At 68.1% G+C, this 195,782-nt stretch carries 175 protein-coding genes and 1 tRNA gene; 86 read left to right on the forward strand and 90 right to left on the reverse strand.

Going from position 1 to position 195,782, the window contains the following annotated elements:
* The coding region (locus AC57B8_RS00565) for an ESPR-type extended signal peptide-containing protein (protein WP_496478404.1) at positions 1-8,378 on the reverse strand (8,378 nt) is incomplete at its 3' end.
* A gap of 317 nt (positions 8,379-8,695) precedes the next feature.
* Here AC57B8_RS00565 and AC57B8_RS00570 point away from each other — a divergent pair.
* Genes AC57B8_RS00570 through AC57B8_RS00580 form a run of 3 tightly spaced genes read left to right on the forward strand, consistent with a single transcriptional unit; the run spans position 8,696 to position 11,155 of the window.
* Positions 8,696-9,136, forward strand: coding sequence for a DUF4019 domain-containing protein (locus AC57B8_RS00570; protein WP_307694789.1), 441 nt, complete (start codon positions 8,696-8,698; stop codon positions 9,134-9,136).
* Positions 9,133-10,275: a DUF2827 domain-containing protein gene (locus AC57B8_RS00575; protein ID WP_496478329.1), complete on the forward strand. Its 1,143-nt coding sequence runs from the start codon at positions 9,133-9,135 to the stop codon at positions 10,273-10,275. The genes AC57B8_RS00570 and AC57B8_RS00575 overlap by 4 nt, the downstream gene beginning before the upstream one ends.
* Positions 10,276-10,294: 19 nt before the next feature.
* On the forward strand, positions 10,295-11,155 hold the full coding sequence (locus AC57B8_RS00580) for a hypothetical protein (RefSeq protein WP_496478330.1): 861 nt from the start codon (positions 10,295-10,297) through the stop codon (positions 11,153-11,155).
* 91 nt (positions 11,156-11,246) lie between these two features.
* Here the strand turns inward: AC57B8_RS00580 and AC57B8_RS00585 are convergent, their stop codons facing one another.
* From AC57B8_RS00585 to AC57B8_RS00605, 5 genes are all read right to left on the reverse strand, one after another.
* Positions 11,247-13,832 carry a bifunctional aconitate hydratase 2/2-methylisocitrate dehydratase gene (locus AC57B8_RS00585; RefSeq protein WP_496478331.1) on the reverse strand — a complete coding sequence of 862 codons (2,586 nt, stop codon included), beginning with the start codon at positions 13,830-13,832 and terminating at the stop codon, positions 11,247-11,249.
* Between the two features lie 94 nt (positions 13,833-13,926).
* Positions 13,927-14,484: a lysozyme inhibitor gene (locus tag AC57B8_RS00590; RefSeq protein WP_139702449.1), complete on the reverse strand. Its 558-nt coding sequence runs from the start codon at positions 14,482-14,484 to the stop codon at positions 13,927-13,929.
* 23 nt (positions 14,485-14,507) lie between these two features.
* Positions 14,508-15,524: an HpcH/HpaI aldolase/citrate lyase family protein gene (locus AC57B8_RS00595; protein WP_496478332.1), complete on the reverse strand. Its 1,017-nt coding sequence runs from the start codon at positions 15,522-15,524 to the stop codon at positions 14,508-14,510.
* A complete protein-coding gene (tam, locus tag AC57B8_RS00600; RefSeq protein ID WP_159273218.1) occupies positions 15,521-16,309 on the reverse strand; it encodes a trans-aconitate 2-methyltransferase in 789 nt (262 codons plus the stop codon). Before tam ends, AC57B8_RS00595 begins: the two co-directional genes overlap by 4 nt.
* 18 nt (positions 16,310-16,327) lie before the next feature.
* Complete coding sequence (locus tag AC57B8_RS00605; protein WP_496478333.1) at positions 16,328-17,314, reverse strand: malate dehydrogenase; 987 nt, start codon at positions 17,312-17,314, stop codon at positions 16,328-16,330.
* 181 nt (positions 17,315-17,495) lie between these two features.
* Between AC57B8_RS00605 and AC57B8_RS00610 the strand changes: the two genes are divergently transcribed.
* The 18 genes from AC57B8_RS00610 (at position 17,496) to accD (ending at position 36,807) form a co-directional block, all read left to right on the forward strand.
* Entirely contained in the window at positions 17,496-18,254 is a 759-nt protein-coding gene (locus AC57B8_RS00610; RefSeq protein WP_307637446.1) for a GntR family transcriptional regulator, read from the forward strand.
* A 234-nt stretch (positions 18,255-18,488) separates the two neighbouring features.
* On the forward strand, positions 18,489-18,935 hold the full coding sequence (gene sdhC / locus AC57B8_RS00615; RefSeq protein ID WP_095949550.1) for a succinate dehydrogenase, cytochrome b556 subunit: 447 nt from the start codon (positions 18,489-18,491) through the stop codon (positions 18,933-18,935).
* Positions 18,936-18,948: 13 nt separating this feature from the next.
* Positions 18,949-19,314 (forward strand): succinate dehydrogenase, hydrophobic membrane anchor protein, encoded by a 366-nt coding sequence (sdhD, locus tag AC57B8_RS00620; RefSeq protein WP_062479708.1) that lies wholly within the window; start codon positions 18,949-18,951, stop codon positions 19,312-19,314.
* 6 nt (positions 19,315-19,320) lie between these two features.
* Positions 19,321-21,129: a succinate dehydrogenase flavoprotein subunit gene (gene sdhA, locus AC57B8_RS00625; protein ID WP_056572028.1), complete on the forward strand. Its 1,809-nt coding sequence runs from the start codon at positions 19,321-19,323 to the stop codon at positions 21,127-21,129.
* Positions 21,130-21,151: 22 nt separating this feature from the next.
* Positions 21,152-21,853 carry a succinate dehydrogenase iron-sulfur subunit gene (locus tag AC57B8_RS00630; RefSeq protein ID WP_062479706.1) on the forward strand — a complete coding sequence of 234 codons (702 nt, stop codon included), beginning with the start codon at positions 21,152-21,154 and terminating at the stop codon, positions 21,851-21,853.
* Positions 21,854-21,877: 24 nt separating this feature from the next.
* A complete protein-coding gene (locus tag AC57B8_RS00635; RefSeq protein ID WP_062479704.1) occupies positions 21,878-22,198 on the forward strand; it encodes an FAD assembly factor SdhE in 321 nt (106 codons plus the stop codon).
* A gap of 24 nt (positions 22,199-22,222) precedes the next feature.
* Positions 22,223-23,533, forward strand: a complete 1,311-nt coding sequence (gene gltA / locus AC57B8_RS00640) for a citrate synthase (RefSeq protein WP_062479703.1) — start codon at positions 22,223-22,225, stop codon at positions 23,531-23,533.
* Between the two features lie 179 nt (positions 23,534-23,712).
* Positions 23,713-24,666: a LysR substrate-binding domain-containing protein gene (locus AC57B8_RS00645; protein WP_496478334.1), complete on the forward strand. Its 954-nt coding sequence runs from the start codon at positions 23,713-23,715 to the stop codon at positions 24,664-24,666.
* Positions 24,667-24,714: 48 nt separating this feature from the next.
* Positions 24,715-26,136, forward strand: coding sequence for a 3-isopropylmalate dehydratase large subunit (gene leuC / locus AC57B8_RS00650; protein WP_496478335.1), 1,422 nt, complete (start codon positions 24,715-24,717; stop codon positions 26,134-26,136).
* A 14-nt stretch (positions 26,137-26,150) separates the two neighbouring features.
* Entirely contained in the window at positions 26,151-26,801 is a 651-nt protein-coding gene (gene leuD / locus AC57B8_RS00655) for a 3-isopropylmalate dehydratase small subunit (RefSeq protein WP_062479700.1), read from the forward strand.
* 43 nt (positions 26,802-26,844) lie between these two features.
* Positions 26,845-27,933 (forward strand): 3-isopropylmalate dehydrogenase, encoded by a 1,089-nt coding sequence (gene leuB, locus AC57B8_RS00660; RefSeq protein WP_159275653.1) that lies wholly within the window; start codon positions 26,845-26,847, stop codon positions 27,931-27,933.
* Positions 27,934-28,023: 90 nt separating this feature from the next.
* Positions 28,024-29,169 carry an aspartate-semialdehyde dehydrogenase gene (gene asd / locus AC57B8_RS00665; protein WP_062479697.1) on the forward strand — a complete coding sequence of 382 codons (1,146 nt, stop codon included), beginning with the start codon at positions 28,024-28,026 and terminating at the stop codon, positions 29,167-29,169.
* A 167-nt stretch (positions 29,170-29,336) separates the two neighbouring features.
* Positions 29,337-32,135, forward strand: coding sequence for a FimV/HubP family polar landmark protein (locus AC57B8_RS00670; protein WP_496478336.1), 2,799 nt, complete (start codon positions 29,337-29,339; stop codon positions 32,133-32,135).
* A gap of 31 nt (positions 32,136-32,166) precedes the next feature.
* Positions 32,167-32,991, forward strand: a complete 825-nt coding sequence (gene truA, locus AC57B8_RS00675; RefSeq protein ID WP_070062263.1) for a tRNA pseudouridine(38-40) synthase TruA — start codon at positions 32,167-32,169, stop codon at positions 32,989-32,991.
* The gene (locus tag AC57B8_RS00680) at positions 32,988-33,731 is read left to right on the forward strand and encodes a phosphoribosylanthranilate isomerase (RefSeq protein WP_496478337.1); all 744 of its coding nucleotides are present in this window, start codon (positions 32,988-32,990) and stop codon (positions 33,729-33,731) included. The genes truA and AC57B8_RS00680 overlap by 4 nt, the downstream gene beginning before the upstream one ends.
* A gap of 47 nt (positions 33,732-33,778) precedes the next feature.
* A complete protein-coding gene (trpB, locus tag AC57B8_RS00685; RefSeq protein WP_496478338.1) occupies positions 33,779-35,065 on the forward strand; it encodes a tryptophan synthase subunit beta in 1,287 nt (428 codons plus the stop codon).
* Entirely contained in the window at positions 35,065-35,910 is an 846-nt protein-coding gene (gene trpA, locus AC57B8_RS00690; protein WP_159273208.1) for a tryptophan synthase subunit alpha, read from the forward strand. The genes trpB and trpA overlap by 1 nt, the downstream gene beginning before the upstream one ends.
* 24 nt (positions 35,911-35,934) lie before the next feature.
* A complete protein-coding gene (gene accD / locus AC57B8_RS00695) occupies positions 35,935-36,807 on the forward strand; it encodes an acetyl-CoA carboxylase, carboxyltransferase subunit beta (RefSeq protein WP_101493314.1) in 873 nt (290 codons plus the stop codon).
* 86 nt (positions 36,808-36,893) lie between these two features.
* On the opposite strand, the gene AC57B8_RS00700 is transcribed toward accD, so the two are convergent.
* Positions 36,894-37,454, reverse strand: a complete 561-nt coding sequence (locus tag AC57B8_RS00700) for a YggT family protein (RefSeq protein WP_056572059.1) — start codon at positions 37,452-37,454, stop codon at positions 36,894-36,896.
* A 49-nt stretch (positions 37,455-37,503) separates the two neighbouring features.
* Between AC57B8_RS00700 and AC57B8_RS00705 the strand changes: the two genes are divergently transcribed.
* From AC57B8_RS00705 to AC57B8_RS00725, 5 genes are all read left to right on the forward strand, one after another.
* Positions 37,504-38,148, forward strand: coding sequence for an LON peptidase substrate-binding domain-containing protein (locus AC57B8_RS00705; protein WP_496478339.1), 645 nt, complete (start codon positions 37,504-37,506; stop codon positions 38,146-38,148).
* A 123-nt stretch (positions 38,149-38,271) separates the two neighbouring features.
* Positions 38,272-39,834, forward strand: a complete 1,563-nt coding sequence (lysS, locus tag AC57B8_RS00710; protein WP_496478340.1) for a lysine--tRNA ligase — start codon at positions 38,272-38,274, stop codon at positions 39,832-39,834.
* Between the two features lie 2 nt (positions 39,835-39,836).
* Positions 39,837-41,111 carry an Hsp70 family protein gene (locus AC57B8_RS00715; RefSeq protein ID WP_496478405.1) on the forward strand — a complete coding sequence of 425 codons (1,275 nt, stop codon included), beginning with the start codon at positions 39,837-39,839 and terminating at the stop codon, positions 41,109-41,111.
* Entirely contained in the window at positions 41,108-41,656 is a 549-nt protein-coding gene (locus AC57B8_RS00720) for a M48 metallopeptidase family protein (protein WP_496478341.1), read from the forward strand. Before AC57B8_RS00715 ends, AC57B8_RS00720 begins: the two co-directional genes overlap by 4 nt.
* Before the next feature lie 182 nt (positions 41,657-41,838).
* Complete coding sequence (locus AC57B8_RS00725; RefSeq protein WP_496478342.1) at positions 41,839-42,717, forward strand: hypothetical protein; 879 nt, start codon at positions 41,839-41,841, stop codon at positions 42,715-42,717.
* A gap of 36 nt (positions 42,718-42,753) precedes the next feature.
* Here the strand turns inward: AC57B8_RS00725 and AC57B8_RS00730 are convergent, their stop codons facing one another.
* From AC57B8_RS00730 to AC57B8_RS00850, 25 genes are all read right to left on the reverse strand, one after another.
* On the reverse strand, positions 42,754-43,563 hold the full coding sequence (locus AC57B8_RS00730; protein WP_369629808.1) for a galactosyltransferase-related protein: 810 nt from the start codon (positions 43,561-43,563) through the stop codon (positions 42,754-42,756).
* Positions 43,564-43,710: 147 nt separating this feature from the next.
* Positions 43,711-43,956 carry a hypothetical protein gene (locus tag AC57B8_RS00735; RefSeq protein WP_493193360.1) on the reverse strand — a complete coding sequence of 82 codons (246 nt, stop codon included), beginning with the start codon at positions 43,954-43,956 and terminating at the stop codon, positions 43,711-43,713.
* A 15-nt stretch (positions 43,957-43,971) separates the two neighbouring features.
* Positions 43,972-45,321, reverse strand: coding sequence for a glycosyltransferase family protein (locus AC57B8_RS00740; RefSeq protein ID WP_493193358.1), 1,350 nt, complete (start codon positions 45,319-45,321; stop codon positions 43,972-43,974).
* Between the two features lie 31 nt (positions 45,322-45,352).
* Positions 45,353-46,420 carry a beta-N-acetylhexosaminidase gene (gene nagZ, locus AC57B8_RS00745; RefSeq protein ID WP_493193356.1) on the reverse strand — a complete coding sequence of 356 codons (1,068 nt, stop codon included), beginning with the start codon at positions 46,418-46,420 and terminating at the stop codon, positions 45,353-45,355.
* A gap of 44 nt (positions 46,421-46,464) precedes the next feature.
* Entirely contained in the window at positions 46,465-46,857 is a 393-nt protein-coding gene (acpS, locus tag AC57B8_RS00750; protein WP_056572075.1) for a holo-ACP synthase, read from the reverse strand.
* The gene (locus AC57B8_RS00755) at positions 46,854-47,621 is read right to left on the reverse strand and encodes a pyridoxine 5'-phosphate synthase (RefSeq protein WP_496478343.1); all 768 of its coding nucleotides are present in this window, start codon (positions 47,619-47,621) and stop codon (positions 46,854-46,856) included. The genes acpS and AC57B8_RS00755 overlap by 4 nt, the downstream gene beginning before the upstream one ends.
* Positions 47,618-48,391 carry a DNA repair protein RecO gene (gene recO / locus AC57B8_RS00760; RefSeq protein WP_062475523.1) on the reverse strand — a complete coding sequence of 258 codons (774 nt, stop codon included), beginning with the start codon at positions 48,389-48,391 and terminating at the stop codon, positions 47,618-47,620. Before recO ends, AC57B8_RS00755 begins: the two co-directional genes overlap by 4 nt.
* Before the next feature lies 1 nt (position 48,392).
* Positions 48,393-49,358, reverse strand: a complete 966-nt coding sequence (gene era / locus AC57B8_RS00765; RefSeq protein ID WP_056572080.1) for a GTPase Era — start codon at positions 49,356-49,358, stop codon at positions 48,393-48,395.
* Positions 49,359-49,365: 7 nt separating this feature from the next.
* Positions 49,366-50,052, reverse strand: coding sequence for a ribonuclease III (gene rnc, locus AC57B8_RS00770; RefSeq protein ID WP_056572447.1), 687 nt, complete (start codon positions 50,050-50,052; stop codon positions 49,366-49,368).
* A gap of 20 nt (positions 50,053-50,072) precedes the next feature.
* Entirely contained in the window at positions 50,073-50,444 is a 372-nt protein-coding gene (locus AC57B8_RS00775) for a DUF4845 domain-containing protein (RefSeq protein WP_062475531.1), read from the reverse strand.
* Positions 50,445-50,485: 41 nt separating this feature from the next.
* Entirely contained in the window at positions 50,486-51,451 is a 966-nt protein-coding gene (gene lepB, locus AC57B8_RS00780) for a signal peptidase I (protein ID WP_062475534.1), read from the reverse strand.
* An 11-nt stretch (positions 51,452-51,462) separates the two neighbouring features.
* The gene (gene lepA / locus AC57B8_RS00785; RefSeq protein WP_070062248.1) at positions 51,463-53,274 is read right to left on the reverse strand and encodes a translation elongation factor 4; all 1,812 of its coding nucleotides are present in this window, start codon (positions 53,272-53,274) and stop codon (positions 51,463-51,465) included.
* Positions 53,275-53,796: 522 nt separating this feature from the next.
* Entirely contained in the window at positions 53,797-55,275 is a 1,479-nt protein-coding gene (locus AC57B8_RS00790; RefSeq protein WP_062475536.1) for a DegQ family serine endoprotease, read from the reverse strand.
* 108 nt (positions 55,276-55,383) lie between these two features.
* Positions 55,384-56,451: a MucB/RseB C-terminal domain-containing protein gene (locus AC57B8_RS00795; protein ID WP_495271889.1), complete on the reverse strand. Its 1,068-nt coding sequence runs from the start codon at positions 56,449-56,451 to the stop codon at positions 55,384-55,386.
* 38 nt (positions 56,452-56,489) lie between these two features.
* A complete protein-coding gene (locus AC57B8_RS00800) occupies positions 56,490-57,164 on the reverse strand; it encodes an RseA family anti-sigma factor (RefSeq protein ID WP_495271890.1) in 675 nt (224 codons plus the stop codon).
* A gap of 17 nt (positions 57,165-57,181) precedes the next feature.
* Entirely contained in the window at positions 57,182-57,856 is a 675-nt protein-coding gene (gene rpoE / locus AC57B8_RS00805; RefSeq protein WP_235926394.1) for an RNA polymerase sigma factor RpoE, read from the reverse strand.
* A gap of 9 nt (positions 57,857-57,865) precedes the next feature.
* Entirely contained in the window at positions 57,866-58,348 is a 483-nt protein-coding gene (locus tag AC57B8_RS00810; protein ID WP_495268099.1) for a hypothetical protein, read from the reverse strand.
* Positions 58,349-58,361: 13 nt separating this feature from the next.
* Complete coding sequence (gene fabF / locus AC57B8_RS00815; protein WP_495261026.1) at positions 58,362-59,606, reverse strand: beta-ketoacyl-ACP synthase II; 1,245 nt, start codon at positions 59,604-59,606, stop codon at positions 58,362-58,364.
* 96 nt (positions 59,607-59,702) lie between these two features.
* Positions 59,703-59,942 carry an acyl carrier protein gene (gene acpP / locus AC57B8_RS00820; protein WP_007830471.1) on the reverse strand — a complete coding sequence of 80 codons (240 nt, stop codon included), beginning with the start codon at positions 59,940-59,942 and terminating at the stop codon, positions 59,703-59,705.
* A 100-nt stretch (positions 59,943-60,042) separates the two neighbouring features.
* A complete protein-coding gene (fabG, locus tag AC57B8_RS00825) occupies positions 60,043-60,786 on the reverse strand; it encodes a 3-oxoacyl-ACP reductase FabG (protein WP_062475549.1) in 744 nt (247 codons plus the stop codon).
* A gap of 32 nt (positions 60,787-60,818) precedes the next feature.
* A complete protein-coding gene (fabD, locus tag AC57B8_RS00830) occupies positions 60,819-61,772 on the reverse strand; it encodes an ACP S-malonyltransferase (protein WP_495271891.1) in 954 nt (317 codons plus the stop codon).
* A gap of 51 nt (positions 61,773-61,823) precedes the next feature.
* Positions 61,824-62,801: a beta-ketoacyl-ACP synthase 3 gene (locus AC57B8_RS00835; protein WP_495271892.1), complete on the reverse strand. Its 978-nt coding sequence runs from the start codon at positions 62,799-62,801 to the stop codon at positions 61,824-61,826.
* Positions 62,801-63,898, reverse strand: a complete 1,098-nt coding sequence (gene plsX, locus AC57B8_RS00840) for a phosphate acyltransferase PlsX (RefSeq protein WP_496478344.1) — start codon at positions 63,896-63,898, stop codon at positions 62,801-62,803. The genes AC57B8_RS00835 and plsX overlap by 1 nt, the downstream gene beginning before the upstream one ends.
* A 61-nt stretch (positions 63,899-63,959) precedes the next feature.
* The gene (gene rpmF, locus AC57B8_RS00845; protein ID WP_057592299.1) at positions 63,960-64,142 is read right to left on the reverse strand and encodes a 50S ribosomal protein L32; all 183 of its coding nucleotides are present in this window, start codon (positions 64,140-64,142) and stop codon (positions 63,960-63,962) included.
* Between the two features lie 173 nt (positions 64,143-64,315).
* The gene (locus tag AC57B8_RS00850; protein ID WP_496478345.1) at positions 64,316-64,873 is read right to left on the reverse strand and encodes a YceD family protein; all 558 of its coding nucleotides are present in this window, start codon (positions 64,871-64,873) and stop codon (positions 64,316-64,318) included.
* 86 nt (positions 64,874-64,959) lie between these two features.
* Between AC57B8_RS00850 and AC57B8_RS00855 the strand changes: the two genes are divergently transcribed.
* Genes AC57B8_RS00855 through AC57B8_RS00865 form a run of 3 tightly spaced genes read left to right on the forward strand, consistent with a single transcriptional unit; the run spans position 64,960 to position 67,474 of the window.
* On the forward strand, positions 64,960-65,541 hold the full coding sequence (locus tag AC57B8_RS00855; RefSeq protein ID WP_496478346.1) for a Maf family protein: 582 nt from the start codon (positions 64,960-64,962) through the stop codon (positions 65,539-65,541).
* Positions 65,538-66,305 (forward strand): SAM-dependent methyltransferase, encoded by a 768-nt coding sequence (locus AC57B8_RS00860; protein WP_496478347.1) that lies wholly within the window; start codon positions 65,538-65,540, stop codon positions 66,303-66,305. The genes AC57B8_RS00855 and AC57B8_RS00860 overlap by 4 nt, the downstream gene beginning before the upstream one ends.
* 2 nt (positions 66,306-66,307) lie before the next feature.
* Positions 66,308-67,474, forward strand: a complete 1,167-nt coding sequence (locus AC57B8_RS00865) for an MFS transporter (RefSeq protein WP_496478348.1) — start codon at positions 66,308-66,310, stop codon at positions 67,472-67,474.
* Positions 67,475-67,487: 13 nt separating this feature from the next.
* Here the strand turns inward: AC57B8_RS00865 and AC57B8_RS00870 are convergent, their stop codons facing one another.
* From AC57B8_RS00870 to AC57B8_RS00885, 4 genes are read right to left on the reverse strand one after another with little or no spacing between them, the layout of a single operon-like run.
* A complete protein-coding gene (locus tag AC57B8_RS00870) occupies positions 67,488-68,528 on the reverse strand; it encodes a S49 family peptidase (RefSeq protein WP_159273190.1) in 1,041 nt (346 codons plus the stop codon).
* Position 68,529: 1 nt separating this feature from the next.
* A complete protein-coding gene (locus AC57B8_RS00875; RefSeq protein WP_070062237.1) occupies positions 68,530-68,898 on the reverse strand; it encodes a Rieske (2Fe-2S) protein in 369 nt (122 codons plus the stop codon).
* A 10-nt stretch (positions 68,899-68,908) separates the two neighbouring features.
* On the reverse strand, positions 68,909-69,592 hold the full coding sequence (locus tag AC57B8_RS00880; protein WP_495261033.1) for an HAD-IA family hydrolase: 684 nt from the start codon (positions 69,590-69,592) through the stop codon (positions 68,909-68,911).
* Entirely contained in the window at positions 69,585-70,685 is a 1,101-nt protein-coding gene (locus AC57B8_RS00885; protein ID WP_062475576.1) for an RluA family pseudouridine synthase, read from the reverse strand. The genes AC57B8_RS00880 and AC57B8_RS00885 overlap by 8 nt, the downstream gene beginning before the upstream one ends.
* 548 nt (positions 70,686-71,233) lie before the next feature.
* On the opposite strand from AC57B8_RS00885, the gene AC57B8_RS00890 reads away from it, so the two are divergent.
* On the forward strand, positions 71,234-74,461 hold the full coding sequence (locus AC57B8_RS00890) for an Rne/Rng family ribonuclease (RefSeq protein WP_496478349.1): 3,228 nt from the start codon (positions 71,234-71,236) through the stop codon (positions 74,459-74,461).
* A 62-nt stretch (positions 74,462-74,523) separates the two neighbouring features.
* On the opposite strand, the gene AC57B8_RS00895 is transcribed toward AC57B8_RS00890, so the two are convergent.
* A complete protein-coding gene (locus AC57B8_RS00895; protein ID WP_307694829.1) occupies positions 74,524-75,405 on the reverse strand; it encodes a LysR family transcriptional regulator in 882 nt (293 codons plus the stop codon).
* Positions 75,406-75,516: 111 nt separating this feature from the next.
* Here AC57B8_RS00895 and AC57B8_RS00900 point away from each other — a divergent pair, with 111 nt between their 5' ends.
* Positions 75,517-77,085 carry an MFS transporter gene (locus AC57B8_RS00900; protein WP_496478350.1) on the forward strand — a complete coding sequence of 523 codons (1,569 nt, stop codon included), beginning with the start codon at positions 75,517-75,519 and terminating at the stop codon, positions 77,083-77,085.
* Positions 77,086-77,116: 31 nt separating this feature from the next.
* On the opposite strand, the gene AC57B8_RS00905 is transcribed toward AC57B8_RS00900, so the two are convergent.
* From AC57B8_RS00905 to hemC, 4 genes are read right to left on the reverse strand one after another with little or no spacing between them, the layout of a single operon-like run.
* Complete coding sequence (locus tag AC57B8_RS00905) at positions 77,117-78,403, reverse strand: heme biosynthesis protein HemY (RefSeq protein WP_062482750.1); 1,287 nt, start codon at positions 78,401-78,403, stop codon at positions 77,117-77,119.
* Positions 78,404-78,410: 7 nt separating this feature from the next.
* The gene (locus AC57B8_RS00910; RefSeq protein ID WP_095949583.1) at positions 78,411-79,505 is read right to left on the reverse strand and encodes a uroporphyrinogen-III C-methyltransferase; all 1,095 of its coding nucleotides are present in this window, start codon (positions 79,503-79,505) and stop codon (positions 78,411-78,413) included.
* The gene (locus AC57B8_RS00915; RefSeq protein ID WP_496478351.1) at positions 79,502-80,272 is read right to left on the reverse strand and encodes a uroporphyrinogen-III synthase; all 771 of its coding nucleotides are present in this window, start codon (positions 80,270-80,272) and stop codon (positions 79,502-79,504) included. Before AC57B8_RS00915 ends, AC57B8_RS00910 begins: the two co-directional genes overlap by 4 nt.
* A gap of 19 nt (positions 80,273-80,291) precedes the next feature.
* Complete coding sequence (gene hemC / locus AC57B8_RS00920) at positions 80,292-81,197, reverse strand: hydroxymethylbilane synthase (protein ID WP_492738919.1); 906 nt, start codon at positions 81,195-81,197, stop codon at positions 80,292-80,294.
* Positions 81,198-81,303: 106 nt separating this feature from the next.
* Here hemC and ppc point away from each other — a divergent pair, with 106 nt between their 5' ends.
* The 5 genes from ppc (at position 81,304) to AC57B8_RS00945 (ending at position 94,794) form a co-directional block, all read left to right on the forward strand.
* Positions 81,304-84,150 carry a phosphoenolpyruvate carboxylase gene (ppc, locus tag AC57B8_RS00925; protein ID WP_307586635.1) on the forward strand — a complete coding sequence of 949 codons (2,847 nt, stop codon included), beginning with the start codon at positions 81,304-81,306 and terminating at the stop codon, positions 84,148-84,150.
* A gap of 166 nt (positions 84,151-84,316) precedes the next feature.
* Complete coding sequence (locus AC57B8_RS00930) at positions 84,317-84,535, forward strand: hypothetical protein (RefSeq protein ID WP_062474298.1); 219 nt, start codon at positions 84,317-84,319, stop codon at positions 84,533-84,535.
* A complete protein-coding gene (locus AC57B8_RS00935; RefSeq protein ID WP_496478352.1) occupies positions 84,532-92,754 on the forward strand; it encodes a glycoside hydrolase family 94 protein in 8,223 nt (2,740 codons plus the stop codon). The genes AC57B8_RS00930 and AC57B8_RS00935 overlap by 4 nt, the downstream gene beginning before the upstream one ends.
* A gap of 35 nt (positions 92,755-92,789) precedes the next feature.
* Positions 92,790-93,332: a hypothetical protein gene (locus AC57B8_RS00940; protein ID WP_159273181.1), complete on the forward strand. Its 543-nt coding sequence runs from the start codon at positions 92,790-92,792 to the stop codon at positions 93,330-93,332.
* A gap of 211 nt (positions 93,333-93,543) precedes the next feature.
* Complete coding sequence (locus tag AC57B8_RS00945; RefSeq protein WP_095949588.1) at positions 93,544-94,794, forward strand: MFS transporter; 1,251 nt, start codon at positions 93,544-93,546, stop codon at positions 94,792-94,794.
* Between the two features lie 6 nt (positions 94,795-94,800).
* On the opposite strand, the gene AC57B8_RS00950 is transcribed toward AC57B8_RS00945, so the two are convergent.
* Positions 94,801-95,727 carry a LysR family transcriptional regulator gene (locus tag AC57B8_RS00950; protein ID WP_496478353.1) on the reverse strand — a complete coding sequence of 309 codons (927 nt, stop codon included), beginning with the start codon at positions 95,725-95,727 and terminating at the stop codon, positions 94,801-94,803.
* A 48-nt stretch (positions 95,728-95,775) separates the two neighbouring features.
* Between AC57B8_RS00950 and AC57B8_RS00955 the strand changes: the two genes are divergently transcribed.
* Both AC57B8_RS00955 and AC57B8_RS00960 read left to right on the forward strand, forming a co-directional pair.
* A complete protein-coding gene (locus AC57B8_RS00955; protein ID WP_496478354.1) occupies positions 95,776-96,300 on the forward strand; it encodes a GNAT family N-acetyltransferase in 525 nt (174 codons plus the stop codon).
* Positions 96,287-97,606 carry an MFS transporter gene (locus AC57B8_RS00960; protein WP_496478355.1) on the forward strand — a complete coding sequence of 440 codons (1,320 nt, stop codon included), beginning with the start codon at positions 96,287-96,289 and terminating at the stop codon, positions 97,604-97,606. The genes AC57B8_RS00955 and AC57B8_RS00960 overlap by 14 nt, the downstream gene beginning before the upstream one ends.
* On the opposite strand, the gene AC57B8_RS00965 is transcribed toward AC57B8_RS00960, so the two are convergent.
* Entirely contained in the window at positions 97,524-98,465 is a 942-nt protein-coding gene (locus AC57B8_RS00965; protein WP_496478356.1) for a nitrilase family protein, read from the reverse strand. The genes AC57B8_RS00960 and AC57B8_RS00965 overlap by 83 nt on opposite strands.
* Before the next feature lie 118 nt (positions 98,466-98,583).
* Between AC57B8_RS00965 and AC57B8_RS00970 the strand changes: the two genes are divergently transcribed.
* Positions 98,584-99,042 carry a winged helix-turn-helix transcriptional regulator gene (locus AC57B8_RS00970; RefSeq protein WP_062474310.1) on the forward strand — a complete coding sequence of 153 codons (459 nt, stop codon included), beginning with the start codon at positions 98,584-98,586 and terminating at the stop codon, positions 99,040-99,042.
* Between the two features lie 13 nt (positions 99,043-99,055).
* Here AC57B8_RS00970 and AC57B8_RS00975 read toward each other — a convergent pair whose 3' ends face one another.
* The 5 genes from AC57B8_RS00975 to AC57B8_RS00995 all read right to left on the reverse strand — a co-directional run bounded on the left by AC57B8_RS00975 (position 99,056) and on the right by AC57B8_RS00995 (position 104,746).
* Positions 99,056-100,351, reverse strand: coding sequence for an OprD family outer membrane porin (locus AC57B8_RS00975; protein WP_496478357.1), 1,296 nt, complete (start codon positions 100,349-100,351; stop codon positions 99,056-99,058).
* Between the two features lie 40 nt (positions 100,352-100,391).
* Complete coding sequence (locus AC57B8_RS00980; protein ID WP_496478358.1) at positions 100,392-101,573, reverse strand: acetyltransferase domain-containing protein; 1,182 nt, start codon at positions 101,571-101,573, stop codon at positions 100,392-100,394.
* 76 nt (positions 101,574-101,649) lie between these two features.
* Positions 101,650-102,927: an AI-2E family transporter gene (locus AC57B8_RS00985; RefSeq protein ID WP_062474318.1), complete on the reverse strand. Its 1,278-nt coding sequence runs from the start codon at positions 102,925-102,927 to the stop codon at positions 101,650-101,652.
* Positions 102,924-103,676 (reverse strand): LytR/AlgR family response regulator transcription factor, encoded by a 753-nt coding sequence (locus AC57B8_RS00990; RefSeq protein ID WP_496478359.1) that lies wholly within the window; start codon positions 103,674-103,676, stop codon positions 102,924-102,926. Before AC57B8_RS00990 ends, AC57B8_RS00985 begins: the two co-directional genes overlap by 4 nt.
* Positions 103,673-104,746, reverse strand: coding sequence for a sensor histidine kinase (locus tag AC57B8_RS00995; protein ID WP_370869614.1), 1,074 nt, complete (start codon positions 104,744-104,746; stop codon positions 103,673-103,675). Before AC57B8_RS00995 ends, AC57B8_RS00990 begins: the two co-directional genes overlap by 4 nt.
* 57 nt (positions 104,747-104,803) lie before the next feature.
* On the opposite strand from AC57B8_RS00995, the gene argH reads away from it, so the two are divergent.
* Positions 104,804-106,201: an argininosuccinate lyase gene (gene argH, locus AC57B8_RS01000; RefSeq protein WP_095746486.1), complete on the forward strand. Its 1,398-nt coding sequence runs from the start codon at positions 104,804-104,806 to the stop codon at positions 106,199-106,201.
* A 33-nt stretch (positions 106,202-106,234) separates the two neighbouring features.
* Positions 106,235-107,713, forward strand: coding sequence for a rhomboid family intramembrane serine protease (locus AC57B8_RS01005; RefSeq protein WP_496478360.1), 1,479 nt, complete (start codon positions 106,235-106,237; stop codon positions 107,711-107,713).
* A 49-nt stretch (positions 107,714-107,762) separates the two neighbouring features.
* Here the strand turns inward: AC57B8_RS01005 and AC57B8_RS01010 are convergent, their stop codons facing one another.
* The 6 genes from AC57B8_RS01010 to AC57B8_RS01035 form a co-directional block, all read right to left on the reverse strand.
* Complete coding sequence (locus AC57B8_RS01010; protein WP_070062216.1) at positions 107,763-109,109, reverse strand: MFS family transporter; 1,347 nt, start codon at positions 109,107-109,109, stop codon at positions 107,763-107,765.
* A 345-nt stretch (positions 109,110-109,454) separates the two neighbouring features.
* Positions 109,455-110,075 (reverse strand): response regulator transcription factor, encoded by a 621-nt coding sequence (locus AC57B8_RS01015; RefSeq protein ID WP_056572153.1) that lies wholly within the window; start codon positions 110,073-110,075, stop codon positions 109,455-109,457.
* Positions 110,072-112,264 (reverse strand): ATP-binding protein, encoded by a 2,193-nt coding sequence (locus AC57B8_RS01020; RefSeq protein WP_139702401.1) that lies wholly within the window; start codon positions 112,262-112,264, stop codon positions 110,072-110,074. The genes AC57B8_RS01015 and AC57B8_RS01020 overlap by 4 nt, the downstream gene beginning before the upstream one ends.
* Before the next feature lie 71 nt (positions 112,265-112,335).
* On the reverse strand, positions 112,336-113,637 hold the full coding sequence (locus AC57B8_RS01025; protein WP_495304947.1) for a hypothetical protein: 1,302 nt from the start codon (positions 113,635-113,637) through the stop codon (positions 112,336-112,338).
* Between the two features lie 25 nt (positions 113,638-113,662).
* On the reverse strand, positions 113,663-114,202 hold the full coding sequence (locus AC57B8_RS01030) for a hypothetical protein (protein ID WP_070062213.1): 540 nt from the start codon (positions 114,200-114,202) through the stop codon (positions 113,663-113,665).
* 97 nt (positions 114,203-114,299) lie between these two features.
* Positions 114,300-114,860 (reverse strand): DUF3455 domain-containing protein, encoded by a 561-nt coding sequence (locus tag AC57B8_RS01035; RefSeq protein ID WP_496478361.1) that lies wholly within the window; start codon positions 114,858-114,860, stop codon positions 114,300-114,302.
* Between the two features lie 190 nt (positions 114,861-115,050).
* Here AC57B8_RS01035 and AC57B8_RS01040 point away from each other — a divergent pair, with 190 nt between their 5' ends.
* Genes AC57B8_RS01040 through AC57B8_RS01050 form a run of 3 tightly spaced genes read left to right on the forward strand, consistent with a single transcriptional unit; the run spans position 115,051 to position 117,218 of the window.
* Complete coding sequence (locus AC57B8_RS01040; protein WP_235944176.1) at positions 115,051-115,626, forward strand: RNA polymerase sigma factor; 576 nt, start codon at positions 115,051-115,053, stop codon at positions 115,624-115,626.
* A gap of 16 nt (positions 115,627-115,642) precedes the next feature.
* Positions 115,643-116,395, forward strand: coding sequence for an anti-sigma factor (locus AC57B8_RS01045; RefSeq protein ID WP_496478362.1), 753 nt, complete (start codon positions 115,643-115,645; stop codon positions 116,393-116,395).
* A 46-nt stretch (positions 116,396-116,441) separates the two neighbouring features.
* Positions 116,442-117,218, forward strand: a complete 777-nt coding sequence (locus AC57B8_RS01050; RefSeq protein ID WP_496478363.1) for an SGNH/GDSL hydrolase family protein — start codon at positions 116,442-116,444, stop codon at positions 117,216-117,218.
* Here the strand turns inward: AC57B8_RS01050 and AC57B8_RS01055 are convergent, their stop codons facing one another.
* Both AC57B8_RS01055 and opgC read right to left on the reverse strand, forming a co-directional pair.
* Positions 117,219-118,031 (reverse strand): hypothetical protein, encoded by an 813-nt coding sequence (locus AC57B8_RS01055; RefSeq protein WP_496478364.1) that lies wholly within the window; start codon positions 118,029-118,031, stop codon positions 117,219-117,221.
* 48 nt (positions 118,032-118,079) lie between these two features.
* Positions 118,080-119,222 (reverse strand): OpgC domain-containing protein, encoded by a 1,143-nt coding sequence (gene opgC, locus AC57B8_RS01060; protein WP_062474337.1) that lies wholly within the window; start codon positions 119,220-119,222, stop codon positions 118,080-118,082.
* 183 nt (positions 119,223-119,405) lie between these two features.
* Here opgC and AC57B8_RS01065 point away from each other — a divergent pair, with 183 nt between their 5' ends.
* From AC57B8_RS01065 to AC57B8_RS01085, 5 genes are all read left to right on the forward strand, one after another.
* On the forward strand, positions 119,406-125,396 hold the full coding sequence (locus tag AC57B8_RS01065; RefSeq protein WP_496478406.1) for an alpha-2-macroglobulin family protein: 5,991 nt from the start codon (positions 119,406-119,408) through the stop codon (positions 125,394-125,396).
* Positions 125,397-125,487: 91 nt separating this feature from the next.
* Complete coding sequence (locus tag AC57B8_RS01070; RefSeq protein ID WP_495273498.1) at positions 125,488-126,327, forward strand: polysaccharide deacetylase family protein; 840 nt, start codon at positions 125,488-125,490, stop codon at positions 126,325-126,327.
* Between the two features lie 128 nt (positions 126,328-126,455).
* Positions 126,456-127,100 (forward strand): putative DNA-mimic protein, encoded by a 645-nt coding sequence (locus AC57B8_RS01075; protein WP_496478365.1) that lies wholly within the window; start codon positions 126,456-126,458, stop codon positions 127,098-127,100.
* A gap of 41 nt (positions 127,101-127,141) precedes the next feature.
* The gene (locus AC57B8_RS01080) at positions 127,142-127,654 is read left to right on the forward strand and encodes a phosphatase domain-containing putative toxin (protein WP_496478366.1); all 513 of its coding nucleotides are present in this window, start codon (positions 127,142-127,144) and stop codon (positions 127,652-127,654) included.
* Positions 127,651-128,352 carry a VOC family protein gene (locus tag AC57B8_RS01085; RefSeq protein WP_496478367.1) on the forward strand — a complete coding sequence of 234 codons (702 nt, stop codon included), beginning with the start codon at positions 127,651-127,653 and terminating at the stop codon, positions 128,350-128,352. Before AC57B8_RS01080 ends, AC57B8_RS01085 begins: the two co-directional genes overlap by 4 nt.
* Here the strand turns inward: AC57B8_RS01085 and AC57B8_RS01090 are convergent.
* Positions 128,332-128,712 carry a TetR-like C-terminal domain-containing protein gene (locus tag AC57B8_RS01090; protein WP_496478368.1) on the reverse strand — a complete coding sequence of 127 codons (381 nt, stop codon included), beginning with the start codon at positions 128,710-128,712 and terminating at the stop codon, positions 128,332-128,334. The two genes, AC57B8_RS01085 and AC57B8_RS01090, sit on opposite strands and share 21 nt — an antisense overlap.
* 373 nt (positions 128,713-129,085) lie before the next feature.
* Between AC57B8_RS01090 and AC57B8_RS01095 the strand changes: the two genes are divergently transcribed.
* From AC57B8_RS01095 to AC57B8_RS01130, 8 genes are all read left to right on the forward strand, one after another.
* Positions 129,086-129,490 carry a hypothetical protein gene (locus AC57B8_RS01095; protein WP_390341839.1) on the forward strand — a complete coding sequence of 135 codons (405 nt, stop codon included), beginning with the start codon at positions 129,086-129,088 and terminating at the stop codon, positions 129,488-129,490.
* 25 nt (positions 129,491-129,515) lie between these two features.
* Entirely contained in the window at positions 129,516-129,776 is a 261-nt protein-coding gene (locus tag AC57B8_RS01100) for a scabin-related ADP-ribosyltransferase (protein ID WP_496478369.1), read from the forward strand.
* Positions 129,777-129,816: 40 nt separating this feature from the next.
* Positions 129,817-130,041, forward strand: a complete 225-nt coding sequence (locus tag AC57B8_RS01105) for a hypothetical protein (protein ID WP_492740603.1) — start codon at positions 129,817-129,819, stop codon at positions 130,039-130,041.
* 25 nt (positions 130,042-130,066) lie between these two features.
* Entirely contained in the window at positions 130,067-130,414 is a 348-nt protein-coding gene (locus tag AC57B8_RS01110) for an NIPSNAP family protein (RefSeq protein WP_496478370.1), read from the forward strand.
* A 75-nt stretch (positions 130,415-130,489) separates the two neighbouring features.
* The gene (locus tag AC57B8_RS01115) at positions 130,490-130,855 is read left to right on the forward strand and encodes a nuclear transport factor 2 family protein (protein WP_062474347.1); all 366 of its coding nucleotides are present in this window, start codon (positions 130,490-130,492) and stop codon (positions 130,853-130,855) included.
* Positions 130,856-131,031: 176 nt separating this feature from the next.
* Complete coding sequence (locus AC57B8_RS01120; RefSeq protein ID WP_062474348.1) at positions 131,032-131,469, forward strand: hypothetical protein; 438 nt, start codon at positions 131,032-131,034, stop codon at positions 131,467-131,469.
* 89 nt (positions 131,470-131,558) lie between these two features.
* Complete coding sequence (locus AC57B8_RS01125) at positions 131,559-131,849, forward strand: DUF2277 domain-containing protein (RefSeq protein WP_307637471.1); 291 nt, start codon at positions 131,559-131,561, stop codon at positions 131,847-131,849.
* A 66-nt stretch (positions 131,850-131,915) separates the two neighbouring features.
* Positions 131,916-132,542 (forward strand): LysE family translocator, encoded by a 627-nt coding sequence (locus AC57B8_RS01130; RefSeq protein ID WP_496478371.1) that lies wholly within the window; start codon positions 131,916-131,918, stop codon positions 132,540-132,542.
* Positions 132,543-132,625: 83 nt separating this feature from the next.
* Here AC57B8_RS01130 and AC57B8_RS01135 read toward each other — a convergent pair whose 3' ends face one another.
* Entirely contained in the window at positions 132,626-132,832 is a 207-nt protein-coding gene (locus AC57B8_RS01135; RefSeq protein WP_062474353.1) for a hypothetical protein, read from the reverse strand.
* Positions 132,833-133,015: 183 nt separating this feature from the next.
* On the opposite strand from AC57B8_RS01135, the gene AC57B8_RS01140 reads away from it, so the two are divergent.
* The 7 genes from AC57B8_RS01140 to AC57B8_RS01170 all read left to right on the forward strand — a co-directional run bounded on the left by AC57B8_RS01140 (position 133,016) and on the right by AC57B8_RS01170 (position 142,276).
* Positions 133,016-133,462 (forward strand): helix-turn-helix transcriptional regulator, encoded by a 447-nt coding sequence (locus tag AC57B8_RS01140; RefSeq protein WP_070062200.1) that lies wholly within the window; start codon positions 133,016-133,018, stop codon positions 133,460-133,462.
* Between the two features lie 31 nt (positions 133,463-133,493).
* Positions 133,494-133,904, forward strand: a complete 411-nt coding sequence (locus tag AC57B8_RS01145) for a VOC family protein (protein WP_062474355.1) — start codon at positions 133,494-133,496, stop codon at positions 133,902-133,904.
* Positions 133,905-133,990: 86 nt separating this feature from the next.
* Positions 133,991-136,384 carry an ATP-binding cassette domain-containing protein gene (locus tag AC57B8_RS01150; RefSeq protein WP_496478372.1) on the forward strand — a complete coding sequence of 798 codons (2,394 nt, stop codon included), beginning with the start codon at positions 133,991-133,993 and terminating at the stop codon, positions 136,382-136,384.
* A gap of 73 nt (positions 136,385-136,457) precedes the next feature.
* On the forward strand, positions 136,458-138,689 hold the full coding sequence (pbpC, locus tag AC57B8_RS01155) for a penicillin-binding protein 1C (protein ID WP_496478373.1): 2,232 nt from the start codon (positions 136,458-136,460) through the stop codon (positions 138,687-138,689).
* Positions 138,686-140,164, forward strand: coding sequence for a TPM domain-containing protein (locus AC57B8_RS01160; RefSeq protein WP_496478374.1), 1,479 nt, complete (start codon positions 138,686-138,688; stop codon positions 140,162-140,164). The genes pbpC and AC57B8_RS01160 overlap by 4 nt, the downstream gene beginning before the upstream one ends.
* 112 nt (positions 140,165-140,276) lie before the next feature.
* A complete protein-coding gene (locus AC57B8_RS01165; RefSeq protein WP_095949614.1) occupies positions 140,277-140,957 on the forward strand; it encodes a FadR/GntR family transcriptional regulator in 681 nt (226 codons plus the stop codon).
* Between the two features lie 5 nt (positions 140,958-140,962).
* The gene (locus AC57B8_RS01170) at positions 140,963-142,276 is read left to right on the forward strand and encodes a CynX/NimT family MFS transporter (protein WP_487849144.1); all 1,314 of its coding nucleotides are present in this window, start codon (positions 140,963-140,965) and stop codon (positions 142,274-142,276) included.
* A gap of 18 nt (positions 142,277-142,294) precedes the next feature.
* Here the strand turns inward: AC57B8_RS01170 and AC57B8_RS01175 are convergent, their stop codons facing one another.
* Positions 142,295-143,101 (reverse strand): hypothetical protein, encoded by an 807-nt coding sequence (locus AC57B8_RS01175; RefSeq protein WP_496478375.1) that lies wholly within the window; start codon positions 143,099-143,101, stop codon positions 142,295-142,297.
* 167 nt (positions 143,102-143,268) lie between these two features.
* On the opposite strand from AC57B8_RS01175, the gene AC57B8_RS01180 reads away from it, so the two are divergent.
* The 4 genes from AC57B8_RS01180 (at position 143,269) to AC57B8_RS01195 (ending at position 147,558) form a co-directional block, all read left to right on the forward strand.
* Positions 143,269-145,503 carry an NADP-dependent isocitrate dehydrogenase gene (locus AC57B8_RS01180; RefSeq protein WP_095949616.1) on the forward strand — a complete coding sequence of 745 codons (2,235 nt, stop codon included), beginning with the start codon at positions 143,269-143,271 and terminating at the stop codon, positions 145,501-145,503.
* Between the two features lie 153 nt (positions 145,504-145,656).
* Complete coding sequence (locus tag AC57B8_RS01185) at positions 145,657-146,016, forward strand: DUF1161 domain-containing protein (protein ID WP_496478376.1); 360 nt, start codon at positions 145,657-145,659, stop codon at positions 146,014-146,016.
* A gap of 13 nt (positions 146,017-146,029) precedes the next feature.
* Entirely contained in the window at positions 146,030-146,632 is a 603-nt protein-coding gene (locus tag AC57B8_RS01190; RefSeq protein WP_496478377.1) for a Pr6Pr family membrane protein, read from the forward strand.
* Positions 146,633-146,793: 161 nt separating this feature from the next.
* On the forward strand, positions 146,794-147,558 hold the full coding sequence (locus AC57B8_RS01195; protein ID WP_495268202.1) for an SDR family NAD(P)-dependent oxidoreductase: 765 nt from the start codon (positions 146,794-146,796) through the stop codon (positions 147,556-147,558).
* 14 nt (positions 147,559-147,572) lie between these two features.
* Here the strand turns inward: AC57B8_RS01195 and cynS are convergent, their stop codons facing one another.
* Both cynS and AC57B8_RS01205 read right to left on the reverse strand, forming a co-directional pair.
* Entirely contained in the window at positions 147,573-148,016 is a 444-nt protein-coding gene (gene cynS / locus AC57B8_RS01200; RefSeq protein ID WP_095746510.1) for a cyanase, read from the reverse strand.
* Between the two features lie 73 nt (positions 148,017-148,089).
* Positions 148,090-148,512: a nuclear transport factor 2 family protein gene (locus AC57B8_RS01205; RefSeq protein ID WP_496478378.1), complete on the reverse strand. Its 423-nt coding sequence runs from the start codon at positions 148,510-148,512 to the stop codon at positions 148,090-148,092.
* A gap of 87 nt (positions 148,513-148,599) precedes the next feature.
* On the opposite strand from AC57B8_RS01205, the gene AC57B8_RS01210 reads away from it, so the two are divergent.
* From AC57B8_RS01210 to AC57B8_RS01220, 3 genes are all read left to right on the forward strand, one after another.
* Positions 148,600-149,181: a TetR/AcrR family transcriptional regulator gene (locus AC57B8_RS01210; protein WP_390341813.1), complete on the forward strand. Its 582-nt coding sequence runs from the start codon at positions 148,600-148,602 to the stop codon at positions 149,179-149,181.
* Between the two features lie 30 nt (positions 149,182-149,211).
* Positions 149,212-150,105 carry a LysR substrate-binding domain-containing protein gene (locus tag AC57B8_RS01215; RefSeq protein WP_070062186.1) on the forward strand — a complete coding sequence of 298 codons (894 nt, stop codon included), beginning with the start codon at positions 149,212-149,214 and terminating at the stop codon, positions 150,103-150,105.
* Between the two features lie 135 nt (positions 150,106-150,240).
* A complete protein-coding gene (locus AC57B8_RS01220) occupies positions 150,241-151,398 on the forward strand; it encodes an alpha-hydroxy acid oxidase (RefSeq protein WP_062478017.1) in 1,158 nt (385 codons plus the stop codon).
* Positions 151,399-151,434: 36 nt separating this feature from the next.
* Here AC57B8_RS01220 and AC57B8_RS01225 read toward each other — a convergent pair whose 3' ends face one another.
* Positions 151,435-151,875 (reverse strand): hypothetical protein, encoded by a 441-nt coding sequence (locus AC57B8_RS01225; RefSeq protein ID WP_496478379.1) that lies wholly within the window; start codon positions 151,873-151,875, stop codon positions 151,435-151,437.
* A 229-nt stretch (positions 151,876-152,104) separates the two neighbouring features.
* Between AC57B8_RS01225 and AC57B8_RS01230 the strand changes: the two genes are divergently transcribed.
* Positions 152,105-152,452, forward strand: a complete 348-nt coding sequence (locus AC57B8_RS01230) for a hypothetical protein (RefSeq protein ID WP_496478380.1) — start codon at positions 152,105-152,107, stop codon at positions 152,450-152,452.
* A 24-nt stretch (positions 152,453-152,476) separates the two neighbouring features.
* Here the strand turns inward: AC57B8_RS01230 and AC57B8_RS01235 are convergent, their stop codons facing one another.
* Genes AC57B8_RS01235 through AC57B8_RS01245 form a run of 3 tightly spaced genes read right to left on the reverse strand, consistent with a single transcriptional unit; the run spans position 152,477 to position 157,607 of the window.
* A complete protein-coding gene (locus AC57B8_RS01235; RefSeq protein WP_159275579.1) occupies positions 152,477-153,451 on the reverse strand; it encodes a tripartite tricarboxylate transporter substrate-binding protein in 975 nt (324 codons plus the stop codon).
* 29 nt (positions 153,452-153,480) lie between these two features.
* Positions 153,481-154,833, reverse strand: coding sequence for an alpha/beta hydrolase family protein (locus tag AC57B8_RS01240; RefSeq protein WP_496478381.1), 1,353 nt, complete (start codon positions 154,831-154,833; stop codon positions 153,481-153,483).
* A complete protein-coding gene (locus tag AC57B8_RS01245) occupies positions 154,830-157,607 on the reverse strand; it encodes a tannase/feruloyl esterase family alpha/beta hydrolase (protein ID WP_496478382.1) in 2,778 nt (925 codons plus the stop codon). The genes AC57B8_RS01240 and AC57B8_RS01245 overlap by 4 nt, the downstream gene beginning before the upstream one ends.
* 118 nt (positions 157,608-157,725) lie before the next feature.
* On the opposite strand from AC57B8_RS01245, the gene AC57B8_RS01250 reads away from it, so the two are divergent.
* Both AC57B8_RS01250 and AC57B8_RS01255 read left to right on the forward strand, forming a co-directional pair.
* Positions 157,726-158,652: a LysR substrate-binding domain-containing protein gene (locus tag AC57B8_RS01250; RefSeq protein WP_495273517.1), complete on the forward strand. Its 927-nt coding sequence runs from the start codon at positions 157,726-157,728 to the stop codon at positions 158,650-158,652.
* Entirely contained in the window at positions 158,649-159,641 is a 993-nt protein-coding gene (locus tag AC57B8_RS01255) for a Bug family tripartite tricarboxylate transporter substrate binding protein (RefSeq protein ID WP_496478383.1), read from the forward strand. The genes AC57B8_RS01250 and AC57B8_RS01255 overlap by 4 nt, the downstream gene beginning before the upstream one ends.
* Here AC57B8_RS01255 and AC57B8_RS01260 read toward each other — a convergent pair.
* Together AC57B8_RS01260 and AC57B8_RS01265 are read right to left on the reverse strand one after the other, a co-directional pair.
* Positions 159,638-160,756: a hypothetical protein gene (locus AC57B8_RS01260; RefSeq protein WP_496478384.1), complete on the reverse strand. Its 1,119-nt coding sequence runs from the start codon at positions 160,754-160,756 to the stop codon at positions 159,638-159,640. The genes AC57B8_RS01255 and AC57B8_RS01260 overlap by 4 nt on opposite strands.
* A 44-nt stretch (positions 160,757-160,800) precedes the next feature.
* Entirely contained in the window at positions 160,801-161,361 is a 561-nt protein-coding gene (locus AC57B8_RS01265; protein WP_495304967.1) for a putative glycolipid-binding domain-containing protein, read from the reverse strand.
* Between the two features lie 63 nt (positions 161,362-161,424).
* Between AC57B8_RS01265 and AC57B8_RS01270 the strand changes: the two genes are divergently transcribed.
* A complete protein-coding gene (locus AC57B8_RS01270; RefSeq protein WP_496478385.1) occupies positions 161,425-162,042 on the forward strand; it encodes a YiiX family permuted papain-like enzyme in 618 nt (205 codons plus the stop codon).
* Between the two features lie 7 nt (positions 162,043-162,049).
* On the opposite strand, the gene AC57B8_RS01275 is transcribed toward AC57B8_RS01270, so the two are convergent.
* Positions 162,050-162,328, reverse strand: coding sequence for a contact-dependent growth inhibition system immunity protein (locus AC57B8_RS01275; protein WP_496478386.1), 279 nt, complete (start codon positions 162,326-162,328; stop codon positions 162,050-162,052).
* A gap of 20 nt (positions 162,329-162,348) precedes the next feature.
* Entirely contained in the window at positions 162,349-163,200 is an 852-nt protein-coding gene (locus AC57B8_RS01280) for an RNase A-like domain-containing protein (RefSeq protein WP_390341795.1), read from the reverse strand.
* 169 nt (positions 163,201-163,369) lie between these two features.
* On the opposite strand from AC57B8_RS01280, the gene dinB reads away from it, so the two are divergent.
* Entirely contained in the window at positions 163,370-164,554 is a 1,185-nt protein-coding gene (dinB, locus tag AC57B8_RS01285; protein ID WP_159273409.1) for a DNA polymerase IV, read from the forward strand.
* Between the two features lie 7 nt (positions 164,555-164,561).
* Positions 164,562-165,245 (forward strand): TIGR02117 family protein, encoded by a 684-nt coding sequence (locus AC57B8_RS01290; RefSeq protein ID WP_496478387.1) that lies wholly within the window; start codon positions 164,562-164,564, stop codon positions 165,243-165,245.
* Between the two features lie 6 nt (positions 165,246-165,251).
* Here the strand turns inward: AC57B8_RS01290 and AC57B8_RS01295 are convergent, their stop codons facing one another.
* Positions 165,252-166,316 carry a purine-nucleoside phosphorylase gene (locus tag AC57B8_RS01295; RefSeq protein WP_496478388.1) on the reverse strand — a complete coding sequence of 355 codons (1,065 nt, stop codon included), beginning with the start codon at positions 166,314-166,316 and terminating at the stop codon, positions 165,252-165,254.
* A 102-nt stretch (positions 166,317-166,418) separates the two neighbouring features.
* On the opposite strand from AC57B8_RS01295, the gene AC57B8_RS01300 reads away from it, so the two are divergent.
* Entirely contained in the window at positions 166,419-167,570 is a 1,152-nt protein-coding gene (locus AC57B8_RS01300; protein ID WP_496478389.1) for a DNA topoisomerase IB, read from the forward strand.
* On the opposite strand, the gene AC57B8_RS01305 is transcribed toward AC57B8_RS01300, so the two are convergent.
* Positions 167,516-168,196, reverse strand: coding sequence for a hypothetical protein (locus AC57B8_RS01305; RefSeq protein ID WP_496478390.1), 681 nt, complete (start codon positions 168,194-168,196; stop codon positions 167,516-167,518). The two genes, AC57B8_RS01300 and AC57B8_RS01305, sit on opposite strands and share 55 nt — an antisense overlap.
* Positions 168,197-168,376: 180 nt before the next feature.
* The gene (locus AC57B8_RS01310; protein ID WP_062477985.1) at positions 168,377-168,556 is read right to left on the reverse strand and encodes a DUF3606 domain-containing protein; all 180 of its coding nucleotides are present in this window, start codon (positions 168,554-168,556) and stop codon (positions 168,377-168,379) included.
* Between the two features lie 182 nt (positions 168,557-168,738).
* Between AC57B8_RS01310 and AC57B8_RS01315 the strand changes: the two genes are divergently transcribed.
* Positions 168,739-169,206, forward strand: a complete 468-nt coding sequence (locus tag AC57B8_RS01315; RefSeq protein ID WP_496478391.1) for a nuclear transport factor 2 family protein — start codon at positions 168,739-168,741, stop codon at positions 169,204-169,206.
* Here the strand turns inward: AC57B8_RS01315 and AC57B8_RS01320 are convergent.
* From AC57B8_RS01320 to AC57B8_RS01330, 3 genes are read right to left on the reverse strand one after another with little or no spacing between them, the layout of a single operon-like run.
* Positions 169,169-170,668 (reverse strand): class I adenylate-forming enzyme family protein, encoded by a 1,500-nt coding sequence (locus AC57B8_RS01320; protein WP_496478392.1) that lies wholly within the window; start codon positions 170,666-170,668, stop codon positions 169,169-169,171. The two genes, AC57B8_RS01315 and AC57B8_RS01320, sit on opposite strands and share 38 nt — an antisense overlap.
* A gap of 3 nt (positions 170,669-170,671) precedes the next feature.
* Positions 170,672-171,661 (reverse strand): Bug family tripartite tricarboxylate transporter substrate binding protein, encoded by a 990-nt coding sequence (locus AC57B8_RS01325; protein ID WP_496478393.1) that lies wholly within the window; start codon positions 171,659-171,661, stop codon positions 170,672-170,674.
* 44 nt (positions 171,662-171,705) lie between these two features.
* A complete protein-coding gene (locus AC57B8_RS01330; protein WP_496478394.1) occupies positions 171,706-174,042 on the reverse strand; it encodes an acyl-CoA dehydrogenase family protein in 2,337 nt (778 codons plus the stop codon).
* A 144-nt stretch (positions 174,043-174,186) separates the two neighbouring features.
* On the opposite strand from AC57B8_RS01330, the gene AC57B8_RS01335 reads away from it, so the two are divergent.
* The 3 genes from AC57B8_RS01335 to AC57B8_RS01345 are packed head-to-tail and all read left to right on the forward strand — an operon-like array spanning position 174,187 to position 177,507.
* Positions 174,187-174,969, forward strand: a complete 783-nt coding sequence (locus tag AC57B8_RS01335) for a citryl-CoA lyase (RefSeq protein WP_496478395.1) — start codon at positions 174,187-174,189, stop codon at positions 174,967-174,969.
* A gap of 5 nt (positions 174,970-174,974) precedes the next feature.
* Positions 174,975-176,135 carry an acyl-CoA dehydrogenase family protein gene (locus AC57B8_RS01340; protein ID WP_390341775.1) on the forward strand — a complete coding sequence of 387 codons (1,161 nt, stop codon included), beginning with the start codon at positions 174,975-174,977 and terminating at the stop codon, positions 176,133-176,135.
* Between the two features lie 10 nt (positions 176,136-176,145).
* Positions 176,146-177,507 carry an MmgE/PrpD family protein gene (locus AC57B8_RS01345; protein WP_496478396.1) on the forward strand — a complete coding sequence of 454 codons (1,362 nt, stop codon included), beginning with the start codon at positions 176,146-176,148 and terminating at the stop codon, positions 177,505-177,507.
* A gap of 6 nt (positions 177,508-177,513) precedes the next feature.
* Here the strand turns inward: AC57B8_RS01345 and AC57B8_RS01350 are convergent, their stop codons facing one another.
* The 10 genes from AC57B8_RS01350 to yaaA form a co-directional block, all read right to left on the reverse strand.
* Positions 177,514-178,221 (reverse strand): arylmalonate decarboxylase, encoded by a 708-nt coding sequence (locus AC57B8_RS01350; RefSeq protein ID WP_159273127.1) that lies wholly within the window; start codon positions 178,219-178,221, stop codon positions 177,514-177,516.
* Between the two features lies 1 nt (position 178,222).
* Complete coding sequence (locus AC57B8_RS01355) at positions 178,223-179,230, reverse strand: Bug family tripartite tricarboxylate transporter substrate binding protein (RefSeq protein WP_159273126.1); 1,008 nt, start codon at positions 179,228-179,230, stop codon at positions 178,223-178,225.
* A 76-nt stretch (positions 179,231-179,306) separates the two neighbouring features.
* Positions 179,307-180,461 (reverse strand): mandelate racemase/muconate lactonizing enzyme family protein, encoded by a 1,155-nt coding sequence (locus AC57B8_RS01360; RefSeq protein ID WP_070062161.1) that lies wholly within the window; start codon positions 180,459-180,461, stop codon positions 179,307-179,309.
* 115 nt (positions 180,462-180,576) lie between these two features.
* Positions 180,577-181,464: a LysR family transcriptional regulator gene (locus tag AC57B8_RS01365; protein WP_056572254.1), complete on the reverse strand. Its 888-nt coding sequence runs from the start codon at positions 181,462-181,464 to the stop codon at positions 180,577-180,579.
* Positions 181,465-181,477: 13 nt separating this feature from the next.
* Positions 181,478-182,368, reverse strand: coding sequence for a LysR family transcriptional regulator (locus AC57B8_RS01370; protein ID WP_095746534.1), 891 nt, complete (start codon positions 182,366-182,368; stop codon positions 181,478-181,480).
* A gap of 127 nt (positions 182,369-182,495) precedes the next feature.
* Entirely contained in the window at positions 182,496-183,401 is a 906-nt protein-coding gene (locus tag AC57B8_RS01375) for an SDR family NAD(P)-dependent oxidoreductase (protein WP_496478397.1), read from the reverse strand.
* Positions 183,402-183,543: 142 nt separating this feature from the next.
* Positions 183,544-184,425 (reverse strand): NADPH-dependent 7-cyano-7-deazaguanine reductase QueF, encoded by an 882-nt coding sequence (queF, locus tag AC57B8_RS01380; protein ID WP_496478398.1) that lies wholly within the window; start codon positions 184,423-184,425, stop codon positions 183,544-183,546.
* Positions 184,422-185,321, reverse strand: coding sequence for an alpha/beta fold hydrolase (locus AC57B8_RS01385; RefSeq protein ID WP_496478399.1), 900 nt, complete (start codon positions 185,319-185,321; stop codon positions 184,422-184,424). Before AC57B8_RS01385 ends, queF begins: the two co-directional genes overlap by 4 nt.
* A 19-nt stretch (positions 185,322-185,340) precedes the next feature.
* A complete protein-coding gene (locus AC57B8_RS01390; protein WP_496478400.1) occupies positions 185,341-186,183 on the reverse strand; it encodes a 2OG-Fe(II) oxygenase in 843 nt (280 codons plus the stop codon).
* Entirely contained in the window at positions 186,183-186,965 is a 783-nt protein-coding gene (yaaA, locus tag AC57B8_RS01395) for a peroxide stress protein YaaA (protein WP_354342620.1), read from the reverse strand. Before yaaA ends, AC57B8_RS01390 begins: the two co-directional genes overlap by 1 nt.
* Positions 186,966-187,070: 105 nt before the next feature.
* Here yaaA and AC57B8_RS01400 point away from each other — a divergent pair, with 105 nt between their 5' ends.
* Positions 187,071-189,941, forward strand: a complete 2,871-nt coding sequence (locus AC57B8_RS01400) for a valine--tRNA ligase (protein ID WP_496478401.1) — start codon at positions 187,071-187,073, stop codon at positions 189,939-189,941.
* Positions 189,942-190,043: 102 nt separating this feature from the next.
* On the forward strand, positions 190,044-190,937 hold the full coding sequence (galU, locus tag AC57B8_RS01405) for a UTP--glucose-1-phosphate uridylyltransferase GalU (RefSeq protein ID WP_070062154.1): 894 nt from the start codon (positions 190,044-190,046) through the stop codon (positions 190,935-190,937).
* Positions 190,938-191,017: 80 nt separating this feature from the next.
* On the opposite strand, the gene AC57B8_RS01410 is transcribed toward galU, so the two are convergent.
* From AC57B8_RS01410 to cysM, 3 genes are all read right to left on the reverse strand, one after another.
* A complete protein-coding gene (locus AC57B8_RS01410; RefSeq protein ID WP_056572272.1) occupies positions 191,018-191,245 on the reverse strand; it encodes a sulfurtransferase TusA family protein in 228 nt (75 codons plus the stop codon).
* Positions 191,235-191,810, reverse strand: a complete 576-nt coding sequence (locus AC57B8_RS01415) for an NUDIX domain-containing protein (RefSeq protein WP_056572274.1) — start codon at positions 191,808-191,810, stop codon at positions 191,235-191,237. The genes AC57B8_RS01410 and AC57B8_RS01415 overlap by 11 nt, the downstream gene beginning before the upstream one ends.
* A gap of 64 nt (positions 191,811-191,874) precedes the next feature.
* Positions 191,875-192,777 carry a cysteine synthase CysM gene (cysM, locus tag AC57B8_RS01420; protein WP_062479803.1) on the reverse strand — a complete coding sequence of 301 codons (903 nt, stop codon included), beginning with the start codon at positions 192,775-192,777 and terminating at the stop codon, positions 191,875-191,877.
* A 41-nt stretch (positions 192,778-192,818) separates the two neighbouring features.
* Between cysM and AC57B8_RS01425 the strand changes: the two genes are divergently transcribed.
* Both AC57B8_RS01425 and AC57B8_RS01430 read left to right on the forward strand, forming a co-directional pair.
* Positions 192,819-192,903: transfer RNA gene (locus AC57B8_RS01425), tRNA-Leu, on the forward strand.
* A gap of 181 nt (positions 192,904-193,084) precedes the next feature.
* Positions 193,085-194,308, forward strand: a complete 1,224-nt coding sequence (locus tag AC57B8_RS01430; protein WP_496478407.1) for a tyrosine-type recombinase/integrase — start codon at positions 193,085-193,087, stop codon at positions 194,306-194,308.
* Here the strand turns inward: AC57B8_RS01430 and AC57B8_RS01435 are convergent.
* A complete protein-coding gene (locus tag AC57B8_RS01435) occupies positions 194,292-194,645 on the reverse strand; it encodes a hypothetical protein (RefSeq protein WP_496478402.1) in 354 nt (117 codons plus the stop codon). The two genes, AC57B8_RS01430 and AC57B8_RS01435, sit on opposite strands and share 17 nt — an antisense overlap.
* Positions 194,646-195,155: 510 nt before the next feature.
* Entirely contained in the window at positions 195,156-195,479 is a 324-nt protein-coding gene (locus AC57B8_RS01440) for a hypothetical protein (RefSeq protein ID WP_496478403.1), read from the reverse strand.
* Positions 195,480-195,782 lie beyond the last annotated feature (303 nt).

The raw sequence follows: 195,782 nt of genomic DNA on the forward strand, positions 1-195,782 counted from the left end.
CTCACGTTGCTGTTCGTGGTACTCAGCCCGGTCGACAGGCTGTCGATGCTGCTCGTGGCAGTGCTCAACCCCGACGACGTTGAAGTCGACAAGCTGCTCACGTTGCTGTTCGTCGTGCTCAGGCCCGTCGACAGGCTCGAGATACCGCTGGTGGCAGTGCTCAAACCCGACGACGTCGAGGTCGACAAGCTGCTGACGTTGCTGTTGGTCGTGCTCAGCCCAGTCGACAGGCTGTCAATACTGCTTGTCGCAGTGCTCAAGCCAGACGACGTGGAGGTCGACAAGCTGCTCACGTTGCTGTTCGTCGTGCTCAAGCCCGTGGACAGGCTGGAGATGCCGCTGGTGGCGGTGCTCAGGCCAGACGACGTGGACGTCGACAGGCTGCTGACGTTGCTGTTGGTCGTGCTCAGGCCGGTCGACAGACTGTCGATGCTGCTCGTCGCAGTGCTCAAGCCGGACGACGTGGAGGTCGAAAGACTGCTGACATTGCTGTTCGTCGAGCTCAGGCCCGTGGACAGGCTGGAGATGCCGCTCGTGGCGGTACTGAGGCCGGACGAAGTGGACGTCGACAGGCTGCTCACATTGCTGTTCGTCGTGCTCAGACCCGTCGACAGGCTCGAGATGCCGCTGGTCGCCGTGCTCAAGCCACTCGACGTCGAGGTCGAAAGGCTGTCCAGGTTGCTGTTCGTGGTGCTCAGGCCGCTCGACGTGGACGTCGACAGGCTGTCGATGCGGCTGTTGGCCGTGCTCAGACCCGACGATGTCGAAGTCGACAGGCTGCCCACGTTGCTGTTCGTCGTGCTCAGGCCCGTGGACAGGCTGGAGATGCCGCTCGTGGCGGTGCTGAGGCCGGACGACGTGGACGTCGAGAGGCTGCTGACGTTGCTGTTCGTCGTGCTCAGACCAGTGGACAGGCTGGAAATGCCACTGGTCGCCGTGCTGAGCCCCGTCGACAGGCTATCGATGCCACTCGCGGCCGTGCTCAGCCCGGTCGACGTGGATGTCGACAGGCTGCTCACGTTGCTGTTCGTGGTGCTCAGGCCAGTCGACAGACTGGAGATACCGTTGGTCGCCGTGCTCAAGCCGGACGACATGGAGGTCGACAAGCTGCTCACGTTGCTGTTCGTGGTGCTCAAGCCGGTCGACAGGCTCGAGATACCACTGGTCGCCGTGCTCAGGCCAGACGACGTGGACGTCGACAGGCTGCTCACATTGCTGTTGGTCGTGCTCAGGCCGGTCGACAGGCTGTTGATGCCACTGGTGGCAGTGCTCAAACCAGACGACGTCGAAGTCGAAAGACTGTCGATGCTGCTCGTGGCCGTGCTCAGACCGGACGAGGTCGAGGTCGACAAGCTGCTGACGTTGCTGTTCGTCGTGCTCAGCCCCGTGGACAGGCTCGAGATACCGCTGGTGGCCGTGCTCAAACCCGACGACGTGGACGTCGACAGGCTGTCGATACGGCTGTTCGTCGTGCTCAAGCCGGACGAAGTCGAGGTCGACAAGCTGCCGACGTTGCTGTTCGTGGTGCTCAGACCCGTGGACAGGCTGGAGATACCGCTGGTGGCCGTGCTCAAGCCGCTCGACGTGGACGTCGACAAGCTGTCCAGGTTGCTGTTGGTGGTGCTCAGGCCGGTGGACAGGCTCGAGAAGCCACTGGTCGCCGTGCTCAAGCCCGTCGACAGGCTGTCGATGCTGCTCGTGGCCGTGCTCAGGCCCGACGATGTAGACGTCGACAAGCTGCTAATGCTGCTGTTCGCCGTGCTCAAACCCGACGACGTGGAGGTCGAGAGGCTGCCGACGTTGCTGTTCGTCGTGCTCAGGCCGGTCGACAGGCTGGAGATACCACTGGTCGCGGTGCTCAAACCAGAGGACGTAGACGTCGAAAGGCTGTCGATGTTGCTCGTCGCCGTGCTCAGGCCGGACGACGTCGAGGTCGACAGGCTGCTCACATTGCTGTTTGTCGTGCTCAAGCCAGTCGACAGGCTGGAGATACCGCTGGTGGCAGTGCTCAAACCAGACGACGTGGACGTCGAAAGGCTGTCGATGTTGCTCGTCGCCGTGCTCAGGCCGCTCGACGTGGAGGTCGACAGGCTGCTGACGTTGCTGTTGGTCGTGCTCAAGCCAGTGGACAGGCTAGAGATGCCGCTGGTCGCAGTGCTCAGACCCGAGGACGTAGACGTCGAGAGGCTGTCGATGCTGCTCGTCGCCGTGCTCAGACCGCTCGACGTGGATGTCGAAAGGCTATCGATACGGCTGTTGGTCGTGCTCAGGCCCGACGACGTCGAAGTCGACAGGCTCGAAATTCCACTGGTTGCAGTGCTCAGACCGCTCGACGTGGAGGTCGAAAGGCTGTCCAGGTTGCTGTTCGTGGAGCTGAGGCCGGTAGACAGGCTGGAGATGCCACTGGTCGCGGTGCTCAAACCAGAGGACGTCGAGGTCGACAGGCTGCTCACGTTGCTGTTCGTGGTGCTCAGACCCGTGGACAGGCTGGAGATACCGCTGGTGGCAGTGCTCAAACCAGACGACGTCGAAGTCGAAAGGCTGTCGATGCTGCTCGTGGCCGTGCTCAGACCGGACGAGGTCGAGGTCGACAAGCTGCTGACGTTGCTGTTCGTAGTGCTCAGGCCAGTGGACAGGCTGGAGATGCCACTGGTCGCCGTGCTGAGCCCCGACGACGTCGAGGTCGACAAGCTGCTGACATTGCTGTTCGTGGTACTCAGGCCGGTAGACAGGCTGGAGATCCCGCTGGTGGCGGTGCTCAGACCCGACGACGTCGAAGTCGAAAGGCTCTCAATGCTGCTCGTGGCCGTGCTCAAGCCCGACGACGTGGACGTCGACAGGCTGCTGACGTTGCTGTTCGTGGTGCTCAGACCGGTCGACAGGCTGGAGATCCCACTGGTCGCCGTGCTCAAACCCGACGACGTCGAAGTCGAAAGGCTATCGATGCTGCTCGTAGCCGTGCTCAAACCAGACGACGTCGAGGTCGACAGGCTGCTCACGGTGCTGTTCGTCGTGCTCAGGCCCGTGGACAGGCTGGAGATACCGCTGGTTGCGGTGCTCAGCCCCGACGACGTCGAAGTCGAAAGGCTGCTCACATTGCTGTTGGTCGTGCTCAGACCGGTCGACAGGCTGGAGATCCCACTGGTCGCCGTGCTCAAACCCGACGACGTAGACGTCGACAAGCTGCTCACATTGCTGTTCGTCGTGCTCAGGCCCGTCGACAAGCTGGAGATGCCGCTGGTCGCCGTGCTCAAGCCGCTCGACATCGAGGTCGAAAGGCTGTCCAGGTTGCTGTTCGTGGTGCTCAGGCCGCTCGACGTGGACGTCGACAGGCTGTCGATACGGCTGTTGGCTGTGCTCAGACCCGACGATGTCGAAGTCGACAGGCTACCCACGTTGCTGTTCGTGGTGCTCAGGCCCGTAGACAGGCTGGAGATGCCGCTCGTGGCGGTGCTGAGGCCAGACGACGTGGAAGTCGACAGGCTGCTCACGTTGCTGTTGGTTGTGCTCAGGCCAGTGGACAGGCTCGAGATGCCGCTGGTTGCAGTGCTCAGACCAGACGACGTCGAGGTCGACAGGCTGCTCACATTGCTGTTGGTCGTGCTCAGGCTCGTGGACAAGCTGGCGATGCCGCTGGTCGCTGTGCTCAGACCGCTCGAAGTCGACGTCGACAAGCTATCGATGCTGCTCGTGGCGGTGCTCAGACCCGACGACGTCGAAGTCGAGAGGCTGTTCAGGTTGCTGTTGGTGCTGCTCAGAGCCGTGGACAGGCTGGAGATACCGCTGGTCGCCGTGCTCAGGCCGGACGACGTCGAGGTCGAGAGGCTGCTGACGTTGCTGTTGGTCGTGCTCAAACCAGTCGACAGGCTGTCGATGCCACTCGTGGCTGTGCTCAAGCCGCTCGACGTGGAGGTCGAAAGGCTACTGACATTGCTGTTCGTCGTGCTCAGACCCGTGGACAGGCTGGAGATGCCGCTGGTCGCGGTGCTCAGACCAGACGACGTCGAGGTCGACAGACTGCTGACGTTGCTGTTGGTCGTGCTCAAGCCAGTGGACAAGCTGGAGATACCACTGGTCGCAGTGCTCAGACCGCTCGAGGTAGACGTCGACAAGCTATCGATGCTGCTCGTGGCCGTGCTCAGGCCCGACGACGTAGACGTCGAGAGGCTGTCGATACGACTATTGGTGGTGCTCAGACCCGAGGACGTCGAGGTCGACAGGCTGCTCACGTTGCTGTTCGTCGTGCTCAGGCCCGTCGACAAGCTCGAGATGCCGCTGGTCGCGGTGCTCAGACCGCTCGACGTAGACGTCGAGAGGCTGTCGATGCTGCTCGTCGCCGTGCTCAGACCGCTCGACGTGGATGTCGAAAGGCTATCGATTCGACTGTTGGTCGTGCTCAAACCGCTGGACGTCGAGGTCGACAAGCTGCCCACGTTGCTGTTCGTGGTGCTCAAGCCCGTCGACAGGCTGGCGATGCCACTGGTCGCGGTGCTCAGGCCCGACGACGTAGACGTCGAAAGGCTGTCCAGGTTGCTGTTGGTGCTGCTCAGAGCAGTGGACAGGCTCGAGATACCGCTGATTGCCGTACTCAAGCCCGACGACGTCGAGGTCGACAGACTGCTGACGTTGCTGTTCGTGGTGCTGAGACCGGTCGAAAGGCTGGAGATGCCGCTGGTCGCGGTGCTCAGGCCGGACGACGTCGAAGTCGACAGGCTGCTCACGTTGCTGTTGGTTGTGCTCAGGCCCGTAGACAGACTAGAGATGCCGCTGGTTGCCGTGCTCAAGCCGCTCGACGTCGAGGTCGACAAGCTGCTGACATTGCTGTTCGTGGTGCTCAGACCTGTGGACAGGCTGGAGATACCACTGGTCGCCGTGCTCAGGCCCGACGACGTAGATGTCGAGAGGCTGTCGATGCGGCTATTGGCCGTGCTCAGACCCGACGACGTCGAGGTCGACAAGCTGCCCACGTTGCTGTTCGTGGTGCTCAAGCCCGTGGACAGGCTCGAGATACCGCTGGTTGCAGTGCTCAGACCGCTCGAAGTAGACGTCGACAGGCTGTCGATGCTGCTCGTGGCAGTGCTCAGGCCGGACGTCGTGGACGTCGACAGGCTGCCCACGTTGCTGTTCGTCGTGCTCAGACCTGTGGACAGGCTCGAAATGCCGCTGGCTGCAGTGCTTAGGCCCGACGACGTCGACGTCGACAGGCTGCTCACGTTGCTGTTGGTCGTGCTCAGGCCCGTCGACAGACTGTTGATGCCGCTCGTAGCGGTACTCAAACCGGACGACGTGGACGTCGACAAGCTGCTGACGTTGCTGTTCGTGGTGCTCAGGCCCGTGGACAAGCTGGAGATGCCGCTGGTGGCAGTGCTCAGGCCCGACGACGTCGATGTCGACAGGCTGCTCACGTTGCTGTTCGTGGTGCTCAGGCCCGTAGACAGGCTGGAGATGCCGCTCGTGGCGGTGCTGAGGCCAGACGACGTGGAAGTCGACAGGCTGCTCACGTTGCTGTTGGTCGTGCTCAGGCCCGTCGACAAGCTCGAGATGCCGCTGGTCGCGGTGCTCAGACCGCTCGAAGTCGACGTCGACAAGCTGCTCACGTTGCTGTTCGTGGTGCTCAGACCGGTCGACAGGCTCTCGATGCCACTCGTCGCCGTGCTCAGCCCCGAGGACGTGGAGGTCGAAAGGCTATCGATTCGACTGTTGGTCGTACTCAAACCACTGGACGTCGAGGTCGACAAGCTGCCCACGTTGCTGTTCGTGGTGCTCAAGCCCGTCGACAGGCTGGCGATGCCACTGGTCGCGGTGCTCAGGCCCGACGATGTCGAAGTCGACAGGCTGCTCACGTTGCTGTTCGTGGTGCTCAAGCCCGTGGACAGGCTGGAGATGCTGCTCGTGGCCGTGCTCAGGCCGGACGAGGTCGAAGTCGACAGGCTGCTGACGCTGCTGTTGGTCGTGCTCAGGCCCGTCGACAAGCTGGAGATTCCGCTGGTCGCGGTGCTCAGACCCGACGACGTGGAGGTCGACAAACTGCTGACGTTGCTGTTCGTCGTGCACATACCTGTCGACAGGCTCGAGATGCCGCTCGTGGCGGTGCTCAGACCGCTTGTAGTCGACGTCGACAGGCTGTCGATGCGGCTGTTGGTCGTGCTCAGGCCAGTCGACGTGGACGTTGACAGGCTGCCCACGTTGCTGTTCGTCGTGCTCAAGCCCGTGGACCGGCTCGAGATTCCGCTGGTCGCCGTGCTCAGACCCGACGACGTCGACGTCGAAAGGCTGCTCACGTTGCTATTCGTAGTGCTCAGGCCTGTGGACAGGCTGGAGATGCCGCTCGTGGCGGTGCTCAGGCCGCTCGAGGTGGAGGTCGAGAGACTGCTGACGTTGCTGTTGGTCGAACTCAGGCCCGTGGACAAGCTCGAGATGCCGCTAGTTGCTGTACTCAGCCCGGACGAGTTCGAGGTCGACAGGCTGCCGACGTTGCTGTTGGTCGTGCTCAAGCCGGTGGACAGGCTGGATATAACGCTCGTGTCCGTGCTCAAGCGGGACGTCGTCGATGTCGAAAGGCTGTCGATGCGGCTGCTGCTGGTGCTCAGGCCCGACGACGTGGAGGTCGACAAGCTGCTGACGTTGCTGTTCGTCGTGCTCAGACCTGTGGACAGGCTCGAGATGCCGCTCGTGGCCGTGCTCAAGCCAGACGACGTCGTTGTCGACAGGCTACTGACGTTGCTGTTCGTGGTACTCTGGCCAGTCGACAGGCTGGAGATGCCGCTGGTCGCGGTGCTCAGCCCGCTCGACGTCGAGGTCGACAGGCTGCTGACGTTGCTGTTCGTCGTGCTCAGTCCTGTGGACAGGCTCGAGATTCCGCTGGTCGCCGTGCTCAGACCACTCGACGTCGATGTCGAAAGGCTGTCGATGCGGCTGCTGCTGGTGCTCAGGCCCGACGATGTGGACGTCGACAAGCTGCCGACGTTGCTGTTCGTGGTACTCAGACCTGTGGACAGGCTGGAGATCCCGCTCGTCGCTGTGCTGAGGCCCGACGACGTCGACGTCGACAGGCTGTCGATGCGGCTGTTGGTCGTGCTGAGGCCGGTCGACGTGGAGGTCGAAAGACTGCCGACGTTGCTGTTCGTGGTGCTCAGGCCGGTCGACAGGCTCGAGATGCTGCTCGTGGCCGTGCTCAGTCCCGACGACGTCGAAGTCGACAGGCTGTTGATGCGACTGCTCGCCGTGCTCAGGCCCGACGATGTGGATGTCGACAGGCTGGCGACGTTGCTGTTCGTGGTGCTCAGGCCCGTGGACAAGCTGGAAATGCCGCTGGTCGCCGTACTCAAACCGCTCGACGTGGAAGTCGACAGGCTGTCCAGTTCGCTGTTCACCGTACTCAAGCCCGTGGACAGGCTGGAGATGCCGCTGGTCGCCGTGCTCAAACCGGTCGATGTGGACGTCGAGAGGCTGTTGAGGCGGCTGTTGGTCGTGCTCAGGCCGGACGACGTGGACGTCGACAGGCTGGAAATCCCGCTGGTCGCTGTGCTCAACCCCGTGGAAGTCGAGGTCGACAGCGACCCCACCGCGCTGGCAACGGAAAACAATTGGCTGCCGTTGATCGCATCGGTTGAGGTGGAGGTCACGCGACCTGCCGCCACGTTGGTGATTTGGCGCTCGCCCCCCACCGACCCAACGCTCACCACGCTGCTCGGCGTAGCGCCGGCAAACCCGCCCAGCACAACCCCATTGACCGTCGCACTGGCAGTCGGGACCGCTGCGGCAGTCACGCTGTTGCTGCCAAGTGCGACGCTGTTGTCGGTGCCAGCGCTGGCTCCCGTGCCGATCGCCACGGCGTTAGTGCCGGTGCTCTTCGCGCCGCCATCCACCGCCACACTGCCGCCGATAGCCACGCTGTTCGTGCCGCTGGCGGTTGTCGCGCGACCGATGGCCACGGCCTGCTCGCCCGACGCGGCAGAGCCACCGTTGCCCGTGCCGTCCCCGCCCCCTATCGCAACCGACGAGGTCCCGGTGGCCTTGGCATCGTTGCCCAAGGCGTAGGCGCCCTTGGCAAAAGCTTTGGCGCCAGAGCCGATTGCCGTCGCGCTGTGAAAGGTCGCCTGCGCGTTATTGCCAACCGCCAAGGCGTACGACCCTGAGGCGATGGCTGAGCCCGACGAACCATTGCCAATCGCGATGGCGTCGGTGCCGCCAGCGGAACCTCCCCCCGCAGAATAGGCGGCCTGCGCCCCCAACGAAACAGCCATCAGCGACGCCGCAGCAACTGCCACCCTCACCAGCTTCGAACCGCTCTTCTTCCCCCGCGCCGAAGTGATTTCAGACGCCGCAACCCAGGCCCCCAGGGCTTCATTCCAGATACTTCGGTAAGACTTGTTCATATTCTTCGAGCTCGGTTCACAGAGGGCGGGCGCGGTATCAACGGCGGAGGAAGGCAACGACCGCCCGCGGTTCGTCGCCCCAGCCAGGGTCGTAGTTACCCTGACGTTCACAATGGACGCGGTAATGTACGCAGCCGTTTACATTTGCAGCCATTTCGGTCTACCGGAAACCGTGAAATGATGATTTAGTTCACAAACTTTCACGATTGGCGACAAATCCGGGCGCGGTGATGTCGCTGTGGAACGTCGATCCGAACGCCCCGCCTAGAATCGCCGCCGCTGTCTGTCACAGCGGTTTTCCTCACAAAAGGTGCCCAATGAAGCCGTTTCTCCCCCGTTTCCTGGCCGCATGCACGCTGGCCCTGGCCGGTTCCTGCGCCCTGGCACAGGACGGCAATTCCGCCGACGAACTCATCCAGGCGGGCCTCAGCAGCCTCAAGCAGATCGACGAAAACCGGGCAGGAGAGATCTGGGATACCGCGTCTGCGTTTGTGAAGACTCGCTTTCCCAAGGCCGAATTCGTTGCCAACACGCAACGCTCGCGCCAGACCGTGGGCGTCGTGGCCCGCCGTGACTGGGCCAGCGTGACCCGCATCCGCTACTTGGACGACAGCACCGGCATCCCTGCAGGCCTGTACGCCAACGTCGACTTCGCCACCCGCCTGACCAACGACAAGACGGTCTTCGAAAAAGTCAGCTTCCGCCTCGAACCCCAAGGCTGGCGCCTGACCGGCTACGTCCCCCGCGAAAACCAATGACCACCGCCTCGGGTGCCGGCCTGCGCATCGGCATCACGATCGGCCTCCACCACGAGGCCGAGACCCTCTGGAACAACGGCATCAAGCAGAACGCCGTGTTCCTGGCGGAGGCGCTGAAGCACTGCCCCAGCGTTGCCTCGGTGGTGCTGGTCAACACCACCGCCACCCCCATCACCCCCGCCCTGCCCTGGGACCAGGCCCGCTGGCCGACCGTGACTTTCGAGGCGGCCAAGGACAGCGTGGACGTGCTGATCGAGCTCGGTGGCCAGATCGACGCCGATCAGACCGAGCACCTGAAGCGCCGCGGCGCGCGGCTGGTGTCGTACTGCTGCGGCTTCGAGTACGTGCACGCGATGGAGTCGATGCTGTTCGGCAAGCCGCTGTGGGGCCGCAACCTGTTCGTCAACCAGCGTTACGACGACATCTGGATGGTTCCGCAGGTGGCCCACATCAGCCAGCCGTACTTCGAGGTGCTGCGCCGCGCCGAAGCGCGCGCCGTGCCTTTCGTCTGGAGTCCGGTGTTCCTGGAAGAGCGCGCCCGCGCCCTGCCCGAGGGCGGCGCGTACCAGCCGCGCAGCGGCCCGCGGCGGCTCAGCGTGATGGAGCCGAACATCAACGTGGTGAAGTTCTGCGTCTACCCGATCCTGATTGCCGAGCTGGCGTACCGCGCCCGACCCGACGCGGTCGCACTGCTGCAGGTGACGAACGCCGAGCGCATGGCCAAGGACAGCATGGAGTTCATCACGCTGATGAACCAGCTCGACCTGGTGCGGCAGCACAAGGCGGTCTTCCTGGGCCGGCACGAAACCCCGGTGTTCCTGGCGCAGAACACCGACATCGTGGTCTCCCACCAGTGGGAGAACCCGCTCAACTATTTCTACCTCGAGACCTGCTGGCAGGGCTATCCGCTGGTGCACAACGCGCACCTGTGTGCGGACCTGGGCTACTACTACGCCGAGAACGACGTGGCAGCGGGCAGTGCCCGCGTGCTCGAGGCGATCGACGGGCATGACGCCCAGGCAGACGCTTATCGCGAACGGCAGCGCGCACTCATCGCGCGCTACCTGCCCGGCGATGCGGCGGCCACGCAGACTTACGACACCCTGCTGCAGGGCCTGATGCAGCGCCCTCCTCGCTAGACCCACGGAGCCCTCTCGCATGCTCGACCCATCCGAACTCCGGCACTTCTATCCCGTGATCGTGACGCCGAGCCACGACGGCAAGTTCTTCCAGAACTACGTGGCGTCGCTGCTGAACTTCACCATCCGCGCCGAACGTGCCGGCATGAAGATGCAGGTGCTGATGCATCAGGGCGAAAGCCTGGTCACACGCGCGCGCAACAACTGCGTGGCCCAGTTCCTGGCCAACACCGAGTGGACTCACCTGTTCTGGATCGACGCGGACATCGGCTTCTCGGCCGAAGCGGCCTTTCGCCTGCTGCTGTCGGGCTACGACATCGCCGCGGGCGTCTACCCGCTGAAGCGCGAGAACTGGCCAGAGGACGGTGTAGCCGCAGGCACCACGCAGCAGCAGTTCGAGGCCGGCTTCACGCGTTACACGGTCAATGCCAAGGCCGAAGAAGGCGCGACGCAGATCGAGCTCGAGGTGCAGCCCGACGGCTTCATGAAGATGACCGAGGCGCCCACGGGCTTCATGGTGATCCGGCGCCAGGTGTTCGAACGGCTCATGGCCGCCTACCCCGACCTGCAGTACGTGCCCGACAGCATCGGCGAAGCCGACCGCGGGCTGCACTACCGCTTCTTCGATGTGATGGTCGACCCGGTGACGCGGCGCTACCTGTCGGAAGACTACGGCTTCTGCCGGCTGTGGTCGGGGCTGGGCGAATCGATCTACATCGACGCCAATTCGAACCTGACCCACCAGGGCGCCAAGCTGTACCGGGGGGATTTCGCGCACTCGCTGCAGGCGTCGCTGCCCTACGCGGTCGGCGCTCCAGCTGGAATGACGATGGTGCTGGAAGGCCAGGAGCACCTCAAGTCCAACCCGCCGCACGGCTGACATCACCGAACGAACGCCCATGAAAAAGCCCCGCCGAAGCGGGGCTTTTTCATGGGGCCGGCGAATCAACCGATCGCCGGCAGTCGCGCCCTCAGGCCGCGACCGTGTCCGCCACGCCCTTGTAGTCTTCGATCTTGTCGAAGTTCAGGTACTGGTAGATCTGGCTGCTCGATGCATCGAGCACGCCCGTCGCAGCCATGTACTCCTCGCGCGTCGGGATGCGACCCAGGCGCGAGCAGATGGCGGCCAGTTCGGCCGAGCCCAGGTACACGTTCGTGTTCTTGCCCAGGCGGTTCGGGAAGTTGCGGGTGCTGGTCGACATCACCGTCGCGCCTTCGCGCACCTGTGCCTGGTTGCCCATGCACAGCGAGCAGCCCGGCATTTCGGTGCGGGCGCCGGCGTTGCCGAACACGCCGTAGTGGCCTTCCTCGGTGAGTTGCTGCGCGTCCATCTTGGTCGGCGGTGCGATCCACAGCTTGACCGGGATGTCGCGCTTGCCTTCGAGCAGCTTCGACGCGGCGCGGAAGTGACCGATGTTGGTCATGCACGAGCCGATGAACACTTCATCGATCTGCGCGCCGGCCACGTCGCTCAGCGTCTTCACGTCGTCGGGGTCGTTCGGGCAGGCCACGATGGGTTCGTGGATCTCGGCCAGGTCGATCTCGATCACAGCGGCGTATTCGGCGTCGGCATCCCCCTTGAGCAGCTGCGGGTCCTTGAGCCAGGCTTCCTGCGCGGCGATGCGGCGTGCCAGCGTGCGGGCGTCGGCGTAGCCTTCGGCGATCATCCACTTCATCAGCGTGATGTTGCTGTTGATGTACTCCTGGATCGGTTCCTTGTTCAGGTGCACCGTGCAGCCGGCGGCCGAACGTTCGGCCGAGGCGTCGCTCAGCTCGAAGGCTTGTTCGACCTTCAGGTCGGGCAGGCCTTCGATTTCGAGGATGCGGCCCGAGAAGATGTTCTTCTTGCCTTGCTTGGCCACGGTCAGCAGGCCCGACTTGATGGCGTACAACGGGATGGCGTTGACCAGGTCACGCAGCGTGACGCCCGGCTGCATCTTGCCCTTGAAGCGCACGAGCACCGATTCGGGCATGTCCAGCGGCATCACGCCGGTGGCGGCCGCGAAGGCCACGAGGCCCGAACCCGCGGGGAAGCTGATGCCGATGGGGAAGCGGGTGTGGCTGTCGCCGCCCGTGCCCACGGTGTCGGGCGTCAGCAGGCGGTTGAGCCAGCTGTGGATCACGCCGTCGCCCGGACGCAGCGACACGCCGCCGCGGTTGGCCATGAACTCGGGCAGTTCGTGGTGCATCTTGACGTCGACCTTCTTGGGGTACGCCGCCGTGTGGCAGAACGACTGCATGACGAGGTCGGCCGAGAAGCCCAGGCAGGCCAGGTCCTTCAGCTCGTCGCGGGTCATCGGGCCGGTGGTGTCCTGCGAGCCGACCGAGGTCATCTTGGGTTCGCAGTACGTGCCCGGGCGAACGCCCGTGCCTTCGGGCAGGCCGCAGGCGCGGCCGACCATCTTCTGTGCGAGCGAATAGCCCTTCTTGGTGTCGACCGGGCTGGTCGGCAGGCGGAACAGCGTGGACACGGGCAGGCCCAGTGCTTCGCGCGCCTTGGCCGTCAGGCCGCGGCCGATGATCAACGGAATGCGGCCGCCGGCGCGCACTTCGTCGAACAGCACGTCGCTCTTGACCTGGAATTCGGCGATGACCTGGCCGTCCTTCAGGGCCTTGCCTTCATAGGGACGCAGCTCGACCACGTCGCCCATGTTCATCTGCGTCACGTCGAGCTCGATGGGCAGTGCGCCCGAGTCTTCCATCGTGTTGTAGAAGATGGGAGCGATCTTGCCGCCGAGGCAGACGCCGCCGAAACGCTTGTTCGGCACGAAGGGAATGTCTTCGCCGGTGAACCACAGCACCGAGTTGGTGGCGCTCTTGCGCGACGAACCCGTGCCGACCACGTCGCCAGCGTAGGCCACGAGGTGGCCGCGCGCGCGCAGGTCTTCGATGAACTTCACCGGGCCGCGCTTGCCGTCTTCTTCAGGGACGATGCCGGGGCGGGCGTTCTTGTGCATCGCCAGGGCGTGCATCGGAATGTCGGGACGCGTGGTGGCGTCGGGTGCGGGCGACAGGTCGTCGGTGTTGATTTCGCCGGCCACCTTGAAGATGCTGACGGTGATGCTTTGCGGCACTTCGGGGCGGCTGGTGAACCACTCGGCATCGGCCCAGCTTTGCAGCACGCCCTTGGCGTGGGCGTTGCCCTTGTCGGCCTTTTCCTTGACGTCGTGGAACTGGTCGAACATCAGCAGGGTCTTCTTCAGGCCTTCGGCTGCCACGGCGCCGACTTCGGCGTCGTCCAACAGGTCGATCATGGGGCTGATGTTGTAGCCGCCGAGCATGGTGCCGAGCAGTTCAGTGGCGCGGGCGCGCGAGATGAACGCGTTCTTCTCGGTGCCGTGGGCCACGGCCGCGAGGTAGCTCGCCTTGACCTTGGCGGCGTCGTCGACGCCGGCGGGCACACGGTAGGTGAGCAGGTCCAGCAGGAAGGCGCCGTCCTTGGCATTCGCGCTCTTCAGGAGCTCGATCGCTTCGGCGGTCTGCTTCGCGCTCAGGGGCAGCGGCGGGATACCGAGCGCGGCGCGTTCGGCAACATGATCAACGTAGGCTTGCAACATCTTCTTTTCTCCGGAAACTAGGCTATCGGGCGTGCGCAGCGGTCTCTAGCGGCCAAGCAAGAGCCGCGCCGCACCCCGGGGTTCGGTGCTCTTCTTACTTCTTGGCTGCGTCGGCACCTTCGAAAAGGGCCTTCGGCGGGTTCTTCTTCATCTCGTCGGCGAAGGCGACCTGAGCGGCGGTCTGGCATTCGTCGGCGATGCGCAGGCCGGCCTTCTGGTTCATCAGCATCGACTTGTTGCCCAGCTGGAGCCACATGGCGCCGGCACGCGGGTCTTCGAGGCGGATGGCGCCGGTGCGGCTTTCGACCGGGTGCATGCGGTACTTCAGGCCCTTGGTGGTCACGGTGAAGAAGCCGGGCTTCTTCTCGTCGGGCGTGACGGTCACGTCGGCGCCGAGTTCGCACTGGGCCTTGCCGGTGGACACGCGCTGTGCCACGGCCAGGTCGGACTCGGACAGCACGATGTTGGTGTCGTCGGCGATCGGCGTGACCTCTTCGACGGCCTTGGCCGCCTTGCGGGTCACCTGGCGCTTCGGCGGGGTCTTCTTGGCTTCGGCCTTGGCCGCGGCCGGCTTGGTGGCGGTGGCGTTCTGAGCCACGGCGGCGAAAGGCAGGGCCAGCGCAACGGCGGCGATCAGTGCAATTTTCTTCATGAGCGGGGTTCCTTCAGGCTGATTCAGTGGGTTTCAGGAGACCGCGATGCAAACCAGGCTTTCGCCTCGGAGGGCAACGCGCGCCCTGTTGCGTGGGCGCGCGTCAGGACCTGCCAGAAGTGGCGGTAGCTCGCGCGGTCGTGCAATGTGCCATCAATTTGTGTCGGTGCCCAATCCGCGTCTGCGGCTTTTGTAATGATTTTTGTGGCAATTTGAATCTGCGCCTCGTCGGGCGCGAAGGCCTCGAGGATCGGCCGGATCTGGTTCGGGTGGATGCTCCACATGCGCGTGTAGCCGAATTCGGTGGCCGCCTTGCGGGCCGCGGTGCGCATCGCATCCATGTCGTTGAACTCGGTGACCACGCAATGCGAAGGCACCTTGCCGTAGGCATGCGCGGCCGAGGCCAGTGCCAGCTTGGCACGCACGACCAGCGGGTGGCTGAACTGCCCCGCCGCGCCCATGCCGTCGGCGGGAATGGCGCCGGCATGCGCCGACACGAAATCCATCAGGCCGAAGCTCAGCGACTGCACGCGCGGATGCGCGGCAATTTCGAAGGCGTTGTGCACCGCCAGGGGCGATTCGATGAGCACGTGCAGCGGCAACGCGGCGGCATCGGCCGCGTCGAGCGCGGCAACAGCCTGACACACATCGGCCACGGATTCGACCTTGGGCACCATGAGGTGGCTCAGCCGATGGCCGGCGCGTCCGGTGATGGTGACCACGTCGCCGGCAAAGGCCGGGTGGTCGACCGGGTGCACGCGCACGCCGACGCGCATGCCGGGCTGGGCGGCCAGCGCAAGCTCGGTGACGAGCGCGGCATGCTCGGCCTCGCCGCCGACCGGGGCGCCGTCTTCGCAGTCGAGGGTGACGTCGAACACGCAGGCGCCGAACTCCTGCGCCATCTCGGCCTGCAGCGCGAGGCTCTTCTTCATGCGGGCTTCGACGCCGCTGTAGTGGTCGCACACCGGCAAGGTCACGGCGCCGGCCTGTGCGCCGAGCAGCACGTCCGCGGGATGGGCAGCGGCGGTCTTCGTCGTCATGCGTCTTTTTTCTTGTGCGCCACGATGAACATGCGCGGGAAGGCGAGCAGGCGCTTGCCGTCGGTGCGCACCGGGTAGGCCTCGCCCACCCGGCGTTCGTATTCGGCGAGGTAGCTCGCCTGCAGGTCGGGCGGCAGGCGGTCGACAAAGGGCTTCAGGCCCGTGCCGCGCACCCATTCGACGATGGCCGCAGCGTTGGCCATCGGGTGCTGGTAGATGGTGTGCCAGACATCGACATGGGCCGCACGCGCGGCCAAGAGGTCGTAGTAGCCGCCGAGCGGCAGCAGCAAGGTGCGCAGCTTGTCGGCGTCGCCGATGGGCTCGGCCCAGGGCGCTTCGGCCGCCACCGCGCGCATCAGGCGGTGCGTGGGCTCCTGGCGGTTGTCGGGCATCTGGACGGCGAGCACGCCGCCCGGGGCCAGCGCGTCGAACAGGCGGGGGATCAGCGTCTCGTGATCCGGCACCCATTGCAGGGACGCGTTGGCATAAATGAGATCGGGCGCTTCTGTTTCACGCGGCGCCCAGGTCGCGATGTCGCTCAACTCGAAGCGCGCCGCCGGCAGGCGCTCGCGCGCGCTGACCAGCATGGCTTCGGAGTTGTCGGTGCCCGTGACCTGCGCCGTCGGGAACCGATGTGCCAGCAGTTCGGTGGAATTGCCCGGTCCGCATCCGAGGTCGACCACGCGGGCGGCCTCGGCAAGCGGGACCCGCGCCAGGAGTTCCTGTGCGGGCCGGGTGCGCTCGTCCTCGTAGCGACGGTAGAGCGCGGGGTTCCAGTCGAGCATGCGGGCGGCTTGCTTGACTTACAGCAGGTGGGCGACGCCGGCGCGTTCGCCTTCGAGCTCTTCGAGCGTCTTGTTGATGCGTTCCTGGCTGAATGCGTCGATCTCGAGGCCTTCGACCAGCTTGTACTCACCGTTTTCGCAGGTGACCGGGAAGCCGAACATCACGTCCTTCGGAATGCCGTACTGGCCGTCCGACGGGATGCCCATCGTGACCCACTTGCCGTTGGTGCCCAGGGCCCAGTCGCGCATGTGGTCGATGGCGGCGTTGGCAGCCGAAGCCGCCGACGACAGGCCGCGTGCTTCGATGATGGCCGCACCGCGCTTGCCGACGGTCGGCAGGAAGGTGTTGGCGTTCCATTCCTGGTCGTTGATCATCTTGGCGACGCTTTCGCCGTTGATGGTCGCAAAGCGGTAGTCGGCGTACATCGTGGGCGAGTGGTTGCCCCAGACGGTGAGCTTCTCGATGTCGGCCACGGCCTTGCCGGTCTTGGCGGCGATCTGGCTGGCAGCGCGGTTGTGGTCCAGGCGCAGCATGGCGGTGAAGTTCTTGCGCGGCAGGTCGGGTGCCGACTTCATGGCGATGTAGGCGTTGGTGTTGGCGGGGTTGCCGACGACCAGCACCTTCACGTTGCGCGAAGCGACAGCGTTCAGTGCCTTGCCCTGTGCCGTGAAGATGGCGCCGTTGACGGCCAGCAGCTCGGCACGTTCCATGCCGGGGCCGCGGGGGCGCGAACCGACCAGCAGGGCGTAGTCGACGTCCTTGAAGGCGGTCATCGGGTCGCCGTGGGCTTCCATGCCGGCCAGCAGCGGGAAGGCGCAGTCGTCGAGCTCCATCATCACGCCCTTGAGCGCCTTCTGGGCCTTCTCGTCGGGGATTTCGAGCAGTTGCAGGATGACCGGCTGGTCTTTGCCGAGCATTTCGCCGGAAGCGATACGGAACAACAGGGCGTAACCGATTTGACCGGCGGCACCGGTAACGGCAACGCGGACAGGCTTTTTGCTCATGGGAAGACTCCAGAAGGTGGTGAAACGGGTTAGCGCTCTCGTGGGGCGCCGCGGTCCAGCGGGGGGAAGCTTTCCCGCGGCGCGGGACCGGGCCGCATTTTAAGCCGATTCGACAAAGGCCGTCTTATGTCTTATATAAGATATCCTCTGGGGGTCCGCCACGGCGCACCCCACCGCTGCCATGAACACGCCCTCCACCCTCGACGAGCCCACGACGCCGTCCTTCAGTCCGCTCTACCAGCAGATCAAGACCCTGATCCTGCAGAGCCTGCAGGCCGGCGAGTGGAAGCCGGGCGAACCCATCCCCAGTGAGATGGATCTGGCCGTGCGCTACCGCGTGAGCCAGGGCACGGTGCGCAAGGCGATCGACGAGCTGGCGGCCGAAAACCTGGTGGTGCGCCGCCAGGGCAAGGGCACCTTCGTGGCCACGCATGCCGAGCAGCATGTGCAGTACCGTTTTCTCAAGCTGGTGCCCGACGCCGGCAGCCCGAGCGCCGAAGGTCCAGCCGAGCGCACCATCGTCGACTGCAAGCGCCTGCGCGCCTCGGCCGACGTGGCGCGCGCGCTGAGCCTGCGCACCGGCGACGCCGTGCTGCAGGTGCGCCGCGTGCTCGCCTATGGCGGCGTGCCGACCATCCTCGAAGATCTCTGGCTGCCCGGCACGCCCTTCAAGGGACTCACGGCCGACCGGCTGCGCGCCTGGCCCGGCCCGATGTACGCGATGTTCGAGACCGAGTTCGGCGTACGCATGGTGCGCGCCGAAGAAAAGATCCGCGCCGTGCTGCCCGATGCCGAACAGGCGCAGCTGCTCGACGTGCCGCTGCAGATGCCGCTGTTGAGCGTGGAGCGCGTGGCGCACACGTACCACGACATGCCGATGGAACTGCGCCGCGGCCTGTACCGCACCGACACCCACCACTACCGCAACCAGCTGGGCTGATCCGATGGCGCCGAAGAACCTCGCCCGCGCGGGCACAAACGCGCACACTCAGCCCGCGCAACGCAGCCTCGAGCCCCGAGCATCCGACTGCCGCAGTGCGTTGACTCCTGCGCGTCCGATGCGCGATGGTGCATTGCAATAGAATTTTGCGTTGTTTGCATTCCGCAGAAGAAACAAAAGCGTTCGCTCTCAGAACAAGCCAACAAGTCACAAAGCCACGAAAGCCATCTCCCTATGACAGAGCTTGCAACTCCCCCCCGGCCGCCGCGTCGCGAATTCCGGAACATCAACGCCTTCACCGATCTCACGACCTACCGGCTGCCGCCGGCCGGCATCGTGTCGATCCTGCACCGCGTGAGCGGCGTGATCATGTTCCTGCTGATGCCCTTCATCATCTGGATGTTCGACACCTCGCTGTCATCTGACTATTCGTTCGCGAAATTCAAGGCCGCGTTCAACACCGGCATCGGCTTTGCCCCGGGGTGGTTCTTCAAGCTCGTCGCTCTGGCGCTCATCTGGGCCTACCTGCACCACTTCATCGCCGGCCTGCGCCATCTCTGGATGGACGTGAGCCACTCCGCCGTGACCAAGGAGTTCGGTCACAGCTCGGCCATGTTCACGCTGGGCGCAAGCATCATCCTCACGCTGGCGCTCGGCGCCAAGCTGTTCGGCCTGTACTGAGAAGGAGCCAACCATGTCTGTGAATTACGGCTCCAAGCGCATCGTCGTCGGCGCGCACTACGGTCTGCGCGACTGGCTCAGCCAGCGCATCACCGGCGCCCTGATGGCGCTGTTCACGATCATCCTGCTCGCACAGCTGATCTTCTCGCGCGGCCCCATCGGTTACGACCTGTGGGCCGGCATCTTCGCCGCACAGTGGATGAAGGTCCTGACCTTCTCCGTGATCGTTGCCCTGCTCTATCACGTGTGGGTCGGCATGCGCGACGTGTGGATGGACTACGTCCAGCCTGTCGCCATCCGTCTCGTGCTGCAAGTTTTCACCATCGTCTGGCTTGTCGGTTGTGCGGGTTGGGCCATTCAAGTGCTTTGGAAGATCTGACCCACCATGACCTACACAAAAGAAAACATCACCAAGCGCAAGTTCGACGTCGTGATCGTCGGTGCCGGCGGCTCCGGCATGCGCGCCTCGCTGCAACTCGCCCGTGCCGGCCTCAACGTGGCCGTGCTCTCCAAGGTGTTTCCGACCCGTTCGCACACCGTCGCTGCCCAGGGCGGCGTGGGCGCCTCGCTCGGCAACATGAGCGAAGACAACTGGCACTACCACTTCTACGACACGATCAAGGGTTCCGACTGGCTCGGCGACCAGGACGCGATCGAGTTCATGTGCCGTGAAGCACCGAAGGTCGTGTACGAGCTCGAGCACTTCGGCATGCCCTTCGACCGCAACCCCGACGGCACGATCTACCAGCGTCCGTTCGGCGGCCACACCGCCAACTACGGCGAAAAGGCCGTGCAACGCGCCTGCGCCGCGGCCGACCGCACCGGCCACGCGATGCTGCACACGCTCTACCAGAAGAACGTGGAAGCCCGCACCCAGTTCTTCGTCGAATGGATGGCGCTCGACCTCATCCGTGACGACGAAGGCGACGTGGTCGGCGTCACGGCCCTCGAAATGGAAACCGGCGACCTGCACATCCTGCAGGCCAAGACCGTGCTGCTGGCCACCGGCGGCGCAGGCCGAATCTTCGGTGCGTCCACCAACGCGTTCATCAACACCGGCGACGGCCTGGGCATGGCCGCACGTTCGGGCATCCCGCTGCAGGACATGGAGTTCTGGCAGTTCCACCCCACCGGCGTGGCCGGCGCGGGCGTGCTGCTGACCGAAGGCTGCCGCGGCGAAGGCGCCATCCTGCTGAACAGCAACGGCGAACGCTTCATGGAGCGCTATGCGCCCACCCTGAAGGACCTGGCCCCGCGCGACTTCGTCTCGCGCTCGATGGACCAGGAAATCAAGGAAGGCCGTGGCTGTGGTCCCAACAAGGACTACATCCACATGAAGCTGGATCACCTGGGCGCCGACACCATCCACAAGCGGTTGCCGTCGGTCTACGAGATCGGCATCAACTTCGCCAACGTCGACGTCACCAAGGAACCGATTCCCGTGGTGCCCACCATCCACTACCAGATGGGCGGCATCCCGACGAACATCAACGGCCAGGTCGTCATCCAGAAGGGTGAAGACAACAGCGCCGTGGTGAACGGCCTGTACGCGGTGGGCGAATGCTCCTGCGTGAGCGTGCACGGCGCCAACCGCCTGGGCACCAACTCGCTGCTCGACCTGCTGGTGTTCGGCCGCGCGGCCGGCAACCACATCGTCGAGTTCAACGACAAGCTCAAGGAACACAAGGAACTGCCCAAGGATGCGGCCGACCGCACCCTGCAGCGCCTGAACGAGCTCGAAGCCTCCACCGGCGGCGAGTACGCCCAGGACGTGGCCGGCGAGATCCGCGCCGTCATGCAGCAGCATGCCGCCGTGTTCCGCAAGCAGGCCTCGATGGACGAAGGCGTGGTCAAGATCGCCGCCGTGCGCGAGCGCGTCAAGTCGATCGGCCTGAAGGACAAGTCCAAGGTGTTCAACACCGCCCGCATCGAAGCGCTGGAAGTCGACAACCTGATCGAAGTGGCGCAGGCCACCATGGTCTCGGCCGCCGCCCGCAAGGAATGCCGCGGCGCCCACACGGTGGAAGACTACGAGCGTCCCGCGGACGACCCGGTCGCACCGCTGGGCCGCGACGACGCCAACTGGATGAAGCACACGCTCTGGTACAGCGCGGACAACCGCCTCTCGTACAAGCCCGTCAAGCTGCAGCCGCTGACGGTGGCATCCGTGCCGCCCAAGGTCCGCACGTTCTAAGAATATTTACAAGGTCCATACGATGAAGCGCACATTCCAGATCTACCGCTACGACCCGGACAAGGACGCCAAGCCCTACATGCAGACGGTCGAGGTCGAACTCGACGGCCATGAACGCATGCTGCTGGACGCCCTGATGAAGCTCAAGGCGCAGGATCCCACGCTGTCGTTCCGCCGCTCGTGCCGCGAAGGCGTCTGCGGCTCCGACGCGATGAACATCAACGGCAAGAACGGTCTGGCCTGCCTGACCAACATGAACACGCTCAAGGGCACCGTCGTGCTCAAGCCGCTGCCGGGCCTGCCCGTCATCCGCGACCTGATCGTCGACATGACCCAGTTCTTCAAGCAGTACAACTCGATCAAGCCGTACCTGCAGAACGACACCGTGCCGCCCGAGAAGGAGCGCCTGCAGTCGCCCGAAGAGCGTGAAGAGCTCGACGGCCTGTACGAGTGCATCCTGTGCGCGAGCTGCTCCACGAGCTGCCCGAGCTTCTGGTGGAACCCCGACAAGTTCGTCGGCCCGGCCGGCCTGCTGCAGGCCTACCGCTTCATCGCCGACAGCCGCGACGAAGCCACCGCCGAGCGCCTGGACAACCTGGAAGACCCGTACCGCCTGTTCCGCTGCCACACGATCATGAACTGCGTCGACGTGTGCCCGAAGAGCCTGAACCCGACCAAGGCGATCGGCAAGATCAAGGAACTGATGGTGCGTCGCGCCATCTGACGGTTTTTCCGAGAAACCTTACTTATGTCGACCCCCGCCAACGCCCCCGATACGCTGCTCGGCGAACGCGCGCTGAGCAAGCTCAAGTGGCGTTGCCGGCGCGGCCTGCTGGAGAACGACCTGTTCATCGCCCGCTTCTTCGAGCGGCACGAATCCCACATGACCGTCGGTCAAGCGGGAGCGATGGAGACATTGATGGACCTGTCGGACAACGACCTCCTCGACCTGCTGCTGTGCAGAAAGGAGCCCGAGCCCGCATGGGCCGGGGCCGAGGTGGTCGCATTGCTGCAGCTGATGCGTACCGACGGCGCTCAGCGTCCTGCCATTTTTTCTCCTTCGTCCTGAATCCACCTCTGAAAGTAAACCGAAATGAAAGCATCCGATACCAAGGCCACGCTGTCGTTCAGCAATGGCGGCGACAACGTCGAACTGCCGATCTACAAGGGCACCATCGGGCCCGACGTGATCGACATCCGCAAGCTGTATGCACAGACCGGCATGTTCACGTACGACCCGGGCTTCATGTCGACCGCCGCCTGCCAGTCGGCCATCACCTACATCGACGGTGACAAGGGCGAGCTGCTGTACCGCGGCTACCCCATCGAGCAGCTCGCGACCAACTGCGACTTCATGGAAACCTGCCACCTGCTGCTGTACGGCGAGCTGCCGGACGCAGGCAAGAAGGCCAGCTTCACCAAGCTCGTGACGAACCACACGATGGTCAACGAGCAGATGCAGTTCTTCCTGCGCGGCTTCCGCCGTGATGCCCACCCGATGGCCATCATGACCGGCCTCGTGGGCGCCCTGTCGGCCTTCTATCACGACAGCACGGACATCAACAATCCCGAGCACCGCGAGATCGCCGCGATCCGCCTGATCGCGAAGATGCCCACGCTCGTGGCCATGGCCTACAAGTACACCGTCGGCCAGCCGTACATGTACCCGAAGAACGAACTCAGCTATGCAGGCAACTTCCTGCACATGATGTTCGCCACGCCGTGCGAAGAGTACAAGGTGAACCCAGTGCTCGAGCGCGCGCTCGACCGCATCTTCATCCTGCACGCCGACCACGAGCAGAACGCCTCGACCTCGACCGTGCGCCTGTGCGGCTCGTCGGGCACGAACCCCTTCGCAGCCATCGCGGCCGGCGTGGCCTGCCTGTGGGGCCCGGCCCACGGCGGCGCCAACGAAGCGGCGCTGAACATGCTGTACGACATCCAGCGCGAAGGCGGCGTGGAAAAGATCGGCGAGTTCATCAAGAAGGTCAAGGACAAGAACTCGAACGTCAAGCTGATGGGCTTCGGCCATCGCGTGTACAAGAACTACGACCCGCGCGCCAAGCTGATGCAGGAAACCTGCAACGAAGTGCTGACCGAGCTGGGCCTGGAAAACGACCCGCTGTTCAAGCTCGCCAAGGAACTCGAGAAGATCGCCCTGGAAGACGAGTACTTCGTGTCGCGCAAGCTCTACCCGAACGTCGACTTCTACTCGGGCATCGTGCAGCGCGCCATCGGCATCCCCGTGCCGCTGTTCACCGCGATCTTCGCGCTGGCCCGCACCGTCGGCTGGATCGCCCAGCTGAACGAAATGATCGGCGACCCCGAGTACAAGATCGGCCGCCCGCGCCAGCTGTTCGAAGGCTCGCCCAAGCGTGACGTGAAGCCGATCTCGGCCCGCTGATCGACCGGCTGCGGAACCTCCGCCCCCTGAAAAAGCTGCCTCCGGGCAGCTTTTTTATTGCCCGTTCGGCATGCCCCTCCTCGCCAGCCGGCAGCGAGGTCATCGCGCATCGCGATGGCAAGGGCTTCAAAACAGGAAGAAAATAGCCAACTCATCGCCAAACGCGATGCCCAAGCCCCATGAGCACGTCCGAACGCAACTTTGCCCGCCGCATCGACCTCACGTCGCTGCAGCTGTTCGTGGCCGTGTGCGAGCTGGGCAGCATCGGGCGCGCCGCGGAGCGCGAGTTCATTGCGGCCTCGGCCGTGAGCAAGCGGCTGTCCGACCTGGAGGCCACGCTCGGCACCGCCCTGCTCTACCGCCATGCGCGCGGCGTCGACCTCACGCCGGCCGGCGAAAGCCTGCTGCACCACGCCCGCTCGGTGCTCTACAGCCTCGAGAAGATGCAGGGCGAGCTCAGCGAATACGCCGACGGCGTGCGCGGGCACGTGCGGGTGCACGCCAACATCTCGGCCATCGTGCAGTTCCTGCCGGAAGACCTGGGCGTGTTCTCGCGTGCGCACGAAGCCATCAAGATCGACCTCGAGGAGCACCTGAGCAGCGAAGTGATCCGCGCGGTGCAGGAAGGCGCGGCCGACCTGGGCGTGTGCCACGTGGCCGGCGGCGCGGGCGAGCTGCAGAGCCTTTCCTACCGGCACGACCGCCTCGCGCTGATCGTTCCCGAGGGGCACGCACTGGCCGCGCACGAAGCGATCGATTTCGTCGACTCGCTGGCCTTCGACCACGTGGGCCTGCACACCAACAGCTCGATCTACGTGGCGATGCACGAAGCGGCGCTGAGCGCCGGCCGCAGCGTGAAGCTGCGCATCCACGTCACGGGCCTGGACGCCATGTGCCGGATGATCGACAACGGCCTGGGCATCGGCGTGATGCCGCAGCGCGCCTTCGAACTCATGCACAACGGCATCGGCCGCGGCCTCGTGAGCGTGACGCTCAACGACGCCTGGGCGGCGCGCGAGATCCGCCTGGTCGCGCGCGACTTCTCCACCCTGCCGGTGGCGGCGCGCACGCTGGTGAACCACCTGCACGCGGCGGCCGATTCGGCCGACGCCACCGAACGACTCGCGGCCTAGACCGCGTCGACAGACAATCCATTTCCCCACGAAAGACAAGAGACCGACATGGCACGCACGCTCTACGACAAGATCTGGGACGAACACGTCGTCCACACCGAGGAAGACGGCACCGCGATCCTCTACATCGACCGCCACCTGGTGCACGAAGTGACCAGCCCGCAGGCCTTCGAAGGCCTGCGCGAAGCCGGCCGCAAGCTGTGGCGCATCAGCTCGGTGGTGGCCACCGCCGACCACAACACGCCGACCACCGGCTGGGAGCGCGGCTACGAAGGCATTGCCGACCCGACCAGCAAGGAACAGGTCACCACGCTGGACCACAACATCGCCGAGTTCGGCGCCGCCGCGTTCTTCCCGTTCCTGAGCAAGCGCCAGGGCATCGTGCACGTGATCGGCCCGGAAAGCGGCGCGACGCTGCCGGGCATGACGGTGGTCTGCGGCGACTCGCACACCTCCACGCACGGCGCGTTCGGCGCGCTGGCGCACGGCATCGGCACCAGCGAGGTCGAGCACGTGATGGCCACGCAGACGCTGCTGGGCAAGAAGGCCAAGAACATGCTCGTGAAGGTCGAAGGCAAGCTGCCGCTGGGCTGCACCGCCAAGGACATCGTGCTGGCCATCATCGGCAAGATCGGCACCGCCGGCGGCACGGGCTACACGATCGAATTTGCCGGCTCGGCGATTCGCGACCTGAGCATGGAAGGCCGCATGACGGTCTGCAACATGGCCATCGAGGCCGGCGCGCGTGCCGGGCTGGTGGCGGTCGACGAGAAGACCATCAGCTATGTGAAGGGCCGCCCGCTCGCGCCCACCGGCGTCGAATGGGACCAGGCCGTGAGCTACTGGCGCACGCTGCAGTCCGACTCCGGCGCGACCTTCGACGCCGTGGTCGAGCTCGACGCCGCGCAGATCCCGCCGCAGGTCACCTGGGGCACCTCGCCCGAGATGGTGGTCGACATCAACGGCCGCGTGCCCGATCCCGATAAGGAAAAGGACGCCAGCAAGCGCAGCGCCATCGAGCGCGCGCTGGTCTACATGGGCCTGGAGCCCAACAAGGCCATGAACGACATCTTCATCGACAAGGTGTTCATCGGCTCGTGCACCAACAGCCGCATCGAGGACATGCGCGAAGCCGCGGCCGTGGTGAAGAAGCTCGGCCAGAAGGTCGCGAAGAACGTGAAGCTCGCGATGGTCGTGCCCGGCTCGGGCGTGGTGAAGGAACAGGCCGAGCGCGAAGGCCTGGACGTGATCTTCAAGGCCGCGGGCTTCGAATGGCGTGAGCCCGGCTGCTCGATGTGCCTGGCGATGAACGCCGACCGGCTCGAGCCCGGCGAGCGCTGCGCATCGACCAGCAACCGCAACTTCGAAGGCCGCCAAGGCGCCGGTGGCCGCACCCACCTCGTGAGCCCGGCGATGGCCGCCGCTGCCGCGGTGCACGGCCACTTCGTCGACGTGCGCACCTTCGCCTGATCTGGAGACATCACATGCAGAAATTCACCGTGCACAAGGGCCTCGTGGCCCCCATGGACCGCGAGAACGTCGACACCGACGCGATCATTCCCAAGCAGTTCCTCAAGTCGATCAAGAAGACCGGCTTCGGCGTGAACCTGTTCGACGAGTGGCGCTACCTGGACGCCGGCTTTCCGGGCCAGGACCCGGCCAGCCGCAAGCCGAACCCCGACTTCGTGCTGAACCAGCCGCGCTACGCGGGCGCTTCGGTGCTGCTGGCGCGCAAGAACTTCGGCTGCGGCTCGTCGCGCGAGCACGCGCCGTGGGCGCTCGACCAGTACGGCTTTCGCGCCATCATTGCGCCGAGCTACGCCGACATCTTCTTCAACAACAGCTTCAAGAACGGCCTGCTGCCGATCGTGCTGCCCGAGTCGCAGGTCTCGCAGCTGTTCGACGAGGCCTTTGCCTTCCCGGGCTACACGCTGACCATCGACCTGGAACGCCAGGTGGTGGTGAAGCCCGACGGCCAGGAGTTCGCGTTCGACGTGCAAGCCTTCCGCAAGTACTGCCTGATCAACGGGCTCGACGACATCGGCCTGACGCTGCGCCACAAGGACAAGATCAAGGCCTTCGAGACCGAGCGCCTGGCGCAGAAACCCTGGCTCGCGCACACGATGATCTCGTGATCGGCGGCCTTTCCGTTTTCAAGAAAAAACCTCAGACCAACTTATGAAAATCGCAGTTCTCCCGGGTGACGGCATCGGCACCGAAATCGTGGCGGAAGCCGTCAGGGTGCTCGAAGTCCTCGACCTGAAGTTCGAGATGGAATCGGCACTGGTCGGCGGTGCGGCCTACGAGGCGCACGGCCATCCGCTGCCCGAAGCGACGCTCAAGCTCGCCAAGGACGCCGATGCGGTGCTGTTCGGCGCCGTCGGCGACTGGAAGTACGACAAACTCGACCGCCCGCTGCGGCCCGAGCAGGCCATCCTGGGGCTGCGCAAGAACCTGGGCCTGTTCGCCAACTTCCGCCCGGCCATCTGCTACGAGCAGCTGGTGGGCGCCTCGAGCCTGAAGCCCGAACTGATCGCGGGCCTGGACATCCTCATCATCCGCGAGCTGACCGGCGACATCTACTTCGGCCAGCCGCGCGGACGCCGCATTGCCACCGACGGCCACTTCCCGGGCGCTGAAGAAGCCTTCGACACGATGCGCTACTCGCGCCCCGAGGTCGAACGCATCGCCCGCGTCGCCTTCGAGGCGGCCCGCAAGCGCAGCAAGCGCGTGACCAGCGTGGACAAGGCCAACGTGCTGGAGACCTTCCAATTCTGGAAGGACATCGTGACCGAGGTCGGCAAGGAGTACCCGGACGTCGAACTCGACCACATGTACGTCGACAACGCGGCCATGCAGCTCGTGAAGGCGCCCAAGAAGTTCGACGTGGTGGTCACCGGCAACATGTTCGGCGACATCCTCTCGGACGAGGCCGCGATGCTCACCGGCTCCATCGGCATGCTGCCCTCGGCCTCGCTCAATGCGAGCAACCAGGGCCTGTACGAGCCCAGCCACGGCAGCGCGCCCGACATTGCTGGCAAAGGGGTTGCCAATCCTTTGGCTACAATCCTGTCCGCTGCCATGATGCTCCGCTTCTCCCTCAACCAGCCCGAAGCTGCCGACCGTATCGAGTCGGCGGTCAAGCACGTGCTCGCCTCCGGGCTGCGCACGGGCGACATCTGGTCCGAAGGCACGAAGCGCGTCGGCACCCGCGAAATGGGCGACGCGGTCGTAGCAGCCATCACCAAAAAGACGATTACCGGCTAACCGCAGCCCGCTTCGTCACGCCCTCCCCCGGCCGACGAGTCGGGGGCAAAAAAGACTGATTTTTTCTTTCTTCACTAAGGGCAAACTGAAATGGCGAACGCATCCAAGCAACCTCTGGTCGGCCTCGTGGGCTGGCGCGGCATGGTCGGCTCGGTCCTCATGGACCGCATGCAGGCCGAAGGCGACTTCGGCCTCATCGAGCCGGTCTTCTTCTCGACCTCGAACGCGGGCGGCAAGGCCCCGGCGATGGCCAAGAACGAAACCACGCTCAAGGATGCGAACGACATCGAGGCACTGAAGAAGTGCGACATCGTCATCACCTGCCAGGGCGGCGACTACACCAGCGAGGTCTTCCCCAAGCTGCGCGCCGCCGGCTGGAACGGCCACTGGATCGACGCGGCCTCCACGCTGCGCATGAACGATGACGCGATCATCGTGCTCGACCCCGTCAACCTGCCCGTGATCCAGAACGCGCTCGCCAAGGGCGGCAAGAACTGGGTCGGCGGCAACTGCACCGTCAGCTGCATGCTCATGGGCGTGGGCGCCCTCTACAAGGCCGGCCTGGTCGAGTGGATGACCAGCATGACCTACCAGGCGGCCTCGGGCGGCGGCGCGCAGCACATGCGCGAGCTGCTGACCCAGTTCGGCACCCTGAACGCCGAAGTGCGCGCCCTGCTCGACGACCCGAAGTCGGCCATCCTCGAGATCGACCGCAAGGTACTGCACAAGCAGCAGAACCTGAGCGCCTCCGAAATCGCCAACTTCGGCGCCCCGCTGGGCGGCTCGCTGATCCCCTGGATCGACAAGGACCTGGGCGACGGCATGTCCAAGGAAGAGTGGAAGGGCGGCGCCGAGACCAACAAGATCCTCGGCCAGGGCGCGGGCTTCGGCACCGCCGCCACGCCGGTGGACGGCTTCTGCGTGCGCATCGGCGCGATGCGCTGCCACAGCCAGGCCCTGACCTTCAAGCTCAAGAAGGACGTGCCGGTGGCCGACATCGAAGCGATGATCGCCGCCGACAACCCCTGGGCCAAGGTCGTGCCGAACACGCGCGAAGCCACCGTGAAGGACCTGACGCCGGTGGCCGTGACCGGCACCATGGACATCCCGGTCGGCCGCATCCGCAAGCTGGCGATGGGCCCCGAGTACGTCGGCGCCTTCACCATCGGCGACCAGCTGCTGTGGGGCGCGGCCGAACCGCTGCGCCGCATGCTGCGCATCCTGCTCGAAGCCTGATGCGGGCAGCTCAGGGCCTTGAAATACAAAAATGTTGCCAAAAGGCAACACAGGATGTCATCGGAAGTATGCGCGCACTGGGTAGATCAGGCGCATTGCCTTGTCAGTGCATGTTGATGATGCTAACGTCCTCTTACAAATTCAGGGCCTGAGCCGCCCCTATCAGCATGACAAGACATCTGTTGCCCGCGGCCCGCCCTTCGGCCGCCCGCCCCGCCCTGCCGTCGAATGGCTGGCGCCTTTCCATCCTGGGTGCCGCTGCGGCCCTGACGCTGGGACTGGCCAGCGCCGACGCCAGCGCCTTCGCGCTGGGACCGCTGCGGGTGCAGTCGGCACTGGGCGAACCGCTGCGCGCCGAGATCGATGTCACTGAAATGGCCGCCAACGAGGCGGAAGGCCTGAAGATCAACATCGCCACGGCCGAAGCCTTCAAGAACGCAGGCATCCCGTACAACGCGGCCCTGGGCGATGTGAAAGCCACGCTGCAACGCCGCGCCGGCGGCCAGTACGTGGTGCGCCTGGCCGGCAACCGCCCGCTCAACGACCCCTTCATCGACCTGCTGCTCGAAGCCAACGGCGCCTCGGGCCGCATCGTGCGCGACTACACCGTGCTGCTCGATCCGCCGGCCACGCGCCAGGCGGCAGCCGCGCCGGTCGCGCCCATCGCACCGCAGATCGCCACGCCGGTCGAGCGCCCCGCGCCCGCCCCGCGCGTGCGCCGCGAACCCGCGCCTGCAGTCGCTGCAACGCCCGCACCCGCTGCGGCTGCGCCGGCCCCTGCGGCCGCACCGGCTCCTGCGCCAGCACGTGCCGCCGTCGCCGCGCCCAGTGGCGGCAGTGGCGAGCAAGTCACAACGCGCCGTGGCGACACCGCCGGCAAGATCGCCTCCGCTCACAAGCCCGCCGACGTCTCGCTCGACCAGATGCTGGTCGCGCTGCTGAACGCCAACCCCGACGCCTTCGTCGGCGGCAACGTCAACCGGATGAAGGCCGGTGCCGTGCTCGACCTGCCGAACGCTGCCGCAGCGAGCGCCGTTCCGGCCGCCGACGCACGCCGCACGATCACCGCGCAAAGCCGCGACTTCGGCAGCTACCGCCAGCGCCTCGCCGAAAACGCCCCGACCACCAACGTGGCCGCCGCGAGCCGCCAGGCCTCGGGCAAGCTGCAGGCCAGCGTGGAAGACCGCAATGCCGCCGCCAGCGCCCCCGACAAGCTCACGGTGTCGCAAGGCAACGCCGCCGCGCGCGCCGCCGACGAAAAGGTCGCCCAAGCCCGCCAGGCGCAGGACAGCAGCAACCGCGTCGCGGAGCTCACGAAGAACATCAACGAGTTGAACAAGCTCAAGGCCGGTACCGGCACGGGCACCGGCTCGTCCGCTGCGGCCGCCGCGCCTGCAGCGCCGGCCACCACGCCCGGCATCGCCGTTCCCGCACCGCTGACCGGTGCCACGACGCCGACGCCAGCGGTCGCGGCCGCTCCTGCGCCCGCCGCGGCCCCTGCCGCCGCAGCCCCCGCACCGGCAACGCCGGCGCCTGCAGCCGCGCCAGTGGCTGCTGCAACGCCTCCCGTTGCTGCAGCCTCCGCTGCAGCTACTGCAGCCGCACCGTCCACCACCGACGCAGCCGCACTTCCCGTGGCAGCCGCAGCCAGCGCTGCAGCCGCCGCCGCGCCTGTCGTCGCGCCCAAGCCCGTGGTCAAGGCGGCACCGCCGCCGCCCCCGCCGGAGCGCAGCTTCCTCGACGAGTTGCTCGACAACCCGCTGATGCTTGCCGGCGCAGCGCTGATCGCGCTGCTGGTCGGCTTCCTGCTGTACCGCGTGCTGGGCCGCCGCCGCGAGGAAATGAGCGAAAGCGTGTTCCTCGAGAGCCGCATTCCCAAGGACTCGTTCTTCGGCGCCAGCGGTGGCGAATCGGTCGACACCAAGAACCGCGGCGATTCCACCGTGTCGTCGCTGTCGTACTCGCCGAGCCAGCTCGACGCGGGCGATGTCGACCCGGTCGCCGAAGCCGACGTCTACCTCGCCTACGGCCGCGACCTGCAGGCCGAGGAAATCCTGCGTGAAGCGCTGCGCCTGAACCCGGACCGCACCGCCATCCATCTGAAGCTGCTCGAAATCCACGCCAAGCGCCGCGACGTGCGCGCCTTCGACGGCCTGGCCACCGAAGTGCACAAGCTGACCAACGGCGCGGGCTCCGAATGGAACCGCGTGGTCGACATGGGCAAGGACCTCGATCCGGGCAACCCGCTGTACGAATCGGGCACGGGCACCGCGCGAGGCGCCAGCCAGGCCGAAACCGCCGCATTCGCCGGCGCGCTGGCCGCCGCCGCCAAGCCGGCTGCCGCAGTCGCACCCGCCGTCGTGGCACCGCCGCCCCCGGCCGCACCGCCCGTGGCGTCGGCCCCGCCGGCCTTCATGCCCTCGGTCGCGCCGCTGGACTTCGACCTCGACCTGACCCAGCCACCCGCACCGGCGCCCGCCCCCGTGGGTGCCAGCCTGCCGAAGTCGGTCTACGCGCCGACGGCCGCACCGGCCCCGCTGAGCAACGGCCACGCCGCGGCACCGGTCGACCTTGAAAACGATTTCGACACGGCCCCCGGCGCGCTGACGGCCCACACCCGCCCCTCGTCGCTGAACGACGCGGAGCACAACACCCGCCCGGCCATGCTGCGCGACACGCTGCCCGCCGATTCGGGCTTCATCGAGTTCGACATGAGCGCCCTCGCCGGCCTGCCGGCCCGCTCTGCCGCCGCCGAAGCACCGCGCTCCGCGGCCGTGGCCACCTCGCCGTCCGCCCTGGACGACGACGGCGACGACAACCCGCACGCCGTGAAGCTCTCGCTGGCCCGCGAACTGCAGGCCATCGGCGACGTCGAAGGCGCGCGCTCGCTGGTCGAGGAAGTCGAAGCCGAAAGCGCCGGCGACCTCAAGTCGCAAGCCAAGCAGCTGCTCGCCGAACTGCGCTGAGCCGGTTGCCGACTGCCCTTCTGATCGCTTCGTGAGGCTGGCACTCGGCATCCGCTACAACGGCCAGGCATACGAGGGCTGGCAGAGCCAGCGCTCGGGCCGCACGGTGCAGGACAAGCTCGAAGCCGCCCTCGCGAAGTTCGCCGGCCTGCCCGCCGGCAGCCGGGTCAGCACGCTGTGCGCCGGCCGCACCGACGCCGGTGTGCACGGGCTGATGCAGGTGGTGCACTTCGACACCGACATCGAACGCGATCCGTTCTCCTGGATGCGCGGCACCAACCGCTACCTGCCCGACGACATCGCGGTGCAGTGGGCGCACCCGGTGCCCGACGAATTCCATTGCCGCGCCAGTGCCCTGGCGCGTCGCTACGTCTACGTGCTCTCGCAGTCGCCCGTGCGGCCCAGCCTCGATGCGGGCCGGGTCGGCTGGTCGATGTACCCGCTCGACGGCGATGCGATGCGCGCCGCGGCGGCCCTGCTGGTCGGCCGGCACGATTTCAGCTCGTTCCGCGCTTCGGCCTGCCAGGCCCTCTCGCCGGTCAAGGACCTGCGGCGCCTCGAGATCACCCGCGTGGGCGATGGCGAACGCTGCCGCTGGCACTTCGAGTTCGAGGCCGACGCCTTCCTGCACCACATGATCCGCAACCTGATGGGCAGCCTCGTGCGCATCGGCCGCGGCGACGAGCGGCCCGAATGGATCACCGAGGTGCTCGAGGCGCGCAGCCGCAAGGTGGCCGCGCCCACCTTCTCCGCCGACGGCCTGTACTTCCTCGGCCCGTTGTACGACGCCAAGTGGGGTCTGCCGGCCGAGGCCACGTTCCAGGGCGAGCGGGCTTCGTATGATGGCCCGCCATGACATCCCCTGCTCCTCTCGCCCCACGCACGCGCATCAAGATCTGTGGCCTCACGCGTGAGGCCGACGTGGACGCGGCGGTCGAGGCTGGCGCCGACGCGATCGGTTTCGTGCTCTACCCGAAGAGCCCGCGCGCCGTGACCGCCGAGCGCGCCGCCGAACTGGCCTCGCGCCTGCCGCCCTTCATCACGCCGGTGCTGCTGTTCGTGAACGCGGACGCTCCCGAGGTCCTGGCCTCCCTGGCCCGCGTGAAAGGCGCCATCGCGCAGTTCCACGGGGAAGAAACGCCCGAACAGTGCGAGGAAGCCACCGGTCCGGGGCGCTTTCGTTACATGCGTGCCGCCCGGATTCCGCTGGGGGCTGCCGGGGCCGGCTTCGACCTCGTAAAATACGCGTCCGATTACTCCCGCGCCCAGGCCATCCTGCTCGACGCCCATGTCGAAGGTTATGGCGGAGGCGGCAAGGCTTTCGATTGGTCACTTCTTCCACCCGCCGTCGACGCTCACCTCGTCTTGAGTGGTGGGCTCACACCTGCAAACGTGAGCGATGGCATTCACAGCCTGCGGACGCGCTGCAAGACGCTGTCCGTTGATGTGAGCTCGGGCGTCGAAATCGACGGTCCCGGGCACAAGGGCCTCAAGGACGCCGGAAAGATCCGGGCATTCGTCGCCGCCGTGAGAGCCGCAGATGCGGCGCACACTGTCAAAGCCTCGGCTGCCGACGCTTCGTCCTTCTCCAGTTAGCCGCCGCACCCGATCGCATTCGGGCTGCGGCCCATCGATCGAGAACCATGCAAAGCCAATTCCAGGACTACCAGCAACCCGACGCCAGCGGCCACTTCGGCCCCTACGGCGGCACCTTCGCGAGCGAGACGCTCACTCACGCGATCAACGAGCTGCGCGACGCGTATGCGAAGTTCAAGGACGACCCGGCCTTCCTGGCCGAGTTCCACTACGAGCTGAAGCACTTCGTCGGCCGCCCCTCGCCGATCTACCACGCCGCGCGCACCAGCCGCGAAATGGGCGGCGCGCAGATCTACCTGAAGCGCGAAGACCTGAACCACACCGGCGCCCACAAGATCAACAACGTGATCGGCCAGGCGATGCTCGCGCGCCGCATGGGCAAGCCCCGCGTGATCGCCGAGACCGGCGCCGGCCAGCACGGCGTGGCCACGGCCACCATCTGCGCGCGCTACGGCCTTGAGTGCGTGGTCTACATGGGCAGCCAGGACGTGAAGCGCCAGAGCCCCAACGTCTACCGCATGAACCTGCTGGGCGCGACCGTCGTGCCCGTCGAGTCGGGCAGCAAGACGCTGAAGGACGCGCTCAACGAGGCCATGCGCGACTGGGTCACCAACGTCGAAAACACCTTCTACATCATCGGCACGGTGGCGGGCCCGCACCCCTACCCGACCATGGTGCGCGACTTCCAGAGCGTGATCGGCACCGAGTGCATCGACCAGATGCCCGCCATGCTGGCGGCCGACGGCATCACCGGTGAAGCCGAGGGCAAGCAGCCCGACGTGGTGGTCGCCTGCGTGGGCGGAGGCAGCAACGCGATCGGCATCTTCCATCCCTACATTCCGTTCGCGGGCACGCGCCTCATCGGCGTGGAAGCGGCCGGCGAAGGCCTGGACAGCGGCAAGCACGCCGCCTCGATCCTGCGCGGCAGCCCCGGCGTGCTGCACGGCAACCGCACCTACCTGCTGCAGAACGACGACGGCCAGATCACCGAGACGCACAGCATCAGCGCCGGCCTCGACTACCCGGGCGTGGGCCCCGAGCACGCCTACCTGGCCGACATCGGCCGCGCCGAGTACGTCGGCATCACTGACGTCGAGGCGCTCGAAGCCTTCCACTACCTGTGCCGCACGGAGGGCATCATTCCCGCGCTCGAATCCAGCCACGCCCTGGCCTACGCCCTGAAGCTCGCCAAGACCATGCGCCCCGACCAGTCGATCCTCGTGAACCTCTCGGGCCGCGGCGACAAGGACATCGGCACCGTCGCCGACCTGTCGGGTGTCGACTTCTACGACCGCCCCTCGATGCGCGGTCTGAGCGTGAAGGGAGGCAAGTGATGAGCCGCATTGCCGCCAAGTTCCAGGCCCTGCAAACGCAAGGCCGTCGCGCGCTGATTCCTTACGTCACCGCCGGTTTCCCCTTCGCCGACATCACGCCCGAGCTCATGCACGGCATGGTCGAGGCGGGTGCCGACGTGATCGAGCTGGGCGTGCCCTTCTCCGACCCGATGGCCGACGGCCCCGTGATCCAGAAGGCCGGCGAGGCCGCGCTGGCGCTGGGCGTCGGCATGAAGCAGGTGCTCGCCATGGTGGCCGCCTTCCGCACGAAGGACACGACCACGCCGGTCGTGCTCATGGGCTACGCCAACCCGGTCGAGCGCTACGACCTCGTGCACGGCAAGAAGACCTTCATCCGCGACGCGGCCGCGGCCGGCGTCGATGGCCTGCTGGTCGTCGACTACCCGCCCGAGGAGTGCGAGGACTTCGCCGCCGACCTGAAAGCCGCCGGCATCGACCTGATCTTCCTGCTGGCCCCCACCAGCACCGCCGAGCGCATGGCGCAGGTGGCGCGCATCGCGAGCGGCTACGTGTACTACGTGTCGCTCAAGGGTGTGACCGGCGCTGGCCACCTCGACACCGAGGCGGTCGGGCGCATGATCCCGCGCATCCGCGAGCACGTGAGCATCCCCGTCGGCGTGGGCTTCGGCATCCGCGACGCGCGCACGGCGCAGGCCATCGGCTCGGCGGCGGACGCCGTGGTCATCGGCACCAAGATCATTCAACTCATCGAAGACCAGCCCCGCGAAAACGTGGTGCCCACGGTGCGCGAATTCCTGGCCGGCATCCGCGAGGCGCTCGACGCCCTGCCGGCCGCCACGGCCAAGAACGCGGCTGGTCGATAATCACTGCCCTCACAAGGAGCCCCCATGAGCTGGCTTGAAAAACTGCTACCCGCCAAGATCGCACAAACCGACCCGTCCGAGCGCCGCCAGGTGCCCGAGGGCCTGTGGATCAAATGCCCGGCCTGCGAGACCGTTCTGTACAAGACCGACCTCGAGCACAACCAGAACGTCTGCCCGAGTTGCAGCCACCACCACCGCATCGGCGCCCGCGCACGCCTGGATGCCTTCCTGGACGCCGAAGGCCGCTACGAAGTCGGCCAGGAAGTGCTGCCGGTCGATGCCCTGAAGTTCAAGGACAGCCGCAAGTACCCCGAGCGCCTGAAGGAAGCCCTTGAAAACACCGGCGAGACCGACGCACTGGTCGTGCTGGGCGGCTCCGTCCACAGCATCAGCGTGGTCGTGGCCTGCTTCGAGTTCGAGTTCATGGGCGGCTCCATGGGCAGCGTGGTCGGCGAGCGCTTCGTGCGCGGCGTCGAGACCGCCATCGAGCAGAAGGTGCCCTTCATCTGCTTCACCGCCACCGGTGGCGCGCGCATGCAGGAAGGCCTGCTCTCGCTCATGCAGATGGCCAAGACCAACGCCGCGCTCACGCGCCTGGCGAAGAAGGGCCTGCCCTACATCAGCGTGCTGACCGACCCGACCATGGGCGGCGTGAGCGCCGGCTTCGCCTTCGTGGGCGACGTGGTGATCGCCGAGCCCAAGGCGCTGATCGGCTTTGCCGGCCCGCGCGTGATCGAATCGACCGTGCGCGTGACCCTGCCCGAAGGCTTCCAGCGCGCCGAGTTCCTGCAGACCAAGGGCGCGATCGACTTCATCAGCGACCGCCGCGAACTGCGCAAGACCATCGCCAGCACGCTGGCCATGCTGCTGCGCCAGCCGGCCGACGCGGTGCTCTGACCTTCACCGTAGCTCAGGCTTCGGCCTGAACGCCCGCACGCCGAAAGGCGGTGCGGGCGTTTTGCTGTCTGGGGTACCCCGACGCGTCAGGCGCCGAGCCGGAACGCGAAGACCAGCAGGTTGCCCAGCACGATCGCCACCACCTGCAGCACCACGATGGCGGCCAGTGGTGACAGGTCGACGCCGCCGATCAGCGGAATGAAGCGGCGAAACGGCCGCACCAGCGGCTCGGCCAGTCGCGAGATCAGGTCGAGCAGCATAGGCGAAGCGCCGGGAATCCACGACAGCACCGCATACACCACCAGCAGCGCCGTCAGGCCCGACACCGCGAGCTGCAGCAGGCCGACCAGCGACACCAGCGGCAGCGCCGTGATCCGCGCCAGGCTGCCGGCCAGCAGCCACAGCACCAGGAACTTGAGCATCACCAGCAGCCAGGCCGCGATCAGGCTCGCGAGGTCCCAGCGCTTCACCGCGGGCACGATGCGCCGCAGCGGCAGCACGATCCAGTCGGTGATGGCGAACACGAAGCGCCCCAGCGGATTGCCGAAGGGCACGCGGTGGTATTGCATGTACAGGCGCAGCAGGCAGGCGCCGCCGAGCAGGCCGACGATCACGTCGAGAAGAAACGAAGGAATCTGATAGAGCATGGGGCGCAGCCGTGAGCGGAATGCGATGATAGCCACGCAAGGTTCTTCGATGACGACACAACCCCTTTTGCATTCACTGCCATTGTTCCCGCTCGGCACGGTTCTCTTCCCCGGCGGCCTGCTGCCCTTGCGCATCTTCGAGGTCCGCTACCTCGACATGATCGGCAAGTGCCGCAAGGCCGGTGCCCCCTTCGGCGTGGTCAGCCTGACGAGCGGCGCCGAGGTGCGCAAGGCCGGTGCCGAAGCCGAGAGCTTTGCCGCCGTCGGCACGCTCGCCGACATCCGCACGTTCGACGCGCCGCAAAGCGGCCTGCTGCAGATCGAATGCGTCGGCACGCAGCGCTTTCGCGTGCGCAGCAGCGAGCTGCAGAAACACGGCCTGTGGGTCGCGGAGGTCGAGGCCATTGCCGACGACGTCGCGCTCGACATCCCCGACGACCTGCGCCACACCGCCACCGCGCTGCGCCGCCTGATCGACACCCTCGAAGAGCGCCGCCACGCGCAGGGCGACACCGTGCGCCTGCCGATCGGCGCGCCCTATCGCCTCGACGACTGCGGGTGGGTGGCCAACCGCTGGTGCGAGCTGGTGCCGATGCAGGTCGAGCTGAAGCAGCGGCTGATGGAACTCGACAGCCCGCTGATGCGGCTGGAGCTGGTGAGCGACCTGCTGGCACGCACCGGCATCACTGAATAGTTTGCTTCTTTTTTTATAGCGTCTTGTGCAGGATTGACGGGCGCTCAGGGGCGGTTTGATTCGAAAGCGATCGGCTAAAATGCCGGGCTCGCGCACGCTCCGGTTGCGCCTCATCCGCTCCTCATGTCCGATCACCTCACCCCTCCCATTCCCGCGCCCGCTGCAGCCTCCTCCTCTGCACCCGCCGTCGACGACAACCAGCTCATCGTCGAACGCCGCGAAAAGCTCAAGCTGCTGCGCACGGCGCAGACCGAAGGCAAGGGGGTCGCGTTCCCGAACGACTTCAAGCCCGGCCACCGCGCCGCGGCGCTGGTCGAGCAGCATGGCGGCACCGAGCCGGAAGCCCTGGAAGCGCAGGCCGTCGCCGTCAGCGTGGCCGGCCGCATGATGCTCAAGCGCGTGATGGGCAAGGCCAGCTTCGCGACCGTGCAGGACGCCACCGGCCGCATCCAGCTGTACGTGACGCGCGACGCCATCGGCGAAGAAGCGTACGCCGACTTCAAGCGCTGGGACCTCGGCGACATCCTCGGCGCCGAAGGCACGCTCATGAAGACCAAGACCGGCGAACTGTCGATCAAGGTCAGCCGCCTGCGCCTGCTCACCAAGAGCCTGCGTCCGCTGCCCGACAAGTTCCACGGCATGGCCGACCAGGAGCAGAAGTACCGCCAGCGCTATGTCGACCTGATCACCGACGAGTCGGCCCGCGTGCGCTTCACCGCGCGCAGCAAGGCCGTGAGCGCGCTGCGCGAGTTCATGGTGGCCAACGACTTCCTCGAAGTCGAGACGCCCATGCTGCACCCCATTCCGGGCGGCGCGAACGCCAAGCCGTTCAAGACGCACCACAACGCGCTCGACCAGGAAATGTTCCTGCGCATCGCGCCCGAGCTGTACTTGAAGCGCCTGATCGTCGGCGGCTTCGAGCGCGTGTTCGAGATCAACCGGAGCTACCGCAACGAGGGCATCTCGGTGCGGCACAACCCCGAGTTCACGATGATGGAGTTCTACGCGGCCTACTGGAACTACCGCGACCTGATGGACTTCACCGAGACGCTGATCCGCACCATCGCCGACAAGGCCGTGGGCACGCAGCAGCTCACCTACGGCGGCAAGGCCGTCGACCTGACGCAGCCCTTCGAGCGCCTGACGATCCGCGAAGCGATCCTCAAGCACACCGATGCCGGTGATGGCGTGGACGACACCGCCTGGCTCATCAACGCCCTGCGCAAGCTCGGCCTGAGCGAAGAAAAGGACAAGCTCTCGCAGCGCAGCCTCGCCAGCCTGCAGGTCATGTACTTCGAGGAGACCGTGGAAGAGAAGCTCTGGCAGCCGACCTTCATCATGGAGCACCCGACCGAGATCTCGCCGCTGGCACGCGCCAACGACGAGCGCCCCGAGGTCACCGAGCGCTTCGAGCTGTACATCACGGGCCGCGAATTCGGCAACGGCTTCAGCGAGCTGAACGACGCCGAAGACCAGGCCGCGCGCTTCAACGCACAGGTGGCCGCCAAGGACAGCGGCGACGACGAAGCCATGTTCTACGACCACGACTTCGTGCGCGCCCTCGAATACGGCATGCCGCCCACCGGCGGCTGCGGCATCGGCATCGACCGCCTGATGATGCTGCTGACCGATTCGCCGAGCATCCGCGACGTGATCCTGTTCCCGGCGCTGCGCAGGGAATCTTGAGCGTGTTGTCACCGTCGTCGCTGCCGACGATCGGCATCGACTTCGGCACCTCCAACTCCGCCGTGGCCTGCCGGGTCGACGGCGTGGCTCGCCTGCTGCCCATCGAAGGCGCGGCCACCACCCTGCCCACCGCGATCTTCTTCAACGCCGAAGACCGCACGACCCACTTCGGTCGCGACGCCATCGGCCAGTACCTCTCGGGCACCGAAGGCCGCCTGATGCGCTCGCTGAAGAGCCTGCTCGGCAGCGCGCTGATGCAGGAAAAGACGGCGATCTACGACGGCCTTGTGAGCTTCGAGGACATCATCGCGCGCTTCCTGCGCGAACTGGCCGTGCGCACCAGCCGCGAGCTCGGCCAGACGCCCGAGCGCGTGGTGATCGGGCGACCCGTGCATTTCGTGGATGACGATCCGAAACGCGATGAACGCGCCGAGGAAAGCCTGCGTCACGCGGCGCGCGCTGCGGGCTTTCGCGAGATCAGCTTCCAGCTCGAACCGATCGCAGCCGCCTTCGACTACGAGCAGCGCATCACGAAAGAGTCGATCGTGCTCATCGTCGACATCGGCGGCGGCACCTCCGACTTCACCGTCGTGCGCGTCGGACCCGAGCGAGCTGCACGCGAGGACCGCACCGACGACGTGCTGGCCACCAGCGGCGTGCACATCGGCGGCACCGATTTCGACCAGCGCCTGAACCTCGAACGCGTGATGCCGCAGTTCGGCTTTCGTCACACCGGGCCGCAAGGGCGCGAGGTGCCGAGCAAGGTGTTCTTCGAACTCTCGTCCTGGCACCTGATCAACTGGCTCTACGCCGCCAAGGCGGTGCGCCAGGCGAAAGACCTGCGCACGAGCTACAGCGACACGCGGTTGCACGACCGGCTGATGACCGTGCTCGAAGAACGGCACGGCCACCGCATCGCGAGCGCGGTGGAAGCGGCCAAGATCGATGCGTCAGTGACCGACGCGGCGACAGCCATCGACCTCTCCTGCGCCGAGCGCGGACTGGTGGCCTCGCTCACACCGGACGATATGGCGCAGCAGCTGGCCGGCCCGCTCGAGAACGTGATCGCCTGCGCACATGCGTGCGTCAAGCGCGCCAGCTTGCGCAGCAGCGACCTCGATGCGATCTACCTCACCGGCGGCTCCTCGGCGCTGCGGCCATTCCAGCACGCCCTGCGAAAGAGCTTTGCGGGCGTGAACCTGGTCGAAGGCGACCTGTTCGGTGGCGTGGCCACAGGGCTGGCCTGCGCGGCGCACACGGCGCGCCGTCTCGCATGAAATACCTGGCGGGCTATCCGGCGCCCCTGCTGGACCAGGTCCGCCAGTTGGTCGCCGAAGACAAGCTGGGGATGCTGCTCGGCAAGCGCTATCCCGACGGCGTGCACGGCATCCAGACCGATCGCGCACTCTATGACTACGTGACCGAACTCAAGAACGAGTTCATGCGCAAGGCTGCCCCGCTGTCGAAGGTGATGTTCGACAACAAGCTGCACGTGATCCGCAATGCGCTGGGCACGCACACCACGGTGTCGCGCGTGCAGGGCGGGAAGCTCAAGGCCAAGCGCGAGATTCGGGTGGCGAGCCTGTTCAAGGACGTGCCGTTGGCGTTGTTGCGGATGATCGTCGTGCACGAGCTCGCGCACATGAAGGAACGCGACCACGACAAGGCTTTTTACGCACTGTGCATGCACATGGAGCCGGACTATCGGCAGCTTGAATTCGACTTGCGGCTGTATCTGACGCACCTGGATTCAGACGGAACGCCGCTCTGGGCATCGAACGGCCGCGCTCATCGTCTGGCCGCCGAGTCAAACGGGGCGTAAACTTTTTCAGCTCGCAGGCATTGGGCAAGATCCCGAGTGACTGCGAGGAGTGAAAAAATGAAACTCCTGATCACAGGCATCAACGGGTTTTGCAGGAAAAATGCTGTGACCAACGAAAATCTTGATCGAGCCCGCCCCGACACCTTTGCTCGCAGGCAGCGCCCCTAGCGCGTGATCATTCAATGAATCCAAAACTGCATCTCACTTCTGTCGGCGACCCGCAAATGGTCGGGGAGATCGTCGAAGGCTTCCGGCTGGGATTGTGCGAGCTCGGGTACGACGTCACGTGGAACTACGCCCAGATCGATGCGGCTCGGGTCAACATCATCATGTTCGGGGCCGCATCGCTGAAGTGGAAGGATCTCGCTCATCTGGCGCCGAACTGCATCGTCGTGAACATCGAGCAACTCGTGGAGGGTGGAAACGCCTTCCATCCGATCTATCTGGAAGTTCTGCGTAACAGCTACGTGTGGGAGTACAGCGAGCTGAACTTTAGAAGGTACGCGGAACTCGGCATACCGCACGCCAGCCTGGTTCCACTCGGCTACCAGGCCGGGGCGATCCTGGCACCGCCGGAAGCTCAGGCCCCTCCCGTGCAAGACATCGATGTGCTTTTCTTCGGCAGCCTGAATGCGCGGCGACATCGCCTCCTCAATGAAATGCGCGAGCGAGGGTTGCGTGTCGAAGCACATCACTCGATTCCTGCCGAAGAGAGGTCTGCGCTCCTGATGCGAAGCAAGTTGATGCTCAATGTGAGCTATCTTGACACCACGCGAACCGTGGAGCTTCCGCGGCTGGCCGTAGGATTTGTCGCAAGGAAAGCCATCCTCACGGAGATCTACGATGACAGCGAATTGCGCACCGAGTTGCGCCAGGGCCTTTTCGGCGTCCCCTACGAGCAGCTGGTCGACACAGCAGAGCGACTGATTTCCACGCCCGAGCAGTTGCGCGAACGCGCCGACCTGGGGCATCGGCTATTTACCGCGAGGTCCCAGGCTTCGTTCATTCAGCCAGCGCTGAAACAATTCTTCGCTTGGCGCGAGAACCAGGCTGCGCGCTGATTCAGTCGACGGTTGAGGCGGGTTCGCCGCTCGGTTTCAGCGAAAAAAATCGGCCAACTCGCGCGCGAGTGTTTCCAACTCTTCCTGCGACATGCTCTCGATGGCGTTCGACGCGCGCAAGTTGTCGGAGTCGCGGATGCTCTCGATCAATGCATTGCGCGAACCCGAGTCGTGGTGCAAGTGGAACAAGGGCACGGGTATCGAGTGCCAGCGCAACCCCAGCCGCCCTGCCCTGCGCAGCAGTTCATCGTCCTCGCCGCCCCACCCCTCCAGGCGTGCGTTGTATCCACCGACGCGGATGTACTCGCTGCGTTTGAACAGCACGATGCCTCCGTTGGCATTCGAGTACAGCACGCTGGTGTCCGCAGGCAACTGCTCCGCGTTGATCGATGCGAACCATGCGTAGTCGGGCGACTGCATGAAATTGCGCTTGAGCTCGCCGGCAATGTTGATGACGTTCCAGTAAGGGCACAGCACGTCGCTGTCGCCTCGGTCCAGCAGCGCATCGACGCAGCCGCGCAGCGTTGACGGTTGGGCAATGGAGTCGGCGTCATGGAAGCAGATGACAGGGCTGCGAGCCAGCCGAACGCCCGTGTTGTAGAGCATCGATTTGGGAAACGGCCCGTCGTGGTGGATGAAGACATGCCGGATCTTCGGATCGTTCAACCTCTGCCACTCGAAGCGCGGAGTCGGCGCAGCCTCCATCAACCACAACCGGTAGTCGGTATAGGTGCGGCCCAGATGCGCCAGCACGGCGTAGAGGTTCTCTCGCCGCTCTTCATTTGCCTCCCTGTAGGAGACGATGATGTCGATATCACGAAGGGAAATCTTGTCGGCTTCGGCCATGGGACAACGCTTGTCAGAGGGGGCGATACAGCACCACATTGTGCCCGTCGGTCTGTTCCTTGTAGCGCGTGTCGCGAATCGTCAGGTTGACCGGCAGCTTCTGGCCGCTGGAATGTCCGTTGAAAAGTCAGGCCCCATTGACCGCACTCACCACCTCGGCCAGACCGGGCCCGGCCCAGTTGTCATGTCCCATTCCGGTGCGGAAACGATGAGATAGCGCGACCGGTAGTTGAGAAATTCCAGCAAGTCGCGGCCTTGCGCGTGGAGCATGTCCTCGATGACATCGCCCAGGATCACCACGTCGTAGAGATCGTTGCTACGCTCATAGAGCTTATCGGCCGTGATCGGAAGAATCTGGTGGTAGCGTGTGCTTCCCAGCTTGTGGCAATGCACCGGCGTCGTGCCTGCCTACCGGACCTGCTGCGACGCGGCGTCCATCGCAGCCATGTACACGGACCGATAAGGCTCGGCGAGGCTCACGAAATGCACGAGCAACGTGTCTTCGCTTGCAAGCAAGGGTGGCGTGTTGATGGTCAGGTTGTCGAGCACGCTGCGCTCGTCCAGGAGCGACGCCTGGCTCAACACCTCGTTGGTGTAGTACTGGTCGCCCATACTGCTGTAGACGCCCGACTTGTCAGCCACCTCGCCGATCCGCGACCAGATCTGCGCCAGCAATTCGAGGTTGCGCGGCGTACTGCGGAACCCCATCACGCCGGAATTGAAGAGCCACGCGCCCACATCCTTGGCCAGCAGCAGGTCGCGCCCCTGCAGCAGGGGCTCGATCGGACGAGACTGGTTGAAGAAGAGCACATCGGCATCGACCCAGATCACCCAGTCGTGATCTGGCAGGTGCTGTTGCAGCAGCCAGCTCCTGACCCAGGAGCCGTTGATGCCCGGTCCGATTTCGCTGGGGACCTCGCGATACACGTGGTACGCGTAGCCGTGCCTCTCGCAGTAGCTGCGCACGTTGTGCTCCGAGACCCGGGCGTAGGTCTGCACGTGGTGGGTATAGAGCGTCACAAACGCGATGCGTGCGCCGGGGTCGAGGCTGCTGAGAGGTTCGTCGCCAAGCGAGGGGTATTGGGGTGGCTGCAGTACGGGCCGACCGTGCATCAGCGCGCCGTTGACTTCGCGCACCAGCAAGGCCTGCAGGTTCACGTCGTGCAGGACCTCGTCGCGCCATCCACCGCCTGGCAACGGAACAGGCAATGGCGCCAGATTGACCACGAAGACCCGCGCGTTGTGCCACTGCGCAATGCGCCAGGACACGTTGAAGTAGACATCGGCCACGATGCCATTGCACGCCAGCAGTCCTGCTGGACGCAGCCGTGCCGTCTCGTCGAGCCGATCAGACTCCAGTGCAACGACATGGCCCGAGTCCACGATCAGCTGGTGCAGCAACGCCCGATTGGCCGCCGTGTTGCGCACGACCAGCGTGTTGGTCATGGCCGGACCCGGTCGACCGTCGGTTGGCGGCCCTTCCGCCGCGAGCAGGTCGAAGCCTTGCACCAGGGTGTCGATGGCCACGGGGTGAAAGATCACCGAATCGCCATCGAGAAAAAACAGCCAGTCACCCTCGTCCAGCGTCCGCAAATGGCGAAGGATCTGGCTGTACTTGGCGCTGGCACGCAGCGCCGGATGGATCAGCTTGTCGCTCTCCAGCCATTGGTGAGGGTAGCCAAACAGGCGACAGTAGTGCGCATGGTTGCGCAGCACAGCCTCATCCATGCGCTGAAAAAGACTGAGGCACAGGGGCATGGCGGGCTCCGGATTGGCGGGACAGCAGCGCTCAGATGTCCACGATCCGCCTTGCGTCGCGGTATCCGCGCGAGGCGACCAGCGTCTGCCAGTCGGGTGCGGCGCCCGTCGGCAGCAGCGCCTGCCGGCGCGCTTCGCTGTTCGTGTCCGGCTGCCATCGGCCCGCGCGCACGGCAGCCTCGAATCCGTCGAGGAAGTCGTCCAGCAAACGCCCGTCTCCCACACTCTGGTTGCACAACAGCGCCAGATCGCATCCGGCTTCGAGCGCAGCCAACGCCGCATCTGTATAGCTCAGCAGCTCGCCATCGATGTAGCGCCCTGCCTCCATGCTCAGGTCATCGCTGAACACGGCGCCGTCGAACGCGAAGCGCTGGCGCAGGATTGCCTTGAGCCATTTCGACGAGAAACCCGCCGGCCGCTTGTCGACCTTCGGGTAGATCACATGCGCGGGCATCACGGCCGCGAGCGTGCCGCCCAGCCAGTCGTAGGGCCGCGCGTCGTCGGCCAGAATGGCCTTGAGGCTGCGCCGGTCGACCGGAATCTCGACGTGCGAATCGGCCTGCACGAAGCCGTGCCCCGGAAAATGCTTGCCGCAGTTGCGCATGCCCATCTGAAGCATGCCGTGCATCACGCTCTTGGCGAGCAGCGCGACCACGCGCGGGTCGCGGTGGAAGCTGCGGTCGCCGATCACGCTGCTGCCGCCGTAGTCCAGGTCGAGCACCGGCGCGAAGCTGAAGTCGACACCGCAGGCGCGCAGCTCGCCGGCCAGCACCTGACCGGCGGCGGTGGCGACCTGCGTGGCGCGCAGGGCATCGTGCATCCACAGCTCGCCCAGGCTGCGCATCGAGGGCAGCCGTGTGAAGCCGTCGGTGCGAAAGCGCTGCACGCGCCCGCCTTCGTGGTCGACGCAGATCAGCAGGTCGGGCCGGATCGCCTTGATCTCGGCGTTCAGCGCGGTCATCTGCCCGCGATCCTGCCAGTTGCGGGTGAAGTGGATCACGCCGCCCACATGCGGGTTGGCGAGGCGCCGGCGGTCGGCGGCGGTGAGTTCGGTGCCGGCCACATCGATGAGGAGCGGCGCGTGGTTCAGTTCGGTCATGTCGGTCGATCGGTCGGCAAGGCGCAGCGGCGCCGGAGATTCGTTCAGGCCTTTTCCACCACCACGAAGCTGGCGGCGTACTCGGTTTCGTCGGTGACGGTTACGTGCGCCGTCAGGCCCTGCGCCTCGAACCAGTCTTTCAGCTCGCCGTGCAGCACGATCACCGGCTTGCCGCTGCGCAGGTTGGCGATCTCGCACAGGCGCCAGCTCATCGGCATGCGCATGCCCAGGCCGATGGCCTTGCTGAAGGCTTCCTTGGCGGAAAAACGCGTGGCGAGGTAGCTCAGGCCGCGCTTGGGCCAGCGTGCGGCACGGGCCTGCCAGATGGCGAACTCGGCATCGCTCAGCACCCGGCGGGCGAAGCGCTCGCCCTGGCGCTCGAAGGTGGCCGCGATGCGGCGCACGTCGCAGATGTCGGTCCCGATGCCGTAGATCATGCGGCGTCGGCGATGCAGCGCAGGTAGTCGCTCGTGGTCGCGGCGTACCCGAGTTCGAGCGCATCGGCGACGAAGGCATGGCCGATCGACACCTCGTGCACGCCGCGCACGGCACGCAGGAACGGCGTGAGGTTGTCGCGGCTCAGGTCGTGGCCGGCATTGACGCCCAGGCCCGCCGCATGGGCGGCCTGCGCCGCGGCCACGTAGCGCGCGAGCACGGCGGCTTCCTGCGGCGTGCCGCGCGAGGCGGCGTAGCCTTCGGTGTAGAGCTCGACGCGGTCGGCGCCCACGGCCTTGACCGCGGCCATCATCTCGGGGATCGGGTCCATGAACAGGCTCACGCGCACGCCCAGCGCCTTGGCTTCGGCGATCAGCGGGCGCAGGCGCTCGGCGTCTTCCGGGAAGCTCCAGCCGTGGTCGCTGGTCGACTGGGTTTCGCTGTCGGGCACGAAGGTGGCCTGGTGCGGCTTGAGCTCGCGCACGAAGTCCATCAGGTTGTGGAAGGGGTTGCCTTCGATGTTGAACTCGATGCCCGGCCAGTCCTTGGCGAGCAGTTCCGACAGGTCGCTCACGTCGTGCGCGCGGATGTGGCGCGCGTCGGGGCGCGGGTGCACGGTGATGCCCTGCGCGCCCGCCGCCAGGCAGGCCTGGGCGGCGCCCACCACGCTCGGGATGCCGAGGTGGCGCGTGTTGCGCACCAAGGCGACCTTGTTGAGATTGACTGACAGGGCCGTGGTACCGGCATCGCCCGAAGAAGTGCTCATAGTGCTTGCAGATCTCTCATCATTTGCCGCGTGCGCAGCGTGGTCACGCCGCAATGGTAGTTGAGCAAGGCCCGCAGCTGGTTGCGCAGGGCACTGTTGCTGCCGGCGTTCATCGTCGCGACCTCGCGCAGGGTGGCGGTGAACGGGGTGCGGTCGTCGAGCACGCTCTGCAGCACCTGCCAGTCGGCGCCGGCCAGCGCGGCCTCGTCCTTGGCGGCCTGGCGCAGGCCGGCTTCGGGCACGAGGGTGTAGCGCGTGCGGGCCGCCAGCGGCTCCAGGGTGAGCGTCTGCACGTCGAGCGAGGGCAGCAGGCCGACCGAGCGCAACAGCAGCAGCTCGAAGGCGCGCAGCGCGGCGGCCTGCGTCGCGGCCTGGGCGCCCGCGTGGTCGCCGGCCAGCACCTGCACCACGCCGGCGTAGGCGTCGAACAGCGCCTCGTGCGCGTCGTCGCGCGCCAGCAGGCGCAGCAGGAGTTCGTTGACGTAGTAGCCCGAGAGCAGCGCCTCGCCGGTCGGCATGACGTGGCCGCCCATCCATTCGGCGCCTTTGAGCGTGCGGATCTCGGCGTCGCCGCCGTAGTTGAGCTGCAGCGGCTGCAGCGGCAGCAGCACGGGACGGAAATTGGAACTCGGCCGCTTCGCCCCCTTGGCCACGAGCGCGATGCGTCCGTGGTGGCGGGTGAAGACCTCGAGGATCAGGCTCGACTCGCTCCAGTCGTAGCGATGGAGCACGTAAGCCGGTTCATGCGAAACGCGATGAGCGGCGGCCACTTCATTCGTAGCCGAAGGAACGCACGCGGGCTTCGTCGTCGGCCCAGCCGGAGCGCACCTTCACCCACAGCTCGAGGAACACCTTGGCGTCGGCCAGCTTCTCGAGCTCGACGCGGGTTTCCATGCCGATGCGCTTGATGCGCTCGCCCTTGTCGCCGATCACCATGGCCTTGTGGCCGTCGCGCTCGACCACGATGGTGGCGGCAATGCGCAGCAGGCGCTTCTGGCCCTTCTTCTGGGGCGGCTCTTCCTCGAACTTGTCGATGATGACGGTCGAGGTGTAGGGCAGCTCGTCGCCCGTGAGGCGGAAGAGCTTTTCGCGCACCAGTTCGCCGGCGAGGAATTTCTCGCTGCGGTCGGTGAGCTCGTCCTCGTCGTAGAACCAGGGCTGCTCGGGCAGGTATTTCTCGCAGATGCCGAACAGGCGCTCGACGTCCTTCGCGTTCTTGGCCGACATCGGCACGAACTCGGCGAAGCTGTGCTTGGCCTGCATGGTCTGCAGCCAGGGCGCGATGTCGCCGCGGCGGTGCACGTTGTCCAGCTTGTTGGCCAGCAGCACCGTGGGGATGCCCTTGCCCAGCAGCTTGAGCACGCGCTCGTCGGCCGGCGTGAAGCTGCCGGCCTCGACCACGAACAGGATCAGGTCGACGTCGCCGACCGCGCCCTGCACGGTCTTGTTGAGCGACTTGTTCAGCGCGTTGGCATGCAGGGTCTGGAAACCCGGCGTGTCGACGAACACGAACTGCGTGGCGCCCAGCGTGCGCATGCCGGTGATGCGGTGGCGCGTGGTCTGCGCCTTGCGCGAGGTGATGCTGATCTTCTGGCCGACCAGCGCATTGAGCAGCGTCGACTTGCCCACATTGGGCTTGCCGACGATGGCGATCAGGCCGCAGTGCTGCGGCCCGGTGGCAGGCGTGTCGCCTGCGGTGTCTTCGGGTCCCGCTGCGGGATTGGTTACATCGTTCATTCTGATTTCACGCGGCGCCGCGTGCCTTGAGCCGGATCAACATGGCGGCCGCGGCAGCTTGCTCGCCGGCGCGGCGCGAGCCGCCGATGCCGCGCTCGCGAAGGCCCAGCTCGGGCACCTCGCACTCGACATCGAAGGTCTGCTTGTGCGCTGCACCCAGCGTCGCTGCCACGCGGTACACCGGCAGCTTCATTTTGTGGCCCTGCAGCCATTCCTGCAATTCGGTCTTCGGGTCTTTCGCGGCGGCTTCCATGCGCGGATTGATCTCGACCGCCTCGTAGAGCCGGTGCACCAGCGCCTGCGCGGCGGCAAAGCCGGCGTCCAGGTAGACCGCGCCGATCAGCGCTTCGAGCGCGTCGGCCAGGATGGAGGGCCGGTTCGGGCCGCCCGAGCGGGCCTCGCCTTCACCCAGGCGCAGCAGCGGCGACAGCGCCAGCCCCAGCGCGAGCCGGTGCAGCGTGTCCTGCTTGACCAGGTTGGCCCGCACGCGCGACAGGTCGCCCTCGGGCAGTTCCGAGAGACGGATGTACAGCAGGTGCGAGACGGCCAGGTTCAGCACCGAGTCGCCGAGAAACTCGAGGCGCTCGTTGTGGTCGGCCGAGAAACTGCGGTGCGTGAGCGCGAGCTGGAGCAGGCGCGGGTCCGAAAACGTGTACTGAAGGCGCGCCTGCAGCGCGACGAGGCTGCCGTCCACCTTCTTGTTCGACACCGCGGTCAGCGGGACGCGCCCTTGTATTTGAGCGTCAGGTAGGCCGGCCCGAACAGGGGGATCTCGCGCTCGTACGCATACGACACGACGACCTTGTCGCCCACCTTCTTGATCTCGAGGTCCCGGCCGCTGACCGACTTGAAGTCGTCGATGGCCTGGGCACGGTCGAAGATCGCGCGGATCTCGGGCACCGTGGCGCCTTCCTTGGCCTTGTTGGCGGCCTTGTCGATGGCCTGCCATTCGATCAGCGTCGGAATGACCTGCGCGACGACAACGCCCACGCAGCCCAGCACCGCCGCGACGAACACCAGGCCGATGAACGAGATGCCGCGCTGGTGCGCGGCACTGCCACGGACGGACCGACTGTTGGTTCTCATGCCCTCTTACCCCTCGAACAGTAACGTTGACTGTTGATTAATTATTGAAACGGACCGATGCGACCGAGATCGCCGAAGTTCATCCAGACGAAGAAGGCCCTGCCCACGATGTTCTTGTCCGGTACGAATCCCCAGAAACGGGAATCGGCCGAATTATCGCGGTTGTCGCCCATCATGAAGTAGTTGCCTTCGGGCACCTTGCACACCACGCCCTCGACCGAGTAGCGGCAGTTCTCGCGGAACGGGAAGTCGCTGGCACCCGGCACGAAGGCGGGGGCGTTCTCGTCGTTGAGGATCTTGTGCTGCTTGCCGCCGAGGTCTTCGTCGAACTGCTTCAGGATGCGCATCGACTCGCCATCGAGGTAGTCGGCGATCGGGGCCTTGCCCACCGGCTGGCCGTTGATCGTGAGCTTCTTGTTCAGGTAGGCCACCTCGTCGCCCGGGATGCCGACCACGCGCTTGATGTAGTCCATGCTGGGCTTGGGCGGGTAGCGGAACACCACCACGTCGCCGCGCGCCAGCGGCGTGCCGTCGGTGAGCTTGGTGTTGACGACCGGCAGGCGCAGGCCGTAGGTGAACTTGTTGACCAGGATCAGGTCACCGGTCAGCAGCGTGGGCATCATCGAGCCCGAGGGAATCTTGAAGGGCTCGTACAGGAACGAGCGCAGCAGGAACACCACCAGGATCACCGGGAACAGGCCCGCGGTCCAGTCGAGCCACCAGGGCTGCATCAGCAGGCGCTCGCTGGCCTTGGCGTCGGTGGTGTCGACCTGGGTGATGCCCTGCCCCGCCAGCCGCGTGTTGCGTTCGGCGATGGAGCTCTCGAGCGTGGCGGCGGCGCGTTCGCGCTGCGGCAGGAAGTAGAAGCGCTCGGCCAGCCAGTAGACCCCGGTGACCACCGTGGCCACGAACAGCAGCAGCGCGAAGTTGCCTTCGAGCGCGCCGAAATACCAGGCGCCGACGTAGCTGGCGAACGCCGCGAGAACCAGGGTGGTGAGGTATGCCATGTTCGTGGTGATCAGTCTTCGACCTGCAGAATCGCGAGGAAGGCCTCTTGCGGGACTTCGACGGAACCGATCTGCTTCATTCTTTTCTTGCCCGCCTTCTGCTTCTCGAGCAGCTTCTTCTTGCGGGAGATGTCGCCGCCGTAGCACTTGGCGAGCACGTTCTTGCGAAGTGCCTTGATTGTCTCACGCGCAATGATGGTGACCCCGATGGCCGCCTGGATCGCCACGTCGTACATCTGGCGCGAAATGATCTCGCGCATCTTCGACACCACCGCCCGGCCGCGGTACTGCGACTGGCTGCGGTGCACGATGATCGACAGCGCATCGACCTTGTCGCCGTTGAGCAGGATGTCGACCTTCACCACGTCGGACGCACGGTACTCCTTGAACTCGTAGTCCATGGAGGCGTAGCCGCGGCTCACCGACTTCAGCTTGTCGAAGAAGTCGAGCACGATTTCGCCCAGCGGCATCTCGTAGGTCAGCATGACCTGGCGGCCGTGGTAGGCCATGTTCAGCTGCACGCCACGCTTCTGGTTGGCCAGCGTCATGACGGAGCCGACGTATTCCTGCGGCATGTACAGGTGCACGGTGACGATGGGCTCGCGGATCTCCGCCATCTTGCCGACGTCGGGCATCTTGGACGGGTTCTCGACCATGATCACTTCGCCGTCGTTGCGCACCACCTGGTAGACCACGCTGGGCGCGGTCGTGATCAGGTCCTGGTCGAACTCGCGCTCCAGACGCTCCTGCACGATCTCCATGTGCAGCAGGCCCAGGAAGCCGCAGCGGAAGCCGAAGCCCAGCGCCTGGCTCACTTCGGGTTCGTAGCGCAGCGACGAATCGTTGAGCTTGAGCTTCTCGAGCGCGTCGCGCAGCGAGTCGTACTCGCTGGCTTCGGTCGGATACAGGCCCGCGAACACCTGCGGCTGGATTTCCTTGAAGCCGGGCAGCGCCTCGGTGGCCGTGGCGGCCGCGCCACCAGTGCCGGGCCGGATCAGCGTGACCGTGTCGCCGACCTTGGCCGCCTGCAGCTCCTTGATGCCCGCGATGATGTAGCCCACCTCGCCGGCTTCGAGCGACGCGCGCGCTTCGTTGGCGGGCGTGAAGACGCCGATGCTGTCGGCGTTGTACATGGCGCCCGAGGCCATCATCTTGATGCGCTCGCCCTTCACGAGGCGGCCGTCGACCACGCGCACCAGCATCACGACGCCGACGTACGGGTCGAACCAGCTGTCGATGATCATCGCGCGCAGCGGGCCGTCGGGATTGCCGCGCGGTGCGGGCATGCGCGCGACGATGGTCTCGAGGATGTCGTCGATGCCGACACCGGTTTTTGCGGAGCACGGAATCGCGTCGGTCGCATCGATGCCGATCACGTCTTCGATCTCAGTGCGCGCGTTGTCGAGGTCTGCATTCGGCAGATCGATCTTGTTGAGCACCGGGATCACTTCGACGCCGAGGTCGAGCGCGGTGTAGCAGTTGGCCACCGTCTGCGCTTCGACGCCTTGCGATGCGTCGACAACGAGCAATGCGCCTTCGCACGCGGACAGCGAGCGGCTCACTTCGTACGAGAAGTCGACGTGGCCCGGCGTGTCGATCAGATTGAGGTTGTAGACCTGTCCATCGCGTGCCTTGTAGTGCAGCGCGGCGGTCTGCGCCTTGATGGTTATCCCACGCTCTTTTTCGATGTCCATCGAGTCGAGCACCTGCGCTTCCATCTCGCGTTCCGCGAGGCCGCCGCAACGTTGGATCAAACGGTCTGCGAGCGTCGACTTGCCATGATCGATGTGCGCAATGATCGAAAAATTTCTGATGTGATTCATCAACGGGAACGCTTAAGTACTTGAATTGGCTCGGGCGCCGAGGGGCGGGGCCAAGAAAAAAGGGCGCGTCTTCTGGAGACGCGCCCTGAACCAACAAGCAATGGCAACTGCAGTAGTTGGAACTTCATTGTAGGCAAAAAGGGAAGCACGTACATCCGGGAACAGGGTCCAAAGGGCTCGTTGCAGGTCCACAACATCAAAGATACTCACAACTTATCAACAGGATCGGTGGAGCAGTAGCTGAACAACTTGTGGGCGATCTGTGGAGCACCGGTGGACGGCTGTGTGACATCTCGCATCGTGAAGGCCATCGCCCTCTTTATGCGCTGACTGGCCGCCAGGAGCTGTCTATTCTACCGAAATTCGTCCTTAGCCCTTTTATAAGTTAGTGAACGCAAACAAATCTTGTCGTTTTCGAGGCCCTGGATTTTTTTAGAGGCTGGTGCCGAAGCGTCGTAAACACCTCGAAAAAATGGCCCCAAACCCGACTGCCGGGTGGGGCCACTTGACGCCGCCGCCGTATCAGCGTGCGGGTCGGATCAGGGCGTACTGCGCCCAGTCGCCCCGGCGGTAGAGCACGCTCAGCGACTTGGCCTTGTCCGCCTTGGCGACCGCTGCCTCGAATTCGCGGGCATTCGCCACCTCGAGATTGCCCACCGCGAGGATGACGTCACCCTCACGCAGGCCGGCCCGTGCCGCGGCGTCGTTGGCGGCATCGACCTTCACGCCGCCCTTCAGCTTGAGCTCTTTCTTCTGCGCATCGCTGAGGTCGCTGACCGCGAGGCCGAGCGACTTGAGGGCCGCGGAAGCAGACGGCTTCGCAGCCGGCTCATCGCGGTCGGTTGCGCGCTTGGCGGGCTTGTCGGGCTCGATCTCGGCGATGGTCACGCTGAGGTCGCGCGAGCTGCCACGGCGGAACACGGTCAACGTGCTCTTGGTACCCGGCTTGGTGTTGCCCACGAGGCGCGGCAGGTCGCTCGGCTTCTCGATCGCCTTGCCGTCGAACTTGGTGATGACGTCGCCCGGCTCCACGCCGGCCTTCTCGCCCGGCGAACCGGCTTCGACGCCGCGCACCAGCGCGCCCTGCGCCTTGCCCAGGCCGATGGCTTCGGCCACGTCCTTGGTGACCTGGTCGATCTGCACGCCGATGCGCCCGCGCGAGACGCGCCCCGAGGTGCGCAACTGCTCGCTGACGCGGATGGCCTCGTCGATCGGGATCGAGAACGAGATGCCCATGAAGCCGCCCGAGCGCGAATAGATCTGGCTGTTGATGCCCACCACTTCGCCGCGCATGTTGATCAGCGGGCCGCCCGAGTTGCCGGGGTTGATGGCCACGTCGGTCTGGATGAACGGCAAGTACTCGCCCGTGTCGCGCTGCTTGGCGCTCACGATGCCGGCCGTGACGGTGTTCTCCAGGCCGAAGGGCGAACCGATCGCCATCACCCACTCGCCCACGCGCAGCTTGGAGATGTCACCCACCTTCACCGCGGGCAGGCCCGTGGCTTCGATCTTCACCACGGCCACGTCGGTGCGCTTGTCGGCGCCGATGATCTTGGCCTTGAACTCGCGCTTGTCGGGCAGCGTGACCAGCACCTCGGAGGCGTCTTCCACCACGTGCGCATTGGTCATGACGTAGCCGTCGCCCGTCAGGATGAAGCCCGAGCCCACGCCGCGCGGGCGCTCTTCTTCCTGCTGCGGACGGTTCGGACGCGGCCCCTGGCGCGGGGTGCCCGGCAGCGGCTGGCCGAAGAAGCGGCGGAAGAACTCCTGCATCTCCTCGTCCATCTCGCCGTTGCCGCCGCCGCGCTGCGCGACCTTCTCGACGGTGCGGATGTTGACCACGGACGGACCGACCTGGTCGACCAGGTCGGTGAAGTCGGGCAGCGTGCGCGTCTGCGCATGCACCGACTCGACCGGCAGGAAAGTGGCGCCGGCCGTCAGCGCCAGCGCAAAGGCCAGCAGACCGGAACGAAGCTTGTGTCCCTCGACTTTGAACATCATCGGTTGTCTTTCAAAAAGAACAGAGCTGCAAATAACGACAGAGGCTATGAGTACCCGGCGCCGGCTTGGTTCAGCCCGAACGCCTGCACAGCGTCAGCGCACCGCCCGTCAGCGCGTGCGCGCGAGGCTCTGGGCAAAGGCATTGAGCGTCTGCTGCGGCACCTCGCCGACCGCGGTCAGCCACCAGTCGCTGGCCGGTGCGGGCAGTCGCCGACGGATCGCGTTGGTGGCACCGATGGTCAGCACGCCATCGCTGGGCGTGCGCGCGGGATCGTAGCGTTCGATGAAGAGCGAGACCGTTGCCAGGCCGTCGGAGAAGGTCCACTGGACGGTGGTCGCCTCGGACTTGGGCGGCTTGCCGTCGCCGGCGGGCAGCGCGGGGCGTCGGAAGAAGCTTCGGGGCTTGAATCCGGCCACGGGTGTGCGCAGCATCCAGCCTTCGTCCTGCGCGGTGCTGCGCTCGAGTTCGAGCTTCTCGATGCGGTAGCCGTTCGTGTTGGCCATCATCTGCGCCAGCGCCTGCGCCTTCACGGGCGCATCGAGCTGCAGCTCGGAGAACGCCGACTGCTCGACGACGCGGGTGTCGCTGTCGACGGTCTGGAGCTTCACCACGAGACCGGAGCGGCGTTCGCTCCAGATGCGGTAGCCGAAGCGCAGGCCGTCGCGCGGCACCAGCTGCACCACGTCGGCATCGAAGCCCGCGACGCGGTCCTTGCCGATGGCGCGCACGTCGTAGTAGTCGCCCACCGACGAATCGGGCTTGTCGGGCAGGTTGGGGAAGAGGTCGAGGTTCTCGCGCTTCTCGACCTTCACGACCTTCGCCTCGGGCAGGAAGGTCATCACGTTGCGGTTGCGCCGGAAGGTCGAGCGCGGCGGGCCCGACAGCGCTTCGATGCGCTCCAGCTGGTGATCGCCGTCGCGCACATGCCAGATGCGCGCGCTCGACAGGTCTCCGCCCGGGGCCGACACCACGAAGGTGCCCACGTAGCTGCGCTGCCGCGCGCCCGCATGCATGCGCTGCAGCCACTCGGTCACGCCCATGGCCGGCGGTTCGTCGGTCTGCGCCGAGGGCACGCTCTTCGTGTTCGCCGCGCCGTAGCGGGTCTGCGCGGTGGCCATCTGCCCCAGGCAAAGAACAGCAAACGCGAGCACCAGGGTGCGTGCGGAAATCGGCATGTGAACAACGGTCATTGCAGGCGGCGACGGTCGCGCAATCAGCGCGTGGGGCCCTCGAAGGTGGCGTTGCGCAGGAAACCGGACGGCATTTGCGATGCACCACCGGCCTGCTGGTGGGCTTCGAGCAGCTGGTCGAGGCGCGGATCGCGCAGCATGACCTGCGGATTGCCGCTGCCGACCAGCACGCGGGTCGGCGTCAGGGCGCCGTTGCCGGGCGCCGCGCTGCCACCGGCAGCGGCCGCCAGGACCGAATTCGCCACGGGCGGCTGCACCGCGGCCAGTTGGGCACCGCCGTTCGGCACCGCAGCGCCGTTGCCGACCAGCGTCCAGCTGATGGCCGCCACGGCCATCAGCGACGCAGCGCCGGCCACCAGCTTCCAGCGGAACACCGGCTCGTTGGCCGCCTCGGCACGCTGCCGCACGGGCATCGCAGCCGGCACGGCGGCCAGGGGGGCCACGGACGCGGGCGGAGCGATCACGACAGGCTCATCGGCGAGCCGCTGCTGGAAACGCGCCAGGAAGGCCGAGGTGTCGCTGCAGCGCGAATGCGCCGACGAACGCAGCACATCGCCCACCACGTGGTAGGCGTGCCAGGCGTCGCGCGAGTCGTCCTCGGCGCAGACGGATTCGATCGCACGCGCGAACGCCTCGCCCTGCAAATGGCCGTCCGCCAGTGCGGACACCTGTTCCCGAACCGTCATCGTCTGATTCATGTCATTCACCTGCTGATCTACCAACGCTTGCCGGACTGGTTGTCCAGCAGCGGCTTGACCCTGGCCGAAATGGCCTCGCGCGCCCGGAAAATACGCGAGCGCACCGTGCCGATCGGGCAATCCATGACCTCGGCAATCTCTTCGTAACTCATCCCCTCGATCTCGCGCAGCGTGACCGCCTGGCGCAGCTCGGTCGGGAGCGCTTCCATGGCAGCCTCGACGGCACTGGCGATTTCGTTCGCCGCCATGACCGATTCGGGGGTTTCATCGCTGGTTGGTTCGTTTCCAGGACGGTAAGTTTCATCTTCGTCGTCCGAGGACGAACGCAGTGCGCTTTCGGAGACGGTCGGATCGCGCTTCATGTCCACCAGCGCCTTCTTGGCGGTGTTCACTGCGATCCGGTACAGCCAGGTGTAGAACTGGGCCTCGCCGCGGAACTGGTGCAGCGCGCGGTAGGCGCGAATGAAGGTTTCCTGGGCAATGTCCTCGATCAGGTCGACATCGCGCACCATGCGCCCGATCAGCCGTTCGATGCGGCGCTGGTACTTGATGACCAGCAGCTCGAACGCCTTCTGGTCGCCCGCGACGGTGCGCTGCACCAGCTGGAAATCGACCTCACCCGGGCGCGGCGCCTGCGCCGCCTCATCGGGCAGCGCGGACTCCGGAGGCACGGGAGGCAAGGACGTGGTCATCGAAACGGGTCAGGGCGCGTCGGCCGGAGCGGTCGCGCGCCAGGGATCGCCGGCCGGCTCGGCCGCCGGGGGCCGCGCATAGACCGCACGGCGCACGTCGCGCCAGCGCTCGGGCATGGCCCGCTGCTCGAGCCAGACCCAGCGCGCCGCGCGGCCGGGTTCGGCCAGGCGCACAAGCAGCAGCGACTGGAAATCGAGCGCCACGACGGCGCGCGCGGCGAGCACGCCACGCGTCGGATCGGCACCGGTCAGCGACCAGTGCGATCCATCGAAATGCAGCGTCGCCGCACCGTCGCGCCGCAGGCCAAAACCTGCCGCGACACCGGAAAAGACGACGCTGAGGAGCAGCAGCAACTGGCGCCAGCCATTGCTATCGAACAGATAGCAGGCCGCGCCGGCGCAGCAGACGCCCAGGGTCCAAAGGGCCAGAAGAATCCGGGTCGCGCCGCGGGTGCGCCCCACCGGATAGGTCACCGACGGTGCGCTGTGCATGGGAGAGCGACGCTCAAGCGCGCTTGAACACCAGCGTACCGTTGGTACCGCCGAAGCCGAAGTTGTTCTTGACCGCGACGTCGATCTTCAGATCGCGCGCCTCGTTGGCGCAGTAGTCGAGATCGCACTCCGGATCCTGGTTGAAGATGTTGATCGTCGGCGGGCTCTTCTGGTGATGCAGCGCAAGCACCGTGAACACCGATTCGATGCCGCCCGCGCCGCCCAGCAGGTGGCCGGTCATGGACTTGGTCGAATTGACGACGAGCTTCTTCGCGTGATCGCCGAACGCCAGCTTGACCGCGTTGGTCTCGTTGAGGTCACCGATCAGCGTCGAGGTGCCGTGCGCGTTCAGGTACTGGACCTCGTCGGCGTTGACACCCGCATTGGCCAGCGCCATCGCCATCGAACGGCGCGGGCCGTCGACGTCGGGCGCGGTCATGTGGTACGCGTCGCCGGTCATGCCGAAGCCTGAAACCTCAGCGTAGATCTTGGCGCCGCGCGCCTTGGCGTGTTCGTACTCCTCGAGCACCAGCACGCCGGAGCCCTCGCCCAGCACGAAGCCGTCGCGGTCCTTGTCCCACGGGCGCGAGGCCGTGGTGGGATCGTCGTTGCGGGTGCTCAATGCGCGAGGCGCGGTGAAGCCGCCGATGCCGAGCGGAGAAATGGTCGATTCGGCGCCGCCCGCGATCATGACGTCGGCATCGCCGTACTCGATCATGCGTGCCGACGTGCCGATGGCATGCAGGCCGGTGGTGCAGGCGGTCACGACGGCGATGTTCGGGCCCTTGAAGCCGTACTTGATCGAGACGTGGCCCGAGATCATGTTGATGATCGACGCCGGCACGAAGAACGGCGAAATGCGGCGCGGGCCGCGGCTCGCGTATTCGCCATGCGTCTGTTCGATCATCGGCAGACCGCCGATGCCCGAGCCGATGTTGCAGCCGATGCGCACGGCCTTTTCATAGGGCAGCGCTTCGCCGGTCGGCAGTCCGCTGTCCTGCACCGCCTGGATGGCGGCGGCGAGTCCCAGATGAATGAAGCGGTCCATGTGACGCGCTTCTTTCTCCGAGATGTATTGGGTGATGTCGAAACCCTTGACCTCACCGGCGAACTTGCAGGCGAAGGCGCTTGCATCGAACGCGGTGATGTTCGCAATGCCCGACTTCCCGGCCAACAGGTTGGCCCAGGATTCGGTTGCGGTGTTTCCGACAGGAGCGATGCAACCGAGTCCGGTCACGACGACGCGGCGTTTGGTCATGCCGGCAAACCTTTCTGGAAGCGCTGAGCAGCTGCCGATCGGCGCGGGCGGTTGAAAAAAGAGCCGCCGGCCGTCGTTGCAGTGTCAGCTGGCCGATCAGGCCTTTTGATTCTTGGTGGCGTAGTCGACGGCGTTCTGCACCGTCGTGATCTTCTCGGCGTCTTCGTCCGGGATCTCGATGCCGAACTCGTCTTCGAGTGCCATCACGAGTTCGACCGTGTCGAGCGAGTCAGCGCCGAGGTCGGCCACGAAAGCCTTTTCGTTCGTCACTTGGGACTCTTCCACGCCGAGTTGCTCGGCGATGATTTTCTTGACACGTGCTTCGATATCGCTCATTTGATTCCCTCTAAGGGTTGTAGGTAACTGGTGGATTTTAGCCGGGCGGCCCGTGGCATTTGCCCCGCGCTCCGGTACGGAAAAAGATTGCGCCTTTCGGCTACATGTGCATGCCGCCGTTGACGTGCAGCTCCTGCCCCGTCACGTACGAGGCCTGCGGCGATGCGAGGTAGGCCACCGCATGCGCGATGTCGGCCGGCTTGCCCAGGTGGCCCAGCGGGATCTGCGAGAGCAGCGCCTGTTGCTGGGCTTCCGGCAGGCTGGCCGTCATGTCGGTTTCGATGAAGCCCGGCGCGACACAGTTGACCGTGATGTTGCGGCTGCCGAGTTCGCGGGCCAGCGCACGGGTCATGCCCGACACGCCGGCCTTGGCGGCCGCGTAGTTGGCCTGGCCGGCATTGCCGGACGCGCCCACCACGCTCGTGATGCTGATGATGCGGCCATAGCGCTGTTTCATCATCGGGCGGATCACCGCGCGCGAGAGACGGAAGACGGCCTTGAGGTTGGTGTCAAGCACCGCGTCCCAGTCGTCGTCCTTCATGCGCATGGCGAGCGTGTCGCGCGTGATGCCGGCGTTGTTGACCAGCACGTGGATCGCGCCGTAAGCCTGCACGATCTCGTCGATCAGGGCTTCGACGGCAGCACCGTCGTTCACGTCGAGCGCACGGCCGCGGCCGTCGAACGCGCTCAGCGCCTGGGTGATCTTGGCGGCGCCATCGTCGGTGGTGCCGGTGCCCACGACCTTGAGGCCGCGCTGCGCGAGTTCGAGTGCAATGGCAGCGCCGATGCCGCGCGTTGCGCCGGTGACCAGGGCGACCTGGCCTTCGAATTTGGGAGTGCTCATAAAAGAGAAAAAGTATCGGGGCCTGGCGGCGTTCAGCCGGCGAGCGACTGTCGGACGTCCGCGAGGGTGGCTGGGTCGTACACCGACGCGGCTTCCAGTTCGGGGGCGATGCGCTTCACCATGCCGGCCAGCACCTTGCCGGGACCGCACTCGATGATGGCGGTTGCACCGCGCAGTTTCAAGGCCTGAACGCTCTCGACCCAGCGCACCGGACCGGCGGCCTGGCGCACCAGGGCGTCGCGGATGCGATCGGCATCGGTCTCGACGGCCACGTCGATGTTGTTGAGCACCGGAATCTGCGGCGCGGCCAGCGCCACGCTCGCGAGCTTCTCGCGCAGGGCTTCGGCCGCAGGCTTCATCAGGCTCGAATGGAACGGCGCCGACACCGGCAGCGGCAATGCGCGCTTGGCGCCGTTGGCCTTCAGCAGCTCGCAGGCCTTGTCGACCGCGGCCTTGCTGCCGGCGATCACGGTCTGCATCGGATCGTTGAAGTTCACGGCCTCGACCACTTCGGCGCTGCCGGGGCCGAACGTGGCGGTGGCTTCGGCGCAGCCGGCGACCACCTTGTCGGACGCCATGCCGAGGATCGCCGCCATCGCGCCGACACCGACCGGCACCGCCTGCTGCATAGCCTGCGCACGAAAACGCACCAGCGGTGCGGCCTGCGAGAGCGTGAGCACGCCCGAGGCCACCAGCGCCGAATACTCGCCCAGCGAATGACCGGCGACCACGGACGGCGTGGCGCCGCCTTCGGCCAGCCAGGCACGCCAGGCGGCCACGCCAGCCACCAGCATCACGGGCTGCGTGTTGGTGGTGAGCGCCAGTTCTTCCTTGGGACCGTTCTTGATCAGTGCACCGATGTCTTCGCCCAACGCTTCGGAGGCTTCACGCAAGGTCTCGACCACGGCCGGGTGATCGCCCCAGGCGTCGAGCATGCCGACCGCCTGCGAGCCCTGACCTGGAAAGACAAAAACAAAGGATTTCATTGTTGTTTCTTCGTCATCGCGCCGACGCCCGCTTCGGGGCGCCGCGACGCACTACAGATTCAATAGCACCGCGCCCCAGGTGAAGCCACCGCCCACGCCTTCCAGCATGAGGGTCTCACCCTTCTTCACCTTGCCCGAGCGCACGGCTTCGTCGAGCGCCAGCGGGATCGAGGCGGCCGAGGTGTTGCCGTGCTCGTGCACCGTGACGACCAGCTTCTCGCGCGGCAGCTTCAGCTTCTTGGCCGTGCCTTCCATGATTCGGATGTTGGCCTGGTGCGGAATCAGCCAGTCGATGTCAGCCTCGGTCTTGTCGGCCTTGGCCAGCGTGGCGCGCGCGGCATCTTCGAGCACGCGGACCGCCAGCTTGAAGACGGCCTGGCCGTCCATGTGCAGCAGCGGCGTGCCGAGCACGTTGCCACCCGACACATGGCCGGGTACGCACAGGATGCCGACGTGCTTGCCGTCCGCATGCAGGTCGCTGGCCAGAATGCCAGGTTCGTCGGAAGCCTCGAGCACCACCGCGCCCGCGCCGTCGCCGAACAGCACGCAGGTGGTGCGGTCGTTGAAGTCGAGGATGCGGGAGAACACTTCGGCGCCGATCACCAGCGCGCAGCGCGCGGTGCCCGTGCGGATCATCGCGTCGGCCACCGTCAGTGCGTAGACGAAACCGCTGCAGACCGCCTGGACGTCGAAGGCCGGGCAGCCGGCAATGCCGAGCTTGTGCTGGAGGATCGCGGCCGACGACGGGAACACCATGTCCGGCGTCGAGGTCGCGACGATGATCAGGTCGACGTCGCTCGCCTTGCGGCCGGCGGCTTCCAGTGCATGCTTCGCGGCTTCGAGGCCGAGATCGCTGCTGCTGACATCGGGCGCCGCGAAGTGGCGCGCGTGAATGCCGGTGCGCTCGACGATCCACTGATCGGAAGTTTCGATGCCGCGTGTCGCCAGATCCTTGGCAAGGTCGTCATTGGTGACGCGGCGGGGGGGCAGGTAGCTGCCGGTGCCGGTAATGCGCGAAAAAGGGGTCATCAAGCGTGAAGGGCTGTCGCGTCGGCCGGCACCGCCGACTCCTGCCGCGCGAGCAAAGGCGCGGCGTGGGCGATGCGGGCCCGCACGCGATCGAGCAGGTTGTTGCGAGCGGCATCATAAGCGCGATCCAACGCATGGCCGAAAGCCACTTCGTCGGCCGAGCCATGGCTCTTGAACACCAGCCCGCGCAGGCCCAGCAAGGCCGCACCGTTGTAGCGACGGTGATCCAGGCGACCTTTGAACGCTTTTAGAACCGGGTAAGCAACAATAGCCGCCAGTTTCGTGAGAATGTTTCGCGAAAACTCGACACGAATGAACTCGCCGATCATCGACGCGACGCCTTCGCTGGCCTTCAGCGCCACGTTGCCGACAAATCCGTCGCACACGACGATGTCGGTCGTGCCCTTGAAAATGTCGTTCCCTTCGACGTTGCCGTAGAAGTTCAGATCCTTGGAGTTGGCAGCTGCACGCAGCAGTTGACTGGCCTTCTTGATGGTTTCGCTGCCCTTGATGGCTTCTTCACCAATATTGAGCAAGCCGACCGAAGGCGATTCGTTGCCGGTCAATGCCGAAACGAGCGCCGAACCCAGCACGGCAAACTGAAGCAGGTCTTCGGCGTCGCAATCGACGTTCGCACCGAGATCGAGCACGGTGGTCGCCCCACCCTTCACATTGGGCAGCTGGGGCGCAATGGCAGGACGATCGATGCCATCGAGCGTCTTGAGGAGATAGCGTGCGATCGCCATCAATGCGCCTGTGTTGCCGGCAGATATCGCCGCTTGCGCCGCGCCATCCTTGACCTGCTGGATCGCGACGCGCATCGAAGAGTCTTTCTTCTTGCGCAGGGCGATTTCGATGGGATCGTCCATGCCGACGACTTCGCTGGCCGGTACGATGCGGGCGCGCGGATGGTCGGCAAACCCCGCCAATGCGGCCGGCACACCGACGAGCAGCAACGAGGCTTCGCTGTGCCGCTCGAGAAACGCGCGGCAGGCCGCGAGCGTGACACGCGGCCCATGGTCACCCCCCATGCAATCCACGGCGAGCGTGATTGCGGCGGGCGCAGCAGTGAGTTCGGGAGAAAAAGGCGCAGCCATCAAAACAAAGGCCCGACGCTACAGCAAAAGTAGCTTCGGGCCTTGGCCTTGGGATTCGAGATCAGGCTTCGGACTTGTTCTTGAGCACCTGACGGCCGCGGTAGAAACCGTTCGGGCTGATGTGGTGGCGCAGGTGCGTTTCGCCGGTGGTGGGCTCGACAGCGATGCCGGGCACGCCCAGGGCGTTGTGGGAACGGTGCATGCCGCGCTTGGAAGGCGACTTCTTGTTTTGCTGGACGGCCATGATGGCTCCTGGACGGTTAGGTGGGTGACTGGATGCGGGCTCAAGCGGTGGCAATGAGGCGAAAGCTCCGGCGGCATGCATGGAATGCCACGTTCTGCCTTTGCCTTGTATGCATTGCTGCTCACGGCGGCGCGCGCGAAGCCCATGATTATAGCCCAGCCGGAGAGAAAGGGCTACTTGCCCTCTTCCGGCTTGCGCGGACGCAACGCGCCGAGCACGGCGAAGGGGTTCGGCTTGGCCTCTTCGGCCGCCTGAAAATCGTCGTCGCTGGACGACAGGCGCACCGGCGTCGGGCACACGTCGTGGACCGGCATGACGGGGATCTCCATCAGCAGTTCGTCCTCGATGAGCCCGCGCAGGTCGAAATCGCGGCTGACGACCAGCAGGTCTTCGTCGGACTCCTCGTCTTCCGCCTCGGCCGCGGCCTCATCGGCCACGAAACGGAACCAGCGGTCCACGAACAATTCGGTATCGACCGGCGACAGGCAGCGCTGGCAGACCAGGGGCACGGTGGCTTCGACATCCAGGTGCAGCCAGGGCGTCGCCTTACCGTCGGCGCCGGGGCGCTCTTCGCCGGTCGCTTCCCAGCGGACCACGGCGTCGGTGGCCGGCGTCGCCAGTTCGGCGACCAGTCGCGCGAAACCCGGAACCGGATCGGCACCATCCAGCGTGGCAGCCGCCGCGGTGAACGCGGGCACATTGAGCCTTTCGGGGGCAAATTCTCTCTTCATCCGTCCCAGTCTAGCGCGCCGGCCAGCCTCCCAGGCGAGCAACCCGTCGAGCCGGTCGGGTCCGGTCGCTCACGCACAATCGCTGCATGCAACGCACCGTGATCCTCGCCTCGACCTCGCGCTACCGGCGCGAACTGCTCACCCGCCTCCATCTGCCCTTCGAGGTGCACGCCCCCGAAGTCGACGAAGCCCCGCTCGACGGCGAAACGCCCCGCGCGCTCGCCGAGCGCCTGGCGCTGGAAAAAGCCAACGCCGTGGCCGCGCGCTTTCCCGAGGCGGTGGTGATCGGCTCCGACCAGGTCGCCGACCTGGCGGGCGAAGCGCTCGGCAAGCCCGGCGACCACGCACGGGCCACCGCCCAATTGCGCCGCATGCGCGGCCAAACGCTGATCTTCCAGACCGCCGTGGCCGTCGTCTGCCATGCCACGGGCTTCGTCCAGCGCGACATCGCCCCCGTGCGCGTGGTGTTCCGCGACCTCTCGGACGCCGCCATCGAGCGCTATCTATTAGCCGAACAGCCCTACGACTGCGCCGGCAGCGCCAAGAGCGAGGGCTTCGGCATCGCGCTGCTCGACGCCATCGACAGCGACGACCCCACCGCGCTGGTCGGCCTGCCCCTGATCCGCACCTGCCGGATGCTGCGCGCCGCGGGGATCGACCTGCTGTGACCACAAAAGGCAAGCTCTACCTTGTCCCCGCGCCGCTCGATTTCGGCTGCGACCTCCAGGCCCCGCTGCAGGACGCCCTGCCGTTGGGCACGCTGCAGGCCGCCGCGGGCATCACGCACTGGATCTGCGAGAACGCCAAGTCGGCCCGCGCCTACCTGAAGCGCATCGATGCCGTCGTGCCGCTGGCCGCGCCGCTGCAGGCCCAGGACATCCAGGAACTGCCGCGCGAGGTGCACAAGAAAGGCGACCACGCTGGCCAGTTCGACGCCCGCCCGCTGCTGGCCGCCGCGCTCGCAGGCCACGACATCGGCCTGCTGAGCGAAGCCGGCATGCCCGCCGTGGCCGACCCGGGCTCCTCGGTGGCGCGCGCCGCGCACGACCTGGGCATCACCGTCGTGCCGCTCACCGGACCGGTGTCTTTGCTGCTGGCCCTCGCAGCAAGCGGCTTGAACGGACAGAACTTCGCCTTCGTCGGCTACCTGCCGCAGGACGGCGGCGAGCGCCAGGCGCGCATCCGCGAGCTCGAGGCGCTCGCACTCAAGACCGGCCAGACGCAGCTCTTCATCGAAACGCCGTACCGCAACGCGGCCCTGCTGCAGGCGCTGGTGCAGACGTTGCAGCACAACACCCGCCTCGCCGTCGCGCGCGGCCTGACGCTCGCCACCGCACAGGTGCGCAGCGAGACGGTGAAAGCCTGGCGCGCCGCCAAGCCGCAGGCCACGACCGACGAGCGCCTGCCCGCCGTGTTCGCGATCGGGCGCTGAGGGTGGGGCCGGGCGTCACGGCCGGTACGCGCTGGGCGTCGCGCGCCCAGTTCTTCGCGTCGGGCTTCATCTTCGCGACCTGGGGCGTGCACGTGCCGACGGTCAAGGCGCACTACGCCATCGACGAGGCGCAGCTCGGGCTCGCCATGCTCGCGGCGGGCGCTGGAGCAATGGTTGGGCTGACGAGCGCAGGTCGCTGGATCGGCCGCCACGGCCCGCGCCGCATGGCCGCGCTGTGCGGCTGCATCTACGCACTGTTGATTGCCGGCCTGATCGCGATGCCCGGCTACGCCGCGCTGCTGGGCCTGCTGGCGGTGTTCGGCCTGGTCACCAGCGTGTTCGACGTGGCGATCAACACCGAAGCCGCGCAGCTCGAATTGCGCGGCAATCAGCCGTTGATGAGCGGCATGCACGGCATGTTCAGCCTCGGCGGCATGGTCGGCGCCGCGAGCGGCAGCGCGGCGCTGGCCGCCGGCATGGCGCCGCAGACCCACTTGTGGACGGTGGCCGTGGTGATGATCGGGCTGGTCGCAATCGCGTCGACGCGCATGCTGCCCACGCCGGCCGCACCCGCCGACGGTGCGGCTGCGGCGGACCACGGCTTTCGTCTGCCACGCGGCGTGCTCGCGGTGCTCGGCGTGCTGGCCGCGCTGGGGCTGATCGCCGAGGGCGCCATCTACGACTGGAGCGTGCTCTACATGCAGCAGGAGCTGGGCAGCCCGCAGCAGCAGGCCGCGCTGGCCTATGCGAGCTTTTCCGCCGCGATGGCGGCTGCGCGTTTCGGTGGCGACGCGATGCGCGCCCGCTTCTCACCCACGGCCTTGCTGCGCGGCAGCGGCCTGCTGGCGGCGGGGGCGATGACGCTGGTATTGCTGACCGACCTGCCCTGGCTCGCCTTGCTGGGCTTCGCTGGCGTCGGCGTCGGTTTTGCGAACGTGGTGCCGATCCTGTTCGGCGCTTCGGCCCGCGTGCCGGGCGTGGCGCCCGCCAACGGCATTGCGGCCGTGTCGGCCATCGCTTACCTGGGGTTCATGGCAGGGCCCGCGGTGATCGGCCTGCTGGCGCGGGTCAGCTCCCTGACCGCCGCGCTCTATGTGGTGGTGGCCTTTGCCGCCGCGCTGGCAGCCTCGGCCCGCTTCACCGGCAGCGACGACAGCAGCGCCGCCTGAAAAAAAGCCGCGCTCAGCGCAGCGCCGGCGAAGTCTTCAGCGCACTCACCGAGGCCGCACCCATGGCGGCGCCGAACTTCTTGGCCAGCTTCTCGGCCACGTTGTCGCGGCGCGTGTAGTCGATGACTTCCTCGGCCTTGATCACCTCGCGTGCCACGAAGTCGACGTTGCCCAGCTGGTCGGCCAGGCCGAACTCGACGGCCTGTTCGCCGCTCCAGAACAGGCCGCTGAACAGGCCCGGGGTGTCGAGCTTGAGGCGATCGCCGCGGCCGGCCTTCACCACGTTGATGAACTGCGTGTGGATCTGGTTGAGCATCGACTGGGCATGCGCGCGCTGCGCGTCGTTCATCGGGCTGAACGGATCGAGGAAGCCCTTGTTTTCACCGGCCGTCAGCAGGCGGCGCTCGACGCCGACCTTTTCCATCACGCCGGTGAAGCCGAAGCCGTCCATCAGCACGCCGATGCTGCCGACGATGCTGGCCTTGTCGACGAAGATCTTGTCGGCGGCGGCGGCGATGTAGTACGCCGCCGAGGCGCAGGTTTCTTCGACCACCGCGTAGACCGGCTTCTTGTGCTTGGCCTTCAGGCGCTTGATCTCGTCGTTGATGATGCCGGCCTGCACCGGGCTGCCGCCGGGCGAGTTGATCAGCAGCACCACGCCCTTGGCGCCCTCGTCCTCGAAAGCCGTCTTCATGGCGGCGATCACGAACTCGGCGCTGGCGTCGCCGCCGTTGGCGATCTCGCCCTTGATCTCGACGACGGCCGTGTGGGCCGTGGTCTTGGCGGTGCTGGGCGTGCTGCGCGAGAACGCAAACCAGGCCAGGAACACGAAGAAGGCCAGCCAGCCCAGGCGCACGAAGGTCTTCCAGCGGCGCGTGGCCTTCTGCTCATTCAGGGAGGCGAACGCGAGTTTCTCGAGCGTCGCGCGCTCCCACCCGGGGCGCTGCGTGGGATCTTGGGCCATGGTGCGGGGGCTGTCTTGGGATGTCGTGAGGGGGACGGCCGGCTCCAGCGGTTCGAAACCCTGGGGTTCCCTGCGATTCGGATCGGTCATGTCAGAAGGAAAGAGGTTGGAGGTTCCAGTCAGTATGCCAGTGCACCACGCCGTCTTCTTCACTCAGCGCGATCTTCACGAGCCCGCCGCGGCAGGGCCCGCCCGCGCATTCGCCGGTGTCGGGCTTGTAGACGGCGCCGTGGGTCGCGCACAGCAGCCACTGGCCGCTGTCGTCGAAGAAGCGGTCGGGCTGGAAGTCCATCTCCATCGCCACATGGCTGCAGCGGTTGAGGTACGCATGCGGCAGGCCCTCGAAGCGCACCGCGAAGGCACGGCAGGTTTCGCCGCCGTGGACCACGTCGAAGGGCACGGCGTTGCCGCCCTCGACCAGGTCCGAGGCATTGCACAGCGGGATGCGCGAGTCGCTCATGCCTTGGCCCTCAGGCGTTCTCGAGCAGCCAGGCCTGCAGCTCGGCGATCGACTGCGCCACGTACAGCGGCTTGAATTCGTCGAAGGTGGACGACGCGTGCGCGCCGAAGCCCACGCCCACGCTGGCGCAGCCGGCGTTCTGCGCCAGCTGCAGGTCGTGCGTGGTGTCGCCGATCATCAGCGTGCGCTCGGCCGGCACGTCGAGCTCTTCCATGAGTTCGAGCAGCATGCGCGGATGCGGCTTGCCGAAGGTTTCGTCGGCGGTGCGCGAGGCGTCGAAGCGGTCGCGCAACGCCACCGTCTTCAGGGCCTCGTTGAGGCCGCGGCGCGACTTGCCCGTGGCCACGGCCAGCTTGTGGCCGCGCGCGCGCAGCGCATCGAGCATGGGCAGCACGCCGTCGAACAGCACGAGGTCGTCCTGGTGCTGCAGGAAGTGATAGCGGTAGCGGGCACCGAGCTCGGGGTACTTTTCCTTCGGCACGTCGGGCGCCGCGCGCGCGAGCGCCTCGGCCAGGCCCAGGCCGATCACCCAGGCGGCATCGTCCTCGCTGGGCTTGGCACCGCCGACATCGACCACGGCCGCCTGGATGCAGCGCACGATCAGGCGGGTGGAGTCGTAGAGCGTGCCGTCCCAGTCGAAGGCGATCAGGTCGAAGCGAGGGGAACGAACAGAGCTGGCGGAAGAATCAGTCATGGGCCGTGGGGGTGGGGTGTTGCGCCATCGCCTCGAGCGCCGCACGCGACATCAGCGCATGCAGCTCGGGCGGCAGTCCGGCCTGCAGCGCGATGCGCTCGCCGCTGGCCGGGTGGTTGAATTGCAGCCGCCACGCATGCAGGAACATGCGCTTGAGGCCGAGTTTGTGCAAGGCACGTTGCCGATCGGACTCGCCATATTTGTCGTCGCCGGCAATCGGATGCCCGGCCGAGGCCAGGTGCACGCGGATCTGGTGGGTGCGCCCGGTCTTGATGGTCACCGCCAGCAATGACAGCGGCGTGGCGTCGCCCGGCAGGCTGAGGCGAGCCAGCACGCGCACCAGCGTGACGGCGCGCATGGCGTCGGGGTGGTCCTTGGCGACCACGCGCACGCGGCGTTCGCCGGCACCGGCGCCCGAACCGTCGGGCAGCAGGTACTTGGCCAGCGGCGCGTCGAGCACCTTCTTGTTGGCGGGCCAGTCGCCTTCGACCAGCGCCAGGTAGGTCTTGCCGGTTTCGCGCTCGCGAAACTGGTCCTGCAATGCCACCAGTGCGCTGCGCTTCTTGGCGACCAGCAGGATGCCGGAGGTTTCGCGGTCGAGCCGGTGCACCAGTTCCAGGAACTTGGCGCCCGGACGCGCCGTGCGCAATTGTTCGATCACGCCGAAGCTCACGCCGCTGCCGCCGTGCACCGCGACACCGGCGGGCTTGTCGATGGCCAGCACGGCCTCGTCTTCGAGCAGCACGGGAAACTCGCGCGCCGGCGCGGGCGGCGTGGCGCCCTCTTCGGCGCGCGGCGATATGCGGACCGGCGGAATCCGGACCAAGTCACCGTCTTCGATGCGGGTCTCAGCCTGGGCCCGGCCCTTGTTGATGCGCACTTCGCCCGACCGGATGATCCGGTAGACGTGCGTCTTCGGCACGCCTTTCAGATGGCGAAACAGGAAGTTGTCGAGCCGCTGCCCAGCAGATTCGGCGTCAACGGTCAGGAAGTGGATGGCGGCGTGCGGCGTGCCGGTGTCGGCGCCCGCGGGTCGATCCGCGGGATTTGGAGCCCCCGCGGGGCTTTTCTTCGCACCTATAATGTTTTTCACCAGCGCGGTCGTGTAAGTGCTTGATTAGACAGAAGTTTAGAGCACTGACGACCATGCTGTGAGGTCGATGCCGCTTTGGCGTCCAGCCCGCAAACCCCGCGCAATCGCGCAAAGTGGCAGGCCAGGCACCCAAGTCAAGCCGACACCCACGAAACACCGATACGGAATACCCAGCCTGCAGCTTCCAAGCTGCAGGCGGATCGAAGCGAGTCCCTTGTTGTGTTGATGCTGCTGATTCAAATATGCCTGCGCTGGTCGACCTGGTTTCGACCAGTCGCCTCAGGCATTGAATCGCCCGCAGTGCGCGCCACCCTTGCGCAACCGGCTGTCAAAAAGGCAGCCACCCAACACCGAATCTGGCTCGCGCCCATCCACGCGCCCCCACCCCGGCTGTCTTCTTGAGCTGACGCTCGAGAGGCCTGTTCGCGCCTGGCGCGGCAGTCACAGCATCCGGGGCCAAGCGGCAATTCCCTGGTTTCGCGGGCGTCGTCCGTGCATCGTTGGCTCGTCATGAGCCGGTAGAACGATACATATAAGGACAACGCATCATGAAGCGGATGCTGATCAATGCCACGCAGGCCGAAGAACGCCGCCTGGCCATCGTCGACGGGCAGAAACTGCTCGACTACGAAATCGAAATCGAAGGGCGCGAACAGCGCAAGGGCAACATCTACAAGGCGGTCGTGACCCGCGTCGAGCCGTCGCTCGAAGCCTGTTTCGTCGACTACGGCGAAGACCGCCACGGCTTCCTGCCGTTCAAGGAAATCTCCAAGCAGTACTTCGCCGAAGGCGTGTCGGCCAGCCAGGCCCGCATCCAGGACGTGATCCGTGAAGGCCAGGAACTCACCGTCCAGGTCGAAAAGGAAGAACGCGGCAACAAGGGCGCGGCCCTCACCACCTTCATCTCGCTGGCCGGCCGCTATGTCGTGCTGATGCCCAACAACCCCCGTGGCGGTGGCGTGTCGCGCCGCATCGAGGGCGACGACCGCGCCGAACTCAAGGAGGCGATGGACCAGCTCGAGTACCCGAAGGGCATGAGCATCATCGCGCGCACCGCCGGCATCGGCCGCTCGGCGCCCGAACTCCAGTGGGACCTGAACTACCTGCTCAAGCTGTGGACCGCCATCGACGGCGCGGCCAAGGGCGGCAAGGGCGCCTTCCTGATCTATCAGGAATCGTCGCTCGTCATCCGCGCCATCCGTGATTACTTCAATCACGACATCGGCGACATCCTGATCGACACCGACGACATCTACGACCAGGCGCAGCAGTTCATGGCGCACGTCATGCCCGAGCATGCCGCCCGCGTGAAGCGCTACCGCGACGACGCGGCGCTGTTCAGCCGCTTCCAGATCGAGCACCAGATCGAGTCGGCCTACGCCCGCACCGTGCAGCTGCCTTCGGGCGGCGCCATCGTGATCGACCACACCGAAGCACTGGTGTCGGTGGACGTGAACTCGGCCCGCGCCATCAAGGGCGGCGACATCGAAGAAACCGCCACCCGCACCAACCTCGAAGCCGCCGACGAAGTGGCCCGCCAGATGCGCCTGCGCGACCTGGGCGGCCTGATCGTCATCGACTTCATCGACATGGACGAGTCGAAGAACCGCCGCGAAGTCGAAAGCCGCCTGCGCGACGCGCTCCGGCAAGACCGCGCCCGCGTGCAGTTCGGTTCGATCAGCAAGTTCGGCCTGATGGAAATGAGCCGCCAGCGCCTGAAGCCGGCGCTGTCCGAAGGTTCGTCGATCCCCTGCCCCCGTTGCGGCGGCTCGGGCCACATCCGCGACACCGAATCGAGCGCGCTGCAGATCCTGCGCATCATTCAGGAAGAGTCCATGAAGGACAACACGGCCGCCGTGCATGTGCAGGTGCCCGTGGAAGTCGCTTCGTTCCTGCTGAACGAAAAGCGCCCCGAAATCGCCAAGATCGAGCTCAAGCAGCGCGTCACCGTGCTGATGGTGCCCAACAAGACGCTCGAAACGCCGAACTACAAGCTCGAGCGCCTGAAGCACGACGATCCGCGCCTCGATCACATCGAAGCCAGCTACAAGATGGCCGACGAGATCGAAGACCCGACCTCGGTCACGCGCCGCTCGCAAGAACCCACCAACAAGCAGACGCCGGTCATCAAGGGCGTGCTGCCCGACGCACCCGCGCCCGTGGTGCCGCCCAAGCCCGAAGCGGTGCGCGCTGCGCCCGCGCCCGCACCGGTGGCCCCGCCCGCGGTGGTCGCTCCGGCCCCGGCACAGACCGGCTTCATGGCCTGGATCAAGAGCTTCTTCGGCGGCGCCTCGCCGGCGCCCGCACCGGCACCGGCCCCCAGCGCCATTCCGGTCGAAGCACCGAAGCCCCGCCGCGAAGGCGGTCGTCCGGGCCGTGACGGCGAAACGCGCGGTGCGCGCGGCGCCGACGGCGAACAGCGCCGCGGCGGACGCGGCGGCGAAGGCCGTGGCGAAGGCGGCGGCCGTTCGGGTGGACGCGACGGCGACCGCCGTGGCGGACGCGGCGGCGAGCGCCGTGAAGGCGGCGGTGGCGAACGCCGCGGCGAGGCTCGCAACACCGAGCAGCGCAACGACAGCACCAACCCGGCACGCGAGCAACGCGAGCCCCGTGAAGCACGCGCACCGCGCGACGGCGAACAACGCCGTGGCGGTCGCGGCGAGCGCCGCGAAGGTGGCGAAGGCCGCAACGCGCCGGCCGAAGCCCTGCTCGACGGCAACCTGAACCTCGACGCGCAGCAACAGCAGCCGGCACCCGGCGGCGACGAGAACGGCAATGCCGCAGCGGAACGCGCACCCCGCGCCCGCGGCGAGCGCCGTGAACGTGGCGAGCGTGGTGAACGTGGCGGCGAACGCAACGAGCGCGGTGAGCGCAACGGCGACGCACAGCAGCAACAGCCGCGCGATGAAGCCACCGCCGGCGACAGCGAGCGCCAGCCCCGCAACGGCCGTGGCGACGAGTCGCGCGGCCCGCGCGGTGAGCGCAACGACGGCCGCCGCGAGCGCCGCAACGACGCGCCTGCCGCCAACGAAGGCGACGCACGCGTAGCCGAATCGGCTGCCGCCGGCGATGCCGAGCAAGGCAACAACGAAGGCAACGAGCAGCAAGCCCCCCGCCGCGAAGGCGAAGAGCGCCGCGGCCGTTCGCGCGACCGTTACGGCCGTGACCGCCGCGAACGCGGTCCGCGTGACGACGCCGGCAACGGTGGCAACGAAGCCAACGGCGCAGACGCCGCACCGGTCGCCGAAGGCGCCGTGGCTGCCGAAGGCCAGGCCGAGCGCCAGCCGCAGCAGCAACTGCCGCTGGTGGCGGAAGCCGCTGCAGTGGCCGTGGTCGCCACCGCGGTCGAAGTGCGCGAACCCGCGCCGCAGGTGCAGGAGCAGCCGCGCTTCGAGCGCCCCGCCGCGCCCGCACCGGCACCCGTCGCAGCGCCCATCGTGGTCGAAGCCGCGGCCAAGCCCGCAGCAGCAGCGCCCGCCGGCAACGGCCGCGCACTGCCCAAGGTGCAGGCCTTCGAACTGCCGCTGAACGAACTCGCGCAGATCGCGGAAAGCTCGGGCCTGCAGTGGGTCAACTCGGATGCCGAACGCATCGCGCAGGCGCGCGCCGCGATCGCCGCCGAGCCGAAGCCGGTGCACGTGCCGCGCGAACGCCCGCCGGTGATCGTGCTCGACGAAGGCCCGCTGGTGCTGGTCGAAACCCGCCGCGACCTCGGTTCGATGTCGCTGCCGTTCGAACAGCAACAGCAGCCGCAGGAACAGCAGCGCTCGCTCTGAGCCCTGCCTCCTCGCAAATGAAAACGGCGCCTTCGTGGCGCCGTTTTTTTTTGCTTCGGAATTCAGGCCTGCGGCGGCAGCGCCTCGACGCCGGGCAGGTCCGGCATCTCCAGGATCAGTTGCCCGAAGCGGCAGGCGCACGGCGTCTTGCCGTTCTCGCTCCAGATCAGCGAGAAGTTCACGCTCGGCAGCGGCGGCAGGCCGTAGCGGCCGTCGACGATCTTCATGCCCGGCTCCACCTCTTCGCGCGTGAGCACCGTCACCGCCAGCCCCGCCAGCACCGCCGCGCGAATGCCCTGTGGGCTGGCCGAGGTGAAGACCACGTGCCAGTCGAGCGACGACGCGAGGTCGAGCGCCGACCCGGCCACTTGCCGGTTGACGCACGGCTTCGGAAAGAAGGCCAGCGGCAGCGATGCGCCCTTCGGCGCCTCGAAGGCCTCGGCCGCGGCCCACACCAGTTGCGTGCGCCGCAGGCAGGTGCCCTCCACCACGTCGGGCGGCGACATCACGACCGCGAGGTCGAGCTCGCCGGCGCGGATGGCCGCGCGCAAGTCGGTGTGCATGCTCACGCAGACCTCCATGCGCACGGCCGGGAACCCGCGCGCGAACTGCGAGAGCAGCGGCGGCAGGCGGTCGCCCATGAAGTTGTCCGGCACGCCGAAGCGCACCACGCCCGAGATCGGCGAGGGCTGGAAGCGCCGCGTCATCGCGTCGAGCGTGTCGAGGATCTGCGTCGCGTAGCGCAGGAAATCTTCACCGTCCTCCGTCACCGTGAGACGGCGCGTCGTGCGGTGCAGCAGCGGCCGGCCCACCTGCTCTTCCAGCTTGCGGATCTGGTGGCTGATGGCCGACTGGGTCAGGTGCAGGCGCTCAGCGGCGCGCGTGAAGCCGCCGGTTTCCTTGACGGCCACGAAGGCGCGCAACAGCGTGGGGTCGAAGTCCATGGCGATCCTGGATAAATGATGTTTCCTAATGAATTCTAGGAAATCAAATCATTTCCATCATGAAGAGGGTTTCACCAGAATCGGCCGCTCTGCCTTTTTGGAAACCGTTCGATGTCCCTCTCCCCTGCCGGCAAGAACCGGATCGCCCTGTCCGCGGTCTGCCTGATTGCCCTGATGTTCGGCCTGGAAATCTCCAGCGTGCCGGTCATTCTTCCCACGCTCGAAAAATCACTGCATGGCGACTTCAGCGACATGCAGTGGATCATGAACGCCTACACCATCGCCTGCACCACGGTGCTGATGGCTGCCGGCACGCTGGCCGACCGCTACGGCCGCAAGCGCGTGCTGATCGTCGGCGTGGTGCTGTTCGGCGCCACCTCGCTGGCCTGCGGCATCGCGGGCAACGCGCCGGTGCTGATCGTCAGCCGCTTCCTGCAGGGCCTGGCCGGTGGCGCGATGCTGATCTGCCAGCTCGCGGTGCTCTCGCACCAGTTCCAGGAAGGCAAGGAACGCAGCAAGGCCTTCGCCATCTGGGGCGTGGTGTTCGGCATGGGGCTGGGCTTCGGGCCGATCGTCGGCGGCGCCATCGTCGCGCTGTCGAGCTGGCACTGGGTGTTCCTGGTCCATGTGCCGCTGGCCGTGGTGGCGCTGGCGCTCGTGTGGGGCAGCGTGGAAGAGTCCAGCGACCCCGACGCGAAACGGCTCGACCTGCCCGGCATCGTCACGCTGTCGCTCGCGGTGTTCGGCCTCACGTACTTCATCACGCAGGGGCCGGGCCTCGGGTTCGCGAGCCCTGTGGCCGTGGGCATCCTCGTGGCGACGCTGGCCTGCTTCGCGGTCTTCGTGTGGGTGGAGAAGATCAACCCGCACCCGATGTTCGACTTCTCGGTGTTCCGCATTCGCAATTTCTCGGGCTCGATCGTCGGCTCCATCGGCATGAACTTCAGCTTCTGGCCGTTCATGATCTACCTGCCGATCTACTTCCAGAGCGGCCTGGGCTACGACGCCGTCACGGCCGGCTCGGCGCTGCTGGCCTACACGTTGCCCACGCTCGTGCTGCCGCCGCTGGCCGAGCGCCTGTCGGTGCGCTACCGGCCCGGTGTGGTCATCCCGGCGGGGCTGTTCGTGATCGGCCTGGGCTTCATCGCGATGCGCTGGGGCAGCGGCGTGGCGCATGCGAGCTGGCTCACGTTGCTGCCCGGCTGCCTGCTGGCCGGCATCGGGCTGGGCCTGACGAACACGCCCGTGACCAACACCACCACCGGCTCGGTGTCGAGCGCCCGCGCGGGCATGGCCTCGGGCATGGACATGAGCGCGCGGCTGATCACGCTGGCCGTGAACATCGCGCTGATGGGCTTCCTGTTGCTCGAAGGGATTCACGCGCACCTGAAGAGCGCCCTGTCGGCATCGCTCGATGCAGAGCAGCTGCGCGCGCTGGCCGAGAAAGTCGCGGCGGGCAGCTTCGCGTCGCTGCCCGAGCAGTTCCCGACGCTGGCGCAGGCCGATCCGTCGGGCGCCGCCGTGCACGCGGCGCTGGTGCACAGCTTCGGCTGGGTGATGCTCTACGGTGGGATCGGGGTGTGGGTGTTGGCCGGCGTCAGCCTGCTGATCTTCGGCAATGGCAAGTCGTCGGTGCGAACGGCAGGCCTGGCGACCGCCAAGGAATCCGCGTGCTCCTGAAGCCAGGCCGCACGGCGGACCGGGACAACGCTCAGGGCGTGTTGTCGACCTGCGCCGCGCGCTTCCACGCGTCGGCGGCCTGCGCGTGGTCTTCGCGCGCCTCGGCCAGCTGGGCCAGCGCGAGCCAGGCGCGCCGGTAGAGGTCGGGGTCCTGCAGGCCCAGCCCGGCCTGCGTGAGCAGCTGCTGGGCCTTGCCCCAGAGCTGGCGCTTCATGCAGGCCATGCCGGCGAGGTACTGCAGGTTGGCGTCGCGCGGGTTGTTGCGCTGCGCGCTCTCGATGCGCGCGAGCCAGTCGGCATCCACCGAGTCGAGCCCTGCTTCGAGCGCGCGCGTGAGCTTCACGCGCAGCCCGTCGCCGAGGCCGCGCGGGTTCGCCACCATGCGCTCCCAGGCCGGCAGCAGCCAGCCGCGCGCCAATGCCAGGTCGCCACGCAGCGCGACCATGCGCTGGGCCGCGTGGATGGCCACTTCGGGCATCTGGCGTTCGGCGGAATCGAGTTCGGACCACGCACGCAGCAGCTGTGCCGGGTCGTGCGCGCCGGTCAGCAGCTCGGTTGCGAGGCCGCGCACGATGCTTTGCGCCGCCGCGTCGGAGAAGGCGCGGTGCTTGGCCAGCAGGCGCGCGGTGTCGAGCGCCTCGACCGTGCGGCGGTCCTGGCGCGCGGCCTTGAGCCGCAGCCGCAGCGCCAGCGTGCGACGTTGCGCGCCTTGCGGCAGTTCTTCGAGCCGTGCGAGCGCGGCCGTGGGGTCGCGGTCGTCGAGCGCCCAGCGTGCGGCGCGCAGCTGCACGCCTTCGCGGGTTTCAGGGCTCGCGAGCACGGTGCGGTCGGCGCTTTCGTTGAGGGCCTGCTGCAGATGGGCGTCGCGCGCGGCCTTGTCCTGCAGGGCCTGCGCGCTTTCGGCGGCCAGCAGGTGCGACAGCACACGCACCTGCTGCGCCTGCGGCAGCTCGGCGCCGAGCGCGGCCAGTGTCTTTTCCTGCGTGAGCGCGGCCTGCGCGGCCTTGCGGGCGCGCGAGAAGCGGCCGGCGATCAGCTGCACCATCGCATCGAGCAAGGCGGAGTGCAGCATGCGTTCCTTCTGCTGCAGCCGCCAGTGGCGCGCCTGCGTGGGCAGCGAGAACAGCGCCGCGAGCGCGCGCAACGCAACGTGCAGCAGCACGAAGGTCAGCAGCAGGATCACGAGCACGAGGTTCAGCGAGAGATCGACCCGCCACGGCGGCCAGAACACGGTGATCGTGCCCTGGTTGTTGCCGGCGAACAGCGCCACCGCCGCGGCGACGGCGAACAGCGCGAGGAGCCAGATTGCAGCGCGCATGAGCGGATCAGCGCCCTGCGGCCGCGGTGGTCAGCGCGGCCAGCGTGTCGTCGATGCGCACCGGCTCCGTGCTGCGCACGAGCTGCTGCAGTTGCTGCAGCTGCGTGGCGGCGGCCTGCGTGCGGCGCGAGGCCGGATCGAAATAGCGGTTGAGCGACGCGGTGACCTGGCCCAGTTCGCCACGCGCGGCGTCCATCTGGCGCGACAACAGCGACAGCCGTGCGTTGAGCAGCTTCAGCTTGAGGTTCTCTCGCAGGAAGTACGACTGCTCGGGCGCCAGCAGCACGGCTTCGGGGCTCTCGATGCGGCCCACGCGCACCAGCGAACGGGCCTCGCCGCGGATGGTCAGCAGCACGCGCTGCCACCAGGGCGCATCGGCGGGAATGGGCTCGGGACGCCAGGCGTTGACGCCGTTGCCGCGAACGGCCACCGCATTGAGCGTGGGCAGGTCGTCCACGCTGCGCACCAGTTCGTCGAGCTTCTGCAGGGCTTCGGCACTGTCGGTGCTGGCACTGCTGCGCAGGCGGTCGGCATCGCGCTGCATGGCGCGCTGCACGGGCGCCAGCCGCGGCTGCGCGGCGCGTGCGATGCGCAGGTCGCCGGCCTTGAGCGCGGCGAGCAGCGGCTCGAGGCTGCCCGTGACCTGCGCCTGCTGCAGCGCGAGGCGCACGGCGGATTCGATGTCGATCACCAGGTTCTCGTCGCGCGAACGCGAGAGGCTTTGAATGAGTTCTTCCAGCTGCGAGCGCTGCAGCGCGACTTCGGCCACGCGGGTCTCGATGAGGGCCACGCGGGCGGCGGCGTCACGCACCGTGTCGCTGGCCTGGCGCGCCAGCGTGCGCGCTTCCATCGACTGGGCGGTGGCCTCGGCGCTCTGGCGCGCGAGCTGTTCCTTCATGCCGCCGACCTTCTGCCACAGCGCGATGGTCGACAGCAGCGCGATCAGCGCCACGAGGGCCACGAGGCCCATGCCGATGCGTGCCAGCAGGGTGGCCGCGGCCGCCTGGGCGGCGGGCGTCTGGTGCGGCGCCACCGTGGCGGGCACCTGCACCGGGGCGGCGGAAGGGGGAGAAAGGTCGTCGGACGGGGACGCGGCGCTCATGCGAAGGATTCTATCGACGCGATCAGCGCTTCCCGCAGGGGTGTGCAGACACGCAACGCCCCGAAACCCGCGGCCTGCGCGGCTTCGCCGATGCGTGCATGGGTGGCGATGGCACGCGCGGCCTGCCACGAGGTGCCCGGCATGGCGCGCTGCAGGTTGCCGATGGCCTCCGAGCTGCTGAAGAGCCAGATGCCATATCCGGCGGCAGCTTCGGTCGCGATGCGGCGCTGCGCCTCGTCGAGCGCGGGCGCCAGGCGCCGGTAGGCCACGACGGTATCGCGCACGCCGCCGGCGGCGTCGATCTCGCGGGCCAGCCATTGGCGCCCGGCAGGCTGGCCGGCCTCGTCGCCGCCGCGCACGATGAGCACGCGCACGCCCGGCGACACCTGCCCGTGGGCCAGCGCCCACAGCGCCTCGGAGTCGAAGCGCGTGGCGCCGGGTGGCGGTGCGTCGATGGCGGCGGGTGGCACGCCGGCGCGCAGCAGTGCGCGCTCGGTGCCGGGGCCGGTGGCCCAGAAGCGGCAACCGACAAGGGTCGAGCTGCCCCGGTGCTGGAAGAAGTTGTCGACGGCGGTGGCGCTCACGAACATGAGCGCCGCGTAGTCCGCGAGCCGCGCCCAGGCGGCGCGCAGCGGTTCGACGTCGAGCGCGGGCGCAATGGCGATCAATGGCAGCGCCACGGCCTCGAGACCGGCCGACTGGAAATCACGAACCCACGCCGCCGCTTCGTGCGCCGGCCGCGTGACGATGACAGGCCCCGCGCGCATCGCTCGGCGCCCACCGTGATCAGTGGGCACCGGCGTCGCGCAGCAGCCCGGCGGCGTGCTGGCCGAGGGCATCGGCCCCCGCGAAGTCGCCGGCCTCGGCCTGCGCATGCACGCGCACCAGCGGCGCATCGCCTTCGGGGTCGCCCCAGGCGGCGTCGATGCGCAGCGTGCCGTCGGGCTGGCGGCGCGCATGGGCCGCGAGCGGCATGGAGCAGCTGCCGCCCATCGCGCGGCTCACGGCGCGCTCGGCGGTGGTCGAGAGCCAGTCGCCCTTGTGGGCGAGCGGCGCCAGCAGGTCGATGAGGTCCTGGCGGTCGGCGCGCACCTCGATGCCGAGGGCGCCCTGCCCTGCGGCGGGCAGCATGGTGTCGGGGTCGAAGGCGACGCGGATGCGGTCTTCGAGGCCCAGCCGCTTGAGCCCGGCCGCCGCGAGCACGATGGCGTCGTAGTGGCCTTCGTCGAGCTTGCGCAGGCGGGTGTCGAGGTTGCCGCGCAGCGGTTCGATGCGCAGGTCGGGCCGCTGCGCGCGCAGCAGCACCACGCGGCGCAGGCTGGAGGTGCCGACCACCGCGCCCTGCGGCAGTGCGTCGAGCGAGGCGTAGCGCGGCGACACCAGCGCGTCGCGCGGGTCCTCGCGCTCCAGCACGCAGGCCAGCGTGAAGCCCTCGGGCAGCTCCATCGGCACATCCTTGAGCGAATGCACGGCGATGTCGGCGCGCCCGTCTTCGAGCGCGGCTTCGAGTTCCTTGACGAAGAGGCCCTTGCCGCCGACCTTGCTCAGCGTGCGGTCCAGGATCTGGTCACCACGGGTGGTCATGCCCAGCAGGCTGACGCTGTGGCCTCGTTCTTGCAAAAGCGTTTGCACGTGTTCGGCCTGCCACAGGGCCAGCCGGCTTTCGCGCGTGGCGATCACGATGTTGCTCAAGATCGCTCCCAAAAAAGTACATGGTTTCTGACCTCTGGAATGCTAGCATGTTGCGCCGCAGCAACGGAGGCGGCGCGTCCATTCAAGTCCCCAGGAACAACATCGAATGAAAGCCAGCAAGACTCCTGCATCTCCCGCCAAGCGCCGCCAGACCGAAGACCAGCCATTGATCGACGACATCCGGCTGTTGGGCCGAATCCTCGGCGACGTGATCCGGGAGCAGGAGGGTGACGAAACCTACGCGCTGGTCGAGAAGATCCGCACCCTATCGGTGTCGTTCCGGCGCGACGCCGACCATGCCGCCGACCGCGCGCTGAAGAACCTGCTCAAGGGCCTGAGCGCCGCCGAAACGGTGCGCGTGATCCGCGCCTTCACCTACTTCAGCCACCTGGCCAACCTGGCCGAAGACCGCCACCAGATCCGCCGCCGCACCGAGGCCGAACGCGAAGGCGTGCAGGCCGACGGCGACCTGCAGACCGCCCTGGCCCGCATCCGCAAGGCCGGCATCAAGCCCGACGAGATCGTCGCCTCGCTGGCCCACAGCTACGTGTCGCCCGTGCTCACGGCGCACCCGACCGAAGTGCAGCGCAAGAGCATCCTCGACGCCGAGCGCGCCATCGCCCTGCTGCTGACCACGCGCGACGAGATCAAGCTGCGCCAGAACGCCTATGCGGGCGGAAAAGACGCGCTCTCGCCCATCGAGCTGGCCGACAACGAAACCCAGGTGCGCATCCGCGTCACGCAGATCTGGCAGACGCGCATCCTGCGTTTCTCCAAGCTCACGGTGGCCGACGAGATCGAGAACGCGCTGAGCTACTACGAAGCCACCTTCCTGCGCGAAATTCCGCGCGTGTACGCCGACCTCGAGAAGGCGCTGGTGCAAGGCGGGCAGACGCCCTCGGTCGCGCCCTTCCTGCGCATGGGCCAGTGGATCGGCGGCGACCGCGACGGCAACCCCAACGTCACGGCCGAAACGCTCGAGTACGCGCTGAGCCGCCAGTCGGAACTCGCGCTGCGCCACTACCTCACCGAGGTGCACTACCTGGGTGGCGAGCTGTCGCTGTCGGCCACGCTGGTCGATGTGTCGGTCGAGATGCAGGCGCTGGCCGAGCGTTCGCCCGACACCAATGAGCACCGCAAGGACGAGCCCTACCGCCGCGCCCTCACCGGCGTGTACGCGCGCCTGGCGGCCACGCTGCGCGAACTCAGCGGCGGCGAGGCCGCGCGCCATGCGGTCGCGCCGCAGAACCCGTATGCGAACGCCGAGGAATTCCTGGCCGAGCTGCGCACCATCGAAGAGTCGCTGGTCGAGAAGCACGGCACCGTGCTCGCGGCGCCGCGCCTGCGCCCGCTGATCCGCGCGGTGGAGGTGTTCGGCTTCCACCTGGCCACGGTCGACCTGCGCCAGAGTTCCGACAAGCACGAGGCCGTGATCGCCGAGCTGCTGGCCACCGCGCGCATCGAGCCCTCGTATGCGTCGCTGGCCGAAGAGGCCAAGCAGACGCTGCTGCTCAAGCTGCTCGACGACGCGCGCCCGCTGCGCGTGCCCGACGCCGACTACTCGCCGCTCGCCCGAAGCGAACTGGCCATCTTCGCGGCCGCGCGCACCGCGCGTGCGCGCTACGGCGCGGCGGCCATCCGCCACTACATCATCAGCCACACCGAAACGGTGAGCGACCTGCTCGAGGCGCTGCTGCTGCAGAAGGAAGTGGGCCTGCTGCGCGGCGCGATGGACAGCAACGCGACCTGCGACCTGATCGTGGTGCCGCTGTTCGAAACCATCGAAGACCTGCGCAACGCCGCGCCCATCGTGCGCGCCTTCTACGCGCTGCCGAACATCCAGGCGCTCATCGAACGCTCGGGCGCCGAGCAGGACGTGATGCTGGGCTACTCCGACAGCAACAAGGACGGCGGCATCTTCACCAGCAACTGGGAGCTGTACCGCGCGGGCATCGCGCTGGTGTCGCTGTTCGACGAGCTGAACAAGAAGAAAAAGAACCCCATCCGCCTGCGCATGTTCCATGGCCGCGGCGGCACGGTGGGACGCGGCGGCGGCCCGAGCTACCAGGCCATCCTGGCGCAGCCGCCGGGCACGGTGCGCGGCCAGATCCGCCTCACCGAGCAGGGCGAAGTCATCGGCTCGAAGTACGCCAACCGCGAGATCGGCCGGCGCAACCTCGAGACGCTGGTGGCCGCCACGCTCGAAGCCACGCTGCTGCCGCAGGGCAAGTCGGCACCGGCGAACTTCCTCTCGGCCGCGGGCGAACTCTCGACCGCCAGCATGGCCGCGTACCGCAAGCTCGTGTACGAGACCCCGGGCTTCGGCGACTACTTCTTCGGCTCCACGCCGATCCGCGAGATCGCCGAACTCAACATCGGCTCGCGCCCCGCTTCGCGCAACCCGAGCCACAAGATCGACGACCTGCGCGCCGTGCCATGGAGCTTCAGCTGGGGCCAGTGCCGCCTCACGCTGCCGGGCTGGTTCGGCTTCGGCTCGGGCGTGGAGCAGTTCCTGGCCGCCGCCGGCACCGCCGCGGGCAAGAAGGAGCGCCAGGCGCTGCTGCAGCGCATGTACGTGCAGTGGCCGTTCTTTCGCACGCTGCTGTCGAACATGGACATGGTGCTGGCCAAGAGCGACCTCGCGCTGGCCTCGCGCTATGCCGAACTGGTCACCGACCGCAAGCTGCGCCAGAAGGTGTTCTCGATGATCGAGGCCGAATGGCAACGCACCTCGGACGCGCTCACGCTCATCACGGGCGCCAAGCAGCGGCTCGAAGGCAATGCAGAAATGCAGCGCTCGGTGCGCCACCGCTTCCCCTACATCGACCCGCTGCACCACCTGCAGGTCGAACTGATGCGGCGTTATCGCGCGGGCGACGGCGGCGAGCGGCTGCAGCGCGGCATCCACATCTCGATCAACGGGGTGGCGGCGGGGCTGCGCAACACGGGCTGACCTGCACACAGCCTCCATGGACAAAGGGCGCCTTGTGCGCCCTTTCCTACGTGCGCTGTCGGCAATGAGGTACCTGTAAGGTCATTTAAAAGGGTACGGTCGGGACACGTTCACAGTTCTCGCAATCGCGCGGCAGCTCGAAGTCGTTTCACAGGAGCCCGTTGCAATGTCCGTCCCGCAGTCCCTTTCCCATTCTCAGATCGATTTCGTCGGCAGCGATTTCGAAGCCCTGGCTTCCCACATGCACCACTGTGCACGTGCCCACGGGCGATGGTTCTCGCTGCGAAGCCACATGCAACGTGTGCGCGCGCTCGCTGCGGGTCGCATTGTCACGATGGCCTGCGTGGCCGTGGTGTTGGGCATCGGCCTGTTCGCGGTCACTTGAGCGCCGCTGCCGTCGTCGACCGCCTCCAAGGGCTCAGTCACTACGCCCGGACCCTTCTGCTCGGTCCGCACGACCCGGTAGCCCTCCCGATTCGCGCCGAACTCTTCGGCGCCCAACGTTTCGAACAGCACGGCCACAGCCTGGCCCGTGCCCAGGTGGTGGAAGACGAACACCACCGCGCGCGCGAAGGCGCGCCCTTCTTTCCGCGGGTCGACGAGAACCTCGAGTCGCTGCGCGCCGCCTTCGACTACATCGCGCTGATCTCGCTGAGCGGGCGCTATGTGTCGCCGGCAGCCGAATGGCTGCTCGACAACTTCCACCTCGTCGAGGCGCAGCTCCAGCAGATCCATGACGGCGTGCCGCGCAGTTACTACGCACGCCTGCCCAAGCTCGTCACGCCGCCGCTGGCGGGGCTGCCGCGCGTGTACGGCATTGCGTGGGCCTATGTGGCGCACACCGACAGCGTGCTCAACAAGACGTTGTTCACCGCCTTCCTCAACGCGTATCAGGACATCGACGAGCTCATGCTCGGCGAGCTGTGGGCGCTGCCCACCACCCTGCGCGTGGTGCTGCTCGAAAACCTGCGCCGCGTGGCCGAGCGCATTGCCGAGAACAAGGTCGCGCGCGAGATCGCGCATGCGGCCTGGGACGCGGCGCCGCATCTCTCGGTGCAAGACCTCGACGTGCTCTACCGCGCACTGCAGAGCCACGGCCTGCAGGACAGCTACCTCACGCAGCTGTGGCAGCGCCTGCCCGTCGAGCACGGCGACGACATGCCCGCGCTGGTGCGCTGGACCGAACAGCGCTGCCCCAACGGCCCGGCGCTGATCGGCGACGCGCAGAACGCGCAGGCCGCGGCCAACCTCACGGTCGGCAACATCATCACGACCTTGCGCATGATCGGCCAGGTCGAATGGAGCGACCTCATCGAACCGGTGAGCCGCTCGCTGCGCGTGCTGCGCGAACTGCCGAGCTTTGCGAACGAGAGCGAACTCACGCGCCAGCAGATCACGCATGCAATGGAGCAGGTGGCGCGCAGCACCGAACGGCCCGAGCGCGAAGTGGCGCAGGCCGTGGTCACGCTGGCATCGGGCGCGCCGGCCGACGAAGCCGGTGCCGAGACCGACCGTGCCGACGGCACTGCGGGCTATTACCTCTTCGGCCAGGGCCGGCCCGCGCTGATCGCATCGCTGCAGGCGAACGCAGCGCCGGGCCAGGCCACACGCACCGCGCACACACGCCCCGCGCGCAGCCATCGCGGCTGGCGCCTGCCTGTCTACGTGGGGTCCGTCGCCCTCGGCACTGCGCTGCTGCTGGCCGCCGTGCTGCACAGCCTGCCGCATCGCGGCGACTGGACCACCGTCGCGGCGTTGCTGCTGCTCGCGTGGCCGCTGTCCGAAGCGCTGATTGCACTGGCGCAACGCATCATGGCGGAGTCGGTGCGCGTGCAGGCCCTGCCACGCCTCGATTTCGCGAACGGCATTCCCGAGCGGCACCGCGCGCTCGTCGTCATGCCCACGATGCTGGGCTCGACCGCGAACAACGCCAGGCTCGCGCACCGGCTCGAACTGCATTGGCTCGCCAACCGCGAGCCCCACGCGCAGTTCGCACTGCTGACCGACTGGGCCGACGCTTCGCAAGCGGCGATGCCCGACGACGCGCCCTTGCTCGATGACGCCCAGCAACGCATCGCCGCGCTCAACGCCAAGTACCCGCCAGCGGATGGCACCGCGCCGCGCTTCCTGCTGCTGCACCGCCCGCGCAGCTGGAGCGAGACCGAGCAGCGCTGGATGGGCTGGGAACGCAAGCGCGGCAAGCTCGAAATGCTGATGCGCCTGCTGGCCAGCGGCGACGCCAGCGGATTTCTTCCGCTCGCACCGGGCCAGCAGCTCGCGCCCGGCCGCACGCCCTATGTGCTGACGCTCGACAGCGACACGGGCCTGCCGCCCGGCGCGCTGCGCGACCTCGTGTCGATTGCCGCGCATCCGCTGAACGCGCCCGAGATCGACATGCCGAGCCGGCGCGTGGTCGCGGGCTTCGGCATCCTGCAGCCGCGCATCGTCACGCCGTTCCCGATGCGCAGCGAGCGCTCCTTCTTCCACTGGGTGTTCGCCGGGCAGTGCGGCCTCGACCCGTACGGCAGCGGCGCCTCCGACATCTACCAGGACGTGTTCGGCAGCGGCTCCTTCACCGGCAAGGGCTTGCTCAACGTGCGCGCGGTGCACGCCACGCTGAACGACCGCCTGCCCGACAGCGCCGTGCTGAGCCACGACCTGCTCGAAGGCAGCGTCGCCCGCTGCGCGATGGTGAGCGACGTGGTGCTGGTCGAAGACCATCCGCACCATGCCGGCGTGGCCGCTTCGCGCGTGCACCGCTGGGTGCGCGGCGACTGGCAGCTGCTGCCGCTGATGTGGCGCGCGCGCCGCTTCGGCATCGACGCGCTGGGCCTGTGGAAGATGAGCGACAACCTGCGCCGGTCGCTGGTGGTGCCGGCGTCTTTCGCGCTGCTGGTGCTGGTGATCTTCACGCAGGCCATGCCGCTGGGCTGGGCGCTGGCTGCCGTCGGCGCGGCGCTCACGCTGGGCCCGCTGCTGGGCGCGCTGGCCGGTCTGGTGCCGACACGCCGCGCCATCGAGCTGCGCCACTTCTTCGACGTGGGCGCGGTCGAGCTGCTGCGCGCCCTGGCCGGCGCGGCCTGGCAGTTCGTGCAGCTGGCGGCGCAGACGCGCCTGCTGCTCGACGCGGCCTTCCTCGCCACCTGGCGGCTGGTCGTGAGCCGCAGGCACCTGCTGCAGTGGACGACGGCCGACCAGGCGCAGGCGCAATCGAGCCAGCGCCTGAAGCCCTTCGTGCGCAGCGCGGCCCTCAGCAGCGCGGTGTGCCTGGTGCTGGCCGTGCTCGCCAACTGGAGCGCCTGGCCGGTGCTCGGCCCCCTGCTCTTCGTGCTGTGGTCACTGGCGCCCATCGCGGCCTGGTGGGGCAGCCGTGTCGACGCACACGCCGAAGACCCGCTCGCGCCCGCGCAGCGCAGCTACCTCGAGACGCTGGCGCACGACACCTGGCGCTTCTTCGAGCACGTGGTCGGCCCGGACGACCACCACCTGCCGCCCGACAACCTGCAACTCGAGCCGCAGCCGACCCTCGCGCACCGCACCTCGCCGACCAACATCGGCATGTACCTGCTGGCCACCTGCTGCGCACGCGAGTTCGGCTGGATCGACACACAAGCCCTGCTGGCGCGCCTCACGGCCACGCTCGACACCGTCGACCGCATGCACAAGCACAACGGCCACCTGTTCAACTGGTACGACACGCAGACGCTCAAGCCGCTGCCGCCGGACTATGTGTCCAGCGTGGACAGCGGCAACTTCGCGGGCCACCTCGTGGCCGTGGCGCAGGCCTGCCGCGCCTTCGCGGCGGACGCAAGCTGCCAGCCCCACGAAGCACCCGCACTGGAAGCACTGGCCCGACGCTGCGACGCGCTGCACGACGGCATGGACTTCAGCGGCCTCTACGACGCCAAGCGCCACCTGTTCCACATCGGCCTGCGCGTCGAAGAGAACGTGCTCGACGCGAGCTACTACGACCTGCTGGCCTCCGAGTCGCGCCTGTTGAGCTTCCTGGCGATTGCGAAGGGCGACGTGCCCCGCCGCCACTGGATGGCGCTGGGCCGGCCGTTCCTGCTGGTGGGCTTCCAGCCCAGCCTGAAGTCGTGGTCGGGCTCGATGTTCGAGTACCTGATGCCGGCGCTCGTGATGACGGAGCCCACCGACGGCCTGCTGCAGGTGGCCAACGCCGCGGCCATCGCCGAGCAGCAGGCCTTCGGCCGTGCGCAGAACATGCCGTGGGGCGTGTCCGAGTCGGCCTACTTCGCGCAAGACCATTCGCTGGCGTACCAGTACTCGCCCTTCGGCGTACCGCGCCTGGCGCTGCGGCGCACGCCGCCGACCGACCGCGTGGTGGCGCCCTACGCCAGCCTCATGGCCGCGCCGTTCGCGCCCGAAGCGGCGGTGCGCAACCTCGAACTGCTCGAATCGCTCGGCGCGCGCGGCGAGTTCGGTTTTCACGACGCGATCGACTTCACCACCTCGCGCCAGGCCGAGGGCCAGGACTTCACCGTGGTGCGCAACTTCATGGCGCACCACCAGGGCATGTCGCTGGTGGCGCTGTGCAACGTGCTGCGCGACGACGCGCCGCGCCGCTGGTTCGGCAGCGCCGCGCTGGTGCAGGCGCACGAGTCGCTGCTGCACGAACGCACGCCGCGCCAGATCATCGGCAGCGCCGACCCGCGCACGCCGCCCGAGCCCAGCCAGGCCGAACTGGCGCCGCTGTTCCAGCCGCGCGTGGTCGATCCGACGGGGCCGGGCTTCCAGCCCACGCACCTGCTGTCGAACGGCCGCTACACGGTGGCGCTGCGGGCCAACGGCGCGGGCGTGAGCCGCTGGCGCGCGTTCAACGTGACGCGCTGGCGCGACGATCCGCTGCGCGACAGCTACGGCACTTTCTTCTATGTGCGCGATATCGAAAAAGACGGAGGGCAAGCCGAGCTCACCTCGCTCACCGCCCTGCCCGCGCCCGGCGCCGACTGGCACTACCGCACCCGCTTCCTGGCCGACCAGGTGCAGTTCGATGCGACCGGCCCCGGGCTGCAGGTGCGCACCACGGTGCTCATCAGCCCCGAGGACGACACCGAGCTGCGCCACATCACGCTGCACAACTCGGGCGACGAAACGCGCACGCTCGAACTCATCTCGTACTTCGAGCCGGTGCTGTCGAACCCCAAGGCCGACGAGGCGCATCCGGCCTTTGCCAACCTGTTCGTCGAATCGCGCTGGGAACCGGCATGGCGCGCGCTGCTGCTGTCGCGCAAGCCGCGCCTGCATGGCGATGCGGTGGTGGCCGCGGTGCACTTCGTGGCCTCGGTCGACGCCAACGTGCTGTCGATCGACTGCATGACCGACCGGCGCGCCTTCATCGGCCGCAACCGCACGCTGGCCGACCCCGCGCTCGATGCGCAACCGCTCACGGCCCAGGGCAAGCAGGTGAACGGCCTGGACCCCATCGCCTGCCTGCGCGTGCGCCTGTCGATCGCGCCGGGCACCACCGCGCGCCTGAGCTTCGCCACCGCCGCCGACGAGAGCATCGAGGCGCTGATGCCCTGCATCGACCGCTACCTGCAGCCCATGCACGTGGAGCGCGCCACCCGCATGGCCGCCACGCTGGCGCAGGTGCGGCTGCGCGACCTGAGCATCGCGCCCGCGCAGAACCTGGCGCTGCAGGACCTGACGACCATCCTCACCTACACCACGCCGCGCGTGATGAGCGACCGCGGGCTGATCGACCTGCGCCAGATCTGGCGCTTCGGCATCTCGGGCGACAAGCCCATCGTGCTCGTCTACATCCACTCGATGAACGGCATGGGCCTGATCAACACGCTGCTGCGCGCGCAGCCGTGGTGGGGCTTCGGCGGCGTGGCCTGCGACCTGGTGGTGCTCAACAGCGAACCGAATTCGTACCTCATGCCGCTGCAGCGCGAGATCGAGATGCTGCGCACGCGCGTCGCACAGCAGACGCAGAACAGCTTTCCGCGCAACGACACCGCCGGCTTCTACCTGCTGCGCGACCAGGACGTGGTGCCTTCGGAAAAGGCCGCGCTCTCCAGCCTGGCGCGCGTGGTGTTCACGGCCGACGGCCGCGCGCTCGAAGTGCAGGTGGCGGCGTTGCATGAGGCACGCAGCCCGACGATTGCGGACGACAGCAGCGCGCCGGTGCAGCACCGCACGCCGCTGCTGACGCGGCAGGCCACCTCGTCGAATGTCACCGCAGCCACCGGCGACTTCGACGCCGAGAGCGGCGAGTTCCGCTTCGAGGTCGGTCCCGACCGCCGCACGCCGCGCCCGTGGATCAACGTGATCGCCAACGCCACCTTCGGCTTCCAGGTGTCCGAATGGGGCACCGGCTACACCTGGGCCGGCAACAGCCGCATGCACCAGGTCACGCCGTGGTCGAACGACCCGGTGCAGGACCCGGCCTTCGAGCACTACCTGCTGCAGGACGTGGCGACGCGCGAGATGCTGCCGCTCACGCCCGCCGGTGGCAGCGATGGCGCCACCCGCCACCGCGTGCGGCACGGCCAGGGCTACACCGTCTTCGAATGCCGCCAGGGCGACCTCGCACTCGACACCACCTTCTTCGCGGACCGCGACGAGGCCGTCAAGCTGGTGCACGTGCGCGTGCGCAACGAAGGCGCCGGCCAGCGCCGCCTGCGCGCGCTCGCGATGGTCGAGTGGCAACTGGGCGCCGCGCGCGGCGAACGGCGCACCGTGCATTGCTGGAAGCCCGAAGACCAGCCGGCCGTGTTCGGCCAGCAGCGCGAATCGAGCGCGGGCTTCGGCGGCAGCGCGGCTTTCCTGCTGCTCGCCGGCCTGCAGGGCGCGACCACCGGGGCCACGCAATGGACCTGCGACCGCAGCGAATTCTTTGCCGGCCGCGGCGTCGTCGAAGTGCCCGACACGCTGGCGCGCCGCGCCGGCAGCGGGCTCGATGCCTGCGCGGCGATTGGCGGCGAGTTCGTCGTGGCGGCGGGGGAAACCGCAAGCTTCAGCTTCGTGCTGGGCCACGCGGGCAACGCCGACGCGGCGCTCGAGCTTGCGCGCCGCTGGCGGCAGCGCGACGTGCCCGAGGCGCTGGCGCAGGTGCGCGGCTTCTGGGACGACCTGCTGGGTCGCCTGCAGGTGCGCACGCCCGACCCGCTGTTCGATGCGCTGGTCAACCGCTGGCTCGTGTACCAGACGCTGGCCTGCCGGCTCTGGTCGAAAGCCGGCTTCTACCAGGCCGGCGGCGCCTTCGGTTTTCGCGACCAGCTGCAGGACGCGATGGCCTTCGCGCTCACCGACCCGCCGCGCCTGCGCGCGCAGATCCTGGTGAACGCGGCGCGCCAGTTCCCCGAAGGCGACGTGCAGCACTGGTGGCACATGCCCGGCGGCGCCGGCGTGCGCACGCATTTCTCGGACGACCTGCTGTGGCTGCCGTACGCGTCGGCGCACTACGTCGAGGTGACGGGCGATGCCTCGCTGCTCGACGAAATGGTCGGCTTCATCGAAGGCCCCGGCATTCCCGAGGGCGCCGAAGACGCCTACTACGCGCCGCAGAACAGCGGCCGCATGGCCACCGTGTTCGACCATGGCGCGCGCGCTATCGACCGCAGCCTGAAGACCGGCGTGCACGGCCTGCCGCTGATGGGCACCGGCGACTGGAACGACGGCATGAACCGCGTCGGCCACGAAGGCCGTGGCGAATCGGTGTGGCTCGCGTGGTTCCTGTGCAGCGTGGTCGAGCGCTTCGCGCCCATCGCGCAGGCGCGCGGCGAACACGAACGCGCCGCGCGCTGGACCGAAGCGCGCACGGGCTGGATCGCCGCGCTGCACGACGCCGGCTGGGACGGCGCCTGGTTCCGGCGCGCCTTCTTCGACAACGGTGCGCCGCTGGGTTCGTCGATCAACAGCGAGTGCCGCATCGACCTGATCGCACAGGCCTGGTCGGTGCTCTCGGGCGCCTCGGACGCGACCCACACCGGCCCGGCCATGGCCGCCATCGGCAAGCACCTGCACGACGAACCGGCCGGCCTGCTGCGGCTGCTGGCACCGCCGTTTGCCCAGTCGACCCCCAACCCGGGCTACATCCAGGCCTATCCGCCGGGCGTGCGCGAGAACGGCGGCCAGTACTCGCACGGCGCCGTGTGGGCGCTGATGGCGCAGGCGCTGCAGGGTGACCATGAAGCCGCCTGGCAGAGCTTCGAGGGCCTGAGCCCGGCCCACCGTTCGCAGCACCCCGCGCGCGGCCCGGTCTACGAGCTGGAGCCCTATGTGATGGCGGGCGACGTCTACGGCGCTGCGCCCTATGTGGGCCGGGGCGGCTGGAGCTGGTACACCGGCTCGGCCGCATGGCTGCATCGCGCGGCCGTCGAGACCTTGTTGGGCCTGAACGTGAAGGGCAGGCAGTTGTCGATGACGCCGCATGTGCCCGCGCACTGGCCGGGCTTCGAGCTCGCGCTGCGGCTCGGCCAGCACCGGCTCACGCTGCAGTGGGGCACCGTCGAAGGCGCCGCCGCGCCCACGCACCATGTGGCGGTGGGCGAATGGATCGACTGGCAGGCGCTGCCGGCGGATGCGGTGCTGCGGGTCGCTCAAGCGGCAGGCAAAGGGCAGATGACGGCGTAGGTTATGGTCCGGACCCGCTTTCACCCCGCGTATTCATGACCAAAATCCAGTTCCGCCGACGCGTCATCGTCCTGATCCTCCTGTGCGTGGCCGTGGGCGGCGGCATCGTGCGGCACTACGCGGCGCCCGGCACCACCACGCGCGACATCGCCACGCTGCTGATGGTGCTGTGGGTGCCGATCATCGGCAACGTGATCGGGTGGCTCATCGGCAAGCTACCGCGCCGCACGCCGAAGCAGGCGCCGCCCGCGGGCTTCGACGCGCTGCCCGAGTTCACGCCGCACCTGGCCGTGGAACTCACCTTCCGCCGCCCCTCGGTGCCGGCGCAGGACGTGCCGCTGGGCCCCGGCGAATACCGCGGCGCGCTGGTGCTCGACACCGAAGGCTTCTCGGCGCGCTGGCGCGTGCCGCAGGGCACCTCGCTCGCGCGCGGCACGCCGGTCGCGCTCGACATCGAATTTCTCTCGCCGGCCGTCGCGCAGCCGAAGTTCGTGCAGGGCACGGCCTTCCGCGTGCTGGTCGACGAATCGTTCGTGGCCGACGGACAGGCGCTGCAGTTGCGCCCTGCCCACACTTAATCTCGGCAACTCAAGAAGACGGTGATGGCGAAAGGCGCCATTGCCGCATCCCCGGGCGGCTGCAGACAGCAAAGGGGTCGATTGTTCGCCGCAGGGAAACTGTCTACTGCTCCACCGCCCCTTGGTCGCAAGGCGGCCGGCTCGCACACTCCAATGCCCCCTCACCGGCATTGGCGTCTTCATCGCCGATGCGTTCAAGGACTGCATCTCCATGATGAATTCTTCCGGCAGCACCCCCTGCATCGACGACCTGGCCGCGCCCGCGCGCGACGCCGTGGCCGCCCCCACCCGCTCCGCGTGGCTCGCGGTCGGCTCCATCGCCGTCGGCACCTTCGCGATGGTGTCGACCGAGTTCATGCCCATCGGCCTGCTCACCGACATCGCGCGCGGCCTGAACGTGTCCGACGGCACGGCCGGCCTGATGATCACCATGCCCGGCGTGCTCGCCGCCTTCGCCGGGCCGGCGCTGATCGTCGCGTCGGGCCGGCTCGACCGGCGCACGGTGCTGATCGCGCTCACGCTGCTCCTGATCGCCTCGAACCTGCTGGCCGCGTTCGCGCCCAACTTCACGACCATGCTGGTTGCGCGCCTGATGCTCGGCCTGGCCGTAGGCGGCTTCTGGACCTTCGCGCCCGCCGCTGCCACGCAGCTGGTGCCCGACGCCTCGAAGGCGCGCGCCATGTCGTTGGTGCTGGCCGGCGTGTCGGCCGCCACGGTGCTCGGCGTGCCCGCGGGCTCGTGGCTGGGCACGATGTTCGGCTGGCGCGCCTCGTTCGCCGTGACCGGCGCGCTCGCCGCGGCCGTGCTGCTGGTGCAGCTGTGGCTGCTGCCCGCGATTCCGCCGCAACGCGCCATCGGTGCGCGCGACCTGCTCACGCCGCTCACGCGCCGCATGGCGCAGGTCGGCCTGCTCGCGGTGCTGTTCTTCATTGCCGGTCACTTCGCGGCCTACACCTACCTGAAGCCGCTGCTGCAGCAGGTGTTCGGCCTGCAGGCCAACGCGGTCTCGACGCTGCTGCTGGTCTATGGCGCGGTCGGCTTCATCGGCACCTTCCTCGGCGGCAGCCTGGTGGCGCGCAGCGTGCGCGGCACCACCCTGCTGGCGGCGCTGATGCTGGCCACGGCACTGCTGCTGTCGACGCTGATCGGCACCGGCATGGTGGCCGGCGCGGTGGTGGTGGTGATCTGGGGCGTGGCCTTCGGCCTGATCCCGGTGGCACTCACCGGCTGGATGATGGAAGCCGTGCCCGACGCGCAGGAAGCCGGCCAGGCCCTGTTGGTGACGGGCTTCCAGGTGGCGATCGCCTCGGGCGCGCTGATCGGCGGCCTGATGGTCGACAGCCGCGGCATCTCGCCCACGATGGTGCTCAGCGGCGTGCTGGTGCTGATCGCCGCGCTCATCGTCGGCACGCTGGGCCGCGCACGCGGCGGCGCGGCGCCGCTGGCGGCGATTCCGGAGTAAGTACCTTCAACGGCGGCCGGGCTTCTTTCCGGCCGCCACGATCGCCTCGAGCACCGTGCGCAGCGCCTTGTTGAGCGGCTTGTCGCGACGGATCACCACCGCCAGCGTGCGGTGCATGCGCGGGGCCAGGCGACTGGCCTTCAGCGCCGGGTGGGCACCGCGCCCCGCCATCGACATGCCGGGCACCAGGCCGTAGCCCAGCCCCGCGGCCACCATCTCCTTCATCGCCTCAACGCTGCCCAGCTCCATCACGGGCTGCGGCTGCAGGCCCTCGGCGGCAAACCAGCGATCGACCAGCTTGCGCGTGTTGGCCGCGGGCTCGAACAGCACCAGCGGCAGCGGCGCCAGGTCGGCCGGTTTCACGCGGGCCTTGAGCGGCGCGAGGTCGGCGCGGCCGATGGCGACGAACTCGTCGTCGCACACCGGGATCACGCTCAGCGAGCGCCCCGCGGCGGGCAGCGTGACCAGTGCGAGGTCGATGCTGTTGTCTTCCACCTTGCGCACGTGCTCGTCGGTGTTGCCGGTGCTCACCACCACGCTCAGCGCCGGGAAGGCCTCGCGCAGCTGGCGCAGCACAGAGGGCAGGAAGTACAGGCAGGCCGTGGCGCCCGTGCCCAGCCGCACGCGGCCCGTGACGCCGCGCGCGTGGTCGGCCAGCGCGTCGATCGCGTTCTCGACCGCCGCCTCGATCTGCGGCACATGGCGCAGCAGCTCCACGCCGGCCGGCGTGGCCCGCGCGCGTTTGCCGACACGCTCGATGAGCCGCACGGCGAGCCGGCGTTCAAGCTGGCGCACCTGCAGGCTCACGGCGGGCTGCGACAGGCCGAGCCGGTCGGCCGCGGCGGAGAAGCTGCCGGTGTCGATCACCAGGGCGAAGCTGGCGAGCTGGTCGAGGTTGAGGTTCTTTTCCAAAGTATTCCTTATGCTTTGCATAGGTTGACCAAGCTTCACTTATCGATCCTGGCTCGTCAAGATCGCCCCATGTCCTCTCCCACCCTCGCTCTCGCCACGCTCGACATCGCCGATGCCGAGCCCCACCACATGGCCCGCGTGCAGGCCATCTACAGCCACTACGTGCAGCACGACCTGTGCTCGTTCGAAGAAGAAGTGCCCCCCGTCGCGCAGATGCAGGCGCGCCGCATCGACGTGCAGGAACGCGGCCTGCCCTACCTCGTGGCGCTGAAGGATGGCGAGGTGGCCGGCTACGCCTACGCCGGCCCCTACCGCGCGCGCTCGGCCTACCGGCACACGGTGGAAGACTCGATCTACGTCGCGCCCGACATGCACGGCCACGGCATCGGCACGGCGCTGCTGCGGGCGGTGATCCACCGCTGCACCGAGGCGGGCTTCACGCAGATGGTCGCGTGCATCGGCCACAGCGGCAACGCGGGCTCGCAGCGGCTGCACGCGCGCCTGGGCTTCGAGACGGTCGGCGTGCTGCGCCACGTCGGCTTCAAGTTCGGCCAGTGGGTCGACACGGTGCTGATGCAGCGTGCACTGCGCTGACCCCACCCCGGCGGCGCCGCAGCGCGGATGGCTCGCGCTGCTGTGCGCGAGCCGCCTGCTGCAGGGGATGATCGTCACGGCCTACTCGGGCGTGCTGCCGTTCATGCGCGACGACTGGCAGATGACGGCCGCGCAAGCCGGTTCCATCCAGAGCGCCTGGCATGTGGGCTACATGAGTTCGCTGTTCGCCGTGGGCCTGCTGGCCGACCGCTTCGGCCCGCACCGCATCTTCGCGATCGGCGGCGCGATCGGCGCGGCCGCCTCGCTGGCCTTCGCCCTCTTCGCACACGACCACCGCTCGGCGCTGCTGCTGTACGGCCTGGCGGGCCTGTGTGCGGGCGCCTCGTACACGCCGGGGCTGCAGCTGCTGTCGCTCAACGCCGGCCCCGCGGTGCGCGGGCGCGCGATGGGTCTCTTCCTCGGCGCGGCGTCGATGGGCTATGCGCTGTCGCTCGCGGTGGTGGCGGGCTTCAGCGTGGTCGCGCACTGGCGCACCGGGCTGCTGGTGGCGGCGGGCTGCACGGTGATGGGCGTGCTGCTGGCCCAGCTCGCGCTGCGGCGCATGGCACCGCCCGTGCCACCGGTCGCCGGTGCGCCGCGCGAAGGCGTGCTGCAGGCGCTGAACGCGACCGTGCGCGACCGGCCCGCGATGGCCGGCAACTGGGCCTACGCCTTCCACTGCTGGGAGCTCATGGCGCTGTGGGCCTGGCTGCCCGCCTACCTCATGGCCTCGTCGCGCGGCGGCGCGACCGCTTGGCCGGCCGCGGGCATCGCGCTGGCGGCTTTCGCGCACCTCGTGAGCGTGTTCGGCAGCGTGGTGGGCGGGGCGGCCTCCGACCGGCTGGGCCGCGCGCGCGTGATGATGATCGCCACCCTCGCGAGCCTGAGCCTGTCGTTCAGCTTCGGCTGGATGTGGACCTGGCCGCTGTGGGCGCTGGCCGCGATGGCGGCGCTGTACAACCTGCTCGCCATCGCCGATTCGTCGGTCTACTCGACCGCGCTGGCCGACGTGGTGGCGCCGCACCGGCTCGGCGTGGCGTTCTCGGTGCGCTCGGTGATGGGCTTCGGCGCGGGCGCGCTCAGCCCCTGGGTGTTCGGGCTCGCGCTCGACTGGGGGCAGGCGCGGTTCGGCTTCGGCAGCACGTACGCGTGGGTCGCGGCGTGGAGCTCGGTCGGGCTCGGGGCGCTGCTCGGGCCGTGGATGATCGTTCGCTTCGCGCGCCTCAGCGCGGCAGCGGTGCCGCCCCGCGATAGCCCAGCATCGCGTCGTACAGATCGGTTCGCCGGTCGCGGTGCAGGTCGTTGAGCGGCGTCCAGATCGGAGCCGAACGCGCGGCGCCCAGGTCGACATCGGCATAAAGGATGGTTTCTTCCTCGGGCCCGGCGATGCGCCCCATCGGCCAGCCGTTCGTGCCCGCGATCAGCGAGTTGCCCATGAAGCCCGTGCCGCGCTCCTGGCCCACGCGGTCGGCGGTGGCGATGAAGACGTTGTTGGCGTGCGCGGCCGTCATCGTCAGGTAAGCCGCCATGCACACGCCGCTGGCGTCGTACAGCGGCGGCGGCGTCCAGACCCAGCCCGTGGGCACGCAGATGATGTCGGCGCCCTGCTGCGCCACGATGCGCGGCGCCTCGGGAAACCAGATGTCCCAGCACACGAGCAGGCCGATGCGGCCGATCTTCGTCTCGAACACCGGGTAGCCCTCGTTGCCGGGCGTGAACCACAGCTTCTCGTTGTTCCACAGGTGCGTCTTGCGGTAGCGGCCGATGTAGCCCTCGGGGCCGACGAGCACGGCGGTGTCGAACAGCTGCATGCCGTCCTGCTCGGCCAGGCAGCCGACGAGGTACACGCCGTGCTGCGCCGCGAACGCGACCCAGCCCTGCACCGTGGGGCCGTGCGGCACGGGCTCGGCGTGGGCGAAGGCCTCGGCGCGGCCGCTGAAGCAGTAGCCGGTGGTCGCCAGTTCGGGCAGCACGGTGAGCTGCGCGCCGCCGGCCACCGCCGCTTCGAGTTGTGCGTGCACCGCGGCGGCGTTGCGCGCGAGGTTCTCGACGCCGACCTGCGGGTCGAACTGCACGACGGCCACGCGCACGGGGCTGGCGCGCAGGCCGGGCACGGCGTCGCCGCCGGAAGGGATGTCGTGGGAAACGGGGGTTGGGAGGGTCATGGCCACTTCAGGTTTCAAATTAAAACCATGCGAATGCTAGCTTCATCAGTTTTAATTTGCAACCAATCCAACGCTACGGTCTAATCCCGCCATCCCAGGGACGCACAGGAAACACACGATGGCCAGGAGAAAAAGTCTGAGGTTCGACGCCTGCCCGATGGCGCGCGCGCTCGAGATCGTCGGCGACCAGTGGTCGCTGCTGATCGTGCGCGACGCCTTCGACGGCATGCGGCGCTTCGGCGAGTTCCAGCAGAGCCTGGGCGTGGCCAAGAACATCCTGGCCGACCGGCTGAAGTGGCTGGTGCAGGAAGGCGTGTTCGACCTCGTGCCCGCCTCGGACGGCTCGCTCTACCAGGAGTACGCGCTGACGGCCAAGGGCCGCGGCCTGTTTCCCGTGGTGGTCGGCCTGCGGCACTGGGGCGAGGCGAACCTGTTCGCGCCCGGCGAGCCGCATTCGGTGCTGCTGGAGCGCGAGAACGGTGAGCCGGTAGCGCCGATCGACCTGCGCACGCGCGACGGCCAACCGCTCGACCCCGCCGTGACCTTCGTGAAGAAGCTGCCCGTCACGGCCCCCTGACAGCGCCGCCCGCTCAGTCGTTGCCGATCGGGTACTCCAGCGCGACGCGGATCTGGCGCGTGTTGAGTTCGGCCTGCGCCTTGTTGTTGCGGTGCTCGCCGTAGCGCAGCAGAAGGGCCAGGCCCTTGGCGCTGCCTTGCTGGACCGTGTAGCGCAGCCAGAGGTCGCGCTCCCAGTGCCGGCCGCCCTGCCCGTAGCCCAGCCATGCGTAGCCTCCGCGCGGCGGCACCCGGCTGCCGTCGATGCCACTGCCGCGGATGTAGGCCGCGCCCAGGCTCAACCCGGGCGCTCCCCAACGCGCGGCATCCACTTCGTACCGCAGCTGCCACGACCGCTCGTGCGGCGCATTGAAGTCGGACAGCTGCGCCGCATTGCCGAGCCAGACGGCGCCGCGCGTCACGTAGTCGAACGGCGTGTCGCCCGCGACCTTCTGCCAGCCCAGGCCCACGCGGTGAGGGCCGTGGGCGTAGCTGGTCATGAGGCTCGCGGTGGTGTTGTCCACCGGGCCGGCCAGCGCGCGGCCCGTGTCCTTGCTGCGGTACACCTGCAGGTCGAAGGACAGCGCACGCTTCTCCGGGAGCGGCACCGTGTAGTGGGCGCCCAGGTAGCCCGTGCGCCAGGTGTCCTTCAGGCGTGCGACATAGGCCGTGAGCGACAGCGAAGCGCTGCCCTTCCAGGTGCCGCCGGCAAAGTCGAACACGTCGCCGCGCGGTGACTTCGGGTCGAGGTAATTGACGATCAACGGGTGGCTCGTGCCGCGCGCATGGCGGTCGGTCGACCCGGTGAAGCGGCCGGCCTGCAGCGTGAGCGTGTCGAACTCGCGGCTCGTCAGCAGCCAGCCGCGCATGGTCTCGGGCAGCAGGCGGGAATCGGACGCGCTGAAGACCGGCGTCTTGACGCGTTGCTCACCCACCGTCAGCACGGTGGCGGAGATGCGCGCCTTCAGCGCCACGCCGCCGCGCGCGATGCCGTCCTGCGCGTAGCCCGCGCCGTCCACCGGCAGCATGCGGATCTTGCCGACGCGCAGATCGTCGCCTTCGAGGCTGCGCGCGAGCGAGGCATGCGCGTCCACGCCGAAGCCGATCCAGCCCGGCGTGAAGCCGGACGCGAGGATGCCCATGACGCCGTAGCCCCACTCTTGCGCGTAGTCGCTGCGCCGCGCCTTCGGCAGCGTGGCGTTGCGCCCGCCGTTGCTGCGGTCGCCGTGCAGGTAGCTCCGGTGCTCGTACACGCTGCGCTGGAGCACGTGCCAGCGCGTGTCCTCGACGAAGCCGCCGCCTTCGGCCGCGAGGGCGGACGTGCCCAGCATGGCGAGAGCCGCGCCGCAGAACCGCCTCATCGCCAGCCGCTCACAGGTACTTGAGCCACGCGATGTCGCGGCGCCGCGCCTTCAGAGCGGCAAAGGCGCGCACGGCGGGGTACAGCGCGAAGGCCAGCACGCCGGTGGTGAGCCACACCATCCAGACACTGTCGAACCCGAAGAGCCGGCCCTGGTTGGGGCCCCAGACCGCCTCGGCCCCCAGGTAGAGGAACTTGAGCACGTACAGGTGCAGCACATAGAAGAACATGGGCGCCGCGCCGAACACGGCCAGCGGTGCGAGCCAGGGCGCGCCCTGCCGGCGCTCGAACAGGCGCAGCAGCCACAGCCCCACGCCGAGCGTCAGCGCGATGAACAGCAAGGACGGCGGGTACTTGGTGACGTTGAGGAAGGCCATCGCGGTCGTCAGCGCGCTGTCGCCTGCTGCCCAGGGCTTGTCGCCATAGACGTCGAGCGCACGCAGCCCCACGAAGCCAACGAGCAGGCCCACGGCCCACGCGAGCAGCCGCCGCTGGCGCTGCGGCGCATCGGCGCCGGGCAGGAACCACGGCCCGGCGACGTAGCCCAGCGCGATCACGCCGATCCACGGCAGCAGCGGGTACGACGTGCGCAGCCTCAAGGCGTCGGACAGCTCGATCCAGCCCCGGTCGTGCAACACCGCCCAAGGCACATGCAGCACATGGCCGACGGGAAAGTGCACGTCGTCGAGCAGGTTGTGTCCCGCCACCAGCACCACGCCCAACACGACCAGCGCCCGGCGCGGCAGCCACACCAGCGCCGACAACGCCAGCATCGACAGCCCGATCACCCAGATCACCTGCAGGAACACGGTGGCCGGCGGGAACTGGAAGGTCCAGGCAAAGTTGACGACCGTGACCTCCAGCAGCACGAGGAACAGGCCCCGTTTCCACAGGAACGAGGACGCCGCCGCGCGGCCGTCCGCCTGCTTCGCGCCGTAGAGAAAGGCCGACAGACCGGTCAGGAACACGAACACCGGCGCGCACAGGTGCGCCAGCAGGCGGCCGAAGAACAGCGCCGGCGGCGTCTGCGCCACGAGCATCGGGTCGGGCACCTGGTGGTGCAGGTAGAAGGTCTCGCGCACGTGGTCCAGCAGCATGAACAGGATCACGAGGCCGCGCAGCGCGTCAATGGAGAGCAGCCGGGCCGGGGCGCCGGCCCCGGGTGGCAAGGAAGCGGATGGAACGTCGGGCATTTAATTATTGCGAATTGATTCGCAATAATTTACAGCATCGGACGATGCACCCCCCTGAAGGATCTGAAGGGCCGGTTCATTCGCCGAGCAGTTCGCCGATCGGCTGCAAGTCTTCCACCCGGTCGCAGATCGACTTGATGACCATGGTGATCGGGATGCCCAGCAGCAGGCCCCAGATGCCCCACAGCCAGCCCCAGAAGATCACGCCCACGAACACCGCCACCGGGTTCATGCGGCTGGTTCGGCTGGTGAGCCAGGGCATCAGCAGGTTGCCCACCACCGTGTGGATGGCCAGCGACACGCCGCCCACCAGCAGCGCCATCTCGATGCTGCTGAACTGCAGGAAGGCCATGAGCCCCGCCGCCACCAGCACGATCACCGAGCCGATGTACGGAATCAGGTTGGTGACGGCCGCGATGATTCCCCACACGGCCGCGTTCTCCACGCCGAGCAGCCAGAAGGCCAGGCCGGTGGTCAGCCCCACCAGCCCACTCACCAGGATCTGCACCAGCAGGTAGCGCTCGATGTTGCGCGTGATGTCGTCCAGCACGTGCACCGTGACCTTCTTCTTCTGCAGGCTGGGCCCGGTGATCTTGATGAGCTTGCGCCGGAAGGTGTCGCCCGAACACAGCGCGAAGTAGGTGAGGAAGGCCACCAGCGTGAGCTGCCCCAAGGCGTTGAGCAGGCCGACCGTGCCGCTGAGCAGGTAGTCGCGCACGTTGAAGCCCGGCCGCTCGATCACGACGCGCGCCACGCCCTTGCGCGAAGCGACGCGCGCGGAGTTTTCCTCGGCCGCTTTCTCGAGCTGCGCGGCGGCCTGCTGCACGCTGTCCAGCGGCGTGGCGCTGGCGTTCTTGTCGCGGCGCATGGCCTGGCCGAGTTTTTGCGCGGCGACCGGCAGCGAGTCGAGCAGCTGCGAGGCGCTGCCCGAGAGCGAATAGCCCGTCCACCCGAGCCCGCCGAACAGGCCCAGCAGGATCGCCGCCGCGCCGATCCAGCGCGGCACGTACCAGCGGTGCAGGCGCTCGACCAGCGGCGACAGCGCGTAGTTCAGCAGCAGGCTCAGCATCAGCGGCACGAACACGGCCTGGCCCCAGCGCAACGCGAAGACGCTGGCGAGCACGGCCAGCACCACCAGCGAGGCGCTGCGCACGTCGACCGGCATGTGCAGCACGAAGCGCCTGCGCAGGGCGGAGGTCGCCTCTTCGGCGGTCGCGCTCGGCTCGACCGGCGCTGCGGGCTCGACGGGGTCGACCGGCGGCGCCGGCACCGGTGCGGGCGCAGGCGGCGGCTCATCCGCAGCCACCGGCCGTTCAGGCGCCGGCTTCGGGCCGGCCGGGGTGTCGTCGGTCATCGCGATTCCTTCAGCATCTCGCGCACCGCGGCCAGCTGGCGGCGCGACACCGCCACGGGCTCGGGCACCGAGTCGAGCCGCAGCGCCCAGCCATCGGCGTCTTCGCCGTCGTCGTAGCGCTCGAGTGCGCGGATCGCCGAGCGCGCCACCAGCGCGTTGCGGTGCACGCGCAGGAAGCGGTTCGGGTAGCGCTCCTCGAAATCGTTGAGCGAGCCGTCGAGGATGTGGCTGCGCGTGGCGGTGCGCACCGTGAGGTACTTGTATTCGGACTTGAGGTACAGCACCTCGGACAGCGGCACGCGCTCGGCGCGGCCCCGGTCCTGGATCAGCACGCACTCGGGCGTGGCCTCGGGGGCCGGCTGGGCAGCGCGGCGCTCCTTCAGGAAGCGTTCGACCTTCTGCAGCGCCTGCTGCAGCCGCTCGGCGCGCACGGGCTTGGTGAGGTAGTCGACCGCCTCCAGCTCGAAGGCCGTGACCGCGTGGCTGGCGTGCGCCGTCACGAACACCACGGCCGGCGCGTCGGGCCGGCTGCGCAGCGCGCGCGCCACCTCGATGCCGTCGATGCCGGGCATGTGCACGTCGAGCAGCACCAGGTCGAGGTCCATCGCGGCCAGGTGGGCCAGCGCCTCTTCGCCCTGCGCGGCCTCGGCCGTCACCTCGGCGGCGGGCGAGCTGCAGTCGCGCAGCAGCGTGCGCAGGCGCGAGCGGGCCAGGGCTTCGTCGTCAACGATCAGGGTCTTGAGGCTCATGATTCGGCGGGGATGGCAATGCGTACGCGGTAGTTCTTCTGGTCCATGCCGGCGCTGAACTGCATCTGCATGTCGTGCAGCAGGCGCAGCCGCTCGCGCACGTTGTCCAGGGCGATGCCGTGGCCGCGCGGCAGCGGCTCGTCGGCCCAGCGCAGCGGCGGCAGGCTGTTGACCACCTCGATCACGACCATGCCACCGCGCCGCTCGGTGCGGATGCGCAGCTTGCCGCCCTCGGGGCTGGGCTCCACGCCGTGCTTGATGGCGTTCTCGACCAGCGGCTGCAGCAGGAGCGGCGGCAGGCGTGCGTCGCTGGCGGCGGCATCGAGGTCCCAGCGGATGCGCAGGCGCTCGCCGAAACGCACCTGCTCGATGGCCAGGTAGCGCTCGGCCAGCGCGATCTCGTCGGCCAGCGTGCCCGATTCGCCGGGCACGGTGAGCGCCTGGCGGAACAGCTCGGCCAGGTCTTCGAGCATGGTCTCGGCCTTGGCCGGCTCTTCGCGCACCAGCGCGATGGCGCTGTTGAGCGTGTTGAACAGAAAGTGCGGGCGGATGCGCGACTGCAGCTCTTCGAGCCGGGCCGTAGTGGCGGCCGGCGTCTGGCCGCGCGCGCGCAGCACCATCGCCGCCATCACCAGCCCCGCGAACAGCGCGCCGGCCAGCGCGCTGGCCAGCCAGGGGGCGCTGGCGATCACGCCGGTCAGGCGCAGCAGGCCGCAGCCGTAGAGAGAGGCCACCGCGCCCAGCACGGCGCCGGCGGCGTACTGGCCCGGGGGCGGCAGGCGCCGCAATTGTTTCTTGAGCCCGCAGGCCGCCACCAGCCACAGCAGCGTGGCGGGCAGCGCGCCGCCGGTGACCGTGGCCGCCTGCACCAGCCATTCGCCGAAGGAGCCGACCACGAACAGCGTGGCCACCGCCACCACCGCTTCGACGAACACCACGGTGCGCAGCACCACGCCGATCTGGCAGGCGTCGAACAGCGCCGGGCCGCCGCGCACGGGCGCGCGCACGCGTTCCGGCGACGAAGCGGACGTGGAGGGGGAGCTGGCCGATAAAATCGCCGGGTTGCGCATCGCAGACATCAGATCCATCGGGTGACCAACCCATTATTGCCTTCCTGGACGGCTCCCATGACCCAAAACCAACTCGACAAGAAATCCGAAGCCTGGTCGGCCCTGTTCTCCGAACCGATGAGCGACCTGGTGAAGCGCTACACCTCCAGCGTCTTCTTCGACAAGCGCCTGTGGCAAGCCGACATCGAGGGCTCGCTGGCGCACGCCGGCATGCTCGCGGCCCAGGGCATCATCAGCGTGCAGGACCACGCCGCCATCGAGCGCGGCATGGCGCAGATCCGCGGCGAGATCGAGGCCGGCAGCTTCGAATGGAAGCTCGACCTCGAGGACGTGCACCTGAACATCGAGGCCCGCCTGACCCAGCTCGTGGGCGACGCCGGCAAGCGCCTGCACACCGGCCGCAGCCGCAACGACCAGGTCGCCACCGACGTGCGCCTGTGGCTGCGCGGCGAGATCGACCTCATCGGCGACCTGCTGGTCGAGCTGCAGAAGGCGCTGGTCGACATCGCCGAGAAGAACGTCGAGGTGATCCTGCCCGGCTTCACCCACCTGCAGGTGGCCCAGCCCGTGAGCTTCGGCCACCACATGCTGGCCTACGTGGAAATGTTCAGCCGCGACGCCGAGCGCATGGGCGAGGTGCGCAAGCGCGTCAACCGCCTGCCGCTGGGCGCCGCCGCCCTGGCCGGCACCAGCTACCCGCTGGACCGCGAACTCGTGGCGCGCACCCTGAAGATGGACAGCGTCTGCCAGAACAGCCTGGACGCCGTGAGCGACCGCGACTTCGCGATCGAGTTCACCGCCGCCGCCAGCCTGTGCATGGTGCACGTGAGCCGCCTGAGCGAAGAACTCATCATCTGGATGAGCCAGAACTTCGGCTTCATCAACATCGCCGACCGCTTCACCACCGGCTCGTCGATCATGCCGCAGAAGAAGAACCCCGACGTGCCCGAGCTGGCGCGCGGCAAGACCGGCCGCGTGGTCGGCCACCTGATGGCGCTCATCACGCTCATGAAGGGCCAGCCGCTGGCCTACAACAAGGACAACCAGGAAGACAAGGAGCCGCTGTTCGACACCGTCGACACGCTCAAGGACACCCTGCGCATCTTTGCCGAGATGATCGGCGGCATCACCGTGAAGCCGCAGGCCATGGAGGCCGCCGCGCTGCGCGGCTACGCCACCGCCACCGACCTGGCCGACTACCTTGTGAAGAAGGGCCTGCCCTTCCGCGACGCGCACGAAACCGTGGCCCACGCCGTGAAGGCCGCCACCTCGCACCAGGTCGACCTGTCGGAACTGCCGCTGGCCGTGCTGCAGCAGTTCAACCCGAACATCGAGAAGGACGTGTACGACGTGCTGAGCCTGCGCGGCTCGCTCAACGCCCGCAACGTGCTGGGCGGCACCGCACCCGTGCAGGTGAAAGCACAGGTCGCCCGCCACCGCGCGCGCCTGGGCTGAAGCCCGCGGCCACGCCACCGAGGGCCGCGCTTCATGTTCTACGCCATCCCGCTCGAAAACAAACCGAGCTGGCGCAACCCGCCGTGGATGACGGTGCTGCTGATCCTCTTGAACATGATCGTGTTCTGGGGGCCGCAGCGCAGCGAAGAAAACGGCCGCGAGCGCGCCGCGCAGTTCTACGTGCAGAGCGTGCTGCCCGAGCTGGAGCTGCCGCCCTTCGTCGAGTGGCTCGAAAAAACCGACCCGAAACGCGGCAAGCTGGCGCGCCGCATGCTGGCCCATGAAGAGGCCTACCCGCAGCTGCTCGAAGGCCTGCAGAACGACCCGCCCTTTCTGAAGAAGCTGCGCGCCGACCAGGTCGTGACGCCCGCCAACCCGCGCTTCGACGAATGGCAGCGCGATCGCCGCCAGTACGAGGCGATGCTGCCCGCGCCGTTCACCGCGCGCTGGTCGCAGGACTACGGCAAGGACGCCGAGTTCAAGCCCTGGACCTGGCTCACCGCCACCTTCCTGCACGGCAGCACGGGCCACCTGCTGGGCAACATGCTGTTCCTCTTCCTGTTCGGCTTCTCGGTCGAGCTGGCGCTGGGGCGCGGCACCTACCTGAGCTTCTACCTGCTGGGCGGCGTGGGCTCCGCGCTGCTGGCCGGCTGGGCCTATGCGGGCAAGGGCGGCTACGGGCTGGGGGCCTCGGGTGCGATCTCGGCGCTGATGGGGATGTACGCCGTGATGTACCGGCTGCGGCGCATCCGCTTTTTCTACCAGCTGTTCTTCTATTTCAATTACGTCACGGCCCCCGCCCTGCTCTTGCTGCCGGCCTGGATCGCCAACGAGCTGGTGCAGCACTGGATCGGCGGCCAGGGCATCGCCTACATGGCCCACCTGGGCGGCCTGCTGACGGGCGCGGCGCTGATGGCCGGCGCCATGTGGCTGGGCCGCGTGAAGACGCCCGAGACCGTGAAGTCGGAAATGGTGACCGACGACCACCGCTTCGACCAGCACGTGGCCGCCGCGCGCAAGCTGTCGGCGGCCATGAAGTTCGAGCCCGCCTGCGCCGAATGGCGCGCCGCGGCCGCCCTGCGCCCCGGCGACACCGACACGCTGCGCGCCTGGTTTCACACCGCGCGCCTGCAGCCCGCGAGCGACGATTTCCACCAGGCCGCGCGCCGCATCTTCCGCCTGCCCGCCACCGACGCCGACACGCTGGCGCTGCAGCACGCCAGCTTCACGACCTACCTCGACCAGGCCAAGCCCGGTGTGCGCCTGAAGCCCGACGACATGGCCCGGCTGGCGCGCCGCTTCGCGCGCATCCGCCAGTTCGGCGATGCCGACAAGCTCTGCCGCATCCTGCTGAAGACCGCGCCCGACCACCCCGAGCTGGCCGACACGCTCTCGGTGTGCGCCAACGGCCTGCTGCATGCGGGCGAACGCGATCGCGCGCTGGGCCTGCTGCCGCACCTGCTGCGGCTGGCGCCCAACGACATGGTCACGCGCGCCTTGCAGCGCACGTAAAAAACCCGGCACGCGGCCGGGTTCGTGTGGGGATGAAGCGCCGCTGCGCTTACTTGTCGTTGTGCAGGTAGGTGGCCTGCTTCGGCAGCAGCAGGCTGACCAGGAAGGCCACGCCCATCATCGCCGTCACGTACCAGTAGAAATACGACTCGTGGCCGATCGACTTCAGGCCCAGCGCCACGTACTCGGCGCTGCCGCCGAAGATGGCGTTGCCCACCGCGTACGACAGGCCCACGCCCAGCGCGCGCACTTCGGGCGGGAACATCTCGGCCTTCACGATGCCGCTGATCGAGGTGTAGAAGCTCACCACCGCCAGCGCCAGCGTGATCAGCACGCCGGCCATCAGCGGGCTGCTCACGCTTTGCAGGTTGCTCAGCACGGGCACCGTCATCAGCGCGCCCAGGGCGCCGAACAAGAGCATGTTGCTGCGCCGGCCGATGCGGTCCGACAGCGCGCCGAACAGCGGCTGCATGCACATGTACAGGAAGAGGCAGGCCGTCATCACGTTGCTGGCGGTCTTGATCGACATGCCGGCCGAGTTCACCAGGTACTTCTGCATGTAGGTGGTGAAGGTGTAGAAGATCAGCGAGCCGCCGGCCGTGTAGCCCAGCACCACGAGGAAGGCGCGCTTGTGGTGCTTGAACAGCTCGGCGACGCTGCCGGCGCCCTTGGCGGCGCGGGTCTTGGTGCTGGCGGTTTCGGTCAGCGTGCGGCGCAGCATCAGCGCCACGACGGCGGCCAGGGCACCCAGCACGAAGGGAATGCGCCAGCCCCAGGCCTTGAGTTCGGCCTCGGTGAGCAGCTGCTGCAGCACCACCACGGCCACCACGGCCAGCAGCTGGCCGCCGATCAGCGTGACGTACTGGAACGACGAGAAGAAGCCGCGCTGGCCGCGCATCGCCACTTCGCTCATGTAGGTGGCGGTGGTGCCGTATTCGCCGCCGACCGACAGGCCCTGCAGCAGGCGCGCGGCCAGCAGCAGCGCGGGCGCCCAGGCGCCGATCTGCGCGTAGGTGGGCAGGCAGGCAATGACCAGCGAGCCGACGCACATCATGACGACCGAGGTCACCATCGACGTCTTGCGGCCCTTGCGGTCGGCCAGCCGGCCGAACAGCCAGCCGCCGATCGGGCGCATCAGGAAGCCGGCGGCGAACACGCCGGCGGTGTTCAGCAGCTGGACCGTCGGGTCCGACTTGGGGAAGAACGAGGGCGCGAAGTAGATCGCGCAGAAGGCGTAGACATAGAAGTCGAACCACTCCACCAGGTTGCCGGACGAAGCGGCAAAGATGGCGAAGATGCGCTTGCGCTTTTCCTCGAAGGTGTAGGGGGTGGTGTCGCGGGTCGCGTCCGGGCTGGAAGCGCCGGCGCTCGTGCTGCTGCTGGCAATGGCGGTCATGCGGGGGGTCCTTGTCTCTGGCTGCAGCCCCCGCGAAGCCCGCGGAAAGCCGTGCCGGGGAGTCTGGTCCGCCAGGGGCGCGCTGTCGTCCGTAGGGCCCCCGCCGCGGGACTGCGTACCGGTACGCAGGGGTAAACCCTAAGTTCTAGCCAGAGGTTGGGGCGCTTTCAGGGCGACGCTCCCGCCGACGGGGCACCTTGCTCCGCGAATGTCCCCCGGGCTTCGCCCCTCCTCCTTGATTTCGCTGCGCAAGGCACCCCATCGGCGTGAGCGTCATCAGTGCAGTCGTTGATCGGCGAGCACCCACAGCGTGCCCGGTGGCCTGGGCACGCGCCCCGAACAAACCTACAGCCCGTGCTCGCGCAGGAAGCGGTCCAGTTCCAGGCTGCTCGAAAAGCCCAGCTTCGCGAACATGTGCGCCCGGTGCGTTTCCACCGTGCGCAGCTCCAGCGGCGCCAGTTCCTGCGCGATGCGCTTGTTGGGCAGGCCTTCGGCCACGAGCCGGGCGACCTGCATCTCGCGCGGCGTGAGCTTGGCCCACAGCGCCTGCGCGGCCTGCCGGGCCTGGCGGCGCACGGCGATCTCCTCGGCCTTTTGCAATGCCTTGGCGATGCTGTCGAGCAGGCGCTCGTCGTTGCAGGGCTTTTCCAGCCAGCCGAAGGCGCCGTTCTGCACCGCCTCGACCGCCATCGGGATGTCGCCGTGCCCGGACAGGAAGATCACGACCAGCGGGCTGTCCTGCGCGCGCAGCGCGTCGAACACCTGCAGCCCGCTCATGCCCTCCATGCGCAGGTCGAGGATGGCGCAGCCCGGGCGCTGCAGGTCGGCGCCCGCCAGGAAGGCCTCGCCCGAGGCGAAGGCCTGCACCGCATGGCCGCGCGACAGCAGCAGCAGGCCCAAAGAGCGGCGCACGGCCTCGTCGTCGTCGACGACGCACAGGTGGTTGGCAAGCAGGGGTGCGTTCACGGGGAAGCCTCCAGTTCGAGGGTGAAGACCGTGCCGCCGCCGGGCCGGTCGGCGAACGACAAGCGGCCGCGGTGGGCCTCCACGATGGTGCGGCAGATGTTCAGGCCCAGCCCGAGCCCGCCGGCCTTGGTGGTGAAGAACGGCGCGAAGACCTGCTCGGCCAGCGCGGCGTCGATGCCGGGGCCGTGGTCCGCGATGCGAATGTGCACGCGGCCTTCGCGCAGCTCGGCCTCGACCTCGACCACGCGCCGCTCGGGCGGCGTGCCCTGCTGCATCGCCTGCAGGCTGTTGGACAGCAGGTTCAACAGCACCTGCTCGAGCAGCACGCGGTCGCCGCGCACCGGCGGCAGCGCGGGCGGAATGCGCACCTCGGCGCGCACCTGCCGCTGGCGCATCTCGCCCTGCAGCAGCGCCAGCGCGTTGGTCACCAGCGCGGCCACGGCGCAGTCTTCGGTGCCGGCGGTGCGCTGGCGCACGAAGCCGCGGATGCGCCGCACGATCTCGGCACTGCGCTTGGCCTGCGCCACGGTCTCGTCGAGGCTGCTGGCCAGCAGCGGCTGGTTGCCCTGCGCGGCAAAGGCCTTGGCGGCGCTGGCGAAGTTGCTCAGCGCCATCAGCGGCTGGTTGAGTTCGTGCGCCAGCGTGGAGGCCATCTCGCCCAGGCTGGCCAGGCGCTGCGCGTGCTGCAGCTGCTCGTCGTTCTGGCGCTGGCGCAGCTCGGCGCGCTTCTGCTCGGTGATGTCGACCACCGAGCTCATCCAGCCGCTGTGGCGGCCGTCGGCGTCGATGAGCCGCGCGGTGTAGACCATGGTGATGACCTCGTGCCCGTCGCGGTGCCGCAGGCGCGACTCGAAGCCCGAGCGCGCGGGCTGCCCGCTCATCATGGCCTCGTAGTGGAACCAGTGCTGCGTCACGTCGTCGGGGTGCCAGTAGGGGTACGGCGGCAGCCGCCCCAGCAGCTCGTCGGCGCCGTAGCCGGTCATCTCGCAGAAGGCCGGGTTGACGTAGATGATGCGGCCCTGCAGGTCGCGCGCGCGCATGCCGACCAGCAGCGAGTCTTCCATCGCCTTGCGGAAGGCATGGGCCTGGTCCAGCTCGTGGGTACGCTCGCGCACGCGCAGCTCCAGGTCGCGCCGCGCGTCGCGCTGCTCGGCGAAGCGGCGCTCGCGCAGCCGCCAGTACAGCGCGCCCAGCAGCAGCACGCCGGCGCCCAGCAGGCCGAGCATCCAGGTGCGCTCGCGCGCGCGGGTGACTTCGGCGTGGTCGGCCATCACCGTCAGGGTCCAGCCCAGGTCGGGCAGCGGCTCGTCCACGGCGAGAAAACGGCGCGCCTTGCCGCCGACCGTGGTGCGCACCAGGTAGCCCGGTGCGCCCTCGATGTGCTCGACGCGCCAGGGCAACGGCGCGAAGCGGGTGCGCGCGCCGTACTGCTGGTCGTGCTCGATGCCGGCCAGGTCGGCGGGGCTCAGCGCCCGCGTGGCCTGGTACATCCAGCCCGGCACCGAACTCAGGAACACGATGCCGCGTGCGTCGGTCAGCAGGATCGGGTCGCGCACGAAGGCCCAGGCGTCGTGCAACTGGCGCAGGCTGACCTTGACGGTGACCACGCCCAGCACCTCGCCACCGCCCTCGGCGCGCACCGGCGCCGACATGAACAGCCCCGGCTCGCCCGTGGTCTGGCCCACGCCGTAGAACAGGCCGCGCCGCCCGGCCCGCGCGTCGAGAAAGTACGGCCGGTTGGCGTACGACTCGCCGACAAAGCTCTGCGGCGTGGCCCAGTTGCTCGCGGCCAGCGTGAGGCCCTGCGGATCGGTGAGGTACAGCGCGTCGGAGCCCGCGAGGCGGTTCACTTCCTCGATGTGGTGATTGGCGCGCTGCCGCGCGGCGGGGTCCTGCGGATGGGCCAGCACGGCGAGCACGTCGGGGTGCATGCCGGCGGTGAACGGCAGGTAGCCGTACTTGCCGGCGGCGTCGCGCAGGCCGAGCACGTGCACCTCCATGGCGCGGCGGATCGAGTCGGCCTGGAAGTTCGCCTCGCGCCGCGCGGCCCACTGGCCGGCCACGGCGATCAGCAGCAGCGCCAGCGCGACGGCGCCCGCCCAGGCCACCAGTGCGCGGCGGCGGGAACGCGCCGGCGATGCAGAAGAAGAGGAAGCAGGAAGGGACGGTTCGGGCGAAAGGGGCGGCATGGGAGGCAGGTCCGCAGGTCCGGCCGGCGCGGCGTGCGGAATTTTGCCCTGATCCGCGGGCCGGCTCCCTCTCAGGCCGCCGGCCGCAGCAGCCAGCGCACTTCCTGCGTCTGTTCGCTCTCGGGGTAGCGGGCCTCGAGCGTCGTGAGGATCGGCTGCGCCATGTCCGCGCGGCCCAGCCCCTGCACCAGCGCACGGGCCGCGAGTTCGTAGGCCTGCGGGATCGCCGCGTGGCCGCGGAAGCGCTTGTCGAAGCCCGACAGCAGCGCCAGCGTGCCGTGCGCGTCGCCGCCGCGCCATTCGGCGCGCGCCATCGCGATGACCATCGCCGGGTCGTCGATCACGAAGGTCTTGTCGATGGCGCGGCAGGCCTTGAAGACCTTCAGCGCGTCCGATGCCAGGTCGCGCCGCATCAAGAGCGGAATGAAGCGGCGCGCGTGGTCGAACAGCGTGTCCTTCTTGTCGGGCATGAGCGCCAGCACGCGGTGGTAGCGGCGCTGCGCGGCCAGGTCGTCGGCGTCGGCGGTGCGCTGCGCCTCGTAGGCAATGCCGAGCGCGGCAGGCAGGTCGCCGTCGGTGATGCACTGCGCCACCTCGGCGTCGGTGCGCTGCGCGGCGATCTGCGCGGGCGTGCGGCGGTCGACCGGGGCGCCGATGTCCGCGCCCGCGCCGGGCACGAGGTCGATGCCGAAGGCGTCGTGGTGCTGGTACATCACGTAGCCCAAGAGGCTGGCCATCACCCAGCCGAAGTAGATGAACGCGAAGTTGACGATCGGCAGCACGATGCGCCCGTCGAACACCGGCAGCACCATCGAGATCGCCACCTGCGCGCCCGTGCTCAACAGGAACAAAAAGAAGCACAGCAGCGCATAAGGCCAGCCGATGGTGCGCATCGCGTCCATCACGTAGCCCGGGTTCATGGCCTGGAAGAAGCTGCCCGACTGCACCAGCACGATCACCGCGGCCGGGAAGGTGAAGGACATGATGAACAGCCCCACCGTGCCCAGCACCGGCTCGTACCACGCGAGCCAGCCGATGAGCATCGTCTGCACCAGCGAAATGGCGAAGAGCTTCCACGGCAGGTAGGTCCACTCGTCGCTCGATTCGCGCCCGAAGTCCGCCGAGTCGCGGATGCCGCGCGCGCCCAGCGCAATGACCTTGAAGCCGTAGCGGCTGGCCGCCAGGATGATGCCGACCTCGATGACGACGAAGGCCAGCGCATCGGGCAGGAAGAACACGGCCTCGAACAGCAGGCTGCAGAACGACAGCACCAGGCCGTAGGCCAGCGGCCGCAGCTGGAGCGGAAAGGCGAAGAAGCTGTTCAGGCGGTGCCAGAACGGCGGGGGCGGCGGCAGGGAGTCGCGGTCGATCATGGCGGGGCCTGGGGTGCTGATGCGGCTACTTGCGGAAGAAGTCGCTCTGGCTCATCGCGCCCGCGCCGCCCAGGCGCACCACGGTGACGCCGTTGGAATGCACGAGGCGCATCTGGCCGAGTTCGCGCTCCAGACGCTGGGTGAAACTGCTCTTGTACTGCAGCACCGACTCGCCCATCTTCAGCACGCTGGTGCCCGTGACGGTGGCGCTCTTGCGGTCGGTGGCCACCTCGATGCTGTCGATGTGGTAGTCGTACTCGATGGTGAGGATGCCACCCATGCGGTCGCCGACGGTGCGGAACAGCTCGATGTTTTCCTTCACCGTGTCGCAGGCTTCGTCGCGGTTCTGGGTGGTCTCGAGGGTGCGGCCCATGGCCGTGACCTTGCTCTCGATCACCGCCTTGCGGCTGAGTTGCTTGCAGATCGCCTCGGCGTCGCGCGAGTACACGGCGTGGGCGTCCTTCCGGTAGTAGTCGCGCACCATCGCCTCGTCGAGCTTGCGGCCGCCGACAAAGAAGAACCACGCGCCCACGCAGAGCGCGATCACGATCGCAATTTGCTTCATTCCCGCCCCCGCGCGCACGCGGTCCCGCTCCGTTTTGCGGCGCAGTATACGTTGCCGAATGTTTCCAAACGGCGGCGGGATGAGGGCTCTTAACGCGTCAGCTGGCGCGATAGAAGATGTAGTCGGCCTGGTACTTCACGACCTGTTTCTGGCCCAGGTTCGTGGCGCCGCAGGCGGCGGCGGGCGCCACGCCGCCCTGCGTGGCGACGCGCTGGATGTAGCTCACACCCTGCATGGCGCCCATGCCGGTGGCGGGGTTGGCCTTCACCAATTGGTGGGGAATGTTGCCGGTGCCGTTCGGCGCCACCGCCACCTGCGTGGCCGTGACCTTCGAGCCGTCCGCGTTCTCCCAGGTGGCGGGCGGGCCGTAGTATTTGCCGACCTGCTTGCCGGCGCGGTCCATCAGCTTGGCGTCGGGGCCGACGAAGACCCACTCGTGCTCGCCCGGCGTGTTGGCCTTGGCGCGGCATTCGTAGGTGATGTCGCCGGCGCCCACGGTTTCCATGGCCACGCGGTGGCCGGCGGGCGCCTTCACGGCGTCGGGCAGGCTGGCCTGCGAGAACATCGGCAGGGGCTTGGCGCCCATGCCGGAACAGGCGGCCAGGCCAAGCGCCGCTGCGGTGGTGGAAGCCAGGACGGTCAGGGTGCGGATGTGCATGGTCGTTTCCTCGGTGTCTGTTTGATCGGTGGTGAAAGAGAAAGAGCCGCCGTCTGGAGTTCTGCATCTCGACGCCCCCTGTCCCGTGTACGCAGCCCGATGGCCAATGGATTCAGGCGGGCCGCGCTGAATCCGCCGCCCCCGCCGGGCCGTACCTCGGACATGCGCACCCATGCCCCACAATCCGCGAATGACAGCACCCAGCCCCGACGCCGAACTGATGGCGCTGATCGACCGGATCGGCCATCGCGACGAAGCCGCCCTGCGACAGCTGTACGACCGCACCGCGCCCCGCCTCATGGGGCTGGCGATGCGGGTGGTGCGCCAGCGCGAGTGGGCCGAAGACGTGCTGCAGGAGTCCTTCCTCACCATCTGGCGCGTGGCCGGCGACTACCGTGCCTCGCTGAGCCCGCCGCTGGCCTGGCTGGGGCTCATCGTGCGCAGCCGCTCGCTCGACCTGCTGCGCCGCCGCACCGCCGACCGCGCCCAGCTCACGCAGGAGTTCGACGAGCTGATGGCAGACACCTTCGAATCCGACACGCCCAACCCGGCCGACATGGCCGATGCGAGCGAGCAGGCCTGGGCGCTGCACCAGTGCCTGAGCCAGCTCGAGGGCCGCCAGCGCGAGGTGGTCAGCCTGGCCTACCTGCGCGAGATGAGCCACGGCGAACTGGCCGAACAGCTCAAGCTGCCGCTGGGTACCGTGAAGACCTGGATCCGGCGCGGGCTCGAAAAGCTGCGCACCTGCATGGGCCGCTTCGCCTGATCACGAGACCCGCCCCATGAACCTTCTTGCCCACCCCGAACTGCTCGAACTGCTGGCCGCCAGCCATGCGCTGGGCACGCTGCGCGGCGGCGCCCGCCGCCGCTTCGAAACCCTGGCGCGCGAACAGGCGCCCGTGCGCGCCGCCGCGCTGGTCTGGCAGGGCCGGCTGGCCGGCATGACCGAGCTGCAGCAGCCCGTCGCGCCCGACCCGGCCGTCTGGACCCGCATCCGCAACCTGATCGACGCCGAGCAGGCGCAACAGGCCCTCGCGCGGCAGCGCGACAACGCCACGCCCATTGCGTCTGCATCGACGGGCGGCTGGCTGCGCAGCCTCGCGCTGTGGCGCGGCGCCGCCGCGGCCGGTGCGCTCGTGGCCGTGCTGGCCGTGGGCGTCGGCCTGAACCTGCGCGAGCAGCTGATCAACGCGCCCGCCGTGCAGTACGTGGCCGTGCTGTCCGACGACAAGGCCGCCGCCTCCATGCTCGTGACCTTCGACCCGAAGAAGAAGCAGCTGGTGCTGCAACGCGTGGGCAACTTCCGCGAAGGCACCGACAAGTCGCTGCAGCTGTGGGCCTTGCCGCCCGGCGGCGCGCCGCGCTCGCTCGGCGTGCTGGACAATGCACCGGCGCTGCGGCTGGCCGCCTCGGAATCCGATGTGCGCGTGCCGGCGCTGGCGATCAGCCTGGAGCCCAAGGGCGGCGTGCCGAGCGCGGGCGGCCCGACCGGGCCGGTGCTGTTCCATGGCCCGCTGATCGAAAAAACGCTCTGACCCTGTCCTGAATTTCTCCGCTTCCGTTCTCTTTCCGATGCCTTCGATGAAATCCGCGCTGGCGGCCACCGCCGCCCTGCTGCTGGCAACCGCCGCCTTCACCGCCCAGGCCCAGACCGCGGCCGCCGCCTTCCCCTACGAAGCCGACGGCGCCGCGGCCGCCGACACCGCCTCCGCCTACCTCGCCGCCAAGGCCCGCTGGCACAACGAACTGGCCGCCTTCGCGCGCGCCGACCAGGAGCGCTTTCCGGCCCCTGGCGGCGTGGTGTTCGTGGGCAGCTCCACGGTGCGCATGTGGACCCGCCTGTCGCAGGACTTTTCCCGCGTGCCGGGCGGCATCGTCAACCGCGGCTTCGGCGGCTCGACGCTGGCCGACTGCGCCCTGTTCGCGCGCGACCTCGTGGTGCGCTACAAGCCCCGGCAGGTGGTGCTCTATGCGGGCGACAACGACCTGGCCGAGGGCCGCACGCCGCTGCAGGTGCTCGACAGCTTCGCGCGCTTTGCCAACGCGGTGCGCGCCGAGCTGCCCGACGCGCGCATCAGCTTCATCTCGGTCAAGCCCAGCCCGTCGCGCGAACAGCTGATGCCGCAGATCCGCGAGACCAACCACGTGATCTCGGCCTACCTGAACCTGCTGCCCAACAGCGAGTACATCGACATCCACACGCCGATGCTCGGCGCGGACGGCCGCCCGCGCCCCGAACTGTTCCGCGGCGACCGGCTGCACCTGACGGACGAGGGCTACCGGCTGTGGCAGTCGGTGGTGGCGCCGCACCTGCCACAGCCGCCTTCGGTGCCGGCCTCGCCCTCCAACGCGCCCTGATCAGGGCGGCGGCAGCAGGTCCTGGTATTCGGGGAGCGTGAGCAGCTCCAGGTCGGGGAACTTGCGCACCGCCTCCTTGATGTTCTTCAGCGTCTGCGCCATGCGCGCGCGCACGGTCTTGCGCACCCAGGCCTGGTCGTCGGGCGAGAGGCTGGACAGGTAGTAGGCGCCCGGCACGCAGCCGTGCAGGAAGTTCTCGGCCCTGGCCTTGGCTTCGTTGAGCCGCTTCGCGTGGACCTGGGCGATCACCTGCGCCAGGTCGGCGCCCGGCGAGGCCTTGCGCGCCGTGTTCAATTCGCTCATCACGGGACCGTCGCTGTCGAAGGAGGCCGGGTGGCAGTGGACCCACGACAGGAACATCCGGTCGGCCGCCGATTGGCGGTCTGTCCCGTCGAAGTCGATGCTTCCGCCCAGATGTTTCGCCGCAGCGGCGTGGCCGTGCTCAGCGGCCAGCCAGCGCCATTGCAGGCTCTCGCTTCGACCGGCACCGCGCCTGAGAAAGACCGCGAGAGATTCATAGGCCGGCGTATAGCCTTCCTCCGCCGCCGAGCGGAGGTCTTCCATCGCGCGCGCACGGGTCGCGGCATCGACCTCCACGCCCAGCAGAAGCGCTGAGCCGCGATGCACGCGGCCGAACGGAGTGCCGCTGTCTGCCAGCGTGATTTCGCAGGCCGATGGGTTGGCGGCGCCGTAGCAATCCAGCCGCCGTTGCACGTCCTGTTGCGCCGCTTGCGGCAAGGCCGAATGCGCCGCCGCACCCCACGCCAGCACGCAGGCCGCCAGTGCACGTTGCCAGACAACGGAATCGATCATCGCCCTCCCCCTCTTCTCAAAAAAACGAGCGGCGCTCCCTGCAGACACCTACGCCGGCGCAGGCTCCGAAGGCACGTCATCCGCCGGCGGCGGCACGTCGGCGCCGCGCGTGAAGCGCGCCACGAAGTACATCCCCGCGAACACCGCCGCCAGCAGCAGGCCGTCGCCCCACCAGGGCCGCGCCATCTGGTTGTCGCCGTAGAAGGCCAGCACCAGCAGCACCGCCACGAGGTGCGCGCAGAACACCGGCAGCGAGGCCGAGCCCATGGCCTCGAGCCAGTGCAGGCGCGGAATCTTGCGCATGAGCCAGGGCCCGAAGCGCACCGCCAGGATGCCCAGCGCCACCAGGTTCACGATCCGCAGCGGGCCGAGCTGCCACTTGTCGAACAGCAGGTTCATTTCCACATCGCCGCCGAACGGCGCCTGGCCGTTGATGCCGGTGTGGCGCCAGTAGAAACCGTACAGCGCGATGCCCGCCGCCAGCACGAGCAGCCAGGCCGGAAAGCGCAGCGGCCGGGCCTCGGGCGCATTGCGGCTGGCGCCCAGGCACAGGCCCGCGAACCACAGGAACTGCCAGGCGTAGGTGTTGAAGGCGCCCATCTCGTGGAATGGCACCGGCACGCCGAGGTAGCGCACCGCCAGCCCGTAGACCCATTCGCTGAGCCCGAACTGCGCCATCGCCCAGACCGTGGCGCTGGCCACCATCACGAGCGTCCAGCCGTGGCGCATGGCGAAGGCCAGCACCCAGGGGCTCATGAGCATGAAGAAGATGTACATCGGCAGGATGTCCAGCAGCGGCGGCTCGTAGATCAGCAGCAGCCCGAACAGGAAGCCGTCGCGCGGCTCGGCCAGGTAGTACGACACGAGGTTCTTGACCGCCGGCTGGTCGATGTGCACGCCGAGCGCCGCAATCACCGTGAACAAGAAGAGCAGGATCGCCGCCTGGCACAGGTAGACCTTGAGCACGCGCCGCCAGAAGGCCTGGCGCATCGAGTCGACCCCGCGCACGTGGCCGATGCGGCTGTAGACCAGCCCCGCCACGAAGGCCGACAGCAGCACGAAGCCCTCGGCGGCCGACACGAAGCCGAAAGGCTGACCCAGCGGATCGGTCAGCCGCGTGGGCAAGTGGGTGACGGTCATCAGCACGAGCATCAGCCCGCGCAAGGCGTCTATTTCCCAGTAGCGTTTCATTCGGTCGGCGGCGAGGTCTTGGTGGCGGTCTGCGCAGCGCACGCACGACGTCAGCGATTGTAAGAAGACCGGCGTACGTCGACCGAACACGCGCGCCAAACACGGACGGCCTATGACGCTTGGCACTCCCGGAGCGCCATGCAAATCGGCTACGCTGCGCGCTGCCTCAAGGTGGAGAACTCCGTGAACCGTTTCATTCCGACATTGCTACTGGCCGCCGGCGCGCTCGCGGCGGGCCCGGGCTTTGCACTTCAGATCACCAGCCTGACCCCGCAGGGCGAAGTGGCGCGCGTGCGCCAGGTCGTCGCCAAATTCGATCAGGCGGCGGTCAACTTCGGCGACCCCAAGGCGCCCGCGCCGCTCACCGTGAGCTGCTCGGACGCGCAGGCCGGCAAGGGCACCGGCCGCTGGACCGACGCCAAGGCCTGGGTCTACGACTTCGAGAACGACCTGCCGCCCGGCGTGCGCTGCTCGGTCACCCGCATTCCCACCTTCAAGCCCGCCGGCGGCGGCGAGCTGACCGGCCCCGAACGCTATCAATTCAATAGCGGCGGCCCGTTCGTGCGCAACTACATGCCGGGCACCTACGCCCGCATCGACGAACAGCAGATGTTCGTGCTCGAGCTCAACGGCGCGGCCACCATCGACAGCGTGCGCCAGAACGTCTGGTGCGCGGCCGACGGCGTCGGCGAACGCATTCCGGCCAAGCTGCTCGAGGGCGAGGCGCGCACCGAGCTGCTCAAGGCCTTCCATCGTGAGAAGGAAGCCGCGAAAGACCCGCTGCGCTTCATCACGATGCAGTGCAACCGCACGCTCACGCCCGGCGCCAAGGTGCAGGTCGTCTACGGCAAGGGCGTGGCCACGCCGTCGGGCGTCGCCAACAACGTGGAACGCCGTTTCGACTACCAGGTGCGCGAGCCCTTCGCCGTGTCCTTCACCTGCGAGCGCGAGAACGCGCAGGCCGCCTGCCTGCCGCTGCGCCCGATGCAGCTGCAGTTCAATGCGCCGGTGACGCGCAAGGTGGCGTCGCAGATCGTGCTCAAGGGCGACGGCAAGACGCTCAAGGCCACGCTCGAAAGCGGCGGCGGCTCGCAGAACGACGACGACGTGGTCAACAGCGCGAGCTTCGGCCCGCCGCTGGCCGAGAGCACGCAGTTCAGCATCGAGCTGCCTTCCGGCTTCCAGGACGCCTCGGGCCGCCCGCTGGGCACGCCCGGCAGCTTTCCGCTGAAGGTGGCGACCGGCGCGATGCCGCCGCTGGCCAAGTTCGCGGCCTCGCCCTTCGGCGTGATCGAACGGCTGGCCGAGCCCGGCACGCCGGCCATGATGCCGGTCACAGTGCGCCGCGTGGAGCCGCAGCTCATGGTGCAGGCGCTCACGCCCGGCAAGGTGAGCGACCTCAACCCCAAGACCGACGCCGAGATCATCGCGTGGTACCGCAAGGTGCGCCGCTACGACAGCTACACGGTCAGCCGCGACACCGCGCGCCGCGACGTGAAGGGCGCCCTGCCCCCGGTGATCGACAAGAACGAACGCTCGCACGTGCAGACGCGCATGGTGTCGCTGCTCGGCGGCCAGCCGGGCGTGAAGGCCCTGGACATGCCCAAGGCCGAGAGCGGCGACCCGCGCCCCTTCGAGGTCGTCGGCATCCCGCTCACGCCGGGCTTCCACGTGCTGGAGATCGCCTCGCAGAAACTCGGCGAAGCCCTGCTCGACGAGCGCTACAACGCCGGGCGCACGATGTACGTGCGCACCACCGCGCTGGCCACCAACCTGGCGGTGCACTTCAAGCTGGGCCGCGAGAACTCGATGGCCTGGGTCACCACGCTCGACAAGGGCAAGGTGGTGGCGGGCGCCGAGGTGCGCGTGTCCAGCTGCGACGGCAAGGCCGTGGCCACCGGCACCACCGACGCCAGCGGCATCGTGATGCTCAACGGCGTGTCGCCCGATGCACCGAGCTGCAACGGCCCGAACGAGTACGAGACCAGCGCCTGGTTCGTGAGCGCACGCGCCAAGGACGACAAGGGCGTGGAAGACCTGGCCTTCACCTGGAGCGACTGGCAGCGCGGCATCGAGCCCTGGCGCTTCAACGTGCCCACCAGCCTGGACGTGCGCCCCGACGGCATCGCCCACACCATCTTCGACCGCACGCTGCTGCGCGCCGGCGAGACGGTGTCGATGAAAAGCCTGCTGCGCACCCAGACCAGCAAGGGCTTCGGCCTGCCGGCAGACCGGCCCGACACGCTGGTCGTCACCCACATGGGCAGCGGCCAGCGCTTCACCCAGCCGCTGGCCTGGCGCAAGACCGCCACCGGCGGCCTGAGCGCCGAGAACAGCTTTGCCATTCCGCCGGCTGCCAAGCTCGGCGTGTACCAGGTCGAGCTGCGCAGCGGCGACGGCACCAGCGACGAGGGCAACAACCGCACCTACTCGACCGGCATCTTCCGCGTCGAGGAATTCCGCCTGCCCGTGCTCGAAGGCCGCATCGCGCCCACCGAGAAGAAGCCGCTGGTGGCCGCCACGAGCGTGCCCACCGACGTGCAGATCAATTACGTGGCCGGCGGCGGCGCCGCCAACCTGCCGGTGCGCGTGTCGGCCATGGTGCGCGGCAAGGGCCTGAGCTTTTCCGACTACGACGCCTTCAGCTTCAACCCGCCGCGCGCCGCCGGCGACGGCAGCGAAGCCGCCACCGCCGCCGACACCAGCGCCGGCGAGGAAGACCTCAACAGCGTGAACGACACCCGCGTGATCGCCGACAAGCTGCCGCTCACGCTGAACAAGGACGGCGCCGGCAAGGTCACGATCGACAAGGTTCCCAAGGTGAAGGCCGCGCGCGAGCTGCTGCTCGAAGCCACCTACGCCGACCCGAACGGCGAGGTGCAGACCATTCGCAGCACGCAGACGCTGTGGCCCGCGTCGGTCATCGCCGGCATCAAGACCGAGGGCTGGGTCTCGACCAGCCAGAAGCTCAAGTTCCAGGCGCTCGCGCTCGACCTCACGGGCAAGCCCCAGGCCGGCGTGACGCTCAACGTGCGCGCCGTGGCCCGCATCACCACCACCAGCCGCAAGCGCATGGTGGGCGGCTTCTACACCTACGACAACAAGACCGAGACCAAGGACATCGGCACCGTCTGCTCCGGCAAGAGCGACTCGCGCGGCCTGCTGCTGTGCGAGTCGGAGCTGAAGGAAGCCGGCGAGGTCGAGCTGGTGGCCAGCGCCACCGACAGCGACGGCCGCAGCGCCAGCGCCGTGAGCTCGGTCTACGTGACCAAGCAGGGCGAACTGTGGTTCGGCGGCGAGGACAACGACCGCATCGACGTGCTGCCCGAAAAGAAGAGCTACCAGCCCGGCGAGGTCGCCAAGTTCCAGGTGCGCAGCCCGTTCCGCTTTGCCACCGCGCTGGTGGCGGTGGAACGTGAAGGCATCATCGAGACGCACGTGGTGCAGCTCGACGGCAAGGACCCGACGGTCAGCCTGCAGGTCAAGCCCGAGTGGGGCCCGAACGCCTACGTGAGCGTGCTCGCGCTGCGCGGGCGCCTGCGCGAAGTGCCGTGGTACAGCTTCTTCACCTGGGGCTTCAAGGCGCCGCGCGAGTGGTGGACCGCCTTCTGGTACGAGGGCAAGGAATACGTCGCGCCCACCGCCATGGTCGACCTGAGCAAGCCCGCCTACCGCCTGGGCATGGCCGAGATCCGCGTCGGCACGCGCGCGCACCAGCTCGACGTGACCGTGACCAGCGACAAGCCCAGCTACCCGATCCGCAGCAAGGCGCAGGTCACCATCACCGCCAAGCTGCCCGACGGCAAGCCGGCCGCCGGCGCCGAAGTGGCGCTGGCCGCGGTCGACCAGGCCCTGCTGGAGCTCATGCCCAACGACAGCTGGAACCTGCTCAACGCGATGCTGCAGCGGCGCAGTTGGGGCGTGAGCACCTCCACCGCGCAGATGGAAATCGTCGGCCGACGCCACTACGGGCGCAAGGCCGTGCCCGCGGGCGGCGGCGGCGGCAAGGGCCAGACGCGCGAACTGCTCGACACCCTGCTCGTGTGGAACCCGAAGATCGTGCTCGACGCCAACGGCCAGGCCGTGGTGACGGTGCCGCTCAACGACGCGCTCACCACCTTCAAGATCGTGGCCGTGGCCGATGCGGGCACCAGCCTGTTCGGCACCGGCCAGGCCAGCATCCAGGCCACGCAAGATTTGCAGATCATCAGCGGCCTGCCGCCGCTGGTGCGCGAGGACGACCAGTTCCGCGCGCAGATCACCTTGCGCAACACCACGCAGAAACCGATGAAGGTGGAAGCCACGCCGCGCGCCACGCTGCTCACGCTCGAAACGCAGACCGTCGACATTCCGGCCGGCGAATCGCGCGAGGTGGCCTGGAACGTGACCGCGCCCGCGCAGCTCGCGCAGACGCGCGCCGAAGCCATCCTGTGGGAGATCGAGGCGAAAGACACCGTCGGTGGCGCGCGCGACGCGCTCAAGGTGCGCCAGCGCATCGTGCCCGCCGTGCCGCTCACGGTGCAGCAGGCCACGCTGGTGCAGGTCGACGGGCCGTTCACGCTCGACGTGGCACCGCCCGCCGACGCCCTGCCCGGCCGCGGCGGCCTGAAGATGTCGCTGCAACCCAAGCTGGCCGAAGGCCTGCCGGGCGTGCGCGACTGGTTCGCCAACTACCCCTTCAGCTGCCTCGAGCAGAAGACCAGCAAGGCGGTCGGCCTGCGCGACGCGAAGATGTGGCAGGGCGTGCTGGCCACGCTGCCGACCTACCTGGACAGCGACGGCCTCGCCAGCTACTTCCCGCCGCGCGACGGCGAAGCCAACCGCGGCAGCGACATCCTCACGTCGTACCTGCTCGCGGCCACGCACGAAGCGGCGCAGCTCAATCCGGCCTTCGCGCTCGCCGACGACGCGCGCGCACCGATGGAGTCGGGCCTGATCGCGTTCGTCGAAGGCCGCGTCACGCGCGAGTTCTGGAGCCCGCGCAAGGACCTGGACGTGCGCAAGCTCGCCGCGCTCGAAGCCTTGTCGCGCTACGGCAAGGCCAAGGGCAGCATGCTCGGCAGCATCACCATTGCGCCGAACCAGTGGCCCACCAGCGCGGTGATCGACTGGGTCAACATCCTGAAGCGCGTGAACGACGTGCCGCAGCGCCAGCAGCGCCTGGACGAGGCCAACAACGTGCTGAAGGCGCGCCTGTCCTACCAGGGCACCAAGCTCATCTTCAGCACCGAGCAGGACGACTACTGGTGGTGGCTCATGACCAACGGCGACGTCAACACCGCGCGCCTGCTGCTCACGGTGATGGACGACCCGGCCTGGAAGGACGACATCGGCAAGCTCGCCAACGGCTTCATCAGCCGCCAGCAGAACGGCGCCTGGCACACCACCACAGCCAACCTGTGGGGCGGGCTGGCGCTGGAGAAGTTCAGCAAGGTGTTCGAGAGCACGCCGGTGGCCGGCGTCACCGCCGCCACGCTGGGCGCGGTGAAGGCGCAAGTCGACTGGAGCAAGGTGGAGCGCGTGAAGGCCAGCGACGCGACCGGTGCCCCGAACCAGACCACCATGTTCGGCGCCCCCGCCTCGCCGGGCAACCTGCGCAACAACACGATGTTCCTGCCCTGGTCCGCATCGCCCACGGGTGCGCCCGTGCGCGACACGCTGCTGGTCACGCAGCAGGGCACCGGCAAGCCGTGGCTCACGCTGCAGTCGCTGGCCGCCGTGCAGCTGAAGGCGCCGTTCGCGGCGGGCTATGCGCTGAAGAAGACCGTCACGCCGGTCGAGCAGGCCGTGGCCGGCAAGTACACGCGCGGCGACGTGCTGCGCGTGAGCATCGAGGTCAACGCCAGCACCGACATGACCTGGGTCGTGATCACCGACCCGGTCCCGGGCGGCGCCACCATCCTGGGCAGCGGCCTGGGCCGCGACTCGCAGATCGCCACGCAGGGCGAGAAGAAGTCGGGCAGCGGCTGGCCGGCCTTCGAGGAGCGCAGCTTCGAGGCCTTCCGCAGCTACTACGAGTACCTGCCCAAGGGCGTCGTGAAGATGGAATACACCGTGCGCCTGAACAACGTCGGCGACTTCGCGCTGCCACCCAGCCGCGTGGAAGCGATGTACGCGCCCGAGATGTTCGGCGAGACGCCGAATGCGCGGGTGAAGGTGGAGGCGGCGAAGTGAGGCTCAAGAAGCAAGAAATCCAGAGGGGTCCTCAGGTCGTCCGCCAGTTCGTGTCCCTGAGGAATCAATCCTCTGTTGAAAGGTTCTGAGAATGAAAGTCCCCGTCAAATCGCTACTCGCGCTGGCTGTTCTTTTCTCCGGCACTGCGATGGCGTTTCAATGGCCGGCGAACAAGAAGAGCGCCGTCAGCATCACGGCCGATGATGGATGGCCCAGTCAACTCACGCAGGCCGCCATCCTGGATGCCAGAGGACTCAAGGGGACCTTCTATCTGACCGCGATGGGCTTGTCCTCGGTCCCGGCCAATGCGGGGCAATGGGCACAGGTCTACCAGCGCGGGCACGAGGTGGGAAACCACTCGTATACCCACTGGAGCGACCAGATCCTGGCAACGAAGACGTGGCAGGAAGTCGCTGGTGAAGTCGGCAACATGGAATGGTGGCTCTTGAGCAACATCTACGGCATGACGCCCGCCGATCACACCTACGCGTACCCGCAAGGCAACTATGTGGTCGGGTCACAGGCGAGCGGTCAAAGCACACAGGTCGGTGCCTGCGAATATGCAGGCCTGCTGGCCTCGTCGGTTACAGGCGCGCGCGGGTTGGGTTCCGGAGAAAACCAGCCGAGCGCGGTGGTTCGGCGCCGCTTCAACATCAGCGGACTTTCGATCGCAGGAAGCGACGCGATCGCAGTCAGCACCGCCAAGCAGGCGATCGACAACGGCATTGCCAAGGGCACCTGGACAGTCCTCGTCTTCCATTCGCTGGGCGACACCGGTGACGGCTACTCGATCAGCCAGTCGGCCTACACGCAGATCGCCGACTACCTGGTTTCGCGCCAAGCCGATCTTTATGTGGCACCCGTCGTCACGGTGAAGAACTACGTCGCAGCCAACACGCCAGCCGTAGACTGGTCCTGCGTACTCCAGTAAGCATTCCGACGCCCCATCAGGGCGAAGGCCAAGTGAAACAGATCACCGGCGGGCACTGAAACCCGCCGGTCATCCCGCCTTCATCTGCGTTCATCACCATCGCGCGAACCCACAACCTGGAGAACCCCATGGGCCTGGCCATTTGCGTCGGCATCCTCGCCGACCTGATCGAGAACGATCCCGAAGGCGCCGAACACTTCGAGGCGGATTTCGCCGCCGCGAACCGCAAGCTCGCCGAAGCCGGCCTGCCGGCGCACGTCGAGCCCCGCACCCTGCCGCCGCTCGAATCCCGCGCGCCGCTCGACGGCCTGCCCTACTCGTTCATCCACTACCTGCGCCGCGCCTACGCGCACCGCGTGACGACGCCCGGCTGGATCGCCACGCCCCTGCCGGAAGACACCGATCCGACGGAAGACGAGACGCTCGAAGACGTGGCCAACATGTTCGAAAGCCACCTGCTGTGCCACTCCGACGCGGAAGGTTTCTACCTGCCGATCGACTTCGAAGAGGTGATCTTTGCCGAGGAAGACGAGACCGACCTGCCCGGCGGCATGCTCGGCTCGTCGTACCGGTTGCTCGAAGAACTGGTGCTGGTCGCCCCCGCGTTCGGCATCACGCTCTCGGACGGCGAGCTGTCGGACGAGGAAGCCGCGCGACTCGGCGACAGCATGGGCGAGGACGAAGGCCTCTACCGGGAAATCGAATCGTGGCTGCTGCTGTACGAATCGGCCCGGCTGAGCATCGCGCACAAGACGGCGATCGTTTTCACCTGAGGGCGATGCGGCTGATCGATCGGCTGTAAGGTCCGCAGACCATGTTCGAGACCACCATCCACTGGGTCCGCGACATACAGCCGCATCGGCTGGGCTTGATGGCACGCCCGCGCGGCGGCGACCAGCTGCGCGCCGAGGTGGCGTCCTGGCAGCGTGCATCGCTGGACATGGTGGTCTCCCTGCTCGAGGCGCAGGAAATCAGGGCACTTGAACTCCGGGAAGAGCCTGCGCTGTGCGCCGAACATGGCATCGCGTTCCGGCATTTCCCGATTCCGGACCGAGGCCTGCCGGCATCGCAGCGGGACGCGGCGGCCTTCATTGCCGAACTGGGCGCCGAGCTGGTGAGCGGAAAGGCCATCGCCATCCACTGCCGCGCAGGCATCGGCCGCACGGGCCTCATCGCGGGCAGCCTGCTGCACGGGCTCGGCGTTCCGCCCCAGAACATCTTCCACCTGCTGAGCCGCTCGCGGGGCGTCGACATGCCCGACACACCAGAACAGGCGGAATGGGTCGCGCAGTACATCCTCGGCACCCACCGCCCACCGCCCCCATGAAGAAGTCGATCCGCATCGGTCGCGCGCCCGTCGATCCGCAGGCGCCCTCGCAAGGCGGGCACGACGGAACGCTCTCGTGCCCCAAGCCCTGGGACGCACTCGAAGCCACCGCCACGCCCGGCGTCCGGTATTGCAGCGACTGCGGCAAGAACGTGTTCCAGGTGAACACTACCGAAGAGGTGCGCGAGGCCGCCCAGATGGAGCGCTGCGTCGCGATCGCGGACGACAGCGCCAGCACACACGACAGCGCAACGCAAACGCCTCCCATGACCCGCCAACTCGCCACCGTCACCCTCCTCGTCCACGACTACGACGAAGCCATCCGCTTCTTCACTGAGGCGCTGCGCTTCGAGTTGGTCGAAGACACGCCGCGCGGTCCGGGCAAGCGCTGGGTGGTGGTTGCTCCAGCACGCAACACCGGCAATGCCGGCACCGCGCTGCTGCTGGCCAAGGCCGTGACCGACGAGCAGAGCGCCAGCGTCGGCAAGCAAGCCGGCGGACGCGTGTTCCTGTTCCTGCACACCACGGACTTCGCGTCCGACCACGAACACATGACATCCCACGGCGTGCGCTTTCTCGAAGCGCCACGCCACGAGCCGCACGGTACGGTTGCCGTCTTCCTCGATCTTTGCGGCAACAAGTGGGACCTGCTTCAGCCCACCGACACCCCCACCGCTTCAGGCCGCCTTGTTCCGTGACGCACGCGTTGCGGGCTTGCGCTTGCCGCTCGCGGGGCTCGTGCCAAGCCCGACGAGCAGGCTGCCGATCAGCCCTTCGACAAAACCCGCATCGAGCGGCGCGTGCCCCATCAGCGGCCTGAAGAACAACGGCCCGTAAGTCTGATCGAGCACGATCTCGAGGTCGGCATCCGGCCGGATCTCGCCCGCCTCGGCCGCTTGCTGCAACAGCACCCGCCCTTCGTCGCGGCGCGACAGGATGAAGTGGTTGCGAAGGGCCTTCGACAGCTCGGTGTCGGGGTCCGCGGCCGCAATGATCGTCGTGATGTGGCGCCCCATGTGCGACGACAGCGTGCGCACCACCGTGCTGAGCGGGTTCACTGTCTCAAGCCGACAAACATGCCTGTCCGAAGCGCCCCAACATCAGCTCTTGCGTACTCCGTACGCAACCGTCCTAGCGATGCCGAGCGCAGTTCCGATGAAGGAAGCCTGATCTGCTGCTCCCCAGACACGCGCCGCTCAACAGCCGCGGCAGCATTGTCAGCTGGACTACCGCAATGATTGGCTCTTGAGGTCTCGACAAGAGCAACAGTGATTCACGCCCCTGCCCCACTCACGATCCAATTCGCCGGAAGCTCAAAGTGCTCGTTGCCGCCGTCGGCACGTGGGTAGACTGAGCAACGTCAGAAATGCGTACTCGACGCCCTCTTCCAGGCATGAAGTACCAACGTCCAGCAATCAAGCGAAGGAACCTGTGAAACTTGCCGCCTCCCTCACCATCGTGGCCCTTTTGTCTGGCTGTACCACCGTGTCGACCGGGGAGTTCACCACGAGCGTAAACACCGTCGCGACTCCGTCGAAGTTTCGGACCATCGTGGATGGCCGCTATCGAAAGTCGGAGCAAGCAGCAATGGTGGATTGCGTCAACGATGCGATGGCCTCCCCCTCGGAGAACATCCTGCTGCCACACGTTCGGCAGACGAAACGCGCCGACGGCTACCGCGTGGACCTTGTCGTCGCCGCTTCGCAGTTTCTGGTCGCCTATGTCCGCGACGACGGTCGCTTCCAACTCGACACATCGGACTACAGTGGCGTCGTGAAGTTCAATCGCGAAGAGACGAGTATCAAGGCTTGCTTGAGCAAGCACCGCGAGGGATAGTGGTCGATATCCGCGACGAATTCCAATGCGAGAGACGGGTGCGAGCATCTACGTGAGCACATCCACACGTTTTGAACTTGCACTTGACCATGCATTGAACGGACGCGGTTTTTTCTACAAGATCAAGTCTCGAGGCGGAGTTGACGTGGTGTCCTGGGGGAAGCCGGTCCCGACATTCGAGCTGGAATCAGAAGTCCTGTTCTCCCGGAACATTCCACCCGAGAGCATCGTGCGGTACTGTGTCGCTACGCACGCCGCAACGCCCGATGACTTCGTCGACCTCTGACGACCGGCTGTAGAAACCAGCGGAATACGCTCAAGCCCTCATGTTCCTCCTTCTGCCACTGCTCCTCATGGTCGTGCTCGTGGCCATCATCTTCTTCGGCGGCTATCTGCTACGTGCTGTTCTGCCTGCAGAACATGCGCTGCAGGCTCGGCTCACGGACGAGGCCATGTCACGCTACATTGATTTCGTCACGAAGAACGCCAAGGGCATCCTGGCATGTCTCCTGGTTCTGTATTTCACGGTGGTTACGTTTCTCTACGCGTAACTCACGCTGCAGCGAAAGACGCCTCATGACCCGCCTGCTCGAAATCCGCACCTACCGCCTCAAACCCGGCACCCTCGACGACTTCCACCGCGCGATGCATGAACGCGCGGTGCCCATGCTGCGCGGCAAGAGCATGGACGTGGTGAGCTACGGCAAGTCGGACCACGAGGAAGAGAGCTACCACCTGGTGCGCGCCTACGCGAGCCGCGAGGCGCTGGAGGCCGAGCAGGCGGCGTTCTACGGTTCCACCGAATGGCGCGAGGGCCCGCGCAGCGCGCTGGTCGACCGCATCGAGACCTACCTGAACACACTGCTGTGGCTCTCGCCGGAGGGCGTCGACAGCCTGCGCGCGCTCAACGAACCAGCGCGTTGAACATCTGTCGACGACGCACGGTGCGCGGGCCTACACTGCGCCTCCCGTCATCCCCCCAACTCACTGGAGAAACGCATGAACACCCAGGAAATCGCCGCCAAGCTCGTGGCGCTGTGCAAAGCAGGGACATTCGATGAAGCCCAGGCGCTCTACGCGCCCGAGGCCGTCAGCGTCGAGGCCAGCGCGCCGCCCGGCATGTCGCGCGAGTCGGTGGGCCTGTCGGCCATCCGCGCCAAGGGCGAATGGTGGGTCGCCAACCACGAGGTGCATTCGTTCCAGGTGGCCGGCCCCTGGCCGCACGACGACCGCTTCATCGTCGGCTTTCGCTTCGACGTGACCATGAAGCCCACGGGCCAGCGCTTCACGATGGAAGAGATGGCGCTGTACACCGTCAAGGACGGCAAGATCGTGCGCGAAGAGTTCTTCTACGACGGCGACTGAGCCCGGGCCGACGCGCGACCGGATCGCCCGTCTGCTTCACCATTGTTGACGATTGAATCGTTCGCTCCATGGCAACGCCAATGGGCACCTCCCGCCTTCTGAACTAACGTCGAAAGCGACGCCTGCACGGGCTGTCCGGCAGGCGCACCGGCGTTCATTCACAGAGGGAGGAAATCATGGTCACAGGACTCCACGTCACGCAACAACGCTCGTTCACCAACCCGGCGGACTACGAGGCTTTCTCGCTGATCCGCGTGCACAACCAGCGGCTCGCGCCGCTGGGCGGGCGCAACGCCTGGGTGGTGCTGAAGACGAACGCCGGCAAGCGCTGCTGCCGCATGATCCGGGGCATCGGCCGCGACCCGGGCTTCCCCGAAGACGGCATCGAGATCGACTACGAAACCCGGCTCGCGCTGCAGATTCCCAAGAGCAGCATCAACATGCAGGGCTTTCACGGCTGCGCGATGGAAATCCGCCGGGCCACCGCGCTGGAGGTGTTGCGCGCGCACTGGGACCACCCCGATCCCGCCTACCGCATCCCGCTGCAGATCAGCCTCGTGAGCTTCGTGCTGGGGGTGATCGGGCTGGGGCTGGGTGTCCTGAGCCTGAAGTAGCCTTTGCCCGGCGGGTGCTGCGCAAGAAAACGCGATTTCGCTAGACTGGCCGCGCGGCCCTTGCGCCGCGCCTGACCGGAGCATTCGCCATGTGCCGCAGCATCAAGACCCTCTACAACTTCGAGCCCCCTGCCACCGAGCAGGAGATCCGCGCCGCCGCCCTGCAGTTCGTGCGCAAGCTCAGCGGCTTCAGCGTGCCGTCGCGCGCCAACGAGCAGGCCTTCGAGCGCGCCGTGGACGAGGTGGCCGCCACGGCCACGCGGCTGATCGACTCGCTGGTCACCACGGCCGAGCCGCGCGACCGTGCCATCGAGGCCGAACGCGCCAAGGCGCGGTCCGCGCTGCGTTTCGGCGCACCGGCTTCGACCTCGGACGCATGAAAAAGACTTCGTTCCCGCGCTGAACGGCGCACCGCCCTTCCCACACCACCAGGAGCATCCATCCCCATGCCCATCGAACTCTGGCTCGCCTTCGTCGCCGCTTCGGCGCTGCTGTTGATCATTCCGGGGCCGACCATCCTCACGGTGATCAGCTATTCGATGTCGCACGGCCGCCGCGCCAACGTGCCGCTGGTGGCCGCCGTGGCGCTGGGCGATTCAACTGCGCTGGTGGTGTCGCTGCTGGGGCTGGGCGCGCTGCTGGCCACCTCGGCCTTCTGGTTCACGGTGGTGAAGTGGGTCGGCGGCCTGTACCTGCTGTACCTGGGCATCAAGCTGCTGCGCGCCGGCATCTCGTCCACCGAGACCGCCGCGCCGGCCGCACCGGCCTCGCGCTGGCGCCTGTTCGCCAACACCTACCTGGTGACGGCGTTGAACCCCAAGGGCATCGTGTTCTTCGTGGCCTTCCTGCCGCAGTTCATCAGCCCGGGCGCCGACGTGTCGCATCAGATGTGGGTGCTGGCCCTGACCTTCGTGGCGCTGGCCACGCTCAATGCCACGCTCTACGCGGTGTTCGCGAGTTCGGCCGGCCGGCTGCTCGCCTCGCCGCGCGCGCAGCGGCGTTTTCACCTGGCGGGCGGCTCGCTCCTGAGCGCGGCCGGCCTGTGGGCGCTGATGGCGCGCCGCGCCACCTGAGCACATTCACACACGCGCAAGAAAAAAGACCGCGGGGCTGCGCGCCTCGCGGTCTTTTTCTTTGGGGGCCTTCGGCCCCGGTGTCAGTAGCGGTAGGGGTTGTTCGGCCGGCGGTCGTAGCGATTGGGCACGCCGTCGTTGTCGCGGTCACGGTCGTAGCGGTTGGGCACGCCGTCACGGTCGCGGTCGTAGCCGTGGCCGCGCGGGGGCGGGCCCCGGTCGTAGGGTGCGACCACGCAACCAGCCAGGATGGCCGAGGCGGCCAGCAGAAGCGCGAGTGTTTTCGTCATGCGGAGTTCTCCTTGGGTGGGGCTGTACGGTCGGGCGCGCCTCCTGCGAGCCCGTACCGTATTGAAGCCCCGCTGCGTGCGCATCGGGTGTCCAGATGCAGGCGCTTGTGTGAAGTTCGTTACCGGATGTGGAACCTTTGCCTGCGCTTGAGCACGCCGTAGCGACGTGGCACGATCCCGCCGATGACCGCCACGCAGCCCCAGCCCTCCCTGCCCGACCTCGCACGGCTGCGCCGCGTGCGCGACCGCATCGACCGCGAGCACGCGCAGCCGCTGGACGTGGAAGCGCTCGCGCGCGACGCGAACATGTCGGCCGGGCACCTCAGCCGCCAGTTCCGGCTCGCCTATGGCGAGTCGCCCTACGCCTACCTGATGACGCGGCGCATCGAGCGCGCGATGGCGCTGCTGCGCCGCGGCGACCTGAGCGTGACCGAGGTCTGCTTCGAGGTCGGCTGCGCCTCGCTGGGCACCTTCACCACGCGCTTCACCGAACTGGTGGGCGTGTCGCCCGGCGTCTACCGGCGCGAGGCGGCGCAGGCGACAGCGGGCATGCCGGCGTGCATCGCCAAACAAGTGACGCGCCCGATCAGGAATCGAGAAGCGCGAAACCCCGAGTCACACCTAGCATGACGGCCCGTACACACTTCGGACCCTCGTCACCATGAACCTCAGCATCCACTCGAGCTTTCTCCCGCACACCGACCCGCAGGCCTCGCTGGCCTTCTACCGCGACACCCTCGGCTTCGAGGTGCGCAACGACGTCGCCTATGGCGGCATGCACTGGATCACGGTCGGCCCCGCCGGCCAGCCTGCCACCTCCATCGTGCTGTACCCGCCGGCCGCCACGCCCGGGCTCACCGACGACGAGCGCCGCACCATCGCCGAGATGATGGCCAAGGGCACCTTCGCCTCGCTGCTGCTGGCCACGCCCGACCTCGAGGGCACCTTCGAGCGCCTGCAGGCGCGCAGCACCGAGATCGTGCAGGAGCCCACCGACCAGCCCTACGGGGTGCGCGACTGCGCGGTGCGCGACCCGGCGGGCAACCTGATCCGCATCCAGCAGACGCGCTGAGCCGGCCTCCGGCGCCGCAGCCCTCTGACCTCCTGCACGGGCGTCGCCGCCGTCGCGGCCCCGTGTCCCTTCCAGAGAAAGACCCGATGAGCAGCAAGGCCCCGAAGAAGGAAGCGAAAAACACGCAGAACAGGCACGCCGCCGACCACCACGACCTCATCCGCGTGCAGGGCGCGCGCGTGAACAACCTGAAGGACATCAGCGTCGAGCTGCCCAAGCGCCGGCTCACGGTGTTCACGGGCGTCTCGGGCTCGGGCAAGAGCTCGCTGGTGTTCGGCACCATCGCGGCCGAGTCGCAGCGGCTCATCAACGAGACCTACAGCGCCTTCGTGCAGGGCTTCATGCCGACGCTGGCGCGGCCCGAGGTCGACGTGCTCGACGGCCTGACCACCGCGATCATCGTGGACCAGGAACGCATGGGCGGCGACCCGCGCTCCACCGTCGGCACCGCGACCGACGCCAACGCGATGCTGCGCATCCTGTTCAGCCGCCTGGGCAAGCCGCACATCGGCTCGCCCAGCGCCTTCGCGTTCAACGTGCCCTCGGTGAAGGCCACCGGCGCCATCACCGTGGAGCGCGGCGCCAGCAAGACGGTGAAGCAGACCTTCAGCCGCACCGGCGGCATGTGCCCGCGCTGCGAGGGCCGGGGCGCGGTCACCGACTTCGACCTCACCGCGTTCTACGACGACAGCAAGTCGCTCAACGAAGGCGCGCTCACCATCCCGGGCTTCAGCATGGAAGGCTGGTACGGGCGTATCTTCAACGGCTGCGGCTTCTTCGACCCCGACAAGCCGATCCGCAAGTTCACGAAGAAGGAGCTCAACGCCCTGCTCCACAAGGAGCCGACCAAGATCAAGATCGACGGCATCAACCTCACCTACCAGGGCCTCATTCCGCAGGTGCAGAAGTCGTTCCTGGCCAAGGACGTCGAGGCGATGCAGCCGCACATCCGCGCCTTCGTGGAACGGGCCGTGACCTTCACCACCTGCCCCGAGTGCGAAGGCACGCGGCTGAGCGAGGCGGCGCGTTCGTCGCGCATCAAGAAGCTCAACATCGCCGAGGCCTGCGCGATGCAGATCAGCGACCTCGCCGCGTGGGTCGGCGGCCTGAACGAGCCTTCGGTGGCGCCGCTGCTGGCCAAGCTGGCGCACACGCTCGATTCGTTCGTCGAAATCGGCCTCGGGTATCTGAGCCTGGACCGCCCCTCGGGCACGCTCTCGGGCGGCGAGGCGCAGCGCGTGAAGATGATCCGCCACCTGGGCTCCTCGCTCACCGACGTGACCTACGTCTTCGACGAACCGACCATCGGCCTGCACCCGCACGACATCCAGCGCATGAACGAACTGCTGCTGCGGCTGCGCGACAAGGGCAACACGGTGCTGGTGGTGGAACACAAGCCCGAGGCCATCGCCATCGCCGACCACGTCGTCGACCTCGGCCCCGGCGCGGGCTCGGCGGGCGGCACGGTCTGCTTCGAAGGCAGCGTGGCAGCGCTGCGCACCAGCGGCACGCTCACGGGCCGGCACCTGGACGACCGGGCCGCGCTCAAGAAGAAGCTGCGCCAGCCCACCGGCGCGCTGCCGATCCGCGGCGCCAAGGCGCACAACCTGCGCAACGTCGATGTCGACATTCCGCTGGGCGTGCTGGTGGTCGTGACCGGCGTGGCGGGCTCGGGCAAGAGTTCGCTGGTGCACGGATCGATCCCCGCCGGCGCGGGCGTGGTGGCGGTCGACCAGGGCGCGATCCGCGGCTCGCGGCGCAGCAACCCGGCCACCTACACCGGCCTGCTCGACCCGATCCGCAACGCCTTCGCCAAGGCCAACGGCGTGAAGCCGGCCCTGTTCAGTGCCAACTCCGAGGGCGCCTGCCCCACCTGCAACGGCGCGGGCGTGATCTACACCGACCTGGCGATGATGGCCGGCGTGGCCACCATTTGCGAGGAGTGCGAGGGCAAGCGCTTCCACGCCTCGGTGCTCGAACACCATTTCGGCGGGCGCGACATCAGCGAGGTGCTCGCGATGCCGGTGACCGAGGCCGCCGCCTTCTTCGGCGAAGGCCCGGCGCGCACGCCGGCAGCGCACGCCATCCTGCAACGGCTGGCCGACGTGGGCCTGGGCTACCTGAGCCTGGGCCAGCCGCTCACCACGCTGTCGGGCGGCGAGCGCCAGCGGCTCAAGCTGGCCACGCACATGGCCGAGAAAGGCGGCGTGTACGTGCTCGACGAGCCGACCACCGGCCTGCACCTGGCCGACGTGGCACAGCTGCTGGCCCTGCTCGACCGGCTGGTGGATGCGGGCAAGTCGGTCATCGTCATCGAGCACCACCAGGCGGTGATGGCGCACGCCGACTGGATCATCGACCTGGGCCCCGGCGCCGGCCACGACGGCGGGCGCGTGGTCTTCGAGGGCACGCCGGCCGACCTGGTCAGCCAACGCGCCACGCTCACAGGACAGCATCTCGCGGCGTACGTGGGCACCTGACGCGTCCCGGAAGGCATGGCGGAGAATGGGCCGTCTCCGCTTTGCCTGCCGCCCCGCGGCCCCGTCTGCTGCGATGCCTCTTGCGTTCTCGTTTTCTTCCACCGCCCGGCACACCCTGGCCGTGGTCCTGCTGACGGCAGCCGCCGCCCCCTCCGCCTGGGCGCTGGCCAGCTTCGAGGAGGTGAAGCGCGACTTCCGTTCCTCCGAGACCGCCGTGCTCGACCGCCAGGGCGAGCTGCTGCAGCGCGTGCGCACCGACCCCACGGTGCGGCGCGGCCAGTGGACCGCGCTGGCCGACGTGTCGCCCGCGCTGCGCGCGGCCATGGTGCTGAGCGAGGACAAGCGCTTCTACGAACACAGCGGTGTCGACTGGCGCGCCGCCTCGGCCGCCGCCTGGGGCAACCTGTGGAACACGCGCACGCGCGGCGCCTCGACCATCACCATGCAGCTGGCGGGCCTGCTCGACGACGACCTGCGCCGCGCGGCGGGCGGGCGCAGCTTCACGCAGAAGATCGGCCAGACCGTGGCCGCCACGCAGCTGGAGCGCCGCTGGCGCAAGGACCAGATCCTCGAGGCCTACCTGAACACGGTGCCCTTCCGCGGCGAGATCGTCGGCATCGACGCGCTCTCGCGCACGCTCTTCAGCAAGGCCCCGAGCGGGCTCGATGCGCGCGAGGCCGCCGTGGCCGCCGCGCTGGTGCGCGCGCCCAACGCCCGCCCCGCGCTGGTGGCGCAGCGCGCCTGCGAGGTGCTGCGCGTGATGGAGCCCGGCGCCAGGACCGACTGCGAGGCGCTCGACATGTTCACCAGCGCGGTGGTGCAGCGGCGCGCGTTCGAGCCCAACGAAGGCATCGCGCCGCATGCCACGCGGCGGGTGCTGCGCGAGTTGCGTGATGCGGGGAACGACAAGTCCACCGCGCCCACGAGCGTGCGCACCACGCTGCGCGCGCCGCTGCAGCGCTACGCGCTCGACAGCCTGCAGCGCCACCTGCGCGAGCTGCGCGACCGCCATGTGGAAGACGGCGCGCTCGTGGTGCTCGACAACGCGAGCGGCGAGGTGCTGGCCTGGGTCGGCTCCTCGGGCCCGCTGAGCCAGGCCGCCGAGGTCGACGGCGTGACCGCGCTGCGCCAGCCCGGCTCCACGCTCAAGCCGCTGCTGTACGCGCAGGCCCTGGCCGAGAAGCGCATCACGGCCGCCTCGCTCATCGAGGACTCGTCGGCGCAGATCAGCACCGCGAGCGGCCTCTACATTCCGCAGAACTACGACCGCCGCTTCAAGGGCCCGGTGTCGGCGCGCACCGCGCTGGCCGCCTCGCTCAACGTGCCGGCCGTGCGCACGCTGGTGATGGTGTCGCCCGAGGCCTTCGCGCGCGAGCTGCGCGCCGCCGGCCTGCCGCTGCGCGAGAGCGGCGACTACTACGGCTACAGCCTGGCGCTGGGCAGCGCCGAGGTGTCGCTGCTGTCGCTGGCCAATGCCTACCGCATGATGGCCAACGGCGGGCGCTTCGGGGCGACCACGCTCACGCCGCGCCCACCCGCCCCGGCCGGCAAGCAGAAGCCTGCCGAAGCCGCGCCGCTGCTCGACCCGCGCGCCGCCTTCATCGTCAGCGACATCCTTTCGGATCCGAACGCGCGCACGCGCACCTTCGGCCTGGACAGCATCCTGTCCACCCGCTTCTGGACCGCCGTGAAGACCGGCACCAGCAAGGACATGCGCGACAACTGGGCCGTGGGCTGGTCGCAGCGCTACACGGTCGGCGTGTGGGTCGGCAACGCCAGCGGCGCCTCGATGTGGGACGTGAGCGGCACCAGCGGCGCCGCGCCCGTGTGGGCCGAGGTGATGCGCTTCCTGCACGCGCGCGAACCCAGCCGCGCGCCCGCGCCGCCCGCCGGGCTGGTCGAGGCGCGCGTGAGCTTCGGCCCGGGCGCCGACGGCAACCCGCTCGAAGCGGCGCGCAGCGAATGGTTCCTGCAGGGCACCGAGCAGCCGCTGTTCGCGCTCGACACCGGCATGGCGAGCGACGCCGCCTCGGCGCGCATCACGGCGCCGGCCGACGGCACGATCCTGGCGCTCGACCCGGACATTCCGCCGCAGCGCCAGCGCGTGCGCTTCGAATCCGAAGGGCGCGGCGTGCAATGGCGCATCGACGGCAAGCATTTTGCGCGCGGCAACAGCGCGCAGTGGCTGCCGTGGCCGGGGCGGCACCTGATCGAGCTGGTGGACGCCAGCGGCAAGGTGGTCGACCAGCGCCGGGTGGAGGTGCGCGGCGCGGGCGTGGTGGCGGCCAAGGGCGCGCGCCGATGAACGCGCCGATGAACGCGCCGCTGTCGATGCCCCGCTGGCTGTCGCTGTGCCTGGGCCTGCTGCTGTTGGTGCTGTGCCTGGCCGGCCCGCATACCGCGCAAGCCAAGCCCGTGCCGGTGCCGCCGATGAGCTCGCGCGTGGTCGACCTCGCGCAGGCGCTGCCGGCCGGCGAGGCCGAGGCGCTGCGCGCGCAGATCGCCGACATCCAGAGTCGCACCCAGGCCCAGCTCGCGGTGCTCATCGTGCCGACCACGGGCGAGGACACCATCGAGAGCTACGCCACGCGCGTGTTCGCGAAGTGGCGGCTGGGCCGCAGCGACGCCGACGACGGCATCCTGCTGCTCGTGGCGCAGAAAGACCGGCGCATGCGCATCGAGGTCGGCACCGGACTCGAAGGCACGGTGACCGACATCCAGGCGGCCCGCATCATCGACCGCGAGATGGCGCCGCGCTTTCGCGAGGGCGACTTCGCCGGCGGCGTGCAGGCAGCCGTGGGCGCGCTCGCGCGGCTGCTCGACGGCGAGGTGGGCGTTGTCGCGCCCGAGTCGCAGCAGATCGTCGTGGACCACGCCGCCGCACCCGTCCCAGCACCCGACGACGAGAAGGTCACCAGCCTGACGAGCGGCGGCCGCGTCACGCCCGAGGGCTGGGGCCTGCTGGGCGTGGTGCTGTGGGGCCTGGGCCTGGGCATCTACCACGGCCGCGGCATCGAGCGCGACCCGCCGCGCGGCACCTCGGCCTCGCGGCGTGCCGAAGAGAAAAAACGCAAGGGTCGGCGCAACGCCGGCGCGGGCCCCGAACCCTGGGCCGACGCCCTGGCGGCAATGAAGCCCGAACCGGCGCGTGCGCGCCCTGCCCCGCGCGACCTGCGCCTGGTGCTCGGTCTGCTCGGGGCCGGCCCGCTGGCGGCCGGCGCGGCGCTGCTGAACCCGGCCATCGCGCTGGTGCTGGCGATGCCGGCGATCTTCGGCTACGGCCTGGGCTTTCTCTGCGGCATGTCGCGCACGGCCGCCATCTTCATGGGCGGCTTCGTGCTCGTGATCGCGTCGCTGGTCGCCGTCGCATTCACGGTCGGCGCCGACCGCTTCTGGTGGGGCTTCCTGTGGGCGCTGTGCATCGGCGGCGTGACGCTGTTCGTGGCGATCATCGTGCGCTGCATGGTCAACACCTTCCAGCGCAGCGTGATCAGCTTCCTCGTGCGCCTGGCCATCGTGGCGGGCATCTGCGGCTACGTGTTCCACATCACCTCGCCCGGCCCCGTGCCGGACACCTCGTGGATTCCCATCGCGCTGGCGGCGTTCTTCTCGATGCTGATCGGCTTCCTGCCGCCCGGCGTCTGGGAATCGGGCAGCAGCGACGACGATGGGGACAGCGGCTGGAGCAGCAGTTCGTCGTCCTCTTCCTCGTCGTCGTCTTCGTCCTCCTCGGACAGCGGCGGTTCGAGCAGCGGCGGCGGCGCCTCGGGCAGCTGGTAAAGCGGGCGGCCGGGCCCCCTTCCGCGCCGCCTCATGCCCCTCCCGCCGACCGCGTCTTTTTGACAGTGGTTAAATTCATCCAATCATTGAATGAATAAGCCGCCCTGATCCCATGCTCGTCCAACCGCCCCGCACCTCCCTGGCCGACGCCGCCGCGAACAGCATCCGCACCGAAATCGCGGCGGGCCGCTGGCCCATCGGCTCGCGCATTCCGATCGAGCCCCAGCTGGCGCAGCTGCTGGGCGTGAGCCGCGGCACGGTGCGCGAGGCGGTGAAGACGCTGGTCTCGCGCGGCCTGCTCGAAGTGCGGCAGGGTTCGGGCACGTACGTGCGCTCGGGCTTCGACCCCTCGGCCAGCCTGCAGAAGCTGCGCCTGGCCAGCCTGCGCGACCAGTTCGAGGTGCGCCGCGCGCTCGAGGTCGAGGCCGCCCGGCTCGCCGCCGTGCGCCACACCGCGAAAGACCTGCGCCGGTTGAACGCCCTGCTCGACAAGCGCGGCCAGCCCGACCTGGCCGACGGCGGCGCGGCCTTCATCGAGCGCGACCTGGCCTTTCACCTGGCCATCGTCGATGTGTCGGGCAACCTGGCGCTGGTCGAGACCTGCCGCTTCATCACCGGCTACATCAAGGAAACCATCGCCAGCACGCTGAGCGCCAGCCTGCCCGAGCCCGACGAGGCGGCGCACCGCGCCATCGTCGAAGGCATTGCCAGCCGCGACCCCGAGCGCGCCGCCGCCGCCGTGCGCGAGCTGATGGCGCCGACGCTCAACGCGCTCGCACTGGGCACGGCATGAGCGCGATGACCTTGCCCACGGGTGCTGCCACCGTCGCGCGCACCCAGGCGGCGCCATCGGGCGCCGAAGAACTGCTGATCGACGCCGAGGTCGACAGCCTGCCCGCGCCGCGCCCCACGCCGACGCCCAGCCGGGGCCGCCGGCTGCTGCTGGGCCTGACGGTGGTGCTCATCGCCTTCAACCTGCGCCCGGTGTTCGCCAGCCTGTCGGTGGTGCTGCCGGAAATCATCCGCGCCACGGGCCTGTCGGCCACCGCGGCCAGCCTGCTGACCACGCTGCCGATCGTCTGCCTGGGCGTGTTCGCGCCGATGGCGCCCTGGCTCGGGCGCCGCTTCGGCACCGAACGCACGCTGCTGGGCTGCATGGTGCTGATCGGCGTGGGCACGGTGCTGCGCGGCACCGGCAACATCCCGCTGCTGTTCCTGGCCTCGGCCATCGCGGGCAGCGGCATCGCGGTGTCCAACGTGCTGCTCTCGGGCCTGGTGAAGCGCGACTTCGCCAAGCAGGCCGCGCTGATGATGGGCCTGTACACCATGGCCGTGTGCGGCGGCGCCGCCAGCGCCGCGGGCCTGACGGTGCCGCTGGAGCACGCGCTGGGCGGCGGCTGGACGCTGGCGCTCGCCATGTGGGCCGTGCCGGCCGCGCTGGTCACGTTCATCTGGGCGCCGCAGGCGCTGCCGCTCAAGCCGGTGGCGAGCGAATCGGGCTTCACCGTGCGCGGCCTGTGGCGCGACCGGCTGGCCTGGCAGGTGACCTTCTTCATGGGGCTGCAGTCGGCCCTGGCGTACATCGTGATGGGCTGGCTGGCGCCGATCCTGCGCGAGCGCGGGCTCAGCGGCGAAATGGCCGGCTACGTGGTGTCGCTGTCGGTCATGACGCAGGTCGTGACCTGCCTCGTGGTGCCGGCGCTGGCCGTGAAGCTGCGCAACCAGCGCGCGCTGGCGGTGGTGCTGTCGGCGATGACGGTGGCGGCCATGCTGGCCATGCTGTTCGCGCCGCTGGACGCCCCCGGCGGCATGTGGACCTGGGCCGTGGTGCTGGGCATTTCGCAGGGCGGCACCTTCGCGCTGGCGCTCACCATGATCGTGCTGCGCTCGCCCGATTCGCACATTGCCGCGCACCTGTCGGGCATGGCGCAGGGCGTGGGCTACATGGTGGCGGCCTTCGGCCCGCTGCTGGCCGGGCTGCTGCACGGCTGGACCGGCAGCTTCCGCGCCTCGGCGTGGCTGTTCGTCGGCCTGGGCGTGGTGCTGGTCATGGCGGGGCTGGGCGCAGGGCGCACGCTGCACGTGGGCGCGGTGACGGTACCGCGGCACTGATCCGCTGCTGCTGCCTGCCTACTGCAGCCCGCCGTCGCAGGCGGTCGGTTTCTGCGCGCTGTCGTCCGTGAAGTCGACGCTGGTGCGCTTGTTGCCGGCCGGCCCCGTGTGCGCCGGCCACTCGCTCTGCAGCCAGGTGTAGCGCCACACATAGGGACCGCCGGCCTTCGCCGGTGCGTCGTAGGCGATGCGCAGGCTGCCGCGGCTTTCGTCGTGGCAGTGCTTCGAGGTCTTGTATTCCTTCTCGCTGAAGCAGGCGCGGATCGACCGCGAGCACCAGTACGGGATGCCCTCGCGCGCGGCCTTGGCGCGCTGCCCGGGCGGCGTGTCCAGCGGCACGAAGTCGGCCGTCACATAGGACGCGCCGCCGCCCGAATAGCTTTCCGCTTCGTGCTGGGTCACGGCCACGGCCCAGCGGCCCTCGGCCAGCGGGTAGAGCACCGGCGCGAGGGCCAGGTGCAGCTCGGGGTCGGTGCTGCGGCGGTCGCGCTGCTGCGAGGCCACGTAAGTCGAGAAATCGTGCAGCTGCGCGAGCTGCCAGCCGCCGGTGCCGGCGTCGCGCTTCAGGCGCGCCATGGCCAGGGGCTTTTCCGAGGTGAGCAGGTAGTCGTCGGGCGCGCCGCCGTCGCGCGGGCGGTGCAGCTTCAGCGCCTGCGCATCGCAGGGCTGGGGCAGCAAGGCGCACAGGTGGGCGCGCCACATGGCATCGACGGCCTCGGGCGCCTTGACGGCCACGAAGACCTGCGCGGCAGGCGCGGCGAGCAGGGGGCCGGCCGGCAGCGACGCGAGAAGACCGACGATCCCGGCAAGAGGCAGCTTTTTCATGGGGCGCAATGGTAGCCATCGCGGGAAGCCCTGGCAGAGGGGTCATCGGGGTTTCTCCGGCCGCGCCCCGGCCCGACCGGGCGACAATGGGGGGCTCCGGCGAAAGTCCATTTCGCCCAATGAAATTTCAGCCCTCTCGACAACCCAGAACCTACGGAAGCAAGCGCATGAGCACGAAGCAACCCACCATCGTCTACACCCTCACCGACGAGGCGCCCCTGCTGGCGACCTACGCCTTCCTGCCCATCGTGCGCGCCTTCACGGCTCCGGCCGGCATCAACGTGACGACGAGCGACATCTCGGTGGCCGCCCGCATCCTGGGCGAGTTCCCCGAGTTCCTGAGCGACGACCAGAAGGTGCCCGACAACCTGGCCGAACTGGGCAAGCTCACGCTCAAGCCTGAAGCCAACATCATCAAGCTGCCCAACATCAGCGCCTCGGTGTCGCAACTCAAGTCGGCCATCAAGGAACTGCAGGGCAAGGGCTACAAGATCCCCGACTACCCGGAGAACCCGACCTCGGACGAGGACAAGGACATCCGCACGCGCTACAACAAGTGCACCGGCAGCGCCGTGAACCCCGTGCTGCGCGAAGGCAACTCCGACCGCCGCGCGCCCCGCGCCGTGAAGGAATACGCCCGCAAGAACCCGCACAGCATGGCCGAGTGGAGCCAGGCCTCGCGCTCGCACGTCTCGCACATGCACGGCGGCGACTTCTATCACGGCGAAAAGTCCATGACGCTGGACCGCGCCCGCAACGTCAAGATGGAACTGCTCACCAAGAGCGGCAAGACCATCGTGCTCAAGCCCAAGGTCGCCCTGCTCGACCGCGAGATCATCGACTCCATGTTCATGAGCAAGAAGGCCCTGCTGGCCTTCTATGAAAAGGAAATCGAAGACGCGCACAAGACCGGTGTCATGTTCTCGCTGCACGTGAAGGCCACGATGATGAAGGTCTCGCACCCCATCGTGTTCGGCCACTGCGTGAAGATCTTCTACAAGGAAGCCTTCGAGAAACACGGCAAGCTGTTCGACGAGCTGGGCATCAACGTCAACAACGGCATGGTCGACCTGTACAACAAGATCGCCACGCTGCCCCAGAGCACGCAGGACGAGATCAAGCGCGACCTGCACGCCTGCCACGAAGGCCGCCCCGAGCTGGCCATGGTCGACTCGGCCAAGGGCATCACCAACTTCCACTCGCCCAACGACGTGATCGTGGACGCCTCCATGCCCGCCATGATCCGCAACGGCGGCAAGATGTGGGGCGCCGACGGCCGCCTGAAGGACGTCAAGGCCGTGATGCCCGAATCGACCTTCGCCCGCATCTACCAGGAGATCATCAACTTCTGCAAGTGGCACGGCGCCTTCGACCCCAAGACCATGGGCACCGTGCCCAACGTCGGCCTCATGGCCCAGAAGGCCGAAGAGTACGGCTCGCACGACAAGACCTTCGAGATCCCCGAAGACGGCGTGGCCAACATCACCGACCTGGACACCGGCGAAGTGCTGATGAGCGAAGACGTGGAAAAGGGCGACATCTGGCGCATGTGCCAGGTCAAGGACGCCGCGATCCGCGACTGGGTGAAGCTGGCAGTGAACCGCGCGCGCAACTCCGGCATGCCGGTCGTGTTCTGGCTCGACGCCTACCGCCCGCACGAGGCGCAGCTGATCACCAAGGTCAAGATGTACCTGCACGAGCACGACACCACGGGCCTGGACATCCAGATCATGAGCCAGGTGCGCGCCATGCGTTACACGCTGGAGCGCGTCGTGCGCGGCCTGGACACCATCAGCGCCACCGGCAACATCCTGCGCGACTACCTCACCGACCTGTTCCCCATCATGGAACTGGGCACCTCGGCCAAGATGCTGTCGATCGTGCCGCTCATGGCCGGCGGCGGCATGTACGAGACCGGCGCGGGCGGCTCGGCCCCCAAGCACGTGCAGCAGCTGGTGGAAGAAAACCACCTGCGCTGGGACTCGCTCGGTGAATTCCTCGCGCTGGCTGTGAGCCTGGAAGACCTGGGCCTGAAGACCGGCAACGCGCAGGCCAAGATCCTGGCCAAGACGCTCGACGCCGCCACCGGCCAGCTGCTGGACAACAACAAGAACCCGTCGCCCAAGACCGGCCAGCTGGACAACCGCGGCAGCCAGTTCTACCTGGCCATGTACTGGGCCCAGGAACTCGCCGCGCAGACCGAGGACAAGGAGCTGCAGGCCAAGTTCAAGAAGCTGGCCGAAGCGCTCACCGCCAACGAGAAGAAGATCGTCGACGAACTCGCGGCCGTGCAGGGCAAGGCCGTGGACATCGGCGGCTACTACCTGGCCGACCCGAAGAAGTACGAAGCCGTGATGCGCCCGAGTGCCACGCTGAACGCGGTGCTGGCACCGGCGGTCTGATCCCGCTGCGTTGCGCCTCCCGGGCCTGACCAGGCCCGGAAGTGCCCACACCAACGGCCTGTCGCTCGCGCGGCGGGCCGTTGGTCTTTGTGCACGACTAGACTCCGATTTCTCCCGCCCCCACTGCACGCAAGAAAGAAAGGCAGGCCCCTCATGAAACGCCATTGGCTTGCTGTTGCCGCCGCCTGGCCCCTGCTCATGGCCGCCGGCAACGCCCATGCCCAGAGCCCGAGCCCGAGCAACTGCGAAACGCTGCGCGCCCAGATCGAGGCCAAGATCGCCGCGTCGGGCGTGACGAACTTCAGCGTCGTCACCATCGATGCCGCCGCCACGGCGAGCGGACAGGTGGTGGGCAGCTGCGAGCTGGGCACGAAGAAGATCGTCTACCAGCGCGAAGGCGGCGCGGCCTCGCCGCCCCCGAGCGCCACCTCGGCGCCCGCGTCGCGCGGCGAGCCCATCCTCACCGAATGCAAGGACGGCTCGGTGTCCATGGGCGGCAGCTGCAGGCCCTGAGGACCGGCATCCCATGGCCTGGTCCGCCCTGCGCCTCTTCTTCGGCCTGCTGACCCTGGTGGCGATCGGCTGGCAGCTGGCGATCCATGTCCGCATGGGCTTCGACGTCGTCAACTTCTTCAGCTTCTTCACCAACCTCTCGAACCTGTTCGCGGCGATCGTGCTGGTGCTGGGGGCGCGCCGCCTCTGGCGGCCGGCGTCCACGGGGCCCGACGAGGGGCTGCGCGCCATCTCAGCCGTGAACATGGTGGTGGTCGGCATCGTCTTCTCGCTGCTGCTGCGCGACGTCGACCTCGGCGCGCTGCGGCCGTGGATCAACACGCTGCTGCACCACGTCATGCCGTGCGTCGTGCTGCTCGACTGGTTGCTGCAACCGCCGCGCACGCGCCTCGGCGGCCGGCAACTGCTGTGGACGCTGGTCTTCCCGATGGCCTACCTGGTCTACACGCTGGTGCGCGGCAGCCGCACGGGCTGGTACCCCTACCCCTTCCTCAACCCCGCCAACGTCGGCGGCTACGGCGGCGTGGCCGTCTATGCCGCAGGCATCGCGCTGACCTTCGGGCTGGCGGGATGGGGGTTGCTGGCGTTGGGGAACCGGCTGGGCCGGCGCGCCTGACGCGGCCCCGCGCACGACCCGCCTGTTTCTGCATTTCGCAGGATCAGGCAAAAACCTCGTTCGATCCGGATACCGCCTCCGGCCCCTTCGCCCCGAGACTCCTCTGCATGCCCGGCGCACCCTTCGCGCCGTGGCGCATCGACCCGCATGAGGAGTTTTGTATGAGTGCAATCCAGGACACAGTGGTTCTCGTCACCGGCGCCAGCAGCGGCATCGGCGAGGCGACGGCGCGGCGGCTCGCGCGGCGCGGCGCCCATGTGGTGCTCGGCGCGCGCCGCACCGAACGGCTCGCGGCGCTCGCGGCCGAGATCAACGCCACCGGCGGCTCGGCGAGCTTCCGGCGACTCGATGTGACGCACCGGCCCGACATGGAGGCCTTTGCCGAGTTCGCCCTCGACACGCACGACCGCATCGACGTGCTGGTGAACGCCGCCGGCGTGATGCCGCTGTCGCCGCTGTGGCAGCGCAAGATCGAGGAGTGGGAGCTGATGATCGACGTCAACCTGCGCGGCATGCTGCTGGGCGTGGCGGCTGTGCTGCCCACGATGCAGGAGCAGGGCTGGGGCCACATCGTCAACGTCGCGCCAGTGGCCATGGGCGGCGCCACGCCCGACTCGGCCGTCTACCACGGCACGCAGTACGCGGTGCAGGCCATTTCGGAAGGGCTGCGGCGGGAACACGCGGGGCGCGTGCAAGTCTCGCTGGTGAGCCCCGACGTGGCCGAGGCCGCCGACCCGCTGGCCGAGCGCATCGCCGACAGCTACGCCTTCGAGCGCATGCGCACGCGGCGGCGACTGACGACGCCGGTCGAGGGCGTGGCGCGCGCCATTGCCGGGGCGATCGAGGGCGCGCGCTACGGCATGGCCGGCCCCGGCTGGCGCCCGGCTCCGACGCCGCGGCCGAAGCCGGCGGCACCGGTGTACTGACTGAGCGCCGAACGTCAGTAGCTCTTGTACGGCAGGAACTTGCCCGACAGCACCACGTTGACGCGGTCGCCCTTCGGGTCGGGCTGGCGCTGGATGTCCATGCTGAAGTCGATGGCGCTCATGATGCCGTCGCCGAACTCTTCATGGATCAGTTCCTTGATGGTGGTGCCGTACACGCTCACCACCTCGTACCAGCGGTAGATCAGCGGGTCGGTGGGCACGGGCGTGGGCAGCGAGCCCTTGTAGGGCACGACCTGGAGCCACTTCTGCTCCTCGGGCGTGAGGCCGAAGATCTTGCCGACGACCTTGGCCTGCTTGTCGTCGAGCGTCATCTGGCCGAGGCAGGCGGCGGTGGTCCACTCTTTCGACAGGCCGACCTTCTTGGCCACGTCGGCCCACTGGATGCCCTTGGACACCTTCACGGTGATGATCTTCTCGGTGACGTCGTTGCGGTTCATGCGGCTTGGCTCCTGGGTATGAAGGGATGCGACAGGGCAAGCAACAGGCATGCCCGTTGTCGGCCCCTGCGCCTCAGCGCTCCCAGCGGAACTTGCGCTCCGACTCCGCAATGGGCTGGTCGTTGATGCTCGCGTAGCGCCTTTGCATCAAGCCGTTCTGCGCAAACTCCCAGTTCTCGTTGCCATGGCTGCGGAACCACTGGCCCGCGGCGTCGTGCCATTCGTACTCGAAGCGCACCGCGATGCGGTTGTCCATGAAGGCCCACAGCTGCTTCTTCAGGCGGTAGTCGTGCTCGCGCTCCCACTTGCGCGACAGGAACTCCACCACCTGCGCGCGGCCGTTGACGAAGTCGGCGCGGTTGCGCCATTCGGTGTCGGGCGTGTAGGCCAGGCTCACGCGCACGGGGTCGCGCGAGTTCCAGGCGTCTTCGGCGGCCTGGACTTTCTGGAGGGCGGATTCGAGGGTGAAGGGCGGCAGCGGCGGGCGGGATTCCATGGCGGTCTTTCAGTCAAGAAATGAAGTGATGAAGGCCCGCAATGTGCCATGAGTAGACAGACCTGTCTACATGCCTACAATCGCCGCATGGACATCTCTGCACTGCCCGCGCGCGAGCGCATCCTGCTCACGGCGCACGAGCTCTTCTATGCCGACGGCATCCGCGCCACCGGCATCGACCGCGTGATCGCCGCGTCGGGCGTCACCAAGGTCACCTTCTACCGGCACTTCCCCTCGAAGGACGACCTGGTGCGCGCCTTTCTCGACCATCGGCATGGCGTGTGGATGGCCTGGTTCGTCGATGCGCTGGGCCGGCGCGACGCGCAGCAGCACATCGCGCAGGGGCAGGCGCTGCCGGTGCTGGCCGACGTGATGGCCGAGTGGTTCGCCGACCCGCTGTTTCGGGGCTGTGCCTTCATCAACTCGGTGGTGGAAGTGGGGGCCAGCGTGGCCGGTGCCGCCGACATCGCGCGCGAGCACAAGCGCGAGATGGTCGAGGTGATCGCCGGCCTGTTGCCCGACGGCCCGCAGCGCATGGCCATTGCACAGGCGGCCGCCCTGGGCGTCGACGGCGCCATCGTCAAGGCGCAGATGGGGGATGCGGCGCTGGCGCGCGAGGCGGTCGACGACCTGCGGCGGCTGCTCGATGCGCTGGTCGCCCTTCGATAACATCGCATCGCTCACTCCTTCCCAAAACACATGGCATCGACGCGACTTCCCTCGACCCAGGGCCTGCAGGCCTTCGAGGCCGTCGCGCGGCTGCGCAGCGTGAACTTGGCGGCCGAGGAGCTCAGCGTGACGCCCAGCGCTGTGAGCCATCGCATCCGCCAGCTCGAGACGCAGCTCGAGCTCAAGCTCTTCACGGGCAACGACTTCGGCCTAAGCGCCGACGGCGTGGCCTACCTGGCGCGCGTGCGCGAGGCCATTGCGGCGCTGCAGCAGGTGCCAGGGCGCGAGCCCGCGTCGCAGGTGCGGCGGCTGCGCGTGGCGGTCACGCCCACCTTCTCGCGCCAGATGCTGCTGCCCCGGCTGGCCGAGTTCCGCGACGCCTACCCGACCATCGAGCTGATGCTGCAGGTGACCATGCCGGTGCGCAACTTCACGGCCGAAGACGCCGACATCGAGCTGCGCTTCGGCACCGGCCCCTTCCACGACCGCGAGTTCTGCCAGCTGCTGGCCGACGACGTCTCGCCGGTGTGCAGCCCGGCCTACCTGGAACGCCACGGCCCCTTCGAGCAGCACTTCTCGACCGATGCCGAGGTGGCGCGCGTGCAGATGCTGCGCACGCCGCTGGAGTCGTGGCGCATCTGGTTCAAGGCCTGCGGCATCGGCCTGCCCGAGCCGGCCGTGGGCCACCAGTTCAACGACCTGGGCCTGGCGCTCGATGCGGCCGCCGAAGACTTCGGCGTGGTGCTCATGCACCTGCGGCTGGGCCGCGCCTGGCTGGACAACGGCCGGCTGGTGCGCCTGTCGCCGCACAGCGCGCCCTCGCCCAACGCCTACTTCCTGTGCTGGCGCCCCGGCACCATGGAACGCTGGGAGTGCGCCACCTTCGTCGAATGGCTGCGCCAGGCGCTGCGCGAGCCGGGCTGAATAATTTTCAGCCGGGGTGTGGGCTTTTTTCAGGTCGCCGGCGCGTTTCCCCTGCAGACTCGACCCCCGGCGCTGCCGTGGCCTGCGTAGCCGGCCCGCCTTGACCTCAATAACACCAGCCAGGAGACCTCCCCCGTGCCCGACCTTTCCAAGATCACCTGCATCGAAGACCTGCGGGCGATCGCCCAGCGGCGCGTGCCGAAGATGTTCTACGACTACGCCGACTCCGGCGCCTGGACCGAGGGCACCTACCGCGCCAACGAGAGCGACTTCCAGAAGATCAAGCTGCGCCAGCGCGTGGCCGTGAACATGGAAGGCCGCTCCACCCGCACCACCATGATCGGCCAGGAGGTCGCCATGCCCGTGGCCATCGCGCCCACGGGCCTGACCGGCATGCAGCACGCCGACGGCGAAATCCTGGGCGCGCGCGCCGCCAAGGCCTTCGGCATCCCGTTCACGCTCTCGACCATGAGCATCTGCTCGCTGGAAGACATTGCCGAGAACACCGACCGCCACCCCTTCTGGTTCCAGCTCTACGTGATGAAGGACCGCGACTTCATCGAACGCCTGATCGACCGCGCCAAGGCCGCCAACGTGTCGGCGCTGCAGCTCACGCTCGACCTGCAGATCCTCGGGCAGCGCCATAAGGACATCAAGAATGGCCTGTCGACGCCGCCCAAGCCCACCATCAAGAACCTCATCAACCTGGCGACCAAGCCGCGCTGGTGCATGGGCATGCTGGGCACCAAGCGCCGCACCTTCGGCAACATCGCCGGCCACGCCAAGGGCGTGAAAGACCTGTCGTCGCTGTCGTCGTGGACCGCCGAGCAGTTCGACCCGGCCCTGAGCTGGGCGGACGTCGAATGGATCAAGAAGCGCTGGGGCGGCAAGCTGATCCTCAAGGGCATCATGGACGAAGAAGACGCACGCCTGGCCGTGGCCAGTGGCGCCGACGCACTCATCGTGTCGAACCACGGTGGCCGCCAGCTCGACGGCGCCCCCTCCTCCATCGCCGCGCTGCCGGCCATCGCCGATGCCGTGGGCAGCCAGATCGAAGTGTGGATGGACGGCGGCGTGCGCAGCGGCCAGGACGTGCTCAAGGCCCGCGCGCTCGGCGCACGCGGCACGCTGATCGGCCGCAGCTTCCTGTACGGCCTGGGCGCCTACGGCCAGGAAGGCGTGACGCGCGCGCTGCAGATCATCCACAAGGAACTGGACATCACGATGGCCTTCTGCGGTCGCACGCAGATCGACGATGTGAAGTCGGACATCCTGTTGCCGGGGACGTTCTGACGCGGTCTGGCAGGGCCACGCCCGACGGTTACCCGCTCACTTCGTGAACCGTCGGAACGGCGCGCTCAACAGGCAGCCCAGCCAGAGCGTCGCCAGCCCGTCCGATGCCTCGTCGTGCCAGCCGCTCTTGTCGTTCCAGAACAGCATCCTGTCATCGATGCTCACGCTCCACCTGGCATCCGGCAGCACTTCGCGGCGAATCCGGTTGAGGCAGGCCACCCAGTGGCTGGCCCCCTTGTGCATGGCGAACGCCTTGTTGTCGGGGAGTTTCGTGGCGCCTTCCAGTACCTTTCCCCCGGTGAGTCCGGACGCCTCGTAGAGCGTGAAGGTCTCCCAGTTGAGGCCCTTACCTGAATGCGCATGGCGGTCGGCTTCGTCGACTTTGTCGAAGGCAGTCACGATCGCGTCCAGGCGCTGCGCTTCCTCGCGGGTCAGGGGACTGTCTCGTCTTGCGTCGTAGTAGATGCTGAAGCTCATGGAGCCGATTTCTGATGAACAGGATCGACGAGGGTAATGGCTCTGAGCTGCGCCCTGGTGCATTCGATGCGGTAGGGCTAACTCGTTCACGATCGGTTTGCGATTGCCACGGCAAGCAAACCACTTGCGTCACGGTCATTGCTGATTCCAGCGCGACCTGCTGCATGTGCATGAGACAGCTCTCCCTAAGATTTTGAGGAGGCCACAACGGTCCAACAGGGAGAGAAAAATGACAGTACAGAACTCACGCAGCACCGCGCGACGCGATTCGATGAATGCCGGCCTGCGGCCGGTGCTGAGCGCGCTCACGTGGGCCGTTTCGATCCCGGTCCTCAACGTCCTGCTCACCGGACTGGCGCGACGCCAGATCCTGACATTGACGGGGACCGGTGTAGCCCTCATCGCCTGCGCCCTGCTGTTGTGGGCTGGCTTGATCTATTGGTGGCAGGTTCCAGCCACCCCCAGCATCGCAAGACGCGTGACGTACTTCATTGCCTACGTCACCGTCATGGCGCTGCTGGGGCTGATCGGCGTGTGGGTCGCCTTCTGGGCCACCGTTGCCATCCACGGGCTCTGAGCGCGATGCGCGCGGCCGACAAGCTCAGTCCGCGTACACCCCCGCCGCCTTGATGATCGGGCTCCACTTTGCAATCTCCGCCGCCACGAACTTCTTGTGCCCCTCGGGCTCGATGCGCCCGTCGGTGGCGACCACGGCGCCGAGCGCTTCCTCGCGCTTGATGAAGTCGGCGTCCTTCAGTGCTGCCTTCAGCGCATCGCTGATCTTCTTGAGCACCGGCGCGGGCGTGCCCTTGGGCGCGTACAGGCCGTGCCAGATCGTCACCTGGAAGTTCTTCAGGCCGGCCTCGTCGAGTGTGGGCAGGTCTTTCAAGAGCGGCGTGGTCAGGCGCTTGGGCGTGGTCACGGCATAGGCCTTGACCTTCTTCGCCTCGATCTGCGGCGAGGTGTTGGTGCTCTGGTCGCACAAGAGGTCGATCTGGCCGCCGATGAGGTCGGTGATGGCGGGTGCCGTGCCCTTGTAGGGCACGGGCGTCATCTCGGTCTTCGTGGCGCTCTGGTAGAGCAAACCGCACAGGTGCGAGGCCGAGCCGATGCCTGCGTTGCCCAGGTTGATCTTGCCCTTGTTGGTGGCGATCCAGGCGGTCAGCTCCTTGTAGTTGGTGGCCGGCAGGCTGGGCTTGGCGATGAGCGTCATGGGCACGTCGTTGACGATGCCCAGGTACTCGAAGTCGGTCTCGACCTTGAACGGCACGTTGCGCACCAGCGTCGGCACGGTCGCCATCGCGATGTGGTTGAGCAGCAGCGTGTAGCCGTCGGGGTTGGCGCGCGCGACCTTGGCCGCGCCGATGGAACTGCCCGCGCCGGGCACGTTGTCGATGATGACGCTGGCGCCGCCCAGCGGCTTGCGCAGCGCCTCGGCGAGGTCGCGCGCGACGCGGTCGGTCGGGCCGCCGGCCGCGAAGGGCACGACGATGGTCACGGGCTTGCCCGCGGGAAAGTCCTGCGCGTGGGCGCACACAGCCAAGGCCATCGCCGCGAGGGCGAACAGTTTTTTCATGGAAGTCTCCGTCAAGGTCAAAAAGAAATTCAGGGCGCGCGCGAAGGCACACGGCTTTCGAGCGTCGGGGGTTGCCACTCGGGCTGGATGTGGCAGCCGTTCTTGCCGTCGGTGTCGTAGCGCGGCATGAGCGCCACGCACCGCTGCGCCAGGCTCTGGGGCGTGGGCTTCTCGCCCTTGTCGATCCAGTCGAGCAATGCACCGAAGAGCGCGGGGTATTCCGAATCGCTGAGGTAGCTGTGCTCGCGCTCGGCGCTGAAGCTCTGCACCAGGTGCCCGCCGGTGCCGGCCGCGTTGCGGATGCGGCGGTAGGCGTTCTCGAGTTCGACGAAGGCCGTGGGGTCGTCGATGGCATGCAGGCCCACGGTGGGCAGCGAGGTGCGGCCGGTGGGCTGACTGTCGGCCGCGAGTGCGCCCTGGGCCTGCGGGTCGGCCGCGTAGCGCTGCACGCCGGCATTGAGCGCCGCATCGTCGGCCGAGCCGCTGTAGACCACGCCGATGTTGCCGAAGGGGTTGCGGCCCTTCAGGCGCTGCTGCACGAGGTCCTGGAACAGCCACGTCGCCCAGTTGAGGTGGCCGACGAGCGAGCGCTCGGGGATCTTCACGACCGACAGGATCGTCTTCAGCCGCGCCGCCTGCTCGGACGTGCGCTGCGCGGCCGGCGTGCCGACGCCAGTGCAGTCCTTGACACGTGCCGCGAGGTCGGCGCGCGTGAGCTTCGCGTCCATCGGCAGGCCCATCCACAGCGGGTACTGCGGCTCATCGGGCTTGGGATGGTTGCGGCAGACGTACTGGTACACCACGCGCAGGTCGAGCCGGAAGTCGTAGGCGCTGTTGCCGCCGCCGAGCACGCCGCTGGTGAGCAGCAGGCCGTCGTAGGGCGACTTCGCATCGCCCACGGGCGCATACAGTTCGGCCGCCTTCGCCGCCACGCCCGCGCCGTAGCTCTGCCCGTGCAGCAGCGTGCGCTGGGGCTGGCCGAAGTGGCGCACGACGATCTGGCGCAGCCGCTCGGTGTCTTCGGCCGCCATCGTCACCCCGTAGCCGCCGCGCCGGTAAGTGGAGCCGGCCCAGGCATAGCCGGCCTTCACGGTGATGGCCCAGCGCTTGAGGTCTTCCTCGCTGCGCGCGAGCTTGGGCGCGCCGGTTTCGGGCCCGCCGTGCGCATGCATCACGAGCACGCCGCGCTGCCAGTCTTTCGGAATGGCGATCCAGTAGAACGAGCCCGCGCCGTCTTCACCGGTGTAGCAGCGCGCGGTCTCCGGCACGGGCGACGGGCAGGCCGTGGGCTTGGGCGCAGTGGCAAGTGCCGCGTGCGCGGACAGCAGCGGCGCCGCACTCAGCCAAGCGAAGGCGGCAAGTTGCGAGAGGTATTTTTTCAATGGCGTACTCCGAGGTCCAGCGCCGCGTTCGCTCCATCGGTGGAGACGAAGGCCACGACGCCGCTGTTGAAGATGAGATGGCCCGGCCGGCCGGCACCGGCCTGCGCCACGCCGAGCACCGGCGTGTCGTAGCCCAGCGTGGTGGCCGCGCCGCCGAGGTTGAAGGCCGTGCCGACCACGGTGGCCTCGCGGCTCTCGCCCTTCACGCTGGCCACGGCGTAGCTGCCATCGGCCGCGCCGGGCATCAGCGTCTGCTGCACCGCGAGCAGGCGCAGGCCCGGCTGGATGACGGTGGCCGCGCCGCTGGAGGTGTCGGCCGCCGGCACGGCAGTGGCCACGCGGCGCAGGTACAGCGGCGTGGACACGCCGTTGACCAGCCCGATCACCACCGAGCCGGTGAGCGTGCCGCCCTCGGTCTCGGCGGTGCCGCTCGACGAGGTCGAGGTCGTGTACATGTCGAAGGCCCCGCGCGCCGTGCTGTAGCTGAGGTAGCCCTTCTCGGTGTTCTTGCAGGTCTGGTCGTAGGTCATGAAGCTGTTCGACGCCGGGCTGCGGCAGAACTGGAAGGTGCCCGCATTGCGCAGCCGCCCCGTCGACGAGAACGCCGCCGTGGTACCCGCGCCGAGCTGCTCCACGCCGGCCGCATTGAAGATCAGCGAGACCGAGCGGAAGTCCGTCGACGGCGACACGTTCTGGAAGGTGTTCTGGAACGCCACCAGCGGCGAGAAGCCGCTGCCGCTCGGCGGGTTCACGCCGCCCAGCAGCACGCCGCCGGCGCCGAAGCTGAACACCGCCCCGCTCTCGCCGCTCGCGTAGCTGCAGCTGCCCTGCGACACCAGCGAGCCGCTGCGCTGCGTGCCGACCCGCGTGGGTACGTGGCTCGCGTCGATGGTCACGGTGTAGGCCATGGTGGCCGGGTCGATCTGCACCTGCAGTTCCTCGCCGAAGCTGTTGCCGCCTTTGTAGCGCGTTGCGCTCGCCGGCAGGTTGGGGCAGGCCAGCGGGTCGCCGACCTCGGTCACGCAGCTGTAGTTGACGGCCGCATCGAGGCTGCCGCTGCCGCGGTACCTGGGCCACGACGGAAACTGGCACAGCGGGCGCGTGCGGCCGTAGCTGCCGGCCACGGCGTCCACCGCCACGGGCGTGGCGGGCGCGAGGCCGGCCTCGACCCAGCCTTCGAGCGCCGCGAGCGAGTCCCAGTTGGGAATGAAGCTGCCGGTGCCGTGGCCCATGCCGGGCACGGTGTAGAAGCGCACGTTCTGCGTGACCGCGGCCTGGCCCAGCGTGGCGACGAGCTGCCGGTAGTAGTCGATGGTCGAGTTGGGGCTGATCACCTCGTCGGCCAGGCCGTGCAGCATGATCAGCTTGCCGCCGCGCGCGAAGAAGGGCGCGAGGTTCGGATCGGTCGCGTCGGTGAGCTTCGACACCTCGGCCACCCGCGCCGCGTACGCGCCGGGGTTCTGCGGATCGAAGGTGAGCGTGTTGAAACCGGCATCGCGCGTGACGAAGAACTTCACCCACTGGTCGCCCGTGACGTACATGTTGGCGTCGGCCGAGGTGGCGGGGTTGCCCGGCGCCTTGCGCGTGCCGAGGTCGCGCGTGGTGTACGGGCCGGCCACCAGCGCGCCTTCGAGGAGGTTGTAGCCGCCCGCGCGCTTCACGCCGTTGGCCAGCGAGTACGTCGCGAACTCGAGCGGCGATTCGATGGCGTGCACCGTGTCGATCTGCGCGTCCGACAGGCAGGTGTCCGCCGTGTCCGCGCCGTTGGGGCAACGCAGCGACGCGAGGATCTGCGTGTTCAGCTGGCGGCAGCTCTCCACATTGCTCACGATGTTGTCGATCGCGCCGTCGAGCTTGTCGCAGGCCTGCATCGCGGCCTTCTGTACCAGCAGCGTCTCCGTCAGGTTGAGCCAGCCCTTGCCGCCGTCGTTGTATAGCGCGCGGCCCACCGCCACGTTCGACAGGCGCGTGCCGGTGTAGTTGAGCGCGGGCTCGTTGGCGATCACGCCGTCGTAGTCCTGCGGCCAGCGCTGGATGTAGCTCAGCGCGTCGCGCCCGCCGGTCGAGGTGCCGAGGAAGTAGGCGTGCCTGGGCTTGACTGCGTAGCGCGCGAACACCAGCGCCTGCGCCACGTCGCGCGTCTTCTTGAGCGACTGGCCGCCGTAGTTGGCCAGCTGCTCGTCGTTGGCCGCGAACTTGCCGTCGGTGATGCTGCTCGACTGGTGGCCCGAGTCGTCGCCGTAGGTGGCGTAGCCCAGCGCCAGTGGCGCGGGCTTGCCGGCGGGGCCGAAGCGGATGACCTCGGTGCCGTCGATCAGCACGCCGTCGAAACCGCCGCCGCCGAAGTGGATGGTCTTCTGGTTCCACTGCTCGGGCAGGTTGACCGCGAAGTGGATGAGCTGCGAGGCCGGGTCCACCGGCGCGATGGTGCCGCGCACGCGGCAATAGTCGCCCAGCGTGTTGCCCGCGTCGCCGGCGGCCACGGGCGTGGCGCTGGTGACGGTGGCGCCCTGCGTGGGCAGGCTGATCAGCGCGGCGGGCCGGCTCTTGCCGGCCAGGTCGACGCAGGCCACGACGGGCACCACGGGCGGGGGCACCGTGCCGGGCGGCTCCTCGGCTGGCGGGGTGTCGCCGCTGGCGGGCGGCGCGGTCGGCAGGAAGAAGCCAGGGCTTCCTCCTCCCCCGCTGCCGCCACCACAGGCGGCCAGGACCAACGACGCGCCGATCAGCGCAACGACGACACGAAACTTCGAGGCAGGGCGCGGTGTGCGCATGGATTTGTCTCCGGCATGCAGCCTCGGTGGACTGCTTTTTGAATAGGCGGCCGGACGATAGATTCCGTGTGACCTAGGGTCAAATAAAATAACAAGGCCTATTCAATACAAAAAACATATGGACATACGCGCCCTGAGGTACTTCGTGGCCGTGGCCGGCACCGGCCACATGACGCGCGCCGCCGAGCAGCTGGGCATCCAGCAGCCGCCGCTGAGCCTGCAGATCAAGGCGCTGGAGCGCGAGCTGGGCGTGCTGCTGTTCAAGCGCCATCCGCGCGGCGTGGCGCTCACCGATGCCGGCCGGCTGTTCCAGGCCGAGGCGCTGCGCATGCTGCAGGACATGGAGGCCATGAAGCAGCGCATGGCGCGCGTAGCCCAGGGCCAGACCGGCACGCTGGCGGTCGGCTTCACCAGCTCGGCCGCGGCGCACCGCTTCATGCCCGAGGCGCTGCGCGCCTTTCGCCGCGCGCACCCCGGCGTGGAGCTGCAGCTGCGCGAGGACAACGCCGCCGAGCTCACCGAGGCGCTGGCCGCGGGCCGGCTGCACTGCGGCCTGCTGCGCGTGCCGGTGGCGCGGCCCGAGGGGCTGGTGTTCGAGACGCTGCTGCGCGAGCCCGTGTGGGTCGCGATGCCGAGCGATCACCGCTTCGCGCCGCCTGCCAACGGCAAGAAGCCGGCGAAGCCGCTGCCGCTGTCGAAACTCTGTGAAGAAGGCATCATCCTCGTGCGCCGCCCGGGCGCGCCCGGCCTCTATGCCGAGCTGCTCGCGCTGTGCCACGCGCAGGGCCTGCGCCCACGCGTGGTGGCCGAAGTCGATCGCATGATGACCAACCTGAACCTCGTGGCCGCGGGCGTCGGCCTGTCGGTGGTGCCGACCTCGATGACCGGCGTGCACGCGCACGCCATCGCCTACACGCGGCTGGCCGACGGCGGCCAGCTCGACGCGCCGCTCACGCTGGTGTCACGCGCCGACGAAGACAACCTGCCAGCGCGGCACTTCGCGGCGCTGCTGCGCGGGCTGGCCGAGGGGAAGCCCGCCGCATGACCCTGCCGCTGCTGCGCCGCCATTTCCTGCAACGCATCGGCTTCGCGGCTGCGTGCGCGTTGCCGCACCTGTCGCACGCAGCTTCGTCGCCCTGGCCCAGCCGCCCCGTGCGCCTGATCGTGGTCTACCCGCCGGGCGGCGTGAGCGATGGCATGGCGCGCGCGCTGGCCGAGCCGCTGGCGCAGTCGCTGGGCGTGCCGGTGCTCATCGAACACCGCGCCGGCGCGGGCGGCAGCCTGGGCATGGATGCGCTCGCACGCGCCACGCCCGATGGCCACACGCTGGCCTTTTCGGCCATCAGCCCGCTCACCCTGCACCCGCTGCTCGCGCGCGCGCCCTACGACCCGCTGCGCGCCTTCGTGCCCGTGGCCAGCGTGATGCGCACGCCGGTGCTGGTCGTGGGCACGCCGGCCTTCGCGGGCCGCGGCTTTGCGGAACTGATCGCGCTGGCGCGCCGCCAGCCCGGCGCGGTGCGCTGGGCCACCTCGGGCGTGGCCACCATCGGCCACATGGTGCTCGCGCAGGTGCGCCTGCAAAGCCGCACCGACATCACCCACATCCCCTACCAAGGCGGCGGCCCGCAGCTCAACGATGCGCTGGGCGGGCAGTTCGAGGTGCTGTCGACCAACGTCGCGGCGCAGCAGCTGCAGTACATCGAGAGCGGCCGGCTGCAGGCGCTGGCGGTCGGCGCACCCGCGCGCATCGAGGCGCTGCCTGCGGTGCCCACGCTCGCGGAGCTGGGCTACGAGAAGGCGAACCGCGATTCGCTCTTCGGCATCTTCGCGCCCGCGCGCACGCCGACGGCGGTGGTGCAGCGCCTCAACGCCGAGATCAACCGGCTGCTGCAAGGCGACCCGCTGCGCGCGCGCCTGCGCGAGGCCTACAACCTGCCGGCCGGCGGGAGCATCGAGGACTTCGCACAGGAGATTGCGGCGGATCGGCGGCGCAACCGCGCGCTGGTGGCGGGGGCGCGGGCGCAGTTCGACTAAGGCTGCGCGGCCACCCAGCCGAAGCCCGCGTACCAGGGGCTGAAGCGTGACGGGCGCTGTTCGATGTCGACCTGCTTCACCGCGCTGGCCAGTGCGGGCGACACGTTGCGCAACGCCATCACGGTCCATGCGCGGTCGAGCTGCTTGAGCAGACGGGCCTCGCAGCCGGGGCTCTCGCGCAGGCCGACAGGTGCCAGGCCCAATTGCACCGAGACATGCCCCTGCGCGGCCGCCCGTTCCCAGAGCACGCGCTTGCGCTCCGAGCCCAGCAACGTCAGCTGGCGCAGTTCGTACGTGCCGGCCGGCAGCACGCCGGGCACGGCGTTCACCTGCAAGCGCACGTCCTTGCCCAGGCCGTTCCGGTCGGCCCCGAAGAGCCACTCGAAGTGATCGGTGGGCACCTGCGCCTGGATCGCCATCAGGCAGGGCGCGGGCAAGGGTTGCGTGCCCCGCAGCGTCTGGCGCGTGAGCACCATCAGCTCGGCGGTCTTCGACACCAGCGACAACGGGACCGGTGCCTGGTCGCCCGCCACGATCTGCGCGTCGATCTCGGCAGGCAGCGTCGGCACGGTGGCGGCGTTGGCCGCGTGCGCCAGCACCTGCGGGAACAGCACGGGCATCGTCCTGCCGTTGCCGAAGCTCTCGCCCGTGGCGATCTCCAGGCGATCAGCGGTCAGCCGGTAGTAGCTCGGCAGCGTCGCCTCGACGTCGTAACCGCCGCGGCGCGTGGTGACGCGTTGGTAGAACTCGCGCGATGTGCTCTTCATCAGCGGCTGCAGTGCGCGCACCAGTTCCTGGCGCTGCGCGTCGCTGACATCGTTCAGATCGATGCGGATGCGGTTGGACGGGTAGGTGAAGAGCTTGGCCATGCCCCGTTCGAGTTCCGCCTTGTCCGGCGCGCGCGTCACGTAGAGAACGAAGCCGCCCACCAGCGCAACAACGCAGGTCGCCAGCGTGAAGTAGCCTGTGAACTTGAAGAAACGCCCGGCCGCGCGGGAGTCCATCCGCCGCTCCAGCGCCCCGAAGACCCGCAGCAGGACGACGCCGACGATCACGACGCCGACCATCAGCAGCAGCACGGTGGCTGCGTTGAAAACGAAACTCAAAAAGCCCATGCCGCTGCGTTCAGGCGCAGCGCCCGACAACTCCAAGCAACGGGTCAGTCCTCCGCGCGCCAGAGCCGCGGATAGTCGCTCACGAACCCATCCGCCGTGACGCCCAGCACCTCCGCGTAATCGAAGCGCTTGGCCTCGTACGCGTACGTGCTGTCGCTGCGCCGCTCGTAGCGCTGCATCAGCTCGCTGAGCCCGCCGTCTTCGATGTCGACCCAGGCCGCCGGCGCGTCGGCGCTTTCGCCGGGGGCGAGGTTCAGGCGGCGCAGTTGCAGCAGGTTGGTGGCGGGGGTGAAGCCCAGGTCGAGGTCGACGCAATGCGACATGTCGGACACGGCTTCGTCGTTGAGCTTCCAGTGGCCGCGCGCGTCGCGCGTGATCGACAGGTCGATGGCCGACTCGCCGAGCCAGCCGCGCACCGTGCCCCATTGCGTGTGCCAGAGCAGGTCGCAGCGCACGCGGTAGTGCAGCTGGGCGATGCGACCGCCTTCGGTGCGGAACACCGCGGCGCCGTCGAGTTGCCAGGCCGAGGCATTGCGTTCGAGGCGGCAGGCATCGTGGCCCGGTGCATCGAGCCTGCGCCAGAGGATGGAGGCGACGGTTTGCATATGGCGCGGATCATGGCACCGGCATGCCGCGGGGCGCAAGCGGCATCCCGCAAAATGCCCTGCATGTCGAAAGCCCTTTACACGTCGTTGTCTGCCCTTTTCACCCTCCTGACAGCCGGCGCAGGCCATGCGGCCACCGCACTGAAAGACGGCGACATCGTCTTCCACACCTCGCGCTCGGCGCAAAGCCTGGCCGTGCAGCGCGCCACCGGCTCGCGCTACAGCCACATGGGCATCGTGCTGCTGCGAGAGGGCAAACCCTACGTGTTCGAGGCCGTCTCGACGGTGCGCTACACGCCGCTGGCGCAATGGACGGCGCGCGGCAACGGCGGGCGCTACGTGGTGAAGCGGCTGCGCGATGCCGACACGCGGCTCACGCCCGGCGCCGTGGCGCGCCTGCATGCGCGCACCTCGGACTTCACGGGCCGCCCGTACGACCTGACCTTCGAATGGTCGGATTCGCGCATCTACTGCTCGGAACTGGTGTGGAAGCTGTACGACCGCGCGCTGGGCGTGCGCATCGGCGAGCTGCAGAAGATCCGCAGCTTCAACCTCGCCGACCCGGCCGTGCGCGCCAAGATGCGCGAGCGCTACGGCGACGCCGTGCCCATGGACGAGCCGGTGATCTCGCCCGTGGCGATGTTCGACTCGCCGCTGCTGGTGACGGTCGAATCGCGCTGACGGCCCGCTACCGCACCGCAGCCAGCACGCTGTCGAGAAACTGCCTGGCCGGCGTGCCGAAATCTTCAGGGATGTAGTCGCGCGAGAAGTCGCGCGCAAACGCCGCTTCGAGGTCCTCGTGCGAACCGAGGTAGTCGGCGATCTCGGCGCGCAATGCGGCCAGTTCGGCCTCGGTGCTCGACTCGCGGTACGAGGCCATGATCTCGGCGCCGGTTTCGCCGAAGAGGATGTCGGCGTCCTGGCCGAAGTAGACCTTGGTGAGGTGGTCGATCAGTTCGAATCGCATCGTGGGGTCGTGAGGAAAAATCAGAACGGATGGGCGGTGAGGATGTAGAACGGCTTGCCGTTGTACGTGCGCATGTTCAGCGTCACGCGCACCTTGGTGAGCTGGCTCACGGCGGTGCTGCCGCGCTGCACGCCGATGCCGACCACGGCGGCGATGTCGTGCTCGAAGGCCACGGGCTTGGAGCCCACCGCCGCGGAGCGCGACCACGCGCGAATGGCCCGGGCGTTGGCGCGCACGGTCTGGCTGATGGCCGACTCGGCGGTGGCCAGGTCGAAGAACGACGACGAGCGCTGCAGGCTGGGCTTCTTCGCGAAGCGGTCGAACAGTTCCTGCGCCGACTTGCCCACGTGCTCGCGGATGGTGTGGCCGCCGGCCTTGGAGCCCGCAATGCCCTCGTGCTCGATGAGCCGCACGGGCTCGAGCTTGAAGCGGCTCGCGCGCACCGCGATGACGCGCGATGCGGCCAGCCCGCCGGCCACGAAGAGCGGCACCGCCACGTCGACCGCGAGCCCCACCTGCGCGCCGGTTTCGGGCGAGGCGCCCAGCGCCTGCGCGGTGGCGTCGGCGGTGAGCGCGGTGGCGGTGCGCTGCGTCTGGCCGGTCCAGATCTGGCGCGCGGCCGTGGCGGTGACGTCGCTGCCGTGCGCGCCCAGCACCACGCAGCCGACCTTGCTGGCCATGGTGGGCTCGGGCGCGACGCACAGCACGCCGGCGCCGACCAGTTCGATCACGCCGCCGATCAGCGCCGCCGTGCCCCAGAGCCGGTTGCTGAGGCTGGCCGACTCGGGCACGTCTTCGCCGCCGAGCACCGCCGCCATCTGCACCGGCGTCAGCGCGACCGACAGGCCGCCTTCCACCTCGTCGTCACCCATCGTGCATTCCTTTCCGTTCACCACCTGCGTGGGGATTGAAATTCCGCCGCATTCTTGCACGCGACACGGGGGCGGGCGAACATGCCCGGAGAGCGAGACAATTGTCACCGTGAGTTTCCAGCCCGTGCCGCCCCCGGCCCCTCCGATCCGCCGCATTGCCCACCTCGACATGGACGCGTTCTACGCGTCCGTCGAGTTGCTGCGCTACCCGCAGCTCAAGGGGCTGCCGGTGGTCATCGGCGGCGGACGGCGCCGCGTCGACGAGGCGATCCGCGAACTGCCCGAGGGCGCCACGCTGGCCGACATTCCGATCGAGGCCTTTCCGCGCCTGAAGGACTACACGGGGCGCGGCGTGATCACCACCGCCACCTACCCCGCGCGGCAGTTCGGCATCGGCTCGGCCATGGGGCTCATGAAGGCCGCCAAGCTGTGCCCGCAGGCGCTGATCCTGCCGGTCGATTTCGACGAGTACCGGCGCTTCTCGCGCACCTTCAAGCAGGTGATCCTGGACATCGCACCGCTCATGGAAGACCGCGGCGTGGACGAGGTGTACATCGACTTCACCGACGTGCCCGGCGGCCAGCGCGACGGCGGGCGCTCGCTGGCGCGGCTGATCCAGAAATCGATCTTCGACGCCACGGGCCTGACCTGCTCGATCGGCGTGGCGCCCAACAAGCTCATCGCCAAGATGGCCAGCGAGTTCGAGAAGCCCAACGGCATCTCGGTGGTCTACGAGCACGACCTCGAAAGCCGCATCTGGCCCCTGCCCTGCCGCAAGGTGAACGGCATCGGCCCGAAGGCGGACGAGAAGCTCAAGCGCTTCGGCATCGAGACCGTGGGCCAGCTGGCGGCGCGCGAGCGCGGCTGGCTCATCGACACCTTCGGCAAGGCCACGGGCGCGTGGATGCACGAGGTGGCCTGGGGTCGCGACAACCGCCCCGTGGTGACCGAGAGCGAGCCCGTGTCGATGAGCCGCGAGACCACCTTCGAGCGCGACCTGCACGCGGTGCGCGACCGCGCCGAGCTGGGCGCGATCTTCACGCACCTGTGCGAGAAGCTGGCCGAAGACCTGCAACGCAAGGGCTACGTGGGCAAGACCATCGGCATCAAGCTGCGCTACGACGACTTCAAGATCGCCACGCGCGACCAGACCATCGACCGCTTCACCGACGACGGCAAGACCATCCGCCAGGTCGGCGGGCAGTGCTTGAAGCGCGTGCCGCTGGAGCGGCCGCTGCGCCTCCTGGGCGTGCGCGTGGGCGCACTGGCCAAGGCCGGCAGCCCGGAGGCGCTGGCGCCCGCTGGCAACGCTCGCAGCGCGGCGCCGGTGGCGACCACGGCGTCGCTCTTCTGACACCACCATGATTCGACGCTGGCTGAGACGCATCGCCCTCACCCTGCTGGGATTTCTGCTGGCCATCACGCTGTACGTGGCGGTGGCCTGCGTGCTGGTCTTCCTGCCGGCCAACGCGAAACCGCCGGCCGAGCCTGCGACCGTCGAGGCCTGGGTGCTGAGCAACGGCGTGCACACCGACCTGGTGTTTCCGGTCCGCTCGGCCATCGTCGACTGGCAGCAGCTCTTTCCACTGTCCGACTTCAAGGCGCCGCCGCCCGATGCCGAGTTCGTCGCCATCGGCTGGGGCGACCGCGAGTTCTACCTGCACACGCCGACCTGGGGCGACCTGACGGCCGCGCGCGCCTTCGGGGCACTGTCGGGTGGCAATCGCTCGCTGCTGCACGTGACCTACCTGCAGCGCGCGCAGCTACGGCGCGGGGCCTACAAGCTCCCGCTCTCGCAGGCGCAGTACGCGCAGCTAGTGGCCTACGTGCGCGCCACGCTGCCTTCAGGCCGCGCGACGCCGATCGCGGGTGCGCACTACGCGAACGACGATGCCTTCTACGAAGCCCGGGGCAGCTACCACCTGTTCGAGACCTGCAACACCTGGACCGGCCGCGGCCTGCGCCAGGCGGGCGTCACGGTGAGCCGATGGACGCCCTTCGACTTCAACGTGACGTGGCATCTGCAGCCCGTGCTGCAGCCCTGACGATCTTCAGGGCTTGGGCACGCCCACCGACCAGGTGGGCCAGTTCTTCACGATGTGATCGACCACGCGCGTGCCCACCAGCGCGATGTTCTCCACCGTCTCGGCAAAGCCGCCCGCCGTCTCGCCCGGTGCCGGGTCCAGGTGCTGCAGCGTGCTTTCCTTCGGGTTGCCCTGGTCGAAGTTGACCGCCCCGCGCAGGCTCATCACGCGGTCGGTGCCGTGGGTGCGCTTGATCACGAGGGTGATGGCAGCGGCTTCCATTTCGGTGATCACGTAGTCGTCGGCGCCATAGAGCTTGGCGATGTACTGCGCCTGCTTCGACATGCCGGGGCCGTGGAAGAAGGTGTCGCCCGTCATGTGCGTGCCGGTGCCCACGAAGGGGGCGCGGCGCGCGGCGGCGTCGGGGTAGCGCAGGCGGTACTTGCGCGCCGATTCCGCGTCCTTGAGCGGCGTGTCGGCCGACAGCTTCATGGCCCAGCCGACGAGGTCGGGGTTGAGCTTGAAGCGGCGGTACTCCTCGTAGCCCTTGCGCGGCATGAAGGTGGGTTCGCCGGGCTTGTTCTCTTCGGGCGCCCAGCGGTGGCCGAGGTCGTAGTCGACCAGCCAGGTGGCCCAGCTCACCTCGCCGATGGTGCCGCGCTGCGGCGGTGTGCCGGCCACGCCGGAGATCACGTAGTAGGCCTGCGAGAAGTCGAACTTCGGGTTCAGCAGGATGGCCTGCATCGACGACGACGAGTTGACCTTGCCCATGCCCAGCACCGCGCCGCACACGCCGTCGGCGTTGCAGTACACGGGCTGCAGCGCGCCGGGCACGGCCACGGGCGTCGCGCCCTTCCAGTAGCGCTCGTACCAGTGCTGGAACTCGCCGGCGCGGTCGCCGGTGTTCTGGCCGATCTCGAACATGGCGGCCACGAACACCTTCACCTTGACGGGGGCGCCGGTGGCGGCGGCGGCAGCGCGGGTGTCGGCCGTGGGCGAGGTGGAGGCACAGGCCGTGGCGAGCAGCACGGCGCCGCACAGCGCCAGGCCGCGGCTGCCCAGGGAGAAGCGACGGGAGTTCAGGAGGGACATGGGTGGAATCCGAAGAGAAGGAAGGAAAGGAAAGCGCGCCTCGGCAACAGCGTGCGGCGTCCTACACCGCACGATTGTCGATGCTGGCACAAGCGCGATGTCATGCCTTCGATGCAAACCCCATGCCGGCCCGCGCCGGCTGCCACCTCAGCGCTGGCCGGCGGGCTGGTCTACGTGAACCCCGGCATGCCGGGCATCCGCCGGCTGAAGTGGGGCGACGGCTTTCGCTACCGCGACGCGCACGGCCGCTGGCTGCGCGACGCCGACGCGCTCGCGCGCATCCGCAGCCTGGCCATTCCGCCGGCCTACACCGAGGTGTGGATCTGCCCGCTGCCGCAGGGCCACCTGCAGGCCACGGGCCTGGACGCGCGCGGCCGCACGCAGTACCGCTACCACCCCGACTGGCGTGCGCTGCAGGACGGCACCAAGTTCGAGCGCCTCGCGGCCTTCGGGCGCGCCCTGCCCCGTTTGCGCGCCCGCGTGGCGCGCGACCTGCGCGCCGGCACCCGCACGCCCGGTCGCGCGCAGGTGATCGCCACGCTGGTGCGCCTGCTCGACACCACGCTGCTGCGCGTGGGCAACGAGGCCTATGCGAGCAGCAACGGCTCGTTCGGCCTCACCACGCTGCGCAACCGCCACGCGGCGGTGCAGGGCTCGGCGCTGCGGCTGCGCTTTCGCGGCAAGAGCGGCGTGGCGCACGAGGCCCGCGTCGACGACCCGCGCGTGGCCCGCGTGGTGCGCCAGTGCCAGCAGCTGCCGGGGCAGGCGCTGTTCCAGTACACGGACGAAGCGGGCGAGGTGCGCGGCGTGTCGTCCAACGACGTGAACGACTACATCGCCGAGGCGACTGACAAGGGCGACGGCGAGCGCTTCACCGCCAAGGACTTCCGCACCTGGCACGGCACGGTGCAGGCGCTGGAGCTCACGCGGCTGGCCTGTGCCTGGGAGGGCGAGCGCCGGCCCGGCGCCAGGGACATCCTCGCGGCCGTGGCGCGGCAGCTCGGCAACACGCCGGCGGTCTGCAAGAAAGCCTACGTGCACCCGACCGTGCTGGCGCTGGGCGAGGCGCTGGCGCGCGAGGACGACACGGCGGCGACGGGCACTTTGCTGGAGAAGATCGCGGCCCGCGCCGCCACAGCCGGCCCGGCGCGCGGCCTGGTCGCGGCGGAGCGGCGATTGCTCGCCTTCCTGCGGACGCCTCAGCCTGCGGCGAGGGCGAAGCGCACGGTGTCTGCGTCGAGCAGCACGGCGTAGCCGAGGTCTTCGGCCAGGTTCTGCAGCGCCACGGTGTCGATGGCCAGGGCGCGCGGCGCGCGGTGGGCGTCGAGCACCGCGTTCGCGCCGCCGGCCTCGCGCACCCGGGCGTGCAGGCGCAGCGCGTCGGTGCCGTCGGGCTCGATGCGGATGGTGCCGGCCTCGTCCACACCGTCGTGCAGGTAGCCCAGCGCGCCCAGGAACAGGTAGCGCAGCGCGGCGGCATTGGGCCAGCGCGGCTCGTCGTCCTGCGGGGTGGCGAGCGCGTCGTCGACCTCGAGCGCCACGCCGTGCAGGTCGAAAGCCGAGCGCATCAGCGTCATGCACTGCGCCACCAGCGCACTGCGCGTGATGCCGTCGTCGGTGGTGGCCAGTTCCCAGTCGCGCAGCGAGCGGATCGCGGCCACCAGCTCGGACACCTGGCTGTCGATGAGGTTCACCCGCTCCTCGCAGGCCGCGGGGTCGACGGGGTCGGCCGCCACCTGGCGCTTGAGCATCAACACCGCCATGCGGATCACCGAGACGGGCGCCGTCATGTCGTGCCGCAGCGCCGGCAGGGCGCGCGTGAGCAGCTCGTGGCGCACGCCGGCCGCAATCCAGCTGCGGGCGCTGGGAGACGACTTCATCGCGGCGCAGCGGCCCGCAAGGGCGCGCGGCCCGTGGGACGAGAGGCGGCAGGGAGCACGGTCAAGGCAGGATTCCTGAAGGCGGGAACAAGGCCACGAGTATCGGCCCCGCTCCGCGCCGCGGCTGTAGGAGCCTGCCTACGCGCGCCCTGCCCGCCGGGCCGCACCTTCAGCGCGCGCTCAGGGCTTGCCGAGGTAGGTGCGCACGTCCTTCACCTCGACCCCGGCGGCCGCGACGGCCGAGCGCAGCTGCGCCTCGGTCACGCCCAGCGTCTGGGTCCAGTAGCGAACCTCGTGGAGTTCGTTGACATTGATGCGGGCCGCATCCTGCGGTCCGCGCTTGCTCAGGTCATCGGCCATGGCGTGGATTCCTTGTTGAAGGCTCCCACGATGCGGCCTGCACGGAGGATCGGCTGGCGGACAGCAGCGCGGCTCCTTGCAGGATAAGTCCGAGAGCGCGTTGCAGATGTCCGGAAGCAGCGGGCCGGCGCAACGCGGCGCCCCTATCGTCGCCGCTCCTTCACTTCATCCCCGCACACCCCATGACCCCCGAGCAGAACAAGCGCGCCGTCGTCGACGCCTGGAAGGCCTTCGCCAGCCGCGACCCGCAGCGCGTGCGCGCCGCCTTCACCGACGACGCCGAATGGCTGGCGCCCAAGGACAACGCCACCGGCGTGGCCCTGGGCTTCACCGACCACATGATCGGGCCTGACACGATCGTGCGCTTCCTGGTCGAGGAGTTTCCGAAGCTGTTCGTGGCCGACGTGTCGGTGGACTTCACCCACCTGCTCTGCGAAGGCGACACCGTCGTGTTGGAAATGCGCCTGCAGGCCATGCTCGCCAACGGCCGGCCCTACGACAACGACTACTGCTTCATCCTCGCGCTGCGCGAGGGCCGCATCGCCCGCATGCGCGAGTACATGGACACGCAGAAGGGCCGCCGCAGCGTCATCGGCGACCTTCCCTCTGACCTCAGGGCTGCCGGGCCCGTGCTTGCAGTTCCCGCTTGAGCAGCTTGCCGTTGGCGGTGGTCGGCATCGCCTCGATCACCTCGATGCGCGCGGGCCGCTTGTAGGGCGACAGGTGCTCGGCCAGGTGCGCGCGCAGCGCCGCTTCGTCGAGCACCGCGCCAGGGTTCAGCTCGACGAAGGCGACGATCTGCTCGTTGCCGTCGGCCTCGGGCACGCCGACCACGGCGCACAGGTGCACGCCGGCGAAACGGCCGATCACCGCCTCGACCTCGGCCGGGTACACGTTGAAGCCCGAGCGGATGATCATTTCCTTCAGCCGCCCCACCACGAACAGCGCGCCGTCGGCGTCGAAGCGGCCGAGGTCGCCGGTGGCGTACCAGCCGCCGGGGCGCATCACCTGCGCGGTGGCGGGCGCGTCGCGGAAGTAGCCCAGCATCAGGCCCGGGCCGCGCAGCCAGATCTCGCCGGTGTCGCCGATGGCGGCTTCGATGCCCTCGGGCGTCACGATGCGCCCCTCGCCGCCCTCGACCACGTAGCCGGCCGAGGTGTCGGCGCGCGGCGCCTCGGTGCGCGTGAGGAACACCGAGCCCGCGTACTCCGACAGGCCGTAGCCGTAGTGCAGCGGCTGGCCGAACAGCCGCTCCACGCGCTGCTTGAGCGCGGGGTCGAGCGGCGCGGAGCCGGTGTACACGTAGCGCAGCTGCGGAAAGCGCGGCGCCAGCTGCTGCGCCTCGATGTGCGCCAGCAGCCGCGCGTACATGGTCGGCGGCCCGAGCAGGTTCGACACCTGCCCGTGCGCCAGCGCCTCGAGCATGTCGGCCGGCGAGAAGCTGCCGCGCAGCACCAGCGCGGCCCCGCCCGTGAGCGCGGCCATCAGCACGGTGCCGATGCCGAAGATGTGGGTCATCGGCAGGAAGGCGTAGACGCGGTCGCGCGTGTCGAGCGCGCGCACCGCCGCCGACACGCGGCCGAAGTGCAGCAGCCCGCGGTGCGACACCATCACGCCCTTGGGCGTGCCCGAGGTGCCGGAGGTGAAGATGATCGCGGCGGCATCGGCCAGCGCCGGGTCGGGCTCGGGGCGGGCGTCGGCGCGCGCGGCGGTGAACATCACGCCGGGCAGCGTGGCCGGCACGGCCGACGCGCGCTGCGCATGCGTGCGCGCCGCATCGGACGCATCGGTGGTGAAGCCACACAGCCGCGCGTCAGCGCGCTCGGCGATGGCGGCGATCTCGCCCGGCGACATGCGCGCGTTGACGCCGCACGACCACGCGCCCACGCGGCTGCAGGCCAGCAGCAGCGCGATGTGGGCGGCGCAGTTCTCGGCCACCAGCAGCACGCGGTCGGTCGGCCGCACGCCGGCGGCGAGCAGGTCGTTCGCGGCGGTCTCGACCATGGCCTGCAGTGCGCCATAGGTGGTGGTGCCATCGGGTTCGTGGAGGAACACCGCGTCCGGTGTGCGGGCGGCGCGGTCTTCGAGCAGGTGATGAATGCGGGGCTGCATCGGCTATTCCGCCTCGATGCCCTTGGAGGCGCTGGCCCACAGCTTGCGGTCCGACACGCCCTTGGTCGCGAGCACCTCCGGCGCGCCCGCCCAGACCTCGTAGCCCTGCTCGCGCAGGCGGTGCGCGATGTCTTCGCGCGCCAGCATCTTCTGCGCCGCGGCGTTCACGCGCGCCACCAGCGTCGGGTCCATGCGCGCCGGGCCGTACAGGCCGAACCAGCCGCCCACGTCATAGCCGGGCACGCCCGACTCGATCATGGTCGGCACGTCGGGCAGCATGCGGTTGCGCTGGCGCGAGGTGACGGCCAGCGCACGCAGCTTCCCCGACTGGATGAAGGGCCGCGAGGTGGCGATGATGTCGAACATCATCGGCACGGTGCCGGCCATCACGTCGGCCAGCGCCGGGGCGCTGCCCTTGTAGGGCACGTGCGTGAGCTGCACGCCGCTCATCTTCTCGAGCAGCGCGCCGCTCAGGTGGTTCGACGCGCCCACGCCCGCCGAGCCGTAGAACAGCTTGCCGGGCTTGGCCTTGGCATAGGCCAGCAGCTCGCCCACGTTGCGCACCGGCAGGTCGTTGTTGACCACCAGCACGTTGGTGTAGTCGACCAGCGGCGCCAGCGGCGTGAGGTCCTTCATCGGGTCGAAGGGCATGCTGCGCTGCACGTTCGGGTTGATGGTGATGGTCGGGCTCGCGCCGAAGAACAGCATCGCACCGTCGGGCGGCGCCTTGGCCACGGCGTTGCCGCCGAGCGAGCCGGCGGCGCCGGGCCGGTTGTCCACGATCACCTGCGTGCCCAGCTCCTGGCCCAGCGCGGGCGCGAGCAGGCGCGCGGCGCCGTCCACCGGCCCGCCGGCCGAATAGCCCACCACCAGCTTGATGAGCGGCGGCAGCGGCTGCTGCGCGAAGGCGCGGTGCGGCAGTGCGGCCAGCGCCGCGCCGCCCGCCAGCGCGGCCATGAGCTGGCGGCGCGAAAAGAGGTCGAGGGATTGCATGAGCGTTGTCTCCAGTTGTGTATGTCTTTGGCGGCTCACATCGCTCAGGCCGGCAGGTCCAGGACTTGCCGCGCGAGGATGTTGCGCTGGATCTCGTTCGTGCCGCCGTAGATCATGGCGGCGGTGGCGCCGATGAGCGGCGAGAGCACGTTGAAGCTCTGGCCGTCGAGCACCTGGTCGCCCGCGACCGCGCCCTGCTCTTCGCCGGCCTCGACCAGCAGCGCGCCGATGCGGTGGTAGGTCTCGCTGGCCCAGATCTTCAGCAGCGACACCGAGGCCGGCAAGGGCTTGCCCGCGCGCACGATGTCGGCAAAGCCCGTGTAGGCGGCCGACAGGTCGAGCACGTCGAGCCGCAGCGCCGCGAAGCGCTGCGCGAACACCGGGTCGGCGAACAGCCGCCGTGCCTGCCCGAGCCGTGCCAGCTGGCCCAGCGCGTACTGCGACTGCTTGGGGCTGCCCAGGAAGATGCGCTCGAAGCCCAGCAGCGCCTTCGCGATGGTCCAGCCGCCGTGCAACCGGCCCACGAGCTGGTCGGCCGGCACGCGCACGTTGTCGAAGAACACCTCGCAGAACTCGGGCTCGCCCGCCAGCGTGTGGATCGGCCGCACCGTGACGCCCGGCGTGCGCAGGTCGCACAGCAGGAAGCTGATGCCCTCCTGCTTGCGCGCGCCCTTGTCGGTGCGCACGAGCATGAAGATGTGGTTGGCGTCCTGCGCGAGCGTGGTCCAGATCTTCTGGCCGTTGACGACGAAGTGATCGCCCTGTGCGTCGTGCCCGGCCACCGCCTCGGTGCGCAGGCCGGCCAGGTCGGAGCCGGCATTGGGCTCCGAATAGCCCTGGCACCACACGTGCTCGCCGCTGAGGATGCGCGGCAGAAAGCGCTGCTGCTGTTCGGGCGTGCCGTGCTGGATCAGCAGCGGGCCGATCATCACGATGCCCTGGTCGGGCGCGCGCGCCACGCCGTGCTGCTCCAGCTCCTCGATCCAGGCGATGAGCTTGTCCGCCGGCAGGCCCATGCCGCCGTGCGACTGCGGCCAGGCCGGCGCGATCCAGCCCTGCGCCGAGAGCGTGAGGTACCACTCGCGCATCTCGCTCCAGCGCGCGCGGTGCGACAGGTAGCGCAGATGCGCCGGATAGCGCTGCTGCAGGAAGCCGCGCACCATGCGGCGGAACTCGGCCTCGGGCATGGCGGACCAGTCGGTGGTGCGCGCGAGGAACTCGCCATTCCAGGCCACGGCGCCGCTCGCAGCGGCCTCGGCCTCGCCGGTCAGCGCGGCATGCCGGCGCTGGTGCGCCGTGGCGTTGCCCAGCCACGCCGACAGGCACAGCACGCGCTTGTAGAACAGGCTCAGGTCGCACTCCTGCGTGTAGCCGATGGCCCCGTGCAGCTGCACCGCCGCGCGCGACGCCTGCAGCGCGGCAGCCGTGCACCGCGCGTTGACGCGGCTGGCCTCGGCTTCGAGCCGGTCAGAAGGCAACGCGCCGTCGCTTGCCAGCGCCAGCACCTCGTTGAGCGTGGCCTGCGCCACCTCGAGGTGGATGAACATGTCGACGCTGCGGTGCTGCAGCGCCTGGAAGCTGCCGATGGGCTTGCCGAACTGCGAGCGCGTGCGCAGGTAGGCCAGCGTCTGCGCCAGCATCGCCTGCCCTGCGCCGAGCAGCTCCGCGGCCTGCAAGATCTGCCCGGCCGCGAGCGCCTGGCGCAACGCCTCCTGCGCGGCCGGCCCGCTGGCCAGCACGGCGTCGGCTGGCAGCACGACCTCTTCGAAGCGAAGGTTGGCTGCCTGGCTGCCATCGACCAGCGGCACGATCGTCTCGCTCACGCCCTCTGTGCCGCGCGGCACCCACAGCAGCACGGCGTCGTCCTCGCCGCGCGCCGACACCAGCCAGCCGCTGGCGGCGGCACCGGGAAGCACCATGAGCTTGTCGCCCTGCAGCAGCACGCCGCCCCCCTGACCCGCGCGCGCCTCGCAGCCGCAGGCCAGCGGCACGGCGCTGAGGTCGCCCGCGCTTTCCTGCCACGCCAGCGCGGGCAGGCTGCGGCCTGCCACCAGCTCGGCCAGCAGGACACGCGCCGCCGGCGTGTCGAGCCGCGCCAGCAGCAGCGCGCTCAGGCCCGCCACCGCCAGCAGCGGCTCGGGCGCCGCATGCTCGCCGGCCGCGCGCAGGATCTCGGCGGCGCCGTCGAGCCCCAGCGCGAGGCCGCCGGCCGCTTCGGGCGCCAGCATGCCGGGCCAGCCGAGCGCGGCGATCTCGTCCCATCCGTGGCCCTCGTCGGCCTGCGGGTGTTCGGTGCGGGCGCGGCGTCGCGCGGTGGCGCCGCTGCGGGTGAAGTAGTCGAGCGCCGCTTCGCGCACGGCCAGGAGTGAGTCGGAATCCATCGCGCTGTCTGCCTTTTCTTTTCCGTTGCAATGACGAGTCGCAGCGTGCCCGAAGACCTCGCCGACGGGCATTCGCGATTGCGGAAGGGAGGGTTTCGCAATCACTGAGCGCCTGCGGGCGCGCGCGGGGATAGATTTGCGGCCATGACAAAGATCAAGAAATCCCTGCACACCGACCTCGGCCACAGCACGCCCGACAAGATCACCGTGCGCGGGCGCGACCTGCCCTCGGAAATCCTCGGCCACCTCAACCTGGGCGACATGGCCTTCCTGGAGCTGACGGGCCGCATCCCGACGCCGCAGGAATCCGTGACCTTCAACGCCATCGTCGTCACGCTGGTGGAGCACGGCGTGACGCCCAGCGCGCTGGCCGCGCGGCTCACCTACGCCGGCGCACCCGAAGCCCTGCAGGCCGCCGTGGCCGCGGGCCTGTGCGGGCTGGGCAGCGTGTTCGTGGGCAGCACAGAAGGCGCCGCGAAGATGCTCTACGAGGCCATTCCCTTCGGCGAGAAGCCGACGCGTCCGCTGGCCGATATGGCGAAGGACATCGTGGCCGACCACCGCGCGCGCAAGATCATCGTGCCGGGCCTGGGCCATCCGCTGCACAAGCCGATCGATCCGCGCACGCCGCGCCTCTTTCAGATCGCGGCCGAGAACGGGCTGTCGAGTCACTACGTCGCGCTGATGCAGGCCGTGCAGGAAGAGGCCGAGCGCGTGTCGGGCAAGTCGCTGCCGATCAATGCCACCGGCGCCATCGGCGCGATTGCGGCCGAGTTCGGCTTTCCGTGGAAGATCATTCGCGGCTTCGGCGTGATGGCGCGCGCCATCGGCCTCGTGGGCCACATCCTCGAGGAGATCGATGACCCGATGGCCATCGAGATCTGGCAACGCGTCGAAAAGGAAGCGGGCGGCCCCCGCCAAGACTGAACACGATGATCGCTACCGACAACCGTTTCCCCGACATCCGCGACGCCGTGCGCGACCTGTGCGCGCAGTTTCCCAACGAGTACTTCCGCAAGGTCGACGAGGCGCGCGGCTACCCCGCCGAGTTCGTCGATGCGCTCACGAAGGCCGGCTGGATGGCCGCCCTGATCCCGCAGGAGTACGGCGGCTCGGGCCTGGGCCTGACCGAAGCCTCGGTGATCATGGAAGAGATCAACCGCTGCGGCGGCAACTCGGGCGCCTGCCACGGCCAGATGTACAACATGGGCACGCTGCTGCGCCACGGCAGCGAAGCGCAGAAGCGCCAGTACCTGCCGAAGATCGCCAGCGGCGAGCTGCGCCTGCAGTCGATGGGCGTCACTGAGCCGACCACCGGCACCGACACCACGAAGATCAAGACCACCGCCGTGAAGAAGGGCGACCGCTACGTCATCAACGGACAGAAGGTGTGGATCTCGCGCATCCAGCATTCGGACCTGATGATCCTGCTGGCGCGCACCACGCCGCTGGCGGACGTGAAGAAGAAGTCGGAAGGCATGTCGATCTTCATCGTCGACCTGCGCGAGGCCATCGGCAAAGGCATGACGGTGCGCCCCATCCTCAACATGGTGAACCACGAGACCAACGAGCTGTTCTTCGAGAACCTCGAGATCCCGGCCGAGAACCTCATCGGCGAGGAAGGCCAGGGCTTCAAGTACATCCTCGACGGCCTGAACGCCGAGCGCACGCTGATCGCGGCCGAGTGCATCGGCGACGGCTACTGGTTCATCGACAAGGTCACGGCCTACACCAAGGACCGCGTGGTGTTCGGCCGCCCCATCGGGCAGAACCAGGGCGTGCAGTTCCCGATTGCCGAAGCCTTCATCGAGACCGAGGCCGCGAACCTGATGCGCTACGAGGCCTGCCGCCTGTTCGACGCGCGCCAGCCCTGCGGCGCGCAGGCCAACATGGCGAAGTACCTCGCGGCCAAGGCGAGCTGGGAGGCGGCCAACGCGTGCCTGCAGTTCCACGGCGGCTTCGGCTTTGCATGCGAATACGACATCGAACGCAAGTTCCGAGAGACGCGGCTGTACCAGGTGGCGCCGATCTCGACCAACCTCATCCTGAGCTACGTGGCGGAGCACATGCTCGGCCTGCCACGCTCGTTCTGAAGGACTGCACATGAACGCCATCGACCACCCCAGCAAGGTGCTCGCGACCTTTGCGGCCGAGCTGAAGTTCGCCGACATTCCCGCGCCCGTGCTGCGCCGCACCGAAGACCTGATGCTCGACTGGCTCGGCTCGGTGCTCGCGGCCCGCACGGCGCGGCCGATACGCAGCATCGAGCGCTTCGCGCAGATGATGGGCCCCGCTGAAGGCCCGAGCGAAATCCTCACCTCGCGGCGCACCAGCTCGCCGCTGTTCGCGGCGATGGTCAACGCGGCGGCCTCGCACTACGTGGAGCAGGACGACGTGCACAACGGCTCGGTGTTCCACCCCGCCGCCGTGGTCATCGCACCCGCACTCGCAGTGGCACAGAGCCTCGGCGCCAGCGGCGCGCAGCTGCTGACGGCCGTGGTCGCGGGCTACGAGGTGGGCATCCGCGTCGGCGAATTCCTGGGCCGGTCGCACTACCGCACCTTCCACACCACCGCGACGGCGGGCACGCTCGCCGCAGCCGCGGCGGTGGGCCGCCTGCTCGAGCTGTCGCCGCAGCAGATGCTGCATGCCTTCGGCTCGGCCGGCACGCAGTCGGCCGGTGTGTGGGAGTTTCTGCGCGACGCCGCCGATTCGAAGCAGCTGCACTGCGCGCACGCGGCGGCCAGCGGGTTGATGTCGGCCTACCTCGCGCAGGACGGCTTCACGGGCGCGGCGAAGATTCTCGAAGGCGCGCAGGGGCTGGGCGTGGGCATGTCGAGCGACGCCGATCCGGTGAAGCTCACCGACGGCCTGGGCACGCGCTGGACGCTGGCCGAGACCTCGTTCAAGTACCACGCCTCCTGCCGCCACACGCACCCGGCTGCCGACGCGCTGCTGCAGGTGATGGAACGGAACCAGCTCCAACCGGCCGACGTGTCCCGGGTCACGACGCACGTGCACCAGGGCGCCATCGACGTGCTGGGCCGCGTGACGGTGCCGGCCACGGTGCACCAGGGCAAGTTCTCCATGGGCACGGTGCTGGGCCTCATCGCCGTGCATGGCCGCGCGGGCCTGGGCGAGTTCGACCGCGACTTTCTCTCGCCCGAGGTCTCGGCCTTCCGCGAGAAGGTGACGATGGCGCTCGACGACGAGGTCGACACCGCCTACCCCGCGCGCTGGATCGGCAAGGTCAGCGTGCACACCGCCGACGGCCGCACGCTGGCCGGCCGTGTCGACGAGCCCAAGGGCGACCCCGGCAATAGCCTGAGCCGCGCCGAGATCGAGGACAAGATGCAGCGCCTGGCGCACTACGGCGAAGGCGCGACGGCCGACGAAGCGAAGGCGCTGTGCGAGCGCGTCTGGCAGCTGGCCGGCACGGCCCGCGTGGGGCGCTGGCTGGGCTGAGGCCGGTCAGGCGAACAGCCGTCCCTGCCCCGGCGAGCGCGCATCGAGCCCGGCAGTGCGCACGAGGTCCCAGAAGCCCGCGGGCGAACTGGACACCACGGGCACCCGCAGGCGCGCCTCGACCTCGCGCACGGCATCGAGCGTGACGAGGCCGCCGCACGAGATGAGGAGGCCGTCGGCGCCGGGCTGGTCGTCGAACACCTTCAGGCACAGGTCGACCAGCACCTCGGTCGACACCTGGCCCACGGCCTGCACGTCGGAGATGGCCAGGCCTTCGAGTGCCAACGGTTCGAAGTCGCTCTGTTCGAGGTAGGTGCGCAGCTGCGTGTTGACCTCGTCGATGTAGGCCGTGGCGACGGCCACGCGCCGCACCTTCAGGTGGCGCAGGCCTGCAAGGATGGCGTCGCTCATCGTCGTGCAGGGCAGGCCCGTGGCCTGTTCCATCTCGCGCTTCAGCTGGCGGGTGAAGGCAACGCCGCGAAAGAAGCTCAGCGAGGTGCCCATGAGGGAGACGGCGCTCGCGCCTTCCGCCTTGAGTTCCAGCGCCTTGCCGATGACCGAGTCGATCACTTCGGTGTAGCCGCGCGTGGAGATTTCGCCGAGGCCCAGGCCCTTGGCGCTGAAGCGGATGCGGTCGCCGTAGAGCAGCGGGCCGTCGACCGGCACGGCGCCGGCTGCGGGCGGAACGATGAGGCCGAGATGGGGCTGTGTCACCTCAGTTCCCCTCCGCCACGATGCGCTGGTCCGTGATGATGCGTTTCCATCGCGTCGTTTCCTCCGCCATGTCCTTGCCCAGCTGGGCCGGCGTGGCGTAGGCGCGCAGCGTGCCTTGTGCGGCGGCGGCCGTGCCCGTCTCGGGCATGTCGAGCACGGTCTTCACGGCGGCCGAGAGCTTGTCGACCACGTCGTTGGGCGTGCCCGCCGGTGCGAGCAGGAAGATGCGCGGCGCCACGTCGAAGCCCGGCAGTGCCTCGGCCAGCGGTGCCACGCCCTCAGCGCCTTCGAGCTTCGCGTTGTTCAGCAGCGCGAGCGCGCGCAGCTTGCCCGCCTTCGACTGCGCCATGGCGGCGGTGGCGCTCACCACGCCCAGCGGCACCTGGCCGCCGACCACGTCGGGCACGATCTGCGCCGCGCCGCGGTAGGGCACATGCACCACGAACGCGCCGGTGGATTGCTTGAGCATCTCGAAGCCCAGGTGCTGCACGGTGCCCACGCCCGACGACGCGTAGGAATAACGCCCCGGGTGCGCCTTGAGTTCCTTGACGAGTTCGGCGGGCGTCTTCGCAGGAAAGTCGTTGCCCGCGACGATCATCAGCGGCGACACGAAGGCACCAGCCACGGGCTTGAAGCTGGTCAGCGGATCGATCGCGATCTTCGGCTGCAGCAGCTTGGCGATGAGCAAGGCGCTGTCGCCCATCATCAGCGTGTAGCCGTCGGGCGGCGCCTTGGCGACGAGGTCGGCCGCGATGAGGCCGGTAGCGCCGGTGCGGTTTTCGACCAGCACCTGCTGGCCCAGCACGGCGGGCAGGCGCGCGCTGAGCATGCGCGCGACCGCGTCGACACCGCCGCCGGCCGAGTAGCCGACGACGATGCGGATGGGCTTGTCGGGAAACTTCTGCGCCCACGCGGCGGGTGCGGCGGCCAGCAGGCCGGCCAGGGCCAGGGCGGCCTGCAGGGCATGCCGGCGCGAGGGCCGCATGGCGTCTGTTCTTCTGTCGTTCATCTTGTCTCCGTGGTGGTCGGGATGCGCCGGCCGTCTGCGCGGCCTGGTCGTGGTCGGAAGTGTCGTCGGGTGGCGCTCAGGCCTTGCCTTTCCCGTGCGAGGTCGGCAGCTTCGCGAGTTCGCGCACGCGCTCGGCGTTGGGCGTGAAGCCCAGGCCCGGTGCCTCGGGCAGCGTGAGCCAGCCCTGATCGGGCACGGGCAGGCCGTCGAAGATCTGCTTGAGCATCTGCACCGCGACGTAGTGGTACTCGACCAGCCCGCCGTTGGACACGCCCGCGTGCAGGTGCATGTTGTGGAAGGGCCAGGCGCCGCCGTTGTCGATGGGCACGTTGAAGGCCGCGGCCATGCCCGCGATCTTCAGGCACTGCGAGTAGCCGCCCGAGATGGTCACGTTGGGCTGCAGCACATCGGCCGCCTGGTTCACCAGCAGGTCGCGGAAGCGAAAGGCCAGGCCCTCGTTCTGCCCGCAGGCCAGCGGAATGCGCGTGCGCGCGCGCAGCTGGGCCATCTGGCGCACGTCGTTCTGCGTGAGCGGCTCCTCGAAGAAGCTGATGCCGTAGGGCTCGATGCGGTGCGCGAGTTCGGTGGCGTGGAACAGGTCGAGGCCGCAATTCGCATCGACGTACAGCTTGACGTCGGGGCCCACGGCCTCGCGCACGGCGGCCACGCGGCGCACGTCTTCGGCAATGACTTCGTCGAGCGGACGCGGCTCGTCGCGGCGCGCCAGCGCGTGGTTGCCCACGGTCATCTTCAGGCGCTGGAAGCCCTGCGACACCCACAGCTTGGCGGCGGCGGCGAGCTGGTCGCGCTCGAAGAAGCCGAAGCCGAAGGTGGCGTACACCGGCACCTTGGCGCGCGCGCCGCCGAACAGGCGCCACAGCGGCTGGCCCAGCGCCTTGCCCTTGAGGTCCCACAGCGCGATGTCGAGCGCGGCGATGGTGTGGCTCGCGTAGCCGGTCTGGCCGCGCGGCGAGAGCAGCCAGTAGAGCTTCTCCCACAGGCGCTCGGTGGCCATCGGGTCTTCGCCGATCAGCGCGGGGCCGGCCACTTCGCGCACGGCGGCGGCAATGATTTCTTCTTCGGTGATGGCGGTCATGCCGTGGCCGACGAGGCCGGTGTCGGTCTCGATCTCGGTGAGGCACAGCGACAGCGAGGTCTGCTTGTTCAGGCCGACCACGTCGATGGTCACGGGGATGTTCAGCGGCGTGGCGCTGACGCGGATGATCTTCAAGGGTGTCTCCTTTGGTGTGCCCGCATCTTTGCGCGAGGGCCGCAGGAGAACAATTCGTTTTTGGCGAGTTCGAGCCTTCGCGCGACGCGAAGGCTCGCCGCCCGATCGCCTCAGTTCAGTCGGGGCGGCCGAGGTGTTCGAGCACCGAGCGCGCAGCGGCCGTGAGCTCCTGCTGGCGGCGCACGCACAGCAGGTGGCGGCGCAGCGCCCAGGGCGCATCGAGCTTGAGGCAGCGCAGCTTGAGGATCTGCAGCTGCGGCAGGATGGCCGCATAGGGCAACACGCCGATGCCCACGCCCTGCTCCACCATGCGACAGACCATGTCGAAGCTGCCCACCTGCATGCGCACCTTGAGCGGCACCTGGGCCTCGAGCGCGGCGGCCAGCAGCACGCGGTGCAGCGCCGTGCCTTCGCGCACCACGATATGGTCGTGGCGCAGCACCTCCTGCACATCGATGCGCTTGCGGCGCGCCAGCGGGTGGTCGCGCGCGACCACCACGGCCAGCTCGTCGGTGCGGTAGGGCAGGCATTCGAGGCCGTCGGCGGGCGTCTGGCCCTCGATCACGCCGATGTCGGCCAGGCCGGCCTGCACGGCCTTCACCACCTCGGTGCTGGCGCGCTCCTGCAGGTCGATCTTGAGCACCGGATGCAGGCGCAGGAACGAGCCGATCTGCGCCGGCAAAAACTGCGCGATGGTCGAGGCATTGGCCGTGATGCTGACCACACCCGCCACGCCGTTCTGGAAATCGTCGAGCTCGGCGCCGAGCCGGTCCATGGCCGAGAGCACGGCGCGCGCATGCAGGAGAAGCCCATGGCCGGCCGAGGTGAGCGTGACGCCGCGCGCATGGCGCACCAGCAGCGGCAACCGGGCGCGGGCCTCGAGGTCGGAGATGCGCTTGCTCGCGGCGGCCAGCGCGATGTGGCAGCGCTTGGCGCCTTCGCTGATGCTGCCGTGGTCGGATACGGCCACGAACAGGCGCAGCGATTTCAGGTCGGCGGACATGGCCCGTCGCGCCTCAGGCCAGGGTGAGGTGGTCGAACAGCTCGCGCGCGGAGGCCGGCAGCTGCTCGCGGTTGCGCGCGATGAGCTTGAGTTCGCGCTCGGCCCAGGCGTCGCTCAGCGCCACGGTCGAGATGCGCATCGCCATCGACAGCCGGTGCGCCGACGACGACGGCAGCACGCCGACGCCCACGCCGGCTTCGATCATCAGGCAGATGGCCTCGAAGCTGCTGACCTGGATGCGCGGGTTGAAGCCACGCCCCGCGAGTTCGGCGCGGCGCTGCAGGAAGCGGTGGATCGCGCTGCCGTGATGCAGGCCCACGTGTTGTTCATCGAGTGTGTCGGCAAAGGCCACCGACGACGCGCCCGCCAGCGGGTGTGTGGGCGGCACCACCAGCACGAGCTGGTTGCGCCCGAACGGGCGCGCATCGAACTCGCCGGTGTGCACGTCGCCCGCGAGGATGCCGATGTCGGCCTCGCCGTCGGCCACGGCGCGCACGATTTCTTCGCTCAGGTACTCGCGCAGATCGACCTGCACGGCCGGGTGCTGCGTGAGAAAGCCCGCGAGCTTCTGCGGCAGGTACTCGGTGATCGAGGTGGTGTTGGCGAACACGCGCACATGGCCCTTGATGCCCTTGCCGAAGTCCTGCATGTCGCAGCGCAGGTGCTCCATCTGCTGCATCACGCGCTTGGCGTGGTACAGCACCGCCTGCCCCGCCGCCGTGAGGCTCACGCCCTGCGCGCTGCGGTGCAGCAGCTTGCCGCCCACCGCCTCTTCCATCTGCTTGATGCGCGTGGACGCGGCGGCCAGCGAGATGCAGGCCTTCTCGGCGCCGCGCGTGAGGCTGCGCGCGTCCGCCACGTAGACGAACAGTTTCAGGTCGAACAGGTCGAAGTGCAGGTTCACCGGGCGGGCATGAAGGAAGCGGGAGGAACGCGCATTGTCCGGCGAACGGCGTCGCCTGCAGCCGCTTGCGGGTTTGTCCTCAGAAGGTGTGAATGGATCCGGACATGGCGGGTTCGTTCACACCTTCTCAGACCGGGTCCCAGCTGAACACGTCGGCCGAGCGGTCCAGCGGGAAGAAACTGGCGCGCATCGCGGGCATGGCGTGCTCGGCGATGCTCTCGGGCGTCCAGCCTTCGGAGCGGTGGATGGAGCGCACCGGGCGCGGCTGGCTGATGAGCGAGATCTCGTTGTTGCGCACCGAGAAGATCTGCCCGTTGACCGCGGCGGCCGCATCGCTCGCCAGGTACACCGCGAGCGGCGCCACCTTGGCGGGTGTCATCTGCTTGATCTTGTCGACGCGCGCGCGCTGCTCGTCGGTGTCGGTGGGAATGGCGCCGATCATGCGGCTCCAGGCGAAGGGCGCGATGCAGTTGGAGCGCACGTTGAACTTGAGCATGTCCAGCGCGATCGACTTCGACAGCGCCGCGATGCCGAGCTTGGCCGCCGCGTAGTTGGCCTGGCCGAAGTTGCCGATCAGGCCCGAGGTGGAGGTCATGTGCACCAGCGCGCCCGAATTCTGTTCCTTGAAATGCGTCGCGGCCGCGCGGCTCACGAAGTAGGCGCCGTACAGGTGCACCTTGATCACCGCGTCCCACTCGTCGACCGACATCTTGTGGAAGAACCGGTCGCGCAGGATGCCCGCGTTGTTCACCACCGCATCGATGCGCCCGAAGCTGTCGACCGCACATTCCACGATGCGCCCCGCGCTCGCGGCATCGGCCACGCTGTCGGTGTTGGGCACGGCCTGCCCACCCGCCGCGCGGATTGCCTCGACCACCTGCTGCGCCGGCCCGGCACTGCCGCCGGCGCCGTCGAGCCCCGCACCGATGTCGTTGACCACCACTTTCGCGCCATGCCGCGCCATCGCGAGCGCGATGTCGCGCCCGATGCCGCCGCCCGCGCCGGTGACGACGATCACTTTGCCTTCAACCATGTGTCTTGCCTCTGCTTCGGATGTTCGTTCGCCCGCGAACTCGCGGGGGAATTTCAGAATGCCACAGGGAGACGCCTGCGAGTTCAGGAATTCCGAAGAGGGGCTTAAGCCGCGGCAGCGCGCGACCGCCCGCGGGTGGTCGCTACTGCCGCGCCGTGCGGATGTTCGGTGGCAGCGCCTGCGGCCAGCTCGTGCGGAACGGGTTGATGTCCAGCCCGCCACGCCGCGTGTAGCGCGCATGCACCGCGAGCTTGGTCGGCTGGCATTGGCGCCAGATGTCCGTGAACATGCGCTCGGCGCAGGGCTCGTGGAACTCGTTGTGATTGCGAAAGCTCACGATGTACGCCAGCAGGCCGGCCTGGTCGATGGGCGGGCCGCTGTAGCGGATCTGCACGCTGCCCCAGTCGGGCTGGCCGGTGACGAGGCAGTTGCTCTTCAGAAGCCGGCTGGTGAGGGTTTCGTTCACGTGCACCTGCGTCGTGTCGCTGCTCAGCAACTCGGGCGCGGGCTGGTAGTGGGTGCATTCGATGTCGAGGCGGTCGAGGTCCAGGCCGTCGATCTCGTGCACCGGCTCGCGGTCGAACAGGTCGGGCGTGAGCAGCTTCACGCCGATGCCGGCCGACTGGTCGCTGCCGCGCCATGCGGCTTCGGAAAGGTCGGTGCGCAGGTGCTCGCGCACGGCATCGATGCTGGCGAAGGTGCTGTTGTTGAAGCTGTTGAGGTACAGCTTGAACGACTTGCTCTCGATGATGTTGGGCGTTTCGCAGGGAATGGTGAAGTGCGCGATGGCCACCTGCGGCTTGCCGCGCGGGTTCAGCCAGCTCAGCTCGAAGGCGGTCCAGAGGTCGGCGCCGAAGAAGGGCAAGGCGCCGGCCTGGATGCCCATGGCTTCGCGCTGCGTGGTGCGTGCGATGGGGAACAGCAGGCTTGGGTCGTATTTGTCGGCGTAGGCCGAGGCGCGGCCGAGCTGCGACTGCTCGGGGGTGTTGGGGTTCGTGTTGGGGTTGGTGGGGTCGTGGCTCATGGGGCGGTTCCGACATCCGCCGCGTGTGCGAACGGAGCGATGTGGTGGGCGAGGATCGTGCAGACCTCGGGCGGCAGGTCGTGGCCCATGCCGGGCACGGCGATGAAGGTCGCACCCGGAATGCGCTGCGCCGAATCACGGCCACAGGCGATGGGCACGAGCGCGTCGGCGTCGCCGTGCAGCACCAGCGTCGGGCGCTGGATGCGCGCCAGCACCTGCGGGCGGTCGTCGTCGGCGCCGATGGCGAGCATCTGGCGCATCAGGCCGGCCGGGTGGTAGGCGCGGCGCATGCTGAAGGTGAGGCGCGTGGCCAGTTGCTCGTCGGTCTGCGGGTAGGCCGGGCTCTGGATGAGCCGCAGCAGCTTGATGCTGTGCGCGACCAGCGCGGCCTCGTCGTGGCTGCGCGGGCGCCGCATGAGCATGGCCCCGACCTCGCGGCGCGGGCCCGGCAGGCCGCGCGCGCCGCTGGAGCTCATGATGCTCACGAGGCTGGCGGTGCGTTCGGGCGCGGTGGCGGCGATGCGCTGGGCGATCATGCCGCCCATCGAGGCGCCGACGATGTGGGCGCGGGCAATGCCCAGCGCGTCGAGCACGCCGAGCGAATCGAGCGCCATGTCCTGCAGCGTGTAGGCGCTGCGCACCTTCAGGCCGATGCGGTGGCGGATGGTTTCCCACACGAGGTTGCCGGTGCCCAGGTGATCGAAGCCCTGGCTCAGGCCGATGTCGCGGTTGTCGTGGCGCACCACGCGAAAGCCGGCGTCGACCAGCTGCTGCACGAAGCCGTCGGGCCACGCGACCAGCTGCATGCCCAGTCCCATGATCAGCAGGATGACGGGGCGCCCTTCGCCGCCGGTGTCGTCGACTTCGATCTGCAGGCCGTTGGCGGTGACTTTCATCGGGTCCCTGTTTTTCTTTTTACTTGAACTCGCGCTCGCGCAGCCACTTGGTGGCGACCCATTTCTCGCCCGCGAGCACCGGCGCACCGCCGTGCAGCGTGCGGGTGGCGGGGTCGGGCCGGTCGTAGCTGAAGAACACGCCGGTGCCGCGCACCGGGGCCACTTCGAGCCCGATGTCGGGGAAGGTGGTGGCACCGCCCTGCTCGGGCTCCTGCAGGTACATCACGAGCGTGGCCACGCGCTGGCCGCCGCGCTTGAGGATGGTGGGCGTGCCGGGCTCGTGCGGGTCGAAGTAGTCGTAGTGCGGGCGGTACTGCGCGCCGGGTGCGTAGCGCAGGATCTGCAGGCCCTCGCCGTACTCGAGCGGCCAGCGCAGCAGCATGGCCAGGCGCTGTTCGAGGCGCGCGACGATCTCGTTCTCGCCGCGCTCGAAGAACATGCCGTCGCTGGTGCGGTCGACGTTGAGCACCTCGCCGCCGGTGCGGGTCTCGACGGTGAGCGAGCGCGCCAGCCGCACGCGCGCGGCGGCGATCAGGCCTTCGCATTCCTCCACCGACAGCAGGTTGCCGAACACCACGACGCGCGGATGCCGCACGGTCTGCAGCACCTGCACGCGGCGGTCGCCGGCCTCGATGTACAGCGGCGCACCGTCCAGGTCGGGGCCGGGCATCTCGGTGCGCGCCGGCGCCAGGACCGCCTCGACATCGGGGAAACCGGCCTCCAGCTGGGCCAACGCGAGGTCGGTGGCGGCATCCTGCCAGCCGGCCGCCCGCATCGACATGCGCAACGCGGGCACCGAATGGCCGGCCGCGAGCTGGGCCACCAGCCATTCGCGCAATTCCGGACTGATCGCTTGGGACATCAGACTTTCCTTCTGAACACCAGCCTTTCGGCTGTCGATACCTGGGCGTCGAAACCATAACCCTCGAGATCGAATTTTTCCAGCGCCTTGGGCGTGGCCGCCTGGTGCAGCACGGCCCAGCGCGCCAGCAGGCCGCGGGCGCGCTTGGCGAAGAAGCTCACGATCTTGTACTTGTCGCCCTTCCACTCCTGGAACACGCATTCGACCACGCGGGCCTTGAGCACCTTCTGGTCAACCGACTTGAAGTACTCCTGCGAGGCGACGTTGACGACGACCGGCGTGCGGTCGGCCGCCAGGCGCTCGTTCAGGTGCTCGGCGATGCGCGAGCCCCAGAAGGCGTACAGGTCCTTGCCGTGGCGGTTGGCCAGCGCGGTGCCCATTTCGAGCCGGTAGGGCTGCAGGCGGTCGAGCGGGCGCAGCAGGCCGTACAGGCCGCTGAGGATGCCCACATGGTCCTGCGCCCAGGCGAGCTGGGCGGGCGTGAGGCTGCGGGCGTCGAAACCGCCGTAGACGTCGCCGTCGAAGGCGAAGGCGGCCTGGCGGGCGTTCTTGTCGGTGCTCTTGGACGACCAGGCGGCGTAGCGGGCCACGTTGAGGGCCGAGAGCTTGTCCGACAGGTGCATCAGCTCGGCGATGTCCTGGGGCGACTTCTCGCGCAGCAGCTTGATGAGTTCGACCGAGGGGCCGCGCGGGGCTTCGAAATGGGGTTGGGTGGCGGGGGTTTCGGAGGGGACGGGGGTGTCGTAGTCGAGCGACTTCGCGGGGGAAAGCAGGAACAGCATCAGTCGATTATGTGGGGCTGGGGTTTCCCCGGGCCGCCCCGGTAAAATCCCGGGCAATCCCACCCTGTCACCAACGGCACCCGAGGGTGCCGTTTTGCATTCCCCATGAGCGAACCTACCTCCCAGCCCGGCCTCGAGAGCCTGTCCAAATCGTTCGAACCCGCCGCCATCGAGGCGCACTGGGGCCCGGAATGGGAGCAGCGCGGCTACGCCAAGGCGGGCTTCCGCGGCACGCAGCAGCCCAAGGAAGGCGCCGAGTCGTTCGCGATCCAGCTGCCGCCGCCCAACGTCACGGGCACGCTGCACATGGGCCATGCGTTCAACCAGACGATCATGGACAGCCTCACGCGCTACCACCGCATGAAGGGCGCCAACACGCTGTGGGTGCCGGGCACCGACCACGCGGGCATCGCCACCCAGATCGTGGTGGAGCGCCAGCTGCAGGAGCAGAAGGTCAGCCGCCACGACCTGGGCCGCAAGAACTTCGTGGCGCGCGTGTGGGAGTGGAAGGAAAAGTCGGGCAGCACCATCACCGAGCAGATGCGCCGCATGGGCGACACGGTCGACTGGAGCCGCGAGTACTTCACGATGGACGACGATCTCTCGAAGGTGGTCACGCACACCTTCGTGAAGCTGTATGAAGAAGGCCTGATCTACCGCGGCAAGCGCCTGGGCAACTGGGACCCGGTGCTCAAGACCTCGGTGAGCGACCTGGAAGTCGAGAGCGAGGAAGAAGACGGCTCGCTCTGGCACATCGCCTACCCGCTGGAAGACGGCAGCGGCACGCTCACGGTGGCCACCACGCGCCCCGAAACCATGCTCGGCGACACGGCCGTGATGGTCCACCCCGAAGACGAGCGCTACAAGCACCTGATCGGCCAGCGCGTGAAGCTGCCGCTGGTGGACCGGCTGATTCCCATCATTGCCGACGACTACGTCGACAAGGAATTCGGTACCGGCGTGGTGAAGGTGACGCCCGCGCACGACTACAACGACTACGCCGTCGGCCAGCGCCACAAGCTCGAGGTGATCGGCATCCTGACGCTCGACGCAACCATCAACGACAACGCGCCCGAAAAATACCGCGGCATGGACCGCTTCGTGGCGCGCAAGGCCATCGTGGCCGACCTCGAGGCGCTGGGCCTGCTGGTCGAGGTGAAGAAGCACCGCCTCATGGTGCCGCGCTGCGCGCGCTCGGGCGCCGTGGTCGAGCCCATGCTCACCGACCAGTGGTACGTGGCCATGACGCGCCCCGGCGCCGACGGCCAGTCGATCGCGCAGAAGGCCATCGACGTGGTGAAGTCGGGCGAAGTGCGCTTCGTGCCCGAGAACTGGGTCAACACCTACAACCACTGGATGGAGAACATCCAGGACTGGACGATTTCGCGCCAGCTCTGGTGGGGCCACCAGATTCCCGCCTGGTACGACGAAGACGGCAAGGTGTACGTGGCCGAGACCGAAGCCGAGGCGCAGGCCAAGGCACCGGGCAAGACGCTCACGCGCGACGAAGACGTGCTCGACACCTGGTACTCGTCGGCGCTGGTGCCCTTCTCTTCGCTGGGCTGGCCCGAGAAGACGCAGGACCTGGCGCTGTACCTGCCCTCGACCGTGCTCGTGACGGGCTACGACATCATCTTCTTCTGGGTCGCCCGGATGATCATGATGACCAAGCACTTCATGGGCACTGTGCCGTTCAAGGACGTGTACATCCACGGCCTGGTGCGCGACGCCCAGGGCAAGAAGATGAGCAAGTCGGAAGGCAACGTGCTCGACCCGGTCGACCTGATCGACGGCATCGAGCTGCCCGCGCTGCTCGACAAGCGCACCCAAGGCCTGCGCAAGCCCGAGACCGCCCCAGCGGTGCGCAAGAACACGCAGAAGGAATTCCCCGAGGGCATTCCGGCGTTCGGCGCCGATGCGCTGCGCTTCACTTTTGCCTCGCTGGCCTCGCTGGGCCGCAGCATCAACTTCGATTCGAAGCGCTGCGAGGGTTATCGCAACTTCTGCAACAAGCTGTGGAACGCCACGCGCTTCGTGCTGATGAACTGCGAAGGCCAGGACTGCGGCCTGCTGGAGCACACGAAGGAAGACTGCCAGGTCGGCGGCAAGGCGCACGGCTACCTGAAGTTCAGCCGCGCCGACTTCTGGATCGTCTCGCAGCTGCAGCGCGTCGAGGCCGAAGTGGCCAAGGGCTTCGAGGAATACCGCCTGGACAACGTGGCCAACGCGATCTACCAGTTCGCCTGGGACGAGTTCTGCGACTGGTACCTGGAGATCGCCAAGGTGCAGATCCAGACCGGCGACGATGCGCAGAAACGCGCCACGCGCCGCACGCTGATCCGCGTGCTCGAGGCGCTGCTGCGCCTGGCGCACCCGATCATCCCGTTCATCACCGAAGAGCTGTGGCAGAAGGTGTCGAAGGTCGCGGGCCGCGAAGGCGCGTCGATCATGATCGCGGCCTATCCGCAGAGCCAGCCGGAGAAGATCGACGAAGCCGCAGAGGCCCACGTGGCGCGCCTGAAGGCGCTGGTCGACGCCTGCCGCACGCTGCGCGGCGAGATGAACGTGTCGCCCGCCACGCGCCTGCCGCTGTACGCGGTGGCCGACGACGCCGAAGGCGCGGCCTTCCTGCGCGACGCGGCCCCGGTGCTGCAGGCGCTGGCCAAGCTCAAGGAAGTGAAGGTGTTCGACGACGAGGCCTCGTGGCAGGCTGCCGCCGAAGCGGCGCCCGTGGCGGTGGTGGGCGCGGCGCGCCTGTGCCTGCACATGGAGATCGACAAGGCGGCCGAGAAGCTGCGCATCGGCAAGGAAATTGCACGCATCGAGGGCGAGATCGCCAAGGTGCACGGCAAGCTCGGCAACGAGGCCTTCGTGGCCAAGGCGCCGCCCGCCGTGATCGAACAGGAGCGCACGCGCCTGGCCGATTTCACCGCCACGCTGGAGCGCCTGCGCGGCCAGCTTGTGCGCCTCGGCTGACAGACGGGGTCCGGGTGGGGGACTAGGATTCGGTCATCGGCTTCGCGCCGTCCCCTCTCTCATCCCTCCTCTTTTCCTGCTTCAAACGACACTGAACCGCCCATGTCCACTTCTTCCCCGACGCGCATCCGCAAGGCCGTATTCCCTGTTGCAGGCTTCGGCACCCGCTTTCTGCCGGCCACCAAGGCGCAGCCCAAAGAGATGTTGCCCGTGGTCGACAAGCCGCTGATCCAGTACGCCGTCGAAGAAGCCTATGCCGCGGGCATCCGCGACATGATTTTTGTGACCGGGCGCAACAAGCGCGCGATCGAGGACCACTACGACACCGCCTACGAGCTCGAAAGCCAGCTCGAAGCCAGCGGCAAGGACGCGCTGCTTGAAATCGCCCGTTCGGTGTCGCCCGACGACATGACCTGCTCGTACGTGCGCCAGCCGCGCATGCTGGGCCTGGGCCACGCCGTGCTGTGCGCCGAGCACCTCGTGGGCAACGAGCCCTTCGCCGTGCTGCTGGCGGACGACCTGATGGTCGGCCCTGTCGGTGGCCAGCCGGTGCTGGCGCAGATGACCGAAGTCTTCGCGCGCCTGGGCGCCTCGGTGCTGGCCGTGCAGGAAGTGCCGCTGGAGCACGTCAAGCGCTACGGCATCGTGGCCGGCGAGAACGTGGAAGACGGCCTCGTGAAGGTCAACCGCATGGTCGAGAAGCCCAAGCCCGAAGACGCGCCCTCGCGCCTGGGCGTGGCCGGCCGCTACATCCTCACGCCCGGCGTGTTCGACGAGATCCGCAACCAGCCCAAGGGCGCGGGCGGCGAGATCCAGCTGACCGACGGCATCGCGGCGCTGATGAAGAAGGAATCGGTCTACGCCTATTCGTACAAGGGCATCCGCTACGACTGCGGCAGCAAGGAAGGCTTCCTGCAGGCGTCGGTGGAGCTGGCACTGGCGCACCCCGAGGTGGGCGCGCAGTTCCGCGAGTACCTCAAGAGCCTGAAGCTCTGAGGGCGCTGCAAAGCACTGAGAAACACACTGAAAACAAGAAGGGGCCGCGAGGCCCCTTTTTCTTTTGCCGGTTGCCGACGCTAGCGCCGCTTCAGCACGTGGATGAAGTCACTGCCCACGGTCTCCTGCGCCACCAGTTCGTTGCCGGTCTGGCGCGCAAAGGCCTGGAAGTCGCGCACCGAGCCCGGGTCGGTCGAGACCACCTTCAGCAGCTGGCCACTCGCCATGTCGTTGAGCGATTTCTTCGCCTTCAGGATCGGCAGCGGGCAGTTGAGGCCGCGCGTGTCGATTTCGCGGTCAACTTGCATTGCCAGGCTCCGGCGGCAGGTTCAGGCCGCGGCGACGCTCTTCGTTTTCCGCCGCAGTGAAGAACACCGGCTCGTGGCCGCGCGTGCGCAGCCAGTCGGCCAGCGCATAGCCGGTGCCGGCGGGCCAGCACCGCAGGTCGGGCAGGTCGTAGAGGCGGTAGTCCACCAGCTCGGGCGAGAGCTTCACCTCGCCGTCGGCCACCACGTGGTACGCGATGATGATCTGGTTCATGCGCTGGAAGTCGTAGGCCCCGACGAGCTTGGCGGCGCTGACGTCCAGGTTGGTCTCTTCCTTGACCTCGCGCGCGATGCCCTCCTCGGGCGTCTCGCCGGCCTCCATGAAGCCGGTGATGAGCGCAAACATCTTGCCCGGCCAGGCCGCATTGCGCGCCAGCAGCACCTGGCCGCGGTACTCGACGATGGCCGCCAGCACGGGCGTGGGGTTGTTCCAGTGCGTGTGGCCGCAATTAGGGCAGCGCAGGCGCTCCTTGGGACCGCCATCTTCCATCAACGCGATCCATTCGAGCGGGGTGGCGCAGGCCTGGCAGAACTTGGGGTGGGGCATGGGAAGTCTCTGTTCTTTTTCTCGGGCGTGCGGCGCCCGGAGGCGCCGCCGCAGTGTGAAGGGATCAGGCGGGGAAAACGCCCGTCGACAGGTAGCGGTCGCCGCGGTCGCACACGACGAAGACGATGGTCGCGTTCTCGACCTTCTTCGACACCTCGATGGCCGCCCACAGCGCGCCAGCCGCCGAGATGCCCCCGAAGATGCCCTCTTCGCGCGCCAGGCGCCGGCACATCTCCTCGGCGTCGTCCTGGCTCACGCTGATTTCTTCGTCGACGCGGCTCGGGTCGTAGATCTTCGGCAGGTACTCGACCGGCCACTTGCGGATGCCCGGAATGCGCGAGCCTTCGGCCGGCTGCGCACCGACGATGCGCACCGCTGGGTTCTTTTCCTTCAGGTAGCGCGAGACGCCGGTGATGGTGCCCGTGGTGCCCATGGCGCTCACGAAGTGCGTGATCTTGCCCTGCGTGTCGGTCCAGATCTCGGGGCCGGTGGTCTCGTAGTGGATGCGCGGGTTGTCGGGGTTGGCGAACTGGTCGAGCACGCGGCCCTTGCCCTGGGCGACCATCTGCTCGGCCAGGTCGCGCGCGTATTCCATGCCGCCGCTCTTGGGCGTGAGCACCAGCTCGGCGCCGAAGGCCTTCATGGTCTGGGCGCGTTCCACCGAGAGGTCCTCCGGCATGATCAGCACCATGCGGTAGCCCTTGATGGCCGCGGCCATCGCCAGCGCGATGCCGGTGTTGCCCGAGGTGGCCTCGATCAGCGTGTCGCCGGGCTTGATTTCACCGCGCTCCTCGGCTCGCTTGATCATCGACAGCGCCGGCCGGTCCTTGACCGAACCCGCCGGGTTATTGCCTTCGAGCTTGCCCAGGATCACGTTGCCGCGCTTGGCGTTTTCCGCGGCGTGGATGCGTTGCAGGGCAACCAGGGGGGTCTTGCCGATGGCGTCTTCGATCGTCGGATAATTCATGCCAGCCACTGTGCCATAATTTTGGGCTTCCTTCCGGATGTGCCCGGGTGGTGAAATTGGTAGACGCAGGGGACTCAAAATCCCCCACCGAAAGGTGTGCCGGTTCGATTCCGGCCCCGGGCACCACGAGACAACATCACACCGTCTCACCCAACATCAAAACCCGCTCGCCTCACTGGCGCAGCGGGTTTTTCTTTGCCTCAAGCCGTCTCAGCCCATAGCATCCCATGTCGGCACTTTGTCGGTACTTCTGTAGGTACTGGCAAAAGTGGCGAGAATGAAGTACCGACAAATCGAAGGGGCTGGAATGGCGCTCACAGACACGTTCGTGAAGCAGGCGAAACACAAGGGTTCGGCAGCCGGCGAACGGTATGCCGACGGCGGCGGGATGTATCTCCGAGTGAAAGCGTCGGGTAAGTACTGGCGCCTGGACTTCCGGATCAACGGCAAGCCCCAAACCCTGGCGCTCGGCGTCTACCCCGAGGTCTCCCTGGCCAAGGCTCGCCAACGGCGCGAGAAAGCGCGTGAACAACTCGCCGACGGCATCAACCCGAGCGTGGCCAAGCGCGAGGAAAAGGCGGCCAAGATCGCTGCCTCAGGGAACACCTTCGAAGTGGTCGCCCGGGACTGGCTGGCAAAAACCGCGAGCAAGCGCGGCCCCAGCACCCACGAGAAGATCGAAACCTGGCTCACCAAGGACGTTTTCCCCTTCATCGGCCGCGACCCCGTGGCGGATCTCAAGGCGAAGGATGTGCTGGACAAGGTGGCCCGGCGCATGGAGGCGCGCGGCATCCACGAGAGCGCCCACCGCGTCGTGCAGGTCTGCTCGCAGGTGCTGCGCTTCGCTGTGGCGACAGGCCTCACCGACCGCGACGTGACGGCCGACCTGCGCGGCGCCCTCGCCTCGGTCGAGAAGGCCCACTACGCCGCGATCACCGAGCCCAAGGAGGTCGGCAAGCTCATGCGGGCGATCCGCGACTACGCCGGCCACCCCGCGACCTCTGCCGCGCTACAGCTATCGCCCCTGGTATTCCTGCGCCCTGGCGAGCTGCGCGCGGCCGAATGGGCGGAAATCGACCTGGAGGCCGCGGAATGGCGCATCCCCGGCTCCAAGATGAAGATGAAGGTGGAGCACCTAGTGCCGCTGTCGCGCCAGGCCATCGAAGTCCTCAGGGGCATCCAGGCGCTCACTGGGCACGGTCGCTATGTGTTTCCCAGCATCCGCACGGGCGAACGCTGCATGAGCGAGAACACCATCAACGCCGCGTTGCGCGGCATGGGCTACGGGTCTGACGTGATGACTGCCCACGGCTTTCGAGCGATGGCACGCACGATCATGGACGAGGTGCTGAGCGAGCGGCCCGACCTGATCGAGCACCAACTGGCGCATACCGTGAAAGACCCGAACGGTCGTGCGTACAACCGCACCGCCCACCTACCCGCGCGCCGGGAAATGATGCAGCGCTGGGCCGACTACCTGGACAAGCTGCGGCTCGGCGCGGACGTGATCCCGATCAATCGCGCTGCGTGACGGCAGCCGCGTCCTGCTTGCCGCCAGAAGTGCTATTCCGCCCTTCCGGCGGCGATGTGCTGAAAGAGACTGAGGCGATCAAAGAGCTGCCGTAGCGTGGCGCCTGGAAGCTAAAGCGGCAGGACTTCAGGCGCCCTGCGCGAGCGATTGACAGCAAGACATCGAACTGCCTCAACGACAACTCCATCCCTGCCTGTAGCTTGGGCTTCATGCCAGTAATCGAGCCAACGCTGGGGATCTCAGCTCTACCTGCGGTCGGAGAGGTTGAGCCGGTGATCTGAAAATCAAATGCAAGAACGCCATTGACAGCCTCCGTGAGCGTGCCATAGACCTTCATGTAGATTTGTTCCTCGCGCCTGCGCTCCTAAATCGCTTTGCCGCCTTGGACCATCGCATAGAGGCTTAGACCCCAGTCTTCGATCGCCCCCTGTCGTCTGAGGATTTCGCGTTGGGGGCTGTGCTTTTTCGTCGCGGTGGTCATAGGCAGGGAGCGTTGTTACGACTCGGCTCGGCGCTGTAGACCGAGGGCTGGTCGATGTGAGTTTTCACATGAGCGGCAAGCAAGAAGTAGCATCCGCCCATGTGGACGCCAGCCAGCCCCATCGTGATCGCCGGCCGCACCCTGACCGATCAGGAGGCATGGTGGCATGAATTTCGAGATGAGCTTCTCGATCAGTGCAACGGCAAGCTCGACGGAGACTGGCTCACCATGGTCTGCCGCGTTGTCTATCCCCTCGCCTTCAAAGATGACCCGCGCCACATCGCAAGACTGGCGCATGCTGTCTTTGGGCTCCAGAGGTGGCAATCCGGCAGTGCAGCACACAGAGCACATATGCGCCGGCCTCTGTCAAATCAAGGCACCTGCCGCCGACGAGTGCGACGGTAGGCTTGGCCTGCCCATCATTTGCCGCCCAAGCAGTCCCGAAACCGGTGCTGCTATTGAAGCAGGAAGCAGTCCCAAAAACGGAGCAGCTCCGAATTTGGAAGAAGTCCCGTTTTTCCCGCCAAGCGCTCCCCACAAGTACGGACCAATCGCCTCTGTGCGGTGATCGGCTGCCAGCGACATCCACGCGGCGAGATTGGCGATAGCGTCATCCAACCCTGCTCGACTCTGCTGCATGTCGAGCAGAGCGGCACGCTCTTCGAAAAGTTTGACTATCGGGCGGATCATGCGCGACCTGTGCGCGCGGGTATCTGCGAGTGCAAGCCAAGCATGAGGCTCACTCTATGTGGCCTTGCTCCTGCAGCCCTGCCGCTGCGGGCTCAAAGGCGGTAAGAAATTCCTGCACCACTTCGCCGATCTTTTGGAGGGTCTGCGAAGTGATGTCAAGAAAGCATAGTTCCCCCTTGTAGTGTTGGCGCCGACCGGAAACTGAGCCAGTTTTGCAGGTAGTGCCGAAGTAAAAGTGAGCCAGGTGTTCAACCTACCCTGCTGTTTATTTAAGCAGCGGGGTTCGAGGAGTGATCACCATGG

The sequence above is a fragment of the Variovorax sp. BGA-UO-ETr-C22 genome, from assembly GCF_059567965.1.

Excerpts from the sequence above, each read along its gene's own strand:
- AC57B8_RS00570 (WP_307694789.1), top strand. The coding sequence starts at position 8,696 with ATGAAGCCGTTTCTCCCCCGTTTCCTGGCCGCATGCACGCTGGCCCTG.
- AC57B8_RS00575 (WP_496478329.1), top strand. The coding sequence starts at position 9,133 with ATGACCACCGCCTCGGGTGCCGGCCTGCGCATCGGCATCACGATCGGC.
- AC57B8_RS00580 (WP_496478330.1), top strand. The coding sequence starts at position 10,295 with ATGCTCGACCCATCCGAACTCCGGCACTTCTATCCCGTGATCGTGACG.
- AC57B8_RS00585 (WP_496478331.1), bottom strand. The coding sequence starts at position 13,832 with ATGTTGCAAGCCTACGTTGATCATGTTGCCGAACGCGCCGCGCTCGGT.
- AC57B8_RS00590 (WP_139702449.1), bottom strand. The coding sequence starts at position 14,484 with ATGAAGAAAATTGCACTGATCGCCGCCGTTGCGCTGGCCCTGCCTTTC.
- AC57B8_RS00595 (WP_496478332.1), bottom strand. The coding sequence starts at position 15,524 with ATGACGACGAAGACCGCCGCTGCCCATCCCGCGGACGTGCTGCTCGGC.
- tam (WP_159273218.1), bottom strand. The coding sequence starts at position 16,309 with ATGCTCGACTGGAACCCCGCGCTCTACCGTCGCTACGAGGACGAGCGC.
- AC57B8_RS00605 (WP_496478333.1), bottom strand. The coding sequence starts at position 17,314 with ATGAGCAAAAAGCCTGTCCGCGTTGCCGTTACCGGTGCCGCCGGTCAA.
- AC57B8_RS00610 (WP_307637446.1), top strand. The coding sequence starts at position 17,496 with ATGAACACGCCCTCCACCCTCGACGAGCCCACGACGCCGTCCTTCAGT.
- sdhC (WP_095949550.1), top strand. The coding sequence starts at position 18,489 with ATGACAGAGCTTGCAACTCCCCCCCGGCCGCCGCGTCGCGAATTCCGG.
- sdhD (WP_062479708.1), top strand. The coding sequence starts at position 18,949 with ATGTCTGTGAATTACGGCTCCAAGCGCATCGTCGTCGGCGCGCACTAC.
- sdhA (WP_056572028.1), top strand. The coding sequence starts at position 19,321 with ATGACCTACACAAAAGAAAACATCACCAAGCGCAAGTTCGACGTCGTG.
- AC57B8_RS00630 (WP_062479706.1), top strand. The coding sequence starts at position 21,152 with ATGAAGCGCACATTCCAGATCTACCGCTACGACCCGGACAAGGACGCC.
- AC57B8_RS00635 (WP_062479704.1), top strand. The coding sequence starts at position 21,878 with ATGTCGACCCCCGCCAACGCCCCCGATACGCTGCTCGGCGAACGCGCG.
- gltA (WP_062479703.1), top strand. The coding sequence starts at position 22,223 with ATGAAAGCATCCGATACCAAGGCCACGCTGTCGTTCAGCAATGGCGGC.
- AC57B8_RS00645 (WP_496478334.1), top strand. The coding sequence starts at position 23,713 with ATGAGCACGTCCGAACGCAACTTTGCCCGCCGCATCGACCTCACGTCG.
- leuC (WP_496478335.1), top strand. The coding sequence starts at position 24,715 with ATGGCACGCACGCTCTACGACAAGATCTGGGACGAACACGTCGTCCAC.
- leuD (WP_062479700.1), top strand. The coding sequence starts at position 26,151 with ATGCAGAAATTCACCGTGCACAAGGGCCTCGTGGCCCCCATGGACCGC.
- leuB (WP_159275653.1), top strand. The coding sequence starts at position 26,845 with ATGAAAATCGCAGTTCTCCCGGGTGACGGCATCGGCACCGAAATCGTG.
- asd (WP_062479697.1), top strand. The coding sequence starts at position 28,024 with ATGGCGAACGCATCCAAGCAACCTCTGGTCGGCCTCGTGGGCTGGCGC.
- AC57B8_RS00670 (WP_496478336.1), top strand. The coding sequence starts at position 29,337 with ATGACAAGACATCTGTTGCCCGCGGCCCGCCCTTCGGCCGCCCGCCCC.
- AC57B8_RS00680 (WP_496478337.1), top strand. The coding sequence starts at position 32,988 with ATGACATCCCCTGCTCCTCTCGCCCCACGCACGCGCATCAAGATCTGT.
- trpB (WP_496478338.1), top strand. The coding sequence starts at position 33,779 with ATGCAAAGCCAATTCCAGGACTACCAGCAACCCGACGCCAGCGGCCAC.
- trpA (WP_159273208.1), top strand. The coding sequence starts at position 35,065 with ATGAGCCGCATTGCCGCCAAGTTCCAGGCCCTGCAAACGCAAGGCCGT.
- accD (WP_101493314.1), top strand. The coding sequence starts at position 35,935 with ATGAGCTGGCTTGAAAAACTGCTACCCGCCAAGATCGCACAAACCGAC.
- AC57B8_RS00700 (WP_056572059.1), bottom strand. The coding sequence starts at position 37,454 with ATGCTCTATCAGATTCCTTCGTTTCTTCTCGACGTGATCGTCGGCCTG.
- AC57B8_RS00705 (WP_496478339.1), top strand. The coding sequence starts at position 37,504 with ATGACGACACAACCCCTTTTGCATTCACTGCCATTGTTCCCGCTCGGC.
- lysS (WP_496478340.1), top strand. The coding sequence starts at position 38,272 with ATGTCCGATCACCTCACCCCTCCCATTCCCGCGCCCGCTGCAGCCTCC.
- AC57B8_RS00720 (WP_496478341.1), top strand. The coding sequence starts at position 41,108 with ATGAAATACCTGGCGGGCTATCCGGCGCCCCTGCTGGACCAGGTCCGC.
- AC57B8_RS00725 (WP_496478342.1), top strand. The coding sequence starts at position 41,839 with ATGAATCCAAAACTGCATCTCACTTCTGTCGGCGACCCGCAAATGGTC.
- AC57B8_RS00730 (WP_369629808.1), bottom strand. The coding sequence starts at position 43,563 with ATGGCCGAAGCCGACAAGATTTCCCTTCGTGATATCGACATCATCGTC.
- AC57B8_RS00740 (WP_493193358.1), bottom strand. The coding sequence starts at position 45,321 with ATGCCCCTGTGCCTCAGTCTTTTTCAGCGCATGGATGAGGCTGTGCTG.
- nagZ (WP_493193356.1), bottom strand. The coding sequence starts at position 46,420 with ATGACCGAACTGAACCACGCGCCGCTCCTCATCGATGTGGCCGGCACC.
- acpS (WP_056572075.1), bottom strand. The coding sequence starts at position 46,857 with ATGATCTACGGCATCGGGACCGACATCTGCGACGTGCGCCGCATCGCG.
- AC57B8_RS00755 (WP_496478343.1), bottom strand. The coding sequence starts at position 47,621 with ATGAGCACTTCTTCGGGCGATGCCGGTACCACGGCCCTGTCAGTCAAT.
- era (WP_056572080.1), bottom strand. The coding sequence starts at position 49,358 with ATGAACGATGTAACCAATCCCGCAGCGGGACCCGAAGACACCGCAGGC.
- AC57B8_RS00775 (WP_062475531.1), bottom strand. The coding sequence starts at position 50,444 with ATGAGAACCAACAGTCGGTCCGTCCGTGGCAGTGCCGCGCACCAGCGC.
- lepB (WP_062475534.1), bottom strand. The coding sequence starts at position 51,451 with ATGGCATACCTCACCACCCTGGTTCTCGCGGCGTTCGCCAGCTACGTC.
- lepA (WP_070062248.1), bottom strand. The coding sequence starts at position 53,274 with ATGAATCACATCAGAAATTTTTCGATCATTGCGCACATCGATCATGGC.
- AC57B8_RS00790 (WP_062475536.1), bottom strand. The coding sequence starts at position 55,275 with ATGATGTTCAAAGTCGAGGGACACAAGCTTCGTTCCGGTCTGCTGGCC.
- AC57B8_RS00795 (WP_495271889.1), bottom strand. The coding sequence starts at position 56,451 with ATGCCGATTTCCGCACGCACCCTGGTGCTCGCGTTTGCTGTTCTTTGC.
- AC57B8_RS00800 (WP_495271890.1), bottom strand. The coding sequence starts at position 57,164 with ATGAATCAGACGATGACGGTTCGGGAACAGGTGTCCGCACTGGCGGAC.
- rpoE (WP_235926394.1), bottom strand. The coding sequence starts at position 57,856 with ATGACCACGTCCTTGCCTCCCGTGCCTCCGGAGTCCGCGCTGCCCGAT.
- AC57B8_RS00810 (WP_495268099.1), bottom strand. The coding sequence starts at position 58,348 with ATGCACAGCGCACCGTCGGTGACCTATCCGGTGGGGCGCACCCGCGGC.
- fabF (WP_495261026.1), bottom strand. The coding sequence starts at position 59,606 with ATGACCAAACGCCGCGTCGTCGTGACCGGACTCGGTTGCATCGCTCCT.
- acpP (WP_007830471.1), bottom strand. The coding sequence starts at position 59,942 with ATGAGCGATATCGAAGCACGTGTCAAGAAAATCATCGCCGAGCAACTC.
- fabG (WP_062475549.1), bottom strand. The coding sequence starts at position 60,786 with ATGAGCACTCCCAAATTCGAAGGCCAGGTCGCCCTGGTCACCGGCGCA.
- fabD (WP_495271891.1), bottom strand. The coding sequence starts at position 61,772 with ATGAAATCCTTTGTTTTTGTCTTTCCAGGTCAGGGCTCGCAGGCGGTC.
- AC57B8_RS00835 (WP_495271892.1), bottom strand. The coding sequence starts at position 62,801 with ATGACCCCTTTTTCGCGCATTACCGGCACCGGCAGCTACCTGCCCCCC.
- plsX (WP_496478344.1), bottom strand. The coding sequence starts at position 63,898 with ATGGCTGCGCCTTTTTCTCCCGAACTCACTGCTGCGCCCGCCGCAATC.
- rpmF (WP_057592299.1), bottom strand. The coding sequence starts at position 64,142 with ATGGCCGTCCAGCAAAACAAGAAGTCGCCTTCCAAGCGCGGCATGCAC.
- AC57B8_RS00850 (WP_496478345.1), bottom strand. The coding sequence starts at position 64,873 with ATGAAGAGAGAATTTGCCCCCGAAAGGCTCAATGTGCCCGCGTTCACC.
- AC57B8_RS00855 (WP_496478346.1), top strand. The coding sequence starts at position 64,960 with ATGCAACGCACCGTGATCCTCGCCTCGACCTCGCGCTACCGGCGCGAA.
- AC57B8_RS00870 (WP_159273190.1), bottom strand. The coding sequence starts at position 68,528 with ATGACCGATCCGAATCGCAGGGAACCCCAGGGTTTCGAACCGCTGGAG.
- AC57B8_RS00875 (WP_070062237.1), bottom strand. The coding sequence starts at position 68,898 with ATGAGCGACTCGCGCATCCCGCTGTGCAATGCCTCGGACCTGGTCGAG.
- AC57B8_RS00880 (WP_495261033.1), bottom strand. The coding sequence starts at position 69,592 with ATGACTGATTCTTCCGCCAGCTCTGTTCGTTCCCCTCGCTTCGACCTG.
- AC57B8_RS00890 (WP_496478349.1), top strand. The coding sequence starts at position 71,234 with ATGAAGCGGATGCTGATCAATGCCACGCAGGCCGAAGAACGCCGCCTG.
- AC57B8_RS00895 (WP_307694829.1), bottom strand. The coding sequence starts at position 75,405 with ATGGACTTCGACCCCACGCTGTTGCGCGCCTTCGTGGCCGTCAAGGAA.
- AC57B8_RS00900 (WP_496478350.1), top strand. The coding sequence starts at position 75,517 with ATGTCCCTCTCCCCTGCCGGCAAGAACCGGATCGCCCTGTCCGCGGTC.
- AC57B8_RS00905 (WP_062482750.1), bottom strand. The coding sequence starts at position 78,403 with ATGCGCGCTGCAATCTGGCTCCTCGCGCTGTTCGCCGTCGCCGCGGCG.
- AC57B8_RS00910 (WP_095949583.1), bottom strand. The coding sequence starts at position 79,505 with ATGAGCGCCGCGTCCCCGTCCGACGACCTTTCTCCCCCTTCCGCCGCC.
- AC57B8_RS00915 (WP_496478351.1), bottom strand. The coding sequence starts at position 80,272 with ATGCGCGCGGGGCCTGTCATCGTCACGCGGCCGGCGCACGAAGCGGCG.
- ppc (WP_307586635.1), top strand. The coding sequence starts at position 81,304 with ATGAAAGCCAGCAAGACTCCTGCATCTCCCGCCAAGCGCCGCCAGACC.
- AC57B8_RS00930 (WP_062474298.1), top strand. The coding sequence starts at position 84,317 with ATGTCCGTCCCGCAGTCCCTTTCCCATTCTCAGATCGATTTCGTCGGC.
- AC57B8_RS00940 (WP_159273181.1), top strand. The coding sequence starts at position 92,790 with ATGACCAAAATCCAGTTCCGCCGACGCGTCATCGTCCTGATCCTCCTG.
- AC57B8_RS00945 (WP_095949588.1), top strand. The coding sequence starts at position 93,544 with ATGATGAATTCTTCCGGCAGCACCCCCTGCATCGACGACCTGGCCGCG.
- AC57B8_RS00950 (WP_496478353.1), bottom strand. The coding sequence starts at position 95,727 with ATGCAAAGCATAAGGAATACTTTGGAAAAGAACCTCAACCTCGACCAG.
- AC57B8_RS00955 (WP_496478354.1), top strand. The coding sequence starts at position 95,776 with ATGTCCTCTCCCACCCTCGCTCTCGCCACGCTCGACATCGCCGATGCC.
- AC57B8_RS00965 (WP_496478356.1), bottom strand. The coding sequence starts at position 98,465 with ATGACCCTCCCAACCCCCGTTTCCCACGACATCCCTTCCGGCGGCGAC.
- AC57B8_RS00970 (WP_062474310.1), top strand. The coding sequence starts at position 98,584 with ATGGCCAGGAGAAAAAGTCTGAGGTTCGACGCCTGCCCGATGGCGCGC.
- AC57B8_RS00975 (WP_496478357.1), bottom strand. The coding sequence starts at position 100,351 with ATGCTGGGCACGTCCGCCCTCGCGGCCGAAGGCGGCGGCTTCGTCGAG.
- AC57B8_RS00980 (WP_496478358.1), bottom strand. The coding sequence starts at position 101,573 with ATGCCCGACGTTCCATCCGCTTCCTTGCCACCCGGGGCCGGCGCCCCG.
- AC57B8_RS00985 (WP_062474318.1), bottom strand. The coding sequence starts at position 102,927 with ATGACCGACGACACCCCGGCCGGCCCGAAGCCGGCGCCTGAACGGCCG.
- AC57B8_RS00990 (WP_496478359.1), bottom strand. The coding sequence starts at position 103,676 with ATGAGCCTCAAGACCCTGATCGTTGACGACGAAGCCCTGGCCCGCTCG.
- AC57B8_RS00995 (WP_370869614.1), bottom strand. The coding sequence starts at position 104,746 with ATGCGCAACCCGGCGATTTTATCGGCCAGCTCCCCCTCCACGTCCGCT.
- argH (WP_095746486.1), top strand. The coding sequence starts at position 104,804 with ATGACCCAAAACCAACTCGACAAGAAATCCGAAGCCTGGTCGGCCCTG.
- AC57B8_RS01005 (WP_496478360.1), top strand. The coding sequence starts at position 106,235 with ATGTTCTACGCCATCCCGCTCGAAAACAAACCGAGCTGGCGCAACCCG.
- AC57B8_RS01010 (WP_070062216.1), bottom strand. The coding sequence starts at position 109,109 with ATGACCGCCATTGCCAGCAGCAGCACGAGCGCCGGCGCTTCCAGCCCG.
- AC57B8_RS01020 (WP_139702401.1), bottom strand. The coding sequence starts at position 112,264 with ATGCCGCCCCTTTCGCCCGAACCGTCCCTTCCTGCTTCCTCTTCTTCT.
- AC57B8_RS01025 (WP_495304947.1), bottom strand. The coding sequence starts at position 113,637 with ATGATCGACCGCGACTCCCTGCCGCCGCCCCCGCCGTTCTGGCACCGC.
- AC57B8_RS01030 (WP_070062213.1), bottom strand. The coding sequence starts at position 114,202 with ATGAAGCAAATTGCGATCGTGATCGCGCTCTGCGTGGGCGCGTGGTTC.
- AC57B8_RS01035 (WP_496478361.1), bottom strand. The coding sequence starts at position 114,860 with ATGCACATCCGCACCCTGACCGTCCTGGCTTCCACCACCGCAGCGGCG.
- AC57B8_RS01040 (WP_235944176.1), top strand. The coding sequence starts at position 115,051 with ATGACAGCACCCAGCCCCGACGCCGAACTGATGGCGCTGATCGACCGG.
- AC57B8_RS01045 (WP_496478362.1), top strand. The coding sequence starts at position 115,643 with ATGAACCTTCTTGCCCACCCCGAACTGCTCGAACTGCTGGCCGCCAGC.
- AC57B8_RS01050 (WP_496478363.1), top strand. The coding sequence starts at position 116,442 with ATGAAATCCGCGCTGGCGGCCACCGCCGCCCTGCTGCTGGCAACCGCC.
- AC57B8_RS01055 (WP_496478364.1), bottom strand. The coding sequence starts at position 118,031 with ATGATCGATTCCGTTGTCTGGCAACGTGCACTGGCGGCCTGCGTGCTG.
- opgC (WP_062474337.1), bottom strand. The coding sequence starts at position 119,222 with ATGAAACGCTACTGGGAAATAGACGCCTTGCGCGGGCTGATGCTCGTG.
- AC57B8_RS01070 (WP_495273498.1), top strand. The coding sequence starts at position 125,488 with ATGAAAGTCCCCGTCAAATCGCTACTCGCGCTGGCTGTTCTTTTCTCC.
- AC57B8_RS01075 (WP_496478365.1), top strand. The coding sequence starts at position 126,456 with ATGGGCCTGGCCATTTGCGTCGGCATCCTCGCCGACCTGATCGAGAAC.
- AC57B8_RS01080 (WP_496478366.1), top strand. The coding sequence starts at position 127,142 with ATGTTCGAGACCACCATCCACTGGGTCCGCGACATACAGCCGCATCGG.
- AC57B8_RS01085 (WP_496478367.1), top strand. The coding sequence starts at position 127,651 with ATGAAGAAGTCGATCCGCATCGGTCGCGCGCCCGTCGATCCGCAGGCG.
- AC57B8_RS01100 (WP_496478369.1), top strand. The coding sequence starts at position 129,516 with ATGCGAGAGACGGGTGCGAGCATCTACGTGAGCACATCCACACGTTTT.
- AC57B8_RS01105 (WP_492740603.1), top strand. The coding sequence starts at position 129,817 with ATGTTCCTCCTTCTGCCACTGCTCCTCATGGTCGTGCTCGTGGCCATC.
- AC57B8_RS01110 (WP_496478370.1), top strand. The coding sequence starts at position 130,067 with ATGACCCGCCTGCTCGAAATCCGCACCTACCGCCTCAAACCCGGCACC.
- AC57B8_RS01115 (WP_062474347.1), top strand. The coding sequence starts at position 130,490 with ATGAACACCCAGGAAATCGCCGCCAAGCTCGTGGCGCTGTGCAAAGCA.
- AC57B8_RS01120 (WP_062474348.1), top strand. The coding sequence starts at position 131,032 with ATGGTCACAGGACTCCACGTCACGCAACAACGCTCGTTCACCAACCCG.
- AC57B8_RS01125 (WP_307637471.1), top strand. The coding sequence starts at position 131,559 with ATGTGCCGCAGCATCAAGACCCTCTACAACTTCGAGCCCCCTGCCACC.
- AC57B8_RS01130 (WP_496478371.1), top strand. The coding sequence starts at position 131,916 with ATGCCCATCGAACTCTGGCTCGCCTTCGTCGCCGCTTCGGCGCTGCTG.
- AC57B8_RS01135 (WP_062474353.1), bottom strand. The coding sequence starts at position 132,832 with ATGACGAAAACACTCGCGCTTCTGCTGGCCGCCTCGGCCATCCTGGCT.
- AC57B8_RS01140 (WP_070062200.1), top strand. The coding sequence starts at position 133,016 with ATGACCGCCACGCAGCCCCAGCCCTCCCTGCCCGACCTCGCACGGCTG.
- AC57B8_RS01145 (WP_062474355.1), top strand. The coding sequence starts at position 133,494 with ATGAACCTCAGCATCCACTCGAGCTTTCTCCCGCACACCGACCCGCAG.
- AC57B8_RS01150 (WP_496478372.1), top strand. The coding sequence starts at position 133,991 with ATGAGCAGCAAGGCCCCGAAGAAGGAAGCGAAAAACACGCAGAACAGG.
- pbpC (WP_496478373.1), top strand. The coding sequence starts at position 136,458 with ATGCCTCTTGCGTTCTCGTTTTCTTCCACCGCCCGGCACACCCTGGCC.
- AC57B8_RS01160 (WP_496478374.1), top strand. The coding sequence starts at position 138,686 with ATGAACGCGCCGATGAACGCGCCGCTGTCGATGCCCCGCTGGCTGTCG.
- AC57B8_RS01165 (WP_095949614.1), top strand. The coding sequence starts at position 140,277 with ATGCTCGTCCAACCGCCCCGCACCTCCCTGGCCGACGCCGCCGCGAAC.
- AC57B8_RS01170 (WP_487849144.1), top strand. The coding sequence starts at position 140,963 with ATGACCTTGCCCACGGGTGCTGCCACCGTCGCGCGCACCCAGGCGGCG.
- AC57B8_RS01175 (WP_496478375.1), bottom strand. The coding sequence starts at position 143,101 with ATGAAAAAGCTGCCTCTTGCCGGGATCGTCGGTCTTCTCGCGTCGCTG.
- AC57B8_RS01180 (WP_095949616.1), top strand. The coding sequence starts at position 143,269 with ATGAGCACGAAGCAACCCACCATCGTCTACACCCTCACCGACGAGGCG.
- AC57B8_RS01185 (WP_496478376.1), top strand. The coding sequence starts at position 145,657 with ATGAAACGCCATTGGCTTGCTGTTGCCGCCGCCTGGCCCCTGCTCATG.
- AC57B8_RS01190 (WP_496478377.1), top strand. The coding sequence starts at position 146,030 with ATGGCCTGGTCCGCCCTGCGCCTCTTCTTCGGCCTGCTGACCCTGGTG.
- AC57B8_RS01195 (WP_495268202.1), top strand. The coding sequence starts at position 146,794 with ATGAGTGCAATCCAGGACACAGTGGTTCTCGTCACCGGCGCCAGCAGC.
- cynS (WP_095746510.1), bottom strand. The coding sequence starts at position 148,016 with ATGAACCGCAACGACGTCACCGAGAAGATCATCACCGTGAAGGTGTCC.
- AC57B8_RS01205 (WP_496478378.1), bottom strand. The coding sequence starts at position 148,512 with ATGGAATCCCGCCCGCCGCTGCCGCCCTTCACCCTCGAATCCGCCCTC.
- AC57B8_RS01210 (WP_390341813.1), top strand. The coding sequence starts at position 148,600 with ATGGACATCTCTGCACTGCCCGCGCGCGAGCGCATCCTGCTCACGGCG.
- AC57B8_RS01215 (WP_070062186.1), top strand. The coding sequence starts at position 149,212 with ATGGCATCGACGCGACTTCCCTCGACCCAGGGCCTGCAGGCCTTCGAG.
- AC57B8_RS01225 (WP_496478379.1), bottom strand. The coding sequence starts at position 151,875 with ATGAGCTTCAGCATCTACTACGACGCAAGACGAGACAGTCCCCTGACC.
- AC57B8_RS01230 (WP_496478380.1), top strand. The coding sequence starts at position 152,105 with ATGACAGTACAGAACTCACGCAGCACCGCGCGACGCGATTCGATGAAT.
- AC57B8_RS01235 (WP_159275579.1), bottom strand. The coding sequence starts at position 153,451 with ATGAAAAAACTGTTCGCCCTCGCGGCGATGGCCTTGGCTGTGTGCGCC.
- AC57B8_RS01245 (WP_496478382.1), bottom strand. The coding sequence starts at position 157,607 with ATGCGCACACCGCGCCCTGCCTCGAAGTTTCGTGTCGTCGTTGCGCTG.
- AC57B8_RS01250 (WP_495273517.1), top strand. The coding sequence starts at position 157,726 with ATGGACATACGCGCCCTGAGGTACTTCGTGGCCGTGGCCGGCACCGGC.
- AC57B8_RS01255 (WP_496478383.1), top strand. The coding sequence starts at position 158,649 with ATGACCCTGCCGCTGCTGCGCCGCCATTTCCTGCAACGCATCGGCTTC.
- AC57B8_RS01260 (WP_496478384.1), bottom strand. The coding sequence starts at position 160,756 with ATGGGCTTTTTGAGTTTCGTTTTCAACGCAGCCACCGTGCTGCTGCTG.
- AC57B8_RS01265 (WP_495304967.1), bottom strand. The coding sequence starts at position 161,361 with ATGCAAACCGTCGCCTCCATCCTCTGGCGCAGGCTCGATGCACCGGGC.
- AC57B8_RS01270 (WP_496478385.1), top strand. The coding sequence starts at position 161,425 with ATGTCGAAAGCCCTTTACACGTCGTTGTCTGCCCTTTTCACCCTCCTG.
- AC57B8_RS01275 (WP_496478386.1), bottom strand. The coding sequence starts at position 162,328 with ATGCGATTCGAACTGATCGACCACCTCACCAAGGTCTACTTCGGCCAG.
- AC57B8_RS01280 (WP_390341795.1), bottom strand. The coding sequence starts at position 163,200 with ATGGGTGACGACGAGGTGGAAGGCGGCCTGTCGGTCGCGCTGACGCCG.
- dinB (WP_159273409.1), top strand. The coding sequence starts at position 163,370 with ATGGACGCGTTCTACGCGTCCGTCGAGTTGCTGCGCTACCCGCAGCTC.
- AC57B8_RS01290 (WP_496478387.1), top strand. The coding sequence starts at position 164,562 with ATGATTCGACGCTGGCTGAGACGCATCGCCCTCACCCTGCTGGGATTT.
- AC57B8_RS01295 (WP_496478388.1), bottom strand. The coding sequence starts at position 166,316 with ATGTCCCTCCTGAACTCCCGTCGCTTCTCCCTGGGCAGCCGCGGCCTG.
- AC57B8_RS01300 (WP_496478389.1), top strand. The coding sequence starts at position 166,419 with ATGCCTTCGATGCAAACCCCATGCCGGCCCGCGCCGGCTGCCACCTCA.
- AC57B8_RS01305 (WP_496478390.1), bottom strand. The coding sequence starts at position 168,196 with ATGAAGTCGTCTCCCAGCGCCCGCAGCTGGATTGCGGCCGGCGTGCGC.
- AC57B8_RS01310 (WP_062477985.1), bottom strand. The coding sequence starts at position 168,556 with ATGGCCGATGACCTGAGCAAGCGCGGACCGCAGGATGCGGCCCGCATC.
- AC57B8_RS01315 (WP_496478391.1), top strand. The coding sequence starts at position 168,739 with ATGACCCCCGAGCAGAACAAGCGCGCCGTCGTCGACGCCTGGAAGGCC.
- AC57B8_RS01320 (WP_496478392.1), bottom strand. The coding sequence starts at position 170,668 with ATGCAGCCCCGCATTCATCACCTGCTCGAAGACCGCGCCGCCCGCACA.
- AC57B8_RS01325 (WP_496478393.1), bottom strand. The coding sequence starts at position 171,661 with ATGCAATCCCTCGACCTCTTTTCGCGCCGCCAGCTCATGGCCGCGCTG.
- AC57B8_RS01330 (WP_496478394.1), bottom strand. The coding sequence starts at position 174,042 with ATGGATTCCGACTCACTCCTGGCCGTGCGCGAAGCGGCGCTCGACTAC.
- AC57B8_RS01335 (WP_496478395.1), top strand. The coding sequence starts at position 174,187 with ATGACAAAGATCAAGAAATCCCTGCACACCGACCTCGGCCACAGCACG.
- AC57B8_RS01340 (WP_390341775.1), top strand. The coding sequence starts at position 174,975 with ATGATCGCTACCGACAACCGTTTCCCCGACATCCGCGACGCCGTGCGC.
- AC57B8_RS01345 (WP_496478396.1), top strand. The coding sequence starts at position 176,146 with ATGAACGCCATCGACCACCCCAGCAAGGTGCTCGCGACCTTTGCGGCC.
- AC57B8_RS01355 (WP_159273126.1), bottom strand. The coding sequence starts at position 179,230 with ATGAACGACAGAAGAACAGACGCCATGCGGCCCTCGCGCCGGCATGCC.
- AC57B8_RS01365 (WP_056572254.1), bottom strand. The coding sequence starts at position 181,464 with ATGTCCGCCGACCTGAAATCGCTGCGCCTGTTCGTGGCCGTATCCGAC.
- AC57B8_RS01375 (WP_496478397.1), bottom strand. The coding sequence starts at position 183,401 with ATGGTTGAAGGCAAAGTGATCGTCGTCACCGGCGCGGGCGGCGGCATC.
- queF (WP_496478398.1), bottom strand. The coding sequence starts at position 184,425 with ATGAGCCACGACCCCACCAACCCCAACACGAACCCCAACACCCCCGAG.
- AC57B8_RS01385 (WP_496478399.1), bottom strand. The coding sequence starts at position 185,321 with ATGAAAGTCACCGCCAACGGCCTGCAGATCGAAGTCGACGACACCGGC.
- AC57B8_RS01390 (WP_496478400.1), bottom strand. The coding sequence starts at position 186,183 with ATGTCCCAAGCGATCAGTCCGGAATTGCGCGAATGGCTGGTGGCCCAG.
- yaaA (WP_354342620.1), bottom strand. The coding sequence starts at position 186,965 with ATGCTGTTCCTGCTTTCCCCCGCGAAGTCGCTCGACTACGACACCCCC.
- AC57B8_RS01400 (WP_496478401.1), top strand. The coding sequence starts at position 187,071 with ATGAGCGAACCTACCTCCCAGCCCGGCCTCGAGAGCCTGTCCAAATCG.
- galU (WP_070062154.1), top strand. The coding sequence starts at position 190,044 with ATGTCCACTTCTTCCCCGACGCGCATCCGCAAGGCCGTATTCCCTGTT.
- AC57B8_RS01410 (WP_056572272.1), bottom strand. The coding sequence starts at position 191,245 with ATGCAAGTTGACCGCGAAATCGACACGCGCGGCCTCAACTGCCCGCTG.
- AC57B8_RS01415 (WP_056572274.1), bottom strand. The coding sequence starts at position 191,810 with ATGCCCCACCCCAAGTTCTGCCAGGCCTGCGCCACCCCGCTCGAATGG.
- cysM (WP_062479803.1), bottom strand. The coding sequence starts at position 192,777 with ATGAATTATCCGACGATCGAAGACGCCATCGGCAAGACCCCCCTGGTT.
- AC57B8_RS01430 (WP_496478407.1), top strand. The coding sequence starts at position 193,085 with ATGGCGCTCACAGACACGTTCGTGAAGCAGGCGAAACACAAGGGTTCG.
- AC57B8_RS01435 (WP_496478402.1), bottom strand. The coding sequence starts at position 194,645 with ATGAAGGTCTATGGCACGCTCACGGAGGCTGTCAATGGCGTTCTTGCA.
- AC57B8_RS01440 (WP_496478403.1), bottom strand. The coding sequence starts at position 195,479 with ATGATCCGCCCGATAGTCAAACTTTTCGAAGAGCGTGCCGCTCTGCTC.